This window comes from Nocardia sp. BMG111209 (genome assembly GCF_000381925.1).
Lineage (GTDB): Bacteria > Actinomycetota > Actinomycetes > Mycobacteriales > Mycobacteriaceae > Nocardia.
This window is the reverse complement of record NZ_KB907307.1, coordinates 3,735,001-3,965,686: the sequence shown is the minus strand read 5'-3', so window position 1 is coordinate 3,965,686 and position 230,686 is coordinate 3,735,001. Positions and strand designations below refer to the sequence as shown.

Below are 230,686 nucleotides of genomic sequence, written 5' to 3'. Positions count from 1 at the left end.
GCGAGGTTCTGTCCGATGCATTGGTGTGTGCCGTAACCGAATCCGAGGTGCTGGCGGGTGCGGCTGTCGCGATCGGTGTCGAGGATGTCGGGGTTGTCGACGAATGCGGGGTCCCAGTTACCGGCGGGCAGATTCATCAGGACGAGTTCGCCGGCTCGGATCTGCTGACCGCCGATGGTGAGGTCTTCGAGGGCGACGCGCTCGACCAGGCTGTGCACGATGGTCAGGTAGCGCAGTAGTTCTTCGATGGTGCCCGCGGCCGTGGCGGGGTCGTCGGTCCGGCGCAGTCGTTCGAGGTGGTCGGGATGTTCGAGTAGTGCGAGGGTGCCCAGTGAAATCATGCTGGCGGTGGTTTCGTGTCCGGCCTGGAGCAGGATCATGCCGTTCACGGCCGCCGTTTCGCGGCCGAGTTTGCCCGTGGCCACGTAGTCGGTGATCAGGCGGCTCATCAAATCGTCGCCGGGCTCGCGTTCCTTGCGGGCGACGAGTTCGAACATGTAGTTGTACAACGCCCCGACCGCGGTCACGCGCTGATCGTCGTCGGATCGGGAGTCGAGCCCGGCGATGCTGTGCTTCTGGAAGAATTCGTGGTCGTTGTAGGGCACCCCCAGCAGCAGGCAGACCACCAATGACGGTACGGGCAGCGCGAAGTCACGGACGAGATCGGCGGGCGGGCCCTGACTTATCATCTCGTCGAGGAAGCGATCGACGAGTTCCTGGATCCGGGGGCGCATGGCCTCGACCCGCCGGACGGTGAATTCCGCGGTCATCATGCGGCGCAGCCGGTTGTGTTCCGGATCGTCGATGCGCGGGAAGATCACGGGCAGGCCGTCGGCCGGGCTCGGCTCCTCGCCGGTGCTCATCGCGGCTTTCACGACGTCCCGGATCGTGTCGGCGCTCAGGCGCGGGTCGACGAGTGCGGCCCGGATGTCGTGATAACGGCTGATCACCCAGGTCGGCCGCCGCTGGAACAAGGCGCGCCGCGGACGTCCGGACTCTCGCCAGGCGGCGAATTCGGGTGGCGGCGCGAGCGGGCAGCTCGCCGCGCGAGGCGCCGGGATGACGGGAAGATCGGGGCTGTCGTTCGGGGTGGAAGTCGCGGTCGTCATCGGCGCTCCTCAGCACACTGTCACGATAAATGGCAGTTAACTGCCAGTCGGTCAGTGTAGGCAAGGGGTAAGTGGCAGTCAACTGCTGATTGTCTGGCGGTCCGCGGGACGGGTCGCGCGATCCCTCGCTTGTCGCGTGGTCCGCCACCACCGTCGGCCGTGGTGCCGATTGTTATCCTGCGCAGGTGACCACCGGAGATGCCCGCAGGTTGCGCGCCGATGCCGCGCGCAACGCCCAGCAGATCCTGCGGGCAGCGCGGCAGTCGTTCGCCGAGGTGGGCCCCGACGTGACGCTCGAGGAGATCGCCCGCCGGGCGGGAGTGGGTCCACGGACCCTGTATCGCCGATTTCCCAGCAAGGAAGATCTCGTGCGGGCGGCGCTCGACCAGACGATCGATGAAAACATCTCGCCGGCAATCGAACTCGCACTCGCCGACCGTGATCCGCTGCGCGGCTTCACGACCGTGCTCGAAGCGGCGGTGGCCGTGGTGATCCGTGAGCATCACACCCTGATCGCCGGCAATCACAGCGGCGCTCTGACCGTGGACGTCGCGGCGCCGTTCTTCGAGTCGCTCGCCGAACTCACCCGCCGGGCGCAGGCGGCCGGTCAGGTGCGCGGCGATCTCGTTCCCGAAGATCTGCCCCGGATCATCGGGATGCTGGTCAGCGTGCTGTGGACGATGGATCCGCAGAGCGAGGGCTGGCGGCGCTATCTCCGGCTCGTACTCGACATGCTCACCTCTCCCGCGGCGAGCCCGCTGCCGCCTGCCGTGCCGATGGTGTCGGTCCTGCTGCGGGACGACCGCTCCACGCAATAGCCCTGGATCCGCTCGCGGGAGCTTCCCCGCCGGTGCGGTTCGTTCCGGACGCGTTGCGGTGCAATGTCTTCCGTGCGTTCCGGGCGGAGATGTGTTCGACGACAAGTGACAGACGACCGCCGGTCGTGCTACCGTCCCTCAAGTGGCAGCTCGCTGCCGGTTTTCGAAATGTATTGCCCGTGAGGAGTTTCGATGAAGGTGCGGGTAGAGCTGGACAGATGCATCGGCGCCGGACACTGTGTCCTGTTGGCCCCGGATGTTTTCGACCAGCGGGTGGACGACGGTGTGGTGGTCCTTCTGAACGACACGCCCGCACCGGAATCCCATGCGGCAGTTCGGGAATCGGCCGTGGCCTGCCCGGCCTCGGTGATCGGGCTGACCGACTCCTGACCGAGCCCGGCAACGTCGGCGGACCAGAGGATTCGAGCATGACGTCCACGCAACCGAGAATCTATCCCTTCGAGTCCGGAAAATTGGATCTCACACCGCTGTACGCGGAACTGCGGCGCATGCAGCCGCTGTGCCGTGTCCAGTTGCCCTACGGGGAGCCCGGCTGGCTGGCCACCCGCTACGAGGATGTCAAGATCGTGCTCGGCGATCCTCGCTTCAGTCTCGCCGCCGCGATCGGCCGCGACGCTCCGAGATCGCGTCCGTTCCAGGCCGACCCCGGCAGCATCTCCAGCTTCGACCCGCCCGAGCACAGCCGCCTGCGCCGGCTGGTGGCGCAGGCGTTCACGGCTCGCCGCATCGAGCTGTTGCGTCCTCGTGTCGAGCAGATCGCGGGCGAACTCGTCGACGCGATTCTGGCCGAGGGTGCACCCACCGAGCTGGTGGCGAATTTCGCACTGCCCCTGCCGATCGCGGTGATCTGCGAACTGCTCGGCGTGCCGTTCGCCGACCGCGCCGACTTCCGGCACTGGTCCGAGGCCTTCCTGTCCACCAGCAAATACACCATCGAGGAGATGCTGGATTGCCGCGAACGGCTGTGGGCCTACCTGGCGAATCTGGTTGCGGAGCGGCGCATTACGCCACAGGACGACCTGCTCACCGCACTCGTGTCCGCTCGCGACCGCGATGACCGGCTGTCCGAGAACGAGTTGTTTCTGCTGACCGAGGCAATCCTTGTCGCCGGACACGAAACCACCGCCAGCCAACTCGCCAACTTCGTCTATGTCCTGCTGAACAATCCGCAGCACCTCGCGGCCCTGCGCGCGGATCCGGATCTGATGCCCCACGCCGTGGAGGAGTTGACGCGGTTCGTCCCGCTTTCCGGCGGTGCGATGCTGGCACGGTATGCGCTCGAGGACGTCGCACTCGGCGGCGTCACGGTCCGGGCCGGCGAACCCGTCGTGGTCGACATCTCCTCCGCCAATCGGGACGAGTCCGTCTACACCGACGCGGCGAAATTGGATCTCCGGCGCCGGGAGGCGCCCCATCTGGGGTTCGGACACGGTCCACACCATTGCCTCGGCGCCCCGCTGGCCCGCATGGAATTGCGTGTCGCCCTGCGCAGCCTGATCGAGCGATTACCCGGACTCCGATTCGCCGGCAATGGCGACGACGTCGTCTGGAAATCGGGTGTCTCCACCCGCGGCCCCGAACAATTGACGATCGGCTGGGACGAACGATGAGCGATACGCGGTTCGACGGGAAGGTCGCCGTCGTCACCGGCGCCGGCCATGGTCTCGGCCGGCAGCACGCCCTGCTGCTGGCCGCCCGTGGCGCGCGCGTGGTGGTCAACGATATCGGCGGCACGGTATCGGGGACGGGTCGGGACGACGGCCCGGCCGCCGCCGTGGTCCGCGAGATCCGCGACAACGGAGGTGAAGCGGTGGCCGACGCCAATACCGTCGCCACCGCCGCCGGCGGCCGGGCGATCGTCGACACCGCCATCGCGCGTTTCGGCCGGGTCGACATCGTCGTCAACAACGCCGGAATCCTGCGTGACGCACCGTTTCACGACATGACCCCCGATCGGCTCGACGCACTGATCGACGTTCATTTGAAAGGCGCATTCCACGTGACCGGTCCGGCCTGGGCGGTCATGCGGGAACAGCGTTACGGCCGGGTGGTCAACACCACCTCCGCCGCCGGACTGTTCGGAGCTGTCGAGAAGAGCAATTACGGCGCGGCCAAAACCGGTCTGCTCGGATTCACCCGCGTCCTGGCCGCCGAAGGCGCGGAACACGACATCAAAGTCAACGCGATCGCCCCGATCGCGGCGACCCGCATGCTCGCCCAGGCCTTGGCCGACGCCGCCGGCGGCGCCGACCCGGACACGGTGGCCATGCTCCAGGCGTTCACCGACAAACTCGACCCGGCTCTCGTATCGCCGGTGGTCGCGTTCCTCGCACACGAGGACTGCCCGGTCTCCGGTGCCGTGTTCTCCGCGGGCGGCGGACAGGTCGCGCGGGTGTTCCTCGGCAGAGCCGCGGGCTACTACCACCCCGCGCTGTCGATCGAACACGTTCGCGACCACCAGGACGAGATCCTCGACACGACGAACTACACGATTCCGGCCGATTCCGGTGACGAGATCGCCGACCTGTTCCGTGCCATGGCGGATGACGCGGCGGCCACCGGCGGCTGAGGATCAACTCGGAGTTGACATCAACTCGACTCGAGGTTCGAGGATGGCTGTCATGACCGACTCGCAGCCGGACACCGATGCCGAACTGGCCGCTATCCACGCCGTCGTCACCGCCGTCGACGAGGCGCAGCGTCATGAGCACGCGGACGACTTCCTCGCGCTCTTCCACCCCGATGCGATCTGGACCACCGGCGCCGGGAAGTTCCTCAACGGCCTGGACGAGATCGCCGAATTCACTCGCAGGGTACTGCCCGGCTCGACGAAGGACGGCTACGCCACCTACGAGATCTTCTTCGTCCGCTTCATCCGTCCGGACGTGGCCGCAGTCAAAGTGCGCCAACGGTATTGGTCCAACGAGGGCGAGCTGCAATCGGAAGGATCACCGCTCTACGGCATGACCAAGGACGACGGTCGCTGGTTGCTCACCTTCTGCCAGAACACCCCGGTCGCAGACCACTGAGACAGTCGCGCGATTCCCCTGTCCGGCAACTGTTTACGGTACCCGTCGTGGTCGGCGTGGCAAGCGACCGGACCCGCGGCACCACCGACGGCGGGGATCACGAGTTCAACACCTCGACCGAGGTGAGGAGTCGCTTGCCCATCGCGGTCACCTGGCGTGCGGTCATGCGGCGGAGGGGATGTACGCCGATGTTGAGCCGCACTCGTCCCCGTTGGTCGAAGATGGGCACGGCGATGCTGAACACCTCGTAGGTGGCCTTGGTGTCCGGGTCGGGCAGGAAGCCGAGCGCGGCGAATTCGGCGAGCTGGTCGCGGAGTTGGCGGACCTGCGAGGGCAGCCGGCTGGTGTCGAGCGTCCCGACCAGCTGTATCGCCTGAGCCAGTGCGGGTGTGGTGCGGTCGACGTCGAAGCCGCGGGCTCGGGTGATGTCCAGTCCCTGGCGCAGCCGTTGGGCCAATTCTTCATTTCCCGCCGCGCCGCGCTCGACCCATGCGTCTTGTTCCTGCGGGGTGTCCCACGCCGCGAAGGCGCAGCCGAAGGGCGGGGAATACGGGTAGGACTCGCCGGTGGTGGTCTCGGACAGCTCCGGGTCCGTCGATTGGAAGCAGGTGATCACGAGATCGTCGCCGCTGCGCTCGACGACGGACGTGGCGCAGCCCAGGCGCGCGGCGAGCTCGACGGTGAGCGATTGCGCCCGCCGGGCCAACGCGCGTGGCGAACCTGCCGCGGCGGCGGTGATGTCGAGGACCGGGCCGACGGTGAACGTCTTGTCGGTGGCGTCGCGTGCGGCCCAGCCACGGTCGACGAGGGTCGACAAGATGTTGTGGGCGGTGGCGATCGACAGGCCCAGGACCTCGGCGATCTCGGACAGTCGATAAGCCTGCCCGTCGGCGTGAGCGAGTAGTTCCACCACGTCCAGTGCGCGGGCCGTGGGCGGCGAAGCGACGTCGGCCACCGTTGTCGTTCCCTTCTCGCGACGCTATACTTCACATTATTGTAACTCTGCTTTCAACTATCTGAAAGTCGACCGCCTCGCGGTGGCGCGGCTTCGATCGGGAGGGGATGGCGATGCGCGCCTTCTCGCTGCGTACCGGGACACTCGCCGCGCAGGCGGCGAGGCTCGGGGCGATGAATGCATCCGCGACGCCGGCTTTCCGCGAGAAATACGGGCCTTGGGCCTTGGTCGCGGGCGCGTCCGACGGGGTCGGCGCCGCCTTCGCCGAGACGATCGCCCGCCACGGCGTCGACGTCGTGCTGCTCGCTCGCCGCGAGGAGGTTCTCCGGCAGGTCGCCGAAGGAATTCGGAGCCGTACCGGCCGCCGGGCGCGCGCGGTGACGATCGACCTGTCCACCGCCGATGCCGTCGATTCGATCGTCGACGCCACCGCCGATCTCGACATCGGGTTGCTGGTCTACTGCGCCGGTTCCGATGCCGACTACAAACCGTTCCTGGAAAACTCGATCGCGGCCGCCGCAGCGATGCTGCAACGCAACTGCCTGGTTCCCATGCAGCTGGCACACCACTACGGCCGGGCGATGGCCGAGCGCGGGCGGGGCGGCATCATGGTCCTCAGTTCCGGCGCGGCCTTCGTCGGCGCACCGAACATGGTCGCCTACGGGGCCACCAAAGCCTTCGACATGATCTTCACCGAGGCGTTGTGGTGCGAGTGGCGGGATGTCGGTGTGGACGTGCTGGGCGTCGTCCTCGGCGAGACCGATACGCCCGCGCTGCGCCGCATCCGCGCAGCCCGCGGCATCGCCGGACCCGATGAACCGGTGCCGGGTGCGGCCGGCGTCGATGAGGTGGTGACCGCCGCCTTCGCCGCGTTGGGGAAGGGGCCGACGTGTATGGCGGGCAAGCAGATTCGGCGCGGCGCGCGGCTGATCTACCCGATTCCGCGCGGTGCGCTCGTCCGGGCGATGGCCTGGGCGAGTCGGCGCAGACTGTGAACCATCGACGGCAGGAGATGCCTGGTGACCGACCGTGAGGACATCGTCGACGTGCTGGTGCGCTATGCGACGGGTATCGACGACCGCGACTGGTCGCTGTTTCGCACGTGCTTCACCGACGACGCACGGTTCGACTACGGCGGCATCGGAACCTGGAACGATCCCGATGCGCTCACCGAGTACATGCGCAGATCGCACTCCGGGCCGTCGCTGCACCGACTGTCCAATTTCGTCGTCGACATCGACGCCGACGAGGCTGTGTCACGCACCTATGTCGACGCACAGGTGATGGGTCCCCGCGGGTTCGGGGTCGTGCGCACCTTCGGCCGGTACGACGATCGGTGGCGGCGAACCCCCGATGGATGGCGAATTACGTTCCGCCGGACACGCTTACACGGTGCGCGGCTTCCCGGCCCGTTGAGCCTGATCCCACCGACGCTCGCCCACCGGCTGCTGGCACTGACAGCACGCCTGGGCACGCAGAGTGCCGCGTCCCGGCACTTCGCTGACGAGGAGAACGAGAGCTGATGCGTGCAGTCGTCCTGCGGGACAATCGGTTGGAGGTCCGGGAAACCGACGATCCGGTGGCCGGGCCGGGTGAGTTGCTCATCCGTCCGCTCAGTGCCGCACTGTGCGCCTCCGACGTGCATTACATGGACCATCCCGACAGCGCGCCCCGGTTCGTCTGGGATGCCGGCCGCGACACCGTCATGGGTCACGAATTCATCGGCGAGGTCGTCGGTCACGGTCCCGGCGGCTCCGAGAACTTTCCCCTCGGCGCTCGGGTCACCAGCATGCCCCTGCTGTTGGGCACCGGGCAGCCGCACGTCATCGGCCACGACCCGGACGCCCCCGGCGCGTTCGGGGAGCTGATGCGGGTCTCGGAGATGATGTCCCGGCTCGTCCCCGACGGCATCCCCGATGACGCGGTCGCCGTGGTCGACGCGTTCGCGGTCGGCGAATACTACGTCCGTATCTCCGGAATCGCCCTGGGCGAACTGCCGCTCGTCGTCGGGGCCGGGGCCATCGGGCTGTCGGCGGTCGCGGCGCTGAAGTCCCGCGGCATCGAGCACATCATCGTCGCCGATTACAGCCCGGCGCGCCTGGCATACGCGCGCACGTTCGGGGCGACGGTCCTGGTGAACCCCGCCGAGCGCTCCCCGTACGACGTGTGGCGCGAAGTCGCCCGGAGCACCGGCGCCACCTGGCCTCAGGTGATCTTCGAATGCGCCGGCGCCCCCGGGCTCATCCAGAACATTATCGACTCCTGCGAATTCGGTACCCGTATCTTCGCCGCCGGTAGCTGGACCGGTGCCGACACCATGCTCATTCCCGCTGCCATGCACCAGGGTCTGGCCATGCAGTTCGGCGGTGGTCCGCACCCGCAGGACTGGTACGGAACCCTCGACGCCGTGACCGGCGGCCGCCTCGACCCCCTTCCTGCCATCGGCAGGACCATCGGCCTCGACGAGGTCCCCGACGCCCTCGACCAGTTGCGCAAAGGACAAGGACCTCCGCGTGTGGTCGTGCATCCGACCTCTCGTTAGGTAACCACCTACGCACACCCACCCCCGGTGCTGCCGGTCCGATTCACCGGATCGGCTATCGGACAACCGATTTCGACGTTGTGGCGATTGCGGCGCCCGGTGCGGATTCGCCGTGCCCGGCGCAGTCGGTGATCTACTTCGCCGCCCTGGCAGACGGGTCCGGCGGTCGCCCTCCCCGTCGGCACCACCGACACCGTCCGGATCGGCATTCGGTGCGGTCCTGACCGTCACCTGTGCGATGGTCACCGGCGCGGAGCCGATCGGCATGGCGAAGATCATAGTCCGGATCCGAGGTCGCCACGGCTGCCGCCGGACCGAAATTTGCACCCTGACCTGGCCTCCTGGTCCGTCCCGGCCCGTCACCACATTAGGTTGCTTTCGGCAACTAATTGGTGGGATACTAGTTGCCTAGGGCTACCAAGCGGGTGGTTGTCGGGGCATCGAGGAAAAGGTGCCGCGGGCCGCTCGCACGGCAGGGTGGACCGGAAGCGGTGATCGGACCGCGCACGGGTCGCCGCGCCGGTTCTGTCACGCTCTCGGCGATGCGCCGGGGCGGTGAGCCGCGCGAGCCCTCCGACGTCGGTTGTCGGCAGGCACATCGTCGTGCCCCCGATTCCCGTCCGGCTTGGATGAGCGCCGCCGCGATGCGAGCCTCGCTCCGAACTTCATTGGCGCGAAAGGAAATTGAGGTTATATGGCAGTCGTAGCACCGGCCCGGACGACGGTGACGGCACCCGATCCGGGTGTCCCGATGTCGCATCGGCAGATCATGGAAGCGTTGTCGGGGTTGCTGCTCGGCCTGTTCGTGACGATTCTGTCGTCCACCATCGTGTCGAACGCGCTGCCGACGATCATCGCCGATCTGCACGCGAGCCAGACCGTGTACACCTGGGTGATCACCGGGACGTTGCTCTCGATGACGATCACCACCCCGATCTGGGGCAAGCTCGCCGACCTGGTGAGCAAGAAGCTCCTGATCCAGATCGCCCTGGCGATCTTCGTCATCGGCTCGGCCATCGCCGGTCAGGCGCACAATTCCGCGATGCTCATCGGGGCCCGGGTCGTGCAGGGGCTCGGCGCCGGCGGGCTCAGCGCGCTGGTGCAGGTGATCATGGCGGCGATGATCTCGCCACGCGAGCGCGGCCGCTACTCCGGATATACCGGCGCGGTATTCGCCCTGGCCACGGTCGGCGGCCCGCTCATCGGCGGTCTCATCGTCGACACCTCGTGGCTCGGCTGGCGGTGGTGTTTCTACGTCGGCGTGCCGTTCGCCGTCCTCGCGCTGGTCGTCCTGCAGAAGACGCTGCATCTCCCGGTGGTCAAGCGGAAGGTGAAGATCGACTGGCTCGGCGCGACGCTGATCTCCGGGGCGGCCTCATTGCTGCTGCTCTGGGTCTCGTTCGCCGGCAACAAGTACGACTGGTTGTCCTGGCAGACCGCCGCGATGCTCGGGGGCGCGGTCGTCCTCGCGGTGGCGTTCGTCCTGGCGGAGACCGTCGCGAGCGAGCCGATCGTGCCGCTACGGCTGTTCCGGATCCGCACCCTGTCGCTGTCCACGCTGGCCAGCCTGTTCATCGGCGTCGCGATGTTCGGTGCGACGACCTTCCTCGGCCAGTACTTCCAGCTGGCCCGCGGCGACTCGCCGACCAAGGCGGGCCTCATGACGCTGCCGATGATCGCCGGCCTGGCCGTCGCGTCGACGATCTCCGGGCGCGTGGTGAGCACCACCGGACGCTGGAAGAACATCCTGGTGCTCGGTGCCGTGCTGATGACCGTCGGTTACGGGATGCTCAGCATGGTGCGTTACGACACCTCCTACTGGGAGGTCGGGATCTACATGCTCTGCGTCGGCGCGGGCCTGGGCATGACCATGCAGAACCTGGTGCTGTGCGTGCAGAACCAGGTCCGGCCGCAGGAACTCGGCGTCGCCAGCTCGACCGTCTCGTTCTTCCGCTCGCTCGGCGGCGCGCTCGGTGTGTCGGCGCTCGGCGCGTTGCTGGGCACCCGGGTCACCGAGTACGTGAAGGACGGACTCGCGAACATCGGCGTGCACGCCCTCGGCAGCGACGGCTCGATCCCGAAGCTGTCCGCCCTGCCCGCCCCGATCCGCGCGGTCGTCCAGGACGCCTACGGTCACGGCATCGGCAACGTGTTCTTGTTCGTCACGCCGTGCGTCCTGATCGCGGTGATCGTGATCCTGTTCATCAAGGAGGTGCCGCTGCGCACGTCCAACAGCCAGGAGCCGGTGGTCGCCGCCGCGTCCGTACCGGACGTCCCGGTGCACGGCCGGCACGCCCAGCGCCCGGGGTCGCAGCCGGTCGCCGGCGTCGTCGGCAACCGGGTCGCCGCGCCGGCGCATACCGCCGCGCCGGCGCGAGAGTCGTTGCACAGCGGCACGATTCGCGGTTTCGTCCGCAACGGTGGCACTCCGGTACCCCGTGCCGCGCTGACGCTGATCGACGTCGGCGGGCGCCAGATCGGCCGGGCGACCACCGGTGACGACGGACGGTACATCCTGTCCGTTCCCGACACCGGCAGCTACGTGCTGATCACCGCGGCGGAGGATCACGACCCGCAGGCCGCGACCGTCGTGGTCCACGGCGGTCCGGTCGACTTCGACGTGACGCTCGCCGGTTCCGGCGGCCTCACCGGAGTCGTCCGCAGCGTGGACGGTGCCCCCGTCGAGGGCGCGATGGCCGTGGTCACGGACGGACGTGGTGAGGTCGTCGCCGTCGGCACGACCGATATCGACGGTGGTTTCGTCTTCCGGGGGGTGAACGCCGGCGTCTACACACTCGCGGTCGGCGCCGCCGGCTACCGGCCGAGCGCCGCGCCGGTCGAGGTCGGCAGCGGCCCGAGCCGGCTCGAGGTCGAACTACTGCCCGGCCTGCGGGTCCACGGCACGATCCGGGCCGCGGGCCGCGGGCCGGTTCCGGACGCACGGGTCGCGCTGTTCGACGCGGCCGGGCACGTGGTCGGCACGACGACCACCGGCCCGGACGGCGAGTACGACTTCACCGGCCTGCCCGACGGCCGGTTCACCGTCACAGCCAGCGGATATCCGGTGGTGGCGAGCGGCATCGAGCTGACCGGTCCGGGCGACGACCCGCACGACCTGTGGCTCGCCCACCCGGCCGGATGACCCGGATCCGCCGGGCCGCCGATCGTGGCGGTCCGGCGGAACCGATCGGCCGCCGCAGACGAGGCAGGTGAAGTGACGATGACGGGAACCACGGCCGCCCGCGAACACGAGGCGTACCAGGCGGTCGAACACGAACTCGGCGTGTTCTTCCGCCGTGCGCGGTCGCTGTCCGCCGAGGTGGCCCGCGAGGTGCACCCGGAACTCGAACCCGCGGCCTACGGCCTGCTCATCGGCATGTACGACTGTGCCCGCTCGCGGCCCAGCGATCTGGCCGATCACTTCGGTGTCGGCAAGGCCACCATCAGCCGGCAGGTGAAGGTGCTGGAAAAGCTCGGCCTGATCGAGCGCCGCCCCGACCCCGACGACGGCCGTGCCCACCTGCTGGTTCTCACGGATGAGGGACACCATCGGGTGGAATCCGCCCGCACCGCCCGCCAGGAACGTTTCCACGCGATGCTGGGAACCTGGTCGGCGGAGGACGTCCGCATGCTGGGCAGCATGCTCGCCCGGTTCAACGATCTGGCAGAGAGTAGAGCGGACCGTCCCTGAGGACGGATGTTCCGGCCGGATGCGCCGACGTGCTGTCACAACCCGCGAGTTGCGAACAGCGCGTTGCCGTATCTCACCTGACCGACAGGTCCCCGGGCTCGGTGGCCTGCTCACCGAAGACGGCGCGATGTCCGCGGGCGGTGTCCATGTATTCGCGCACCCGGTGGATGAGGCCGTCCCGCAGTTCGAAGATCAAGCAGTAGTCGTTGCGGTACGTGTTGCCGTTCGCCAGCGTCGCGCTCATCGTTTCCTCGACGATCACCCGATCGCCGTCGACGTAGAATCCGTGGAACTCCACGGCGACGTCGTCGACGAACAATCGCGAGAACTCTTGTGCGAGAAAGTGTGTGATGGCCTCCCGGCCGATCATGTGGCTGGGACCGTCGAGGGCGATCGCGGTCGCGTTGCCCGCCGGTGCGAGCCATTCGGCGTCGGCGGTGAAGACCGGGGCGATCTGCTCTGCGTCGTGGCTGGCGAACGCCCGCCATGCCGCCCGGACGATGGCTCTGTTGTCGGTGGACATGGGTCGACGGTACCGCCGTGCCACCGGTCGTACCGGCGGTAAACGGACGAGATCATCCGCCGTCCGGTGGCTCGGCGAACCGAAAGATTCAGTCCGGCAACCGAACACACGGCCTGTCACGGATGGTCGGCGCGGCAGGCTACGGGCGATGTGGGTGTGGCACGGGTGTCCGGTCGCTACGGGACCGCGACGAAATCGGGCATGACGAACGACTTGTCGTCGAATTCGGTTGTGGGACCGTAGAAGCGGAGAGCCGGTAGTGGTCGCTTGCCTGCGGTCGGGATCCAGTTCGATTCCAGCCCTGGGGGTGCGGTGGGCCCGACGTACAGGGTGACGGTGCCGTCGGGGTTCCTCGACATCGTGTCCAGGTCGTAGCTGGACAGGGTGGTGCGGGGCGGGTCGGCGTAGACGAATGCGAAGGTGGCGCGGTCGTAGACCGTCAGTGCCCAGAACTGTCGGACCGGCATGGTGGCCGGGATGTCCAGCTTGTAGGTCCTGCCCGCCTGCAACGGTTTTCCTTCGGCATCGGCCATGGCCATCAGGTACTGCGTCGCGGGAGCGTCGGTGAGGACCTTCGGGACGTAGATGCACCACATGAATTGCGCTGCGCGGCCGATTATGTCGATCCGGTCGTCGTACTCGTAGTCGAAGGTGTGCTTCTCGTCGGCCATCAGCAGGGAGGCGTAGTGGCGGTCGGGCCAGTAATACCGTTGCGCGGGAAGGTGATCGAAATAGTTCTGGAGGTGGTACCAGACGTCGACGGCGGCTCGGCGCATCGCGCGGCGGGCGGTCGCGTCGGGGCGGTACTGCGCGCCCCGGACGATGCCCAGCGATTCCAGATTGCCGATCATCTGCTTGTCGATCGGTTTGACCGGTTCGATCTCGACGATATCGGCCAGGTCGTCGAAGAAACGTTCGTCGTAGCACGGGAGGGTGGGATACCGGTCCTCGATCGGGTCGACGAATTTCTGTTGCGGGGGATTCGCTGCCATAGTCAGCGGGTAGACGCGCAGTCGATGCGAATAGTCGACGGCGGCCTGTGTCGTCCCACCCGGCGCGACGATCGATCGGAACGCGAAAGCGATGCGGTAGTTCGGCGAGGCGATCGCGATGTAGCCGGGTGGGATGTCGCCGGTGTAGCCGGGCGGGGTGAACAGGTATTTTCCGCCGCGGCCCCCGTCCGCTCCCTCGGCGCCGACATCGGCGATGGTGAACTGCCAGGCGTCGACCACCTGCCCGTAGAGCTCACCGTCGGGTCCGGCGGCCGGCACCTCGAGCACCACCGGACCCTGCCGTAGATCGGTGTACGCCGAGACATACGGGGTGGAACTGTTGGGGGTCAACGCTTCCAGCGCGGGTGTCGCGGTACGGGAGTAGGCGATGATGTCGTTGTCCTCGATGCCGAGGTGCTCGAACGCGGCGGCGCGCAGCCGGTGGATCGCGACGGCGGGCAGGGACCACAGCACTGCCTCGAACGCCCGCTGATACTTCACCTGATAGTCGAAATCGGTGTGTGACGGTCGCGCGCCCTCGGGTGGCTGGCCGCCCAGCGGCTCGCCGGTGGGGTTGCCCAGCGCACGGTACGGCCGCTCGCCGCTGTTCGGGGAGCCGCAGAGCAGGGCCGATGCGGCGCGTAACGGCAGCATCAGCAGTCCCAGGCAGTCGCGCATCTGTTCCTCTCCGGAGCGGGTCGTCGAGGTATCCGCGGATCGGCGCAAGCACCGGATTCGACATTAGCCAAATATTTGCCACGGTCCGTCTGGCGCGGCCCGGCGGCAGCAGGAATGCTTGCTGGGGCAGACCTGCGCCGCCGGCCCGTGCCGTCGGCTCAGGGGCTACCGGGTCAGGCGGTGTAGCGGACCGCGCCGCCGGTCAGATATTTGACGCTGCCGAATCCCTGTGCCTGGCCGAGGGATTCGGTCAGACGGGCGATGGTGACGGCGTCGAGGACGGAGTGGAATTCGCCGGTCGCGGTGAAGTTGATGTTGGCGCCGTACACGATGTACAGCACCACGGTGTCCTCGGTGTTGTCCTCGGGGACGAACAGCCGATGGACCGACGAGCCCGGTTCGTACAGGTAGGAGCCTTCGGTCTGCGGCTGGTCCGGGTACTCGCGGTAGGCCCAGGTGCCCTTCAGGGTGTAGGCGTGCACGCCGCCGGTGTGCAGGTGGACCGGTAGTTCGGCACCGGGGGCGAAGTGTGCGAGCACGACCCAGATACCCGCCTCGGGGTCGAGAAACATTGGCTGGTAGTCGATTCCGGGTCCGAGGGCGTCCTTCAGCACGGGGACGTCGGCGATGTTGAGGGTCAGCAGTTCGCTCTGTGGCAGGGAGTGGACCGGCAGGGTGGCGGCGGTGGCGGTCATGGATTCGTGCTCCGTTCCGGGTGGATGAATGTTGTTCTGGTGCAAGTGTTTCCGGCGGGTTCAGGACGCGCTGTAGCCGCCGTCGACGGGGATGGTGACGCCGGTGACCAGGGCCGCGGCCGGGGTGGCGAGGAAGACGGCGGTACCCGCGACGTCCGCGGGTTCGCTGAGCTGCCCGCTGGGGATGCGGCCGGTGATGGCCGCGCGCAGTTCGGGGGTCTGCTCGACCGCGGTGGTCATCGGGGTGCGGATCCAGCCGGGTGCGATGGCGTTGACCCGGATCCCGTCACCGGCCCAGGCGATCGCGAGGGTCTTGGTGAGTTGCACGACGGCGGCCTTGGCGGCGCCGTAGGCGGGGACCAGTGCCGAGCCGAAGTAGCTGTACATCGAGCCGACGTTCACCACGCACCCGGCGCCGGAGGCCGCGAGCAGCGGTTTCATCGCCGAGGCGACGGCGAACGAGCCGGTGAGATGGATGCCGAGCACCTCCTCGAAGGTGTCGAGTTCGTATTCGGCCATGGGCACCGCCCGGCCGGCGCACTGCACGAGCACGTCGAGGCGGCCGAGATCGGCGGCCAGGTCCCGGATCGACTGCCGGTCGCGGACGTCGAGCACTCGCTCCTCGATACCCGGTCGGACGGTGTCACCGGCAGTGATGTCGGTGGCGACGACGGTCGCACCCCCGGCCACGAACGCGTCGGCGATCGCACTGCCGATGCCGCCGCGGCCACCGGTGACGAGGACGCGCTTACCGGATACGGAGAAGTCCACGGGCATGGTCGGAATCCCTTTCCTGACGTCGGCACGTCGGCGGTGATGTGCCGGTGCTCACAATCGTGCAGACCCCGCACGGCAAATACTTGCCACGAGGCGACATAAATTTGACAATTGGTGACATGACCGATCTGATCCGGGGCACGTCGCTGGCGGAGTTCGCCGGCCTGGTGACCGGCCTCGGCGGCGATCCCGCGGCGCTGTTGCGGGCACAGGGGATCGATCCCGCGATCGCCGGTGCGCACGAGCGGTTCCTCACCTATACCGCCCTGGCCCGGGTGATCGGTGCGGCGGCATGCGAATTGTCTTGTCCCGATTTCGGTTTGCGTCTGGGATGCCGGCAGGGGATACAGATTCTGGGCCCGGTCGCGGTGATCATCCGGCATGCGGCGACGGTCGCGGAGGCGCTCGAGGGAGCGTCGCGGTATCTGCACACCTACAGTCCGGCCGTCCGTACCGGTGTGGATCGGGGCCCGCACTCGTCGGACCTCGAATTCGGTTTCACGGTAAGGCAATTGGCCCATCGCGATCAGATGACGGAACTGAGCCTTGCCATCGCGCTGGATGTGTTCCGGCTGTTGCTCGGTGACGACTTCGTTCCGCTGCGGGTGACGATGCAGCACCGGCGGATATCACCGCCGGAGGTCTACCGGCCGGTGTTCGGTGCGGAGGTGGTGTTCGAGGCCGACCGGAACACGATCGTCTTTCCGAGTGCGTTGCTGGCCAGCGAGATTCGTGGCCGGGACGCCGCGGCGCGGGCCCTCGCGGAAACCTATCTGTCGCCGATCCGGCCGGATGTGGCGCTGCCCGATCATGTCCACCATCTGGTGCGGCGGCTGCTCGAGGTGGATCAGGCCACCCTGGTCGGCGTCGCCCGCGCGCTGACCGTGCATCCAAGGGTGTTGCAGCGCAACCTCGCCGCCGCCGGGACCACCTTCGAGCAGATCCTCGACGACGTCCGCCGCACCATGGCATGGGAATTGGCGGCCACCGGGCTGCGCAGCGGCCGGATCGCCACCATGCTCGGCTATTCCGAGCAGAGCAGCTACACCCGGGCCTGCCGGCGGTGGTTCGGTGAATCACCGCGGCAGCTGGCGGCCCGCCGGCGGGCCACCGCGGCATCGGGATGAGCCCGGGTGATCACGCCCGGCGGCGGGGTCTGCCCGAGGCGAGCAGGGCGCGCTGGGTGCGCCTGCCCTGCGCGACGAGCAACGGTGCCGCGCGTCGCGAGATGCCCGGCATCAGGTCGACGGTTCGCGCGAGCACGCCGCGCCAGCGCGGTATCGCGGTGACCGGTCGGGGGCGGTCGAGCACCTTGCGCACGGCCGCGGCCACCTCCTCGGGCTGTAACAGCTTGCCGGAGAACGACAATGCCGAACCCGGGTCCTCCAGCTTGTCGAACAGCATCGGCGTCCAGATTCCGTCCGGGCAGATGCACGAGATGTCGATGTCGTGGATCCCGGCGAGTTCGAGGTCGGCGAGTGTGCTGAGGCTGAACCCGATCGCGGCGTGTTTGGAGGCCGCGTACACCGCTTCGCCCGGCACCATCGTCAAACCGGCCAGCGAGACGATGTTCACGATATGGCCGCCGCCGTCGCGCATGCCCTCGATCGCGGTGACGGTGCCGTTGATCGTGCCGAGCGCGTTCACCTCCAGCATCGACCGGCGGGCCTCGGCGCTCTGCTCCCACGCCGGGCCGGTGTACAGGACGCCCGCGTTGTTGATCCACACCTCCAGCCGTCCGGCCAGTTCGAGGATCGCCGTGCGAGCGGCGGTCACCTGTGTCTCGTCGCGCACATCGAGTGCGAAAGGCGTTGCCCGCGTGCCGAGTTCGGCTGCGGTCCGCGCGGCGGCATCCGCGTCCAGATCGGTCACCAGCACTCGATGACCACGCTCCACCAGCACCCCGGCGAGCAGCCGGCCCAGGCCCCGCCCGGCGCCGGTCACGACGGCTCCGCCTCGCTCCTGCGCGGTCATCGCCGATTCACCGTGCCCCGTCCGATCAGTGTCCACATCATCGGCCGCCTCCTGTTCGTTTGCGCTGCGGACCACGATCGTCCACAGCTGCACGCTATCGGGGTCGCCGACGGAAAAATTGTCCGAATACGACCAATAGTTGTCATCAGGCGACTTGTCACCCGGATCGGTCCACGGTCACGCGCGTTCGTCGTCGGGTTCGTGGGGGCCGGGAGACGGCTCGATCAGGGTCGACGGTGTCGTCGCGAATCGTAGCCAGGTCCCGTACAGCCACTGCTGGTAGGTGGCCGGGTCCCAGTCGAGGGTTCTGATCATGAGATTGTAGGTTTCGGCCTGCGCGAGCGTGCCGGCCGTGGTGATGATCCATTCCAGGTCGGCGTCGGGATGCAGCAGGCCGTCCGCGTGCATCCGACGCCAGAGGTCGGCGATGTTCCGTTGCGTGGCAGTCCGTCCCGTGCGAGCGTCTTGGGCGATCAGGGGTTCGCCGGCTTCGGCCGCGGCGGCGACCGCGATCAGCGGCGCGGCCCGCTCCATCACTTCGCGCGCGCCGCGTGCGTAGCCGGCGATCCGTTCCTCGAGGGTGGGGGCGGTGGCGGCGCGGACGTACCAATCGCGGTGCGCGAGGTCGACCTCCTCGGTGTCGCCGACGAGCGCAACGTCGATGGCACGTTTGAGCAGTTCGGCCTTCGAGCCGAATCGCAGGTAGACCGTCCGCGCACCGACCGCGGCGGCTTCGGCGACCGCGGCCAGGGAGGTGGCCGCGTAGCCGTCGGCGACGAACAGCCGGGTGGCCGCGTCGAGAATCTTCCGCTCCGTCTCGGCCTTGCGGGCATCCCACAGCGGCGAGGTCTTCTTGACACCTCGATCCATTTGATGCATCCTTACTGCATCACTACAGTGATGCTGCTTCACTACACTGGTACTGCAGAGGATAGCATCCATGATCCCCGTACTCGCTGGGGTACATCACCTCAAACTTCCCGTTTCCGACCTGACCCGCTCGATCGACTGGTATCACAGTCGCTTCGGATACGCGGTCGTCATCGAATTCCGTGAACAGAACGTCCTGATGGGCGTCTCCCTGCGCCACCCGGCGGGCGGACCACTACTCGGCCTCCGGCTCGATCCCGAAAAGGCTGTCGCGGCAGCGGGTTTCGACTACTTCTCCATCGGCGTGCCGGACCGCGCCGCCATCGAAGCGCTTGCGGCACATCTCGATGAGCTCGGGGAGACCCACGCCGGCGTGCACTTCGCCACCATGGGCTGGATCCTGCCCGAGTTGCACGATCCCGACGGACACGAAATCCGCTTCTACACCAACGAATCCCACACCGAACTCGGTGACCACCCGCTGACGGCCGGCGATGTCCGAGCGGCCTCGGAAAGGAAATGACCATGCCCCACCGCCCGAAATCAGCGACCATGTTCTCCCGGTCGGCACGTACGCTGCGTGCCGGGCTGTTCGTGCTCGGCACGACGGCCGTTCTCGGCGTCGCCGGAACCGTTGCCGCACAAGCCGTGCCGCCCAGTTCGGTGAACCTGAAGACCGATTGGGATGTGTATCAGCGCCCGTCCGGTACGACCGACAACCCGCTCGGATTCCACGTCGAAGTCACCTGGTCCGAAACCAACGCGGCCAACACGGTCGTGACGTTCAACGGACTCGCCGACACCCTGACCGACCGCGGGGTGATCAGGGCCGGCGAGGGCCAGATCCAGGGCCGGTCGATCAGATTCACCATCCACTGGTCCGATGGGAAAACCGGTGTCTACCAAGGCAGCTGGTTCGAAGACGGCTACCTGCGCGGCAACAGCAGCGAGGAGGGTACGGGCCGGACTGCCGAATGGTGGAGCCGGGCCGACAACTGGACCCTGACGCCGGCCCGCTGACCGATCCCCTCGGTCAGCGGACGGAGACGACCTTCGAGCGCACGGTCGGCCACGCATCGGCGGCTTCTCTTCCCGCCACGGCGTGGTCGACCACAGGCGCAAGCGTGAGGCCGGTCGACAGGATGTCCAGCACGGCGGGGCTATCGGCGCGCTCGTCGGCCCGGCCGCGAGCGGCTGTCTAACCCACTCGGTACGACTTCACATCGGGCGCGCCGTGCGATGCGAACCATGCCTCCAGATCCGGGCCGTCCAACGGTACGGCCGAGTCGACGCCGATATCCACCGGCCCTGCCAACAGACCCGTGGCACCGTCGACACGAGCATCCGCAATCCGTGCACCTGACAGTCGCGTTCGTTCCAGCACGCAATTCCGCAGGTCCGCACCTCGCAGGTCCGCCCCGGAGAACGAAGCCCGCATCAGACGCGCGCCGCGCAGATCCGCGCCACGAAGATCCGAATGGCTGAAGTCGGCCTGCTGCATATCTGCGCCCTGCAATTTCGCCTCCTGAGCCCGGCACCCTCGGCCGTGGACCTTCCGGAGGTCGGCACCGCTCAGATCGGCACCGACGAGTACCGCGTCGGCCAGCCATGCCGTGTAGAGATCGGTGCCGATCAGCAGAACTCGGTTCAGATTCGCCTGGCTCAGTTCGGCACCGAGCAAATCCAGTCCGGAGAGATCCGCGTCCGTGAAGTCGAGCCCCCAGCCATTGAGCAACATCGCAGCGGTCTGTTCCGAAGCCGGGTCGGCAGGCAAGCCTTCCAGATAATCAGTGATCGCCCGGTGCGCCCGCACATCCACAGGCCATCGGCGAACACTGTCCGGCGTACGCCCATAAGCAGTGGTCATTCCTACCAGAGTACCTTCCCTTGCCATTGGGTATTATTCGCGACAATTTCCTGCAAGCGTGCCTTCCGGGCAGCCGTCATACCGCTTTCGTCGATCATAACGCCTTCTCCGGAAGCGATCGAATCATTGATCATGTCAACGAATTCCTGATCGGATTGCGGGCTGGAAATCGGATTGCCCGCAACTTGTGGAGGCCGGTAATCCGGAATCACATCAGGCGAGCTCTTCACATCCCAGCGAAGATTCGTCTCGGTATCAATGAATTCACCCTGATCTTCACCGTGTGTCCCCAGCGGAGCTCGCTCGAGCGGACCCACTCTACCGGCGTTCTCATTGGCCAGCCCGACTTCGGCTTCCCTCCTCGATTGCGGGCTGACCTTGCCGTTCTTTGCCGGATCTTTCGCGAGTTCTTCCACGCGCTGCTGGTATTCGGGAGTTCCGGGCGTATTGCTCGATCGCACCGGACCGGGGTGCGCATGGTCGTCGTCGAGACTGTCGACGGCAAGTTTGAGAGCGAGGATGGTGGCGAGGGTGCCGGTGACGTTTCTGATGTTCTTCGCGGCGTCGAAGGCGTCGATGACGCCGACCGCGCCGCGACCGAGGCGGCCGAGCAGGCCGAGGATACGGATGAGGCGAGTGCCCTCGTAGGCGGTACGGACCGCGTTGACAGTGTCCGCGACGATGGCCGCGATACCGCCTCCCGCCACCGCCGCGCCGGCGCCGAAAGTGAATACCGCCGCGACGATTCCGGCCGCGGCGGTGACCGCGATACCGATGACGGCGGTGGATACGACACCGCTGATCGCCGAGCGGACCTCACCGGTACCGGTGGCATAGTCGGACACAGCCGTGCTGATCGAAAGGCTGGAGGCAGCGACCTCGGCGGCGGCTCGGTGCAGCGTGCCCAACTGCTCGAGCAGAGTGTCCTTGTGGGGATCACTGATCGAGTCGAACAGACCGGCAACGGTCTGTATGTCGTCGGCGGCCGCGGTCACGGCATTGTGGTGCGCGAAAGCCTTCCACGCCGCGGCAGCGGTGTCGAGCAGGTGGGTATTGCCGTTGGGCAGGCCACCGAGTTCGTCCTGGATCTTGTCGAGGAACTTCTCGTAGACACCGCTGTCGCCGCCGTCGCGATCGACACCGGGGCCGTTGCCCGCGCTGGAGGCAGGCATATCCATTTCGGTGTCGTAGTACAACGCGGATTCGGTCGGTTTGTCCGGCATATGATCGGGATGCTGGCTTACCGCGTAGTTCCAGCCGAACGCGTACAGCACGTCCCCGTATTTCACCAGTGCATCGACCAAGGCGGCCACGGCGCGAAAATGGTCCGCTGCCACCGCGTCGTATTCCCTGGCCCACTGCAGACAGCCTGGTGCATCACCGGCCATACCCTTGCACTGGTGCGACAGGGTCGTCTCCAACGGCCCGAAGGCCAGCGACAGCCGGTCGGCCAGATCGTGGCATTGCCGGCCGGCGGAGTACAGGGTGCTCCATTGCAGCTGGATCGCCAATCTGTCACTCCCCGTGCAGCATTCGGCCGTTGAGCTCGACTGCCCGTCGCACTTTCTCGTGCGCGAGTCGCGCGGCCTCGTGTGCGGTCCTCACCCCGTCGGCGAAGTCGTGGGCCTGGGTCGCCCACCGCCGATGTGCGTCCTGATATGCTGCAGCGGCCTCCGAATTCCACACGGTAGGGCCCAAATTCGTGACCGCGTGGTCGATCGCGTCGAGTTTCTCGGTGATGAAACCCGCTAAACCGGACAAACGTGCGACGATGTCGTCGAGTCGATCGAGATCGACCTGCAAACCGTCATCCATGCCGTCCCCTACAATTTCAGGCTGCTCAATCGCGTGGTGGATGCACCCTCGGTCGATTCGTAGGCACCGACTGCTCCGCCGAGCGCTGCCACCAATTCGGCCAGGGCAGACAGGATTTCGCTACCGCTGTCACGTGTCTCGGTCCACCCCTGCGTGAACCGGGTCGCCGCAGGACCCGACCAGTTCGACTGCAGCAGCGAGTTCACCTCACCATCCACCGAGTCCAACGCCGAGCGCAGCTCCGTCTCCGCCTGCGAGATCAATCCTGCCACCGCCCGAACGGCGTCGGGCACCACCTCGACCGCACCGCCGGAGTCGTCCGACTCCGCAGCGTCCCCCTCGAGTCCGCCCATGGTCGACAACCTAACCGGCACGGGCGGGCAGCGTCAATGGAACCAGGGATCGGCCGCGCTGTTGCTTTGCGGCAGTGAACTTTTCCTGGATCAGTGGTCTTCCTCGATGATTCGGCGCCAATCGTTGCCGTATTTCATGCTGAGCACCGCATCTTCCTGGGCGAGGGCTCGGCGGTGGTAGTCCTCGAAATCGGCCATGGACTGGTGTTGTTCGTGGTGGATTCGGGCGCGGTCGGTGAGGATGCTGTGCAGGCCGGCGGATCGGATTCGATAGCCGTAGTCGGGGTCGGTGCCGTATCCGAGGGACATGTCCCGATCCCAGAAGCCCAGAGCGTCGATGGTGGAGCGTTTGATCAGCGTTGCCGTGGGTTCCAGTTGGCGGCGGATCGAGGCGGCGCTCTCGGCTCGTTCCATGAAGGGGTGCCACGAGTTGTGTTCGGGGGCGATCTGCGCGTAGTCGGCCGAGGAGAAGAGTACGTCCACCAGTTCTCGGAGTACCGTGTCGCCGTAGTCGAAACGTACGTCGGAATTCAGCAGCCAGAATGCGTCGTATTCGTCCTCGGTGGAGGCGATCAGATATCCTGTGTACATTCCGTTGACGAATCCCAGGTTTCTCGGGATTATATGCGTTGCGGATTCGGGGGGTGTCGGGGAACCGTTGTCTATTACGTAGACCCGTTTTCTGTCGTATGCGAGAGTGGTGTTCAGGTAGTTCGCCAGGGCGTTCGTCATCTCGGCTGTGTTGAAATTCAATACGATGATCGCTACATTCGGATCCGCGGACGGGTCCGGGGGTTCGGGTCTGGGGCGGGAATATGCGCGTCCGCACGGGTCCGTGCCACCCGACGGGGTCGGCTCCGGGGGGCTGCCGGAGGGTTCGGAATTCATGCCGGCGAGTTCGCCGGGGGTTATCAGTTTGTTTTCCAGGGCGAGCTGGCGGTATCGGCGCAGGATGGGGTGCTCGTCCAGTGCGCCGGCCTGTTTTCCGGAGGACAGGTGGCTTGCCAGGAATCTGGGGTATATGCAGTGGCCGCGCTGGAGGTAGGTGGGTATTCGGACCGACAGGGCACGTTCGTCGTCCACCGTGTCCGCGGACATGTAGGACAGGTCCGTGCCCATCCAGGCTACGAAGTGCATGCCCAGTCGGCCCGGCCATTCGATGGGTGTTGCCGGAAGCTGTTCGAACAGGTGTCGATTGTCCAGGAAGTGATGGTGCAGGGTGCTTGCGGCTGCGGCGCTCTCCCAGAGGCTTCCGCCGAATCCTCCCGGTGGTAGTTCCAGCTCCATCAGGCTTCTCGGTACGGCGCCGTTCTGTTGCTGGTAGTGGGCGCAGATGTTGTTGTTGATCACGTTCGCGGTCACCAGGAAGTATTGCGGATGCCGGATGCGGAATCGGATGAAATCCTCCAGGGTTTCCAGCTGGAGGTAGACGATGTCGTCGTCGCATTTCAGGAAGACGGTGTCGGCGTAGTGGTCGGCGCGGGCGGCGTAGAAATGTATCGCGTCCACGAATCCGGCACGCCATCCGGTGGTGCTGTGGTAGAGGTATTCCCTCGTATCGGACAGGGCCGGGAGGCGCCATTCGGCGTCGGAGTCGAATCCTGTCTTGACGTGGACGTCGTAGCCGCCGGGTGGGATGTGGAACCCGTGTCGGATCAGGGGTGCCTTGTCCACTGTCAGGGTCAGGTTCGACTCGTCCAGGGCGACGTGTATTTCTCGAAATGTTCTCGGTGAGAGGATGCCGGGGGTGTTCACTTCGGCCAGGGGGGCGTGTATGTGTTCGCGGTTTTCGTGGTCTTCCACGAAGAAATCGGGGGGATCTATGCGGCGTAGCGCGGTGCGCTGATTTCCCCAGCCGCCTATGACGAATTCGAAGGACGGGGCTTCGGGGTCGCGGGACTCCAGTCCGATATGGACGTCGTTCCTGGAGCGCACCCGCGCGGTCCACTGCCGGGTGGACTCCGATTCCGGGCCGAGAGTTCCGGCCGGGTAGTAGACGAGATTGTCGGGGGTGCGGCCCAGGCCGGGGAAGCGGGAATTCAGCCAGCGGTCGTCGGCGTCGTTCCGGGCGAAATTCCAGACGTGCCATTCATCGATGAGATTGCGGCCGAGCGCTTCCTCCGCGTACCGGGCCAGCAACTCCATGCGATCCCGGCGGCCGGCGAAGGTGACCAGGACGACTCGTCGCCCGTCGACGATCGACATACGGCCTGTCCTCTCCCGCCGGTGCGGCCACCGGGCCCGCAGGAGCGGGCCAGCGAGAGTTTATGCGCTGGGGGCGTGGGCTGCCGAGGGAGAAGTGCCGGCGGAGGGCGCTCGCGGGCAACTTCTCAGCTGCCCGATCCGCTGGATACGACTCCTATCGCGGGCAGGACCAAGGTGCATTCGACGGGCATCGGATTGTCCGGATCGAGGGCATTGAGGACGTCGCGGGCGGCCACCGGATCGGAGTTGATGGAGAGGTGGTCGGCGAAGTCCTGCGGGCATTGGTCCTGCACGATGAAATTGGTCGCGTTCGGTTCGTGGACGAGGCCGATGGTGTACGGGACGACCACTTCGTCGTAGCGGGTGACGATCTGGGTGTAGGCGACACCCGGCACGGTTATCCCGCCGTCGTTGAGCTGCCGCATGAATGCCGAGGTGGCGAGAAACTCCACGGGGGCGGGCTGGTCGGCGGAGCCGGTGCTCGAACCGGTGTCGGCGAGCGCGGAACCACCGCTGCCGTGCACGAGGGGAGCGAGTCCGATCATCTTCGCGACCTTGTCGGAGCCGTGGCCCACCTTGACATACCAGTACGGCATGGTGGCGCCCTCGGAATGTCCGACGAGGTCGACCTTGGTGGCGCCGGTCGCCTGGCGTACCCGGTCGACGAAGCCGTCCAGGGTTCGGGAGCTGCTCTCCATCGAGGTCAGGCCGCCGAGCAGCCCCATGGGATCGCCGCCGGGTGCGCCGTAGGTGAGGGCGTAGACGCAGTAGCCGTTGTTCGCCAGCAGCGGCCCGTAGGTCTGCCAATTGTCGTTGCGGTTGGCGAGCAGGCCGTGGACGAGAATCACCGGTTCGGGATGCCGGGGCGACGGGTGGCACGACCAGTCGTTCGTTCCGGGCGGACTCGCGGCGCCGCCCTGCAACGCGCCACCGATCGCGTCGAGGAGGAAATGGTCGGGAACCGGGTAGGGCGTCGCCGGGGGCGGGTCGGCCTGAGCGGTTGTGGCGAAACCGCCGTGAAGTACGGCGGCAGCGAGGGCACCGGCGGCCAGCGCGGTCCATCGGCGAGTTCGATCTGTCATACCGGGGACTATGGTCGAATTCGCGCGCCTTCCGAGTTCAACGAAAATATTCGGTGGCACCACACAATTGGGAACTGTGGGTAACCACCGAGCCGTGGTGAGAAATCCGGATCGGCGCCTATCCGGTCGTCGTCACCTTCGGTGTGACGGTCGGTGGGTGTGCGAGGGACGGAGTTGTCGGACGCGCCGACTTCGTCGGTGCCGGGGACTTGGTCGTCGTGGATTGTGCCGATGTGGTCGTCGGCGGCGTGGACGATGCCGGTGTTCTGGAGAGCGTGGTCGAGCTCGCCGGAATCGTGGTTGTCGCAGTGGTTGTGGGCACCGTCGTGGTTGTGGTGCTCGTCGGTGCTGTTGTGGTGGTGCTGGTCGGCGCAGTGGTGGTGGTCGGCGCTGTCGTGGTGGTGCTTGTCGAAGTCGAAGTCGATGTCGTGGTGGTGGTGGTTGTCGTGGTCGGCGTTGCGGTGGTCGTCGGGTCGGACGTAACGGTGATGGTCGACGGGAGGGCCGACACTGTCACCGTGCTCGGGTCGGCCGTCACCGTGATCGTCGACGTATCCGTCGGAGCCACGGAAACGGTCACCGTCGGTATCGCGGTCGGTACGATCGTGCCCGGATCCGGCACGCTCGGCACGGCCTGGACCGAAAGGCTCGCCGTGGCTTCGATACTCGCGCTCATCGGCGGAACCGCCGGGCTCGCGGGCGGCACTTCCGCCGGGCTCGCGGGCGGCGGCACATCCGCCGGCGTGGGTGTCGCCGAGTCCGTGGCGGTAGACGTTCCGGTGCCGGGATCGGTGGTGTCGGCGACCGACTGAGCGGTTGCGGTGTCGGGGGACGTGCCGGTGTCCGGAACATCGGCGGAGACGGGGATTGCGTCGGATGTCGTGCTCGCCGCGCCGGACGGGCTCTGGATCGCGTTGTACCCGAAGGTTTGTACGGTGGCGCCCCGGAAAGCCTCCGCCAAGCTCGCCCGTCCCGGCGGGCTCGAATCAGCGCGGATCAGGAGAGTTATTCCGATCGCCGTGGTCATCAGCGCGGCCGCCATACCGGCATGTGGCATCTGCCGCCGGAAACGGTCGGCCACCGGCATTACGGCCTTGCGCCACCGCAGAATTCGCGGTCCGGATTCGGTATTGATCCCCGGCTCGGTCACCGGGTCTTCGTTGTTGTCGACGGATTGCAACGGACTACTGCTTTCTTGCTCGATAGGTGCCGGCGGGTTGCGGCACGTCGAACGGCACGGCTGATGAAATCGGTGAATTTCGGCAGTGCGCAGACACCGCGTCTCCGAACTCGCACAGCGGAGTTCGGGCGCCGAATCTCGAAGCGCCTCGTATTTCGGTCAACTCGAGTAGAGTCGCGCGATCGAGGGTTTCAGGGTTTGGGATACGGGGCCAGGTCGCGCAGTCGTTGCCGATGGATCTGCTGCAGTTCGCCTGCGCGGGTGAGGAAGTCGGCGATCGTCTCGAGTTCGGTCGAGTCGTACCAGCTCAGCAGCATCTTGTAGCTCTCGACGATCATGGGTGCGACGAGTTCCTGGACGCGATGCGCAGCGAGTTCGGTGGCCGCCACGATCACGCGGCGCCGGTCGGTCGGGTGCAGCGAGCGGGCGATGTAGCCCTGCTTCTCCAGCCGGTTGAGCATGATCGTGACACCGGCCGCGGTGAGGCCGAGCCGTTCCGCCAGAATGCCTGGCGTCGTGGACTTTCCGTCCTCCAGCAGGACGATTTCCAGCGCACGCCGATCGGTCTCGTTCACACCCAGCACCCTGATCAATTCGCGGACCAGATCCTCAGCGGTCTCGTGGTAGAACTCCCGGGCCCTCTTGAGCTCGACCGAGATCCGGGCGGGTTCGGTTGTTCTCGGACACACAGGTTTTCCCCTCGATCGCTCGAAACATCGGACCGCTCAGCAGAAGTCGCCCATCAGGGCGGGCTCGGTTGCCGGACATGCGAAGCGGACATTCGAGCTCCTGTCGATCGGTCGGCCGGCAGCCGGAACCACGGCTACCGGACATCACGAACGGGCACCGCCGCGGCCGCCGGGGCGACCGCGGGCTGTGCCGGACCTGCACTGTACGACACGGCGAGCGATGCGATACTGTGCATCGTATAATTCATCGGAGTTATCAAACCCGAAGTGGGGCAACCACTGTCGGGAACCGTGGTCGACCTGCCCCGCTGGGGTGGGACCTGGACCGGGCTGCTGGCACAACCCGGCCCAGGCGAGTTCACCACGGGCCGCCGGCACGGCTGCCGTCAAGCCGTGGCGCCTGTCCTCCGGCTCAGCTGACGGTTGTGGTGGTGAGAGTCGGGGACGGGTTCGGGTAGCACGAGGTCGCCACGTTGCCGACCAGTGCGACGTTGGTCGTCATGGTCATGCCGGGGCTGGCGTAGCTGGTCCCCGCGTACTTGCTGGTGATCGGTGTTCCGGCGGTGCCCGCGGTGACGTTGATGGTCACCGCCGGCGGGGTGAAGCTGGAGCCGCCGGAGATCGGACCCGGCACGGTCAGAACGACATTCCCGCCCGAGGTGGAGACGGTACCGGCCACGGTCCCTCCGGAGGCGGAGGCCGAGACCAGCGTCGAATTCGCCGGGGTCGGGAAGGTCATCTTCAGGTTGCTGATGTTGTTGACGGTGAAGCCGGAGGCCGAGCTCGGCACCGACGAGGAGCCGGGTGTGAGGGTGATGGCCACCGCCGAACCCGACGCCGCCGAACTCGGCGCGGTGCCGGTGACCGAGGTGGACATACTCGAGTTCTGGCTGATGCCGAAGACCGTGCCCTGGCAGCTCCAGTTCACGCTGACGGGCGTGGCATTCGCCGGCGCCGCCAGGCAGAAGACCGTGGCGACCGCCATCGGCGCCAGAACGCCGGCACGAAGGATGGACGAGATGGATCTCATGGTTATCTCCAGAAAGGGAACAACGGCGGGACGTGATGTCGAGCCGTAACAGCAGGTGTTTGAAATATAACCTGTTCTCATCTTTCCGGGGTCGATATCACAAATAACGGTTCGGCATCGATGGCCGACCGTAAGCGTGTGAAAATATCGTTATCCACTATCAAATATTCATGCTGGAAAAGTTAATTGCGGCAAGATTTTCTACCTGGATCGATCGAGCTCAGAGCGTTTTGAATCGACCTGCCGGGGGTATCCGTAATTTCGCGGTAATACGGATTCCGCGCGTAAGCGGCCTCGGTTACCGAGTTCGTCCGACCGGCAATGCGGATCAGCTGACGCGCTGTACGTGAGCGCCGACGATGATGCCGTTGACGACGGTGTAGGTGCCCGCGAAAGTTCTCGGGGGCGTCGGTCTGGGCCGCCACGAGAGTGATCACTGCCGTGGTGGCGTCGGCGTCGTGTACGGATGCTTCGTCGTCGGCCGTGGTCCGGAAGCTCTGGACGAAATCGGGGTAACTGGAGGCGAGATTCTTACCGCCCAGGGCCCATGCGCTCGCGTAGTCGTGCCTGTTGATCGCTGCGAAGTAGGCCGTGACGACCTGCGCCGGATCGGTGGGCGGGAGCGCCGGGGTCGTCGATACGGGCGGGAGCGCATACCTGGTGGTCGGTCTTGCCGCGGCGGACGGCGGGACCGAATCCGGTACCGGGGAGAGCTGCGACCGCGCGAATGGCGTAGGCATCGCGACCGGTCCGGTCGTCGGCGACTGTTCGCGGTTCACGGCGACGAGCACGGCGACGGTTACGCTGACGGCCACCACCGCTGCCGCCGCGACGATCAGCGCGAGCGGCAGGTTCACTCGTGCACCTCGCCGCGGTGACGGCCACGGCCGGGCGGGGGACGACTCCGGTTCGAGGCTCCGCTGCCGCAGCGGCTCGGTCACTTGTGGAGCACCGAAACAGTCGACGTGCGGCGGATCAGCGAGCGGCTGCGCTACGGCAATCGAAACCGGCTCCGGCAGCGCGAGTTCCGTGGAGACGGACGGCAATTCCGAAGGTGGAAAAGGTGTCTCGGCCGGCGGCGAGCCGGCCATCGGGAGCGTGCGTCGGCGGGCGACCGCGATGAGTTCCCGTCCGACGGCGGCGGTATCCCATTCACCGGTGCCGACATGCACTCCGGCGGGTAGGGACCTCGGCGGGGACAGTGCACCCGAAACGACAGCGGCCCCGGGGTTTTCCGCGGTGACGACCGGCAGGCCGAATGCCTCGCCGATCCGCCTCGCGAGCCCGGGGGTGTGGCTCGAGGCGCCGACCAGGTAGACCGCGGCGAGTTCGCCATGCCCCACACCGGCGTGGTCGATCGTGGTACGCAGGTCCTCGATGCCGGCCGCCAGGACCTCGGCCGACGCCGACTCGAAGTCGGCGTGCGCGATGTCGAACCCGTGCCCGGCCTCGTCGGCGACGATGCGGATCGCGGGGCGCGCGACGAGTTGCTCGCGGCCCTGGGTGACCATCCGGCGCCACTTCGCGTCGAGCTCCGGTTCGGTCCCCTCGGCCGGAAAGAGTTGCGGCCGAGCGGCTTTCCCGTCGGCTCGGGCAATCAGTGCGGCGAACACCCGGTCGAGCGCCGCGCCGGAGAGACGCGAACCGCTCGTCGGCGACCCGGCGATCCCGAGCGTCCCGGCGGAGTTGCGCACGATCGCACTGTCCGCGCTCCGGTAACCCACATCGAGAACCAGGACAGCGGTACCGGCGGGCAGCGGGTAGTCCGCCCGGAACCGCTGGGCGGCCGCGATCGGATCGGGCACGAAAAGCGGTGGCGGAAGGCCGATCTGCGCGGTGACGGTCCGCAGCGAGTCCAGCTCGGTGGCCGGCGTCGACGCCGGCAGGGTCAGCACCAGACTGCGCGGCCGGGTGCCCCCGTGGCTGTCGAGCAGCGTCGTGGCCACGTGCCGGACGACCGCGTGCATCCGGTTCTCCGCGCTGCCGGATCCGGGCCGATCGATCGGGACCGCATCGAATACCGGCAAGCTCAGGCGCCCGGCCTCGGCCACCGCGACCGCGGTGTCCTCGTTCGCGGGAGCGATGGCGAGATCCCAACTGTCCATGTCACACAGCCCCCTGCCGGCAGCGATACGGCCGCCCTCACGGCCCTCGGCTCCGACGCTAACGCAGCCGCCGGGCCGCGATACCGTCCTGCGATTGCTTCTGTCCCCTGCGCATCACTCGCGGAACGCGATGTTGCTCAACAGCTCCAGATCCTTCACCCGGATGGTCCGGTAACCGGTTGCTATGACACCGGATTCGCGCAGCCGCCGCAACGCCTTGTGCACGGACGGCTCGGCGGCACCGGACAAGGTGGCGAGCTCCGGTTGTGTTATCGGCCAACGGATTACGGCTCCCGCGCCGACCGCCTCCCCGTAGGTCATCGCGATCTGGTGCAGTACCCGGGCCAGGCGGGTCGGGACGTCACAGCCGGTGAAGTCGATGCGGCGCTCGTTGGCCACCAGCAACTTGGCGACGATCGACTCGTTGACCGCGAGCGCGATCGGCGGATTGCGTTCCAGGCAGCCGAGGAATTCGGCTCGGGTGGCCAGCCGGGCGACCGTGGGGCCGCAGGTGGTGACCGTCGCCGATCGAGGCTGGTCATCGATCGCGGCGAATTCGCCCACCAGATCGCCTCCCATCCGCACGGCCAGCAGGACTTCACGGCCGTCGCGGGCGCGCGCGGTCGCCTTGACCACGCCGTCCAGCAGTACCAATACGAAGGTGGTGTTCTCCTGTTGCCGGACGAGGATGCGGTCGCCCGGATATCGCACCCGAACCCCCAAGGTGAGCAACTGGTTTCGCGCGGACTTCCCGAGGCCACCGAGCAGGCTCGACGCGGGCCAATCCCAGACTTCTCTCGGTTCCTGCTCAGCTGTATCCGTCGTACCGCTGTCCATGACCAGAGTCTGCGCTTCTGCTCCGGCATGCGCTACAGCGAGCGAGAACAACGTCCCGAATCCACTACTGCGACGGGATGTTCGGACGAATATAGGTCCATAGTCGATATCGGCAGCAGGGCGGGGATGCTGCCGTCAGCGTCAACAGCCGACCGAGTATCGGGAGGATTCGGATGAATCGACAGCAGGAATATCGCGCGATGCTGGCAGTCGATATCGAGGGTTCCGGGGGGCGAGGTAACACGGCGCTGCTGCGGATCCGGGAGGTTCTGTTCGAGATATTGCGAGATGCGGTGGAGCACAGTGGAATCGACTGGACATTGTGCCTGCGTCAGGATCTGGGCGACGGTATGCGGGTCATCGTGCCCGCGGACACCTCGAAATTCCGCATGATTCAGCCGATGGTGCGGGAGCTCTCGGCCGCGCTGGAAGCCCACAACGAGACGGCGGCCACGGTGGAACGGATCCGGGTGCGGATGGCGCTGCACGCCGGTGATGTCCATCTCGGGCCGTCCGATGAGCCGGCCGGTCGGTCGCTGGTGGTGCTCGCGCGGTTGCTCGACGCGGCGCCGGTGCGAAAAGCGCTGGCACAGGCCCCGGAAGCGGTGGTGGTGGCCGTGCTGCTGTCGCAGCATTTCTACGACGAGACCATCGGGCACGGCTATCCCGGCATCGACCCCCGCACGTTCCATCGGGTCGCGGTGGCCGAGAAGGAGACCACGATGCCCGCGTGGCTGCATCTGTCCGGTGCGGTGATCGTCTCGCCGCCGGATGCCACCGCCACGCCGCCGGCCACCCGCGCCGACGAACCACCGCAACGCTCGACGATGGTCAACCGGGCGTCCGGACGCGGTGTCGTCTATGCCACCCAGAACGGCACGCAGCACATCCATACCCCCGACGAGTCCTGAAAGATCAGCCGTGGAAGCAGAATTGACCGCTCTGGCGGAGGCAGGCGCCGTCGCCTTGGTGAAGGCGATGGCCACGGATCTGTGGCCGATGACGCGTCAGGCCGTCGTCGAGCTGTTCCGGCGCGGCAGCCGGGATCGCATGACGGCTGTCGAGGCCCACCTCGACGAGAACGCCGCCCGGGTCCGGGAGGCGGTCGCGCCCGACGGGGTGCGGCAGGAACTGGTCGGGTTCTGGATTCTGGAGCTGGCCGAGCGACTGCAGCAGGACCCGCGTGCCCGCGAGACGCTCGTCCAACTCGCGCGCGTCGTCGGCAATGCGCTGCCGGAGGACCGGCCCGTGTCCTTGGAGCAGACGAACTGGACGCACGACAAGGGCACGACATTCGCGGTGCAGGGCGGTGATCAGCATGTGCGCTGGACCGCCCGCACACAGACGACAGCGGAATGAGACGACAGCATGATGCCGAACCAGGGCCCGACCGATACCACATGGAACTTGCAGCAGCCCAACGGAACCCGCTCTGCCGGAGTGACGGTGGCGGAGCCCGATCCGCGCAGTTCGATCGAAGATCTCGCCGGACCCCGGACCGGCGACGCCACGCGACATCTGTGCGCGGCAGCGATTCGGGACCGCCAATTCCGGGCCGCGGCCATTCGTGAGCTGGTGGAGAATCAGCATCGGGTTCCCGCACCCAATCTGGGTGTCGACGGCGCGCGCATATTGCACGAGTGCCTGATGGTGCGCCGCGGGGCGGTGGTGGCCGGAGCGGCCTTCCTCTGTGTCGGTCTGCTGGGTTTCGTGATCTCTCCGCTGGGGCTGATCCTCGTGGCGCTGTCGATATTCCAGCTGCGATTGTTCCTCGGGCTGGTCGGATCGGTGCGGGATGCGGTCGGACGGCGGCCCGACGGGTCGACCGGAGCCGCCACCCGGCGTCGCTCGCGCTGGGCCCTGTGGCTGGTGTGGTTCGTCGCCGGCAACATTTTCATCGCGATGTTCGACCTCGTGTTCTCGCTCAGCGAAGATTTCCGGTTCGAATCCTCGGTATTCATCGTGATACCGCTCTGGATCCTGGTCGGGGCGACGCACCACTATTGGAATTTCCGCCGAGAAGCCGCCTTGTTCACCGCGGCGGGCACGGACCTCGCGGCGTTCCCGGCCTTGCGGAGCGTATTCGAGCGGCTGCGCAACCGATCGTCCGAAGTGGACACCGTGTACGGCACATTCAGTCCGTTCGCCGGGTCCGGAGCCGAAATCTACAAGCGTGACTGGTCCTATACGGTCGAACTGCGGCCCAGCGCGGAACGGCGCAAGCAGGGCCGCGGGGCCGATGCGATGGAGGCCCCCGATCTGCATCATCGGATTGCCGCCGGGCTGATCCAGCTCGGACAGGGTTCGCTCTACCCGGGCGACCCGCTGCGCCGGCTCATCGTCGGTGACCGGCTGTTCCGGTCGGGAGGCCGCACCCGCCCCTGGCCCGAGTGGTTCGGCCGGCTCGCGGAATGGGATCCGCGGATCGGACGTCCGGTCCTGCGACCGGACTGGGCCGATCTGGTGGATCTGGCGGCACACGAGCGGCTTCGGCATTATCTGGAGGCGCGGGTCGAATTGTGGGGGTACCAGGTCGTTTCCTCGGTTTTCCTGCGGGTGCACGTCCAGGGTGATCTGCTGCAGATGGATGGTCTGGCCGTGCTGCTGCCGCCGATCGCGGCGGAGTATCGCAGGATCGATGAGCTGCGGACGCCCGAGCCGGTGACCGATGTCGTGATCGCCCTCGGGAAGGGAATTGCCGGGCTGCCCGCCGATCTGGTCGACGGTGTCGCGGAGTGCGGATCGGGACTGAAATCCTGGGCACGCACGAAATACCGGGAAATGTGGTACCGGACCATGATCGATGCAGGCCGCGTCGTCGACCATTCGCCGCAGCTCTGCCTCCGGGAACTGGGTGCCGAACTGGAATTCCAACAGCGATTCCAGGAAGCGGATGTCGAGCGCTTCATCCAGAGCGTGCGCAGGCGCGCGGTGACGGTTGTCCAGGCGGAGCTCCGGGCTCGCGGCTACGACACCGAGGAGTTCGACCTGATCGTGCAGTCCGTCAACAACGGGATCCAGAACTTCAACTCGACCGTGAACGGTCCGCAGGCAGCGGGGCCGGACGCCACCGCACACCAGGTCCACACACCCCCGGCCCAGATCGGACCCCAGTGAACAGTTCGCCACACATTCGAAGGAGACAAACATCATGTCGGATTCCCACCGCCCGGAGTCGAATTACGGAATCCAGAATTTCGGTTCACAGGTGAGCGGTCCGCAAGCGGCCGGACCGGGAGCCGTCGCGGCATACTCGGTCGGCGATGCCGATCAGGTCGCGGTCGACCGGGTCGAGAATCGAAGTGCCGCAACCGGAACACGACCGGAGGCCGCACCGGACGACCCGGACCCCGCTACCCACGCCCAGCAGAACCACGCCCGCGGATACGGCACGGTCTACGCGGTCACCGACGGCGACATGCACATCCGACCCGAGAAATAGCCGAACGACCGAACGTCCCCGGATCGGTGACTGCCGAGCCCGGGGATGTTCGTGTCCGATCGCCCTCCGCCGATCGGTGGCTCCGGTGCGGCGTTGTAGCTCACGTCTACTCGTGATGAGGACATATGCCGCGGATGTCCACATTCTCGGTGTCGCTCCTGTACTTCGCGGCGCGTTGGTGACAGTCTGTGTAACCGGCGAGAATCGGCCTTGCTCGGGGCAAGGGGTGACATTCGGCCGAGATCGTTCCGGTTACATCCGGCGGAGCCGATATTCCGGCTAACATTCCGGTAGTCGAATTATGCTGTCGGGCAGCGTGTTCAGCCACGTCAACGCATGTTCCGAGCTCGCCGGCGGCGGTGTGAGCCAGCGATAATGTGGTGAGAACGGCTGGTAACAAGCGAAATTCCCGGTATCGCATGCCGATATGGTGTGGCTCACAATTCGTGTAGTGATTTGTACCGGATAGGCACAGATGCTGTGCTGCGGGTGAGAAACGGGCCGGGAACGGTGGTTAGTGTGGACGGGTTCGTTCGAGCCGAGGAGAACGGTGAAGGCCCTTCTGGCAATTGTAGTTACCGTGCTTGTCAGCCCCATGATGCTGCTGGCCGAGCAACCCGCCGCCGCCCAACCACCCGACATACCCGCACCCGTATCACCGGACAACCCGGGACCGTCGCCATTACAGGAGTGGATCGACAACACGATTCCCGCACCACCGCTGACGCCGCCGCAGCAGCAGCCCGCCGCGGAGCAGGCGGCCCTGTGGCAGGCCATCCTGTCGTCGCCGACCACGGATCCGACCTTCGACGCCTGGCCCGCGGGGCTCGACGCGCTCGTACCCGGTCAGGTCATCGAGACCCGTAACGTCACCGCCGGCGCGACGACCATGTTCGACGCGCCGATCGCGCGGGCGACACTCGTGAAGTACCGGTCCACCTCCGCGTCGGGGACGCCGTCGTTCGGTACCGCGACGCTGCTCGAGCCCGCCGCCGCCTGGAACGGGCCGGGCCCGCGGCCGGTGGAAGTGGATACGCTGCCGATCAATGCGCTGGGGCTGCGCTGCACGCCCGGATACACGATCGCGCATGCCGTGCACGACAATCAGGCGCTCAACGTGTTCCTGCCGGGCGTGGCCACGGCGCTGAACAAGGGGCACGTCCTGCTGCTGCCGGATCACGAGGGTCCGCTGATGGCGTATGCCGAGCCGACCGTCGCCGGGCACATGACGCTGGACGCCATTCGCGCGATCCGGTCACTGGCGCCGGATCGGTTCGGCGACAGTCGTTTCGCGGTCACCGGTTATTCCGGCGGGGCGATCGCCTCGTACGCGACGGCGATGCTGCTGCCCGAATACGCGCCGGAACTGTCGACCGTGCTGGTCGGGGCGTCGATCGGCGGCCTGGTGACCGATTACGGTGCGGTGGCGCATGTGTTCAACGGGCACAGCGCATCCGGGATCCTGTTGTCGGTGACCCTGGCGATGTCCCGGGAACATCCCGACATGCTGCCGTACATGAATCATCTCGCGCAGTGGGTGGGAACCTCGCCGCTGAAGAACATCTGCGGTGATGCCGACGGGCCGCTCGGTGCGGTGGGCATCCCGATGGAGGTCGCGGCGAATATCGACCATCCGCTGGAAAGCGGTATCTCCGAAGAGATTCAGCGCCGGACCGATCTGACCGGCCGCACATCCGCTGTGCCGCTGTACATCTACCACGGAGCCGACGATTTCTGGATTCCGATCCAGGGGCCGCAGCGGATGTACCGCACGCAGTGCGCGCGTGGAGTCGCGGCGGAATTCCGCACGGTGCCAGGCGAACACGTCGCCGCGATGCTCAACGGCGCCGGGGGCTCGATAGATTGGATCGACGCTCGGCTGCGCGGTGAGCCCGCACCGAACGAATGTGCGTGACAAGGTTTTCCGCGGACGAATGCGCCCCCGCTCCGGCCACGACGGCCGGGTGAGCGGGGGCGCGTTCACGCGATGTCCGACTCAGCAGTCGGTGGGCGCCGGTTCGCCGCGCAGCCGGGCGAGGATCCAGTCGTCCAGGCCGGGAGAGCCGGTGGCGTAACCGATCAGGTGCTCGCCGGGCACGACCCGGAACACGGACGGCACGCCGCGGCTGCACTGCTCCCGCGCGGTCCGCTGCGCGTCCTCGAGCGGGATCCACGGATCGAGCGCACCGTGGTAGATGTACAGCGGCACCGCCGAGGTGCGGTCGCCGAGATTCAGCTTGTCGAACATCTCGTTGGCGATCGGAGTGTTCAGCGAGTCACCGACATTCGCCATGACGTCCATCGGGAAGCCGACCACGCCGAGCGGCCCGTCGGCATCGCCGCAGATGTCCTTCAGCGGTGACGACGCCACCCACTGCGCGAGATGGTTCATGTACGGCAGCATTTCGGGATGTTCGCGCGCTACCGCGAGCGCCACCGACAACAGGATGCCGGAGGAGATGTTGCCGTTGAACCGGTGGGCGACATCGCGATTGTCGGTGACCACACCGCCCGCGGCCACACCCGCCACGACATCCGCGAGTTCCGGCGCGTATTCGTGCAGCAGCATCGCCGACGCGTAGGAGGCGATCGCCCCGCCGGAGTAGCCGCTGACCACGTAACGGCTGTCGGCGAACTCGTTCGAGTTCACCGTCCGGGTCGCACGGATCGAGTCGAGGATCACGTGCGCGGCGACATTCGGTTCCGCGTAGGCCATCAGCGGGCCCTCGTGGTCGGGAACCAGCACCGCGTGCCCCTGGCTCAGCGCCCACCAGATGGAGGGCAGGAACACCGTGATGTCGGTGTTGGGTTTGTCCAGAATGCCGTGTGACAGTTGGTAACCCGGCGTGCAGTGCGCACCGAGGGAGTTGATCGGCAGTGCGACCACCTCCACCGGCTGCGGACCCGGGCCGGCCCACGCGGCGGCCGGGGTGATCAGTGTCGCGGTACCGAACGACGGCGTCCCCGACGCCGAGGTGGTCCGGAACTTCAGTAGTTGCGACCGCCGGATCGGCGTGACCATCCGGGCGGCGGTATCGCCGGTGACGTCGCGCGATTCGATGATTCCGCCGGGCTCGAGGGTGTCGAGATTCTCGGGCCGGGCATCGAAGAACGGGTCGTCGGTGGGCGGGGACTGGATGGCGTTCCACAGGGCGGTCTGCTCCGTGGCGGGGTCTTGCGACGTCGACGGCAATGCGGGGACGGTGTTGTCGATCCATTGCTGTAGCGGCGACGGTCCCGGGGCTCCGGGTATGGGGGTGTCGGGTGGTTGGGCGGTGGCGGGTTGCTCGGCCAGCAGCATCATGGGGCTGACAAGCACGGTAACTATTGTTGCCAGAAGGGCTTTCACCGTTCTCCTCGGCTCGAACGAACTTGTCCACACTAGCCACAGTCGACAGCCCGGCCGCGCATGCACCACACATCTGTGCCTGCCCGCAAATCGACAGCCACTCGAATTGTGAGCCGCCCCAATCAGAAACGCGGGCTCGGTGAAATGGAATTCACCCGCTGTCAGGGACCGAGGACCACCCGGACGGTGCCGTCGGCATCCGCGGTGGCGGTGTGCGGGCAGGCCGGTGGGCCGCCGTCGGATTCGGCGCCGGTGCCGAGGTCGTAGCCGCGGCCGTGCAGCGGGCAGACCACGATGCCGGCGTCGAGCAGGCCGTCGGCCAGCGGGCCGCCGCGGTGCGGGCAGGCCGCGTCGAGGGCGCGCAGACTGTTGTCCCGCATGCGATATACCGCGATCTGGCGGCCGTCGACCACGAAGGCGCGGCCCTCGCCGATCGGGATGTCGGCGAGGACGCCGATGACGTGCCCGCTCATCGCACCGGCACCCGAGGCAGCGCGATCAGCGGCAGCGCGGTGCGGTACCGGTCCGAATCGTCCTGTCGCGCATCGGTCCACGGTTCGCGGTAGGCGTCCACCGATTTCTGCATGGCGGCGTCGAGGCCGGCGGCGAGGCCGTCGCGGTCGTCGACCACGACGGCGCGGATGGTGTCGATGCCGGTGCGCGGCACCCAGGCATAGGTGCGTTCGAGCCAGTTGGCGTTCTCGCGGTAGTACTGCAGGAAGCGTCCGGCCAGGGTGATCACCTCGGCGGGGGTGCCGACGGTCGCGAGCAGGTCACCCTTGCGGATGTGGGCCCCCGCCGCGCCGCCGACGTAGATCTCCCAGCGGCCGCCCTCGATGGCGACGACGCCGAGATCCTTGCACAACGCCTCGGCGCAGTTGCGCGGGCAGCCGGTGACCGCCAGTTTCATCTTGGCGGGTCCGGGGATGCCCTGGAAACGCTGTTCCAGCGCGATGCCCAGCGCGGTCGAGTCGCCGAGTCCGTACCGGCAGAATTCGCTTCCCACACAGGTTTTCACGGTGCGGAAGCTCTTGCCGTAGGCGTATCCGGAGGGCATACCGAGATCGGCCCAGACCGCGGGCAGATCCTCCTTGCGGATGCCGAGCAGGTCGATGCGCTGGCCGCCGGTGAGTTTGATCATCGGCACGTCGTAGCGCTCGGCCACGTCGGCGATGCGGCGCAGTTGATCGGCGGTGGTGACGCCGCCCTGGATCTGCGGCACCACCGAGAATGTGCCGTCGCGTTGGATATTGGCGTGCACGCGGTCGTTGATGAACCTGGCGTCGGGTTCGTCGACGAATTCGTCGCCCCACATCATGTGCAGCAGCGACGCCAGGCCCATCTTGGAATGCGCGTCCTCGCGTCCGTCGGGGACCAGTGCGGCGAAAACCGAAGATACCGAATGCAATTCGAGTTCGCGGATCAGGCGCATCAGCTCCGGTTTCGGATACGGGACACCCGGGACGTACCAGGTGCCGGCCGGGTCGTCCGCGACCGCGCCGCCGGCCGCCCACTCGACGATCTGCGTGACCAGGCTCTTGCACGAGCCGCAGCCCTTGCCCGCGCGGGTGGCCGCCATGACACCGGACACCGACTGCTGACCGCCCTGGACGCAGGCCACCAGGGTGGCCTTGCTGACCCCGTTGCAGTTGCACACCTGTGCGTCGTCGGACAATTCGGCCGCGCCGACCTCGACCGGCGGGGTGCCGAGATCGAACAGCAGCGACACCCGTTCCGGCGGCAGCGGCAGGCCGCGGTCGAAGGCCTGCATGAGGAAGGCCACCTTGCGGACGTCGCCGAGCAGGGTCGCGCCGACCAGTTTGTCGTCGCGGATGACGATGGTCTTGTAGATACCGAGGCGGGGCTCGCTGAACTGCACGAATTCGTCGTCCGGGCGTTCGGGGGCCTTCAGGCCCATCGCGGCGACGTCCACCCCGGCCACCTTCAGTTTCGTCGCGGTGCGCGAACCGTGGTATCGCGCAGCCGGATTCGCGCCGGTGAGGTGGTCGGCGAGCACCACGGCCTGCTCCCACAGCGGGGCGACCAGGCCGTACACCTGCCCGCGATGTTCGGCGCACTCACCGACGGCGTAGACGCGGTCGTCGTCGATCGTCCGCATGTGGTCGTCGACCACGATCGCGCGCTGCACGGTCAGTCCCGCGCCGCGCGCGAGCCCGACGTTCGGGCGGATACCGGCCGCGACCACGAGCATGTCGCAGTCGACGCCGGTGCCGTCGGCGAACGTCACGCCGGTCACGCAGCCGTCCGCGCCGCGCACCCCGGTGGTCGCGGTGCCGGTGTGCACGGTGATGCCGAGGTCCTCCACCGAGCGGCGCAGGATCGCGCCGGCCGGATCGTCGAGTTGCGCGTTCATCAGGGTCGCGGGGGAGTGCACGACATCCACGGTCAATCCGCGTTGTTGCAGTCCGCGTGCGGCTTCCAGCCCGAGCAGCCCGCCGCCGACCACCACCGCGCGGGTGCGGGTCGCCGACTCGTCGATCATCGACAGGCAGTCGTCCAGGCTGCGGAAGCCGAAAACGCCGCGCAGCAAGGTCTTGTCGTCGGCCCACATGCCCTCGATCGGCGGGAAGAACGAGCGGCTGCCGGTCGCGATGATCAGGCGGTCGTAGCGTAGGGCCGTGCCGTCGTCGGCGTGGACGATGCGCGCGAACCGATCCAGCCGCACCGCACGCACACCGGCGCGCAGATCGATCCCGTTGTCCGCGTACCAGTCCAGCGGATTCAGATAGATCTCGCTCGTATCATCGGATCCCGCAAGCACATTCGACAGCAGGATCCGGTTGTAGTTGCCGTAGGGCTCGTCGCCGAAGACGGTGATCGTGAACTGCTCGGCGCCACCGCGGGCGAGGATCTCCTCCACCGCGCGGGCGCCGGCCATGCCGTTACCGATGACCACCAGTCGCGGCTTGTTCCGCGCGTCCATGTCGTCGTCCTTTCCGTCAGATCTCGATCAGCCCGAGGTCGACGACGACGGTGCCCGCGGATTCGGCGGGCGCCAGCAACCGCAACTCCAGGACCGTGTCGCCGAGCAGTTCCTCGACCACGCGCAGCGAGACGTGCAGCGAGCCCTTCGCCGCGATCGGGAAGTACCGCATCGGTTTTCCGTCGCGGAACAGCGCGACGGTGATCATCTCGTCCGCGGAGTTGCCGCCGCGGAAGTACACCGGCTGGGTCGTCGCACCGGCCGGTACGACATAGCGCAGCGACTCGTCGAGGGGGACGGGTTCGCCGAAACCCTTGCCCCGGAACTCGAATACCCCCTGCAGAAATCGCGGGGTGCTGCCGTCATTCATCGTGTTGCTCGCCTTCGACGTCGGAATCGTGGGCCGGGACATATTTGTCGACCGCCACCGCGCACACCTTGAATTCGGGCATCCGGGAGTGCGGGTCCAGGGCGGGGTTGGTCAGCAGGTTCGCCGATTCGGCGCCGCCCCAGTGGAACGGGGCGAACACGGTGTCGGCGCGCACGTCGGGACTGATCCGCGCGGTCAGCACCGCCACGCCGCGGCGGGTGCGCAAGCGGACCGGATCGCCGTCGCGGACCCCGATGCGCACCGCCAGCGAGCCGTGCAACTGCACCGTGGCCACCGGTTCGGCGTCGCGCAGCCGGCCGACCCGGCGGGTCTGGGTGCCGGACTGGTAGTGCCCGGCCAGCCGGCCGGTGGTGAGGTAGTACGGGTACTCCGCGTCCGGCGTCTCGGCGCCGCCGCGATGCTCGACGGCGTGGAAACGCGCCCGGCGGTCCGGGGTGGGGAAGTCGACGGTGAACAGGCGCGGCGTGCCCGGATGCCGCGGCGACGGGCACGGCCAGAAGACGCCCTGTTCGGCGGCGATCCGCTCGTAGCTGATGCCGGTGTAGTCGGCCTTGCCGCCGGTGCTGGCGCGGCACAGCTCCGCGAACACCTCCGCCGGATCGTCCTGGAATCCGTGGTGGTCCAGCCGTTCCGCCAGGGCGCGGATGACCTCGAGATCGGTCCGCACCCCCGGCGGTGGCGGCACCGCGCGGTTGCGCAGGATCACCCGCCCCTCCAGATTGGTCAGCGTGCCGGACTCCTCCGCCCACTGCGCGATCGGCAGCACCACATCGGCCGATTCCGCTGTCTCGGACCGGAAGATATCGGAGACGACGAGAAAGTCCAGCTGCCGCAACCGTTCCCGGATCTGCCCGACATTCGGCGCGGACACCGCGACGTTCGACGCCAGCACCCACAGGGCCCGCACGCCGCCGGGAGTGCCGAGCGCGTCGAGCATCTCGTACGCGGACCGGCCGGGCTGCGGCAGGGAGTCCGCCGGCACACCCCACACCGCGGCGATGTGCTCCCGCGCGACCGGATCGTCGAGCCGCCGGTAGCCGGGCAACTGATCGGCCTTCTGCCCGTGCTCGCGGCCGCCCTGCCCGTTGCCCTGGCCGGTGATCGAGGCGACGCCGCAGTACTCGCGGCCCGGAAGACCCAGCGCCAGAGCCAGATTGATGAACGCCGACACGGTGTCGGTACCGGTGCTGTGCTGTTCGGCGCCGCGCGCGGTGAGTACGACAACCCGCTGCGCGCGGCCGACCATCCGGGCCGCCGCGACCAGATCGGATTCGGTCACCCCGGTGATCCGCTCCACCCGATCGGGCCAGTACAACCGCACCCCGCGCCGCACCGCCGCGAAACCGGTGGTGCGCGTGGCGATATAGGTCTCGTCGAGCAGCCCCTCGCGAACCGCGATGTGCAGCATGCCGTTCGCGATCGCGAGATCCGTCCCCGGCACGGGTTGCAGATGTAGATCCGCCTGGGCCGCGGTGGCGGTCCGCCGCGGATCCACCACGATGATCCGGCCGCCCCGGGCCCGGCATTCGTCGAGGAATCGCATCGCCGGCGGCATGGTGTCCGCGGGATTGGCGCCGACCAGCAGCACCACATCCGCCTCGGCGACATCCGACAGCGGGAACGGCAGGCCGCGATCCACGCCGAAGGCCCGCTGCGCCGCGGTCGCCGCCGCCGACATGCAGAACCGGCCGTTGTAGTCGATCGCCGAGCTGCCGAGCACCACCCGGGTGAATTTGCCGAGCTGATAAGCCTTTTCGTTGGTGAGTCCGCCGCCGCCGAAACAGCCCACGCTGTCGCGGCCGTACTCGGCCCGGGCCCGCCGGAACTCCCGCGCGACCCGGTCCAGCGCCTCGTCCCAGCTCGCGGGCCGCAACGGGCTGTGCCGATCGTCGCGGACCAGGGGCGTGGTCAGCCGCTCGGGATGGCCGAGCAGTTCCGCCGCCGTCCAGCCCTTCGCGCACAGCCCGCCGCGATTGGTCGGAAAGTCCGGCTGCGGCGCCAGGGTGACGCCGGAACCGTTGGCCTCCAGCGTGATTCCACACTGGAGCGAGCAGTAGGGGCAGTGTGTCCGGACCAGTGTCGCCACCATGAGCATCAACCGTTCGAGTCGATCACTACGGGCAAACTCACCGTATGCAGCCCACGTTTCGGCGGTATTGCCCTGATGGATCGGACGTGAGCCAGTTCGTGGATGCGTCATGCATCCGAGGTGACTGTCACCGGAGATGGCTGTCGCCTGTCGGTATCATCGGCAGGATGACGTCGCAGCCGCTGTTCCATCACCCGGTCTGCCTGCTCGGCCGGCTCGACTTCCACGTGCAGGAGCAGTTCACGAAGGTCCTGGCGCCGCTGCACCTGCAACCCCGTCAGTTCGGCCTGCTGAGCCTGCTGACCGGCAGCGACGGGCAGAGTCAGCAGCAGCTGTGCGAATCGCTCGACGTCCACCGCAATGTCATGGTGGGGCTCGTGGACGAGCTGGAACAGCGGGAACTCGTCGAACGCCGGCGCCATCCCGGGGACCGCCGGGCACACGCGGTCCACCTGCTGCCCGCCGGTCGCGCGTTGCAGGCCCAGGCCGAGCAGCTTCTCGACGAATTGGAGAGCGAACTGCTCGGCGGGCTGGATCGCGACGAGGTGCGGACCCTGATCTCGCTGCTCCAGCGGGTCAGCCGCGACGCGGGCCTGGACCTGATCCCGCATCCGGGACTGACGGCCGGCGCGCCCGCCGCGGGCCGCTGACGTCGGGCCGACCCGAGCAGCCGCTGCCACTGCGGGACGACGAAATCCCGCACGTGGTCCAGGACGCTCTCCGTGGACGCACCGCGGCGGTCATACGTCCGCCGATCCGGGTTGCGCCGTCCTGGGCACGGCCAGGAAACCGGCGGCAACCACGATCAGCAGGCCGATCACGTAGCGCAGGGCGTATGCGAAGGCGTGCACGAACTCCGCACCGCCGGTGCTCTTTTCGGCTCGTCCGAAGAAGATCACCCCGGCGAGCGCGACGCCGAGGGCGAAGCCGATCTGCTGAATCGTGTTGAGCAGTCCGGACGCCGAGCCCGCCGCGCGCGAAGGTACCTGTCCCAGCAGAAGATCCAGCGTCGGTGCGATCACCATGCCGAAGCCGAGGCCGGACGCCACCTGGATCGGGACGATCTCCCAGATGGTGATCGTGGTGCCGAAATGCTCTGTCGCCCAGGCGAAAACGGTGAATCCGGCGGCCAGCAGCACGGCGCCGGCGACCGGTACGTCGCGGCCGAACCTCGGGACGAGCTTCTCCGGTGCCACGCCCGCGCCGATGCCGACACCGGCGGCGAAGGTCGCGGCGGTCAGTCCGGCGCGCAGTGGGGTCCAGCCCAGCCCGGCCTGCATGAAAAGAGTCCAGATCAGGAAGAATCCACCCACCGCGACCCAGAACAGTCCCCACATCGTCAGCCCGGCCGTGAACGATCTCGACCGGAACACGGTGAAATCGACCAGTGCCGAGCCGAACCGGACGTGGCGTCGGCGTTCGGCGATCACGAAGACCGCCGAGAGCAGCGCCGAGCCCGCGATCATCGCGAGGATCCAAGCGGGCCAATGCAATCGGCGGCCCTCGGTGAGCGGATAGATCAGCAGGGCCACCGCCGTGGTCGCGAGCAGCGCGCCGACGGGATCCAGCCGGGGTGGGACGGGTGCGCGGGAATCGCGGACGGCGAACCACGCGATGACCGTCACCGCGAGGCCGACGGGCACGTTGATCAGGAAGATCGGCCGCCACTGCCATCCGAACAGATTCCCCTGTACCAGTACGCCGCCGAGGGCCAGCCCGAAGACCACCGACGATCCGGTGACGGCACCGAAGATCCCGATCGCCTTCGCCCGCTCGTGCGGCGGGAAGGTGACGCGCAGGATCGCGAGGATCTGCGGGATCATCATCCCCGCGAAGGCGCCCTGGGCGAATCGGCATCCGATCAACATGCCGGAATCGACCGAGACGCCGCACAGCAGTGAGGTGAGCGTGAAACCGGCAATGCCGGTGAGGAACAACGACTTCCGGCCGTAGCTGTCGCCGAGCCGGCCGCTGGTGATCAGCACGGCCGCGAACGCCAGCACGTAGGCCGACACGATCCATTCGATCTGCGCGTACGGGGTGTGCAGGTCGTGCTGGATGCTCGGCACGGCCACGTTGACGATGCTCGTGTCCAGCAGGTCCATGAATCCGGCCGCGAGTACGACCGCGAAGGCGAGCCACCGCCGCCGATCGGGGTGGACGTCGGGTACTGCCGGCGCGACCGCCGGGGTGATGTCTCGATCCATGGGCAAAAGTATGCACCCAAGGTGATTGCTTATCAAAGTGATGATCACTCGGGTTGTCTATCTTCTGGAGTGACCATGCCGGTGGCGTGAGGGGGCCGGGTGGTCTGTTTCCGGTGTGCGGTCCACCCGGTGGTTCCCTCGCACCGGTAGGCTCGGATCTCGTGGCCGGTCTGCGCATGGCGATGGGAATCGTGTCCGCCGGGACGATTCTCGGTGTGGCCGAGTTGGTTTCGGTCCCGGTGGGCGGCAGCAGCGCGCCCTTGGACGCCTTCGGGTCCGCGGTGGTCGACAATACCCCGCAGGACCTGCGCGAATGGGTTATCGGGACCTTCGGTACCAATGACAAACTGTTGCTGTTCGCGGTGATGATCGCGGTGGCGGTCGGGGTGGCCGCGGCCGCGGGGGCGCTGGAACGACGCTCGCGGCCGCTCGGGTCCGCGCTGTTCGTGGTTTTCGGTGTGGCCGGTGTGCTCGCCGCCTGCACGCGTGCGCACGCGACGTGGACCTCCGCACTGCCCACCCTGATCGGCTGTGTCTGCGGGCTGGTGGCGTTACGGTTCCTGGTCCGGCGCGCGGAATCCGAGGCGGTCACCGAAACGGATTCCGCCGCGCCGGAATCGGCGCGGATACCGCGGCGTCGATTCCTCGGCGGGCTGGTCGCCGTCGGCACGCTCGCGGTGGCGACCGGCGCGGCGGGCCGGCTGCTCGCCGCGCGGGCCCGGGACGTGTCCGGCAACCGGGCCGCGGTCCGGCTGCCGGTGCCGGCCGAGCCCGCGGCGCCCGTTCCCGCCGCCGTCGAAGCGGTGGTACCCGGGCCGCCCCCGTTCGTCACGCCGAATTCCGCCTTCTACCGGGTGGATACGGCGCTGACCGTGCCGCAACTGTCGACCGACGACTGGCGATTGCGGATCCACGGGATGGTCGACCGCGAGATCACCCTGACCTACGCCGATCTGGCCGCGCGGCGGCCGATCGAACGCGTGCTGACCATGACCTGTGTATCGAATCCGGTGGGCGGCAACCTGATCGGTACCGCGCGGTGGCTCGGCTATCGGGTGGCCGATCTGCTGGCGGAGGCGGGGGTGCGGCCGGGGGCCGATATGGTGCTGTCCACCAGCATCGACGACTTCACCGCCGGAACTCCGTTGAGCGCGTTGACCGACGGGCGGGACGCGATGCTGGCGATCGGCATGAACGGTGAGCCACTGCCGATTCCGCACGGATTTCCGGCTCGGCTGGTCGTGCCCGGACTGTACGGATATCTGTCGGCGACCAAATGGGTGATCGACCTCGAGGTGACGAGATTCGATCGGGCGCGCGGATATTGGGTCCGGCGCGGGTGGGCGGTGACCGCCCCGATCAAGACCGAGGCCAGGATCGATACCCCGAAATCGGCGGCCGCCCTGGCCGCGGGACCGGTCGCGGTCGCCGGGATCGCCTGGGCGCAGCGGCGGGGCGTGACGGCCGTCGAGATCCAGATCGACGACGGTGACTGGAAACCCGCGCAACTGTCGCAGGAGTACTCGATCGACACCTGGCGGCAATGGGTCTACCGATGGGACGCGACGCCGGGGAAGCATACGATCCGCGCCCGCGCCACCGACGCCACCGGCGCGGTGCAGACGGCCGAAACCCGGGACACCGTACCCGACGGTGCCTCGGGTTATCCGTCGATCTCCGTCCGGGTGGGGTAGCCGCGGCTACCGTCGCCGCACGCCCCGGCTCGCCAGGACCAGACCCACTACGACCACGATCAAGCCGATGACGGCCCAGATCGCCTGCCCGTTCATGCCGCCGGACTGCCCGAGCAGGTTCAGGCCCTGCAAGGTCCACAGACCACCCATGAGCACGAGCACAATTCCGATGACCAACCACACCCAGCGCATCGCCGCTCCTCCGTCTCGGTCGCCGACTGCCGGCAGACCCATCCTGTCACGTATTTCGGGGTGCGGAGGTTCATGTCTCGCCCGGCGCGGGTTCACGGGCAGATCGGCCCGGTCCCGGGAACGGGGTCGACCGTGCCGCACAGGCACCGGTTCACGACGGGCCTGCCGGGGTGCACCCGATCCGGTTGTGCGCCGGTGACTTCGGGATGGATTCGACCAGGCGGCGGGTGTATTCGCCGGCCGGGTTCGCGAACACGTCCTCGGTCCGGCCCTGTTCCTGGACCTCGCCGCGTCGCAGGACGGTCACGGTATCGGCCAGCTGCCGGACCACGCTCAGATCGTGGGAGATGAACAGGTAGCTCACGGCGACCTTGACCTGGAGGTCGACCAGGACCTGGAGGATCTGCGCCTGCACGGTGACGTCGAGTGCCGAGGTCGGCTCGTCCAGCACGAGCAGCTTCGGGCCGAGGCTCAGCGCTCGCGCGATGGCCACCCGCTGTCGCTGACCGCCGGAGAGCCGGCGGATCCCGCGGGTCAGGAACGACTCCTCGAGGCCGACCAGGTCCAGGACCTCGAGGACCCGTTCCCGGCGCTGGGATCGGGTGCCCTGCCGGTACCGGATCAGCGGTTCGGCGACGAGTTGCGCGACCGTGTACGTGGGGTCCAGCGACTGGAAGGGGTTCTGGTACACCAGTTGCAGATTCCGGCGTGCGTCGCGCAGCTGCCGGCGGTCCAGGTGCGCGAGGTCGCGGCCGGCCACCAGCACCCGGCCCGCGTCCGGCTGCACCAGGCGCAGCGCGATCCGGGCGAGCGTGGATTTGCCGGATCCGGATTCCCCGACCAGGGCGTGGGTGCGGCCGGCCGGGATGTCGAAGGTCACGCCTTTCAGCGCCTCGGTGCGGTGCCGGCCGTTCCCGAAGGTCTTGTGTACGTCCGACATCGAGAGCACCGGCTCGGTATCCGGTTGTGCCCGTATCGCTTTCGTGGCCGCGAAGCGGTCGGGATCGACGCTGGGAATGTCGTCGATCAGGGTGCGGGCATATCGGGATTCGGGGTCGCGCAGCACCGTCACGGACGGGCCCGATTCCGCGACCCGGCCGGCGTTCAGCACGACCACCCGGTCCGCCCGCTCGGCGGCCAGGGACAGATCGTGGGTGATCAGCAGGACCGACAGCCCGCGCTCGGCGCGTAGCCGGTCGATGAGGTCGAGGATGGTCTTCTGGATGGTCACGTCCAGTGCGGAGGTCGGTTCGTCGGCGATGATCAGATCGGGATGCTGCGCGATCGCGATACCGATCAGCACCCGCTGCAACTGCCCGCCCGAGAGTTGATGGGGGTAGGCGGACAGGGCGCGCTCCGGCGCCACGATGCCGACGGAATCCAGCAGTGCGGCGGCCTGTTCGGGGAATCGCGACCGCTGGGCGTACTCCGGCAGGCCGGAGGCCCGGAACGCCTCGAAGATCTGCCGGTCGATGCGGCGCACCGGATCCAGCGAGGAGGTCGGATCCTGTGGTACGAAACCGATGCGCCGGCCGCGGATGTGCCGGAATTCGCGCTCGGGCAACCGGAATACGTCGCGGCCGGCGAATTCCGCGGTACCGCCGACGGCGGCGCTCCGGTCCAGCAGGCGCAGGATGGCGTTCACCACGGTGGACTTGCCGGATCCGGATTCGCCGACGATCGCCACCGCCGCACCCGCGGGCACCTCGAAGGAGACCCCGGAAACCGTTGGTTCCGAGAGCTTTCCGTCGTAGGCGACGGTGAGGTCGCGGACGGCGAGCAACGGTGCGACTGGTGCCACCCGCTGCGGGTCGATCACGAGATCTGTTGTCGTGGTGGTCATGTCACCTGTTCCTGCCGACGAGTTTGCCGAGTTGTCCCAGGGACAGCACGGACGCCACGATCACGAGGCCCGGGGCGTAGACGAACCACGGGTAGCGGAAGAAGAAGTTCTTGCCGTCGGCCACCAGCAATCCCCAGTCCGGGCTGGGTGGCGGATTTCCGTAGCCGAGGAACGCCAGTGCGGAGATGTTGATGATGGCCAGGCCGAATTGCACCACCGCCAGCGCCAGCACCGAGCGATACACGTTCGGCAGCACGTGGCGGAACAGTACGACGAGCCGGCCGCCGCCGATGAGATGCGACGATTCGACGAACGCGGTGTTCTTCACCCGCAGGGTCTCCGACCGGATCACCCGGGCGAAGACCGCCACCGACGAGATACCCACCGCGACAGCGGCATGCACGCTCGCGAAACCCATCGACACCACCACGATCACGGCGAGCAGGAAGCCGGGGATGGCCAGCAGCGCGTCGATCACCCGGCCGAGTACCGCATCGGCGAGGCGGCCGAAGAAGCCCGCGACCAGGCCCACCGCGCTGCCCGCGATCAGGCCGATGCCGACGGCGAGCAGGGCGGTCAGCACCGCCGACCGGGTGCCGAAGACGACCCGGGCGAGGATGTCGCGGCCGAATTGATCGGTGCCGAAGAGATGTGCCCACGACGGTGCCCGGAAGTTCTCGGCGGTCACCCCCGCGTACGGGTCGTGACCGGCGAACACCCCGGGGGCGATCGCCCAGGCCGTGATCACCACGGCCACGATCGCGGCCGCGATCGTCGCGATGTTCCACGCCCCCGGCAGCACCGGCCGGCGTGCGCGCGGTACCGAGGCGGTCACCACCACCGGATCCTGTTGCTCCTCGCCGCGGGTGCCGGGCCGGTTCGTCGTGATCGTCATTTCGCAGCCTCCGTCGTGCGCAGTCTCGGGTCCAGCACCGGATAGATCAGGTCCACGATCAGATTGATCGCGAGGAACAGCACGGCGGCCAGGACCACCGCCGCTTGCAGGACCGGCACATCCTGTTCGGTGACCGCCTTCTCGATGACGGTGCCGACACCGGTGCGGCCGAAGATCGCCTCGGTGATGATGGAGCCGCCGAGCAGTTCGCCGACGATGATCGCCGCGATCGTGGTCGTCGGCAGGGCGGCGTTGGGCAGCAGATGCCGGGTGAACAACCCGAATCGGCCGATACCCTTCGAGATCGCCACCGTGGCATACGGTTGCGCACCGGCGTTGTCGAGTGCGCTGATCAGCACCTGCGCGATCGGGGCCGACGCCGGAATCGCCAGTGTCACAGCGGGAAAGATCAGCGCGGTGGGACTGCGGAAGTCGCTGAGCGTGAACAGTCCGAGCTGGAAGGACAGCACGTCGATGACGATCAGGCCGATGAGGAAATTCGGCACCGACAGGAACAGCGACGGGAAGGTGCGCAGCACCGGGCCGCCGAATCGGCCCGGCAGGAAGTACGCGGCGACGGCGATGGTGAAGGCGAGCACGACCGCGAACACGAAAGCCGTTGCGGCCAATTGCAATGTCGCCGGGATACCGGTCCAGAGCACCGTCGACACCGGGAGGTTCGACGCGTAGGACAGGCCCAGATCACCGTGCGCGAGCCGCTCCAGCGCGACCCACAGTTGTTGCCGGATGGGCTGATCCAGTTGGAAATAGGCCAGCATCTGTTCGATGGTCTCCTTGGAATAACCGTATTCGGGATTGCTCAGCCGATCGGAGACCGGATCCCCGGGTAACAGCGTCACGATCACGAACACGAACACATAGACCAGGAGGACCGTGACGACGGCCTGGGCGAGCCGGGCGGTCGCGTAGCGCGCGTACTGCGGTAACTGCTTCATATCCCACTGCCTCTCGGGCCGGTCACGCGTCGAGCCACGCGTCGTAGAAACTGATCAGGCCCAGTCCGTCGACGCGCAGGTCCCGGAGCCGATCGGCGGCGCCCCAGGTCTGCCGGAACTCGTGTACCGGGATGTAGTAGGCGTTGTCGATGACATACCGCTGCACCGCTTTCGACGCCTCGGTCCGGGTCTGCTCCGACTTCGCCTGCGCCAGCCGGTCCAGCAGGTCGTCGAGTTCGGCGCCGGGCTTCTTGAACTGGTTGCCCTGCGAGCTGTGCCACCATCGCCACATCTCGGTCGGACTCCCGGCCAGCCAATGGTTCTCGTACAGCGGCACATTCGGCTGCGCGGTGACGGCGTTGTAGGTGGAGAAGTCGCTGCTCTCGATCACCAGCCGCACCCCGATCTTCTTCCACTGCTGGGCGATCAGTTGCAGATCCGCCTGCGAGGTCGTGATGTAGACCGAGGGGTAGATGAGGAAGCTGAGCTGCGCACCGTCGCGAACGCGATAGCCGTCGTGGTCGCGTCCGGTCCAGCCGGCCTCGTCCAGCAGCCGCCCGGCGAGATCGGGGTCGTAGGCGAACTTCTCGCGCAGATCCAGGGTGCCGGGGACGACATCGTTGAAGGTCGACTTCGCCTCGGTCCAGGCGCCACTGGGGTAGTTGGTCGTGAGGATCTCGCGCCGGTCGATCCCGTGCGTGAGCGCCTGCCGGACCCGGATATCGTCCAGATACGGTGCGGTCAGGCGCAATTGGAGCCCCCAGACGCTGCCGAAGAAGGTCGGCGCGATCAATTGGAAACCGGCGGCGACGAACGGCTCCTCGACGGGCTGCACATAGTGGACGATGTCCACCTGCCCGGACTCGAGCGATCCGGCGCGTAGCGACGGCTCGATGACCTGTTGCACGGTCACCCGCTCGAGCCGGGCCGGGCCCTCGTGCTGCGCGTCCGCGCGCGGCCAGGCGTAGTCGTCGCGCCGGCGCAGCACGACTTCCTTTCCGGGCAACCAGGATTCGACCACGAACGGGCCGGTGCCGGAGATCTTCCCCAGGTCGGACTGATCGCGCAGGCTCGCGGCGACGGTCGCCGGGGCCACGATGCCGACGGTGGTCCAGGCGCCGAGCTTCTGGATGAAATCGCCGAACGGCTTGGCCAGCCGGATCCGGACCTCGTAGTCGCCGACCGCCTCGGCGGTGTCGTAGCCGGTCGGGAAGTACGCCGATCGGACGATCCCGCGCTGTTTGTCGCCCTTGCCGAGCAGATTCAGATTGGCGGCCACCGCGGCCGCGTCGAGCCGTTCACCGTTGGAGAAGGTGACGCCCTGCCGGATGGTCAGCCCGAATTCGGTGCGCGCGTCGTTCTCGGTGAATGCGGTGGCGAGGTGCGGCCGGAATTTCCCGTCGGCGTCGTAGTAGAACAATCGCTCGACGATCTGGTTCCACACCTGCGCGACATGCCACGATCCCGTGGCCTGCTGCTGATATCCGTCGATCAATTTCTCGTTGAGATAGGTGATCCGGCCGCCGGAGACGGGCGTGGCATGCTTCGGCGCCGGATGTACCCGCGTGGAAACGCCGGGCACACCGGCGTTTCCGCAGGCCGACAGCACGCCGGCGCCGGCCAGCGCGGCGCCCAGGCCCAGGAAGCGCCGTCGCGCGAGTTCGTGTGACATGGGAACAGAGCGTGTCCGGATCGGACGCTACGATCAATATAGATTCGCTTCAGGATGAAAAAACGAAAACTTATCGGTCGCCGCCGGAACGCAATCCACAGCCGTCACCTGCGCGGCGAAATCACCGCCGGAAAATCAATGGACGAAATCATGGTGATCCTCACCCGCGGGTCGGTCAGGCGATGCGCACCGCCGTGCCCGCGAGGCCGTCGACCGGGTCGAACCGGTGCAGCACCGCCGGATCGTGGCCGGGGATGATCAGGTCCGGGGAGCTCGCGAGTTCGTGCATCAGATCGAAGGCGTGATACATGCCGGGGAGGTCGTTGTGCACCGCGAACGGGGCGTCGCCGCAGACGTTTCCGTAGAAATGCGAGGAGTCCGCCGCCAGGACCACCGTGCCGCGCGCGGTGGCGATGCTGACGATCTGCATGCCCGCGGTGTGGCCGCCGACCAGGTGCACCCGGACACCGGGGGCGAGTTCGCGCTCGCCGTCGACGTACTCGAGGCGGCCCGCGAGTCCCAGTTCGACCAGCCGGAGCACGTCCTCGTCCTCGACGAGGCGGTGGAATTCCGTCCGGGACGCGAAACGGCCGGTCCAGAAGGCCATTTCGCGTTCCTGCACGACGAACCGCGCATTCGGGAACGCGCCGACGTCACCCACGTGGTCGTAGTGGAAATGCGACAGCACCACCTTCGGTACCGTCGCGCAGTCCACGCCGAGCAGGGCCAGCGCCGCCGACGGTGCGCGGAAGTGGGTGCGGCGCCGCCGTTCCGCCATCTCGGCGGTGAAACCCGCGTCGACCACGATATCGGCGGCCGGGGTGCGGACCAGCCAGACGTAGTAGTCCAGTTGCATCCGCTGATCCCGGGGGTCGGCGGCGCAGCCGTGGAAGTATTCGCCGCGGGTACCGCCGGGGTGTTCGCCGAATTTGATCGCGTAGACCTCGTTCACGGTCGGACCTCCGCGTCCGCGGTGGCGTAGCGCGCCTCCAGCTCCTCGAATTCCGCGCGGCGCACCAGGCGCTGCCGTTCCGACCAGGTGGCGATGCGGCTCTCGTCGACGGAGCCGGTGTCCCGCAACAGGTTCAGGGCATCCTGCATGCCACGCAATCCGGCCAGCAGTGGCAGGTTGGCGTGCAGCACGATGCTGTAACCCAGTTCGGCGAGCCGTTTTTCGGGCAGCATCGGGGTCACCCCGCCGACCACCAGGTTGAGGATCTTCGGGCCCGCGACCCTCGCCGCGACGGTCTCGATCTCGGCCTCGGAGGTCGGCGCCTCGACGAACAGGATGTCCGCTCCCGCTTCGCGATAGCGGTTCGCTCGTGCGCAGGCGTCGTCGAGACCGGTGATCGCGCGGGCGTCGGTGCGGGCCACGATGAGGGTGTCGGCGCTGTGCCGGGCATCCACCGCCGCCCCGATCTTGGCGACCATCTCGGCCACCGGAATCACGTCCTTGCCCGCGAAATGACCGCAGCGCTTCGGAAAGGTCTGATCCTCCAACTGGATCGCGTCGGCGCCGGCCCGTTCCAGTTCCCGCACGGTGCGCCGCACGTTCAGCGCATTGCCGAATCCGGTGTCGGCGTCCACGATCAGCGGCAGGTCGACGGCGGAGCGGATCGCGGCGACATGGGTGACCAGCTCACCGAAGCCGAGCAGCCCGATATCCGGAACGCCGAGATGGGTGTTCGCCACCCCGGCGCCGGTCACGTAGAGGCAGTCGAAGCCGCAGTCCTCGATCACCCTGGCGGTCAACGCATTCGGCGCACCCGGGATGACCGTCAGCCGTCCCGGCTCGAGCAGGTCCCGCAGCCGGCTCACGACGCGGCCGCCGCGTTGGTGCCCGCGATCCGCCCGAACACCGCGCCGCGCATCAGGCCCGCGCCGGCGGCGTAGTTGTGGTGGAAGAAGTCGCCGGCGATCTCACCGGTGGCGTAGAGACCGGGCATCGGCTGCCCGGTGACATCGAGCACCCGGGCCGCGGTATCGATCTTCAGGCCGCCGTAGGTGAAGGTGATGCCGCAGGTCACCGGATAGGCGACGAACGGCCCCCGGTCCAGGGCGACGGCCCAATTCGATTTGGGCGGTTGGCCTTCCGGATAGGCGGCCACCCCGTCCAGGCTGATCGGGTCGAAGCGCAGGTCGGCGTCGGCGACCACCGCCTTGTTGAAGCCGTCGACCGTCGCGAGCAACGTGTCCGCCGGAATGTGCAGCAGCGCCGCGAGTTCCGCGAGGGTGTCCGCCGTGACCGGGGTGCCGGTGCGGTACCGGGGCTCCAGCAGGTGTGCGGTCCGCTGATCGAAGATCTGGTACGCGACCGCGCCCTTCTGCCGCAGGATCGCGCCGCCGGTCTTGGCGTAGGTGAGGAACACCTGGTCCTCGCCCTCGTCGACGAAGCGCAGGCCGTCCGAATTCACCAGCAGCGCATAAGGATACGAGTACCGGGCGAGCTTGTCGGTCAGGCGCAGGTCGCCGACGGGCGGATGCGCGGCGTCCTGTGGACTGGCGTGGCAGCCACCCCAGTGCCCGGCCGGTTGCGCACCCGCGGCGAGCGCCTTCACCAGCATCGTGCCCATGTTGAACCGGGTGCCGCGCACCTTCACCAGATCCCAGCCGGGACCGAGGTAGCGCATCCGCATCTCCGGATTCGCCTCGAAGCCGCCGCTGGCGAGTACGACCGCGCCGCGCACCTGTTCGTACCGATCGGCGTGGCGGACCACGACGCCGTCGACGGTGGCGCCGCGGGTGATCAGGTCGTGCGCGGGGGCGTCGTACCGGATGTCGATACCGGCGTTCTCCACCGCCGCGAACAACGCGTCCACCAGACCGACGCCTTCGTGGCGGACCCGGATCGCGCCGCCGGGGGTCAGCGCGTACACCTTGTCGAGGTGGTCGAGATCGAACAACTTGTCGGCGGTCAGTTCCCATTCGACGCCGTGGCCGCGCATCCATCGCAGGGTCGCGAAGGACCGGTCCACGACCGTCTCCACCAGTTCCCGCGGCGGATGGCCCTGCGAGGTGCTCATCCAATCGCCGATGTAGTCCTCGCGGGTGTAGGCGGCGACCGAGACCCGGCTCAGGATGTTCTCGTCCGGATCGGCGAGAATCGGCCGGATCGACGCCAAGCCGTCGTGCGTCGCCCGGAAGATCGAGCCCGAGAACCGGCTGTTGCCACCGCGTTCCGCGTGCCCGGCGGCCTCCAGGACCAGTACCCGGGCCCCGGCCTCGTGCGCGGCGAGCGCGGCGACCAGGCCGGCGTTACCGGCGCCGACCACGACGACATCGTATTCCTGTGCAGACAAAGCGAATTCCCTCTCACGTCCGGATGACGAACGGATCCCGGGCGGCGCCGGACCAGTCGGTCATCACGTTCTGGGTGTAGGTGTATTCGGCGAGTGCGTCCTCGCCGCGTTCGCGGCCGTAGCCGCTGCGTTTCACGCCGCCGAACGGCGCCTGCGCGGCGGTGCTGCGATAGGTGTTGACCCACACCGAGCCCACCTCGAGCTGATCCACCACGCGGTACACGCGATCGATGTTTCGGCTCCAGACCGCCGCCGCCAGACCGTATTCGACGCCGTTGGCGATGCGCACCGCCTCGTCCTCGTCCTCGAACGGGATGACCGACAGGACCGGGCCGAACACCTCCTCCGCGGCGATCCGCATATCCGGCCGCACATCCGCGAAAACCGTGGGGGCGATGAACAATCCGTCGGCCAGGCCCGGACCCTCGGCGCGGCCACCGCCGGCCACGAGGACCGCGCCCTCGGCGCGGGCGGCCTCGATCAGGCCCAGAATCCGCTGGTACTGCGGCTCGTTCGCGACCGGGCCCATCTCGGTGGCGGGATCGAGCGGATCGCCGAGCCGGATGGCCGCCGCCCGCTCGGCGATGGCCGTGACCACCCGCTCGTAGACCGGCCGGTGCACGAGCAGCCGGGATCCGGCCACACAGGTCTGCCCGGCGGCGGCGAAGATCCCCGACACCGCGCCGACGATCGCGCGATCCAGGTCGGCGTCGTCGAAGATGATGTTCGGTGACTTGCCGCCGAGCTCGAGGGTGACCGGAACCAGCCGTCGCGCCGCGGTTTCCGCGATGTGGATGCCGGTGGCGCTGCCGCCGGTGAAACTGATCTTGGCGACCGCCGGATCGGTGATCAGCGCCTCACCGGCCGCCGGGCCGCCGGTGACCACGTTGATCACGCCGGGCGGGAAGCCCACCTCGCAGGCCAGCCGGGCCAGTTCGCAGGTGGTCACCGAGGCGTGTTCGGAGGGCTTGATCACCACGGTGTTGCCGGTGGCCAGCGCGGGCGGAAGTTTGTTGGCCAGCAGGCCGATCGGCGAATTCCAGGCGGTGATGAGCGCGGCCACGCCGAACGGACGGCGGCGGGTGTAGTCGAACACGCTCGGGTTGTCCAGCGGGATGGTCCGGCCGTAGAGCTTGTCGGCGTACCCGGCGAAGAAACGCAGATTCCGTGCGGCGAACAGCATCTGGCTGCTCGTCTCGCGAATGATCTTGCCGTTGTCGGTGGATTCCATCGTGGCCATCGGCTCCGCCTCGGCCACCAGCGCGTCGGCGAGCGCGTGCATCAGCCGGGCTCGCTCGACTCCCGGTGTGCGACGCCAGTTTTCGCGGAAGGCGCGGTCCGCCGCGGCGACCGCCGTGCCGACGTCGGCGGCGGAGGCGTCGGGGATGGTCGCCCAGGCCCGGCCGGTGTACGGATTGATCGCCTCGCGGGTGGCGGCTGCCTCGGCGGGCTTGCCGTCGATGATCATGGCCGCGTGTTTCATCTCGATTCCTCGCTGTCTCGGTCGTGCAGCAGCTGCCGGACGTGCGCCTGCGCGGCGTCCAGATGGTCGGCCATGGCGGCGGCCGCGGCCTCGGGGTCGCGGTCGCGCAGCGCCCGGTAGATCCGGTGGTGTTCGGCGTAGGCGGTCCGAGCGCGGCCGGGTACACCACCGGATCGGGCACGGGCCAGTTGCAGCTGGGTCGTCACCGCACGCGCGGTGTCGACCAGTTTCGGATTGCCGCTCATCTCGAGGATCTGCTGATGGAAATCCAGATCGCGCGGGTAGGGGCGGGCCGCGTCGCCGAGCGCGTCGCCGGTGCGGGCCAGGAACTTCTCCAGCTCGTCGAGTGCGGCGTCCCCGGCGCGGACCGCGGCCAGCCCGGCGGCGGCGCATTCCAGCGCCCGGCGCACCTCGGCGAGATGTCCGACCGTCTCGAGGTCGAAGCTCGCGACGAAGGTGCCGCGCCCCGCGACCGTGCGGACCAGTCCCTCACCGATCAAGGCCTGCAACGCTTCCCGGATCGGGGGGCGGCTGATGTTGAGCTGCGCGGCGAGTTCGACCTCGTTCAATCGCTCTCCGGGAGCGAAGGTTCCGGACAGGATCGACTGGCGCAGCAGCGGCACCACCTCCTCGGCGAGGCGGCGCGGCCGGAACACCGAACTGTCGAAATTCGGTAGTGGGCCGCGGGATTGCCGGTCCGAGGTCATCGCGGCGCACCTTCCCCGGCCGGAACAGCCGGATAGGCAACGCCTTTCATGAGACGGCGAGCGGTGCGGACCACGCCGACCGAGGCGACCTCGGGTGTGCCCGCACTGCCGGTACGCACCTCGGCGAGGACGTCGACCGTGCCCAGCGGATGCCCGATCCGCAACGCGCCGGTGGGTACCCGGGCGTATTCGCGGGGGAGCGTGCCGGGCAGCCGCACCGCGGCGGCCAGGCACAGCGCGGCGGTCATCGGCGCCGCGCGATGCACCGCACCCATGGACACCGCGACCACCTCCAGGTCCGCCGCCGGCGAGGGCGGCCCGACGAGCACGATGCGCGGGACGACCGGCGACAGTTCCGCCGCGTCGGAAGCCTTCTCGACGACCCCCAGCAGCTGCGCCGCCGCCTCACGGGCAGTCTCGATGCGGTGCAACAGGTCCCGATCGGCATTCCACTCCGCGACGGTCCGCGCGTGCGGAACCACGCCGAGATCCGCGGCCCGCACGAAGACGTACGCGGTGGTCACGTCCACCAGCGACAACTCCAGCGGGCCGTCCGGCAACTCGACCACATCCCGCGCGCGGCCGGTCGGCAGCAGCCGACCGGTCACCGCCCCACCGGGATTCAGATAGTGCGTGGCGATCGGCGCACCCGGACGGGGGACACCCGCGACCCGCTGCTCGCCGTCGACGCGGGCGTGACCGTCGCGCACCGGCACCTCGGCGTCGATCCGGACACCGGTGTTGCCGTTGATCATTCGCACCCGCGTGACCGGCTCGACCGCGGGCACCAGCCCCTCGTCCACCGCGAAGGCCGCGACCGCGGTGGTCAGGTTGCCGCAGTTGCCCTTCCAGTCCACCGTCGGGGTGTCGATCCCGACCTGCCCGAACCAATACGCCACCGTGCCATCGGCTTCGAGGTCCACCACCATGACCTTGCTGGTGCTGGAATAGGTTCCGCCGAGTCCGTCGATCTGCATCGGATCCGGACTGCCCAGCAGATCCAGCACCAGCGCGTCCCGCTCGGGTCCGGCCGGCGGCAGATCGCGAGCGTGCAGGAAGACACCCTTACTGGTGCCACCGCGCATCAGTACCGCGGGAATGCCGTTGCCGGACATCAGTTTCCGGTCCTGTCGAGCAGCCGCACCACGGCGGTGTGGTAATTGTCGGCGAAACCCTCGTCGCACAACCGATCCAGCAGGGAATGCGCGAGCGTGGCGGCCGGCAGCTCCACGCCGAGTTCGGCCGCGAGCTCGAGGGTGTACCCCACGTCCTTGCGCATATAGGCCGCCGGGAAGATCCCGGTCGGATGCACATCCGGCAACAGCGCCGACCGCCCGTGATTCTCGAGCGCGAAACTGCCCGCCGACCCGGCGCCGAGCACATCGAACAACACCTGATCGCTGACCAGCCCACTGCGCCGCGCCAGCGTGACCGCCTCGGCGAGCGCCACCACGGTCTCGAAGACCACGGTGTTGTTGACCAGTTTCAGCAGCGCACCGGCACCGGCCGCCCCGCAGTGCGTGACATCGGTACCCATCATCCGCAGCAGCGGCTCGGCCCGCGCGAAGTTCTCGGCCGTACCACCCACCATGATCGCGAGCGTCCCGGCGACCGCCGCCTTGCGGGTACGGGCCACCGGAGCATCGAGAAATCCGCACTGCCGCAGGGCAAGTCGCTCGTGCGCCGCACGAGCGAGATCGACCGGCGTGGTGGACAGATCGACCACCAGGGTTCCCGGCCGCGCACGGTCGGCGATCCCGCCCGCGTCGTAGAGCACCGAGGACACCTCGCGCCCACCGGGCAGCGACAGGAATACGACATCCGCCGCGGCCGCGACCTCACCGACCGACCCGGCCGCCATCGCCCCCGCCGCCACCAGCGCGGCGGTACCGTCCGGATTCGGGTCGAACACCACGACCGGCCGCCCGGACTTGCGCACCAGATGCAGACATTCGGCCGAGCCCATGACGCCGAGCCCGAGAAAACCGAGGGTTGCGGGATCCGTGCCGGTCATACGGCACTCCCGAGGGTGAAGGTCCTGACGGACACGGCGAATCGCCTGCCTCTCTCGGACACTCATTGTCCGGTCAATGCTTGCAAGGATAGTAAGCATTACAGGTGTCGCCTGTCTACAGGCGACAGAGAGTCGGCGTACCGCTCCGGATCGGCCTCGGTGAGTTGTGGTGATCGACGTTCGCGCCGGGTTCAGCCGGTGAAGTGTTCCAGGCGTTCGGGTTGCCGGCAGGCTCGGTGGGTGATCAGGCCGGCGGCGCCGATGGCGGCGGCGTCCGGGTCGATCGGGGAGGGGGAGACGGTGATGTGGCGGTGGCGGGCGGACAGGACGCGGGTGCGTAGCTCTGCGCGGATCGCGGGTTCGAGGTGTTCGGCCAGGCGGGCGTAGGTGCCGCCGAGGATGATTGCCGAGACGTCGACGAGGTTCAGGAGCGAGGACAGGGCGGTGCCGAGGGCGGTGCCGGCGTCGGTGACGGCGGTGCAGGCTCGGGGGTCGCTGTCGGTCAGTGCGGTGATCAGGGAGTCGAGGGAGGGGTGTCCTGCGGCGTCGAGGATCGGCGCCAGGCCCGCGTACTGCTCTACGCAGCCGCGGCCGCCGCAGTTGCAGGGGCGGCCGTCGCGGTCGATGACGACGTGGCCGAGTTCGCCGGCGAATCCGGTTGCGCCGCGGAACAACTCGTGGCCGAGGACGAGTCCGGAGCCGACGCCGATATCGCCCGAGACGTAGGCGAAGTCGGGGGTGGCGGCGGGGCCGGGCCACAGGTGGGCGAAGGCGGCGAGGTTCGCCTCGTTGTCGAGCAGGATCTCGTCGGTCGCCAGTCGGGTGGCCAGGTGTTCGGCGACTCGGATTCCGGTGAGTGCCGGGATGTTCGGGGCGCGGGTCACCGTCGCGTCGTGCACGGTTCCGGGTACCGCGAGGCCGATTCCGAGCAGTCTCGCGTTGTCCGGCAGGACCGTTCGGATCAGGTCGGCGGTGTCGGCGACGATGTCCTCGGCGGTGCGGGGGCGGTTGTCGATCTCGGCGCGGTGGTGGGCCAGTGTCCGGCCGTCGAGGGTTCGGACGGTGGCGGCCAGGTGGGTGACGTTGATCTCCGCACCGACGGCCACCGGTGCCTCGGGGTGGAATTTCAGGGGGCGGGAGGGGCGGCCGGGGCCGGTGGACTGTGGTTCGGTTTCCAGCAGGATCCGTTGTCGCAGTAGGGGTTCCGCCAGGGTGGCGACCGTCGCCTTGGTCAGGCCGGTGCGGGTGGCGAGGTCGGCTCGGGAGCCGGGGGCGGTGACCAGTGCCAGGAGCAGGGAGCGCAGGTTGGCGCGGCGGATCTGTTGCAGGTGGACCGGGGCCGGTGGGGTGGTCATCGGGGTAGATACCGTTGGGCCGCTTCGGCGTAGCGGTGGCGGACGGCGGGGATCGCGGGGGCTTCGATCAGGCGGTCCGGTGTCGCGGCCGGCCAGGCCGGTGGTCGGTCGCCGCCGGTCAGGGTCCAGGCGGCCTGGCGGGCGGCGCCGTCGGCGACGTATTCGCCCGGGGCCGGAATCCGTACCGGGACACCGAAGATCGTCGGGGCCACCGCGGCTACCGCGGGCATGGCGGCGGCGCCGCCGATCAGGCGGACGGCCGTCAGTGGGACACCGTGTGCGGCAAGGGCTTCCAGTCCGGCGGCCAGTCCGCACAGCATGCCCTCGACGGCGGCGCGGGCCACGTTGGCGGGGGTGGCGTTGGTGAGGGTGAGGCCGTGCAGGGCGCCGGTGGCGTCCGGGAGGTTGGGTGTGCGTTCACCTTCCAGATAGGGCACGAGGGTCACGCCCTCGGCGCCGGGCGGGGCCGCGAGGGCCAGGTCGCTGAAGCGGTCGAGGTCCACGCCGAGCATGGCCGCGGTGGTGGTGAGGACGCGGGCCGCGTTCAGGGTGCAGGCCAGCGGCAGGTATTTGTCGGTGGCGTCGGCGAATCCGGCGACCGTGCCGGAGGGGTCCGCGGGGCGGTGGGTGGTGGTGGCCGCGACGACGCCCGATGTGCCCAGGGAGACTACGACATCCGGGCCGGCGGCCAGGCCGAGGTGTGCGGCGGCGTTGTCGCCGGCGCCTGCCCCGAGGCGCAGGCCCGACGGTGCGGTGATCGATTCGGCGGGGCCGAGGATTCGCGGTAGCAGCAGATCGCTGCGGCCGCAGGCCAATTCGATCAGGTCGGGGCAGTACCGTCCGGTTGCCGCGTCGAAGTAGCCGGTGCCCGAGGCGTCGGAACGGTCGGTGGTCAGCTCGGCCGGGTCGCCGCCGCCGCGCAGCCGCCAGGTCAGCCAGTCGTGCGGCAGGCAGACCGCGGCGGTGCGGGCGGCGTGGTCCGGCTCGTGTGCGGCGAGCCAGCGCAGTTTGGTGATCGTGAACGACGCCACCGGGACCACCCCGAGGCGCCGGGCCCAGGTGTCGGGCCCGAGTGCGGCGACCAGTTCGGCGGCGGCCGCCGCCGAGCGGGTGTCGTTCCACAACAACGCGTCCCGCACCACCTCACCGGACTCGTCGAGGCACACCATGCCGTGTTGCTGGCCGGCGACGCTCGCGGCGGCGACGTCGGCCCAGCCGCCTGCCTCGTCGACGGCGCGTTGCAGAGCGTCCCACCATCGGTGCGGGTGCACCTCGGTGCCCGGTGGGTGGTCGGCGCGGCCGGTGCGCACCAGCGTGCCGGTCTCCGCGTCCCGGATCACGACCTTGCACGACTGGGTCGAGGAATCGACTCCCGCGACGAGGGGCACGGCGGCTACCGCGCGCCGAGCAGGTGCTCGAGTGCGAGCTGGTTCAGCCGGACGAAACCGTAGCCGCGCGCACCGGCCGCGTCGGCGTCGAAGTCCGCCAGGGCCGGGTCGGCGAGGACGGTGTCGTAGCTCTCGCCGGGATCCAGGGTGGGCCGGGCCAGATCGGGTACGCCGGCGTCCGAGAGTGCTTGTCGCACTTCGGGATCGGCGCGGAAGGCGGCCGTGCGCTGCTTCAGCAGCAGATAGGTGCGCATATTCGCCGCCGCCGACTGCCACACTCCCGAGATGTCCTCGGTGCGTGAGGGTTTGTAGTCGAAATGGCGCGGGCCGTCGTAGGCGGGGGCGCCGCCGGGGCCGCCGTTCTCCAGCAGGTCGACCAGGGCGAAGGCGTTCATCAGGTCGCCGTGGCCGAAGACCAGGTCCTGGTCGAATTTGATACCGCGCTGGCCGTTGAGGTCGATGTGGAACAGTTTGCCCTGCCACAGGGCCTGCGCGATGCCGTGCGCGAAGTTCAAGCCGGCCATCTGCTCGTGGCCGACCTCCGGGTTGACCCCCACGAGGTCCGGATGCTCGAGTGCCGAGATGAAGGCCAGCGCGTGGCCCACGGTCGGCAGCAGGATATCGCCGCGGGGTTCGTTCGGCTTCGGCTCGATCGCGAACCGCAGATCGTAGCCGCGGTCGATCACGAAGCGGGTCAACAGGTTCAGTGCCTCGCGGTATCGATCCAGCGCCGCCCGAACGTCTTTCGCGGTGTCGTATTCCGAGCCCTCGCGGCCGCCCCACAGCACGTAGGTCTGCGCACCCAGTTCGGCGGCGAGTTCGACGTTGCGCAGCACCTTGCGCAGCGCGAACCGGCGCACCGAGCGGTCGTTGCTGGTGAAGCCGCCGTCCTTGAACACCGGATGGGTGAACAGGTTGGTGGTCACCATCGGCACCCGCAGGCCGGTCTCGGCCAGGGCCTTGCGCAGCCGTTCGACGCGGCGGCCGCGTTCGGCCTCGGTGGCGGCCAGGGGGAACACGTCGTCGTCGTGGAACGTGATGCCGTAGGCGCCGAGTTCGGCGAGGCGGTGTACCGCCTCCACCGGATCCAGTTCCGGCCGGGTCGGGTCGCCGAACGGGTCACGGGCCTGCCACCCGACCGTCCACAACCCGAACGAGAATTTGTCCGCACGCGTGGGCTCGACCATCTCCACCACCAATTTGTTCATTCACTGCACTAATTACGGCCGACTCTACTGCGGTGTGGCGCCGAGCACAACGACCGGGATGCGGAACATCGTTCCGGCCCGGTCGCCGGTGGCCCGGCGGTTCAGTGCGGCAGGGGATTCCGTTCCAGATCCGCGATGACCTCGGTGATGCCGGGGCCCGCGTCCCGGGCGAGCCGGAGCAGGCCGTGGCGGCGATAGGCGTCCAGGGCCGGGGCAGCGGCCGTCCGGGCGGCGCGCCGGTCGCCGAGGGCCCACAGGCAGCACGCGTGCAGCAGCCGGGCGGCGGCGAGATCGCGGGGGCGGGGATGGGAGTCGATGTCGCGCACCAGGTTCCGGGCGTGTTCGCAGGCGACGGTGGTGGCGGAGGGGGAGCCCTCGGCCAGCAGCAGGCGGATCGCGGAGTCCCGATCGGCTTCCACGACGGCCGCCCGGACCCGGACCGGCTGGGCCGGATTCGCCGGTTGCCGCCCCAGCGCGGACCGGACATGCTCGGCGAGCGGCAGGCCGAGCCGGACGCGTTCGTTGGTGATCCGCGCGGCCAGGCGCGGCAACGCGCCGTCGCGCGCGGTGCGTTCACCGGCGTCGAGCAGCCCGATCGCCCGGTCGCGGTCGCCGCGCAGCGCCGCGACGCGGGCGGCGGTGCCGTAGGCGGCGAGCATCACATCGGCGCTGACGACCCTGCGGGGTCCGGCGGTGGCGGCGGTCAGCAGTTCGTCGGCCTCGGCGAGCCGGCCCTGCGCGTAGCGCAGGTCGCCCAGCAGGGCCCCCGCCAGCGCGGCGGCATGGGTCGCGGCCTCGGAATCCGCATCGGGTACGGCCGCGGCGTGGGTCAGAAATGTTGCGGCGGCGGCGATGTCGAGTTCCTCGAAGGCGGCCATGCCCGCGATGCAGTTGCTGTGCACCAGCGCGAAGGCCGGCAGTTCGCGTGCGTATCGCACCGCGGCCGAATGCCATTGCCGGACACCGGCGTAGTCGAAGCGGTTCAGCGCGGCGGCGGCGGAGATTCCCGCGACCGCCAGGGCCAGAACGGGATTCGGCAGATGGTCGATGTGCCCGGGTAACAGCTTCGGTGGCTCCTCGAGCTGATCGGCGTGCAGTTGTTCGGTGGCCGTGACCAATTCGGCCTCCACCCGGTATTCGGTCTCCTGGGTGGGGGTGAGGTCGCCGTCCTCGATCGCGGCATAGGCGCGGCGGACCGCGGCCTGCACCGACGCGGTGTTGTTCAGTCCGCAGTTCGCCCACGCCACGCACAATTGCAGCCGCGGCCGCGATTCCGTCAGTGGCACCGGGAGTTTGGCCATGAGCCCGAGCATCGTGGCCATCCGCGAGCTGTTGACCAGATGTACCGACTGGGATTCGACCAGATCCACCGCGCGTTCCGGTTCGGGGGCCGCGAGCGCGTGATCCACCGCCTCGGTGAGCAGGCCGTGCCGGGCCAGCCAGTCGGAGGCGCACAGGTGCAGGCCGCGCACCCGATCCGGATCCCAGTAGCTCAGCCGGCGTTGCAGATGATCGGCGAACAGCCGGTGGTAGCGGAACCAGCCACCGTCCCCATCCATCCTGTGCAGGAACAGATTCCGGTCCGCGATCTGCTCCAGCATCGCCTGACTGTCGGTGCGGCCCGACAGCGCGGCGGCCAGCCCGGCGCAGATCCGGGTGGGCAGCGAGGTGGCCATGAGGAAGTCCAGCAGCGCCGGATCCAGCGAGTCGAGCACGTTCTCGGTGAGATATTCGCCGATCACGTGCTGACGGCCGCTGAGATTGTCGATGAAGGGGGCCGGATCCTCGCAGCCGGACAGCGACAGCTGCGCCAGGCGCAGACCCGCGGGCCAGCCCTCGGTGGAGGCCCACACCCGGGTGACCTCCTCGGCGCCCAGCGGCAGTTCGCTGGCCCCGACCAGGAATGCGGAGGCCTCCCGCGCATCGAAACGCAATGCGGCGGTGTCGATCTCGAACAACTCGCGGTCGGCCGACAGGCTGCTCAGCGACAGTCCGGTGCGGCCGCGCGCGGTCACCACGAGCTGCAGATGCCGGCAGCCGTGCTCCAGCAGATGGGCGACCACCGCGCGCGTGTCGCGGCCCTCGACGCGATGCCAGTCGTCGAGGACCAGCGCGATCGGGCGGCCGGTGGCGTGGATCTCCTCGATCAGCGCCGACAGGACGGACCGGGGATCGGAGGCGCGCTCCTCCAGCAGCGCGCCGAGTTCCCGGCGGGCCAGCTCCGGGCGCACCCGGCGGACCGCCTCGACCAGGTGGGTGAGGAACCAGACCACGTTGTCGTCGTCCGGGCCGACCGTCAGCCAGGCCACGGGTGTGCCGGTACTGCGCAGCTCACGGGCCCACTGCGCGGCCAGTGTGGTCTTGCCGAATCCGGCCGGACCGTGGATGAGAATCAACCGGCGCCCACCTGCCGCGCGGAGAGCGTCCAGCAAGCGGGTGCGATCGATGACCGAAGGCGCGGACTCAACCATCGCTGCCACGATAGTCCCGAGCAGGTGGGTTCGAGTACGAATGGGACACGGTCACCGCGCGATCGTCCGGATCCGGCCCGGTGCGCAGGCTCACCCGGCGCGGTACCGGCTGCCGCGCCGGGGTGCGCGCGCCGAGCGCGACGGAGAACCGGTCCGCTGATCGCCGTTCCGGAGAGGACACCGGTATCGGCCACGGTCGCGGAAAGCGCTGGCCGCGTGCGGGTTCCGGGCCGCGCGTGCACCGGCTCAGGGACCGGTGCGGTCCGGGGGGATCCACTGGTCGGCGGTCTCGCCGGTGGTGAGGAAGATGGTGCGGCGGCCGACCTCCACGGCGTTGTCGGCGAAGCGTTCGTAGTAGCGGCCCAGCAGGGTGATGTCGACCGCGGTGGTGATCCCGTAGGACCAGTCCGGGTGGAGGACGGTGGCCAGCAGGCGTTCGTGCAGGTGGTCGACCTGGTCGTCCTGCTGGTCCAGGCCCGCGGCGGCGCCCGGATCGCCGGAGGCCAGCGCGGCGGCGGCGCTGCCGGCGATCGAGACGGCGGCGGCGCCGAGTGCGGCGATGACCGGGCGCGCCGGTTCCGGGACCACGAATTCGGGATGGCGGCGCCGGGCCGCGGCCGCGATGTGGGTGGCGAGGGCGGCCATGCGTTTCAGATTGCCGGTGAGCTGGATCGCGGTGACCACCTGCCGCAGCTCCCCGGCCACCGGGGACTGGAGGGTGAGCAGGCGGACCGATTCCCGCTCGGCCTCCTGATGCATGATCTCGACCTCCCGGCCCAGATCGATCGCGGACTCGGACCCGAGCAGGTCGGCGGACAGCAGCGCCTCGGTGGCGGCCGCGACGACATCACGATCCCGCAGGCACATCGCATGCAGTAATTCGGCGAGTTCCTGGAGATTCTCGTGATATCGGGTCCGCACACCCCATTCAAACTCACCGCGCCGGTCCGCGCCCGGTCATCGAGCGCAATCCGCCTCGAAGTCCCGGCCTCCGGCGAAGATCGTTGCTGGTCAACGGGTTCGATCGGGGTGGAAATGTTCCCAGGCGCGGGATCACCTATCGCGGCGGCGAATCCGATTCGGGCGGTTGCGGTGCCGAATCGGGTACGGGCCGCCGCTCGGCGGCATCCGCCGGTTCGCCGGTGCGAATCGGGGCCGCCGACAACGGATTCGGAACCGGACGGCCGGCATCCGGGTCGAGTTCCGGGTCCGCGGATCCCTCGGCATCCGGCACCGCCGTGCGCGTGAATTCCGGCCGGATCGAGGTCACCCGGGCGTCGCCGGCGGGGGTGCCGGGGTCCCGCTCCGGATCGTGGCCGGTATGTCCTCGTTCCATCGGAGTCCTCCTCACCCGTGTCGCAACAGTGCACCCACACCGTCGGCCGGCGCGTAGCCGCCGGTGCAGGTCACCACCTCCGCGCGGGCGGCCAGGGCGGCCAGCGGCAGGGCCTCGTCGGCGCGCCGCTGCCAGGTGTGGTCGTGTGCCCGATCGGCGGGTCGCACCTGGGTCGGATCGCGGCCGACGCGCACCGTGCGATCGCCGAGCGCGGCCGCGTCGACGAGCAGGGTGTCGACATTGGCCGCCCGGAGTGCGGCGCTGATACCGGAGACACCCTCCTCGGCGAGGCCGTCCGGGCGGTGGAGTTCGCTGTCGAACAGATCCGCCAGGGCCCGGCGCCGCCGGTCGGCGTCCTCGTGCAGCATGCGGTGGATCTCCTCGTCCAGATCCGGGGCGTTCGATCCGGCCGCGCGCGATCCGGCGCCGAGTTGGACGACGCGCCGGTTCCGGGGCGCGATCGCCTCGCACACCGCGGCCCGCGTGGTCACGTCACCGGCCACCAGGACCAGGGATGCCCTGGCCCGGTCGGCGAGCCGGGTCACCTCGCGCGCGGTGGCCGCGATGTCGTACTGCGCCGGGCCGGCCGCTCGCGCCGGACGGTCGTCGCCCGCCACGGTCCGGGTCAGCCGGTGCCCGTCCATGTCGACGCCGCTGAGGTCGGCGCCGGACCGGTCGACCACCGCGACCACGTACGGGACGACCGGTTCGCGCAGGGCCAGCAGCGGGAGCAGATAGGGCAGCGGGGACAGCCGGACCACCGGCTGCGGCGGTGGCGTGCGCAGCGTCTCGGCGATCACCACGGATCGGCGATCGGTGATGATCGCCCGGCCGCAGCGTCCCGGCGTGGCCGCGGCGAGCGCGTCGTCGACGGCGTCGAGAATTGCGGGCGTAGCGCCCTTTTCGGACAATTCGGCACGGACGGCCCGGCGGCGTAGCCGCTGTTGCGCGGCCGCGTTGTCGGTGTCGTGGGTGTTGTCGACGTAGACCGACGCGAAGGGTCCCTCGTGGTCGGCCAGTTCTCGCAAGGTCGGGTCGGGCACGAATATCGGCTACCCACGGACCGGTGCGGCAATCATCGCCGGGCCGTCACGGTTCGGCGGACACCCGTCCGCCACGGCGGCGGAAATCGGGCCGCGCTGAGTACTCTGGACGGGCTGTGCCGCCGTCCCGGGTACCGGAGGATGCTGATGCCGAGCAGTGCTCTCGATACGAACCGTGCCTTCGATCGGGTGATCGCGGGGGCCGACGAGGCGATGTGGATCGTCACCACCGTCGCCGACGGGCATCGCGCCGGATGCCTGGTCGGATTCGGGACCCAGGCCAGTATCGAGCCGCGGCGATTCCTCGCCTGCCTGTCCAAGCGGAACCACACCTACCGCGTGGCGCAGCGGGCGACGCATCTGGCAGTCCATCTGGCCGGTGCGGAGTCGGTGGCGCTGGCGCAGCTGTTCGGCGCCGAAACCGGTTCGGAGATGGACAAATTCGAGCACTGCGACTGGCAGGAGGGGCCGCACGAGCTGCCGATCCTCACCACCGCCATCGGCTGGTTCGCCGCGGAGATCCTGCGGCGCGACGATTTCGGCGATCACGTGGGCTTCCTCCTGCGGCCCACGGCGGGGCAGGAACCGGCGGCCGATTCGCCGGCCCTGCACTACCACGCCGTCTCGGCGGTGACTCCGGGCCATCAGGCCTGAACCGCTACCGCATCGGAGCCGATGGGCCCGTGGCGGTTACGCGGTGACCAGCGGACGGACGGTCAGCTGGTAGTCCGCCACGATCCGGCCCGCGGACCCGAGGAGCAGGAATACCCGTGCAGCCCAGCCGATTTCGCCAGTGCCGGGGACGACCAGCTGGACGGTGAAGGTGACGATGTCGCCGTGGCGCGTGACGTCGCCGGCATGTGTGGCGAGATAGGTTCCGCTGCCGACGAATTCGCCGTACGCGTGGGCGACGCGGGCATCGAGTTCGTCGAGTCCGGTGAACCGGGCGCCCTCGACGTACTCCGTGCCGTCCTCGGCCCAGAGTTCGCCGACGATCCGGCGGCGCGCCGCGGCGTCGGGCTCGTTCCAGACCGCGGTGTAGCGGTCGGCGAGCCCGGCGTCGTCGGTGCGGTGCGGTGTCGCGGTGGTGCTGGTCATGGTGATCGGTCCTCTCCACGGCCCCCGGTGGGCCGCTGTCACCACCGTCGGTGCTGCCCCGGCGGGACGGTCAAGCCGGATGTCGCGCGGGACTCTCCCGTCGGGGGAGAGCCGAGAATGAGGCGCATGACCGCGTATCTGTCGATCGGTGATTTCTCCCGCGCCAGCCATCTCACCGTCAAGACGCTGCGGCACTATCACCGGATCGGGCTGCTGGTCCCCGCCGATGTGGATCCGCACACGGGCTATCGCCGGTACCGCGCCGACCAGTTGGCGGTGGCCCAGGTGGTGCGGCGGTTCCGCCGGCTCGACATGCCGCTGGAGGAGATCCAGGCGGTGCTGGCCGCCGACCCGGGATCCCGCAACGAGCGCATCGGCGCACATCTGGACCGCCTGCGCGAGCAACTCGGCCGCACCCAGCGGGCCGTCGACGAACTACGGGATCTGCTGGCGGCCGGCGCATCCGACGATCGCGCGATCGAATTGCGTTCCGTGCCGGAGGTATCCGCGGCCGCGATCACCGAGATCGTCGACGCCGCCGACAGTGTCGCGTGGTTGCAGGGCGCGCTGGGTGAGTTGTACGCGATCGTGGCCGCACAGGGGGCGGCCGTGAGCGGTCCCGCTGGTGGGCTGTACGCCGACGAGGTGTTCACCGAACATCGGGGCGAGGCCACGGTCTTCGTGCCCTGCCGCGGGCCGGTGCGGGCCGTGGGGCGGGTGCGGGCGGCCACCGTTCCCGCCGTCGAACTGGCGGTGGCGACCCATCCCGGCGGGCCGGACGGGGCCGATCGCACCTATGCCGCGCTCGGTGCGTACGTCGCTCGCCACACCCTCGGCGTTCCGGGGCCGATCCGCGAGTACTACCTCGTCGGCGCGCGGGATACGGCCGACCCGGCGCAGTGGCGGACCGAGATCGGCTGGCCGGTCTTCCGGACCGGTGGCGCGGCGCGGTAGCGGACTCCGCGACACAGGTGGCTATTGCTCGCCACGACCGAGGAGGTGCTGCGCCGGCACGGGCCCGCCAAGGCGACGGTGGTCGATGTGGCTCGTGCGCTGGGGGTCAGTCACACCGCTGTCTACAAGCATTTTCCGTCGAAGGTGGCGCTGCGTGAGGCCGTGACGCGGCGCTGGCTGAGCCGCGATCGGGACCGTCTGGCCGCGCTCGCCGCCGATCCGGCGGTCCCACCGGAGCAGCGACTGCGGGACTGGCTCGCCGCGGTGCTCGCCGCCAAGCGGGCGAAGGCCCGGGACGATCCGGAGCTGTACGCCGCCTACGGCATGCTGGCCGCCGAGCAGAGCGGCGTGGCCGCCGAACATGTGGCGGACCTGCTGGGTCAACTGCGCGGCATCCTCGCCGACGGCGCGGACCGTGGCGTCTTCGCCGCCGGTGATCCGGACGCGACCGCTCGCGCGGTCTTCGACGCCACCACGCGTTTCCATCATCCGGCGCACACCGCGGACTGGCAGGCGCCGGAGATCGATGCCGAACTCGACGCGGTGTGCACCCTGCTGCTGCGTGGACTGGTTCCGCCGGGGTGCACGTAACCGCCCGGCGGACAACCGAATACGACACTCTCTCGAAAGGGGTTCTGCCATGACGATTCTGGTGACCGGTGCGCGCGGACAGGTGGGCGGCGCGGTTCTGGCGCAACTGCTGGCGGCGGGGCAGCCGGTGCGGGTGTCCAGCCGCGATCCGCGCTCGGCGGATTTCCCGGCGGCCGTCGAGGTCGTGCGGGCCGATCTCACCGATCCGGCCTCCCTGCCGGACGCGCTGGCCGGGGTCGGCAAGGTGTTCCTCTACGCGCATCCGGAGGCGGCGGCCGATGTCGCGGCGGCGGCGCGGAAAGCGGGTGTCGGCCACGTGGTCCTGTTGTCGTCCAGTTCGGTGGTGTGGCGGGACGCCGCGGCGAATCCGATCGCGATGCGGCACGCGGTGGTCGAGCGCGCCCTCGACGAGGCGGGCCTGGACCACACCTTCGTCCGGCCGGGCTATTTCGCGACGAATACCCTGCGCTGGCAGTCCATCCGCACGGATCGGCTGCTGCGCACCGCCTTTCCCGACGCGACCAGTTCCCCGGTGCACGAACGCGATATCGCCGAGGTCGCGGTGCGGGCGCTGCTGGACGACACGTATCGCGGTACGGCGCCACTGGTTCTCGGGCCCGGCCCGATCACGATCCGCGAACAGGTGGCGGCCATCGCCGCCGCGCTCGGTGAGCCGGTGCGGCTGGAGCAGGTCGACCGCGAGACCTACCGCGCCGAACAGCTCACCCAGCTGCCGGAACCGCTGGTCGACCGCTTGTTGCAGAACGGGGGCACGGTTCCCGCGCTGCCGGCCGAACTGGGGGCCGACGCCACCGCCGAGATCTTGGGCCGTCCCGCAACACCTTTCGCCGACTGGGCCCGCGACCACGCGGCGGACTTCCGCTGAGGCGGTCGTGAGGTCCGGTGTCCGCACCGGGTCGTGAAGTGCCACAGGTCCGCTCGAAGCGTGATCGAATCCGACGGGAGGCTCGCCCGAGCCCACATACGCCGAAGGGTTTCGTTCCGATGACCGGTCTGCTCGCCGCCGCCACCTCCGCCGCCGACAAACGCGCCGCCTTCCGGGCGGGACTCACCTCGGGCCGGATCCAGCGATTGCCCGGCGCGTTCAATCCGTTGGTGGCCACGGTGATCCAGGAGATCGGCTTCGAGGGCGTGTACGTCTCCGGGGCGATGCTGTCCGCGGATCTGGGACTGCCCGACATCGGGCTCACGACACTCACCGAGGTCGCGCAGCGTGGTGGTCAGATCGCGCGGGTCACCGATCTGCCGGTGCTGATCGACGCCGATACCGGCTTCGGTGAGCCGATGAGCGCCGCTCGTACGGTGACCCTGCTTGAGGATGCGGGGATCGCCGGTTGTCATCTCGAGGATCAGGTCAATCCGAAGCGGTGCGGACACCTCGACGGGAAGTCCGTGGTGCCCACCGCCGAGATGGTGCGGCGGGTGCGTGCGGCCGTATCCGCGCGCCGCGACCCGAATTTCGTGATCTGCGCGCGCACCGACGCCGCCGATGTCGAAGGGTTCGACGCCGCCGTCGAACGGGCCCTGGCCTACGTCGACGCCGGTGCGGACGTCATCTTCGTCGAGGCGCTGCGTACCGTGGCGGAGTTCGAGCGGTTCCGCGCGGCGGTGCCGATTCCGTTGCTGGCCAACATGACCGAGTTCGGCAAGTCGGAACTGATCCCGGCCGCCACACTCGAATCCATCGGCTACAACGCGGTGATCTGGCCGCTGACCACGCTGCGGCTGGCGCTGTGGGCCGCCGAGGCCGGACTGCGCGAGATCCACGAGCGGGGAACGCAATCCGGTCTGCTCGACCGGATCCAGCCTGCCGACCGCCTGTCCGAGCTGTTGCAGTACGACCGGTACACCCGATTCGACTCGGACATCTTCGATTCCGGTATCGACCGGAATCGGTGACGACCACCGGCCGATTTCACAACTTTTACAATATCCCTGGTTGCGTTCCGCAAAATTAGGCATCTGCGTCGGGTTTTCCCGGTATCGAGCGCTGTGTAGCGTGCGAAATATACCGGTGACAAATGAGGCCTGGAGGTTGTGCGACCGTGAAGAATCATCTCGTCCGTACCCATCGTTCCGCGGCGGACTTTCCGCGCGAGGAGCACCTCGCCTGGCAGATCGCCGAGGTCGCCGCGGACCCCGTGGCGGTGGCCCCGGAAACGGCGGAGATGATCGTCAACCGGATCATCGACAACGCGGCGGTCGCGGCGGCCTCGATCGCGCGGCGGCCGGTGGCCAATGCCCGCGCGCAGGCGCTGGGGCATCCGTACGAGCCGGGCTCGACGGTCTTCGGGGCCGGCGGCGCGTACTCGCCGGAGTGGGCGGCATGGGCCAACGGAGTCGCGGTGCGCGAGTTGGACTTCCACGACACCTTCCTCGCCGCCGAGTACTCCCATCCTGGTGACAACATCCCGCCGATCCTGGCCGTCGCGCAGCATGCCGGACGCTCCGGCCGCGACCTGATCCGCGGTCTCGCAACGGGTTACGAGATCCAGATCGATCTGGTGCGTGCGATCTGCCTGCACGAGCACAAGATCGACCATGTCGCCCACTTGGGGCCGTCCGCGGCCGCCGGTATCGGCACCCTGCTCGGGCTGCCCACCGAGACGATCTATCAGGCCGTCGGCCAGGCGCTGCACACCACCACCGCCACCCGGCAGTCCCGCAAGGGGCAGATCTCCAGCTGGAAGGCGTACGCCCCCGCCTTCGCGGGGAAGATGGCCGTCGAGGCCGTGGACCGCGCGCTGCGGGGCGAGGGTGCGCCGGCTCCCATCTGGGAGGGCGAGGACGGCGTGATCGCATGGCTGCTCGGCGGCCCGGAGGCGGAGTACTCGGTGCCGCTGCCCGGACCCGGCGAGCCCAAGCGCGCGATCCTCGATTCGTACACCAAGGAGCATTCGGCCGAATACCAGAGCCAGGCCCCGATCGACCTGGCCCGCCGGATGCGCGAACGGATCGGCAACCTCGACGAGATCGCGTCGATCGTGCTGCACACCAGCCACCACACCCACGTGGTGATCGGCACCGGCTCGGGCGATCCGCAGAAGGTCGATCCGCACGCCTCCCGCGAAACCCTGGACCACTCGGTCATGTACATCTTCGCGGTCGCGTTGCAGGACGGCGCCTGGCATCACGAGCGGTCCTACGCGCCGGAGCGCGCGCAGCGGCCCGACACCGTCGAGCTGTGGCGCAAGATCCGCACCGCGGAGGATCCGGAGTGGACCCGCCGGTACCACTCGACCGATCCGAACGAGAAGGCCTTCGGCGCGCGCGCCGAGGTCACGCTGCGCAGCGGCGAGGTGATCGTGGACGAACTCGCGGTCGCCGACGCGCATCCGCTCGGCGCCCGGCCGTTCGCCCGGGACCGGTATCTCGCGAAGTTCCGCACCCTCGCCGAGGGTGTCGTCGAGCCCGCCGAACAGGACCGCTTCCTGGATGTGGCCCAGCGCACCGCGGAACTGTCGGCCGACGAGCTGCGACAGCTCACCTTCACCGTGTCCGACGAGGTGCTCGCTCGCGCACCGCAACTGCCGAAGGGACTGTTCCGATGACCGGTCTGCTCGCCGCCGCCACCCCCGCCGCCGACAAGCGCGCCGCCTTCCGGGCGGGGCTGGCGTCGGGCACGATCCAGCGGTTCCCCGGCGCGTTCGATCCGTTGGTGGCCAGGCTGATCCAGGAGATCGGCTTCGAGGGTGTGTACGTCTCCGGGGCTGTGTTGTCCGCCGATCTGGCGCTGCCCGATATCGGCCTGACCACGCTCACCGAGGTCACCCAGCGCGGTGGTCAGATCGCGCGGGTCACCGATCTGCCGGTACTGATAGACGCCGATACCGGCTTCGGTGAGCCGATGAGCGCGGCGCGCACGGTGACGCTGCTCGAGGATGCGGGGCTCGCCGGTCTGCACCTGGAGGATCAGGTGAATCCGAAGCGGTGCGGTCACCTGGACGGGAAGGCCGTGGTGCCGACCGAGGAGATGGTGCGCCGCGTGCGTGCGGCCGTATCCGCGCGGCGGGACCCGAATTTCGTGATCTGCGCGCGCACCGACGCGGCCGGTATCGAGGGGATCGACGCCGCCGTCGCACGGGCCCTGGCGTACGCCGAGGCCGGTGCGGACCTCATCTTCACCGAGGCGCTGCACACCGTGCCCGACTTCGAGAAGTTCCGTGCGGCGGTGCCGATTCCGTTGCTGGCCAACATGACCGAGTTCGGCAAGTCCGAGCTGATCCCGGCCGGCACACTCGAGTCGATCGGCTACAACGCGGTCATCTACCCGGTGACGACGCTGCGCCTGGCGATGTGGGCGGCGGAGACCGGGCTGCGCGAGATCCACGAGCGGGGAACGCAATCCGGTCTGCTCGACCGGATGCAGACCCGCAGCCGCCTGTACGAGCTGCTGCAGTACGAGCGGTACAACGAGTTCGATTCCGGCATATTCGATTTCAGCCTCGGAAGGAATCAGTGATGGCCGAGACAGCGGGTACCGCGGTGCCCACGATCTACAAGGGTCTCGCCGGTGTGGTCGTCGACACCACCGCCGTCTCGAAGGTGGTGCCGGAGACCAACTCCCTGACCTATCGGGGCTACGCGGTGCAGGATCTGGCCGCGCACTGCGGCTTCGAACAGGTCGCCTATCTGCTCTGGTACGGCGAACTGCCCACCGGCATCCAGCTGGAGCGCTTCGCCCAGCAGGAGCGGGCCTCGCGGCGCGCCGACCGGTCGCTGCTGTCGCTGATCGCGAAGCTGCCCGACACCTGCCATCCGATGGACGTCGTGCGCACGGCCGTGAGCTTCCTCGGCGCCGAGGATCCGCTCGAGGACGACAACTCCGCGAAGGCCAACCGCGCCAAGGCCCTTCGGATGATGGCGGTGCTGCCGACCATCGTCGCCGCCGACCACCGCCGCCGGCACGGCCTGGAACCCATTGCGCCGCACTCGCACATGGGATTCGCGGAGAACTTCCTCAACATGTGCTTCGGCACGGTGCCGGCGCCGGAACTGGTGAAGGCCTTCGAGGTCTCGCTGATCCTGTACGCGGAGCACAGTTTCAACGCCTCCACCTTCGCCGCCCGCGTGGTCACCTCGACGCTGTCGGACATCTACAGCGCGGTCACCGCGGCCATCGGCGCGCTCAAGGGCCCGCTGCACGGCGGCGCCAACGAGGCGGTCATGCACGACATGCTCGAGATCGGCGATCCCGAGCTGGCCGGGGCGTGGATGCGCGACAAGCTGGCCGGGCGGCAGAAGGTGATGGGCTTCGGCCACCGGGTCTACAAGAACGGCGACTCCCGGGTGCCGACCATGCGAAAGGCGTTCCAGGACATCGCCGTCGCCACCGGCGGGCAGAAGTGGGTGCGCATGTACGACATACTCGAGCGCACCATGAACGAGGCCACCGGTATCAGGCCGAACCTCGACTTCCCGACCGGTCCGGCTTATTATTTGCTCGGGTTCGACATCGAGGTCTTCACCCCGATTTTCGTGATGAGCCGGATCACCGGCTGGACCGCTCACATCATCGAACAGGGCGAATCCAATGCGCTGATCCGTCCCCTGAGCGAATATGTGGGCGTGCCACAGCGTTCTGTCGTCGCTTGATCGCTTCCGGCTGTCGATAGTTTTTCCCGGACGGCCCGCACACACCTGTGCGGGCCGTCTCCCGTTTTCCCGGTGTGGGATGACCCCGCCCCAGAGTGATGAGACGAGGTAGACCGGATATGTTCGGCAAAGTGCTGGTGGCCAACCGCGGCGAGATCGCCATACGTGCCTTCCGGGCCGCATACGAACTCGGCGCCAACACCGTCGCGGTCTTTCCCTACGAGGATCGCAACTCCTCACATCGGCTGAAGGCCGACGAGTCGTACCAGATCGGGAAGGTGGGTCATCCCGTCCGGGCCTACCTCACCGTCTCCGAAATCATCTCGGCGGCACGGTATTCCGGTGCGGACGCGATCTATCCGGGGTACGGGTTCCTGTCGGAGAATCCGGATCTGGCGGCGGCGTGTGCGGAGGCGGGGATCACGTTCGTGGGTCCGTCGGCGTCGGTGCTGGAGTTGACCGGGAACAAGGCGCGGGCGATCGCGGCGGCGCGGGCCGCGGGGTTGCCGGTGCTGAATTCCAGTGCGCCGTCGGCGAATGTGGACGAGTTGCTGGCGGCATCGGCCTCGCTCGAATTCCCGGTATTCGTGAAAGCCGTCGCAGGTGGTGGCGGTCGCGGTATGCGCCGCGTCGCCGAGCCCGAATATTTGCGGGAGTCGATCGAAGCGGCGATGCGGGAGGCGGAATCCGCGTTCGGTGATCCGACGGTGTTCCTGGAGCAGGCGGTGGTGAATCCGCGGCATATCGAGGTGCAGATTCTGGCCGACGGTGCGGGCAATGTGATGCATTTGTTCGAGCGGGATTGTTCGTTGCAGCGGCGGCATCAGAAGGTGATCGAGTTGGCGCCGGCGCCGAATCTGGATCCGGTGTTGCGGGAGCGGATCTGTGCGGATGCGGTGGCGTTCGCGCGGGAGATCGGGTACTCGTGTGCGGGTACGGTGGAGTTTTTGCTGGATGAGCGTGGGAATCATGTGTTCATCGAGATGAATCCGCGGATTCAGGTGGAGCATACGGTGACGGAGGAGATCACCGATGTGGATCTGGTGCAGGCGCAGATGCGGATTGCGTCGGGGGAGTCGTTGGTGGATCTGGGGTTGAGTCAGGAGTCGGTGCGGATTCGGGGTGCGGCGTTGCAGTGCCGGATCACGACGGAGGATCCGGCCAACGGCTTCCGGCCGGACATCGGCCGGATCACCGGATACCGGAGTCCCGGTGGCGCGGGCGTCCGGCTCGACGGCGGCGCCAACGTCGGCGCGGAGGTCGGCCCGCACTTCGATTCGATGCTGGTGAAGCTCACCTGCCGGGGCCGCGACTTCGCCGCCGCGATCGCGCGGGCCCGCCGCGCGGTCACCGAGTTCCGCATCCGCGGGCTGTCCACGAACATCCCGTTCCTGCAAGCCGTGCTCGACGACCCCGATTTCCGGGCGGGCCGGGTCACCACCTCGTTCATCGACGATCGCCCCGAACTGCTCACCCGCCACGCCTCGGCCGACCGGGCATCGAAGATCCTGGAATACCTCGCCGAGGTGACGGTGAACAAGCCGCACGGCGAACGGCCGACCACCGTGTACCCGCACGACAAGTTGCCGGCGATCGACCTCACCGTGCCCCCGCCGGCGGGCTCGCGGCAGCGGCTACGGCAACTCGGGCCCGAGGGTTTCGCGCGGGCACTGCGCGAACAGACGGCAGTTGCGGTGACCGACACCACGTTCCGTGACGCGCACCAATCCCTGCTCGCCACTCGGGTACGGACCAGCGGATTGCTGGCCGTCGCCGGACATGTCGCGCGATCGACCCCCGAACTGCTGTCGATCGAGTGCTGGGGTGGTGCGACTTATGATGTGGCGCTGCGGTTCTTGTATGAGGATCCGTGGGAGCGGTTGGCGGCGTTGCGGGAAGCGGTGCCCAATATCTGTCTGCAGATGTTGTTGCGGGGCCGGAACACTGTGGGGTACACGCCGTATCCGGAGAAGGTGACTCGTGCTTTTGTGCGGGAGGCCACGGATACGGGGATCGATATTTTCCGGATCTTCGATGCGCTCAACAATGTGGATCAGATGCGGCCGGCGATCGATGCGGTCCTCGAAACCGGTACTGCGGTAGCGGAAGTCGCGCTGTCGTATACCGGTGATCTGTCGAATCCGGATGAGAACCTGTACACGCTGGACTATTACCTGAAGCTCGCCGAGCAGGTGGTGGACGCCGGGGCCCACATTTTGGCGATCAAGGACATGGCGGGTCTGCTGCGCGCTCCTGCTGCGCACACGCTGGTGACGGCGTTGCGCCGGAATTTCGATCTGCCGGTGCATGTGCACACCCACGACACTCCGGGTGGTCAGTTGGCGACGTATCTGGCGGCGTGGCAGGCGGGTGCGGATGCGGTCGATGGTGCCAGTGCCCCGATGGCGGGGACCACGAGCCAGCCGGCGTTGTCGGCGATCGTGGCCGCTGCCGCGCATTCCCCGTTCGACACGGGCTTGAACCTCCAGAACGTGTGTGATCTGGAGCCGTATTGGGAGGCGTTGCGGAAGGTGTACGGGCCGTTCGAGTCCGGCCTGCCGGGCCCGACCGGGCGTGTGTATCACCATGAGATTCCTGGTGGTCAGTTGTCGAATCTGCGGCAGCAGGCGATCGCGTTGGGTCTGGGTGATCGGTTCGAGGAGGTCGAAGCGAAATATGCTGCGGCGGATCGGTTGCTGGGCCGGTTGGTGAAGGTGACCCCGTCGTCGAAGGTGGTCGGTGATCTGGCACTGTCGCTGGTCGGCAGTGGTGTGGATATCGAGGATTTCGGGGGTGATCCGGCGCGGTTCGATATTCCGGATTCGGTGATCGGTTTTCTGCGTGGGGAGCTGGGTACTCCGGCGGGTGGTTGGCCGGAGCCGTTCCGGACGCGGGCACTGGCCGGTCGCGGACCGGCGCGACCGGAGACCGAACTCACACCGGAAGATGAAGCGGCGCTGGATGGTTCGTCACAGCAGCGTCAGGAGACGTTGAACCGCTTGCTGTTCCCGGCGCCGACCACCGAATTCCTCTCACACCGCGAGAAATACGGCGACACGTCCAACCTCTCGGCGAACCAGTTCTTCTACGGCCTGCGCCACGGTGAGGAACACCGTGTCCAGCTGGAGAAGGGTGTGACCCTGCTGATCGGGCTCGAGGCCATCTCCGAACCCGACGACCACGGAATGCGCACCGTCACCTGCATTCTCAACGGACAGCTGCGCCAGGTGGTGGTCCGTGACCGCGCCATCGGGCAGCAACTACCGACCGCCGAGAAGGCCGATCCGAAGGACCCCGGGCACCTGCCGGCCCCGTTCTCCGGCGTGGTGACCGTGACCGTCGCCGTCGGTGACCGCGTCGAGGCCGGGGACACCGTCGCCACCATCGAGGCCATGAAGATGGAGGCCGCGATCACCGCCCCGCGCGCCGGCGTGGTCGACCGCATCGCGATCGGCACCACACACGAGGTCGACGGCGGGGACCTGCTACTGGTGATCGCCGACTGATCCGGACGCTCGTGGGTCCCGCAGCTGCGGGACCCACGAGCGCGGCTGTCAGGACTGCCGCACCGCCGCCGCGGCCGCGACCAGGTTACGCAGCGAATCCGTCACCTCGGCGGTGCCGCGGGTCTTCAGACCGCAGTCCGGATTGACCCACAAGCGCTGCGCCGGAACGGCTTTCAGCGCCAGCCGCAGCGACGTGGTGATCTCGTCCACGCTCGGCACCCGCGGCGAGTGGATATCGTAGACACCCGGCCCGACCCCGAGATCGAAGCCGATCGCGTTGAGGTCGTCGAGCACCTCCATATGCGAGCGGGCCGCCTCGATCGAGGTGACATCGGCATCGAGTTCCGCGATCGCGCCGATGATCTCACCGAACTCCGAGTAGCACAGATGGGTGTGCACCTGGGTGGCGTCCGCGACACCCGAGGTCGCCAGCCGGAACGCTGCGACCGCCCAGGCCAGGTAGTCGGCCTGATCGGCCCGGCGCAGCGGCAGCAGCTCCCGCAGCGCGGGCTCGTCCACCTGGATGATCGCCGTACCGGCCGCCTCCAGATCGACCGTCTCGTCCCGGATCGCCAGCGCGATCTGCCGCGCGGTGTCGGCCCGCGGCTGATCGTCCCGCACGAAGGACCAGGCCAGGATCGTGATCGGGCCGGTCAGCATGCCCTTCACCGGCTTCGGTGTCAGCGACTGCGCGTACGAGATCCAGTCGACCGTCATCGGCGCGGTCCGTACGACATCGCCGAACAGGATCGGCGGCCGCACGCACCGCGAGCCGTAGGACTGCACCCAGCCGTTGGCCGTGGCGGCGAAACCGTCCAGCTGCTCGGCGAAATACTGCACCATGTCGTTGCGCTCGGGCTCGCCGTGCACCAGCACGTCCAGCCCGATATCTTCCTGCAGCGCAACCACTTCGGCGATCTCCGCGCGCATCCGCTCGTCGTATTCGGCCGGGTCGATCTCACCGCGCACCAGCGCCGCGCGGGCCAGCCGGATCCGGCCGGTCTGCGGATAGGAACCGATGGTCGTGGTCGGCAGCAGCGGCAGGCCCAGGCGTTCCTGCTGCAGCGCACGCCGTTCCTCGGCCGGCGCGCGGCTCGTGTCGCCGGTGCTCAGCGCGGCGAGCCGGTCGCGCACGTCCGCGACGTGCAACCGTGCGTCGGCGTGGCGGTCGCGCACCGCGGTCCGCGCCACCTCCAGCTGATCGGCGACACCGTCCTGCCCCTCGTGCAGGGCGGTGGCCAGCATCCGGACCTCGGCGATCTTCTCGTCACCGAAGGCCAGCCAGGACTTCAGCCGGGCCTCCAGACCCGTTTCCGGGGCCAGACCGTAGGGCACGTGCAGCAGCGAGCACGAACTCGACACCGCCACCGGCACACCCGCGTCGCGCAGTTCGGCGAGCCGGGCCAGCGCGGGATCGGGGTCGATGCGCCACACGTTGTGACCGTCGACGATGCCCGCGACCAGCAGGGTTCCGGTCAGCGACCGCGCGGCCGGCACATCGGCGTCGCCACCGGCCACGAAATCCACCGCGACGGCCTCGACGCCGGTCGCCGCCAGCAACGGCAACGTCGCGCCGAGCCGGCCGAAATAGGTGGCGACGAGGATCGACGGCCGCGCGGCCGCCGCCGCCAGCGCCCGGTACACCGTCTCCACGGCGGTCAGTTCCGCCGGGGTCAGATCGGTGACCAGCGACGGCTCGTCCAGCTGGACCCACTGCGCGCCGGCCTCGGCCAGCCGGGCCAGCAGCTGTTCGTACAGCGGGATCAGATCGCCTGCCCGATCGAGCGCCACGCTGCCGTCGGTGGTCTTGGCGAGCTTCAGGAAGGTGATCGGGCCGACGACCACCGGCCGGGCGGGCACCCCGAGTTCGAGCGCCTCCCGCAGTTCGGCCAGCGGCTTCTCCGGATGCAGCGCGAAGCGGGTACCGGCGCTGATCTCCGGCACGAGGTAGTGGTAGTTGGTGTCGAACCACTTGGTCATCTCCAGCGGCGCCACGGTGGCGGTGCCACGCGCCGCGGCGAAGTAGCGGTCCAGCTCGTCATCGATGCCCTGCACCCGCTGCGGCAGGGCCCCGAGCAGCACCGCGGTGTCCAGGACGTGGTCGTAGTACGAAAAGGTCCCCACCGGAACCGAATCCAGGCCGGCGTCCCGCATCGACGTCAGCTGGGTCGTCCGCAGTTCGGCGGAGATCCGGTGCAACTCGGCCGCGTCGACGCGTCCGGCCCAATACGATTCGACGGCCCGCTTGAGCTCGCGACGCGGACCGATGCGCGGCGCCCCGAGCACCGTCGCGGTGAAGGTTGTCTCAACGTTCGGCACTGTTGTGCTCCCTCGTCAGCAGTGGAAAGACCGCCACCCATCGAGCGCACACTGCAACGGCCGCGGCACGGCCACGGCGACGTTCGGCGTACCACCCTGTCCACGGGGCGACGACCGCCGGATACGGCGTATCCGGCGCAATCTGGCAGGTCTTCGGACTCACGGGCGCCGGCCCCGAGGGGTCGACCCCGGCCCATCCGGCCGGGGCTGGTCCTACCGGCCGTCGCTTCCCAGGCTACGAGCCCAGTGCTCATGACGGCTGTCGTTCCCGTTCACCGCTGCGGGACAGTCCCGGATTCCCACCGGGTTCCCTCTCACTCCCGAACGGCACGAATGCGCCGCCGGGAGCTTCGACGCCGCGCGGTGGGTTCGGGGCTCCTCAGCTCCACCACGGGCGAACCAGCTGCACCGACCAGCATACGAGGCGCGACCGCGGCCCGGTGCGCGGGGAGCTTCCCCGACCGGTTATCGGGTCAGCCGATGCGGGTGGCGCGGCTCACCGAACTACGCCACGCCCCCGGCCGGTGACCGACCTGGCCGAGGCGATCGGCATGGCACAGTCGGCGGTGTCGCATCAGTTGCGGCTGCTGCGCAACCTCGGCTTGGTCGCCGGTACCCGAACCGGGTGGTCGATCGTGTACAGCCTCTACCACTACCACGTCGAGCAGCTGTGCCTCGGGCTGTCCGGCCGGCCCGAGGTCGGCTGAGATCGACCGGGCCGTCGGTACTTTCGCGCATGTGCCGGGTGCGCCGACCGGTACGCGCTCAGGGCGTGACGATCGGGAAGTTCGGATCGGGTTCGCCGAGCACGGATTTCAGCTGTGCCAGTTTCGACGGATCGCCGGACACCCGGATCGTGCCCGCCCGCACCGCTTCCGCGAGATCCTGCCCGCCCGCCAGCACGGCGACGAGGGCCGGCCGGTCGAGGGTGAAGGCGGTATCCGGTGCGGGACCGGCGTTCTCGGGTGACAGCACGTGGTGGACGAACACGCCGTTGCGGAGTTCGGTTCGGTAGGTGCGGTTTTCGTCGGTGAGGTGCCAGTCGGCGATCAGGTGCAGATCCCAGGCCGCGGGGCCGTCGATGCGGAAGGCGACCGCGTCGAGAAGCTGATCGACGGACAGCGCGCTCGCCATCGACGCCGAGGAGGTGCCGGTGGGGGTGCCGATCGCGCCGTGCCGGAGTTCGTAGGCGCCGGTGAGGTAGAAGTTGCGCCACGGCCCGTTCTCCGCGCCGTAGCCGAGTTGCTCGAAAACCTCGGCCTGCAACGCTTTCGCCGCGTCGTTGCCCGGGTCGGCGAAGATCACGTAGTTCAGCAGTTGCGCGGCCCAGCGGTGATCGCCGTCGGCGTGGGCCCGGCGGGCCCGGTCGATCGTGGCGTCCGCGCCGCCCATCGCCGCGACGTGCCGTTCGGCCGAGGCCACCGGCGGATGCTCCCACAGGTGAGCGGGATTGCCGTCGAACCAGCCCATGTAGCGCTGGTAGACGGCCTTCACATTGTGGCTGATCGAGCCGTAGTAGCCGCGGTTGTACCACTTCCGCTCGAGGGTGGGTGGCAGCCGCATCGTCTCGGCGATCTCGATGCCGGTGTGGCCCCGGTTGATCAGCCGCAGGGTCTGATCGTGCAGGTAGCCGTAGGTGTCCGCCTGCAGGGTCAGCCATTCGGTGACGTTGTCGGTGCCCCAGGTGGGCCAGTGGTGGGAGGCGAAGGCGACGTCGGTCCGGTGCGCGAACAGCGTGATCGTCTCGTTGAGGTACTGCGCCCAGACGTGCGCGTCGCGGACCAGCGCGCCGCGCAGGGTGAGGATGTTGTGCAGGGTGTGGGTGGCGTTCTCCGCGGTACAGAGCACCCGGTGGTCGGGGAAGTGGAAGTTCATCTCCGCCGGCGCCTCGGTGCCCGGGGTGAGCTGGAAGTCGATCCGTACCCCGTCGATCACCTCCTGCTGGCCGGTCGCGGTGATGTCCCGGGTCGGCGGCAGCAGGGTGACCGTGCCGGTGGAGGTGGTCATGCCCAGTCCGGCGCCGACCTGGCCGCGCGGCCCGCGGGGGAGGGCCGCGCCGTACATGTAGGCCGACCGGCGGGCCATCGCGGTACCCGCGAAGATGTTCTCCGCCACCGCATGTCGCACGAATCCGGCCGGGGCCAGCACCGGGACCCGGCCCGACGCGGCGTCCTCGGCGGTGGCGACACCCAGCGCGCCGCCGAAGTGGTCGACATGGGAGTGGGTGTAGATCAGCCCGGTGACCGGGCGGTCCCCGCGATGCCGGCGGTACAGGTCCAGGCCCGCTTTCGCGGTCTCGGCCGAGATCAGCGGGTCGATGACGATCACGCCGGTGTCGCCCTCGACGAGCGTCATATTCGACAGGTCCAGGCCGCGGATCTGGAAGAAGCCGGGCGCGACCTCGTACAGGCCCTGCCGCAGCACCAGCTGCGATTGCCGCCACAGCGCGGGATGCACCGAATTCGGGCAGCTGCCCCGGATGAAGGCGTAGGAATCGGCGTCCCACACCACCTTGCCGTTCTCGTCCTCGATCACGCCCGGTTCCAGCGCGGCCACGAAGCCGCGGTCGGCGTCGGCGAAATCGGCGGTATCGGCGAACGGGGGCGCCTGATGCTCGTCGTCCATGTCGCTGTCTCCTGTACGGCTCGAACCGGTCGGGACTTCGGATGGATCGCGGGTGGACCGGCTCCGAGCGTAGTCCGGGAGGTGACCGGCGGGTCCGTTCGCACCGGATGCGGTTCCGGATCGATATTCGGGCGGGAGCGGTTCGCGCCTTCCCGGTGCGGGGAAGCGAACCCCGAGGCGGAATCCCGGCCGGAACTAGGGTCGGACCGAATGGTCGGTCGGATGGCTCGGATCAGCGGATCGGAAGAGTGTGATGTCTTCGCGTGTCGAAACTGGTCGATCGACCAGTACCTACCGGGAGCCGGCGGCGGAACTACCGGACGCGGCGGGCCGATTCGGCGCGTACGGCGGGCGATACGCGCCCGAGGCGCTGATGGCGGCGCTGACCGAGTTGGCGGAGGCCTATCGGCTGGCGCGCGCCGACCCAGCCTTCGGGATCGAGCTCGAGACGCTGCTGCGCGAGCGGGCGGGCCGGCCGACCCGGCTGCACCGGGTGCCGGGGTTCGAGCGACTGCTCGGGGTGCCGGGGGTACGGGTGTACGTGAAGCGCGAGGATATGGCGCACACCGGGGCTTACAAGATCAACAATGCGCTGGGACAGGGGCTGCTCGCCGCGCGGATGGGCAAGACCCGGGTGATCGCCGAGACCGGCGCCGGTCAGCACGGGGTGGCGGTGGCGTCGGTCTGCGCGATGCTCGGGCTGGACTGCGTGGTCTACATGGGAGCGCACGACATGGCCCGCCAGGAGGCGAACGTCGCGCACATGCGGGTGCTCGGCGCCGAGGTCCGCCGGGTCGACGCGGGTGGTCGCAAGGTGAAAGCGGCTGTGAGCGAAGCGGTTCGGGACTGGGTGTCCTCGACCGGCAGTTCCTTCCTGTTGTTCGGCACGGTGACCGGGCCGGCGCCGTATCCGGCCATGGTGCGCGATTTCCAGACCGTGATCGGACGGGAGTCCCGGCGGCAGTTGCTGGCGGCCACGGGGCGTCTGCCGGATCGGGTGGTGGCGTGCGTGGGTGGCGGCAGCAATGCGCTGGGGCTGTTCCATGCCTTTCTCGACGAGCCCGATGTCGCGCTGATCGGGGTCGAGGCGGCGGGGCGGGGGATCGAGAGCGGGCAGCACGCCGCGGCGATCACCGCCGGGATACCCGGTGAACTCGACGGCACGTTCAGCTACCTGTTGCAGGATGCCGACGGGCAGGTGTCGCGCACGCACAGTATCGCGGCGGGACTGGACTATCCGGCGGTCGGGCCGGAGCACGGCTATCTGCGGGATCGGGGCCGGGTCCGGTACCACGCCGTCACCGATGCCACCGCGCTGCGCGGATTCCAGGCGTTCGCGCGCGGTGAGGGCATCGTTCCGGCGCTCGAATCCGCCCATGCCATCGGCCATCTCCTGGAATCCGCCGAGCGCGGCGAGTTGCCGGCGGACTCGCTCGTGCTGCTCGGCCTGTCCGGGCGGGGTGACAAAGATTTGGGCATTGTGGCGGTGACATTGCCAGAAGCGTGATCGAATTCGGGCGAATCGGATCAACGGGCCGGAGCGACTTGTATGCTGCGATGAAGTGAACATAGGGCTTTTCAGTTCGTGATTCGAGGGTCCGATGAAGATTCGTACTTCGGGTGTCCTCCTCGTCCGGTCAGCGAGTGTGCTGGTCGTCGGGGTGTGCCTGCTGGGTGTGGCGGCGTGTGGCGGTGCCGCCACCGAGCGATCGCAGGGCGGTGGCAGCAGCGCGGTGCCCGCGCCGGCGGCCGCGGTGCCGGCGGTGGTGAGCAGTGCCGTCGCCCCGGCCCCCGCCGCCCCGGCCCCGGTGCCCGTGGATGAGCCGGGACCGGCGCCCACCACCACGGAGCCCGCACCGGCGCCCACGACGACCGAGGCGCCCGCGCCGCAACCGGTCGCGCCGAAGCCCGCGCCGCAACCGGCTCCGCAGCCGAAACCTGCGCCGCCGACGCTGGACGCACCCGGCTTCGAGCCGCGCGCGGGCTACTGAGGAATATGGGAGTCGGCATGCGATCGGCAGTCACCGGCGTCGGGAGGGGATTGCGCGGTGTGTGCGCGGCGGCCCTCGCGGTCGCCGCCTCCGCGGTGGGTGTCACCGCGGCGCACGCGGATCCCGTACCGGAGGGCAAACAGGTTGTCGTCCTGGGGGATTCGTACACCGCCAACGGATGGGACCCGCAGTCCGCGGGCAATGTCTGTGTGCGCGGGAACAATTCGTGGCCCGCACAGCTGGGCCGGCTGATGGGACCGCAGGGTTCCGATCAGATGGCGAATCCGTCCTGTTCGGGGGCGTCCATCGACAGCGGACCGGGATTCACCCTCGCCATGGAGGTGCTGCAGGCCGACCACGCCGGCGCCTTCGGCCCGGCGACGAAACTGGTGACGCTGCAACTGGGTCTCGACGACCACTGGGGTGACACCGATCAGACGCTCTGGTACGGATTGCAGCAGTGCGTCTTCGACCTGATCCGCGGCTGTGATCTGGATGCGGTGGAGCAGGGCCGGATTCCGGACGTGCGCGGGGTGACCGGCGCCGCGTACGCCGACCGGGTCCGCGCCGCGGTGACCTACATCCGGTACTACGCGCCGGCCGCGCACATCGTGGTCGTCGGGTATCCGGAGATCCTGCCGCCCGGGCAGAGCACCGTCTGCCTGAGCATTCTCGGTGTGGCGCCGTTCATCCAGCCGCGCGGGCGGGCCGTCGTCGTGTACTTCGACCGCATCGATCAGGCCCAGCGCGACGCCGCGCAGTCCCTCGGGCTGGACTTCTTCGACGCCCGCGCGCTGACCACCGGCCACGGGCTGTGCTCCGCCGACCCGTGGCTCAACGGGGTGTTCGATCCGCGCACCGACGTCGCGGGGCTGCCGTTCCATCCGTCCACGCACGGTGACGCCGTCGTCGCGAACGCGTTGTACGACAGGTACCTTCGATGACCCGGCCCCCTGAGATCCTGCCCGCACCGGTGGTGAGCGGTGCCGCGGCGGCGGCGGTCGATGCCGTGCCCATGGTGACCGATGCTCCACCGGTGGTGACCGGGGCCGGGGCAGTCGTGACCGACGTTGGGCCGGAAACGGCCGGTGCCGGAACGGCGGTGGCCGAGGTCCGGCCGGTGGTGGCCGACGGAGGCGCGGGGGCGAGTGCCGGTGGGGGAGAGCGGCGGCCGGAGTTGCCGTCGTTGACCGGTGCGCGGTGGTGGGCCGCGTTCGCGGTCTTCGTTCTGCATGCCCTGGTGTTCCTGCCGGTGTACCCGTTCCAGAAGTCCGAGCTGTTCCGGCACATCCATCAGTGGATGCCGATGCAGCTCGGGGCCGCGGGGGTCACCTTCTTCTTCGTGTTGTCGGGCTTCATCATCTACTGGTCGTTCCGGCCGGGGATGCCGGTGCCGCTGTTCTATCGGCGGCGGGTGCTCAAGATCTATCCGACCCATCTGGTCGCGGCCGCGGCATTCGTGCTGGTGGCCGGGGTGCCGTTGCACCGGCTCGTGGTGTGGCTGCCGAATGTGCTGCTCGTGCACGCCTGGGTGCCGAAGTGGAGTACCGTCGGCGGGCTCAACGTGCCGTCGTGGTCGCTGGCCTCGGAAATGCTGTTCTACCTGAGCTTTCCGTTGTTGCTGCCGGTAGTGCGGCGGATTCCGACGCGGCGGCTGCTGCTCGCGGCCGTGCTGCTGGTGGTGGCGGTGCTGGCATTGCACGCCGCGTTCTATCTGTGGGTGCCGGGGCCGAAGGGGATCGCGAACGCGTTCGCACCCCGGCTGGTACCCGGTGACAGCTCACCGCATTTCGAGCTGCACGCCTCGCAGGCGTGGTTCGCGCAACCGGATATCCCGGTGGCGCAGTCGTATTGGCTCGGCTACACCTTCCCGCCGGCGCGGCTGCCGGAGTTCTACCTGGGGGTGCTGACCGCGCGCATGGTGCTCGAAGGACGTTGGCGCAGTACCCGTCTCGCGCCGCCGCTGCTGGCGCTGGTGGTCGCCTACGCGGCGACCTGGGTGGTGCCGATCGACTTCAAGATGTCCGCGCTGCTGATCGCCCCGACGGCGGCCGTGGTCGCCACCATGGCGGCCCGCGACCTGCAGGGCATCCGCGGGTGGAACGCGCATCCGCGAATGGTGTGGTTCGGCAACATCTCCTACGCGTTCTACCTGATCCAGTTTCCCGTGATGGTGCTCGTCACCCGATTCCTCATCGGCGGCAGGCAGTTCGGGATTCTCGGCTGGGCCGGATTCGCGCTGCTCGTCCTCGTCCTGGCGACCGCGGCCGCCGCGGCGCTCTATCACTGGGTCGACCTGCCGATCATGAACCGGTTCGCCGGGCGCTCGGCCCCGCGGGCGAAGGCCCCGCCTACGATGACGCCATGACCGTGACCCAGCGCCTGCAGGTGGTGCCCTCCTCGTTCGCCGTCGAGCACCTGCCCACCGCGACCTTCCCCGAGGACGACGAGTGGGTCGCGCTGGTCCGGGCGCCGGAGGGCCTCACCGTGGTGCGCGAGGCGCCGCCGTGGGGTGACGGGGAACGCTGGATCGGCTTCTACGGTGGCGACAACGCGCGCGGCCACGATCATCCCGGCGCGCTGGCCGCGCTGGTGGCGCCGCTGGCCGAGGCGAGCATCCCGGTCTTCGTCGCCTCCACCTATCACGCCGATCTGGTGCTGGTGCCCGATCACCGCCGCGACGAGGCGGCCGACGTCCTGCGCGCGGCCGGGCACCGGATCGGCTGAGCGCGGAAGTCGGTGCGCCCGAGGGACTTCGGCTGAGCGCGGAAGTCGTTGCGTCCCGGAGATTTCAGGCGGGTGCGGTGGCCGCCAGACCGTACAGCAGGGGGAGGATCGGGTCGGCGGTCGGCAACCGCCACCAGCCGCCGGCGGTACGCACCATCTGCGGAAAACGCGGCCAGGGAAGCAGATCCGTCTCGGTCAGGCCGGTGATGCGCAGGCCCGCGGCGAGCAGGGCGGTGACCACCTCGCCCAGTCCGTGCCGCCACTCGTAGACCGTCGTGGCCGAGGTCAGATCGGGCCCGTCGGTGTAGGTGTGGACGCTGTCGCGCAGCTGCGCACCACGGCCCTCGAGATAGTCGTCGCGCAATTCCAGCGCACTGGGATCGCTGCCCGGGGGCGGGGTGGGGCCGAGCGAGTGCAGCAGCGGATGGAATTCGACGATGTACAGCAGACCGCCGGGCCGCAGCAGATCCGCCACCACCCGCGCCCAGGCGGTCAGGTCCGGCAGATAGCAGAGCGCGCCCTTGCCGGTGTAGACGACGTCGAAACGCCTCGCGCCCAACGCTTCCCGGGCCTCGTACACATCCGCACAGACGTACTCGACCGTATCGCCGGACAATTCGCGGGCATGCCGCACCGACTCCGGCGAGAAGTCCAGGCCCACCGCGCGAGCGCCGCGCCGCGCGAATTCGACCGTCTCCGTACCCAGATGGCATTGCAGGTGCAGTACATCGCGGTCGCGGAGGTCGCCGAGCGCCTCCCACTCGAAGGGCGCGAACCAGTAGCCGGGTTCGGGGTCGAGGTAGAAGCGGCTGGCGGCGTGAATGGGGGCGCGAGCATCCCAGTTCTGCCGGTTCGTCAGCAGCGGATCGATGGCCACCACCCCCATGTTATGCGCCGGACACGGGCCCGGTGCCGAGATCACGAATGCGTCTCATTTCCGTGTTGTTGTGCAGCAATCGGCGCCGGAGTTCCGGGCGGCCCCCGGCGGCAGGAGCACAATCGTGGGGTGGCGGAGACCGATGCGACCCTCGAACTGTTGGAGCGCGCGCTCACCCAGCTGGCGGCGGTGATCGCCATCGAGCGCGACGATCAGGACGATCTGCCCACCCCCTGCACCGAATGGTCGGTCCGCGATCTGCTCGCCCACGTCGTCACGCAGGATCTGCGCAACTTCTCGGCCGCCGCGCTCGGTGAGACGCCCGACTGGGCGGCGATCCCGCCGGTCTCCCTCGGCGCCGACCGGCTGACACAGTTCCGCGTCGGTGCCGAGGAACTGCTGAAGATCTGGCGGACCGCCGACCTCGCCCGCCCGATACCCGTGCCCGGCGGCCGGACCGCCCCGCTGCGCTCCCGCCTCGACCAGCAGATCACCGAATCGACCGTGCACACCTGGGATCTCGCGCAGGCCACCGGCGCCCGGGTGATCCTCGACGACGCCCTCGCCGAATACGGACTGGCCTGGTCGCAGGGTATGCTCCGGCCCGAATTCCGCGGTCCCGGAAAGGCTTTCGGGAACGAGGTGCCCGTCGATCCGGCGGCGCCGGCCTACGACCGGCTGGCCGGCTGGTTCGGCCGCGATCCCGGCTGGATCCCGCCGCCGGTCGGCGCCTGGCTCACCTGACCACGCACCGCCCGCAGCGGCGCCGCCGCCTTGAGCACCATCTCGTCGAATTCGGCCGCCGCCTCGGAATCCAGCACGACCGCACCCCCCGCGCCGATCCGCCAGCGGCCCTCGTGGTGAACCGCGGTCCGGATGACGATGTTCAGGTCGGCGGTGCCACCGAGCCCGAGAAATCCGATCGTGCCCGAATAGATCCCGCGCGCCTCGGTTTCCAGCCGATCGATGATCTCCATGGTGCGCAGCTTCGGCGCCCCGGTCATCGAACCACCCGGGAAACACGCACGCACACAGTCGATCACCCCGACCTCCGGCCGGCGCCTGCCGCGCACCGTGGACACCAGCTGATGCAGCGTGGCGTAGGTCTCCACCGCCATCAGCTCCGGCACGTACACGCTGCCGAGCTCGCACACCCGGCCGAGATCGTTGCGCAGCAGGTCCACGATCATCAGATTCTCGGCCCGCGTCTTCGGATCGAGAACCAGTGCGCGGCGCAGACTCTCGTCCGCCTCGGCATCCGCCCCTCGCGGCGCGGTCCCCTTGATCGGCTTGCTCTCCACACTCCGATCCCGCCCCACCTTCAGGAACCGCTCGGGCGAGGAACACGCCACCACCATCTCCCCGAACCGCAGAAACGCCGCATACGGCGCCGGATTGGCCCGCCGCAACCCCCGATACACCGCCAGCCCGGCAGCCGGCCGGTCGGTGAGTGTTGCTTCGGATGTTTCGCGGGTCGGCGGTGCGGCTTCGGTGTCGGGGACGGTCAGCTGGTCGGTGAGTGTGACCTCATAGGTCTCACCGGCTCGTAGTGCGGTCCGGATGTCGGCGATATCGGCGAGATAGCGGTCCCGGCCCCGGGACAGCCGCGCCTCGTCGATCACGGTGGTCCACCCGGGATCCGGCGGCGGTGACGACCGATCCGGCCGATCGGCGTGGCACTCGAGGACGGCCCGGGTCTCGCTCATCCAGCGGTGTTGTGCGGCGGCACTTTCCGGCTCGCTCAAGGCGATCAGGTGGGTGCGGGATTCGTGGTGGTCGACCACCACGAGGCGATCGGCGAACACCCATACGGCGTCGTCGGTCGGGGAGCGGTGTGCGGCGGCCCCGCCGCAATCGGCCTTCATCTCGTAACCGAGATAGCCGACGTAGCCGCCCGCGAAATCGAAAGGCACATCGGGGAATTCGATCCGCCGCCGATCCAGTTCCGCGGCCAGATAATCGAGTACGGTGCCCGGTGCGGAGCACTCGCCCTCACCGGTGCGCACCCGCACGTGGCCGTCGCCGACCCGGTACCGAATCACCTCGGCGGCCGGGCCACTCGCGTCCCCGAGGTAGGAGAACCGGCCCGCTCCGGCCTCGGCCAGCGCGCTGTCCAGCCAGAAGGCGGTTTCCGCGTGCCCGTGCAACCGAGCGAAGGCCACCTCGGTGTCCACCGCATGCTCGACAACCTGGTGCACCACGTCGAACCGGCGAATCGACCGGTCCTCGGACGACACGGGTCCGGAAATCGCCACCGCGAGAACATGTTTCGTGCGATCGTCACGCCACCCCGGTCCGGTCGCACAGCGCTCCTGCGGTCCGGCACCGATCGATTCGCGCGGTCCGGCCGCGGCCGGCCCGTCCCGCTCGGCGGCGAAGCGTTCGCTCAGCCGGGTGAAATTCCGCATCAGGGTGGCGCCGTGCTCGCTGCACACCGACTCCGGATGGAACTGCACGCCCCATTGCGGGCGGGTGCGGTGCCGGACTCCCATGATCACGCCGTCGGGGGCGGTCGCGGTGACCTCCAGCGCCTCGGGTAGCGGGGTGGCCGCGCACAGCGAGTGGTAGCGGACCGCGGTGAAATCGTCCGGTAGTCCCTCGAACAGGTCCTGTCCGTCGTGATGGATCAGGTCCGGGAAGCCGTGCCGGGGGGCCGGTGCGGAGACGACCGACCCGCCCGCGCCGAGCACGATCCCCTGATGTCCGAGGCACACCCCGAGCAGCGGCAGTTCCGCGTGCTCGACGAGATAGCGGGAGAGGCCGAAATCCCTTGCCACATCGGGGCGTCCGGGTCCGGGGGAGATCACGATGTTGTCGAAGACGGATACATCGAGCAGCTCCGGATCCAGCTCGTCGTTGCGGATCACGGTCGGTGGGTACCGGTTCACGGACCCGATCAGCTGAAAGAGGTTGTAGGTGAACGAGTCGTAGTTGTCCACCAGCAGCGTGTGGGTCCGCCTCCCGGCACCGCTCACCGTGCGGCCGCCTGCTCGGGTCCGGCGGCGGTCCGGTGGATCGGCCCACCGGGGCGATCCGGCGGAGTTGCCGGAAGGTGCCGAGAGGGGTGTGCCGGGAGCATGCTGCCCACCGTAGCGGGTGGCGCCGATCGGGCCGCGAGGCATATTGATGGCGGATGCCTTCAGTTGTGAGCGGGGCATGGTGCAGAATGTGGGCATGACTGTGGTGCAACCGGCCGGCGTCGACCGGGAAGTCGTCGATTTCGCTGTCGTGGGGTCCTGGATGGCGGAACAGGGACTGCCCGGGGGCGACTTCGAGGAGGTGACCGCGCTCGGCGGTGGCACCCAGAACGTGATGCTCCGGTTCCGGCGCGGCGGTCGGGAATATGTGTTGCGCCGCGGCCCGAAACACTTGCGGCCCAAGAGCAACGACGTGATCCGGCGGGAGGCGCGGTTGCTCGGCGCGCTGGCCGGCACCGATGTCCGCGCGCCCCGGGTGATCGCCGCCTGCCCCGACGAATCGGTGCTGGGCGCGGTCTTCTACCTGATGGAGCCGATCACCGGATTCAACCCGCAGACCGAGCTGCCGGATCTTTACGCCGGCGATCCGGAGGTCCGCCGGCGGATGGGACTGTCCGCGGTGGAGGCGATCGCCCGGCTCGGCTCGGTGGACTACGTGGCCCTCGGGCTGACCGATTACGGCAAGCCGGACGGTTTCCTCGAGCGGCAGGTGCCGAGGTGGCTGTCGGAGCTCGAGTCCTACCCCGCCAACGCCGGCTATCCCGGCCACGAGATACCCGGTGTGCAGCGCGTCGGCGACTGGCTGGAGCGGCACCGCCCGCTGGAGTGGACGCCGGGCATCCTGCACGGGGACTGTCACCTGGCCAACGTGATGTTCCACTACGACCGTCCGGAGGTCGCCGCCCTGGTCGACTGGGAGATGTCGACCATCGGCGATCCGCTGCTGGATCTCGGCTGGCAACTGGCCACCCGGTCCGAGCCGGGTACCGCGGGTGCGGGATTGTTCGGCAAGCTGGGCGAGGTCGGCGGGCTGCCCACCGCCGCGGAGATGATCGCCGAGTACGGCCGGTTCTCCGAGCGCGATCTCGGGCACGTCACCTGGTACACGGTGCTGGCGTGTTTCAAGCTGGGGATCGTGCTGGAGGGTACGCACGCCCGCGCCTTCGCCGGTAAGGCGCCGAAGCAGGTCGGCGATTTCCTGCACGCCATCACCCTGGAACTGTTCGAGCAGGCGAACGGTCTGATCGAGTAGGGGTTCCGGCCGCGGGCACCGGCGTGCGGGAGCGTGGCCGCGGGGTCGTAGGCTCGTGGCCGTGCAAGCACTGGAGCAGATTCGGCAGTGGCCGGTCCGGCATGCCGCCGCGGGTGTGGCGACGGCACAGGGGATCCTGGCCACCGAGGGGGACGACGCGCGGGTCTACGGACTCGCGTCGGTGACGAAACCGCTTGTGGCATATGCGGTTCTGATCGCGGTCGAGGAGGGCGCGATCGAACTGGACCAGCCCGCCGGGCCGCCGGGCTCGACCGTGCGACATCTGCTGGCGCACACCTCCGGCCTGGCCTTCGACACCAATGTGATCCTCGCCGAGCCTGGTTCGAAGCGAATCTATTCCAGCTCCGGATTCGAGGTGCTGGCCCAATTCGTCACCGACCAGACCGGTATCCCGTTCCCGGATTATCTGCGCGAGGCGGTTTTCGAGCCACTCGGAATGAAATCCGCGGTACTGGCCGGTTCCGCCGGGCACGCCGGCCGCGCCTCGCTGGCCGACATGCTGGCATTCGCCGGGGAATTGGTGAATCCCGCCCTGCTCACCCCGGAGACCCTGGCCGCGGCGACCGGCGTGCAATTCCCCGGCGTCAACGGCGTGCTGCCGGGCTTCGGCTCCCAGCGCCCCAACGACTGGGGACTGGGCTTCGAGATCCGCGATCACAAGACCCCGCATTGGACCGGATCGGCCAACTCACCGGCGACCTACGGCCATTTCGGCCAGTCCGGAACATTTCTCTGGGTGGATCCGATAATCGGGGTGGCGAGTGTGGCGCTGACCGACGAGAATTTCGGCGATTGGGCCCGCGCGGTGTGGCCCACGTTCAGTGACGCGGTGATCGCGGAAATCGGCCGATAGCGGCAAAAACACACAGGAAAAAGTAACACCCGTAACTCGGGACCCTCCAGTAAGCTCGTGTCACGCACCGGCTCGACGGTCGTTGGGGAAGACGGCCCATGTCGACGCTGGAGGTGTCCTGGTGCGCGGATCGAGTCAATTCGCGGATGTGACGGCTGGAGTGGTGTACATCCACTCGTCGCCGGCCGCGCTGTGCCCGCACATCGAATGGACTCTCGCCTCCACTCTCAAGGCCCCCGCCAAACTGCGCTGGACCACCCAGCCGGTCGTCGCCGGTCAATTGCGGACCACCATCGACTGGGTGGGCCCGGTCGGTACCGCCGGACGGCTGGCGCAGGCGTTGCGCGCGTGGCCGATGCTGCGATTCGAGGTCACCGAGGATCCCAGCGAGGGGGTCGACGGTGAGCGCTGGTGCTTCGTGCCCGGCCTGGGCCTGTGGCACGGAACCACCAGTGCCAACGGCGATCTGATGGTCGGCGAGATGCGACTGCGGGCCATCGTCACCGCCGCGCGCGAGCGCGGCCGTGGCACCGCCGCCGAGATCTCGGCCGATATCGACCGTGCCCTCGGCACCGCGTGGGACGACGATCTCGAGCCGTACCGCTACGGCGAGGGCGCCGAGGTCACCTGGCTGCGCCGCGACGTCGGCTGATCCGCTCGCGACCTGCCGGTACCGGGCCGGTCGCCCCGGTACAGTGGAAATGCCGTGGCAGGGAATGCGAAACGGGTGGCTCCGATCGGAGCCACCCGTTTCACATTCCTCCGGTGTCGCGAAACACCTTCTCGCACAGTCCCTTACAGCGGGATGTTCTTGTTGTGGCTGGGCCGGGCCGGGGCCGCGGCCAGAGCGGCGGCGATGGTGGAACGGGTCTTCGCCGGGTCGATGACCTCGTCGACGACGCCGATCGACACCGCACGGGCCACGCCACCGGCGATCTGCTCGTGCTCGACGGTCAGGCGCTCGATCAGGGCCTCGCGCTCCTCCTCGGGAGCGGCCGCGATCGCCTTCTTGTGCAGGATGCCCACGGCGGCCTTGGCGCCCATGACCGCGACCTCGGAACCGGGCCACGCGTAGACCGCGGTGGCGCCGAGCGAGCGGGCGTTCATGGCGATGTAGGCGCCGCCGTAGATCTTGCGGGTGACCAGGGTGACACGCGGGACGCGGGCCTCGGCGAAGGCGTGCAGCAGCTTGGCGCCGCGGCGCACCACACCCTCCCACTCCATGCTGACGCCGGGCAGGTAGCCGGGCACATCGGTGATCACGACCAGCGGGATACCGAAGGAGTTGCACAGCCGCACGAACCGGGCCGCCTTCTCGGCGCTCTCGGAGTCGAGGCAGCCACCCAGGTGCAGCGGGTTGTTGGCCAGCACACCGACGGTCCGGCCGGCCAGCCGGCCCAGGCCGGTGACCATGCTGCGGGCGTAGCCGCCCTGGAACTCCTCGAACGACGACTCGCCGTCGACATTGTCCAGGAGCTCGTTGACCAGCGGCTTGACGTTGTAGGCGCGCTTGGCCGACTCCGGCAGCAGCGCGCGCAGGTCGACATCACCGTGCTCGGCGGCGACCAGATCGAATTCGCCCTGTTCGGCGAACATGGACACCAGGCGACGGCCGCGGTGCAGCGCGTCCTGCTCGTCCTCGGCGACGATGTGGCACACGCCGGACTTCTTGCCGTGGGTGACCGGGCCACCCAGGGTGGCCATGTCGACGTTCTCGCCGGTGACCGAGCGGACCACGTCGGGACCGGTGACGAAGACCCGGCCCTCGGGGGCCATGATCACCACGTCGGTCAGCGCGGGGCCGTAGGCGGCGCCGCCGGCGGCGAAGCCGAGCACCACCGAGATCTGCGGAACCAGGCCCGAGGCGCGGACCATGGCCTCGAACACCAGGCCGACCGCGTGCAGGGCCTCGACACCCTCGGCGAGCCGGGCGCCGCCCGAATGCCAGATGCCGACGACGGGCAGGCGCGAGTCGATCGCGGTGTCGATCGCGTCCACGATGTGCTTGCAGCCGTCGACGCCCATGGCGCCACCCATCACGGTGGCGTCCGAGCAGTAGGCGACGGTACGGACGCCGTCGACCTCGCCAATGGCGGCCAGCACACCGGACTTGTCGCGGGGGTGTAGCGGGAGAACCGTTCCGGGATCGAAGAAGCGCTGCAACCGGCCGAGCGGATCCCGGGGATCGGTTACGGCATCCGCATGAGCGGGAGCCAGAATGGTCATCGCGTTATCTCCTCGAGGGGATATGTAGGAGTCGCTTGAGCGGCTGCGTAAGTTGTGGAACGAAAGTTCGAGTTCGTACTGCGGAATCGAATCCGGTGGGGCATCCACGACATCGGGGGAGATACCTCCATTGGACCACCCCACCGGATTCATCCGATTACCGGCCGGTCAACGGCCGATGACATCAGTACCGGCCGAAGGCGAGCGCAACATTGTGCCCGCCGAAGCCGAACGAGTTGTTGATCGCGTACTCGATGTCCTGACGGCGGGCTTCGCCGTGCACGACATCCAGGTCGATCTCCGGATCCTGGTTCTCCAGGTTCAGCGTGGGCGGCACGATGCCGTCCCGGATGCTGAGCACGGTGAGCACCGACTCCAGGGCGCCGACGGCGCCGATGGAGTGGCCCAGGGCGGATTTGGGCGCGTAGACCGATGCGTGGCCGACGCCCGCCTTGTGGATCGCCCGCGCCTCCGCGGTGTCACCGATGGGGGTGGCGGTCGCATGGGCGTTGACGTGGGTGATGTCGGTCGCCGAAAGGCCGGCGGTCTGCATCGCGCGCTTCATCGCGCGACCGGCACCGCTGCCCTCCGGATCCGGGGCGACCAGGTGGAAGCCGTCGGAGGTGATACCGGCACCCATCACGCGGGCGTGGATGGTGGCCCCACGCGCCTTGGCATGTTCCTCGGTCTCGATGACCATGAGCGCACCGGCCTCGCCGAAGACGAAGCCGTCGCGAGCGGAGTCGAACGGCCGTGACGCACCCTTCGGATCCTCGTTGCGCGTGCTCATCGCCCGCATCATCGAGAACGCCGCGATCGGTACCGAGTCGATGAAGCCCTCGACGCCGCCGGTGACGACGATGTCCGCATCGCCCATGACGATCATCCGCCACGCGTTCGCGATGGCCTCCGAACCCGACGAACACGCCGAGACCGGAGTGATGACGCCGGCTCGCGCCTTGAGCTCGAGCCCGACGACCGCGGACGGACCGTTCGGCATGACCATCTGCACGGCCAGCGGCGAGATCTTGCGATAGCCGCCGGTCTTCAGCTTGTCGACCGAGTCGATCAGTGCGTCACCGCCACCGAGGCCGGTGCCGATCGCCACGGCGAGCCGCTCCGGGTCGACGTCCGGGCTGCCGGCGTTCTTCCACACCTCGCGGCCCAGCACGGTGGCCAGGCGCTCGACGTACGCCATGCGGCGGATCTCGACCCGTTCGAGCAACGTGTCCGGCGATACCTTCAGGTGACCGCCGATGCGGACCGGAAGGTTGTACTGCTCGATGAAATCGTCCTCGAGAACCTCGATTCCGCTTTCACCGTTGAGCAGACCCTTCCACGTCGCATCGACATCGCCCGCGATCGACGTGGTCGCCGCCAGGCTGGTAACGACGACGTTGGGAAAATTCCCGTTGAGGGTGGAAGGAGAGGTCACGGATATCGGCCCTTTACTCCGCGTGCCCGAACTTGGCCTTCAGCTCCTGGGCTGCCTCGGAGTTCTCGGCCTCGAGCTTCTGGATGTAGGAGACGGCGTCACCGACGGTCTTCAGGCTGGCGAGATCCTCGTCGGGGATCTTCACGCCGTACTTGTCCTCGGTCTGCACCGCGATCTCGACCATCGAGAGCGAGTCGATGTCCAGGTCGTCGACGAAGGACTTCTCCAAGGTCACCTCGGACGGCTCGATACCCGTCACCTCCTCGATGATCTTGGCGAGCTCTTCGACGATCTGTTCCTGGGTCAGAGCGGCCACTTCGTGGCTCCCTTCTTGTTACATCCGTGGGTTTGCGGTTTTTTCTTCATTTCGGTTCGACCCGGGAGAGTGTTTCCACCCGGTTCGCCCGCGAGCCGCATCGTTGCGGTCGCGAGGAAAGCTAGCTGGTTGCCGAGACTCGAGACAACTCGTGCAACTTGGTGATGTCCTCCGGGGTCTTCAGGGCGAGGTTCGCAGTGCCCTTCAGTTCCCGCTTCGCGATCCCGATCAGGGTGCCCGCCGGCGGCAACTCTGCCACACCGGAAACCCCTGCGGCGCGGACGGTCTCGGTGCAGAGATCCCACCGGACCGGCCTGGTCACCTGGGCCGCCAGCTTCTCGATTGCGTCCTGACCCGAAGTGACCGGGCTGCCGTCGTAATTAGACAGTAGAACGCGCACAGGTTTGCTGGGAGTTATCTGAGAAATCGCTTCGGTAACGGCGTCCTGGGCGGGTGCCATGAACGTCGTGTGGAAAGCGCCGGCCACGGGCAGCGCCCGTACCCGTGCCTTCTCCGGCGGCGCGGCGGCCAGTTCGGCCAGCGCGTCCAACCGGCCCGCCGCCACGATCTGGCCGACCGCGTTGCGGTTGGCCGGCGTGAGGCCCAATTCCTCGAGCCGGGCGAGCACGGCCTGCTCGTCGCCACCGAGCACCGCGGACATGCCGGTCGGCTCGAGTGCGCACGCCCTGGCCATCTCCGCACCGCGGAGGGCGGCCAGGCGCACCGCGTCGTCGGCGGAGATTACCCCGGCGACGGCCGCTGCGGCGAGTTCACCGACGGAATGTCCGGCGACGATGGTGTCGGCCGGCAGCGCCTCCCGCGGAATCTCCGCGAAAGCGAGCAGCGCGGCCGCGACCACCAGGGGCTGGGTCACCGACGTATCGGTGATCTCCTCCGCGGTGGCCGTGGTGCCGAGACGAACCAGGTCCAGCCCGGTTGCCTTGGACCACAGTTCGAGACGGTCGCGCGCACCGGGGAGATCGAGCCAAGGCGCGAGCATGCCGGGTGTCTGAGAGCCCTGTCCTGGGGCGAACAACGCGATCACGTTGTCAAGAAAACACCCCTGGGACCCGTTTCGTTGATGTCGACGCGAATGAAGCTTGTCGGCGGCTTTTGTGTGGACCCTACAAAACGGCAGTTGGGTCGGCGCCATCGACGGCTTCGCGGCCGGTGTTACAGGTGACCTTCGGAGTAGGTGGCGACTGGGTCCTCTGGGGCGGATGACGACGATTCGTTACGAGTTCGTGTCAAACGGCCCACTGTTGCAGCGACTCGGAGCACGTACGCGTCCCGCGGATTCATGGGATCCCGGCCGGTGATGTCGCCGATTCGCTTCAGGCGATAGCGGACGGTGTTTGGATGAACGAACAGCTGCCGTGCGCAGGTCTCCACCGCGCCACCGCAATCCAGATAGGCGTCCAGGGTGTCGGACAGCGCCGAGCCGGCGGCGGCCAACGGTAACACGAGATATTCGTTCAGGGCGTCGATCGCGGCCCGATCTCCGAGCAGCGCGCGCTCCGGCAGCAGTTCGGCGGCGTGCACCGGCCGCGGCGCGCCACGCCAGCCCACCACGGCCTCCATCCCGGCCATCGCCTCCACCGCGCTGATGTGCGCCGCGGACAACGTGCGCATGGTCGGGCCGATCACCACCGGGCCCTCGGAGAACGCCTCGGCCAGCAGATCCGCCAGGAACGGCACCGGGAACGCACCCTCGCCGAGATTGCCGCTGACCACCATGACCAGCCGCGATCCCTGTACCACCGCCAGCGCCGAGCGGCCGTGCCGGGAGGCGATGGTGTGCACCGAGCCGACCACCACCTGATCCTTCGGCGGCGTGCCGACCAGCACGGTGGCGAGCGCGGTCGCGTCCCAGTTGAGGGTCGCGGCGCGGGAGAGCATCTCCGGGCCGGTGTCTCCGCGGACAACGGCGTCGACGACCAGCGCCTCCAGCCGGGTGTCCCAGGCGCCCCGGGATTCGGCCGCGCTCGCGTACACCGAGGCCGCGGCGAAGCCGAGTTCGCGGCCGTAGCGCAGTACGGCCTCGGTCAGGGCCACCAGCTGTCGGTCGTTGCGGGCCAGCGCGGGCAGCCACTGTTCGAAGAAGTCCATGGCCACCCGGACCATGTCGACGGTCTGCCGCAGCGTCAGGCGGCGGGCCAGATCCTGGGGGATGACCTGGAAGGCGTCCAGGCTGAACCGGATATCGCTCTCCGGATCCTGCAGCCACTCCAGGAAGTTCACCACCGCGGTCTGGACCAGCATCTGCACACCCGCGCGCTGCGCGGCGTCCAGATCGCCGAAGAACGGCAGCCGGTCCTCCATCGAGGCGATCGCCTCGGTCGACAATCTCCCGGAGAACTGCTTCACGCGCTTCAGCAGCGTGTCCGGCAGCGGATCGCGAGCCTGCGGATTGGGCGAGAGTGCGCCGGTGGGGAGATACACCTCGTGCTCGGACGAGGTGTCGTCGATCCGGCGCGGCCGCGGCGGTTTACGTTCCACTTGTCGATTTTCTCCCGCGAGGGTAGCCCCAGTGCATACCCCCAGGTCGTAGGCGTGCCGGACTGGGAAGGCGGAGGTGGGGCGCCGGATCGGCTACGGCGACGATCCGGCGCGACCCCAACTCCGGTTCTACTCCTCGGTACTGGTGAGCGACTTCGGCGCGGCGTCGACATCGTGGATGCGATACCGCTCCGCGGCCTGTTTCACCAGAGCCGGGTGCATCTTGCCCAGGCGGGACAGCGCGGCCAACGCGGCCACGGCGATCGACTGGGCGTCGACGTTGAACACCCGCCGCGCCGCCTGCCGGGTATCGGAGAATCCGAATCCGTCGGTGCCGAGGGTGGTGTAGTCGCCGGGTACCCACTTCCGGATCTGATCCGACACCGAGCGCATCCAGTCCGAGGCGGCGACGAACGGACCCGCATTGCCCTCGGCCGAGCCGGGGGCGGCGGACAGCGCCTGCGTCACGTACGGCACACCCGGTTCCAGGTCCGGATGGTGCAGCGCCTGGATCTCCTTGGCCAGCGCGTCCTTTCGCAGTTCGCTCCAGGAGGTCACCGACCAGACGTCGGCCTGGACGTTCCAGTCCTGCGCGAGCAGCTCCTGGGCGCGCAGGCCGTCCGGCACGGTGACGCCGGCGACCAGGATCTGCGCGCGCAGATCGCCGGTGCCGCCGCGCTTGTACAGATAGATGCCCTTGAGCAGACCCTCGACATCGAGGTCGTCCGGCTCCGCGGGCTGCGGATACGGCTCGTTGTAGAGGGTTATGTAGTAGTTCAGGTTCTCGCCGCCGAAGTGGTCGGCGGCCATCTGCGGATGGGTGCCCGGCAGCGCCGTCGCCTCCGGCGCCGGGCGGCCGCCGCCGTACATGCGCCGCAGGCCGTCCCGCACGATGTGGGCGATCTCGAACGAGAAGGCCGGATCGTAGGACACCATCGCCGGATTGGTGGACGCCAGCAGCAGCGACTGACCGTCGTTGTGCTGCAGGCCCTCACCGGTCAGCGTGGTCCGGCCGGCCGTGGCGCCGAGGATGAAGCCGCGGGTCAGCTGGTCGGCCGCGGCCCACAGGCCGTCGCCGGTGCGCTGGAATCCGAACATCGAATAGAAGATGTAGAGCGGGATCATCGGCTCGCCGTGCGTGGCATAGGAACTGCCCGCCGCGGTGTACGACGCGGTCGACCCGGCCTCGTTGATGCCCTCGTGCAGGATGTGCCCGATCGGACTCTCCTTGTACGCCAGCATCAGTTCCGCGTCGACGGAGGTGTAGAGCTGCCCGTTGCGGTTGTAGATCTTCAGCGACGGGAACCACGAGTCCATACCGAAGGTGCGGGCCTCGTCCGGGATGATCGGCACGATCCGGTCGCCGATGTTCTTGTCCCGCAACAGTTCTTTCATCAGGCGCACGAAAGCCATGGTGGTGGCGACGTTCTGCTTACCGGAACCCTTGCGTACCGAGCGGTACGGCTCGTCGCCGGGCAGCTGCAACGGCTTGGCCACCGACCGCCGCTCCGGCACGAAACCGCCGAGGGTGCGGCGGCGGTCCAGCAGGTACTGGATCTCCGGGGCGTCCGTGCCGGGGTGGTAGTACGGCGGCAGATAGGGATCCGCCTCCAGCTGCTCGTCGGTGATCGGGATGCGCTGCACGTCGCGGAAGGCCTTCAGGTCGGCCAGCGTCATCTTCTTCATCTGGTGCGTGGCGTTGCGCGCCTCGAAGTGCTTGCCGAGGCCGTAACCCTTGATGGTCTTGGCCAGGATCACCGTCGGCTGTCCCTGATGCGCCAGCGCGGCCGCATACGCCGCGTAGATCTTGCGGTAGTCGTGGCCGCCGCGCTTGAGGTTCCAGATCTGCTGGTCCGACAGGCCCTTCACCAGTTCCTTGGTCCGCGGGTCGCGGCCGAAGAAGTACTCGCGGACATAGGCGCCGTCGTTGGCCTTGTAGGTCTGGTAGTCGCCGTCCGGTGTGGTGTTCATCAGGTTGACCAGCGCGCCGTCGCGGTCGGCCTGCAGCAGCGCGTCCCACTCGCGGCCCCAGATCACCTTGATGACGTTCCAGCCGGCGCCGCGGAAGAACGACTCCAGCTCCTGGATGATCTTGCCGTTGCCGCGGACCGGGCCGTCGAGCCGCTGCAGGTTGCAGTTGATGACGAAGGTCAGGTTGTCCAGGGCCTCGTTGGCGGCCACCTGGATCAGGCCGCGCGATTCCGGCTCGTCCATCTCACCGTCGCCCAGGAAGGCCCAGACGTGCTGATCGGAGGTGTCCTTGATACCGCGGTCCTGCAGGTAGTGGTTGAACCGCGCCTGGTAGATGGCGTTCATCGGGCCCAGGCCCATGGAGACCGTGGGGAATTCCCAGAAGTCGGGCATCAGCCGGGGATGCGGATACGACGACAGGCCGTGGCCCGGACCGCCGTGGCTGTACTCCTGGCGGAACCCGTCCATCTGGCCCTCGGTGAGCCGGCCCTCGAGGAAGGCGCGCGCGTAGATACCGGGGGGGGCGTGGCCCTGGATGAAGACGTGGTCACCGCCGCCGGAATGGTCCTTGCCGCGGAAGAAGTGGTTGAAACCCACCTCGTACAGCGCCGCCGACGAGGCGTAGGTCGAGATGTGGCCGCCCACACCGATACCCGGCCGCTGCGCGCGGTGCACCATGACCGCGGCGTTCCAGCGGATCCAGGCGCGGTAGCGGCGCTCGACCTCCTCGTCGCCGGGGAACCAGGGTTCGTTCTCGGTCGGGATCGTGTTCACGTAGTCGGTCGAGGTCAGCGCCGGGATGGCGACGTGCCGCTCACCGGCGCGTTCGAGCAATCGCAGCATGAGGTAGCGCGCCCGTCCCGGACCCTCCCGGTCGAGCATCTCGTCGAAGGATTCGAGCCATTCGCCCGTCTCCTCCGGATCGATGTCCGGTAGGTACGACGCCACCCCCTCGCGGATCACGCGCACGCGCGCACCGGCGGGCCGCGGCGCAGACCCGTGGTCGGCTGCGGCACCGTTGGAGCTCGACGACATCGGGTGCATCAGGTCGGTCAAAATTCAATGCTCCTCGTACAAAGGGGTGGACAAGCTGATGGCTCTAACCCCGACCGGCCGCATTGGTGCACGGGCCGGCCGATGCTGGACAATGGTTGGGGCGCACCTCACATCCTTCCCGATGATGCGGCCCAGGTCATCATGTCAGGGGGAAATCCAGTACGGTTCGCTAGGCAAGGCTGCGCCGGACACGAAAGTCGGTCGGCGCCACGACAGGACACGCTCGAGTGCCTTCGAGGAGCGGGGAGGATGATGGGACTGCTCAACCCACGAGGGTTCGGGCTGGCATGTGCGACAGCGGCGATCGGCGGTGGCCTGGTCATAGCGGGATGTTCCAGTTCGGTGCACGGCACGGCGACGGTGAACCAGGCGGACGCGGCCGCCTATCGCACCGAGATGGCATCCTCGGTGGCCGCGGCGAGTTCGTCGCGCAAGGCGGCGGCGCAGACCAAGGCCATCGGCGACAACTGCAATCCGTTCCGGGACACGACCAGCGTGGCGGTGACGAAGTACAACGACTTCGTCGACGCGCACGACGGCAACGCACCCGATCAGGACGCCAAGCGCGACGATGCCGCCCAGACCCTCGAGGACGCGGCGCGTACGGTCGAGAGCCGGGTCAATTCCGCGGGCGATCTGCTCCCGCCGGATCTGGCGCAGAAGTTCACCGACTACGTGGCGGCCGCCCGCGAACTGGCGGCCGAATCCCGCAAGATGAACTACACCTCCCCGGTCGGAGCACTGAACGACGCCAGCAAACGCGTGAACGACGCGCTCAACACCGTGCGGGGCGCATGCCCGGCCCGCTGAGAAACACGCTGATACGCGACATTTCGGGGCGGAATCCGGCGGATCGGCTTGCGCTGGGACGGATAACCATGTTCGCTTGCAACTACATATTGTCGGGAGTTGAGGAGGAGACCACCGTGGTCGCCGCGGCGGACGCGCAGAACTACGCTCAGAAGCTTGGCATCTCACACGGCATGTCGGTCCAGGAATTGGGCTGGGACGAGGACACCGACGACGCCCTCCGAGCGGAGGTCGAAGAGGAAATCGGCTCCGACCTGCTGGACGAGGAGACCGATGAGGTCGTCGACGTCGCCCTGCTCTGGTGGCGTGACGGCGACGGTGATCTGGTCGACGCACTCATGGATGCCATCGGACCGCTGGCCGACGACGGCGTGGTCTGGGTGCTCACACCCAAGACCGGCCAGTCAGGACATGTGGATCCCAGTGAGATCGCCGAATCCGCACCCACCGCGGGCCTGACGTCGACCACTCCGGTGAGTCTCGGGTCCTGGACCGGCACCAAACTGATGCAGCCCAAGACGCCCTCGAAGCAGCGCTGATCGCCACGCGGCTAAGGTTTCTCCGGGGGCGGGCATTTTCCCCGCCCCGCGAACCCGAGACGAGAGGGGAATCCGCATGCCGCTCGAAGTGGGCACGGCCGCGCCGGATTTCACGCTGAAGGATCAGAACAACCAGGAAATCAGCCTGTCCGGCTACCGGGGCGAGAAGAACGTCCTGGTGGTGTTCTACCCGCTCGCCTTCACCGGCATCTGCCAGGGTGAGCTGTGCAAGGTGCGCGACGAGCTGCCCAAGTTCCAGAACGACAGCGCCGAGATCCTGGCGATCTCGGTCGGCGCGTCGCCGACCCACAAGATCTGGGCCGCCGAACAGGGCTACACCTTCCCGTTGCTGTCCGACTTCTGGCCGCACGGCGCGGTCGCCCAGGCCTACGGCGTCTTCAACGAGGCCACCGGCTTCGCCAACCGCGGCACCTTCGTGGTCGACAAGGACGGCATCATCCGCTTCGCGGAGATGAACGGCCCCGGCGAGGCCCGTGACCAGGCGGCTTGGGAGAAGGCGCTCGCTGCGTTAGATTCGTAAACCATTGCGGTCCACACCGCATTTCCCTCTCCGTCGGCGGGCCGTCACCCACCGGTGGGGATCCGGACGTATAGCTCAGCGGTAGAGCACTGGTTTTACACACCAGCGGTCGGGGGTTCGATCCCCTCTGCGTCCACCATTGTCGGCCTTGTGGGGAGGTCGCTCCGTCGCTCGGTGATCCTGGAATCGGGATCCTCCTACCCGCGGTAGGGGACGGGCGATAACTCCCACGATTCGTAGGAGGTCGCGGTCGGTTCGGGAGTGGGTTTTCCCGATATTCTGGAGGTCGCGGCGTCGCTGGATCCGATACCGCCGATCGAGAGACTCCGACGCACGACAGGTGGTGGTCGTCCGGCGGAGTCTTCCCTCCCGAAAGGACACCGTCGTGAGTATTTCCGTGTCCGCCGACGACCGATTGACCCGCCCGGGCGGAATTCATACCGTCGAAGTGGGCGAGTTGGTTGTGCAATATCTGCCCGACGGGCTGACCCCGCTGCACGGGGCGAAGTGGTTACCGGGTACGACGCCCGAATTCTGGGCGGACGGCGATCATGCCAAGTATCTGAACGCGGACGGCGATCTCATCGCCAGTGTGGGCGGGCTGCTCGTCACGCATCGGGGGTTGCAGCGATCGATGCTGATCGATGCGGGGTTCGGGCCGATGGATTATCAGACGCCGTTCGGGATGTTGCAGGGTGGTGCGATGCTCGGCAGTCTGCGTGCGGTCGGGCTCGCGCCCACGGATGTCGAGTTGGTCGCGTTGACGCATCTGCACGGCGACCATATCGGTTATCTGTGGCAGGCGCCGGATGCCGACGGCCGGTTCCCGTTCGCGCACGCGCGGGTCGCGGTCGCCGGAACCGAGTGGGCGCGACCGGATCTGGCGGCGCGGGAGGGGACCTCGCCGGAGATGGTGGCCTGCTTCGCGGATCAGGTCGAGGTGTGCCGGGACGGTGAGGAGATCTTTCCGGGTGTCACGGCATTGACGTTGCCCGGTCACACCATCGGTCATACCGGTTATCTGCTCCGATCCGAGGGGGTCACGCTCATCGTGCTCGGTGACGCCCTGCATACACCGTTGCAGGTGACCTATCCGGATCTGTCCTCCGCCAGTGATCTCGATCCGCAGCTCGCGATCGATGTGCGCCGCCGCATCGTGAACACCGTTGCGGACAACGACTTCCTGGCGTTCGGTGGTCATTTCGCGGCTGTGCAGTTCGGGCATTGCCGCCGGGCCGACGGCGGGGTGGCGGTCTGGCAGCCACTGCCTGCCGAATGACTTTCGGTTCGATCACGTGTCGTAGACGGGTGTGAACGAGATCTGCCACCAGTTCTCACCCGCTACGTACGGGAAGACCCATTCCTGGACGGTGAGGTGGACGCGTTGTGTCTCACCGCTTTTCGGGTCGCGCATGATCAGCTCCGAGCCGGCGACCACCTCGAGTGGACCCTCGGTGCTGCTCCAGAGTCGTCCGAATGCCGGTGCTCGCCGCAACCGGTCCCGCAACTGGCGCAGCTGTTCCTCGGGCATCGTCCCGTCGGCGAGATGTTGCAGGCCGGACAGCAGGATATTGGCCACCTGCAGCCACCTGCCGGTGTCGTCCGAACTGGCGACCGAGCCCGTCTCCTCGGTGTCGGTGGCGTCGAAGATCAGTTGGGCGCGCCGGTCCAGCAGCAACCATTCGGCCAGATTGCCGTAGAGCTCCAGGCCCGGGAACATATGCCGGGCAGCGTCATTGGCGTAGCCGACGTACCATGTCGCCGCCGTCACCAACAAGGCCGGGGCGGGCAGCGTCCGCGCGACACCGATCAGCCGGGCCGGCGGTTCCGGCACCGGTAGATCCGTCATCGGTATCTGGCCGAACATCAGGCCGATCAGGTGCCGTTTGGTCTGCGGCGCGACCTCGAGCGGTTCGAACATGTCGGCCAGGGTCGTGATCGGTACGCGCGCACCGAGTTCCGCCGCCTCCACCGTCCGCCACGAGCGATTGATCTTCTCGGCCAGTTCCTTTCGCGACATACCCAGCTTCAGCCGTAACTTCTTGATCGCCTGTCCGAGTGTTTTGGCGGTGGTGCGATTCGGAATTCCGGTATCGGGCATGGGCGAACCTCTGATCGGTCTGTCCAGAAGATGCTGGGCAGGTCGGGATGCCATATTCTCCTCTGGAAGTTCACGTCCAGGAAATAGGAAACGGACCGGTCCGAACGGAAATGATGAAATGCCGGCGCCGGACTCGTTCGGTCAGGAATCGGACCTGCGGTACTCCTGCGGGCTCATGCCGCGCACCCGCTTGAAGGCCGTGCTCAGGGCGAAGGACGTCCCGTAGCCCACCCGGGTCGCGATGGATTCCAAAGTCGCGTCCGGATTGTCGAGGAGCAGATCGGCGGCGAGGGACAGGCGCCAGTTGGTGAGGTAGGTCATCGGGGGTTCGCCGACCCGGGTGGTGAAGCGGCGGGCGAGGGCGGCGCGGGAGATGCCCACCTCCCGCGCCAGCGACGCCACGGTCCAGGGGTGGGCGGGGTTGTGCTCGAGGAGGCGGAGGGCGGGGCCCGCGATGGGATCGGTCCGGGCCCGGTACCAGTCGGGGGCCGGGTTGCCGGGGTGAGCGAACCAGGTGCGGAGGACGGCGATCAGGAGCAGGTCCAGGAGACGGTCGAGGACGGCTTCCTGGCCGGGGTCGTCCTTGACGATCTCCTCGCGGAGCAGCGGAATCAGGTGGGACTGCCAGGAATCCGCGGGGAGGACCAGGATCGGCGGGAGGGCGGTCAGGAGGCGGCGGCTGATCTCGCCCGCGGTCTCGTAGGTGCCGGTGAGCATGACCGTCTCGCCGTCGGGATCGTTGCCCCAGGTCCGGACCCCCAGGTCCATCGAGCTCGACAGGTCGGAACCGTCCGTGGTGGTGCAGATCTGGCCGGGGTGGATGACCACCGTCGGGGGCGAGCCGGGCTCGTCGGCGACCGTGTAGGCGTCGGGCCCGCGGGCGATGGCCACGTCGCCCTTGCCGAGGCGGATCGGGCCGGCGTCGTCGGGGATCAGCCAGGCGTGGCCCCGGACCACCGCGATCACGGAGACCGGGGCCCGGTCCTCGATGCGCATCGACCAGGGTGGGGTGAGCACCGAGCGGAGCAGAAATGCTCCGCGGGCGCGGGGTCCGTCGAGGAGTCCGGCGAGCGCGTCCATGCCGGGGACGGTAGTCGGTTCATACGCCGGCGGCTATCGGGGTGGACGCTCGCGTATGGAGATGCGATTGTCGGCCATGGAAGCTCTCGGAGCCGGGCCCTGTAATGGGTGCATGGCTATCGACAATGCGTTCGTGCGGGGGTTGACCCTCTATACCGCGATCACCAGTGGGGTGTGTGCCGGAATCTTCTATGCCTTCTCGGCTTTCGTCATGTCGGCGCTGGGGAATCTGCCCGCGGGGCAGGGGATCGCCGCGATGAACTCGATCAACAAGCAGGCGCCGACATTCTGGTTCATGGCGGTGCTGATGGGGACGGCCCTCACCGGTCTGGTGCTGGGGGTGTACGGAGCGTTCCACCTGAACCGGCCGGGGGCGATATTGCTGGTGGTGGGGGCGCTGGCCTATCTGGTGGCGATCGTGATGACGGGGGCGTTCCATGTGCCGCGCAACGATCGGCTGCTCGGCATGGATCCGGAATCCGTTGCGGCGGCGGACTATTGGAAGACCTACCTGACCGAGTGGACCTGGGGGAACCATCTGCGGGTGCTGGGCCCGCTGGTGGCGGCGGTCTCGTTCACCGTGGCCTGGAGGCAGTCGCGGTAGGTCCCGAAGATGTTGTGGCGGTTGATGATCGGGCCCGGAGGTCGCCGCGGATCGGCGGCGGCCTCCGGACTCGACACTCGCGTTCACCCCTCGGAAAAGAGAACGCGATCGTCGAACAATTCCGAATTTCGAATTCGTTCGACAATTCTCCGGTGCAGCAGGATGATCGCCTGCTCGCTGACGATGCCGAGGCGGCCGGCGTGATCGTCGATCCGCGACAGCTGCGCGCGGTCGTCGACGCGGTCGGGATCGCTGAGCAATTCGTCGAGTTCCATGCCGATGATCGCCTGATCGCGGGTCAGCATCCGGCCGTCGAGCCAGCTGAGTTGCCAGGCTTTCGCGGTGTCCCGAGATATCCGGAAGGCTCGTTCCGGGGTTATGTCGCTGCTTATCGACCAATCGGTGGTGTACAGAGTCATGGCACGTGCCCTTATTCGATTTTGCCGACCCACCGCCCAGGGCGGATATATCGGATGATGCCGTTCGAATTCGGTCGGACGGGCGTCGTCAGTATGACTCCGGGAACGCGCCGAATGTGATTCTCCCGATTCGATTCACGTGCGCCGGTTCGGTTCTGCACGCGCACCGTGCACCCGGTGCCGCGCCGTCGACATCCGCCGGACCGCGGGGATACGCTGGATTTCCAGCTCGACCGGACGGGGTTGCCCCGGAAGGACGCGTGGTTCGCATGACGAACGTCCCACATCCCGTCAAATGCGCCCGCCGGGTGGCGCGGGCAAGCAAGGCCGCGGGCGACTCCGACTACGACTCCGCGCTGGCGCATGCTGTGCAGTTCGGACAAGCTGGGACGGCCAAGTGGGGACGCTGCGCTGCGTTTTCGGCTCAGTCGGCCGAGGGCTCCGGGTCGTCGAGGCGGTCCACGTGGCGGGTGTCGGGGGCGGCGAGGGTGACTGCGGCGCCGGCGGCGGCGACTATGGCGAGGGCCAGGACGGCTTGGTGGATGCCGTGCATGAAGGCGTCCACTGCGGCGTCGGTGAGGGGGTGGGTGGTGGGGCCGGCCTGGGCGGCGACGGTGAGGGCGCCGGCCAGGGAGTCGCCTACCGGGCCGCGGATCTGGTCGGGGAGGCCGGCCAACGCCGGTTGGATGTGGTGGTGGTAGCCGGCTGCGAGGATGCCGCCGGACATGGCTATGCCGATCGCGGCGCCGATTTCGCGGGCGGCGTCGTTGACCGCTGCGGCGACACCGTGTTTCGCGGTGGGGGTGGTGCCGATGATGACGGCGGTGGCGGGGGTCGCGCACAGGCCGATGCCGGCGCCGGCGAGGGCCAGCGGTAGCACGATCGCGGAATAGTGGGTGTCCGGATGCAGTCTCGTGAGCAGGAACAGGCCGCCGGACATGGTGGCCAGGCCGGCGACGGTCATCCAGCGCAGGCCCACCCAGCGCATCAGCATCGGGGCTATCACCGCGAGGGGGAGCAGGGGGCCGGCCATCGGGGCCACCGCGAGGGTCGAGCGCAGGGGGCTGTAGCCGAGGACGAGTTGCAGGTATTGGACCATGATCAGGGCCAGGCCGAAGGTGACCACGAATTGCAGCATCAGCGAGGTGACACCGGTGCTGAAGGCGCGGTGCGCGAACAGGCGGACCGGCAGCAGTGGGCGGGGTGTGCGTAGTTCCACCACCACGAACAGGGCTCCGGCGACGACCGCGCCGGCCAGGAGGGCGATGGTCAGGGGGGCGCGCCAGCCGTATTCGGGCGCCTCGGTGAGGCCGTAGACCAGCAGGCCGATCGCGGCGGCCGAGGTGGCGGAGCCGAGCAGGTCGATGCGGGGGTGGTCCGGTTCGCGTGAGGCGGGCATCGCGATCGCGGCGACGGCCAGTACCGCGGCCACCGCGGCCAGGACGACGAAGATCGACGGCCACGACCAATAGCGCAGCAGCACACCGGAACCCACGAGACCGATCACGCCGCCGGAACCCGCGACCGCGGCCCAGATGCCCACCGCGCGGCCCCAGTGCTGCGGCGGGAACACGCCGGTCAGGATGGACAGGGTCGACGGCATGACCAGGGCGGCGCCGACGCCGGAGATCATGCGCGCCACGATCACCCACATCGGGTCGTGCACGGTCAGGGCCAGTACCGATCCGGCGCAGAACACCGCCAGGCCGGTGATCAGCATGCCGCGGCGGCCGTAGCGATCGCCGAGGGCGCCGGCGGGTAGCAGCAGCGCCGCCAGTACCAGGGTGTAGCCGTCGACCATCCAGGTCAGCTGGCCCTGGGTCGCGCCGGTGGCGGCGGCGATCTGCGGCAGTGCCGTGTACAGCGCCGCCATCGACGCCATCACCAGGCCGACGCCCAGGCAGGACGCGATGAGGGTCCAGCGGCGCTGCCAGGCCGCCAGCGTGGCGGGGCGCTCCAGTACTCGGTGGTCGGACACGGCGCCTCCAGGTTTCGATACCATCGGTATCGCTTCGCTACTTCCGGTAGCGTAGCGACCGCCGGAGGGGATGAAAACCCTCCGGATATGTGATGTCCGGCAGGATGGACGTGATGAGTCAGGCGCCCGAGCTTCCCGACGCGGTCGATCCACGCCGAGTGCGATCACGCGATCGGCTGATCGCCGCCGCCACCCAGTTGCTGGCCTCCGGCGGCATCGAGGCGGTCACGGTGGACGCGGTCACCCGGGCCTCCAAGGTCGCCCGCACCACCCTGTACCGGAATTTCGGCAACAGTGCGGGACTGCTCGCGGCGGCCTTCGAACGCCTTCTCCCGCAAGTGGTTCCGCCCGCCCCCGAGGGCACGCTGGAACAGCAGCTGACCGAACTGCTCACCAGTCAGGCGGCCGCGATCGAGCAGGTGCCCATGCAGCTGAGCACCCTCGCCTGGATGGGCCTGGGCCTCGGCCCGACCTCCACGGCCACCGCCGACGATCCGTCCCCGGTGGTGAAATCGTTGCGCGCCAGCGTGATCGAGCACTACCGGGTGCCGTTCGATCGGGTCCTCGAAACCCCCGCCGCGCGTGCGCGACTCGGCGACCACGATCGCATCTTCGTCTTCGCCCAGCTCCTCGGCCCGATCATCTTCATGAAACTCACCGGCCTGCGCACCGTCACCCCCGACGACTGCGCCCGCATCGTCCGGGATTTCCTTGCCGCCCACCCGATCCCGCGGGACTCACAGCACGGGATCGGTGCGCCGGTCCCGGTCGACCCCGATCCGGATCGGTAGGTCGACGGCGAATCCCGCGCCGGGCCGGTAGATCGCGACCGTGGGCCGATTCTAGGTGGCCGGGTCCCAGCATTCGGCGAGGAAGAGGCGGATCTCGCGGGTGCGTTCCTCGTCTTCGGGGGCGTGGCCGAGGAAACCGCCGTGGGCGGCGGCCTCCCAGACGTGCAGCGCGGCGGGGACGGCGGCGGCGCGGAGGGCTCGGTGCAGGCGGACGGTGTCCGAGAGGAGCATGTCGCGGGTGCCGGACAGCAGGAGGGCCGGGGGGAAGCCGGCGGTGAAATCGCCGAAGACAGGGGAGAGATAGGGGTTGCGGGGGTCGTGGTCGCCGATGTAGAGGCTGGGGGTGGGGGAGTGGCTCAGCAGGTTGTCCAGGCCGAGGTTGGTCTGCCAGGTGTCGCCGGATTCGGTGAGGTCGGCGGCGGGGGTGGCGAGGACGATGCCGGCGGGCAGGGGGAGGCCCTCGTCGCGGGCGCGCAGGACGGTGGCGGCGGCCAGGTTGCCGCCGGCCGAGACGCCGCCGATGACGATCTCGTGGGAATCGCGGTGGCGCAACAGTTCCCGGTAGGCGGCGACGCAGTCGTCGAGCGCGGCGGGGAAGGGGTGGTCCGGGGGCATGCGGTAGTCCACCGACCAGCAGTGGTGGCCGATGCGGTGGGCGTTGTCGATGCCGCGGGTGCGGCAGATCTCGCCGCCGCCCTGGATGAAGCCGCCGCCGTGGATCTCGAGGTAGGTGCGGCGGTCGCCGGGGTATACGCCGGGCGGGGTGATGGCGTAGACGCGGGCCTTGCCGACGGGGATCTCCTCGACGTCGGCGGGGGCGCCGGAGCCGGGGGCCATGCGCAGGGTGTGGGCGTCGAGGTCGGCGATGAGGGCCCGCCAGGCGGCGGGGTCGTCCAGGGCGGGCCACTGCGGGGCCGGGCCGAGGGGCCCGAGGGCCAGGATGGCCTGGGCCTGCGGGCTGACCGAGGACGGCACCGGGATGTCGCGGGCGGGCAGGTGCAGTACGGCGGGTGCGTCGCTGGTGGTCACCACCGAACTCCTTCGAGAAGCGGAATCTGAATGCAGAGAATAGCATTCTCCGGTGCTCGGGTGGACCTCCTTGCCGTTGTGCGGGGTCGTCAGCGGGGGGTGGTGATGCGGCTGTTGTCCCAGGTGAGCATGCGATCCGCGGGGGTGAAGCGGAGGTAGGTCAGGGCCGCGTAGTGGTCGCGGGTGGCCGCGGGCAGGTCGGTGGCGGGGGTGCGGAAGGCCGCGTACTTGCGGTCGAAGGCGGCGGCGATCCGGTCCGCCTCGGCCGGGTCGGTCACCTCGGCGACGGTTCCGGAGAGGTGGACCGCGCGCAGTTCCGCCCACAGTTCACCGGACTCGACGAGGAAGGCGGCCCGAGGGTCGCGGCGGATGCGGGCCGACTTCTTCGCCCCGCGCGGGGTCTGCAGGCCGATCGTGCGGTCGTCGACGACGAACCAGACGGGCAGGGTGATCGGGCGGCCGTCGGCGGTCAGGGTGGTGAGGATGCCGGTGTGCGAGGCTGCCAGCGCCTGCCATGCCTCGTCGGGGGAAAGCCTCAGGCCCATCTGTTCTCACCTCGGGTGTGTGGTGTGCGCGGGTGCGCGCAGTTCGTCCTTGAGTATCTTGCCCAATGCGTTGACCGGTAGCTCGGCGCGGATCTCGAGCCGGCGGGGCACCTTGTAGTTGGCCATGCGGTCGCGGGCCCAGGCGATCAGTTCCTCGGGGGTGGGTGCGGCGCCGGGGCGGGGGACGACGAAGGCCGCGCCGACCTCGCCGAGGCGGGCGTCGGGGACGCCGATCACGGCCACCCGGGCGACCGCGTCGTGGGTCAGCAGCAGATTCTCGATCTCGGCCGGATACACGTTGAAGCCGCCGACGACGAACATCTCCTTCATCCGGCCGGTGATGATCAGATTCCCGTGCTCGTCGAGGCGGCCGAGGTCGCCGGTGTGCAGCCAGCCCTCGCCGTCGATCGCCGCGGCGGTCGCGGCGGGATCGTCGAGGTAGCCGGTCATCAGGTGGTAGCCGCGGATCACGATCTCACCGTGCTCGCCGGGCGGCAGTGCGGCGCCGCCGCCGTCGACGATGCGGATCTCGGTGTCCGGCATGGCCTTTCCGGCGGTGTGGGCGACGGTGTCGAGATCGTCGCCGGGGCGGCACAGCGAGGCCGGGCCGTTGGTCTCGGTGAGGCCGTAGCCGCTGAGGATCGTGGTGAACCGCATCTCGTCCCGCAGTCGGCGGATGAGCTCGACCGGGATGGTCGCGGCGCCGATCACGGTGGCGCGCAACGAGGACAGGTCGTAGCGGTCGCGGTCCGGACTGTCGAGCAGGTCCTGCAACAGGGTCGGCGGACCGGGCAGCAGGGTGATGCGTTCGGTCTCGACGGTCGCCAGCACGGTGGGGACGTCGAACACCGCCATCGGGACCACGGTCGCGCCGCGCAGCAGCGTGGCCAGCCAGCCGGCCTTGTATCCGAACGAGTGGAAGAACGGAGTGATCACCAGTTGCTTTCCGCCGGAGTGCAATCCGACGATATCGCACCAGTCGTCGTAGAGCCGCAGCAGCCGGCCGTGGGTGGCGACGGCACCCTTGGGGCGGCCGGTGGTGCCGGAGGTGAAGAGGATGTCGCACGGGTCGTCGGCGCGGATCGACGCGATCCGCCCGGTGGCGGCCTTCTCGCTGACGAGGCGGCCGGCGCCGAGGTACCGGTGCCACGGGACGTCCTCGCGCACCGGGCCGTTCATCACCACCACGCGGATCGGCTCCGGGAGGCCGGCGGTGTGCGGCGCCAGCAGTGCGGCGCGATCCGTGCCGAGGAAGTCGTTGTCGGTGAACAGGATTCGCACGCCGGAGCGGGCGAGCACATCGGCGGCCTCGGCGCCCTTGAACCGGGTGTTCACCGGCACCACGACGCCGCGGGCCCCGAGGATGCCGAGGGCGGCGACGATCCAGCGATAGCCGTTGGGCGCCCAGACCGCGGCGCGGTCGCCGGGCAGGATGCCCGCCGCCAGCGCCGCCCGGGTGGACTGGACGACGGCGGTGGCCAAGCGCGCGTAGGTGATCCGGATCTCGCCGTCGACCACCGCCTCCCGGTCGGGCTGTGCGGCGGCGACCCGCAGCAGCCGCGCGGGGATGCTGCGGTCGGTGTCGTCGAACACGGTGGGGCGCAGACTAATCGGTACGGACCCAGACGGCCTTGGTGGTGAGGTACTGGGCCAGGGCGTCGGGCCCGTTCTCGTGGCCCCAGCCGCTCATCTTGTAACCGCCGAACGGGACGGCCGGGTCGAACAGATTGTAGGTGTTGACCCAGACCGTGCCGGTGCGCATCAGCGCCGCCAGCCGGTGCGCGTTGCCGAGGTTCGTGGTCCAGATGCCGCCGGCCAGGCCGAATTCGGTGTCGTTGGACCGGGCCGCGACCTCCTCGACGGTGTCGAACGGCAGCAGGCAGCCGACCGGGCCGAAGATCTCCTCACGCACCACCGCCATCTCGTCGGTGACGTCGGCCAGCAGGGTCGGCGGGACGAAGTAGCCGTTGGCGAGATCGCCGTCGGTGAGCCGGGCGCCGCCGGCCAGCACCCGGGCGCCGGCCTCCCGGCCGATGTCGAGATAGCCGGTGACACGGGACAATTGGGCCTGGGACACCAGCGGCCCGATCCGGGTCTGCGGGTCGAGGCTCGGGCCCACCTTCAGTTTCGCGGCGTAGGCGGCCAGCGCCGCGGCGAACTCCTCGAAGATGGGGCGCTCCACGAAGATTCGGGTGCCCGCGCAGCACGCCTGGCCGGAGTTGCCGAAGACGCCCATCGCGACACCGGGCACCGCGCGCCGGAAGTCGGCATCGGCGAACACGACATCCGGTGACTTGCCGCCGAGTTCGAGGGTCAGCCGCTTCAGGTTGCCCGCGGAGGCGCGCACGATCGCCTGGCCGGTGGCGGTCGAGCCGGTGAAGGCGACCTTGTCCACGTCGCGGTGCTCCACCAGGGCCGCCCCGGCCTCGCCGAAACCGGTGACGATGTTGACCACACCGGCGGGAAGGTCGGTCTCGGAGAGCAATTCGCCGATCCGCAGGGCGACCAGGCTCGCCTCCTCGGCGGGCTTGAGCACCATCGTGCAGCCGCTGGCCAGTACCGGCGCGAGCTTCCACAGCACGTTGTTGATCGGGCTGTTCCACGGGATGATCGACCCGACCACGCCGACCGGTTCGTGCGAGGTGTAGGTGAGGATCTGCCACGGCATCGAATTCGGCAGCGTGCGGCCGTGGATCTTGGTGGCGAAGCCCGCGAAGTAGCGCAGCACCTCCACCAGTTTGTCCGCGCCGGCGCCCGGATCGCGGCCGATCGGCATGCCCATGTCGACGGCCTCCAGCCGCCGCAGCTCCGCCGCGTTCGCCTCGATGACGTCGGCGACCTGCCAGATGATCGACTGCCGCGCCGCCGGGGTCAGCGCCCGCCAGGGGCCCTCGAACGCCGCCCGCGCGGCGGCCACCGCGCGGTCCACATCGGCCGGATCGCCCTGCGCGATCTCCGCGATCACCGTGCCGGTGGACGGGTCGATGCTCGGAAACGTTCGGCCGGAAGCGGATTCGACCCATTCGCCACCGATCAGCAGGCGCTGGGGTACCCCGGTCAGGAACGGCAGGGACTGTCGGTCGAGTGCGGTGTTCGTCGGCATGGGAGTCCTCTCTCGCGAGCACCGCACCTCGCCTCGCGCCGGTGCGGCCACCATACAAGAGAGTAAGCGCTCATCTAGTTATTGACCATGCTTTGCGCGCATCCGATCACCGCCGGGAAATCCGCCCGGCGCCGGTGGAAACGGCGCGTGCCGGGTGGCAGCACCCACCCGGCACGCGTTCACGATGCGGTGGCGCTTCCGGCGACTCGCCGGAAACACCACCGCCGCAGACTCATTCGAAGCTGCCACCCTCGGCGGCCAGCCGCGCCAGCAGCGGCGCGGGCTCCCAGCCCGGCTCACCGTCGTGGTAGCGGCGCAGCGCGGCGACCACGGTGGGCAGGCCCACCCGGTCCGCGTACCACATCGGCCCGCCGCGGTGCCGCGGGAAGCCGTACCCGGAGAGGTAGACCACGTCGATATCGGAGGCGCGCTGGGCGAAACCCTCCTCGAGGATGCGGGCGCCCTCGTCGGTCAGCGCCAGCACCAGCCGCGCCACGATCTCGTCCGGTTCGAAGGTCTGCGGCTTGGTGCCGTACTTCTCGTGGTACGACGCCAGCAGATCGGCGACCACCGGACTGGGCTGCGGGTCGCGGCCGTTGTAGTCGTACCAGCCGGCCCCGGTCTTCTGGCCGAATCGGCCCAGCTCGCACAGGGAGTCGGCGATCTCCTCGCGCGGCACGTCCGGATGTTCGGCGTAGCGGCGCTTGCGGATCGCCCAGCTGATGTCGTTGCCGGCCAGGTCGGCCACCCGGAACGGGCCCATCGCGAAGCCGAAACCCTCGATGGCGGAATCGATCTCGGCCGGGGTCGCGCCCTGGCGCAGCAGCGCGAACGCGGCGGTGCGGTAGTTGTTCAGCATCCGGTTGCCGATGAATCCGTCGCAGACCCCGGCGATCACGCCGACCTTGCCGATGCGCTGGCCCAGGGACATCGCGGTGAGCAGGACGTCGTCGGCGGTGCGGTCGCCGCGCACGATCTCCAGCAGCTTCATCACGTTCGCGGGGCTGAAGAAGTGCAGGCCCACCACGTCCTCGGGACGGCCGGTGACCGCCGCGATCGCGTTCAGATCCAGCGAGGAGGTGTTGGAGGCCAGGATCGCGCCGGGCTTCATCACCTCGTCGAGTGTCGTGAAGACGGTCCGCTTGACCGCCATGTCCTCGAACACCGCCTCGATCACGAGGTCGCTGTCGGACAGATCCGCGTAGTCGAGGGTCGGGGTCAGCAGGGCCATCCGCCGGTCCAGCTCGTCCGCGGCGAGCTTCCCCTTGTCGACCTGGATCTGGTAGTTGCGCCGGATCACGCCGAGCCCGCGATCCAGCGCCTCCTGAGCGGTCTCCAGGATGGTCACCGGGATGCCGACGTTGAGGAAGTTCATCGCGATGCCGCCGCCCATGGTGCCGGCGCCGAGCACGCCGACCTTCGCCACCGGACGCGGCCGGACCTCGGCGCCGATGCCCGGGATCTTGCGGGCGGCGCGCTCGGCGAAGAAGGCGTGCCGCAGGGCCGCGGACTGATCGCCGGCCACCAGTTCGGTGAAGGTGGCGCGTTCGGTGGCCAGACCCTCGTCGAAGGGCGTGGTCACCGCGGTCGCGACCAGATCGAAGGCGGCGACCGGCGCGAGGAAGCCGCGGCTGCGCTTGACCAGGCCCGCGCGCTGCGGCGCGGCGGCCGCCGGATCGCCGGTGGCGGTGAGGTCCCGCACCCGGGGCAGCGGGCGGACCGCCGCGATCTCCCCGGCGAACGCGACGGCCGCGGCGACGGCGTCGGCGTCCACCACCCGGTCCAGCAGCCGCTGACCGTCCAGCGCGGCCAGCGCGCCGGCGGTGCGGGGGGCGCCGGTGGTGATCATGTCGACGGCCGTCGCGAAGCCCAGTGCGCGCGGCAGCCGCTGCGTGCCGCCGGCGCCGGGGACCAGGCCGAGATTCACCTCGGGCAGGCCCAGCTTGCTGGCGGTGGTCGCGACCCGGTAGTGCGCGCCGAGGGCCAGTTCCAGACCGCCGCCGAGGCAGGTGCCCTCGATCGCGGCCACCACCGGCTTGCCGACGGCGTCCAGCGCGGCGATCACCTCGTTGAGCGTCGGCGCGGCGGTGGACTTCGGGGTGCCGAATTCGGTGATGTCCGCACCGGCGGAGAAGAATCCGTTACCGCCGGTGAGCACGATCGCGTCGATGCCCGAATCCTCGAGGGCGCGGCGCAGCCCGGTCACGATGCCGTCGCGCGTGCTGTGCCCGAGTCCGTTGACCGGGGGATTGTCGATGCGGATGAGTGCGGTACGGCCCTGCGTCTCGTACTGGATCGCCATGCTGTCGTCTCACTTCCTGGCTCGGTGTAATAGTCATACCATCCAGCGAGAATGTCATTCTCGAGAGTGCTCAACGGTAAGGTGTCGCGCGGGGGCCGTCACCGGCCGGCGAACAATCGGCATTCGAACCGGACGCGCAGCGTGCTGACAGCTTCCGTTCACCTCTGGATGCGAGCGTGGGCGGCGTTTGCTGCAGTGTCGATCGTTCCAACCGATGAAGGTAACTGATGAAGGTAAATGAGTCCGGCGGCCGCAGGGCCGCCGGCGCGGGGCTGGGGTTTGCCGCGATGCTGCTCGGATGCGCGGTGGCCACGGTGGTCGATTCACCGGTGGCGCGGGCCGATACCTATGTGCCGCTGCCGGACGGGGAGCAGTCCCTGACCACTGCGACGGGGGTCCAGGTCGATCTGACCCGCTCCGGCGAACATGCGGTTGTCTCGCCGTCGATCGCGTCCAACGGGCTGTCCCGGACGGCGAGCATGTCGGCCACGGTGTTCGCGACCATCGACGGCGCGACCTCGGGCAATCTCGTGACCGGGTATGTGGTGGGGTGCCAGGTCGACCTCTCCGGCGGCGTCTCGCTCGGCGGTGACATCTACATCTCGCCGAATTCGGCCTATCCGGAGATCTACCCGAACATCAATCTGGTGCCGGGCGGGGTCGCGACGGTCAAGTTCGACACCAAGAAGCTCGATCCCACGGCCGGAGCGGTCGGTATCGCCTACAGCGACCGCGCGGTCCAGGTCAGCGGTTGCGCCGGCTACGCGCAGGCGCGGGCCTTCAGCACCCTGACCGTGAAGAACGACCGCGGCTCGGCCGAGGTCACCCTGTACGGCCAGCCCTTCAGCATCGGATGAGCACCGTGTCCGACATCCACGAGCCGGGCCGACCCGGGACAGGAAAGAGGAAACCCGCCATGCGAGGTGCCTTGAGCACGGCGTTCGTGGCCTTCGCCAGCGTGCCGATGCTGATCGCCGCCGGGGGTGCGGCGCACGCCGACACCCAGGTCGCGCTGCCCGACGGCCATATCGAGCTGAACACCCGCGACGGGCTGACCATCGACGTGGACCGCACCGGGGAGCACGCGACGATCTCCGGCTCGCTCGCCGACAATCCGTTGTCGCGCAACGCCTGGGTCTCCGGCGTGACGTCGGTGCATGTGACGGCGCCGGACGGGGTCAAGGTGACCGGCGGCCGGATCGAGACCGGATATCTGCTCGGCTGCCAGATCGACCTGGGCAGCGGCGCGCACGCCGAGGGCAGCGGCGATGCCGCGGGCCAGGCCACGAACCAGGGCAACGGCGGTCCGAACGGCCAGGGCGGTCCGGGCGGCGACCAGGGCGGCCAGGGCGGCGACGGCAACGGTGGTGGCGACGACAGCAGCGGCGGCGACTCCGCGGGTGCCAGCAGTTCCGGCCACGGCAGCGGCGGCGGTTACGGCGGTGGCGGCGGCGGACTGTCGGTCGGTGCGGGCGATCTCGGCGTCGGCGTCGACGGCAACGGGCTCTCGCCGTACGGGGATCCGAACGTGTCGCTGCATCTGAAGCCGGGTTCGGTCACCACCAAACAGGTGCAGACCTACACCTTCACCGGTACCGACGGCATCACCCAGTACGTGGACCACGCGCTGTCGATCGACGGCTGCGCCGGCGCCGCGGAGGCCCGCGCCTACACGACCGTGACCGTCCACGACAACGTCATGGACGGTTCGCAGACGTTGTGGGGCAGGCCCTTCAGCATCGGCTGAGCGGCCGGATCAGCCACCGTCCGCGGCGATCGCGTCGCGGACGGTGGTCTCCTGGTCGCCCAGGACCGGATCGGGCCGGGTGACGATCGAATACACCGCCTTGGTGTCGGCGAACTGGTCGCGCAGCCAGATCCGGGCGTAGGTGGCGTTGTGCGGCTGGCCGTGGTCCCCGACCGCGGTGGTCTCGATGCCGACCGCACGGCACAGCGCGACCGTGCGCGGCACGCTGAAGTCCTGGGTGACGACGATCGCCGAGCGGACCCCGAAGATCCGGTACGCGCGGGCGCAGGACGCGTAGGTGTCGAAGCCCGCGTAGTCCACCGCGATCTTCGCCGCCGGGACACCCTTGTTCGTAGGCCCACTGCCCGTGGTCGCCGCTGAGCAGCAGCGCCTTCACCTTCCCGCGCTCGAGCAGCTCGCGGCCGAGATCCAGGCGCGCGGCCAGATAGGGCGAGGGCTTCCCGTCGGCGTAGACCTGTGCGCCGAGTACCAGCGCCACATCGGCGGGCGGCACGTCCGCGGCGGTGTACTCCCGCCCGGCGGCCCGCGACCGGATCCAGCCGTCGGCACCCAGGACCACCGCCGCCAGCAGTGCGATCACCGCGGTCAGTCCGATCGCCACCCGCCGGACGACCACCGGTCGCCGCCACCGTGCCGTGCGGGGTCCCGCCCCCGAATTCTCCGCTCCCACAGTTCGAAGTCTGCCGGAAAATCCGCGGTCGTGCCGGACCGTGATGTCGTTCCTGCGCCGGGAACGGGGTGCCGGCGGGCACAATGCGGGATATGGATGGCTGGGGCGGGCCAGCAATCGACCGGCGGGCGGGCAGGGAGCCCGGCGGGGCCGGTGCGCGCAAACGGCACGGCCGGCACTACACCCCGGACCGGCTCGCGCGATTCCTGGCCGATCGGCTGCTGGAACATCTGACCCCGGGCGATACGCTGCGCATCCTGGATCCGGCCTGTGGTGACGGCGAACTGCTGCTGGCGTTGCGAGACGCTGCGGCGCAACGATTTCCGGGCCTGCCGGTCCGGGCCACCGGTCACGATCTGGATCCGGCGGCGGTGCGGGTGGCGCGGGAGCGGGCCGCGGGCCTGGACGTGACCTGGCGGGTCGGCGATTTCCTCTGCGCGGCCGAGGAATTGGCGGACGGGCAGTTCGACGTGGTGATCACCAATCCGCCGTACGTGCGCACCCAGCAGCTGGGTGCGCAGACGGCGCGGTTGCTGCGCAATCGGTTCGGGCTCGCGGGCCGGATCGATCTCACCCATCCCTTCGTGGCCAGTGTGCCGCGGTTGCTGCGGCCCGGCGGGGTGCTCGGATTGCTGTGCGCCAACCGGTTTCTCACCACCAAGGCCGGGGCGAATCTGCGCGCGTTGTTGTGCCGCGACCTGATTCCGGTGGAGCTCTACGATCTCGGCGACACCAAGCTGTTCGAGGCCGCGGTGCTGCCCGCGGTCACCATCGCCGTCCGCCCGCTGCCGGGGGCCGGTGGCCCTGTGACCTGCCGCTATGTCGCCGCGTACGAGACCCCGGCGGCGGGCGCCGCCGGCCCCGGTCCGAATTCGGCTGCCGGAGCGGCGGATCCGGTACCCGGGCCGGCCCCGGCCGCTGCGTGCGCCGCCACCCGGCCGCCGGTGGCCGCAGCGGATGATCTGTTCGCGGCGCTGAATGCCGAGTGCGACACCGTGGTCCGCCACGACGGCCGCAGCATCGCCGTCCGGGTGGGCACGCTGGACTGCGGGGCGGCGGGATCGGTTGCGGCCGAACGCGTCGTGCCGTCCGGCGGTCCGGCCACCGTCCCCTGGCGGATGTCGCAGCCGGAGACGGATGCCTGGCTCCGGCGGATCGCGGCGGGCACCTGGCGGAGTTTCGGTGAGCTGGCGCGGATCCGGGTGGGGATCAAGACCACCGCGGATCGGGTGTTCATCTCCGACCGGTGGCACGAGTCCCACCCGGAACCGGAGGCCGAGTTGCTGTTCGACCTGCTCACCCATCACGATCTGACCCCGTGGCGGATCACCCGCGGCCGGCCGACGCGGGTGCTCTATCCCTACGATGTGACCCGGTCCCGGCGCACTCCCGTCGATCTGTCCGAATATCCCGGCGCCGCCGCGTATCTGGCCGCGCACAAGGATCTGCTGGCCGCGCGCGACTACCTGGTGGGCGGGGGCCGGGAGTGGTTCGAGATCTGGGTGCCGCAGCGGCCGCATCTGTGGCGGCTGCCGAAACTGGTGTTCCCCGATATCAGTGTGGCGCCGCGGTTCGCGCTCGACCGCAGCGGCGCGATCGTCAACGGCGACTGCTACTGGATCTCGCTGGCGGATCTGCCCGGATCGGCGGCCGAGGTGGATCGGCTGGGGTATCTGCTGATGGGCGTGGCCAATTCGGCGGTGGGCCTGCGGTTCTACGATGCGGTCTGCGGCAACCGGCTGTACTCGGGCCGCCGGCGGTGGATCACCCAGTACGTGACGCGGCTGCCGGTGCCGGATCCGTGCACCCCGGCCGCCGAGGCGCTCACCGTCCTGGTCCGGGACCTGGCCGACGGTACGATATCCGATCCCGGCCCGCTCGACGAACTGGTCGCGGCCGCCTTCGGCCTGCCCGGCTGAATCGGCCGCCCGGTCAGGCCGAGCGCACGCCGACCATGGGAAGCAGTGTGCGGCGGGCGAATTCGCGGGCGGCGGATTCGTCGCGCAGCGGGATCCGGCCCTCGGGGGTCAGCATCAGCGATTGCGCCAGGCGCGCCAGCACCTCGGCGACCAGATCGGGGTCGAAATCCAGGGTGGTATCGGATTGCCGGAGTCCGCGCAGTTTCTCGGCGAGGTAGATGCGGCCGACCTCGAGGACCGGGCCGCCGTCGACGGTCAGCCGCGGCAGGATCAGTTCGGGCTCGGTGCGCAGCAGTCGTTGCAGCAGTTCGTTGCGGGCGAGCAGCGTGGTGAAGGATGCGAAGATCTCGACCAGTTCGTCGACGCCGGAACCGCCGGTGATGCGGGCCGCCCGTTCCTCGATCGCGGCGACGAAGCGCTGCGCCTCCCGCACCCCGACCGCCTCGACCAGGTCGTTCTTCGATTCGAACCGCCGGTACAGGGTGGCGGGACTGATACCGGCGCGGCGCGCGATCTCACCCATACTGGTGCGCTTGATCCCGAAGTCCAGGAATGCCGACAGCGCGCTCTCCAGCAGTTGTTCGCCGTCGGCCCGCGGTTTCTCCAGGATGCGAGCCAGGATGGATGGAACGGTGGGCATCGAGTCTCCATGTCGAATTCGGTCCGCGGGGCAGCGCCTCGTGCGGAAGGGTGCCGATCAGTATCGCATCGACATGCGGCCGCTCCGGGCGACGTATACCCCGGCCGCGGGATCAGGGCCGGTTGGCGACGTTCAGGTCGAACGCGACCATCTCCCGCTCGATCGCATTGGCGGCGAAGTCGATACCCCGCGCGCGCAATTCGTGGACGCGGCGCCGCAGCGCCTCGATGCCACCGGGCTCCGCGGCGATATCGGCCACGCTGATCCGCCCGGCGGGTCGGTGCATACCGGACTGCTCGTACGCCACCGTGGTACCTCCTGCTCACCCGCTGACGAGCCCGGAATGCCGCGCGGGCTCGAATCGCGCGTGCGCCGCACCGAGGTCGTCGGCCGCTTCACCGGGCACGTTGGCGAAAATGTTAACAAAATGTGTCCGGTCCGATGCCCGGTGTGGGCACTTTCACACCACCTCGGCGCCCCGGTGCACGCCGATGTTCTGCACGTAGACGGTGGCGTTGAGCCGGATGCGATCGATCTCGGCGGGGCCCAGTTCGCGGCGGACCTTGCCCGGCACCCCGGCCACCAGCGAGCCCGGGGGGATCTGCGCACCCTCCGGGATCAGCGCGTTGGCGGCGATCAGGCTGCCGGTCCCGACGACCGCACCGTTGAGCACCGTCGCGCCCATGCCGATCAGCACGTTGTCCTCGATCGTGCAGCCGTGCAGGATCGCGTTGTGCCCGACCGACACTCCGGCGCCGAGGGTGAGCGGGAATCCGGGATCGGCGTGCAGCGCGCAGCCGTCCTGGATGTTGGTGCGGGCGCCGATCGTGACGTCCTCGACGTCCGCGCGGACCACCGCGCCGTACCAGATGCCGGCCTCCGCGCCCACGCGCACCCGGCCGATCACGGTCGCGTTCGGCGCCAGCCACGCCGTCTCGTCGATCTGCGGCTCGAATTCACCCAGTCTGATCTTCATATGCCGACCCTAGCCGGGCCGCGCGGATCACCGATCCGGACCGGGTGCGGGAGCGTACTCGGCGCGCAGCGTCTGTTTGCGCAGTTTGCCGGCGTCGTCGCGGGGCAGGCTCGCGGTGATGCGAATCGTGGTGGGATGTTTGAACTTCGCGAGCCGATCGCGCAGCGCCGGGCCGATGTCGGCCGGGGTCAGGGTGGCGCCGGGCCGCGGGACGATGTGCGCGGCAACGGTTTCGCCGAGATCGTCGTCGGGGATGCCGAAGACCGCGACATCCTCCACCTCCGGGATCGCCATCAGGGCGTGCTCGATCTCCGCGGGGTGGATGTTCACCCCGCCGCGGATGATGATCTCCGCGGATCTGCCGGTGAGATAGAGGTATCCGTCCTCGTCGAGGAAGCCGGTGTCGCCGACGGACAGCAGGCCCGGCAACGGGCCGTCCGGCCCGCCGGTGTGGTGCAGATAGTGGAAACCGGGCCAGTAGTCGGCCCCGCGCACGTGGACGTCGCCGATCTGCCCGGGCGGCAACGGTTCTCCGGCCGCGTCGGCGACCACCGCCGCCGAACCGTCGGCGGGTCGCCCGACACTGCCCGGGTGGGACAGCCATTCGTCGGCGTCGATCCAGGTGACCGTGCCCGCCTCGGTGCAGCCGTAGAATTCGCGCACCGCGGACCCGAACCAGTCGATCGCGGCGCGTTTCACCGTGGGCGGGCACGGCGCCGACGAGTGGATCAGATGGGTCAGGGACGACACGTCGTAGCCCGCGCGCACCTCGGCCGGCAGCGACAGCAGCCGCGACAGCATGGTCGGCACGACCTTCGCCTGGGTGATCCGGTACCGCTGCACGTGGTCGAGGAAGCGCCGCGGATCGAACCGCGGCATCACGGTGATCGAGGCGCCGATCCGGAGTGCCAGCACCGCCACCGCATTCGGGCTGGTGTGGTACAGCGGCCCGGCCACCAGGACCTCGGCCTGCGGGGTCAGGCCCATCCGGGTGGCGGTCGCGCCGGCGATGGACAGCAACTGCTCGGCGGTGAGCCGTTCGCGCAGTACGCCTTTCGGCCGGCCGGTGGTGCCGGAGGTGTAGATGAGGCCCATCGAGTCGGCGATCGCGCCCTCGACCTGCCCCAGCGGTTGCGGGTGACCGGCGATCAGATCCTCGAGCAGGCGGTGCCGGCCGGTGGGCCGGGCGAGCGCGGCGTCGAGACCGGCCTCGGCGAGCAGTTCCGGCGGCATCGCCGCCTCCACGACTTCGGTTGTGCCGCCCGCGATATCGAGCGCGTCTTCGACCACGCCGACGAATTCGGTGTGCGCGATGATCAGCAGCGGACCGCTGTCGGCGAGGACGTGCGCGACCTCCGGTGCGCGCCAGGCGGTGTTGATCGGGACCGGATTGGCGCCGGTGGCGGCCACGGCCAGCGACGCCTCCAGGAACTCGATGTCGTTGCGCAGCAACAGCGCGACCCGCGCGCCGCGCCCGGCCCCGGCCGCCGCGAGCGCCGCCGCCAGCCGTCCCGCCCGGTCGTGTACCTCGGAATGCCGCCGAATCCGGTTGCCGCACCGCACAACCGGTGCCGGATGCTCGCCCATGCCGGGCAGTCTGCCACGCCCGCCCGACCGCGCGCACGGCCGCCGCTACTAGACTCGCTGCCGGGCGCTCGGGGGCACGGAGTCAGTGGTGCGGGAGGGAAGACTGTGTGGTATCTGATCGACGCCGCGCGCCCCGATCGGGTCGTCCGGCACACCCCGGGCGAGGGTCCGGCGCGGGAACGGTCGCTGCAACGGGCGGTCCGCCCCGGTTTCCTCACCGCACTGGCCGAGGTCGCCGTGGCCGAGGCGGTGGATTCCGGCCGGAGCTGTGCGCGCCGGGCGCTGATCCGCGGCGAGAGTTTCGATGTCGTCGCGGCGCCGATCGCCGGGTACGGGGGTGTGGTGGCGGCCGTGCGGCTGTGGGTCGGCGCGGCCGGCACCCCGCGCGAGGATCCGCCGCCGGCGGACGTCTTCCTCTGGCACGGCAGCCACTGGACCCTGCGCAGCAGCGGGAACGGCGGCGCGGTCCTGCCCGCCGGCCATCCACTGCTGCACGGTGCCTGGTTCCTGTCCCGGGTGCTGGAGTGCGAGGGCCGGGATCGGCTGATCGCGGCGGCGCTCGCGCCCGAACCGGGGGCCGTCTGGGAGGGGCCGATGCGGGTGCTGACCGCCGACGGCGGCATCGCCCGGATCTACGGCTGGTTCCGCTATCACGCACCCGATCGGCTGCGGGGACTGCTGCTGCGGGTGGAGGCCGGGCACGAACCGGATCTCGCGGTGCCCGCTCATCACCACGACACCACCGCGACGCTGCTCGGCGGTACCACCGCGCTGATCGATCTGCGCAATATGCAGATCATCGAATGGCTGACCCCGCCGCTGCCCGGGATCGCCTGGCGGCACCATCCGGCCTCGCGCGGCACCGAACCGCCGGGCGGATCCGACCACAACCTGCTGAACAGCCATGTCGTCCATCCGGACGATCGCGAGGACTACCTGCGGGTGATCGTCGAACTGGCCGAGAGCCGGCAGGACTCCGGCCACGCGGTGGTGCGGCTGCTGACCGTCGAGGGTGGCTGGGTACCGGTCGAGCTGTACGCCGTCCGGCACGCCGGTGCGCCCGATCGGTTCCTGAGCTGCCTCATCCAGCCCGTCGACGGTGTCGGGCGGCCCTGATCGGAGCCGGTCTGTCACAGTCCGTGCGGCGGCTTCGTCATCATGGTGGGAGATCCGCCGGAAACCGGGCGGATCGGATGCCGGAGAGGACGATGGCCGTGACCGAGCCGATAGCGGGTGACATCGATCGCGTGGAGCTGGCGCGCCGATTCGAGGATCAGCGTCCGTATCTGCGCCGGCTGGCCTACAGCACGCTGGGCAGCCTCAGCGATGCCGACGACGTGGTGCAGGAGGCGTGGCTGCGGCTGCAACGCTGGCACGACAACGGCGCCGAGGGCCGGATCGACAATCTGCGGGCCTGGCTCAGCACCGTCACCGGCCGCCTGGCGCTGGATCAGCTGGGTTCCGCGCGGGCCCGCCGCGAACAGTACGTCGGCGAATGGCTGCCCGAACCGGAGGTGACCTCGTGGGACGATCCGGCCGACCGGATCACCCAGGACGAGCGGGTGACGACCGCGCTGCTCATGGTGCTGGAATCGCTGTCGCCGGCCGAGCGCACCGCATTCGTCCTGCAGGACGTGTTCGGGATGTCGGGTCCGGAGGTGGCCGAGGTGGTCGGCCGCACCCCGGCCGCGGTGCGGCAGCTGGCCTCGCGCGCCCGCAGACATGTGGAGGAGGGCACCCCACGGTTCCCGGCCGGTCGCGACGAACACGAGAAGGTGGTGTCCGCGTTCGCGCTGGCCTGGCGGTCCGGTGATCTGTCCGCGCTGCTCGGCGTGCTGGACGAGAACGTCGTCCTGACCGCCGACGGCGGCGGGAAGGTGCCCGCGATCCGGCGGCCGGTCAACGGCGCCGAACTGGTCGCGAAGCTGTTCTTCGGCTGGTATCGGGCGGGCAACGACGCCTCCGGCCGCAACGTGCTGGTCAACGGCAAGCCCGGCCTGGTGGTGTTCGACGGCGCCTACCTCGGGGTGATGTCGTTCACCGTCGACGCCGGACGGGTCAGCGCGATCCAGATCGTGCGCAATCCGGACAAACTCCGTGCGCTGCCGGCGGAATGGGAGCCGGACTGGTATCTGTGAGCGGCCGGTCCGGTCAGCCGGCGACCGCGTCGAGCCCCTCCTCGGTACCGGCGGCCAGACCGTGGGCCGCGGCCACCTCCGCCGAGAGCAGTTGTCCCGCATCGGCGGTCAGGCCGCGGGCCAGGCCCGGATCGGCGCGGCAGGCCGCCCGCCAGCCGTGATCGGCGATGGTGCGCACATACGGCAGCGTGGCGTTGGTGAGCGCCACGGTCGCGGTGTGCGGTACCGCACCGGGCATGTTGGCGACACAGTAGAACAGCGAATCCGCCACGCGGAAGGTCGGATTCGCGTGCGTGGTCGGCACCGAGCTCTGGAAGCAGCCGCCCTGGTCGATCGCGATGTCGACCAGCACCGACCCCGGCCGCATCCGCGCGACCAGGGTGTCGGGCACCAGTTGCGGCGCCCGCGCGCCCGGGACCAGCACCGAGCCGATCACCAGATCCGCTGCGAGCACGGCCCTTTCGATCTCCGCGGCGTTGGCGCCGATGGTGACGACCCGGCCGGCGAAGCGGGCGTCGAGCCGGCGCAGCACCGGCAGGCTGGTGTCCAGCACGGTCACCCGCGCGCCCATCCCGGCCGCCACGGCCGCGGCGTTGGATCCGGCGACGCCGCCGCCGATCACCACCACATTCGCCGGCCGCACCCCCGGCACCCCGCCGAGCAGTACGCCCGCGCCGCCGTTGGGCGACATCAGGTGATAGGCGCCGACCTGGCTGCCGAGTTTGCCGGCCACCTCGCTCATCGGCGCCAGCAACGGCAGCGAGCCGTCCGGGCCGCGCACCGTCTCGTAGGCGACGGCGGTGACACCGGACGCGAGGACGGCCTCGGTGCAGGCCCGGGAGGCCGCCAGATGCAGATAGGTGAACAGCACCAGGTCCGGCCGCATCCGTGAATATTCCGGTGCGACAGGCTCTTTCACCTTCAGGATCAGTTCGGCGGTCTGCCAGACCTCGTCGGCGGTGGACAGGGTGCGGGCCCCGGCGGTGAGGTAGTCGGCATCGGTGAACGCGGATCCGATGCCGGCGCCGGCCTCGACCACCACCTCGTGCCCGTGCCGGACGAGTTCCCCGACGCCGGCCGGGGTCAGCGCCACCCGGGCCTCCTGCTCCTTGATCTCTCGCGGAACGCCGATTCTCATGCGGTCATCGTCGCGTAGATCGGTGCCGGTTGCCACGACCACGGGCGGCGATTCACCCCGTCCGGCTTCGCGATTCGCTCATCCGGAATCCATCGGGCACGAGGGGTTGCTCACACCGTCAGCGGCACGCCCGCGGTGGGGATGCGCAGTTGCGCGGTGCGGCCGCCGTAGCCGAAGGTGCGCGCGAGATGCTCCAGCGTTTCGGAGAAATGGGCCCAGCCCTCGGCGTGCACCGGGATGATCACCGCGTCACCGAGTTCCCCGGCGGCCTCCAGCGCCGTCCGCGCGTTGAGGGTGACGTCGATGTCGCCGAACCGGCCGACATTCGCCGCGCCGACGTGCAGGACCGCGATATCGATCGAGCCGATGCGCTCGACGATGCGCCGCACGTAGTCCACCGACGCGTTGTCACCGGAGACGTAGACCGTAGGCAGCCCGTCCGCCCGCAGCACGAATCCGGTGACGGTGCCGGAGAATTCCTCCGCACCCTCGGGGCCGTGCAGGGCCGGAACCGCGGTGACGGTCACCTCGGCGATCCGGACCGTCTCCCATTCCGCCAGTCCCCGAACGCCTTCCAGCCGTCCGGCCGCCTCCGGCGTGGACAGCGTGGTGGTGGCCGCGGTGAGGAATTCGCGGCCGGAGACATCGAGGTTGTCGGCGTGCTGATCGTGGGACAGCAGCACCACGTCCACCGGGCCGACCTGTTCGGCCGGGATCGCCGGGCCCTCGAGTTTGTGCAGTGTGACCGGACCGGGATAGTCGCGCGGCGCGTCGAAGGTCGGGTCGCTGAGCCAGGTCAGGCCGCCGTAGCGGATGCGGACGGTCGGGCCGCCGATGTGCAGCAGTTCGAATGCGGTGGTGGAGGTGTCGGTCATGGTTTCGATCCTGGTCGGCGGCCCGGCGCCTCGACAGTGGCCCGAAGGCCGCCCTCCGATAATATCGGGCCATGACCTCCGATCGTCCGCACGAGGTGGCGGTGCTCGCCTTCGACGGCATCAGCCCGTTCCATCTGTCGGTGCCCGGGCTGGTGTTCGGCGGTATCGGCACCAGCGCCCGGCCGCAGTCCCGCTACCGGCTGCGGACCTGCGTCGAACATCCCGGAATCCTGCGCACCCCGGGCGATTTCGATATCGCCGTGCGGCACGGACTCGAGGCGATCGAGGCCGCCGACACCGTGGTGATCCCCAGCTGGAGTCCGGGAACCGAACTGTCCCAGCCGATTCGGGAGGCGCTGTGCCGCGCGCACGAGCGCGGCGCCCGGCTGGTCGGATTGTGCCTGGGCGCCTGGGCGATTGCCGCGTCCGGACTCGCCGACGGCCGGGAGATCACCACCCACTGGTCCGCCGCCGCCGACCTGGCCCGCGCGCATCCGGCGGTCCGGGTCCGCGCCGACCGGCTGTGGACCGACCTCGGCGACATCATGACCTCCGCCGGCGTCGCCGCCGCCCTGGACGGCTGCCTGCATCTGGTGCGGTCCGACCACGGCAGCCGCGTCGCCGCGGACCTGGCCCGCACCCTGGTGCTCGCCCCGCACCGTGGCGGCTCGCAGGCGCAGTACATCCCGATCGCGGTTCCCGACGAGGCCGACGACGATCCGATCGAACACGCGATGCTGTGGGCCCGCACCCGGCTCGACGACCGGATCGACCTCGACAGCTGGGCCCGTGTCGCGCTGATGTCGCGGCGCACCTTCACCCGCCGCTTCCGCGACCGCACCGGATCCAGCCCGCAGCAGTGGCTGCTGCACCAGCGCATCGACCACGCCCGCCTGCTGCTGGAATCCACCGACGACACCGTGGACCGCATCGCCACCGACGCCGGCTTCGGCACCGCGGTCAACCTCCGCCACCACTTCCATCGCACACTCGGCCTCTCCCCGGCCGACCACCGCCGCCTCTTCCGCGCCGCAATGTGAGCCGGATCCGCGGGCCGGGGCTTTGGTCGCCGGATCCCGGGTCGCCGGGGGTCGCCGAGCGTAGTTCGCGCTCGGTGCCGTGGCGGCGGCCCGGCCGGTATCCCACTCGCTGGTCGGCGGTCCCCGGCTCTCGAGGCTGCGCCGATGATCGGTGCGTTACTGTCGCCGGGTGCGAACGGGGATGGTGACGGCGATCGGGATCGGGCTCGGATTCGGGCTGGACCGGGTACTGGGCGATCCGCGCCGGGGTCATCCGGTGGCCGGATTCGGCACGGTCGCGGCGCGGCTGGAACCGCTGGTGTACCGGGACCGGCGCGCGGCCGGCGTGGTCTACGAGATATTGCTCGCCGGGAGTGCGGTGGCCCTCGGTGGCGTTGTGCGGCAGCGGTTCCGGTCCACCAGTGGCGGAATCGCGGTGACCGCGGTGGCGACGTGGACGGTCCTCGGCGGCACCACGCTGGCACGGACCGGCCGGCGGATGGCCGGGCTGCTGGAGGCGGGGGACATCGGCGGGGCGCGGGCCCTGCTGCCGTCGCTGTGCGGGCGCGACCCCGAACTGCTCGACGCCGACGGATTGGCCAGGGCCGCACTGGAATCCATCGCCGAGAATACCTCCGACGCCACGGTGGCGCCGCTGTTCTGGGGGGCCGTCGCCGGGGTGCCGGGGCTGCTGGGGTATCGGGCGATCAACACCCTCGACGCCATGGTCGGCTACCGCAACGAGCGGTACCGCCGATTCGGCTGGGCCGCAGCGCGTCTCGACGATGTGGCGAATCTGGTTCCGGCGCGGCTCGCCGGGCTGCTGACCGTCGCGCTGGCGGGGGAGCGGCGCGACGGCGCGCTGCGGGCCTGGCGGCGGGACGCCCGGCAGCATCCCAGCCCGAACGCGGGGGTCGCCGAGGCGACCATGGCCGGTGCGCTCGGGGTACGGCTCGGCGGCCGCACCGAATACCGGCACGGGATCGAGATGCGACCCACACTCGGCGACGGGCCCGCCCCCGGCGTCGGCGACCTGCGCCGAGCCGTGCGAATGTCCGAAGCCGTCCAGCTCGCCGCCGCGTGCGTGGCCGTGGTGCTAGCGGAGATCCTGGGGCGTCGCCGCAAGCGTGCATAGGCGTGCCGAGCCGGCCGCACGGCCTTCGGACCTCGTGGGCAGATGCTGCGCTTCCCGCCGGACCGCTGTGCTTGCGCCGCCAGGTGATGTGGGCCGCCGGACCGCAGTGCTTGTGCCGGGCAGATGCTGCGTTGCTGCCGGACCGCCGTGCTTGCGCTGGGCAGGTGCCTGTGCGGCGGCCGGACCGCTGTGCTTGTAGAGGGCAAAGGCGGGACCGCTGCGCTGGTGAAATCCGTTACGGTGCTTGGGGTTTCGTTGTGAAGAGGTTTTCGATCGCAGCGGCGGATCCCGGGTCCGCCAGGATCAGTACCTCGTCGCCGCTGCGCAGTCGGGTGTCGGGGCTGACGACGACCAGCAGTCCGCGGCGGATGATCACGCTCACCCACAGGTCGGCGAACGGCAGGCCGGCCACCGTGGTGCCGTCGGCGGGCGACCCGGAGGCGACCGTGAAGCGGTGCAGGCTGTCGGGTTCTTCCTCGAAGCGGGCGTTCATCGCCCACGGTCGCGGATTGACCGTGCGCAGCGGCAACCGCAGCCATCGGGCCACGGCCGGAAGGGTACCGCCCTGTACGACCACCGAGAACGCGACGACGACGAAGATGATCGCATAGGCGCGGTGGGCATCCGGTATTCCGGCGTTCAGGATGAATGTGCCCAGCAGGATCGGCACCGCTCCCTTCAGCCCGGTCCACAGGACGAATATCCGATCGCCGCGCGGTAATCGGATCGGCAGGGTGGTCAGTCCCACCAGAAGTGGCCGGATCACCAGTGCGAGCAGGATCGCGAGTCCCAGCCCGATCGGCAGGGCCCCGCCCTCCACCACCCCGTGCGGCCCGGTCACCTGGATGGTCAGCCCCAGCATCACGAAGGCCACGATCTCGCCGAGACTCGCGAGCGCCGAGTGGAATCGCTCGATCTCGGCGCGATAGGGTGCCCGCTGGTCGCCGATGACGATCCCCGCCACCAGCACCGCGAGGAATCCCGAACCGTGGATCAGGGTGGTGACCGCGTAGATCGCGGGCACGCACACCAGCACTCGCACCGAATACAGCCCGGCCGCCGGCAACGGCACCGTCCGCATGAACCACAGCAGCGCTCGCCCGCAGACGATGCCCGCGACCGCGCCGACGAGCAACTGGACCGTGAACTCCCCGGCCACGGATCCGATTGCGTCCCAATGAAATCGGGTCGTCTCCAGCAGTACCACCAGCAGCGCGATGCCGACCGGATCGTTGGCCCCGGATTCGCCCTGCAACAGGGTCCCGGCGCGGCCGTCGATCTGCCGCCGGCCCAGGACCGAGAACACCACCGCCGGATCGGTCGGCGACAGGGCGGTGCCCAGCAGCAATGCGATCCGCCAGTCCAGGCCGAAGATCAGATGCGCGGCCAGCGTCAGCGCCACCGCGGTGACCAGGGTCCCGGCCACCCCGATCCAGGTGATCGCGGCCGCGTTCGCCCGGAACCGGCGCCACCCGATCTGCATACCGCCGTCGAACAGGATCACCACGAGCGCGACCGTCACCACGTGCTGTACCGAGGTCATCGGAATCCGCCCCAGCGCGGGCCAGATATCGGACGCGGCGGCCGCACCCCCGAGGAACAGGGCGGGTGCGGGAATCGGCAGCCACTCCCCGAGCCGGCTCGACAACACCCCGGCCAGCCCGATCAGCGAGACGATCAGCAGGGCCGCGGCGAACGCGGAGACATCAGTCATCGCGACGACTCGAAGCAGGATTCGCGGTGTCGCACAGAGTGATTCGATCGGTTCACGACTGGCACGGGCCGTCCTTCCTGGGCAATCGACAGCGACTCGTCGACCAGACTTCCCGACACACCGGATCCAACTTTAGCGTTCCTTTGATCCCGGACTCCACACGGTTTACTCCCCGAGCACCGCTCCGATCGACCGCTCCGATCGACAGGTTCGCCTCCGGTGCGAGTGCCGGTTCGCGGACGGCGTGCCCGCACGGCGGCCCAGCGGGCGGCGCACCCACCTGTGACCGGGTCTGACGGCGCACCCCGCGAAGCGGCTCAGCGGGCGGCGTACCCGCACTGTGGCTACCCCGCACAGCGGCCCGGCGGGCGCGTACCACTGCGGTCCGGCGGACGGCCGTACCCCGCGCAGCGGCCGGCGGGCGTACCCGCACAGCGGCCTGGCGGACGGCATACCTGTACAGCGGCCCGGCGCACGGTGCACCCCGCGCAGCGGCCCGGCGGGAGCGTGTCTGCATCGAGGCCGAGCGCTACCCACCATGGCCGCGCCCGCCGGGCGAGTCAGCGGCGGGTGCCGCCGTAGCGGTCGGCGAGGCGGTCGGCGTTGGACTTCGGTGGCGCTGGGGGGGTCGCGACCGGATCGGCCGAGGTCGCCGATGTTGCGGGGACGGGTTCGGCGGGTGCGGTGGTGGCCGGGGGCACGCCGCGTTCACGGCGGCGTTCCCGGATCTCGGCGACGACGAAGTAGCCCAGGCCGAGCGGGGCCATCACGCCGAACGCGATCCACTGCAGGCCGTAGGACAGGTACGGACCGGCGTCCAACTGCGGCAGCGGTTCGGGCGTGAAGGCGCCCGGCTGCCGCTCGGACAGTTGCAGGTAGCCGCCGCGATCGCCGGTGGGCACGGTGGTGAGCGCGGTGCCCAGGACCGTCGACTCCTCCGCCGCATCGATCGAGTACACCTGCCGATAGCCGGCCTGGGTCATCGGCTCCTTACCGGGGATGACGCCCTCGGACTTGCGGACCCGGCCCTCGATCCGCTGCGGACCGGCCGGCGGCTCGGCGATCGGCGGCAGCTGGGTGCCCTCGGCCGCGGCGATCAGCCCGCGGTCGACGAGCAGCTCCCGGCCGTCGGCCAGCCGGAACACGCCGAGCACCCCGTAGGCCGGTTTGTCGTCGAGGCGCTGCAATCGCTCCAGCACCGTCGATCCGGGCACATAGCTGCCGGTGGCCACGACCCGGCGCCACTCGGTGTCCTTCGAATTCGGGGTGTTCAGCAGGTCGGTGATGTCGACGGGGGTGGCGTTGACCGAGGCGGCGATCAGGTCGTTGCGGTGCGAGGTGCGCACGTTCTTGCCCAGCTGCCAGGGCGCGAGCACCGTGAAGCACAGGTAGGCGAACGCGACCACGACGGCGGCCAGGATCACCCAGCTGGGTCGCAGCAGGAAGGTGAGCCGGCGCACGAGGTTCATCGGCGCTCGCCGAGCTGCTCGCGCACCCAGTCGAGCAGTCCGGGCACCGCGGCCTCGATCTGCTCGCGGACGAGTTCGAAGTCGGCGGTGTCGCCGTAGTAGGGGTCCGGGACGTCCGGCCCGTCGGCGTCCGGATCGAAGGAGCGCAGCAGCCGCCGCCGCGGTGCGGGGACGCCGAGCCGGGCCAGCTCGCGGTCGTGCGTGGTGTCCAGCGCGACGAGCAGGTCGGCGGCGAGATGATCGGCGTCGAGTGCGGCGGCCACATGCCCGACGGGATAGCCGTACCGGCGCAGGAGCGCGGTGGTGCGGCGGTCGGCGTCGTCGCCGGCATGCCAGCCGCCGGTGCCCGCGCTGGTGATCCGCACCCGGTCGTCCAGGCCCGCCTGTGCCACCGCCGTGGCGAAGATCTTCTCGGCCATCGGCGATCGGCAGATGTTTCCCGTGCAGATGAAGGTCACGTGCAACTCGCCCACAACAGCCATTCTGTCGGGTCGGCCCGCGCGGCGGCCACGTAGGGTGTGCTCTGTGCCCGATACCACTACAGAACGTCGTACAACGCGGCCGGCGCGCCGGACCACCGGTGTGGCACCGGTCCGCGGGTGAGTCGCGAGATGGACGACCGGGCGGAACACGACTCCGAGGACGCGGCGTGGCCGGTGGACCGGGAGCTGCTGCGGCATCACGGGGATGTCGACGCGCAGCCCGGAATGCTGGATTTCGCGGTGAACGTGCAGGGCAGCGGCCCGCCCGCCTGGTTGCGGGAGCGGTTGGCGGCCCGGCTGGGGGAGCTGGGCCGGTATCCGTCCGCCGCGGAGGAGCACGCGGCGCGCGCGGCGGTGGCGGCCCGGCACGGGCGTACACCCGAGGAGGTGCTGCTGCTGGCGGGCGCGGCCGAGGGCTTCGCGATGCTGCCGCGGCTCGGGTCGGCCGAGGCCGCGGTGCTCCAGCCGTCGTTCACCGAGCCCGAATTCGCGCTGCGGGAGGCCGGGACGCCGGTGACCCGGGTGCTGCTGCCACCGCCCTACACCCTCGATCCGGCGCTGGTGCCGTCGTCGGCGGATCTGGTGGTGCTGGGCAATCCGACCAATCCGACGTCGGTACTGCATCCGGCCGAACGGATTCGCGCGCTGCGCCGGCCCGGCCGGGTCCTGGTGGTGGACGAGGCCTTCATCGACGCGGTTCCGGGTGAAGCGGAATCCCTTGCCGAGCAATCGCTTCCGGATGTGTTGATCTTCCGCAGCCTCACCAAGACCTGGGCGCTGGCCGGGCTGCGCTGCGGATATGTGCTCGGCCCACCGGAATTGCTCGCCCGGCTGAACCGGGGCCGCCCGCACTGGCCGCTGGGCGTGCTGCAACTGGAGGCCGTCGCGGCCACCGCCGAACCGGCCGCCGTTGCCGAATCCCGTTCGCGCGCCGAACGACTCGCGATCCATCGCAGCGCCATGATCGCCCGGTTGCGTTCCGTCGGCATCCACGTCCACGAACCCGCGGCCGGCCCCTTCCTGCTGATCCGCGTGCCGGATGCCGAACTCCTGCGGAAACAGCTGGCGGACAAGGGGATCGCCGTCCGCCGCGGCGACACCTTCCCCGGACTCGGCCCCGGCCATTTACGGCTCGCCGTGCGTCCGCCTGCGGTGGTCGATCGGCTGATCGCCGCCGTTCGCGACGTCGGACTGTGATCGACGGGCATTCGGGCCGCATCGTGCCGATCGCGATGTCCGGAGCACCACGGATCGTGACGGTCGTAGCGTTCGGCCCGGATCCCGGTCGTGGCGTTCGGCGCGGATCCCGATTGTGATGTCCGAGTCCGGATCCCGATTGTGACGGTTATGGTGTCCGGCTCTGATCGTGATGGTTGTGGTGTCCGGCCGTGATCCGGATTGTGCCGGTTGTGGTGTCCGGCCGTGATCCGGATCGCGACGGTCGTGGCATCCGGCCCTGATCCGGATCGCGACGGTGGTGGTGATCGGGACTGATCCGGAACGTGCCGGTTCTGGTGTCCGGGTCCCGATCCGGATTGTGACGGCTGTGGCGTCCGGCCCGGATGCGGGGTGGTCCGGTTGTGAGGCACCGATTCCCGGCCGGAAATCGCCGGGACCTTCGGTAGTGTCGGACCTCCGGCAAGCGATGGCGCCGAGGACCGGCCGGGCGCGGTGCCCGGCGTGCGGCCCCCGGCGCGGATGGTGAGGAGGCGCGGTGACGCGGGGTGACGCGGGTGTGACGGTGCGGGAACTGATCGCGGTGCTGGATGCGGCGTACCCGCCCCGGCTGGCCGAATCGTGGGATTCGGTGGGGCTGGTGTGCGGCGACCCGGGTGATGCGGTGACCCGCGTGCTGTTCGCCGTCGACGCCACCGCCGCCGTGGTCGACGAGGCGATCGCCTGGGGCGCACAGACTCTCGTGGTGCACCACCCGCTGCTGCTGCGCGGGGTCGACACCGTGGCCGCCGATACCCCGAAGGGGGCGTTGATCCATCGGCTGATCCGGCACGGCTGCGCGCTGTTCACCGCGCACACCAACGCCGATTCCGCCGATCCGGGTGTGTCCGACGCTCTCGCGCAGGCGCTGGGCATCACCGTGACCGGTCCGCTGGAGACCAGAACCGCTGCGGCCGTGGATGAATGGGTCGTCCATACCCCGGCCGGGGACAGTGCCGCGGTCCGGGAGGCGTTGTTCGCGGCGGGGGCCACCGCGAACGGGGGCGGTCACGCGTGCGGGCACGGCGGAACGGAGGACGGCGCATCCGCGTCCTCGGACCGGATCGAGGTGCTGGCACCGCCTTCGGCGCGGGGCGCGCTGCTCGCGGCCCTGCGGACGGCACATCCGGCCGTGGAACCGGCCTTCCACGTCACCGAGCGTGCCGCGTTGCCGACCTCCCGCGGGCTGGGCCGGGTGGGTACGCTGCCGCAGCCGGAAACGTTGCGCGCCTTCACCGCCCGGGTGCGGGCCGGACTGCCCGGCACCGCCTGGGGAGTGCGCGCCGCCGGTGATCCCGATCGGCTCGTGCGCACCGTCGCCGTCTGCGGTGGCGCCGGAGATTCGTTGCTGGGCACCGTGTCTCGCCTCGGTGTCGACGTCTACGTGACCGCCGACCTGCGCCACCATCCCGCCGACGAACATCTGCGCGCGGGCGGCCCCGCCCTCATCGATGCCGCGCACTGGGCCACGGAATTCCCCTGGTGCGCACAGGCCGCGACCCTCGTCCACGCCGCTCTGCCGGCCGTGGCGACCCGCGTCTGCACCGTGCGCACCGACCCCTGGACCCTCGGCGCCGCCGACGAGTGAGACCGGATCGTCCGAGTGGCGGACGGCAGGCGGCGGTCGACGCGACCTCTCACCCGGCGACGACGATCGGCGCGTGCGTCACCGGGAAGTTCATCGAGTTGGCGAGGTAACAGCGCCGGTGCGCCTCGGCGTGGAGAGCGTGCGCGGCGTCGACGCGGGTGGCGTCGGTGACGGTGATCCGGGGATGCAGGGTGACCCCGAGGAAGCGCTGGTCGTTCATGACGCCGGTGGCGGCGTCCCGGTAATCGGTCACGCCGATGCCGGCGTCCGCGCACAGGTGCAGGTACCAGAGCATGTGGCATTCGGCGAGGGCGGCGACCAGCAGCTGTTCCGGATTCCAGCGGGCCGGGTCGCCGCGGAACTGCGGGTCCGCGCTGCCCGGGATCGGTGGGCGGCCGGGCACGCGGGCCTCGTGGTTGCGGGAGTAGGAGCGGTAGTCGGTCGTCGCGCCGCTCCAGACCACGTCGACCGCGTAGTGATGTGCACCCATGCGCCCAGCCTGACATGCCGGGGTCCGGGTCCGCGTGCGCATTTTCCGGGCCCGCACCGCCGGAAAGCGGGCGGGCTCGAGCGCAATGCGCGAAGGGCAGAGTACCGTTGACCTTCCGGTCTCGGCAGCCCCGTGGGCCGCCGTGAACCACCGAACCGTCCATAGTGTCGAGGAGTACGTTCCGCGTTGAATGTCGAATCATCGATCCAGGCCAAACTGCTCGACCTCGCCGGAGTCGACGCCGAACTGACCCGCATCGAGCATCGCCGCAAGGTACTGCCCGAGGCGCAGGAGGTGCAGCGGCTGGAGACGGAGCGCTCCACCCGCAAGGATGCGGCGGTGAAGGTGGAGATCCTGATCGACGATCTCGACCGCGACATCCGCAAGCTGGAGACCGAGATCGACGGTGTGCGCAAGCGCGAGGAGCGCGACCGCGGCATGCTCGACAGCGGCGGTGTCGGCGCCAAGCAGCTGTCCGAGTTGCAGCACGAGCTCACCAGTCTGCAGCGCCGCCGGTCGGTGCTCGAGGACGATCTGCTCGAGGTGATGGAACGGCGGGAGGCCGCCGTCGCCGATCATCAGCACGCCGGCGCCAACCTGAGCAAGGCCGAATCCGATCTGGCCGATGCCGCGCGCCTGCGCGATCAGGCGGTGGCCGATCTCGACGTCGCGGCGCAGCGGTGCGCGAACGACCGCGGGCAGCTGCTCGGCGTGTTCCCGGCCGAACTGCTCGGCATCTACGACAAGCAGCGTGCCCAGCACGGTGTCGGGGCCTCGTTGTTGCAGGCCCGGCGCTGCGGCGCCTGCCGCATCGAACTGGACCGCGGCGAGATCGCGCGGATCGCGAAGACCGAACCCCAGATCGTCGTGCGCTGCCCGGAGTGCGGGGCCGTGCTGGTCCGCACCAAGCAGTCCGGTCTGTGAGCCGCCACCGGCGGTGACGCGGGGAGAGACGATGACGAATGTGATCGTGGAGGCCGACGGTGGTTCCCGCGGCAATCCCGGGCCGGCCGGATACGGTGCGGTGGTATGGGATTCCGGCCGCGGCCGGGTGCTGGCCGAACGCAAGGAGTCGATCGGCGTCGCCACCAACAACGTCGCCGAATATCGGGGCCTGATCGCGGGTCTGGCGGCCGCCGCCGAACTCGGTGCCCGCGAGGTCGACGTGCGGATGGATTCCAAACTGGTCGTGGAGCAGATGTCCGGCCGCTGGAAGGTCAAGCACGCGGCCATGATTCCGCTCGCCGACCGGGCCCGGCAGCTCGTGGCGGGTTTCGATATCGTCCGTTTCGAATGGATTCCGCGCGAACGCAATTCGCACGCCGACCGGCTGGCCAACGAGGCGATGGACGACGCCGGGCTGGTGGCGGCCGTCCGCGCGGCGGGAAACGCTGCGGCGCCGACGGTTTCGGACGATCCGGCCGAATCCGCGAGCGGCACCGTCCGGGCCGCGACGGCGGCGTCGGGTGGTCCGGGCTGGTCCGGGGTCGTCGGCCGGCCGACGCGGCTGTTGCTGCTGCGGCACGGGCAGACCGAATTGTCGGTGGAGCGAAGGTATTCCGGCCGGGGCAATCCGCCGCTGACCGCGCTCGGCCGGGAGCAGGCCACCCGCGCGGCGACGCATCTGGCCGGCAAGGGCAATATCGCGGCGGTGGTGAGTTCACCGCTGGGCCGGGCGCGGGAGACCGCCGAGGCGGCGGCGCAGGCGCTGGGTCTGACGGTGCGGGTGCTCGACGGCCTGACCGAGACCGATTTCGGCGCCTGGGAGGGCCTCACATTCGCCGAAGCGGCGCAACGGGATCCGCAGGTGCACGCGGCGTGGCTCGGCGATCCGTCGCTACCGCCACCGGACGGTGAGAGTTTCGACCGGGTGCGGGAGCGGGTGGACGCGGTGCGCCGGGATCTGGTCGCGCTGTACCCGGAGCGGAACGTGTTGGTGGTCAGTCACGTGACGCCGATCAAGACGCTGCTGCAACTGGCGCTGGGGGTCGGGCCGTCGCTGCTGTACCGGCTGCATCTGGATCTCGCCTCGTTGTCGATCGCCGAGTTCTATCCGGACGGCGGTTCGTCGGTGCGACTGGTGAACGAGACGTCCTACCTGTGACGCAACACGGGCCGGTTCCGGAGCTCGCGTTCCGAAACCGGCCCGAAAAGTGGTGTCGCCCTTGCTGTCTCGCGCCGAACGCGGCACCGCTGGAATCCGACCCAGGTGTGCGGACGCTCTACTGCAGCGCCAGCATCGTGCCGTTGAGCTTGTCCAGCGGCCCGTAGACCGTGAATACGACGCGCCCGCTCGGGTACTGCGCGGACAGGTCGGCCGCCGAATCCAGCGCCTCACCGAAGGAGGACGCCGACGGATGCGGCAGGCCCGCCAGGACCTGTCCGAAATGAGTCTGGTGCACCCACTGGGTATCCCCCGGGGTGAGGTCGACCTGAACCCCGCCGGGCACCGGGGTGAACGCCACCGCGCCGGCCGAGCCGGCTCCCAGCGCGGTCGAAATCGAAGCGGCACCGGCGATCAGCGCGCCGATGGCCAGTGCGCGAACTACTCGCATATAGATGAACCCTGCTTTCCACGTCCGTTGACACCCACAGTTCGCCGCCACCCCACGACGCAACTTTCCAACGCGAACACTCTATGACGTCGATCACGTCTCGGGCCAGTTCAGCACGGACATTCGACAGAGACACGCTATGACCGGCGACCATATGGTGGGTCTGCGGCGTTTCGCAGGCGGCGCTGCTACTGTGGCGCGGGTCAAGCCGTCAGTCGAGGTAGGAAGGAAGTTCAGCACCGCATGTCGTCGATTGTCTACGACTACCTGTTGCCGTTGCTCGGCCCCGAGCAGGCCGCCTATTGGGCGCAGATGCTCGTCATCAGTCCGGCCGGTTAGTCCGTACCGGTCCGCCGCGGCGCCGCCGAAAACGGTGTCGCCGTGCTTTTTCCGCAGATCCGCCGTCTCCCGGGCCACGGCGCCGGTCGAATACCGCCGTCGGCTCAGTCCTCGGTTCCGGTCTCCGCCGGAATCGCGGCGGCCGAGTTGTCCGGCACTGATCCGGCGCCGCCGGGGACGGATTGCGGAGATTCCGGCGCGGAGCGTTGTGGGGAATTCGGCGTGGAGCGTTCCAGAAATCGCAACAGCTCCACCGGAAACGGCAGTACCAAGGTCGAATTCTTCTCGGCCGCAACCTCTACCACGGTCTGGAGCAGCCGCAATTCCAGCGCGGCCGGCGCCGCCGACATCCGGGTGCCCGCCTCGGCCAGCATATGTGAGGCCTGCAGTTCACCCTCGGCGGTGATGATGCGGGCCCGGCGCTCCCGCTCGGCCTCCGCCTGACGCGACATGGACCGCTTCATCGATTCCGGCAGTGCCACATCCTTGATCTCCACCCGATCGATGTGCACACCCCATGCCAGCGCCGGACTGTCGATCATGACCTCGAGCCCCTTGTTGAGCTCCTCGCGGTTGGACAGCAGATCGTCCAGATCGCTCTTGCCGATGATCGACCGCAGCGAGGTCTGCGCGACCTGCGCGACCGCGAACATGTAGTCCTGCACCTCGACCACCGCCTGCACCGGGTCGACGACCCGGAAGTACACCACCGCGTCCACGCGCACGGTCACGTTGTCGTGGGTGATGCCCTCCTGCGCGGGCACCGGCATGGTGACGATCCGCATCGGCACCTTGCGCATCCGGTCCACCACCGGAATCAACACGCGCAGACCGGGTTCCCGGACCGCGCGCACCCGTCCGAACCGGAACACCAGGCCTCGCTCGAACTGCTGCACGACCCGGACGCTCGCGCTCGCCACCACGACGCCGATCGCGACGACCACCCCGGCAACGGTTCCGATGATCCCCGGAATGTCCATATCCCTGCGCCACCTGAGCTTTCGCGCCGTATGTGCCGGGCCTGCCCGGTATCTCGATGATGGCACCGCGGCATCGGCGGCGCCACAGCCGGAATCCGGCCGCGCGGGGAAGTTGTGGGGACGAGTCGGTCTGTAAGCCGGATCCTGTCCCCGGCGGATGCCGGGGGGCGACCATCCATCTGGGTGCACCGTCGCCGGGCACCTCGAGCGGCCCACCCGCAGGCTCGGGCGAGCAGCCCTCGAACGCCTGCGCAGTCGCACTCACGAGGAATGCGACCTTCGACCTTGCTCCGGGCGGGGTTTACCGAGCCGCCCCGGTCACCCGGGGCGCTGGTGCGCTCTTACCGCACCGTTTCACCCTTACCGGCGCCCGGACCGGATGGACCGGGCACCGGCGGTCTGTTTTCTGTGGCACTGTCCCGCGGGTCACCCCGGGTTGCCGTTAACAACCGCCCTGCTCTGCGGAGTCCGGACTTTCCTCGGCGCGAGGCAGCGGCACCGACGTGCCCGTTCCTCTCGCCGCAGTCGCCCGACCGACTCGTCTGTGAATACATTATGCCCATCCGGTGTCGCGGGGGGTTCACGGCCCCCGAACGGGGGAATACCGCTTCGTCCGTAATGAACGGAACCTGTTCGGCGGGCAGGGGTGAGACCCGTTACCGTTAGTGGTCATGGAGCGTGTCGAGGTGGGGTTCCCGTCGGGAAGCGATCAGTGTGCAGCGTGGCTCTATCTTCCGGACGGTCCGCCGAAGCCGCGGCCACTGGTGATCATGGGACACGGTCTGGGCGCCGATCGGGAAATGGGGCTGGACCGATATGCGCGGCGTTTCGCCGTGGCCGGAATGGGTGTGCTGGTTTTCGATTACCGCGGATTCGGGGCCAGTGGGGGCGCCCCGCGTCAGGTGATCCACATCCGGCGGCAGCGCGACGACTGGCGCGCGGCCATCGCCTACGCCCGCACCCTCAAGGGTTTCGACGCGACGCGAATCGCGTTGTGGGGCACGTCCTTCGGCGGCGGGCATGTGCTGTCGATCGCGCACGAGGACGACTATCTGGCCGCCGTGGTGGCCCAGTGCCCGTTCACCAGCGGCCGGGCCTCGGCGCGGGCGAAAGGGCCGATCGGATTCGTCAAGACGGGCACCGTGGCGCTGACGGACGTACTGTTCGGCCCGATCCGCCGCAAACCGGTCCGGGTGCGACTGGCCGGCCGCCGGCATTCCGCCGCCCTGATGAGCGCCGCCGACGTCCCCGAGGGATTCGGCCTGCTCGCCGAGGAGAGCAGTAAGTATCAGCCGAAGGTCGGCGCCCGGATCGCCCTGGCCACGATGTTCGACGCGCCGTGGCGGCGCACGAAGAACATCAAGGTGCCGGTGCTGTACTCGGTGTGCGACAACGATTCGCTGATCCCGGTGGGCCCGGTGCTCGCGGCCGCCACCCGCACCAAACACGCTGTGGTGAAGCGATATCCGATCGGCCACTTCGACATCTACTTCGACGACTGGTTCGAGAAGGCGGTCTACGACCAGACCGATTTCCTGGTCTCGGTGCTGCGGCCCTGAGCCCTATTTCTTCTTCTTGCCGTGCCGCTTGGACTTCCGCAGGGCCTTGCTGCCGTACGCGTGTTTCAGGAACTCGGCCGCGGCCGGATACTCGTCGAGGGCCTTGCGGGCGGCATCGGCCTCGAGCTGGGCCAATTCGTCGTATCCCGAGGTGTCGGCGCCCCGGGCGGCCGCCACGACGGCGCGAGCGCGGATCGCCTCACCGGCCTCGACCGCGTCCCGGTGATCGCCGAGCACCGTTTGCAGATGTTTCGCCCGATCGGCCAGTTCCACGGCGGGACCGTCGAGTACCCGGGCGGCCGCCTCGGCGGAATAGCGCAATCGCTTGGCGCCCTTGCGGATCTCGTGCAGATGTTCGATGCGCTCGTCGCCGGTGAGTTTGGTACCGGTGTGGGCCAGGCGCTGCAGGCGGTGGAAATCGTCGCGCAGCACCCCGGAGAAGACTCTGCCCGCCTCGTCCTTGGTGTGCCGGCGGCGCAGCGGCGGGCGGTCGTGCCAGGTGGCGAGGCCGTCGTGCAGTACCGAATAGCGGTCGCCGTCCAGCGCGGCCAGCACCTCCCGATGCGCGGCGGCGTATTTCGCGCGTTCGTCGGCGACCAGGCGCTCGGCGGCGTCGCGATGTTCCGGCGGCTGCTCCTCGAGCAGGGTCGCGAACCGGTCGGCCCGCACCTCCGCGTCGCGGGCCACGCCGAGCAGTCCGGCCAGCCAATGCAATTCGGTGCGCATATCGTCGACACGGCGGCGCCGCAGCACATTCCGATAGGAACGCAGCACACTCCGCAGCCGGCGGGTGGCGACCCGCATCTGGTGCACGGAATCGGGGAGGTCGTCGCGCACTTCGGGTTCGGCGGTCAGCAGCCGATCGATGTCGTCGTCGAGGGCCGCGGTGAGGGCGGGCCCGGCCTTGGTGTTCATCAGCTGTCCCGGAATTTGTCGGTCGCTTCGATCAGATGATGGGTGATCCCCGGTTCGGCGGCGGCGTGGCCGGCGTCGGCGACCAGGTGCAGCTCCGAATTCGGCCAGGCCCGGTGCAGATCCCACGCGCTGACCGCCGGGCACACCACGTCGTAGCGGCCCTGCACGATCACCCCGGGAATGTGCGCCATCCGGCCGGCATCGCGCAGCAGCGCGCCCTCGTCGAAGAACGCGCCGTGCACGAAGTAGTGGTTCTCGATCCGCGCGAACGCCAGCGCGAATCGCGGATCGGCGGATTCGGTGACCCGATCCGGTTTCGGCAGCAGCGAACTCGTCGCGCCCTCCCAGGTCGACCAGGCCACGGCGGCCGCCGTGGCGATCTCCGGATCGGGGGAGTGCAGCAGCCGGTGATAGGCGCTCACCAGATCGCCAGCGCGCTCGGACTCCGGTACCGGCGCCAGGAACTTCTCCCATTCGTCGGGGTAGACGTAGCCGGCGCTGCCGTTGTAGTACCAGTCGATCTCCTTGCGGCGCAGCAGGAAGATGCCGCGCAGCACCAGCTCGGTGACGCGCTCGGGATGGGTCTGCGCGTAGGCCAGTGCCAGCGTCGACCCCCAGGAGCCGCCGAACACCTGCCACTGCGGTATCTCGAGGTAGGTCCGCAGCCGCTCGATATCGGCGACCAGATGCCAGGTGGTGTTGGTCTCCAGGCTCGCGCCGTCGGCCACGTGCGGGGTGGACCGTCCGCAGCCCCGCTGATCGAACAGCACGATCCGATACGCGTCCGGATCGAAGAACTGCCGGTGGAACGGCGACGTGCCGCCGCCGGGCCCGCCGTGCAGGAACACCACCGGCTTACCGTCGGGATTACCGCTCTCCTCCCAGTACAGCCGCTGCCCGTCCCCGGCGTCGAGCATGCCGCTGCGACGAGGTTCCAGGGGCGGGTACAGGGAGCGCATCAGAACGCGATCCCCGAGGCGAGGTCGGACAGCTCCAGCGCCTGCAGCGCCTGCGTCCGGACATCCGGGCAGTTCTTGGTCATGAGCCGGTCGATGACCGCCTTGTCGGCGAGTACCTGCAGGTTGATGCCGCCGTTACGGAAGGACCAATCGTGCACCTCGATGTTGAGCGCCACCTTGCTCAGCGTCGGCCCCTGCACCCGCCAGTCGGACAGTTGCGGCTGGATGTCGTCGCACAGCTGCTTCCCGACCGCGTCGGTGACCTGCACCGGCCCCGGCCCGACCGGCGCGGGCGACCCACTGGCATGCGCCGACGTCGAGGACGAGGTGGGCCCGCTGGACCCGGCCGGCGCCGGCGACCCACCGGTCCCGCACCCGGCGACCAGCACCGCCGCCGCCGTCCCCGCAACCCCCACCGTCACGCGAGTCGCCCACCGCCTGTGCACCATCAACCGTCCTCCGCTCATGATCCCGTCCGATCCGAGTCTGCCACCGATTGCCAGGTATGTGCCCCTGGACGCCACGTCGCAGACCCATGGAAGGGCGCGCGAACAACCCCGTGCGGCACCTGCCGCACGCCCGAATCGACGACGGATCACCCGGCGATCACCTCGTCGACCGAGGTGGCCGAGAACATGCGCCGCGCGAACTCGCGCAGTTCGGCCGGACTCGCGGCCCGCACCGCCTGACGTACACGGTCCGAAACCGCTCCGAACCGGAACGACAGCTGTTCCAGCACGATCTCGGCCTGCCCTTTGACCCAGAACTCGTTCTCGGGCTGCGCGCGCAGCTCTTGCCGACAGTGAAAATGTACCTCAGCAGCCTTGTCAGCTGCAGTTCCGCGGTCAGCGCTCGAAACCGTTGCGCAACTGCGTCAGTAGCTCGTCGACGAAATGGGTGTGGGGTGCGGCGGGGTGGCCGGGGGTGGGGTCGAGGGTGCGCCAGGGGTGCAGGGCGGCCAGCGGGGCCAGGCGTTCGGCCAGGTCGAGTTCGGTGGGGGTGACGGGGCCCAGGGTGCGCCAGGCGTCGAAGTAGGACTCGCGGCAGGGGTCGCTCAGGGTGCGCATCGACAGGAAGGGGTGGGTGAGCAGCGCGTCGCCCCAGTCGAAGAACCTTGTGCCGGTGGCGAATACGTGGCCGGGGAACAGGTCGTTGTGTTCCAGGGTCAGGCGGTCGTAGCGCTCCAACTCGGTTGCGGCACTGGTTATCGCGGCGCTGAGGCCGGGGGCGCGGTGTTCGTAGTGGTGGTACACCGCCAGTAGGCGGGTCGGGGGCAGGTAGGGGACGCCGGTTTCGCCGAGTTCGGGGATGTGCGGTGAAAGCTGTTGCTGGAGTTGGGCGTACGTGTGCAGCGCGGCGGACCAGGAGGTGGGGTCGCGGCGGGTGACGGGGCCGAACAGGGTGCGTTCGGCCGGATCGGTGCGGAGGGTCTCGCCGCCGTCGGCGGTGAGGAACCAGCCGTTGTCCCGATGCACCGCAAGGGGTTCCGGGACGCTGCCGGGTACCAGGCGGTGCAGGGTGTGCAGCAGTGGGCCCTCGTGGGCGAACGCGCGGGCACAGGCCTTGGCCCAGATCGGGCCGGCGGTGGTGGGGATGCGGGCCAGCAGGGTCCAGTCCCGGCGGCGCATCTCCTCGGCGGGGCCGGTCACGGTGATACCCAGCGTCGCCGAGGTATCGGTGGCCCAGTGCACGAGTGGTGCCAGCGGCTGATCGGCCACCGACACCGGCACCGTCATCAGCGGACTCCGATCGGTGCCGTCGGGGGTCCGGTGGGTTCGCGGGGTGACCGGCATGGCGGGACGGTACCCGGTGCGACCGGCCGGTCGCACCGGGTTTTCACCGCGGGTGGGCGGTGTCTCCGTCGATCAGAAGCTGTGTTCCGGTCCCGGGAAGACGCCGCGGCGGACCTCGTCGGCGTAGGTCGCCGCGGCCGTGCGGAGCTGGTCGCCGAGCTGGGTGAACTGCTTCACGAAGCGGGCGGTCTTGCCGCTGGTGTAGCCGGCCATGTCCTGCCAGACCAATACCTGGGCGTCGCATTCCGCGCCGGCGCCGATGCCGACGGTCGGGATGGTCAGTTTGCGGGTGACCTGGCCCGCGAGTTCGGCGGGCACCATCTCCATGACGACCGCGAGCGCACCGGCCTCCTGGACGGCGATGGCGTCGGCGATCAGCTGTTCGGCGGCGTCGCCGCGGCCCTGTACCCGGAATCCGCCGAGGGTGTTGACGCTCTGCGGGGTGAAGCCGATATGCGCGACCACTGGGATGCCGGACATCGTCAGGGTGGCAATGTGCTCCGAAACTCGTTCTCCGCCTTCGAGTTTCACCGCCTGCGCACCACCCTCCTTCATGAACCGGGTGGCCGAGGCGAGGGCCAGGGTGGGGCTCGCCTCGTAGCTGCCGAACGGCAGGTCGGCCACGACCAGCGCGTGCGGGGCGCCGCGGACCACGCCGCGGACCAGCGGGATCAGCTCGTCCACGGTGATCGGCACCGTGGTGTCGTAGCCGTATACGACATTGGCGGCCGAATCGCCGACCAGCAGCACGGGGATGCCGGCCTCGTCGAACAGCTTCGCCGTCGAGTAGTCATAGGCGGTGAGCATCGACCAGCGCTCACCGGAGGCCTTCCACTGCTGGAGGTGGTGCACTCGCGTCTTCTTGCCGGAAGTACGAGGTGCGGCACCGTATGCAGGGGTTTCCGAAGTGGATTCGGACATCATCGTCCCTTTCGTCGGTCCTCGAGGCCCGTCCGGGTCCCCGGGTCGTTGTGACCTCTCCAGTCTGCCCGGACCGACACGCCGCTCGAAGCGGTACGGCCATGGAATTCGTCACACGGCCGCGGATGGGAGGATCGTGCAATGACCTTGTCGCGATCCGGTCGAGTCGCTGTGCTGGCCGCCTCTTTACTGATGGCTGCCGCGTGTTCGACGTCACAGGTGGTGCCGGGCTCGCCCGAACCCGCCGTCCCCACCCCCGCGGGGCTGGAGAAGTTCTACAACCAGGCGCTGCAGTGGACCGGTTGCGACACCTTCGGCGGCGACCAGGGCAGTCGCTTCCCGACCGACACCCAGTGCGCCCACGTCACCGTGCCGATCGACTACGCGAAGCCCGACGGCGGCACCGCGCAGATCGCGATCTCCCGGATCAAGGCGAACGGGAAGAAGGTCGGTTCGCTGCTGTTCAATCCCGGCGGTCCGGGCCAGGCCGGGTTGTGGATGGCCGCGCAGGGCCAGGACACGCAGCTGTCGCAGCGTTTCGACCGGATCGGTTTCGATCCGCGCGGCGTCGGCGCGTCCGTCCCCGCGATCGCCTGCCTCACCGGGCGGGAATGGGATGCCGAACGGGCCGAGCCGCCGAAGGACGGCTCCCCGGCCGGGGTGGCCGCCGCCGAGGACGAGAACAAGCAGTTCGCCGCGCACTGCGCCGAGCGCACCGGCGACGAGTTCCTGGAACATGTCGGCACCCGCGAGGTGGTGCAGGACATGGACGTGATCCGGGCGGTTCTCGGCGATCCGAAGCTGACCTATGTCGGCTACTCCTACGGCACCCGGCTGGGTTACTCGTACGCCGAGCGTTTCCCGGACCGGGTGCGGGCGATGGTGCTCGACGGCGCCGTGGATCCCGACGCCGATCCGGTCGCGGAATCGGTGCAGCAGGCCGGCGGCTTCCAGAAGGCCTTCGACGCCTACGCCACCGACTGCGCCACCAAACCGGACTGTCCGCTGGGCCCCGATCCGGCGCAGGCGGTCACGAAATTCCACGCGCTGCTCGCACCGCTGTGGGACCATCCGGCGCAGACCAAGGACGGCCGCGGCCTCTCGTTCGGCGACGCGGTCACGGGTGTGCAGAACACCCTGTACGCCGAGGACAACTGGAACGTGCTCAGCGCCGGGCTCACCCAGGTGGCGGCCGGTTCCGGTGATCTGCTGCTGAAGCTGGCGGATCTGTACAACGGCCGGCGCAACGACGGCAGCTACGACAACTCCCAGGACGCGTTCCTGGCCATCCACTGCGTGGACGATCCGGCGATCAAGGATCGCCAGGAGGTCGACAAGCAGGACGTCGAATACCGGAAGGTTGCCCCGTTCCTGGACGACGGTCACGGCGGCGATCAGGCGCCCCTGGAACTGTGCGCGTTCTGGCCGGTGCCCAACAGCGCCACCCCGCACAAGATCTCGGTGCCGGGGCTGCCGAAGACGGTGGTCATCTCCACCACCCAGGATCCCGCGACGCCCTATCAGGCCGGGGTGAACCTCGCCCAGCAACTGGGTGCGGCGTTGATCACGAACAAGGGCACCCGGCACACGGTGTTCCTCTCCGGCGGCGTGGCCTGCGTGGACAACGCCGTATTCGACTATCTGGTCGACCTGAGGGAGCCGCCGAGCGGGCTCACCTGTGGCTAATTCAGCACTGTGTTCGCCATGTAACACGGATTTAACTCGGCATGCTTACGCTCGCGCGTATGGATCGCCAGAAAGAATTCGTGCTGCGCACGCTCGAGGAGCGTGACATCCGTTTCGTGCGGCTGTGGTTCACGGATGTCTTGGGGTATCTCAAATCGGTCGCCATCGCACCCGCGGAGCTGGAGGGCGCCTTCGAGGAGGGCATCGGTTTCGACGGTTCGGCGATCGAGGGTTTCGCCCGGGTCTCGGAGGCCGACATGGTCGCCAAGCCGGATCCGTCCACCTTCCAGGTGCTGCCCTGGTCCACCAGCAAGGGCCATCAGCATTCGGCGCGGATGTTCTGCGATATCGCCATGCCGGACGGCTCGCCGTCCTGGGCCGACCCCCGGCACGTGCTGCGCCGCCAGCTGAACAAGGCCGGTGATCTCGGTTTCAGCTGCTATGTACATCCGGAGATCGAGTTCTTCCTGCTGAAGGCGAGCGCGACGAACCTGTCCCCGGTCCCGGTCGACAACGGCGGCTTCTTCGATCAGGCGGTGCACGACGAGGCGCCGAACTTCCGCCGGCACGCCATCGACGCGCTGGAGTCCATGGGCATCTCGGTGGAGTTCAGCCATCACGAGGGCGCGCCCGGCCAGCAGGAGATCGACCTGCGCTACGCCGACGCCCTCTCGATGGCCGACAACGTGATGACCTTCCGCTACCTCATCAAGGAGGTGGCGATCGACGAGGGCGTGCGGGCCTCGTTCATGCCGAAGCCGTTCGGGGAGCACCCCGGTTCGGCCATGCACACCCATATGAGCCTGTTCGAAGGCGAGCAGAACGCGTTCGCCGATCCGGACGATCCGAACAACCTCTCGGCGACCGCACGGGCCTTCATCGCCGGTGTCCTGGAGCACGCCAACGAGATCAGCGCGGTCACCAACCAGTGGGTGAACTCCTACAAGCGGCTGGTGCACGGCGGCGAGGCGCCGACGGCCGCGTCGTGGGGCCGGTCCAACCGCTCGGCGCTGGTCCGGGTGCCGATGTACACGCCGAACAAGTCCTCCTCGCGGCGGGTCGAGATCCGCAGCCCCGATTCGGCCTGCAACCCGTATCTCGCGTTCGCCGTGCTGCTGGCCGCGGGCCTGCGCGGGATCGAGAAGGGCTACACGCTGCCCCCGGAGGCCGAGGACGACGTGTGGTCGCTGACCGCGGCCGAGCGCCGGGCGATGGGTTTCAAGGAGCTTCCCACCAGCCTGGACGAGGCGCTGCAGGCGATGGAGCGGTCGGAACTGGTCGCCGAGACCCTGGGCGAGCACGTCTTCGATTTCTTCCTGCGCAACAAGCGGCGGGAGTGGGCGGGCTACCGCGCGCAGGTGACCCCGTGGGAACTGCAGGAGTATCTGGATCTGTGATCCGCACCATGTAACTTGAGAGCATGGTACGGCCACCGACTGCCCGTCCCGCGGTTCCCGGAGCAGGCCGGTTGGGCCTGCTCGAACCGACGGCTGCCGACTCTCTGCGAGAGTTGGCGTGGGACAACGTCGAAAGTATTCCGCTGCTGTGGGCGCTGTCCCGCTCACCCGACGCCGACCTGGCCCTGCTGACCCTGATCCGATTGCGCGAGAAGCTCGGGACCGAGTGGGCCGCACTGGATTCCGCGCTGCGCTCCGAAACATCCCTGCGCGGGCGGTTGTTCGCGCTGATCGGATCCTCCAGCGCGTTCGCCGACCACCTGGTGGCCGATCCGGCGGTGTGGCCGATGCTGCGCCGCCGGGAACTGCCGGACCGCGCGGAACTGATCGCGGATCTGCTCGCCGCGGTGGGAGCAACGCCGGAATCCGGTGCGGGCCCGATGATCCACCGGGCCGAGATCCACGGGCCGGAGTCCATCGCATTGCTGCGCAAGCGGTATCGCGATCAGCTGATGTTGCTGGCGGCGATCGATCTGGCCGCCACCGTCGAGAACGAGCCGGTGCTGCCGTATCAGCAGGTCGGCCGGCATCTCACCGATCTCGCCGACGCCGCGCTCACCGCGGCGCTGTCGGTGGCGGTGGCGCGGGTGTGCCCGGAGCGGCCGGTGTCGTCGCGGCTCGGTGTGATCGCGATGGGTAAATGCGGTGCGCGGGAACTGAATTACGTCTCGGACGTGGATCTGGTGTTCGTCGCCGAACCGGCCGACACCGAGGCGACCCGGCTGGCCGCGGAGCTGATGTCGGTGGCCGGCAACGCCTTCTTCGAGGTGGACGCGGCGCTGCGGCCGGAGGGCAAGGCCGGCGCGCTGGTGCGCACGCTGGAATCCCATGTGGCGTACTACAAGCGGTGGGCCCGCACCTGGGAGTTCCAGGCGCTGCTGAAGATGCGGCCCGCCACCGGCGATCTGGAGCTCGGCGAGGAGTACCGCGCGGAACTGCTGCCGATGGTCTGGAATGCCTCGGAGCGTTCGGATTTCGTCGCCGACGTGCAGGCGATGCGGCGGCGGGTCGAGGACCTGGTGCCCGCGGACATGCGCGAGCGCGAACTGAAACTCGGTCACGGCAGCCTGCGCGACGTCGAATTCGCGGTGCAGCTACTGCAATTGGTGCACGGTAAGGCCGACGAGAAACTGCACGTACAGGGCACGGTGGAGGCGCTGGCGGCGCTGGCCGCCGGTGGTTACATCGGCCGCGACGACTCGGCCAACCTGACCGCCTCCTACGAATTCCTCCGGTTGCTCGAGCACCGGTTGCAGTTGCAGCGGCTCAAGCGGACCCACACCCTGCCGGCCGCCGACGACGAGGAGGGCATGCGCTGGCTGGCGCGTGCCGCCCATATGCGTCCGGACGGCCGTCAGGACGCGGTCGGCGTGCTGCAGAGCGAGATCAAGCGCAACGCCCTGCGGGTGCGGCGGCTGCACGCCAAACTGTTCTACCGGCCGCTGCTGGAATCGGTGGCGCGGCTGGACGCGGACTCGCTGCGGCTGAGCCCGGAGGCGGCGGTACGGCAGCTGGCCGCACTCGGCTACGCCGACCCCACCCACGCGCTCGGCCACCTCAAGGCGCTGACCGGCGAGGTGGGCCGCAAGGGCCGCATCCAGGCGCTGCTGCTGCCGACGCTGCTGGAGTGGCTCGGCGACACCCCCAATCCGGACGCCGGGCTGCTGGCCTATCGCCGCGTCTCGGAGGGCCTCGACGACGAGATCTGGTTCCTGCGCGAGCTGCGCGACGAGAGCGCCGTCGCGCAGCGGCTGATGATCGTGCTCGGGTCCTCGGCGTATCTGCCGGACCTGCTGATCAACGCGCCGGAGACGATCCGGATGTTCGCCGACGGACCGGACGGCCCGCTGCTCACGACCACGCAGCCGGCCGAGGTCGGCAGCCGCATCGTGGCCGCGGTCGCCCGCTACGACGATCCGCGCCGCGCGGTCGCGACCGCGCGGTCGCTGCGCCGCCACGAGCTGGCCCGGGTGGCGTCCGCGGATGTGCTGGGCATGCTCGATGTGCCGGAGGTGTGCCGGTCGCTGTCGCTGGTGTGGGTCGCGGTGCTGGAGGCCGCGCTGCAGGCGGTGATCCGGTCGAGCGAACTGGAACAGGACGAGCCCGCGCCGGCGGATCTGGCGGTCATCGGCATGGGCCGGCTCGGCGGTTTCGAACTGGGTTACGGCTCCGACGCCGATGTGCTGTTCGTCTGCGATCCGCGGCCCGGCGCGGACGAGACGATCGCGGTGAAGTGGGCGAACGGCGTCGCGGAGCAGGTACAACGGCTGCTCGGGGCGCCGAGTACCGACCCGCCGCTGCAGGTGGACGCGGGGCTGCGGCCGGAGGGCCGCAACGGTTCGCTGGTGCGGACACTGGCCGCCTACGAGGCCTACTACCAGCAGTGGGCGCAGGCCTGGGAGGTGCAGGCGCTGCTGCGGGCCCATCAGGTCGCGGGCGATCAGGAGCTCGGCGTGCGATTCCTGCGGATGATCGATGCGGTCCGATACCCCGCGGGCGGCGTGTCGGCGGACTCGGTGCGGGAGATCCGGCGGATCAAGGCCCGGGTCGATTCGGAGCGGCTGCCGCGCGGGGCGAATCCCGCCACGCACACCAAACTGGGCCGCGGCGGGCTGGCCGATATCGAGTGGACCGTGCAGTTGATGCAGTTGCGGTACGCGCACGAGGTGCCGGAGCTGCACAACACGTCCACGCTGGAGTCGCTGGACGCCATCGAGCGGGCCGAACTGCTGGACGCCACCGATATCGCGCTGCTGCGCGATGCGTGGCTCACAGCGACCAAGGCGCGCAACGCCCTGGTCCTGGTCCGGGGCAAACCCGCCGATCAGCTGCCCGGTCCGGGCCGGCTGTTGTCGGCGGTCGCGCGGGTCGCGGGCTGGCCCAACGACGACGGCAGCGAATTCCTCGATCACTACATGCGGGTCACCCGCCGGGCCAAAACGGTCGTCGAGCGGGTGTTCGGCGGCTGAGGGGAGGAGGCCGAGAAGAACCGAAAACCCAGTTGCTGGGAACAGCCTGCGAGCGATATGGGTTGTACGACCCGCATGCTGTGCCGCCGCGTTTCCGAGCGGTCCGGTGGAAGACGGAACTACCGTTCCGCATAGTGTGTGGATGGAAAGATCATCGGGAGGACCACTATGGCGACGGCACGGGAGCGCGACCGGGGGGTTGTGACGTGGCTGATCTGAACTCCGGTTTGGGTTACGGGGTAGCGGGTTACCGCACCTACCGGCAGGCGGCATTGTCGCCCACCCGCGCCGTGCGACTGCCGCTGATCGCGATGTTGCTGCTGGTCGGGGTCGTCCTGCTGTATGTGGCCGACCGGGCCGCGCGCGAGGGCGTGAACCGCGGCTGGCTCGTCGCGGTGTCGATCTCCGGACTTTTCGTGGCCCGCGGGCTGCACCTGCGCCGGCCGATCACACTGCCGCACGTCACGCTGGCCGTGATCGTGCTGGGCGTGTCCAATGTCGCGTACCGGGACCAGCATCCGGCGGTGGGCTTCGTCTGCCTGGCCGCCACCGGATTCCTGCTGATGCTGCCGCAGAACTCGCGAGCGCAGCCGGAGCAGCGGTTCCAGATCGCGGAGCTGATCGAGGGTACGACCACCGACCCGCTGGCGCCGTTCGCGCTGCACTCGTCCAAGACCTACTTCTTCGACGACACGTCCACCGCGGCGATCGGCTACCGGGCCCGGTTCGGCGTGGCGGTGGTGGCGGGCGATCCGGTCGGCGACCGGGAGCGGTTCGGCGCGCTGGTGGGTGAATTCTCCGAATTCGCGCACAACCAGGGCTGGCGGATCGCCGTGCTGGGCGCGAGCCCGCAGATGTCGGAGCTGTGGCGTACCCGCGCGATCGACCACCACGGGCTGCACGCCATCCCGATCGGCCGCGACGTGGTCGTCGACGTGGACGAATTCGATCTGGTCGGCCGGAAGTTCCGCAACCTCCGCCAGGCGGTCAGCCGCACCCGCAACTTCGGCGTCACCACCGAGATCGTGCCGGAGCGCGAACTCACCGACCCGATGCGCGACACGCTGTTCTCGATCGTCGACGAGTGGAATCAGGGCCGGCAGACCCGCGGTTTCTCGATGATCCTCGACCATCTGCTGGACGGCCGGAATCCGGGCATGCTGCTGGTGATCGCGCGCGATGCCGACGGCACGGTGGTGGGGTTCCAGCGCTACGGAAGCTCGAATAGGGGCAGCGAACTGAGCCTGGACGTGCCGTGGCGCCGCAAGGACGCGCCCAACGGCCTGGACGAGCGCATGATCGTCGACCTGATCGAGCACGGTAAGCGCACCGGGGTGCGGCGCATCTCGCTGGCCTTCGCCGCCTTCCCCGAGCTGTACTCGGACAAGCAGCGCTCCCGGGTGAAGCAGGCGCTGTACATGCTGGCCCGCACGCTGGATCCGATGATCCGGCTGGAGTCGCTGTACCGGTTCCTGCGCAAGTTCAACTCGTTCGGCGATCAGCGGTTCGTGCTGCTGCGCTGGCGGGAGATCGTGTTCACCGGGCTGGCCCTGTTCACGCTGGAGTTCGTGCCGCACCGCAAGCACGGCTGATCCGGCCGCCCGGTATCGGGCGTGCGGGTGATCCGATCGGATGCGATCGGGAATCGTTGTTGCGCGGGTGTCGCCCCGCGCGATTACGATGTGAGCGCTCGTGCACGGGACCCGGTACGCCGCGACGGCGGCCCGGCACCCGTTTCGGGTGTGCGACTGTGGTATTCGGGGAGGAACGAGATCCGATGACGGGGACACGACGGTGGCCGGTGATGCTGTCCGGTCTGCTGGCGACGGCGCTGCTGCTGGCGGGATGCGGGGGCGCGGCGACGAACAACGCTGTGCCGCAACAACCTCAGGCCGCCGCGGCGGACAGCGGGTCCTGGCCGGCGGCCGGATCGGCGCAGAACGAGCCGAGCGGTCCGCGGGCGGGGGTACCGGACGCGCCGCTGCGCGCCGACAACGGCGACGGCGGCGAGATGGATCGGCTGGCGCTCAACACCATCGCCGACCTCGGCGATTTCTGGAAGACCGAGTACGGCAAGACCTTCGACAAGGGCACGTTCGTGCCGGTGAATCACTTCTTCTCCTGGGACGCCCGCGCGCCGCAGGAACAACAGATCACGTTCTGCCGGGCCGGCACCTATCACGTGGTGAACGCGGCCTACTGCTCGGTGGATCAGACCATCGGCTGGGACCGCGGAGTGCTGCTGCCGCTGATCTCCCAGAAGTACGGCAAGATGGCCGTGGTCATGGTGCTCGCGCACGAGTACGGGCACTCCATCCAGCATCTCGCGCGGCTCAACGGATTCCTCACTCCGGGCCTGGTATTGGAGCAGCAGGCGGACTGTTTCGCGGGGGTGTTCCTGCGGCACGTCGCCGACGGCGGCTCCACCCACTTCACACTGAACACCACCGACGGTCTCAACGGTGTGCTGGGCGCGACGGTGGCTGTGCGCGACCAGGATCCGAACAATCCGCACAACGTGCACGGTTCCGCGTTCGAGCGGGTCACCGCGGTGCAGATGGGCTGGCAGGACGGCGCCGTCGCGTGTAAGAACATCAACCGCAAGGAGATTCAGAAGCGCCGCGGCGAACTGCCCGTCACCTACAAGCCCGGTGACGAGGAGGGACAGCTGCCGGTCGACAACAACTCGCTGAATCTGGTCGCGGGGGCGCTCGCCAAGCTCTACCCGCTGCCGCAGCCGCCCCGGTTCGACTACTCGGGCATCGTGAAGAACTGCGCACCGGCCGCCGGCGTGGAACCGGCCTCCTACTGCCCGGCCAGCGGCACCATCGGTACCGATGTGCCCGAGCTGGCGAAACGGGCCGGGCAGCAGGCCGGCGACAACGAACCGCTGTCGGCGATGGTGGACGGCAACTACAACGCGTTCATCGTCTTCGTCTCGCGCTACATGCTGGCCGTCGAGCAGAGTCGCAAGCTGAGCCTGACCGGCGCCGACACCGCCGGGTTGCGGACGGTCTGCCTGGCCGGCGTGGTGTCCACGAAGTTCAGCGATCCCGGCAGCGAGGTGCAACTGACCGCGGGTGACCTGGATGCCGCCGTATCCGGCCTGCTCGCCGACGGTCTCGCGGCCAGCGATGTGGGCGGCAAGGTGGTCGCCAGCGGCTATCAGCGCATCGACGCGTTCCGCACCGGCGTCCTCGACGGTGAGGCCGCGTGCCTGTCGAACTACAAGTAGGACGTGTGGCGGTCGCCGGAAACGGTCCATCTGCCCGACAACCGGGGTTCACCCGGAATGCCCAGGATGTGGACATGGTGTGTCTTCCGCCGGTCCGCTGCGGACGTCCGGGCCCGGCCCGATGAGTTCGGGGCTGCTCAGCGCGATGCTGGCGCTGGTTTCGGCGATGCTGTTCGCGCTGTCGGCGTCGTTGCAGCAGAGCAGTGCGCGTAAGGCCGCGCTCGCGGATCCCGATACGACCCGGGTCCTGGCCGTCGCCGGGATCTTCCGCTCGTTGCTGACCAGCCGCCGCTGGCTGGCCGGGCAGGTCGCGAGCGTCGCGGGATTCCTCTCCCACGCCGCGGCCCTGCGCTTCGGCGCGCTGCCGATGGTGCAGGCGCTGCTGGTGGTGCAGCTGTTGTTCGCGCTGCCGCTCGCGGCGCGCCGGCGCGGCCGGGCGCTGCTGCGCCGGGACTGGGTGGGCACCGTCGCGGTGTGCGCGGGTCTGGCCCTGCTGATCGCGCAGGGTGTACCGCACGGGCATGTGCGGACCTCGGCCCTGCCGGCCGCGGGCGGGCTGATCCTGGCCGCGATCGTGGTGGCGCTGATCGCCTCCCGGCTGGTCGGGTCGCCGCAGATGCGGTCCGCCCTGACCGCGGTCGCCGCCGGATGTTGCGTATCGACCACGGCCGTGGTCACCGCGATCGCCGTTCCGGCGCTGCCACAGATCACCTGGGCCCTGTTCGCCATCCCGGTCACCACCACGATCGGCGCGGTGCTGACCCAGGAGGCCTTCGCTCGCGGTTCGCTGCCGACCGCGCTCACCACCATGACGATCACCGATCCGTCGCTGAGCTATCTGGCCGGGGTGACCCTGTTCGCCGTCGCCGCGCAGCCGCAACCGCTCCCGCTGGCCGCTGCCGCCGTCGTCGTGATCGTCGGCATCATTCTGCTGGCGAATTCGCCGACCCTGCACGACGAGCGCGACCCCGGCGGGGTCGAGGTGCCGGTGCACAGCTGATCGCACGGCTCGGCCCCCGATCCGGCCATGTCGCCGTGTGCGACGCCGAATTCGTGTCGTACCCCCGCCGTACCGTGAACCGGACATTCGGTGACGGAGGAGAGGTGATCTCATGGGCGACTCGCTGTCCCGGCCTGCCGTGGCGCTGACCTCCCAGCAGGCCGCCGACCTGCTCGGGGTGAGCCGGCCGACGGTCAAACGCTGGATCGAGAAGGGGGAGCTGCCGGCCGAACTGGTCGGAAAGCGTTTCCACCGTTTACGTCTCGACGATGTGCTCCGGTATCGGGAGGCCCGGCGGCGGCAGCAGTACGAGGCGCTCGCGGCCTCCGCGGTCGACATCGATGTCGGCGACGATCCGGAAGTCGTACTGGAGCGGTTGCGTGCCGTGCGGCAGGCGTCGGCCCGGCGCGGCCGTCCACCGGGCCGCACCGGCGGGTCCGAAGCGGCCACTCCCGCAACCGAATCCGCGGATGCGACGCCGACCGGCGGCTCCGCGATGTCCCGGAGACGCAACGGTACCTGACCGCGCAGCGGGTCCCCGGCCGCATTCTGCCGGTACGACTGTGTCCCAACGGAGTTCGTGAACGCAAAGATTCAGGTGGCAGGAGACGGGCCGAGTCCGGCGAGCGCACGGGTGAGGGCGCCGAGGGCAGCGGGGTAGTCCCGCGCCGCCGGGGTGGCGTAACCGATGACGAGGGAGGGCGGATAGTGGTCACGATCGGTGCGGAGCAGCTCGGCCAGGGGGAACGTGGTCACGGCGGCCGCGGCCAGTGCGGTGACGGCCGCCGCCTCGGTCACCCCGGGCGGGAGCTCGAGGACCGCGTGCAGCCCCGCCTCCAGGCCGCGGATCACACTGTGCGGCAGGTCGTTTCGGATCGCGGCGGTGAACAGATCACGGCGGCGGCGATAGGCGCGCCGCACGGTCCGCAGGTGCCGGTCGTAGCCGCCGGTATCGATGAGGCGGGCCAGGGCGAGCTGATCCAGATGACGCCAGTCGTGGGTCCGGCGTTTGGCGGCCAGCAGGGGTTCCAGCAGCGCGGGCGGACAGGCGATCCAGCCCAGCCGCACGGCCGGGCCGATGGTCTTGCTGGTCGAGCCCGCGTACACCACCCGCGCCGGGCGGCGCGATTGCAGTGCGGCGGTGGGGTGCCGGTCGTAGCGGAACTCCCCGTCGTAATCGTCCTCGACGATCCAGCCGTTGCATCCGTCGGCCCAGTCCAGCAGAGCGGTCCGGCGGTCCGCGGTCATGGCCACTCCCGTCGGGAACTGGTGCGCAGGGGTACAGACCGCCGCACCGACGCCCGTGGCGGCCAGCGCGTCCACCCGAATCCCGTTGTCGTCCACCGGAATATCGACAAGAGGCACCCGGCCCGCGACCAACCGGACATGATCGCCGATCGACGGATCCTCCATCCCGACCGCCCCGATACCCGACTCCGCGAACACCTCGGCGAGCAGACCCAGCGCCTGGGTGTACCCGGAACAGATCACCAGATGCGCGGGATCGACCCGAACCCCGCGCACCCGCCCCAGATAGGCAGCCAGTGTGGCCCGCAGCTCCGGCCGCCCGCGCGGATCCCCGAATCCGAAGGCCTCGTCCGGCGCGTCGCGCAGCACGGTACGCATCGCCCGTGCCCAGTCATTGCGAGGGAACCCCCCGACATCCGGCCGGCCCGGACGCAGATCGAAGCGATACCGCGCCTCCGGTCGCGCGGGCGCCGCGATGCCGGGTCCCGATTCGACGGCACCGTCGGCCACCCGGGTACCCGCGCCCTGCCGCGCGCTCAACCACCCCTCGGCCGCCAGCTGCTCATAGACCGTGGTGACCGTGCCACGCGACAGCCCGAGTTGAGTGGCGAGGTCCCGGCTGGACGGCAGAGCGGTCCCGGCCGCCAGCCGCCCGTCACGGATGGCGGTCCGGAAGGCTTCCTCCAGCGCATGCCGCCGAGTGCCGTCGGCGCGAAGTTCGAGCAGCAATTCGGCACCCGTCGGCATCCGCCCGGCCGTACCGCGTGTGGCGGGCGGATTCGCCGCTGTGGCGGGATAATCGGTGGCGGTCGGACGATCCCCAGAGGTCGGATGACCCGCGTTGGTCGGATGTCCGGTGATGGTCTGACGAATGGCATCGGCCGGATGTTCGGCGGCGGCCAGATTCGCAGCAGTGGTCGGATGTTCGTCCGTGGTAGGCCGATCGGCGGTGGTCTGGCGAATGGCGGTGGCCGAACGATTCGCGTCGGTCGGGTGACCGGAGGTGGCCGAAGGATCGGCGGTGGTTGGATGATCCCTGTTGGTCGGATGTCCGGTGATGGTCGGCCGGTCGGCGTTGGTCGGATGTTCGGCCGCCGCCGGATTCGCAACAGCGGTCGGATGTTCGGTCGCGGTAGGCCGGTCGACGGCGGCCGGATTCGTGGTGCTGGTCGGATGTCTGGTGATGGCCGGATTCGCGGGGGTGGTCGGTCGATCGGGGGTGGTCTGACGAATGGCGACGGCCGAACGATCCGCGGTGGCTGAATGATTCGCGTTGGTCGGGTGACCGGAGGTGGCCGAATGATTCGCGTTGGTCGGACGATCGGTGTTGGTCGGATGATCCGAGGTGGCCGAATGATCGGCGGTGGTTGGATGATCCCTGTTGGTCGGATATCCGGTGATGGTCTGACGAATGGCATCGGCCGGATGTTCGGCGGCCGCCGGATTCGCAGCAGTGGTCGGAGGTTCATCCGTGGTAGGCCGGTCGACGGCGGCCGGATTCGTGGTGCTGGTCGGATGTCTGGTGATGGCCGGATTCGCGGGGGTGGTCGGTCGATCGGCGGTGGTGCGGCGTGCCGTTTTTCGCGGAGGTGGCATGGTTCGGTGTTGCCTTGTGGAGCGTGGTCTGGGGCGATCGAGCGGGTGCCGGTGCCCTGTCGCCTGGTGGTCAGTGTCAGTGGTCCAATTTATTCTGCCTCGAGTGGCTCATTCGGTTGGGCTACTGGGTGGGTAGCGTGAGCAGCAGACGGTCGGGCGCGTTCGGTGCGGGCGGCCGTTTGCCGGGGCGGAAGCTCAGGGCGGCAACGACATTCGTGGGTGAGGAGTGGTGATGCGGATATTCGTGGCGGGTGGCACCGGGGCGATCGGTCGGCCGTTGGTTGCGGCTCTGGTCGAAGCCGGGCATGTGGTGACCGGTACCTCGCGGAGTGCGGCCGGGGTGGAGAGTGTGCGGGCGCTCGGCGCCGAGGGGGTGCGGCTGGATGTCTTCGATGCCGAGGCGGTGGCGCGGGTTGTGGCCGATGCCGCGCCTGACGTGGTGATTCATCAGCTGACCGCACTCAGTGGTGGCGCACCGGCCGAGAACAGCCGGATCCGGGAGGTCGGTACTCGGCATCTGGTGGATGCGGCGCGTCGTGCGGGTGTGGAACGGATTGTTGCGCAGTCGATTTCGTGGGCCTATGCACCGGGGGAGGAGCCGGCGGACGAGGCTGTTCCGCTGGATGTGGAGGCGGACCTGCCGAGGGCTCGCACGGTGGCGGGGGTGCGGGCGCTCGAGGAGGCGGTTGCGGAGCTGCCGCACCATGTCGTGTTGCGGTACGGACTGCTGTACGGGCCGGGTACCTGGTATAGGCGGGGCGGACTGGCCGATGCGGTATTGCACGGCGACACCTCCGATCCGGCGGCCGGATTCATGGCCACGCTGGTGGCGAACGACGCGGTTTCGTCCTTCGTGCACGTCGAGGACGCGGCGCAGGCCACCGTCGAGGCGCTGGAGTGGCCGACCGGCACGGTCAACATCGTCGACGACGAGCCCGCGCCGGGGCGGGAATGGGTGCCGGTGTTGGCGGCAGCCTTCGGTGCGCCCACCCCGGGGCCGGTACCTGGGCGGGCCGGATGGGAGCGCGGCGCCGCCAACGGTTTCGCTCGCTCGCTCGGATGGAAGCCGCGATACGCCAGTTGGCGTACGGGTTTCGGTGTGTGAATCAGCGGCCCGGCCGAGACCGGAAGGTTCCTGGCGGCCTCGGCGGACGGGGACCGGCCGGCGGGCGTTCTGGCACGAGAGATGCGCGATGTGCCACCGGTTTCTGCGGGCGGGCGGGACTGGACGGGCGGGGCGTTCGGTACGACGGGTACGAGATGTACTGCGGGCAACCTCGGCGGGCTGGACTGGACGAGCGCGGCGTTCCGGTACGCGGGTACAAGATGTGCCGCGGGCGGGTACCGAATGGGTAGGCCGTTCCGGTACGACGGGTACGAGATGTGCGGGGCAGCCTCGGTGGGCGGGACTTGGACGGGTACGGCGTTCCGGCATGACGGGTATGAGTGTGCTGGCGGCGGTTGCGGCAGGCTGGGACCGGACGGTGGGGCGGTCCGGTTCGGCGGGTACGAGATGTGCTGTGGGCGTTTCGGTTTCGGGTTGTTGTTCAACGACAGGAGGAGATGAGAGATGAGTGCACGTGCGGAGACGGCGGTGGCGTTTCTCGGGTTGCATCGGCCGGGGGATCCGGTGGTGTTGCCGACGGTGTGGGATGCCTGGTCGGCGGATCTGGTGCAGCAGGGTGGTTTTCGGGCGCTGACGGTGGGCAGTCATCCGCTCGCCGCCTCGGTCGGCGCTCAGGACGGGGAGGGGATGGCTTTCGCGCAGGTGCTGGGGCGGGTTCGGGAGATCACCGGCGCGGTGGACATTCCGGTGTCCGTGGATTCGGAATCGGGGTATGGGCTGGAACCGGTTCGGCTGGTCGAGGGGTTGCTGGAGGCCGGTGCGGTGGGTCTCAATATCGAGGACACCGTGCACAGTGAGGGTGGCCGTCTGCGCGAGCCGCAGGAGCATGCCGATCTGGTGGCGGCGTTGCGGGCGGCGGCCGATGCGACCGGGGTGCCGCTGGTGATCAACGCGCGCACGGATCTCTTCCTGCGCGCGGTCGGCGATCCGGCGGATCGTTTCGATCGTGCGGTGGCGCGGTTGCTGCTGGCGGCGCAGGCGGGGGCCGATGTGCTGTATCCGATCGGCCGGCACGATCCGGGCACCCTGGCTCGGCTGACGGCCGCATTGCCGTTGCCGGTCAACGCGGTCACCTCGCCGGAGGTCGGCGATCGCGCGCAGTTCGCCGAATCCGGTGCCGCGCGAATCAGTTTCGGCCCATTCTTGCAGTATCAGCTCGCCGCCGAGGCCGGCCGGCTGCTCCGGCGCTGGCAGGACGCCCCTGGGCAGTGAGTGTGAGTGTGATCCAGGCAACTCGGCGTCGCAACCTCACCGCGGCAGCCGGGTGCTAACTTTGAAATCAATAATCTCAGTAGTGAGAATGCTACTTGCCGAATAGTAGAACTGCATTATCTACTGAGAGTCCCGCCGGTCCGGCCGGTTGGGTGCCGAAGGTGAGGAGTGCGCAGTGACCGTCGAGACCAGGCTGGAGGACCGCCGGCACATACTCCGCGAACTCGGATTCGCCACCCGCAAGGTCGGTGACGAGCTGCACGGCACCGCCGAGATCACGCCGGAGATGCATGTTCCCGGCACCGCTCACCTGCGTACCTCGATCCTCGCCACCTGGGCCGATACGGTGTCCGGTCTGCTCGCGGCCCTGATCATGGGGCCGCGGGTGCCGGTCACCCTCGAGCTCGACGTGAACCTGTACCGGCCGCTGCCCGGTGCGGGCGTGGTGCGGATGATCGGCCGCACGGTGAAGGTGGGCCGCTCGGTCTTCGTCGCCGAGACCGAATGCACCGTCGACGATGTGCCGGTGGCGTTCGGCGCGGCCTCCTTCATGGTGGCGCCCAATCCGGACGTCCAGTTCCACGGCGACCTCAGCATCGATATGCCCGCCGCGACCGAGCGGCTCGCGATGCCCCTCGCGGATCGGGCGGGATGTGAACGCCGCGGGCCCGGAGTGGCGGTACTGCCGCGCACCGAGGACGGGCTCAACGCCTCCAACACCGTCAACGGCGGCCTGATCGCCCTCGCCGCGGAGGAAGCGGTGCTGTCGCTGGCCCCCGGCGACAGTCTGAGCTTCCTCGGCCTCCGTTATCTGCAGGCCGCCCGGGTCGGCCCGGTCGTCGCGACCGCCCGCCTCATCGACGGCCTCGGCCGCGTCGAACTCCGCGACTCGGGTAACGAGAACCGCCTCGCCACCCTCGCCACGGCCCGCACCTTCCGCGGCTGAGCCCGCACGTCATCCGGGCTACGCCGTCACAGCCACGGCAACGACGCCGGTCGGCGTATCCGTTCGGTACCGTCCCGAGCGGCCCGCTGTGGTGGTCCGGCGGGTTGTGCGGCCACGTCGTGTGATCCACCCGGTTGTACCGCCGCGATGTGATCACCGGCCGGCCATGCCGCCATCGCCGCGGTGGCGACGCCGGTGAGGGTGTCCGTGTCGGCGCCGTCCCGGGCGTGCTGGGACATGCCCTGGACGACCACCGCGAAGTAGTTCGCGAGGGTGTCGGTAGCGGTGTCGGCGGGTAACTCCCCGGTTCGTTGCGCCGCGGCCAGGCGGGTGCGGAATGTGTCCAGGTTCGCTCGGCGCATCTCGCGCAGGTACTCCTCGACGGCGCTGTCCTGTGTGGTGATGTTGGTGGCGGCGGTGATCACCAGGCAGCCGGGGGGATGGGACGGGTCGCTGTAGAAGCGCGCGGCCTCGTGGAGTATTCGCGCGAAAGCGCTTCGGGCCGTTGGCTCCTCGGCGAGGGCGGTGGTGACGAAGTCGGCGCCGGGTGTCGCCGAGTAGGAGGCGACGGCCTCGTGGAACAGCGCGCGTTTGTCGCCGAACGCCTGGTACAGGCTCGCGGAGCGGATGCCCATCGCGGTGGTGAGGTCCGACAGCGAGGTGGCGTGGTAGCCGCGCTCCCAGAACAGGCGGGTCGCGGCGGTCAGGGCTGCATCGCGGTCGAAGGTACGGGGTCGGCCCCGGGGAGCGTCAGCCATCCGCCAATTGTATAGCGATCGTTCAAATAACTTGCTACCTTATTTTTTGATTGACCGACCAACAATTGAGCGAGGGTGGCCATGGGAGTACTGGACGGCAAGGTCGCGCTGGTGACCGGCGGGAGCCGGGGGATCGGGCGGGCGGTGGCGGAGCGGCTGGGGCGCGACGGTGCGATGGTGGCCGTGGCGTACGCGGCCGATCGCGCCGCCGCCGAGGCGGTCGTCGCACGGATCGGTGCGGGTGGTGGGCGGGCGTTCGCGCTGCACGCGGCGTTCGGCGAACACGGTGACGCGGCCCGGCTGTGGGCGGCCTTCGACGCCGCCGCCCCGGCGCCCGGCGTGGACATCATCGTGAACAATGCCGGAACCAACAGTCCCGCAGATATTTTCGCGCTCACCGAGGACGAGTTCGATCGCGTCTTCGCGGTGAACCTGCGCGCGCCGTTCTTCGTCGTGCGAGAAGGGTTGCGGCGGTTGCGCGACGGCGGCCGGATCATCAACATCTCCAGTGGCGCGGCGCGTCTGGCGATGCCGGATGGCATCGCCTACGGCTCGACCAAGGGGGCACTGGACACCTTCACCGTGAATCTGGCCGCCCAGCTGGGATCGCGTGGTATCACGGCGAACTCGGTCGCCCCGGGCATCGTCGACACCGATATCAACGCCGGGTGGTTGCGCGGCAACCCCGAGGCCGAGGCCGGTGCGGCGGCACTGGCCGCGCTCGGCCGGGTGGGCACGCCGGACGACATCGCGGGTGTCGTCGCCTTTCTGGCCTCCGACGACGCGCGCTGGGTCACCGGCCGGGTGATCGACGCCACCGGCGGCGCCCGGCTGTGAACGGTTTCAGCCCAGGTGTATCCAGCGGCCGGGTGACGGAATGCCGTCGGTGTCCACGACGACCACCTGGTACCAGCCCGGAGGTGCGAGGCCCGGATCGGCCGGCAGTGTCACGGTGAGTGTGCCGGATCCGGTGAACGGCAGGTCGATCAGGCGTTGGCTGTTGTCGCAGGAATGCGTGCACGCGGTGGGGTGCAGGAGGTTGACGTCCCGCACGGTGGCGGTGGTGGTCGCGGTGAGCGTGCCGCCGTAGCCGGCGGTTTCGGTGTCGAGTCGTAGATCCGGCCGAGGTCCCCGGAACAGGTAGGGCGGCCAGAACACCTCGATCCGGGTCTCCTCGGTCTTGCGGGCCGGATTGGAGCCCGCGGTGATCACCTTGCCGTCCGGCGTCAGCAGCGCCACCGAATGGTAGAGGCGCGGAACCCGTTGCGGCGCGGTCGGTTTCCAGGTCTCGGTGGCCGGGTCGAGCAGTTCCGCGTGGGGCGGGGCCATGGTGCCCATCTCCTCCATGGTCGCGCCGCCGCACGCCAGCACCGTCCGGTCCGGCAGCACGACCGCGCTGACGTGCATGCGCGCGAATTCCAGCGGCGGACCCGGCCGGTACACCGGGGTGGCGGCGCTCAGGTCGGCGACGTGGGTGTCGGCGGTGGCGGGTGAGGGCTGGTGCGGATCGTATCCGCCGCCGCCGATCAGCATCACCCGCTGGCCCTGGGCGGGTGGCAGCAGCACGCTGGTGGACTGGTTGCGCGAATCGGGATCGGCCAGGCCGTCCACCACCGTCACCGCGCCGGTGGCGGTGTCCCAGATCGAGGGGTGCATCCCGTTGTTGCCGCCGTACTGGCCGCCGGTGTAGAACAACCGGCCGCCGGTGAGCAGCACCAGATGGGCGAACATCGGGATCGGGCCGGGTACCGGCAGCTGCGACCAGGTCGCGGTGGCGGGATCGAACAGTTCCGGTGTCTCCGCGAGGAATCCGTCCGTGCCGAGTCCCGAGGTGGCCACCACCTTCCCGCTCGGTAGCGCCGCCAGGCTCGGGTACCAGCGTCCGAAGGTCATGTCCGGCACCGCGTTCCAGGCCAGGGTCGCGGGATCGAACAGCAGCGCGTCGCGCAGCCCGAAGAAGGGGTCGTACTGTTCGGTGCCGCCCGCGGCGAGCACCCGCCCGTCCGGCAGGAAAGCCGATGCGGAGCAGAAGATGTCGACGCCCAGCGGTGGCGCGGCGAGTCCGGGACGCGGGTAATGCCATACGCGCGTGGCGAAGTCGTGGGTCGGCTCCCGATCCGGATCGTTGCCGGAGCCCGCGTAGAACAGCACGTCGCCGGTGTGCAGCAGGGCGGCGTGCACCGGATTGATCTCGGTGCCGAAGTCGAGGATTCGCCACGCGCCGAGCGTGGCGCCCTGTGCCACATCGAGATCCGGGTCGAGCACCCGCAGGTAGCCCTCGTTGCCGCCCGCCGGATTGTCGATGGTGAGGACCACCAGGCTCGGCAGCGCCGCACCGGTGGGCAGCACCGCGACGGCGGCGCCCTGATTCTGCGCGAACCCCCAGTCCGGCACGTGCGACCAGCGGCTCCAGCCGTCGACGCAGTGCCCGGTACCGTCCAGACCCCAGCCGACCGTGTACAGCCCGGCGTTGCCGTCGGCGGGATGGTCCACGGTGAAGACGATCAGTTCGGGGCGGCCGTCGCCGTCGAGGTCGGCCACGGTCACTCCCGCGCCCTGGTTCTCCCAGCCCCACCAGTCCGGAACCGCCAGCCACGGCGTCCATTCCGTCACCGCGCCGTCGGCGGTGAGTCCCTTGCCGAGCCGGAACTGCCCGGAGTTCTGGCCGGCCGGATTGTCGACGGTCAGCACGACCAGTACGTGCTCACCGTCGATCTCGGTGAGGCAGATGTCGGCGCCCTGGTTCTCCCAGCCGTACCAGTCGGGAATGTCCAGCCAGGGCGTCCAGCCGCCGGTCACCGTCCCGTCCGCGGCGAGATCCCGTGCGATCCGGTACTTTCCGTGATTGCCCTGGGCCGGATGGTCGACGGTGAACACCACCATGTCGAGCCGGCCGGAACCCGACAGGTCGGCCAGCGCGATACCCGCGCCCTGATTCTCCCAGCCCCACCAGTCCGGTACGGAAAGCCAAGGACCCCAGGACGATACGGTGCCGTCGGCGGCGAGCCGGGTGCCGATCCGGTAGTTGCCGGTGTTCTGGCCCGCCGGATCGTCGACCATCAGCACCACGACGTCGGGTTCGCCGTCGCCGTCGAGATCGGCCACGGCGACGCCGCAGTCCTGGTTCTCCCAGGAGAACCAGTCCGGAATGGGTACGAATTGCCCTGCCACCCGATCATGGTGACTGTTCCCGGCAGGATGTGCCGACCGGAAGGGGTGATTCGTCCGGTGTCCGCTACCGCGCCGCGGTCACATCCCGGTGTAGTCGGCGTACAGCGCGAGCATCCCGGCCACCGTGGTCGACCACGGGAAGCGCTCGGCGGCCAGCCGGGCCGCGTTGCGCCGATCGGTGGCCGGTACGGTGAGCAGGTTGCGGACGCCGTCGGCGAGACCGGCCGGGGTGCCGTCGCATTCGATCCCGGATCCGGCCGGGCCCAGCAACTCTCGCGCGGCGCCGTCGTGCGGCACCACCACCGGCGTACCGCAGGCCAGGGCCTCCAGCACCGCGAGTCCGAAGGTCTCCGCAGGGGAGGGGCAGATCGCGATATCGGCCGCGGCCACCCACGCGGCCACCGCGTCCCGGTCGGTGACGTGCCCGAGGAACCGCACCGGCAGGTCCGCGGCCCGGCGGTGCAGGCGCTCGCGGTGCGGGCCGTCCCCGATCATGGTCAGTTCGGCGCGAACCCCGCTGTTGCGCAACAACTCCAGGGCCTCGATCGCGCGCTCCGGCCGCTTCTCCCGGGACAACCGGCTCACGGTGACCAGCCGAACCTCCGGCCCGGAGGGCAGGGTGCGGGGGGCGATCTCGTCACCGATGCGGATCGGGCCGCCGTGCCGGGTCTGCAACAGCGGCCGGATCCCGTTGTGCCGCACCCGATCGCCGCGCGCGGCGGCCGAGGCGGTGCGCCGGAACGCCGCATTGCGCCGCACCACCGCGTATTCCGGCCGGGCCAGCGACAGCCCGGCGCGCGGCCGGACCGGAAGCGGCCGGGTGGGCCGCTTCTCGGCCTCGCCGGGCGGGCGGATCGCCACCACGTCCGGATCCAGCCGCGCGACCGCCTGCGGATGGAAGGTGTCCAGGTCCACGCCCAGCGGTACCCGGTGCACGTTGCCCGCGCCGATCCGGGTGAATTCGGTGCGCGCGAAACCCGAAGTGACGACGATCTTCTCGGCCCGCGCGGCCAGGCGGCGGTTGGCCACGTCGGCGGCCGCCGACAGCGGGAATCCGCGCGGTACCCGGGCGCGCAGGATGGCGTCGATGCGCTCGTGCGAGAACAGCACCAGCGGCACCCCCGCGCGGCGGGCCCACGGCGCGAGCCAGCGCACGCTGAGCTTGTCGCTGCACTCGATCACGTCCGGCGCCAGCTCCTCCAGCAACGGGCGGGTGCGGCGGGCGGTCAGCATGTGGTAGCCGGTGCCGCCGAATCGCGGCCCGCGCACGGTGATCCGGCGTCCGGCCGGGGTGATCTCGTCGGTGTCGGTCAGGCCGGGCACCACGAGCACCCGTTCGTGCCCGGCCGCCAGATAGCCGCGGCCGATCTCGTCCACACAGGTACGCAGCCCCCCGGAGGCCGGCGTGTAGAAATTGGCCAGCTGCACGATACGCATCATTCGATCACTCCGGCGTAGGTCGTGGCCTGCGCGCCCGCCGTCAGCGCGGACTCGATGGCCCGCAGCGCCGCCGTGCGCAGTCCGGGCCGGTGCAGATCGTCGGGATGCAGGGCGATGCGGACGAATCCGCCCCGCCGGGCCGAGTGGCGGGCCAGCCGCTGCATCAGTCCGGCCGCCATGCGTTCCCCGGTGCCGCCGGGCCGCTGCGACAGCGCGAAGCCGCGCCGGCGCTGTCCGGTGCGCAGATCGAGCAGGCCGAAATGGTCTGTGGTGTGCGAGAATCCGGCGCTGGTCAGGGACCGGAGCGCGGCCGGCGAGGCCAGCCAGCCCGGCGGGGTGAATCCGGTTGTCGCCAGGCCCATCTCGTCCATCACCGCGGTCGCCCGGCGTAACCGGTCGTCGGCGCCGGCGGTCTCCAGCGCGGCGAACTCCGCGGCGCCGCGCGCCACCGCCCGCGCCACCGCACGGCGCAGCGCCGGGCCCTCGCCGGATGCGCGATGTTCCCAGCCGTGCAACATGATCTCGTCGCCGTGTGCGCGCCGCTCCCGCAGGAACATCCCGTACTCCGGCGCCTCGGACAGGCGGGCACCCCGCCACGGCCCCGGAATCACCAACAGCGACACCGGAATACCGAACGAATCGGCATCGGCGCACCACCGCGCGGTCTCGGCGTCGGTTGCCGGAGCCACGTCATGGATACTCACCACCAACTGTGCGGACACGCGCGCACGCTAGCAGCGGCTGGTTGCCGCCAGCTGAACAGCAGGGTGGAGTTGCCGTACTTTTGACGTCGGCTCCCCGGCCCGCGAGGGCCCCGCTGACCCGGTGCTTTGCGGTTTCCGGACCGGTCGGTCAACGGTGGTCGGCCGTGGGGGCGGGCAGGCTGCGCAGCGAGCTCACCGTGGTGGCCAGTGCCCGTGCCGCTTCGGCGCCCTTGGTGACGAAGTGGTCGGTGAAATAATTCACGTGCTCGCTGTGCTCGTGGAAGTGGTGCGGGGTGAGCACCACCGAGAAGACCGGCACATCGGTGTCGAGCTGCACGCGCATCAGGCCGTCGATCACCGCGCTCGCGACGAACTCGTGGCGGTAGATGCCGCCGTCGACCACCAGCGCCGCGGCCACGATCGCCGAATATCCGCCGCTGCGGGCCAGTCGCTGGGCGTGCAGCGGGATCTCGAAGGCGCCCGGCACGTCGAACACGTCGACCGTCTCCGGCTGGTAGCCGAGATCCCGGTATTCGGTCAGGAAGCCCTCATACGCCTGATTGACGATCGCACGATGCCAACTCGCGCGGACGAACGCGATACGGCCGGTGTCGGTACCCATGGCGGGATCCTACTGCGGGGGCAGATGCGCCTCCAGCCAGCCGACCATGTCCCCGAGCACCGTATCCTGCTCCGGTTCGTTGAAGACCTCGTGGAACAGGCCCGGGTAGCGGATCACCGTGAGATCGGTCGCGGCCGCGTGCCGCTCGACCAGGTCGGCGCCCGCGGGCGGGGCCAGCCGGTCGGCGCTGCCCTGCAATACCAGCGTGGGCAGGGTCAGCCGATCCAGATGTTCCTGGACGAAGGCGGCGCCGCGCAGGATCTCGGCGGCCGTGCGGGCCGGCAACGCGCCGTGATGGACCAGCGGATCGCCGGTGTAGGCGGCGACCACCTCGGAGTCGCGGCTGATCGCCGAGGTGTCCAATTTCACCACCCCCAGGCCGGGAGCGCGGCGGCTCAGCACCGGCGCCAGCCGGGTCAGCACCGGCCAGGCCAGCCGTTCCACCGGATTGGCGTGCTGGATCAGCGGCGGCGCCGAGATCACCAGGCCGGTGAGGTCCACCGGGCCGCGGGTGACGAGATACAGCGCGATCAGGCTGCCCATGCTGTGGCCGATGACGAACCGCGGCAATCCGGCATGCCGCTGCGTGGCGATGTCGAGCATCGTGGCCTCGTTGTCGGCGGCCTCGTCCAGCGATCCGATGTTCGCGCCGTGACCGGCGGACTGTCCGTGGCCGATGTGGTCGTCGGCGTAGGTGGCGAACCCGTGCTCGGCCAGCCGCTGCCCGACGTGCTCGTAGCGGCCGGAGTGCTCGCCGACGCCGTGCACGAGGATCGCGACCGCGCGGACCTCGCCGTCGGGTAGCCAGGCCCGCCAGAAGATCCGGCCGCCCTTCCCGTCGAACCTGCTGGTTTCGGTCCGCGGCATGAGGCCCGCCCGCCTTTCTTCCGATCGTCCGGCTGTACCGCCGCGCGCGTGGCGGCTCGGCCACGGGCCCGCGGGGCTACCCATGGTCGCACGAGATGTCCGGCTCCGCCCCGGTTTCTCCTCGTGGCGGGCCGGGATCTCACCGCTCGCTCAGGCGGGTGAGCAGGCGGTGGTCGAACTCGATCAGGCGGCCGTAGTCGATGCGGGACAGGCGTTCGTCGGCGCCGTGGATCCGGCCGAGATCGACCTCGTCGAGGACGATCGGGGCGAAATTGCAGCGGGTGCCGGCCAGGCCGTCGTAGTGCCGGGAATCGGTGGCGCCGGGCACGATTCCGGTGGTCGGCACGATCCCGGGGACCACCGCACAGGCCACCTCGGCGACCAGATCGTAGGCCGGGCCCGGCGCGCCGATCCGCGACGGCTCGGCCACCGGCCCGTCGAGTTCCACGCTCACCTCGGGGTCGCGGACCACCCGGCGGCAGTGCTCGAGCACCGCGGCCACCGAATCGCCGGGCAGGATACGGAAATTCACCAGCGCCTCGGCCCGCTGCGGCAGCACGTTGGCCTTCACGCCGCCGTGGATCACCGTCGCCGCGGCGGTGGTGCGGACCATCGCCTCGGTCTGCGGCCGGGTCGCCAGGATGCGGGTCACGATCGGGGAGACCACGGGTAGCAGCCGCAGCGCGCTGCGGCGCGGTTCGGCCATCGCCGGGCGGGCCCGGCGCAGCATCTCGGCGACCGCCGGGGTCATCCGCAGCGGCATCGGATGGTCCTGGATCCGCGCCACCGCGCGGGCGATCCGGCCCACCGCGGTCTCCCGGCCCGGCATCGAGGAATGTCCGCCCGGTTCGACCACCGTCAATTTCACCGTGGCCCAGCCCTTTTCGCCGATCATGATGTTGCCGACCGGCCGCTCGACGCCGGCGGCGAGGCCGGTGGTGATCACGCCGCCCTCGTCCAGCAGCAGATCGGCGTGCACGCCGAGTTCGCGCAGCCGGGCGGCCATCCGGACGGCGCCCTCGGCGCCGCTGAGCTCCTCGTCGTGGCCGAAGGCGAGGTAGATCGTGCGGCGGGGGCGCCGGCCCGCGGCGAGCAGCGCCTCCACGGCCTCGAGGAGGGCCAGCACCCGGCTCTTGTCGTCGATGGCGCCACGGCCCCAGACGAATTCGTCGTCGACGACCCCGGCGAACGGCGGATGGGTCCACAGCCGCTCGTCGTCGGCGGGCACCACGTCCAGATGGGCCAGCAGGATCGCCACGGGCGGTCCGGATTCGACGCCGTCCCAGCGGTACAGGCGGCTGTGCCCGAACCGTTCGAGGGTCAGCTCGGCGTGCACGAGCGGATAGTCCCGCTCGAGTTGCGCACCGAGGCGGTGGAATTCGGCGTCGTCGCGGTCGCCGGTGTCACGGGAGACGGTGATGCAGCGCAGCGCGGCCGCGAGCCGCTCGGCGGTGCGGTCGTCGACGCCGGTGACGGGGGAGATGCCGCTGGTCATCGGTCGCCGGTACGGTTGGGGAACGAAACGGTCACTGTGTCATTGTTCAACACGTCCGGCCGGATCGCCGTGATCTTCTCCGCCCGCCATTTGACGATGCCGTCGGTGACGGCGCCGGTGAGGCCGGGACGGCGGATCTCGGTGAGCAGCGGCAGGTCGACGCTGGCTGCGGTGACCGAGACCCGGGCGAACGCCGGGGCGTGCGACCAGACGTCGTCCACGACATCGGTGATCCGGGCCGCGATCCGGTGCCCGGCCGGGATCGGCCAGTCCTGCGCGAGCAGGCGTATCTGCCCGGCGCCGACCGGGGCGATCCCGCGGGTGATCACGGTGGCGAGCCCGTCGGGGGCCACGTCGTACAGTTCGACCGCGACGGTGGCGTCCGGCGGTCCGGCCGCGGTCACGGTGGCGACCGGCGCGCCGGACAGGTGCTGATCCTCGGCCGACGGCTGTGACACCGACCAGATCTCGCGGTCGGGGCCGGGCGGGAAGCCGCGATCGGTGTAGTCGCCGGTGCGCAGCGGCATCGTGACCGTTCGCGAATCCGCCGGTGGCCAGGCGTCTTCCGCGCGCCAGCGGCCGTCGAACTGGCCGACGGTGATCCGCGGCCCGGGTACCTCGACGTCCCGGCCGGCCACGTGCCGGTCGAAGAAGGCGAGCAGTTCGGTATCGAATTGCGGTGTGCCACAGTCGACATGACAGGTTCGGTGGCCCCACTGGCCGAACCAGGCGCGGTGCTCGCCGGGCCCGAGTCCGTTCCACAACCGGAAGATCCGGTCCGCGCGGGTGTTGTAGTCGACGAAGCCCTGGCCGAGGAACAGTGGAATCGTGTTGCCGCGCAGCCGATCCACCAGATCGCGGTCGCGCCAGAAGTCGGTGGCGCCGTCGTGGTTCATGATGCCGGCCAGATACGGCGGCGCGCATTCCAGCGGCGCCCGAGCCGCATTCGCGCGGTACTCGGGTGAGTCGCCGGGATGCGGCGGGGTCGCGGAGATCAGCAGATGTTCCAGCCCGGCGAGATCGGCGGGCCGGATCCCGTTCTCGGTCACCGGTTTCCCGGAGAACTTCCACGAGATGCCCTGCATGTACAGATAGGAATAGGGATCGACCACCGGTTCGAAGGCGGCGACCGCGGCGAGGCCGTCCGGGTGGGTGGCCAGGCCCATCAGCCCGGTCCAGCCCTCGTAGGAGGTGCCGAGCAGACCGACGCGACCGGTCGACCAGGGTTGTGCGGCAGCCCATTCCACCGCGGTGTGCACGTCCGATCGCTCGCCGGGGCCGCCGAAGTCGGGACATCCGGTGGAGCCGCCGAAGCCGCGCAGATCGGCGATCACGTAGGTGTATCCGGCGGCCAGGAACATGTCCACCGGCAGGTCGGTGGTGGACGGCCCGCCGCCGGGGCGGGGTTCGGTCAGATAGGCGAGGTGGGCTCGGTACGGACTCACGGTCAGCACCACCGGAGTTCGGGCGTCGTCGGGTAATCCGCTCGGGCGCAACACGTCCGCGTGCAGCCGGAGGCCGTCCGGGGTGGTGAGGAACTCCTCGTGCCATCGGTAGGGGAGCGGCGGATCGGCCACTGCCGGAAGGGGAGTCGCCAGCAGCACCAGCAGCATGCCGAGCACGACCGGCAGCCGGCGGCGCAGCGCGTGCGTCAGGAGGATACGGGCCACCTTTGTATTGTCGGTTGTGCCGGGCGCTCGGTCCAGACCGGGAAACCTGGGGCCGGTGCGGGATTGCCCGATGTCGTGCCGAAACACCTTGTGACCAGTATGTTTACGGGAAGCGAACTGGTCGCAGTTGAATTTTCGTGAACTCTTCATGAATTCTTGACGACATTGTGGGTAATAACGTGCGAGAATGGACATTCCGCCCACCCAGGGGGGTTGACGTTCGTCTACGAGGAGTTGCCGTCATGTTCGCTGTTCATGCCCCGTCGCGGGTCCGTCTGCTGGCCGCCGTGCGTGATCGTGCCCGCCGCATGTATTCCCGGCATGTGCTGACTCCGCAGGAGCGGGTCAATCTGGCGGCCGGCCGCCGCCCCGCCTCGGTGTTCAGCGCCTCGCTGGGACACCACCCGCACCTCTGACCGTCGGATTCGAACCCGCTCACGTTGTACGGCAGCCGGTTTCACATCGTCGCAGGTGTGAGGCGGCTGTGAATCCCGGCCGATCGGTTTCCCTTGATGGAAAAGAGGGGTACCCGGCACTCGCCGAGTGGCGTTGACTGCGCTGGAGCTGTTGTATTGCGCAGTGAGTGTTGCATACCGGTGTGCCGCCCGAGGGGTCGATCGGGCGAGATCGTTTTCGTGAGCGTGGAGGTTGATGCATGGTGGACGTGGGTTCGAGGCAGGATCGGCGCGTGACGGCCACCCGGACCCGCCCCTTACGCCGTCGCACCCCGTCCGTCACCACCCTCCCGCATCTGCTCGCCTCGGCCGTCGAGCGCAATCCCGACGGTATCGCCGTGGCCGACGCGCAACGGTCGATGACCTATGCCGAACTGGACGGCTGGTCCTCCCGGGTGGCGCGGCTGCTGATCGCCCGCGGCCTCGGGCCCGAGGACGTCGTCGCCCTGGGCATCCCGCGCTCGGTGTGGTCGGTGGCCGCGGTGTGGGCCGTCGCGAAGTCGGGCGCCGCCTTCGTGCCGATCGATCCCCGCTATCCGGCCGCGCGGGTGAGCCGGATGGCCGAGGACTCCGGCGCCGTACTCGGCCTCACGATCGCCGCCGCGCGGGCGGCACTGCCCGCCGGCCCGCCCTGGCTGGTGCTCGACGACCCCGAATTCGAGGCGGCCTGCCGCCGCTTTCCCGACGATCTGGTCGTCAACACCGATCGGGTGCGGCCGCTGCGCGGCGACGACGCGGCATACCTGATCTACACCTCCGGCTCCACCGGCCTGCCGAAGGGTGTCGTGGTGAGCCACACCGGCCTGTCGGGGGTGTGCGTCGAACAGCGGGAGCGCTACGGCGTGACCGAGTATTCGCGGACGCTGCACTTCGCCTCGCCCAGTTTCGACGCCTCGATGCTGGAACTGCTGCTGGCCTGCGGCGCGGGCGCGACCATGGTCATCGCGCCGACCGACGTGTACGGCGGTGCAGAACTGGCCGGACTGCTGCGCGCCGAGCGGGTCACGCACGCATTCCTCACGCCCGCCGCGGTCGCCTCGATGGATCCGGCCGGGCTCGGCGACCTGGAGAGCCTCGCGATCGGCGGCGAGGCCTGGGCACCGGATCTGGTCACCCGCTGGGCGACCCGCGGCCGCCGGTTCGTCAATGTATACGGGCCCACCGAGGCCACCGTGATCATGTCGATCGGCGAACCGCTGGCGCCCGGCGACCCGATCACCCTCGGCACGGCCATCCGCAACATGAGCACGCGGATCCTGGACGACCGGTTGCGCCGGGCCGTCCCGGGTGACGTCGGCGAGATGTACCTGGCCGGTGCGGGCGTGGCCCGCGGCTACCACCGCCGCCCCGGGCTCACCGCGGCCCGCTTCGTGGCCGATCCGTTCGGACCGCCCGGCAGCCGCGCCTACCGCACCGGCGACCTGGGCCGGGAGACGCGCGCGGGCGTACAGTACGTGGGCCGCAACGACTTCCAGGTCAAGGTGCGTGGCTTCCGCATCGAACTCGGCGAGATCGACGCGGTCCTGGCGGCGCATCCGGACGTCGACTTCGCCGCCACCGTCGCGCACACCGGGCCCACCGGCGCGACCGTTCTGGTGGCGCATGTGCTGCCGGCCGCGGGTGTGTCCGTCGACGCCGCCGGTCTGCTGGCGCACGCCGGTCAGGCGCTGCCCGCGTACATGGTGCCCGCCTCGATCACGGTGCTGGACCACATTCCGCTCACCCCCGTCGGCAAACTCGACCGGGCCGCGCTGCCCGCGCCGGACCTGGCGATGGCCGCCTATCGCGCGCCGGTCGACCCGGTGCAGCGGGTCGTCGCGGCGATCTTCGCCGACCTGCTGCAGGTCACCCGCGTCGGACTGGACGACGATTTCTTCGCGCTCGGCGGTAACTCGCTGGCGGCGACCCAGGCGGCCGCCCGGATCCGCGCCGAAACCGGCACCGACTTCCCCGCTCGCGTGCTGTTCGAGGCGCCGACGGTCGAGGCGCTGGCGGCGGCGGTCTCGGCGTTGCGGCCCACCGGCCCGGCCCGGCCGCGCCTGGCGCCGCGACCCCGCCGGGAGCCGATCCCGTTGGCGCCCGCCCAGTATCGGATGTGGTTGCTGAACCAGTTCGACCCGGCCTCGGCGCTCTACAACGTGCCGGTCGCGATCCGCCTCACCGGCCCACTGGACGTACCCGCCCTCGGCGCGGCCGTCGCCGACGTGCTGGCGCGGCACGAGGCCCTGCGCACCGTCTATCCGCGCGCGGAATCCGATGCGGTGCAACAGATCCTGCCGCCGCCGGGCCCGGACCTGATCCCGGTTCCGGTAGCGGGTGAACACGATCTGCTCGCCAGGATCGCGGCCGACGCGACCACGGGATTCGACGTGACCGTGGACGTTCCGTTGCGGATCACGCTGTATGCGTTGCCGGGCAACGATTCCGGGGCAGGTCGGGCCGACGCTTCGGGGACTTCGACGGTCGCCGGGGTTGTGCCCGGCTCCGCGTGGGCCTCGGCGGGCCGTAGCGGGATCATGCCCGGCTCGGGGCGGGTATCGACCGACCCTGACATGGGCGGTCGGTCGGCCGACGTGTTGCCGGGTACCGATGCCGGTGATCCACGGGCGTCGCAGCTTCCGCCGGTCGGTGGTGGCGACCTGCCCCTGATCGGCGGTCGCCCGGTCTCCGGGATGGTGCCCGGCTTCGGGTGGGTGTCGGTCGGCCGTGAGGTGGGTGGTCGGTCGGCTGATGTGTTGTCGGGTACCGATGCCGGTGATCCACGGGCGTCGCAGCTTCCGCCGGTCGGTGGTGGCGACTCAACCCTGTCCGGTGGTGACCTGTCCTTGGCCGGTGGTCGCTCGGTTGCGGGCTCGACGTCGGATCGGGTGGTCGCGCGTACCGGGGCCCTCGAGGCGGGGCGAGAGCGGACGTACGTGTTGTCGCTGGTGGCGCATCACATCGCGGTGGACGGTTGGTCGCTGGGGCCGTTGACCCGGGATTTGATGACGGCGTATGCGGCGCGCAGTGCGGGGGAGACGCCGCGGTGGGCGCCGTTGCCGGTGCAGTACGCCGATTACAGCGTGTGGCACCGCGAACTGCTCGGGGCGGCGAGCGACCCGGATTCGCGGGCCGCGCAACAGATTGCGTTCTGGGCCGCGGAACTGGCCGATGCCCCGCAGCGGATCGAACTACCCGCCGACCGGCCCCGCCCGCCGACGGCTTCCGGTGCGGGACGGACGTTTTCGTGCATGCTGCCGCCGGAGGTGGTGGCGCGGGTGTCGAGTCTGGCCGCGGCCGACAATGCCACCGAGTTCATGGTGGTGCACGCCGCGCTGGCGGCGCTGCTCGCCCGGGTGACCGGGACCGGCGATGTGGTGATCGGTACCCCGATCGCCGGTCGGGACGAGCCCGAAACCGCCGATCTGATCGGCATGTTCGTGAACACGGTGGCCCTGCGTGCCCGCGTCGAGGCCGGGATGTCGTTCACCGAGCTGGTCGCCCGGACCCGCGACCGCGACCTGGCCGCCTTCGCGCACGCCGATCTGCCCTTCGAACAGCTGGTGGAGGTGCTGGCGCCGGATCGGTCGCCGGCCCACCATCCGCTGTTCCAGGTGGCGTTGTTCTTCCAGAATCTGGCCGGTGCCGCGCTGGAACTCGGTGATCTGCGGGTGGAACAGGTCGAATTCGACAGTCCCGCCGCCAAATTCGATCTCCAGGTGACCGTGCTGCCGGGACCGGTCGATCGGCCGTGGCCGGTGCGGTTCAGCTATGCCGCCGATCTGTTCGACGAGCCGACGGTGGCGCGGCTCGCGGATCGGTTCGTGCGGTTGCTGACCGCGGCCGCGGCCGCCCCGGAGCGCGCGATCGGTGAGGTCGATCTGCTGACCGAGGCGGAGCGTGCGGCGTTGTCGTCGGCCGCGGACGGTGGAACACATCCGGTGGGGGACGGGTTGCTGCTGGACGGTTATCGCCGTGCCGCGGTGGCGTATCCGGACGCGGTCGCGCTGGTCGCGGCGGAGCGGACGTTGACCTATCGCGAGTTCGACGCGCGGGTGAACCGGCTGGCACGGTATCTGATCGGGCTCGGGATCGGACCGGAATCGGTTGTGGTGCTGGGCATGCCGCGGTCGATCGAGCTGGTGGTGGCGATGTACGCGGTGCTGGCCGCGGGTGGCGCCTACCTGCCGGTGGATCCGGAGCATCCGGCGGGGCGCATCGCCCATGTGCTGGAAACCGCCGACCCGGCATGCGTGCTGACCACTGCCGACAGTCCGTTCCCGGTCGCCGGGCCGCCGGTGCACACGGTCGACGCCCTGGACCTGTCGGCCCTCTCCGCCGCACCGATCGGCCCGGCGGAACTCGAATCCCCGCTGCGCCCGGACCATCCGGCGTATGTGCTGTTCACCTCCGGCTCCACCGGCCGGCCGAAGGGTGTGGCCGTCTCCCACCGCGCGATCCACAACCAGATGGAATGGATGTCCGCGCAGTACGAATTCGGGCCCACCGACGTCTATCTCCAGAAGACCGCGACCACCTTCGACGTCTCGCTGTGGGGCTGGTTCCTGCCGCTGCGCGCGGGCTCCCGCCTGGTGCTGGCCGCGCCGGGCGGCCAGCGCGATCCCGCATACCTCGCGGAACTCGTTGCGGCGCAAGGGGTCACGGTCACCGACTTCGTGCCCTCGGTATTGCAGGTGTTCCTGGCATCGGCCGAACCGCGCCAGTTGACCACGCTCCGTGACGTTTTCGTCATCGGCGAGGCGCTACCCCCGGCCACGGTCGCGAAATTCCATGAGATGACGGCGAAATCACGCCTCGGCGTACCTGCCGACCGGCACATCACTGCCTCTCAGTCCGGCACTCTCAGCGCGCGAGCCGAAACTGATGATGCCGAGTCCGGCGCTCCCGATACCGAATCCGAGCTGCGGGTTCATGGGAGCGATTCGAACGGCGTAGACAGGGTCGAGCCTGTTCGCTCGGACCGGGCCGAGCCGGTCGAGGCGCACGGCACGGCGGCAGATGGCGTCGGGGTCGCCTCCGTTCATTCGGGCCGAGTCGAGCCGGTCGGCGTGCGTGCCGCGGTGCCAGACGGCGTCGAGACCGCGTCCGTTCACCCGGACCGGGCCGAGCCGGTCGGCGTGCGCGCCGCGGCGGCATACGGCGCGGGGACCGGGTCCGCGCGCCCGGTCGAGCCGACCGGCCTGCACAACCTGTACGGGCCCACCGAGGCCGCGGTCTCGATCACCTACCACCGGACCACCGCCGCCGACACGTCGACCGTGCCGATCGGTGTGCCGCAATGGAATTCCCGCACGCATGTCCTGGACGACAGGTTGCATCCGACGCCGGTCGGAGCGGTCGGGGAGCTGTATCTCGCCGGTGATCAGCTGGCCCGCGGCTACATTCGCCGTCCCGAGTTGACCGCCGATCGGTTCGTCGCCGATCCGTACGGGCCGCCCGGCACCAGGATGTACCGCACGGGGGATCTGGTGCGCAGGCGGGCCGACCATGTTCTGGAATACCTCGGCCGCATCGACTTCCAGGCGAAGATCCGCGGTCATCGGATCGAACTCGGCGAGATCGAGGCGGCCCTGCTGGCGGAGCCGTCGATCGCGCAGGCGGTGGCCGTGGTCGCCGCGTCGCCGATCGGTGATCAGCTCGTCGCCTATGTGGTACCCACCGGGGAAATCCGGCCCGACACCGCGGAACTGCGGCGCGGGCTGGGCCGGGTGCTGCCGTCGTACATGGTGCCCGCCGCGATCATGGTGCTGGACGCGTTCCCCGTCAACGACAGCGGCAAGCTGAATCGTGCGGCGCTGCCGCAGCCGGTGTTCGAACAGCGTGAATTCATCGCTCCCGCAACGCCTGTCGAGCGGGCCGTCGCCGAAGCGTATGCCGAGGTGCTCGGTGTGGACCGGGTCGGCGCCGAGGACGACTTCTTCGATCTCGGCGGCACCTCGCTGCTGGTGTTCACCCTGCAACGGGCGCTGGCCGCGCGGCTGCACGCCGAGGTCCCGGTGGCGACGCTGTTCGCCGATCCGACCGTCCGCGGCCTCGCCGCCCGGCTGGACCGGCGCGAGCATCCCAGCGAGCCGGTGCGTCCGGCCGGGATATCGGCCGCCGATGCCGTGCTCGACCCGGCTATCGATCCGGCCGGGGTCGCCCCCGCGCTTCCGGGTCCGCCACTGGATGTCCTGCTCACCGGCGCAACCGGTTTCGTCGGTGTCCATCTGCTGCGAGAGCTGCTCGACCGCACCGAGGCCCGGGTGTGGTGCCCGGTGCGCGCGGATTCGGTGCCGCAGGCCCGCGACCGGGTCCGGGCGGCCCTGTCGCACTACCGAATCCGGTACGACGCCTACCACGACCGGATCGTGCCGGTGCCCGCCGATCTGGCCGCGCCGCGACTGGGCCTGTCCGACACGGACTATGCCCGGCTCACCGAGCGCATCGACCTGATTGTGCACAACGGCGCCCGCGTCAACCACCTGGAGCCGTACCGGCGGCTGCGCGCGGCGAATGTGGCGGGTACCCGCGAACTGCTGCGGTTGGCCACCACCGCGCGGATCAAGCCGTTCCACTTCGTCTCCACCGTCAACGCGGTGATTCCCGCTACTCCCGCACCGGATTTCGTGGGCTGGGAGGATATCGAGCTGCCGGTGGAGGAGGTCTCCGGCAACGGGTACGTGGCGAGCAAATGGGTGGCCGAACGGCTGGTCCGGCAGGCGGGCGAGCGTGGTCTGCCGATCGGAATCCACCGTCCCGGAACGGTATCCGGTGATTCGCGCACCGGTGTGAACAGCGCCGACGACTCGTTCTGGAACATGATCCGCGCCGTCGCCGTGCTGGGCCTGGCCCCCGAGGTCGGTGACGCCGCGATCCCGCTGGTCCCGGTGAACTACGTGGCGAGCGCGGTGGTCGCCTTGGCGCTGGATCCCGCCGTCGGCGTCCACCACCTGGTCAACACCGAACCGGTGCCGGTCCGCGCGGTGTTCGACAGCCTGCGCCGCAACGGTTTACGCGTCGAGACGGCCGACCTCGACGAGATCGCCGCCCGCCTCGCCGCGGAGGCCGCCGCCCGCGAGGCCGACGGCGACGACTCCCTGGTCCGCGCGGCCCTGCTCGGCGGCACCTACGGCGCGACCACGGTGGTGATCGACGACACCGGCACCCGCGCGGCCCTCGCCGACCGCGGCATCCACCGCTCGGCGATCGACGAGACCGTCCTGGACCGGTACGTCGAGGCGTTCATCGCCTCGGGATTCTTCCCGGCCCCGAACCGGGTCTGAATCCGGTTCGGTCGGAACGCGAGTGCGAGTTCAGCGGCCGATCCGGTCCAGTTCGGCGAGGTCGTCGCCGGCGAGCGACAGGCGCGCGCCCGCGACGTTCTCGCGCAGGTGCGCCGCCGAGGACGTCCCGGGGATCAGCAGGATGTTCGGCGACCGGCGCAGCAGCCACGCCAGCGCGACCGACATCGGCGTCGTGCCCAGCCGCGCGGCCACGGCCGACAGCGTCGCGGACTGTAGCGGCGCGAATCCGCCGAGCGGGAAGAACGGCACATAGGCGATGCCCTCCCCGGCGAGCCGGTCGATCAGCGCGTCGTCGGCGCGGTGGGCGAGGTTGTACCTGTTCTGCACGCAGACGATCGGCGCGATCGCCTGCGCTTCGAGGACCTGTTCGGCCGTCGCGTTGCTCACGCCGAGATGCCGGATCAGGCCCTGCCGCTGCAGCTCGACGAGCGTCTCGAACGGCTCGGCGAGCGAACCGGGACGGGGTCCGCGCGCGTCGCCGAGCCGCAGGTTGACCACGTCGAGCACCTCGACGCCGAGGCTGTCGAGGTTGTCGTGCACCGCGCGGCGCACGTCCTCGGGCCGCCGGGCCGGGGGCCAGCCGCCGTCCGGATCGCGGGTCGCGCCGACCTTGGTCACGAGGTGCAGCGCGCCGGGGTAGGGGTGCAGCGCCTCCCGGATCAGCCGGTTGGTCACCAGCGGCCCGTACGCCGCGCTGGTATCGATGTGGGTGATGCCGAGTTCGGCGACCTCGCGCAGGACCGCCAGTGCGCCGTCGCGATCGGCCGGCGGGCCCATGACCCCGGGACCGGCGAGTTGCATGGCGCCGTAACCGAATCGGCCGACGGTCAGTTCACCGAGAGGCCAACGGCCGCCGGGAAGCGTGGTGGACAGCATGGTGTGCCTTTCGTCGGGTCGAGGTGGTGCACAGTGGTTCGTTGCTCCACTATGGTGGGGTAACTTTCCACCAGGAAGTACGCACCTCGAAGTGCGTAACCCACCCACGGGTCCGAGGAGTGGCGGATGGCGACGATGACGGCGGCCCAGCAGCGGGCACAGTCCAAGGCGCGGTACGACGCGTTCGTGGCGGCCTGCCCGAGTCGCAAGCTGCTGGACCGGATCTCCGACAAATGGGTCACGCTGATCCTGTCCGCACTGGGCAGCGACGGCTCGCATCGGGAGGGCGCCGGATGCGCCGGACAGCCCCGGGCGATGCGGTATTCGGAGCTCGCCCGGCTGCTGGCCGGCGTCAGCCAGAAGATGCTCACCCAGACGCTGCGCGCCCTGGAACGCGACGGGCTGGTCACCCGCACGGTCACGCCGACCGTGCCGGTCACGGTCTCCTACGAGCTGACCGACCTCGGGCTGTCGCTGCACCTGATGCTGCGCGGCGTGAAGAGCTGGGCCGAGACGCATATGGACGAGGTGCTGGAGAACCGCGCGGCCTACGACGACCGCACCGCCTGATCCGGGCCTACCGGGCGCCCAGCTTCGGCAGCCGGAAGCGCCGGCCCGTGGTGTCCGCCGGCGGCGCGGCGAGCCCGGACAGCGTCGCGAACTCGTCGTCGGTGAGTGTGATCCGGGCGGCGGCCATGTTCTGTTCCAGATGCGCGACGCTCGACGTTCCGGGAATCGGCAGGATCACCGGCGAGCGGCGCAACAGCCAGGCCAGCGCGATCTGGGCGGGTGTGGCGTCGTGCGCCGCGGCGATGGCGCTCAGCGGCCCGCCACCCTTGGCCAGCTCACCGGTCGCGATCGGGAACCACGGGATGAACGCGATACCGGCGGCCTCGGCGTGGTCGAGCAGATCCTCGGAGTCCCGGGTGTTCAGGTTGTAGAGGTTCTGCACCGACACGATGGTGGCCAGCTTGCGCGCCGCGGCCAGCTGGTCGACGGTCACCTGCGACAGCCCGATGTGCCGGATCTTCCCTTCCTGTTGCAGCTGTACCAGCGTGCCGATCTGATCGGCCGCGGGAACCTTCGGATCGATGCGGTGCAACTGGTACAGGTCGATCGTCTCCAGTCCCAGATGCCGCAGGCTGAGCTCCAGCTGCTGCCGCAGATATTCCGGCCGCCCGAGCGGTTCCCACACGCCGGGGCCCGGCCGGCTGAGCCCGGCCTTGGTCGCGATGACCAGATCGTCGGGGTACGGGTGCAAGGCCTCCCGGATCAGCCGCTCGCTGACGAACGGCCCGTACGAGTCCGCGGTGTCGATGAGCGTGACACCGAGCTCCACGGCCCGCCGCAGCACGCGCACGGCCTCGTCGGGATCCTTCGGCGTGCCCCAGACGCCGGGGCCGGTGAGTTGCATGGAACCGTAGCCGAGCCGATGAACGGGCCGGTCACCACCGATCGCGAAGGTGCCGGAGGCGGCTGCGGGACGGGAGTCGGTGAAGGTAGCCATGATTCCTTCCGTGTACGGACGAGACCTACCCCTTCGACCCTAGGCCGATCCACGCGCGGGTGCAGCCTCCGCCACGAGTCATCGCCACGAGTCTTGCATTCATTGCAGCCCGCACGAGTCGATTGCCGGACAACGGATCTCACCCGCGCGCGACGAGCGCGCGGATCACCACCCCGAGCCCGGCCAGCGCGAGCAACGTCCCCACCGTCGGAGCCACGACCGTACCGATACCCGGATCGACGAGCCGGAACGGCAGGTGCAGCGGGTTATGCGCGTTCGCCTCCGCGATGCGATGACGCGCGCGCAGCCCCAGCGTCACCGCCAGCACTCCGGTCACGATGGCGGTCGCGCCGCCGGCCACCGGAACCCAGCGCCCGCGGACCGCGACCGCGGCCGCCGCGAGCAGCACGGTCGCGCCCGCCGCGACCAGGACGGCGACCGGCCAGGTCCCGGACAGGGTCGCCAGCGAACCGTGCCCGAAGGCATTCGCCCGATGCAGCCGGGTCACGATCCGGCGCACCCGGTCCGTCGGTTCCGTCCAGGGCAGGAAGACGGCGACCGCGACGGTCACCGCGAGCGCCCCGACGATCACCCACACCGGCCACGGCACCGCGGCACGCCGGCTGACCGGAGCGGCCGGGCTCCCGGCATCCGGCCGGTAGCCGCGCACGGCCGCCGGTGGGGCGAATCCCGTTGCGGGCGAAGAATGTCTGCCCATGGGCACGGTGAGATCGTCCGCCGCAGCCGGATTCGGGCCCGGGGCGGTCGTGATCCGTTCCGTCGGCGCGTCGTACCCACCCGATTGTCCGGCGGGCCGCGAATTGCGGTGATCTGGAGGGGAACTCACGTCCGGTACGGTAGCGACACCGGCCGCCGCCCGCGACTCGGCGACGAATCTCGGCGGCCCGGAAATGCCGGAGCCCCAGCCGGATTCGGCTGGGGCTCCGAGAGAACGGTTGTGCCGTAACGACTTAGACGTCGTAGTACAGCGCGAACTCGTACGGGTGCGGACGCAGGTTGACCGGTGCGATCTCACCCTCGCGCTTGAGCTGGATCCAGGTCTCGACCAGGTCCTCGGTGAACACGCCACCCTCGGTGAGGTAGTCGTGATCGTCCTCGAGGCGGTCGATCACCGACGACAGGCTGGTGGGGGCCTGCGGGATGTTCTTGGCCTCCTCCGGCGGGAGCTCGTAGAGGTCCTTGTCGACCGGGGCGGCCGGCTCGATCTTCTTCTTGATGCCGTCCAGGCCGGCCATCATCATGGCGGCGAAGGCCAGGTACGGGTTACCCGAGGAGTCGGGGGCACGGAACTCGAGGCGCTTGGCCTTCGGGTTGTTGCCGGTGACCGGGATGCGGACCGCGGCGGAGCGGTTGCGCTGCGAGTACACCAGGTTGATCGGGGCCTCGAAGCCCGGCACCAGGCGGTGGTAGGAGTTCACCGTCGGGTTGGTGAACGCCAGCAGCGACGGCGCGTGGTGCAGGATGCCACCGATGTACCAGCGGGCCAGGTCCGACAGGCCGCCGTAGCCGGCCTCGTCGTGGAACAGCGGCTTGCCGTCCTTCCACAGCGACTGGTGCACGTGCATGCCCGAGCCGTTGTCGCCGAACAGCGGCTTCGGCATGAAGGTGACCGTCTTGCCCTCGGCCCAGGCGGTGTTCTTCACGATGTACTTGAACAGCTGCAGGTCGTCGGCCGCCGACAGCAGGGTGTTGAAGCGGTAGTTGATCTCGGCCTGGCCGGCGGTGCCCACCTCGTGGTGACCGCGCTCCAGCACGAAGCCCGCGTTCTGCAGGTTGGTGGAGATCTTGTCGCGCAGGTCGACGTAGTGGTCGTACGGCGCGACGGGGAAGTAGCCACCCTTCGGCCGCACCTTGTAACCGCGGTTCGGGGAGCCGTCCGGGTTGAACTCGGCACCGGTGTTCCAGGAACCGGAGACCGACTCGATCTCGTAGAACGCGCCGTTCATCTGCGAGTCGTAGCGGATCGAGTCGAAGATGTAGAACTCCGCCTCGGCGCCGAAGTACGCCGTGTCGGCGACGCCGGTGCTCTTCAGGTACTCCTCGGCCTTGCGCGCGACGTTACGCGGGTCGCGGCTGTAGGACTCGCGGGTGAACGGGTCGTGCACGAAGAAGTTCAGGTTCACGGTCTTCGCGGCCCGGAAGGGGTCCAGCCGAGCGGTGGTGTAGTCGGGCAGCAGCAGCATGTCCGACTCGTCGATGGACTGGAAGCCGCGCACCGAGGAACCGTCGAACGCCAGGCCTTCTTCGGCCAGGTCGGTCGTGAACGACTTCGCGGGGATCGAGAAGTGCTGCGCCTGCCCGGGGAGGTCGGTGAAACGGACGTCCAGGTACTCGACGTCCTCCTCCTTGATGTACTTGATGACCTCGTCGGCCGTGCTGAACGCCACTTAGTACTCCTTACGGATCGGTTCCCAGCCAGGTGCCGATTGCTGGGTGTCGCCGCTGAACGGTAAGGACGCGGTGTTTCCCGACAATCAAGCCCGTGTTTCGCCAGTGTTACACGTGCCGCTGGTGGCAAGCGTCAGTGCTCGCGGACCCTCGTGAGGCCCGGACCGATCACGGATCGTTGCTCGACCAGCACGCTTATCCTGCCATTGCCGCTTCCCGCACGGTCGTGAAGGGCCCCGAAAACTCGGCTGTGATTCTTGCCGCGAACACCGCCGCGGACGAGAGTTTTTCGCCCGCAACCCTTTCGAATCGAGGATCGCGCGGCGGTGCCGGCCGGGTCGCGCGACCGGATGCGCGCGGGTGCGATCCCGGCCGCCCGGCGCACCCGCCGCCGTCGCTAGTCTGGATTCATGGCACGAATTACCGGTTCCTGGCTGTCCGGGCCGAACGCGGCCGATCCGGACGACGCACGGACGGCGGAGTATCCGGGCGAGCTGCTGGGACTGCCGAAGACGGGCGCCGGCTCGCTGGCCGGGATGGCGCGGCGGATCGTGGCGCTGTTCGTCGACTGGTTCATCGCGCTGGGCATCACCGCGCTGATCCTGCACGGTCACAACGGCTCGCTGAACACGCTGACGCTGGTGGTGTGGTTCGTCATCGGGGTCGGGACGGTCGTGCTGTTCGGCTTCACCCCGGGGCAATACTTCCTGCGCCTGCGCACGATCCGCATCGACTCCACCGGCGGCGTCGGCATCGTGCGGGCCGTGGCCCGGCAGGTGCTGCTGATCTTCGTGATCCCGGCGCTGTTCACCGACGCCGACGGCCGCGGCATGCACGACCGGGCCACCGGCACCGCCCTGGTGCACTCCCGCTGAGCAGCCTGGACGGAAAAGGGCCGAACGGAATCCGTTCGGCCCTTTCTGTCCAGCTCAGCGCCGGCGGATTGTGCGCTGCACCGAGCGCATCTTCGCGCCGGCGGGCAGCGGGCCCTTCGGCATCGCCGGGCCGCCACGGGTGGCCAGCGCCGACATCCGGCTCTCGATCTGATCCATGCGCTTGTCGTCGATGTTGCGCGGGAGTTTGGTGAGGTAGCGCTGCAGACTCTTCAGCGGGACCTGGCCGTCCTCGTTGCCGATGATGACGTCGTAGATGGGCGTGTCGCCCACCAGCCGGGACGTCTTCTTCTTCTCCTGCGCGAGCAGCGACTTGAGCCGCTGCGGTGAGCCCTCCGCGACCAGGACGATGCCCGGCAGTCCGATCACCCGGTGCACGGCGTCCAGCTGGGTCGTCGCGGCCACACCCTGGGTGACCCGCCACTTGCCCCGCAGATTGTCCAGTACCCACGCGGCCGCGCCGGCCTGCCCCTCGGCCTTCGCGTAGACGCTCTTCTGCACCCGCTGGCCGAAGATGAAGAACGCGAGCAGACCGCCCAGGATCAGGCCGAACGGCAGGAGGGCCCACTCCAGGTGGAACAGCAGGCCGATGAGGAAGGCCACGACGGTGACCCCGACCAGCGCGCCGATCAACAGGGGCAGCAGCAGCTTGTCCTCTTTGCGCTGCATCTGGAACGCCTGCCATATCTGGCGGCGACGCTCCTTCGACGCCTGTCTGCGGGCCGCTCTCGCCGCGGCTTTCGCTTCCTTCGACGGCTTACCGTCCTTACCTGCTGCCATATTTCTCAGGATAGTGCGCGGCCCCCGGTGGCGGCGCAACCGGATCTCTCCGGCACCGGGCACGATCGCGCGCCGCGGTCAGGTGGCCGCCGCGGCCGCCTTGCGCAGGGCCTCGGCCACCTGGGCGGGCATCGGTTCGTGCCGGACGTAGTCGCGGGTGAACCCGGCGTCGCCGTGCGCCAGCGAGCGCAGGTCGACGGCGTACCGGGACAGTTCCAGTTCCGGGACCTCCGCACGGATCTCGGTGCGCCGGGCGGCCGCCGGTTCGGTGCCGAGCACCCGGCCGCGGCGCGCGGACAGATCGCCGAGCACGGTGCCGACATGATCGTCGGCCACGGTGACCCGCACCTCGGCGATCGGTTCCAGCAGGCTGATCCGCGCGGCCGCCGCGGCCTCCCGCAACGCCAGCGCGCCGGCGGTCTGGAAGGCGGCGTCCGACGAGTCGACCGAATGCGCCTTGCCGTCGTACAGCGTCACCCGCACGTCGACCAGGGGATGACCGGCCACCACGCCGCGCGCGGCCTGGGCCCGCACCCCCTTCTCCACGGCCGGGATGAACTGCCGCGGCACCACGCCACCGACCACCTTGTCGACGAATTCGATCCCGGAACCCTCCGGCAGCGGTTCCACCGTGATCTCGCACACGGCGTACTGGCCGTGCCCGCCGGACTGTTTGACGTGCCGGCCGCGGCCGGATCCGCTGGTCGCGAAGGTCTCCCGCAGCGCCACCTCGTACTCGACGACGTCGACCGCGACGCCGAACCGGGACCGCAGGCGTTCCAGGGCGACATCGCGGTGGGCCTCGCCCAGGCACCACAGCACCAGCTGGTGGGTGTGGCCGTTCTGTTCCGGGTGCAGCGTCGGATCCTCGGCGATCAGCCGGGCCAGGCCCTGGGACAGTTTGTCCTCGTCGGTCTTGCCGTGGGCCCGGATCGCGACCGGCAGCAGCGGACGCGGCAGCGGCCACGGCTCGATCAGCAACGGGGAATCCTTGCCGGACAGGGTGTCCCCGGTCTCGGCGTGCCCGAGTTTGGTGAGGCAGGCGATATCGCCGGCGATGGCCCGGCCCACCGGCCGCTGCTGCCTGCCGAAGGGGGCCGAGACGGCGCCGATGCGTTCGTCGACGTCGTGATCGCGGTCGTGGTCCGCGTCGTGGCGGCCGCAGACGTGGACGGTCTCGTCCGCGTGCAGGGTGCCGGAGAACACCCGGACCAGCGATACCCGGCCGACGTACGGATCGGAGGCGGTGCGGATCACCTCGGCGGCCAGCGGCGCGGCCGGATCGCAGGCCAGCACCGCGGCCGGACCGCCGGGGGCCGCGGCCGACACGGCGTGTTCGGCGGGGGTGGGGAAGCCGCGGGTGATCAGGTCCAGCAGTTCGACCGTGCCGAGACCCTCCCGGCCCTCGCCCGGCGGCGGGGCCGCGATCAGGATCGGGTGGAAACTGCCGCGCGCGACCGCGCGCTCCAGATCGGCGAGCAGGGTCGCCGGGTCGATCTCCGCACCGGCGAGATACCGGTCCATCAGGGTCTCGTCCTCGCTCTCGGCGATGATCCCCTCGATCAGCCGGCCGCGGGCCGATTCGATCAGTTCCGACTGGCCGGCGGTCGGCTCGGTGCGGGTGTGCGTGCCGGCGGAATAGTCGAAGACCTGCCGGGTGAGCAGGTCGATCAGGCCGGTGACCGGCCGGTGACCGTCGCCGCCGGGTGGGCCGTAGACCGGCAGGTGCAGCGGCAGCATGGTCTCGGCCGCGCCGCCGCCGAGGATCGCGCGGCAGGTCTCGACCATCTCGTCGAAGTCGGCGCGGGTGGCGTCCAGATGGGTGATGATCAGCGCGCGCGGCATCCCGACGGCCGCGCACTCCGCCCACAGCGTCGTCGTCGGCCCGGTGACACCGGCGGCGCCCGCCGCGGCCGAGACGACGAACAGGGCCGCGTCCGCGGCGCGCAGCCCGGCCCGCAACTCCCCGACGAAATCGGCGTAGCCGGGTGTGTCCAGGAGATTTATCTTGATGCCGTCCCAGCCGAGCGGCACCACCGACAGCTGGACGGATCGATGCTGCCGCTGTTCGATGTCGTCGTAGTCGGAGACGCTGGTGCCGTCCTCGACCCGCCCGGCCCGGAGCACCGCACCGGTGGCGACGGCCAGGGCCTCCACCAGCGTGGTCTTGCCCGAACCGCTGTGACCGACCAGCGCCACGTTCCGGATGTCGGCCGGACGCTCCGCGATCACCGTCTTACCGTTGGCCGCCGCTCTGCCGTCGGCGGCCCCGTTGCTCGCCTTCTCGACCATGTGCGCTCCCGAAGTCGACACGGGTGGTTAACCCGAGCTTCCCACTCCGGACCACCGGATGTCAGCTGTTCGTGCGATTACCGCAGGTCGACGGGGTGCAAGGGATCACTTGCCGAAGCGGGCGAGCACCGAGGTGGCCTCCTGTGCGGCGGAGCCCTCCGCGGCCAGATGGGCCATCTCCGGGGCGATCGGGCGGCCGTGGTGGGCCATCGCCTGCGCGTAGAGTCGGCCCGCGCGGTAGGAGGAGCGGACCAGCGGCCCGGCCATCACGCCGGCGAAACCGAGTTCGGTGGCGACGCGGGAGTGCTCGACGAACTCCTCCGGCTTGACCCAGCGGTCGACCGGGTGGTGCCGCGGCGACGGCCGCAGGTACTGGGTGATCGTGAGGATGTCGCATCCGGCCTCGTGCAGGTCGCGCATGGCCTGGGTGACCTCCTCCGGGGTCTCGCCCATGCCCAGGATCAGATTGGACTTGGTGACCAGGCCCGCCGCGCGGGCCGCGGTCAGCACGGCCAGCGACCGCTCGTAGCGGAACGCCGGGCGGATCCGCTTGAAGATGCGCGGCACCGTCTCCAGATTGTGCGCGAGCACCTCCGGGCGGGCGGCGAACACCTCGGCCAGCTGCTCCGGCTCGGCGTTGAAATCGGGGATCAGCAGTTCCACACCGGTATTCGGGTTGAGCGCCTTGATGGCCCGCACGGTCTCCGCGTACAGCCAGGCGCCGCCGTCGGGCAGATCGTCGCGGGCCACGCCGGTGATGGTGGAGTAGCGCAGGCCCATCGCCTGCACGCTCTCGGCGACCCGGCGCGGTTCGTCGCGATCGAGTTCGGCGGGCTTGCCGGTGTCGATCTGGCAGAAGTCGCAGCGGCGGGTGCACTGTTCACCACCGATGAGGAAGGTGGCCTCGCGGTCCTCCCAGCATTCGAAGATGTTCGGGCAGCCGGCCTCCTCGCAGACCGTGTGCAGCCCTTCGCGTTTCACCAGGCCCTTGAGTTCGGTGTACTCGGGGCCCATGGTCGCGCGGGTGCGGATCCAGGACGGCTTGCGTTCGATCGGGGTCTGCGCGTTGCGGGCCTCGATGCGAAGCAGTTTGCGGCCGTTGGGTGCAGCGGACGCAGGAGGGGTTGCCGGGGTGTCGACGGAGGTCACCGAACCGATGCTACGCCGTGATCATCGGTCGCCGGCGCGCGCGTCCGGGGGTGTGACCGGCGCGACGGGACGGTCGGTGACCGGCAGCTCGCCGTCGAGCGCGCGCCGGACGGCGGTGGCCACCAGCGGCTTCAGCTCGGCCACCGTGACCTCCCGGCCCAGCTCCCGGGTGAGGGTGGTGACACCGGCGTCGCGGATACCGCACGGCACGATCGCCTCGAACCCGTCCATCACGGAATTGCAGTTCAGCGACAGTCCGTGCAGGGCGACGCCGCGCTGCACCCGCACCCCGATGGCGGCGACCTTGCGCTGTGGCGCGGCGGGCCCGGCGGGCAGCCACACCCCGGACCGGCCCTCGACCCGGCCGCACCCGACGCCGAGCCCGGTGCACACCGTGATCAACGCCTCTTCCAGCCGTCGTACGTAATCGACGATGTCGACCGGTTCGGCCAGCCGCACGATCGGGTAGCCGACCAGTTGCCCCGGGCCGTGCCAGGTGATCTTCCCGCCGCGGTCGACCCGGACCACCGGACTGCCGTCGATGGGCAGATCGTCCGGTTCGGTGCGCTTTCCGGCGGTGAACACCGAGGGGTGTTCCAGCAGCAGCAGCCGATCCCGACCCAGGCCGTCGGCGCGCTCGCCGGCGATCTCGCGCTGCAGATCCCAGGCCCGGTGATAGTCGACCAGCCCGAGATCGCGGACCAGCAGCGGGGTGTCGTCGAAGCGGGCGGATGCGGTCGCGCGCCGACCGGCCGGGATCACCGGCGACGGCGGGGTGTCGGTCCGGTGCCCAGCGGGTTTGCCGAGGGCGGTCAGCTCGGTCACGAACCAGACGGTACGCGAATGTCGTGCGATTCCGGCGCCGGGGGGCCGGACGGCATGGGCACGGTCAGCTGCATCAGCGTCAGATCCAGCCAGCGGCCGAATTTCCATCCCACCTGCGGCATCTCGCCCACGGTCCGGAAACCGAACTTCTCGTGCAGGGTGATCGAGACGGTGTTGGTGGATTCGATCGCGGCGACCACCGTGTGCACCGTGCCCGAGCGGCGCGCTCGCGCAACGAGTTCGGTCAGCAGCGCGCTCGCGATACCGCGGCGGTGGTAGGCGTCGGCGACGTACACCGAATTCTCGACGCAGTACCGGTAACCGATCTTCGGCCGGAACTGGCCGTAGGAGGCATATCCCGCGACACGACCGTCGACCTCGGCGACCAGTATCGGATGTCCGGCCGCGGTCCGCGACTTCCACCAGGCCAGCCGCTCGTCGAGCCCGACCTGTTCGTCGTCCCAGATCGCCGTCGAGACCGCGATGTTGTCGTTGTGGATCGCCAGGATCTCCGGCAGATCCGCCTCGCGCGCGTCCCGGATCACCGCCGGGGTCTTGTCCGTGCTCATCGACAGCAGCGTAACGGCCTGGCGCGGTGGTACTGCACACCGGCGGCGCACCGGGCTGGACCGCCCGGTGCGCCGCCGCGAATCTTCTTGTTACAGACCGAGATCGGCCTCGAACGCGGCTTCCTCCAGCCGGTGCCGGATGGTGGTGAGGAAGCGGCCGGCGTCGGCGCCGTCGATCAGGCGGTGGTCGTAGGTCAGCGGCAGGTAGCACATCGAGCGGATGCCGATGAACTCGTTGCCGTTGTCCGCGACCACCATCGGACGCCGCACGATCGCGCCGGTGCCCAGCATCGCCGACTGCGGCGGCAGCAGGATCGGGGTGTCGAACAGCGCACCCTGGCTGCCGATGTTGGTGATGGTGAAGGTGCCGCCGGCCAACTCGTCGGGCTTGAGGCCGCCGTTGCGGGCACGGTTGGCGATATCGGCGATCGCGCGGGCCAGGCCGGCCAGTGACAGGTCGCTGGCGTTGTGCACGACCGGCGACAGCAGGCCCTGCTCGGTGTCGACCGCGATACCGAGGTGGACCGCCGAGTGGTAGGTGATCTCCTTGGTGTCCTCGTTGTAGGACGCGTTGACGTTCGGGTGCACACCCAGCGCCTCGACCGCGGCCTTCGCGAAGAACGGCAGGAAGGTCAGGTTGACGCCCTCGCGGTCCTTGAACGCGTCCTTGGCCCGGCCGCGCAGCGCGGCGATCTTGGTGACGTCGACCTCGTGGGTCTGGGTCAGCTGCGCGGTGGTCTGCAAGGATTCGCGGGTCTTGACGGCGGTGATCTGCCGGATCCGGCTGGCCTTCTGGACCGTGCCGCGCAGGTGCTGCAACTCGGGGCGGACACCGGCGGGTGCGGCGGAGGCGGCGACCGGCGCCTTGGCGGCCGGGGCCGGCGCGGCGGGGGCGGCGGCCGGAGCGGGCTCCGGGGCCTTGTTCGCCTCGGCGGCGGCCAGCACGTCCTGCTTGCGGATGCGGCCGCCGACACCGGAACCCTTCACGGCTGCCAGGTCGACGTTGTTCTCCGCGGCCAGTTTCCGGACCAGCGGGGTGACGTAGGGGGAGTCGCCGTTCGAGGCGGGCTCGGGTGCGGCGTGCGCCGGAGCGGACGCGGGTGCGGGTGCCGGTGCCGGGGCAGAGGCAGGTGCGGGAGCAGCCGGTGCCGGGGCCGGGGCGGGCGCAGCGGCCGCGGGTGCCGGGGCGGGCGCAGCGGCCGCGGGTGCCGGGGCGGGTGCAGGAGCCGGGGCGGGCGCGGGTGCCGGAGCAGCCGGGGCGGGTGCCGGAGCAGGCGCGGGAGCCGGTGCGGCGGCGGGCGATCCGCTGCCGATCACCCCGAGTTGACCGCCGACCGCGACGACGTCGTCCTCGTTCGCGCTGATCTCCAGCAGCGTGCCGGCAACCGGCGACGGGATCTCGGTGTCGACCTTGTCGGTGGAGACCTCGAGCAGCGGCTCGTCGACGGCGACCTGATCGCCGACCTGCTTCAGCCAGCGGGTGACGGTGCCCTCCGTGACGGACTCACCGAGCTCGGGCATCTTCACCGGAGTACCGGAAGCGGCGGAGGCGGCAGGGGCGGCGGGCGCCGGAGCGGCGGCCTGCGGTGCGGGCGCCGGAGCGGATTCGGCGGCGGGCGCGGGGGCCGGTGCGGGTGCGGGTTCGGCGGCGGCAGGGGCCGGGGCCGGAGCGGATGCGGGGGCCTCGCCGGCCGCGCTGATCACGCCCAGTTCGCCGCCGACCTCGACGACGTCGTCCTCCTGGGCCACGATGCGGGACAGGACACCGGCGGCGGGTGCGGGGATTTCGGTGTCGACCTTGTCGGTGGACACCTCGAGCAGGGGCTCGTCGACCTCGACCGTGTCTCCTTCCTGCTTCAGCCACCTGGTCACAGTGCCCTCGGTGACGCTCTCACCGAGGGCCGGCATCTGGACGGAGAAGGCCATGTCCGTTGACTCCTATAACTGCTCGACGGGTCTACAACAGTTGTCTCTGGCGGGCGCCCACCGCGGTCGCGATGAATGTCCCACGCCACCGAACGTTCTGCGTGGCACCGGAGATCCGTGTGGGTTCGTTGTTTCCGGTGTTCCATCCTTGCACTCGCCCGGCGGGGGCTTACCACAGGGCGGCGGTGTTTCGGCGGCGGCACCGAAACTCCGCCGCTGGCAGTATCGATGAACCGGGTGTGAGTGTTCCGGTGTCCGGAGAAGGAGGTGGGGCGGGGATGGGCATGCTCGATCGTTTCCGCCGATCGGTGCGGGGCGCCGGCGGTCCGGATACCGCCGACGCGCGGTATCTGGCCGATTGGGTGCGTGGGCATCCCGGCGTGGAGGCGTACGTCGAGCCCCGCACCACGGTGACCGATGTCACCGTGGTGCTGGTGGCGGCCGACGGTGAGTGGACGCGGCGCGTCGTGGGGGAGCGTGGCGCGCAGCGATTGTCGAGCCGCCTGCAGATCCCCGTCTACGACGTGCGGCGCACCGGATATCCGCAGCGGATGCGGGATTTCGACGCTCGCCGGCGCATCGAACGTCGGCGAGCCGTCGAGGACGATCTGCGCGATCACCGGTAGGCCGCGGGCCTATTCGGCGGCGATGTCGTCCAGTACCGCGATCAGGGTGCGAACCGGTACGCCCGTACCACCCTTGCCGACGTAGCCGTACGGCCCGCCGGTGTTGTACGCCGGGCCGGCGACGTCGAGGTGGGCCCACTGCACGCCCTCGGGCACGAACTCCTTGAGGTACAGCCCGGCCACCAGCATGCCGCCGTTGCGGTGCGGCGAGACGTTGGCGAGGTCGGCGACCTTCGAGTTCAGGTCGGGCCGCAGCTCGGCCGGCAGCGGCATCGCCCAGCCGTTCTCGCCGGCGGCCTGGGACAGCCGCGCGACCCGGTCGCGGAACTCCTCGGTGCCCATCACGCCCGGGGTGCGGGCGCCGAGCGCGACCAGCTGCGCGCCGGTCAGGGTGGCCACGTCGATCAGGTAGTCGGGGGAGTCCTCGCCCGCGCGGACGATGGCGTCGGCGAGGATCAGCCGGCCCTCGGCGTCGGTGTTGATCACCTCGACGGTGATGCCGCCGTACTGGGTGATGACGTCACCGGGCCGCTGTGCGGTGTCCGACGGCATGTTCTCGGCCATCGGCACGGTGGCGGTGACGGTGACCGGCAGCCCCAGCCGGGCCGCGAGCAGCGTGGTCGCGATGACCGCCGCGGCGCCCGCCATATCGGAGGTCATGTTCTCCATGTTCGCGGCCGGCTTGATCGAGATGCCGCCGGTGTCGAAGGTGATGCCCTTGCCGATCAGCGCCACCTTCTTCGGGCCGCCGGCGTAGGTGATGCGGACCAGCCGCGGCGGCCGCGAGGAGCCCTGGCCGACGCCGACGATGCCGCCGAAACCGTTGTCCGCCAACGTCTTCTCGTCGAGCACCTCGACCTCGAGACCGGCCGCGGTGGCCAGTTCGGCTGCGCGCGCGGCGAATTCGGCCGGGTAGAGCCGGTTCGGCGGGGTGTTGACGAAATCGCGTGCGGTGGCGACGGCCTCGGCCACCGCCTGGGCCCGGAACAGCTCCTGCTCACCGGAATCCGGTGCGGGGACCAGGAATTCGACCCGCTGGACGCGCTGCTCGTCCGGCTTCGGCGCGGATTTGTCCGACTTGAACGGGGTGAAGGTGTAGGCGCCGAGATAGAAGCCCTCCGCCGCCGCGCCGAGATCCAGTCCGGACAGCGTGGTGGCGGCGGTGCCGATCCCGGCCAGCGCCCGCCCGGCCACGCCGGCCGACTTGCGGACCTGCTCGGCGTCGACCTTCTCGGCCGCGCCGAGACCGACGGCCAGCACGCTGGTGACCGGCAGCCCGGCCGGCGCCGGAATCCGGGTCAGCTCCTCGGGCTTACCCTTCGCGCCGACCGCGCGCAGCTGCTGCAGCAGGGATTCGCGGACCTCCGCGCCGAGCACATCGCCGAAGGCGTCGGCCGGCGCGAGCGCGGGGCCGTCCTCCGTGATGACGAGTCCGATCACGAGAACATCGGTGTCCGTCCCGATGTCGGTGATGCGCGCGAGTTCCGGTCCGAGCGAACGATCTGCAACAGCTGTCATGCGCCCAAGGCTACTGTCGCCCACCCCGTCCCGTCCTTCCGGCGCTCACCCGCGGAATCACGTGTCGGCACCGGTGGACCCGCGAGCGGCCCCCGCCGCAGTAAGCTCCGGCGGGTGAGCGACTCCCAGCTGCTGCAAGGCCCCATCCACGCCGTCCACGCGGAGCTCGGCGCGAAATTCGCGCCGTTCGGGGGATGGGAGATGCCGGTCCAGTACGGCGGTACCGTGCGCGAGCATCTCGCGGTGCGGTCCGCGGCCGGGCTGTTCGACGTCAGCCATCTGGGCAAGGCGGTGGTGCGCGGGCCGGGGGCCGCGGAATTCGTGAACGCCGCCCTGACCAACGATCTGCACCGGATCCGGCCGGGCAAGGCGCAATACACGCTGTGCTGCACCGAGGCCGGCGGTGTCGTCGACGATCTGATCGCCTACTACGTCGCCGACGACGAGATCTTCCTGGTACCCAACGCCGCCAACACCCCCGCGGTGGTCGCCGCGCTGGCCGCGGCCGCGCCCGCCGATGTCACCGTGACGGACCTGCATCGCGACTACGCGGTGTTCGCGGTGCAGGGCCCGCGCTCGGCCGACGTGCTCGCGGCCCTCGGCCTGCCCGCCGATATGGAGTACATGGCCTACGCCGACGCGGATCGGCACGGCTCCCCGGTCCGGGTGTGCCGCACCGGATACACCGGTGAGCACGGCTACGAACTGCTGCCGCGCTGGGCCGAGGCGGAACCGCTGTTCCGGGCGCTGCTGGCGGAGGTCACCGCCGTCGGCGGCCTGCCCGCCGGGCTCGGCGCCCGCGACACCCTGCGCACCGAGATGGGCTATCCGCTGCACGGGCACGAGTTGTCCGCGGACATCTCGCCGGTGCAGGCACGCGCCGGGTGGGCCGTGGGCTGGAAGAAGCCGCAGTTCTGGGGCAAAGCCGCACTGGAACAGGAGAAGTCGGCCGGACCGCGCCGAATCCTGATGGGCCTCAGGGCGATCGATCGCGGCGTCCTGCGCGGCGGCCAGACCGTCCTGCGCGGCGGCGACGTCGTCGGCGAGACCACCTCCGGCACCTTCTCACCCAGCCTGGAGGCCGGTATCGCACTGGCCCTGCTCGATACCGCCGCGGGCCTGGAACCCGGTGCCGAGGTGGAGGTCGACGTCCGCGGCCGCCGGCTGCGCGCGGAGGTCGTCCGGCCGCCGTTCGTCACCCCGCACACCTCCTGACGGTGCGTCCGGGGCGGAATTTGCTCGTACCACGCTGTCGGCGGGTGAGCGGGCCGTTCTAGGATTCCAGGCATGACAGTCGCCGCGCAGTTCGTCCGTGTTCCGCATCCCGCGCCCGTTCCGGCGCAGCGGCGACAGGAGATACTCGCGGAGCCCGGTTTCGGCCGGTACTTCACCGATCACATGGTGACCATCGAGTACGCCGACGGGCAGTGGGCCAACGCCCGGGTGGAGCCGTACGGACCGGTGGCGATGGACCCGGCGACCATGGTGTTCCACTACGGTCAGGCGATTTTCGAGGGCCTCAAGGCGTACCGGCAGGCCGACGGCAGCATCGCGACCTTCCGCGTCGACGCCAACGCCGCGCGGCTGCGGCGCTCGGCCCGCCGGATGGCAATGGCCGAACTGCCGGAGGAACTGTTCGTCGAATCGGTGCGGCAGCTGCTCGAGGTGGACGCCGACTGGGTGCCCGCCGCGGGCGGCGAGGAGTCGCTGTACCTTCGCCCGTTCGTGTTCTCCACCGAGGTCGGCCTGGGCGTGAAGCCGGCCGAGGCGTACAAGTACATGCTGCTGGCCTCGCCGGCGGGTGCGTACTTCCCGCGTGGGCTCAAGCCGGTGCGGGTGTGGCTGTCCACCGAATTCGTGCGGGCCGCGCCCGGCGGCACCGGCGAGGCGAAGGCCGCCGGTAACTACGCCGCCTCGCTGCTGGCCCAGAGGCAGGCCGCCGACAAGGGCTGTGACCAGGTCGTCTGGCTCGACGCCTGTGAGCATCGCTACATCGAGGAGATGGGTACCAACAACCTGTTCTTCGTATTCGGCGCGGGTTCCGAGGCCCGGCTGGTCACCCCGGAACTGTCCGGCTCGCTGCTACCCGGCATCACCCGCGATTCGCTGATCACCCTGGCCGCCGATTCCGGCTATCAGGTGGAGGAGCGCAAGATCTCGGTGGAAGAGCTGCGCGAGGGGGCCGAATCCGGTGCGATCACCGAGGTCTTCGGCTGCGGTACCGCCGCCGTCGTGATCCCGGTTGCCTCGGTGCGGTCGGAGGACGGCGAGTTCACCATCGGCACCGGCGAGCCGGGCGAGGTCACCATGGCCCTGCGCGACACCCTGACCGGAATCCAGCGCGGCACCTTCGCCGACAACCACGGCTGGCTGCGCACCCTGGCCTGACGGGCGTGCCAGGCCGCCGCGATGGCCGCGGCCCGCCGGCGATTTCAGCCCGGCATCAGCGCGTGCCACTGGTCCAGGGTCTGCGGCCGCATCACGTAATTGCTGTCGCGGACCTGGGACAGCGCGGCATTGGGTTCCTGGGAATACCAGTGCCCCGGATACACCACCGGATCACCCTTCAGATCCGCCAGATACCGCAGGCTGCGGAACATCGCGTCGGAGTCGCCGCCGGGGAAATCGGTCCGGCCGCAGCCGTCGACGAACAGCGTGTCGCCGGCCACCAGCCGGTCGGCCACCAGGAAGCACTGGCTGCCGGGCGTGTGACCGGGCGTGTGCAGCAGTTCGATGTCCAGGGCTCCGACGGTGACGATATCGCCGTGATCGTGACCGGTCAGCTCGCCGGGCGCGATTCCGGTGACGTTCGCCACCCAGGACAGCTCCTCCCGCTGCACGTGCACCGGCACCTGCACCCGTTCCAGCAGTTCCCGCACGCCGCGCAGGGTGAATCCGAGCATCGTGCCGCCGACGTGATCCGGATGGTGATGGGTGGCCAGCACACCGGTCAGCCGCAGTCCGTCCGCCTCGACGAGGTCGACGAGATCGCCCGCCGCGTACGCCGGATCGACCACCACACATTCGCCGGTCTCCCGGTCACCGATGAGGTAGGCGAAGTTGCGCATCTGGGTGGCGATCGGATCGCCCACGGCCCAGTCGCGGCCGGCGAGGAGCTGACGGAAATACAAGCGGTCGGATCCCATACACCCACCCTATTGTCTGTGTGTCAATAGACTTCACGCCCGGTCATGTGACTTCTCACCGCGTCCAGGCCCATTGATAGGGAGAATCGCGGTTACAGGAAAAGCGCGGGCGAATCCTGCTCCGGCGTCCGGTCGGCTACCAGCCCAGGACGGCGGCGATATCGGTGGCCGCATCCGGTCCGTAGGCAGCGCCGATGCGGTCCAGGGCGGTCCGCGGGTCGAGCTGCCACTCCTGGGTTCCGGTGGTCTCCAGCACCAGCACGGCGACCAGCGAACCCAGCTGCGCGGAGCGCTCCAGGCTCAGGCCAGCGGTGTGCCCGGTGAGGAAACCGGCCCGGAAGGCGTCGCCGACCCCGGTCGGATCCACCTTGCCCAGTTCGGGCACCACCTCGACGTACACCTCGATGCCGTCGGTATCGACGATCTGCACACCCTTGGCGCCCAGCGTGGTGACCCGGATGCCGACGTGGCGGCCGATCTCCTCGGGGCTGAGGCCGGTCTTCTGCAGCAGCAGGCCCCACTCGTACTCGTTGGTGAACAGGTAGGCGGCGCCGTCGATCAGCCGCAGCGCCTGCGCACCGTCGATGAGGGCCAGCTGCTGCGAGGGGTCGGCGGCGAACGGGATCCCAAGCTCGCGGCATTCGGCGGTGTGCCGGGCCATGGCCTCGGGATCGTTGGCGCCGATCAGCACCAGCTCGAGCGTGCGATCCGCGGCCAGTTCGGCGATGGAGATCTCGCGGGCCTCGCTCATCGCACCGGGGTAGAACGAGGCGATCTGCGCCATCGTCTCGTCGGTGGTGCACACGAATCGGGCGGTCTGCGCGGTCGCGGACGTCCGCACGGTCGAACAGTCGACGCCGTGCTCCTCGAGCCAGCCGCGGTATTCCGCGAAGTCCGGGCCGACCGCGCCGACGAGCAGGGGGGTACGGCCGAGCAGACCCATGGCGAACGCGATGTTGCCGGCCACACCGCCGCGGCGGATCACCAGATCATCGACCAGGAAACTCAGCGAGACATGCTCCAGCTGGTCGGCCAGCAGCACATCGGAGAACTTTCCGGGGAAGCGCATCAGATTGTCGGTCGCAATCGATGCGGACACAGCGATGGTCACGAAGGTCGGTCCTTAGTGTGTCGAGGCGAGATCAGCCTGAAGGCTTGTCCGACTCAGCGTACCGCGTACGCATCCCAGGAAGTAAGACCGACGGGCGCACGAACAGCGCGGGTCCGTGGTCGGGACCCGCGCTGTGGGGGAAATCTCAGTTGAAGCTGTCGCCGCAGGCGCAGGAGCCGGTGGCGTTCGGGTTGTCGATGGTGAAACCCTGCTTCTCGATGGTGTCGACGAAGTCGATCGCCGCGCCCTGCACATACGGAGCGCTCATCCGGTCGACGACCAGGTTCACGCCACCGAATTCGACGACCAGGTCGCCGTCGAGGGCGCGATCGTCGAAGAAGAGCTGGTAACGCAGTCCCGCGCAACCACCCGGCTGCACGGCGATCCGCAGCGCCAGATCGTCGCGACCCTCCTGATCGAGCAGCGCCTTCGCCTTACCGGCGGCAGCCTCGGTCAGAGTCACACCGTGGATGGCGGTCGCGGTCTCGTTCTGCACAGTCATGAACTCTCCTAAGGACCCGTGTTCAACCCGTGAACAGCGCTCGGCTCGCGCGCCTCACGCTTGCCTGCCGTCAACGCCGGCTCGCGGTCGGCTATTCCAATCTTGCCACCCGGATGCCCGCCGCGTGTTCGCGCACCCCGAAAACGGCGTGCGAAATCATCGGCGACCGCGCCTCGTGTCCGGGGGAATTGTCGGCTGCGGCCGTTGTGCGCGGAAGAACCCCGGGTGACCGGCGGTGGAACAACAGGTACACGGTTGCAAGGGCAACCCCAGGCCGGACCGCATTTCCGGACTCGGCCGACATCGAATAGCCTGGTCGCGTGAAGTTCCTCCGCCGCGGCGACGCCAGCACCACCGACACCCTCGCCGAAGAGCCCTCGGCCGTTCCGGCGAGCGCCCGCGGTGCGGCGACCACCGCCGGCAAGGGCCGGGCCACCCCGAAGCGACGTGAAGCCGAGGGCCGCCGCCGCGGTCCGATCGCACCCGCCCCGATGAGCTCCAAGGAAGCGCGGGCCCGCCGCAAGGGCACTCGCGGCACCCGCGCCGAGCGCAAGGCGGCCTCCTCGGATCGCCGCGCCGCCGCCGCCGACCGGCGCGCCCGCATGCTCGCCGGTGAGGACAAATACCTCTTACCGCGCGACCGCGGCCCGGTCCGCGCCTACGTCCGCGATCTGGTCGACGCCCGCCGCAACCTGGTCGGCCTGTTCATGCCGCTGGCGCTGGTGTTGATTCTCACCATGTTCCTGACGCCGCTGGTGCAGGGTTATGTGACCATCGCCATGCTGGTCATGATGCTGTTCATGGCGGTCGAGGGGGTCGTACTCGGCCGCATCATCAACAAGCGGGTGCGGGAACGCTACCCGGACGCGTCCGATTCCTCGCTGTCGCTGGGCTGGTACGCCTTCGTGCGCGCCTCGCAGATCCGCCGGATGCGCGCGCCGAAACCCCGGGTGAATCCGGGCGAGAGCGTCTAGCCCGCAACCACGAGAGGCATCCGCCGCGGATGCCTCTTTTTTGTTGCCGTGGGAGCGATTCACCCGTGTTCGCGCAGTCCGGTGATGGCGCGCAGTTCCGCCGCGATGCGGGCGGAGTCGCGATCGGCTTCGGTGGTCTCGGTGCGGCGGTGGTCCAGGCAGGCGCCGGTCGCCGCCACGACCAGCAGGAGGATCAGGATAGTGAGCATGGCAGTAATTTTTCGCTCACACAGTTCCCGCCACCAGTGGCAGTAACGACATTGTTCGCAAATATACCGCCACGTACACTCTGTCCATGCTGTCGAAGGTCGCGGTGGTGCTCAGCGAGAACGTCGCCATGTTCGAATTCGGGGTGGTCTGCGAGGTTTTCGGGCTCGACCGCCGCGACGACGGCCTGCCGCCGTTCGACTTCCGGGTGTGCGGGGCCGACCCCGGCAGGCCGCTGACCTCCTCCTCACCCGGTGTCGCGATCACCCCCACCTACGGTCTGGACGAATTACGCGACGCGGACCTGGTGGCGATTCCCGCCTTCCCGGTCCTCGCCGACCACGAATTCGACGTCCGGATCGTGGACGCGGTACGCGACGCCGCGGCGGCCGGCGCGACCGTGCTCACCGTCTGTTCCGGTGCCTTCCTGGCCGGCGCGGCCGGCCTGCTCGACGGCCGTAAGTGCACGACCCACTGGCGCTACGTCGCACAACTGGCCCGCCGCTATCCGTCGGCGACCGTCGATCCCGATGTGTTGTTCGTCGACGAGGGTTCACTGATCACCAGCGCCGGCACCGCCGCCGGCATCGACGCCTGCCTGCACCTGGTCCGCCGCGAACTGGGCAGCACCGCGGCGAACCGGATCGCCCGCCGGATGGTGGTGCCGCCGCAGCGCGACGGCGGCCAGCGCCAGTTCATCGAACGACCGGTCGTGGACCGCCCCGCCGACAGCCTCGCCGACATCCTGACCTGGATGACCGAACATCTCGACCGCCAGCACACGGTCGAGGATCTCGCCGCCCGCGCGGCCCTGTCCACCCGCACCTTCGCCCGCCGGTTCGTCGCCGAAACCGGCACCACCCCGGTGAAATGGCTGACCACACAACGCATCCTGCAAGCACAGCACCTGCTCGAGGACACCGCCCTGGACCTCGAAACCATCGCCACCCGAAGCGGTTTCGGCTCGGCCGCACTGCTGCGGCACCACTTCCAGCGTCAGGTGGGTATCGCCCCGACCGAGTATCGCCGCCGGTTCGGTGATGGGATTCGGGTGCCGCACTGAGGTTTTCGCGTCCGTGGTGGAGCCGATTCGCTCGCCCACTACTCGGAGATCCGTCTTGCGGGTTCATGGAACTCGGAAGGTAGCTCGGTTCGACGCGAAGTCCGGTGAGAAGGGGTACCGGTGGTGCGGATCGAGCCGGCCCTGTGTGCTGTCCAGCTCTGCGGAGGTTCTGGACGTCTTGCGGATCAGCCGCCGATCGCATCTTATCCCGCCGGATCGGAACCTCTTGGGCCCGAACCGAATTCGCGCGCCGAGTGTCCGGTGGCCGGGGCGGATTTCCTGAACGAGACCACCGTGTATATCGGGTCCGGACGGGGGCGGTCCTGTGCGGGGAGCGCGGCGAGGCGGTCGCGGAGGCGCGTGACGAGCGCGGGGTCCGTCCAGCGGAAGTGGGGGAGGGCGGCGGCCCAGTCGGCCGGGCTGCGGCCCTGACCGTGGCCGGTGTACCGGGTGCCGGCGGCGGGATACAGGCCGGCGTGCCCGGCGACGGTCGTCACCCCGGCCGCGTCGTCGGTAGGGATTCCGGCGTGCGCGGCATACGCGGGGCCGATGATGTCCGCCACGTCGCTGGGAGCGATGTGGTCGGCGGCGGTCTTGTTCACCGTGGTGATCAGGACGCCACCCGGACGCAGGACCCGGGCAGCCTCCGTGAGGGCGGCCGTGACGAGAACGGCCGGGATCAGATGCAGCAGCCAGACGACGGTGACGGCGTCCACGGTCGCATCCGCGAGGGGCAGACGGCCCGCGTCACCACGCAGCGCGGCGTCGAGCCGGGGGCGGGCATGGGCGAGCATCCCGGCCGAACGGTCGACCCCGAGGACGCGACGGCCCGGACCGCGCAGCCTGGCGCCGACGATGCCGGTACCGCAGGCGACGTCCACCAGAACGGCGGCGCGCGGCGGCAGCAGGGTGGTGATCGCGGCGGCGGCCGCGTCGGCGCGTTCCTCGCCCCCACGGGTCGCGTCGTAGGTCGCCGCCTCGCGGTCGTAGTCGAGCACGTCTCGACCGTACCGAGGGATACCCGCCCGCACCGGCCGCGCCGGACGGGTGAGCGGTATCGGACGGACGGTCGGTTGGTACCGTTCTGGCGTGTTGAACGATGCTGCCAGCGGGCGGCCGCTGCGAACGCTGGTTCTCGGCGGGGCGCGGTCCGGAAAATCGACGTTCGCCGAGGAACTGGCGGGCCCGGCCGAGCCGGTCCGGTACGTCGCGACCGCGCGGGTCGATCCGGCGGATCTCGAATTCACCGAACGCATTGCGGCGCATCGAGATCGGCGTCCGGCGAATTGGACCCTGGTGGAGGGTGACCCGGTCGACGCGCTCGCGGATCCGGCCCGGGTGACCCTGATCGACGACCTGGGCACCTGGCTGACCGGACGAATCGACGCGCGAGCGGCGTGGGATTCGGCGCCGGGGACGGTCGCACCCGATATCGACGCGCTGGCGACGGCGATCGAGGGCTACCGGCAGCGGCTGATCGTGGTCAGCCCCGAGGTGGGCCTCGGCGTGATCCCGGCGACCGCGTCCGGACGGCTGTTCCAGGACGAGATCGGGACGCTGAACCAGCGGGTGGCGGCGGTGTGCGACGAGGTGTTCCTCGTCGTCGCCGGGCGCGCGATCCGATTGGACACCGCGACCGAGGTCGGCGGCACCGACTCGGCCGTCGCTGGGCCCGGTTCGGCTGTGGCCGGCGCCGGTCCGGGGATGCCCCCTGCCGAGGCGCAACCCTCCGCCGCCGCACCCGGAGCGCCGGTTGCCGGATCGGATGCGGGAGAACCGATCTCGCCGGAGGCCGTCACAGCGGCGATGACCGCGGCCGCCGCGGCGACCGAATCCGATGTTGCGCAGAGCGCCCGATCCGAAAACGGCTCGGCGGCAACCGTATCCGCGGCAACGTCCGGCACCCCGACGATCCCCGGCGCCACCGACCCCATCTACACCGAAAGCGCCGCACCGAGTTTCGGCCTGATCAGACAACCGGACACCGAGGTGCGGGCACAGGCCGAGGCGCGGCAGTTGCAACTCACCAAGCCGGCGGGTGCGCTGGGCCGCCTGGAACCGCTGGGCAATTGGATCGCCGCCTGCCAAGGCATATGCCCCCCGAAGCAATTCGAGCGTGCCCGCGTAGTGGTGTTCGCCGGTGACCACGGCATCGCCCGGCACGGTGTATCGGCATACCCGAGCGAGGTGACCGCGCAGATGGTCGCCAACTTCACCGGCGGCGGGGCCGCCGTGAACGCACTGGCCCGCCTGGCCGGCGCCACCGTCCGCGTGGTCGACATCGCGGTGGAGTCCGACACCGATCCGAGCGTGTCGGCCCACAAGATCCGCCGATCCAGCGGCGCCATCGACCGCGAGGACGCCCTGACCGAGGCCGAGACCCACGCCGCCCTCGCGGCCGGTCGCGCGATCGCCGACGAGGAGATCGACGGCGGCGCCGACCTCCTGATCGCAGGCGATATGGGCATCGGGAACACCACCCCCGCAACAACTCTCATCGCCGTTCTGACCAGCACCGAACCGGTGGTGGCGATCGGCCGCGGCACCGGCATCGACGACCAGGGCTGGATGCGCAAGGCCGCCGCCATCCGCGACGCCATGTGGCGGGCCCGCCCGCACCGCACCGACCCGGTCGCCCTCCTGCGAGTGGCCGGCGGCGCCGACTTCGCCGCCATGGCAGGCTATCTCGCCCAAGCCGCCGCCCGCCGCACCCCGGTGATCCTCGACGGCGTAGTGGTGACCGCCGCCGCACTGGTCGCCGATCTGCTCGCCCCCGGCGCGAAGGCCTGGTGGGTAGCGGGCCACCGCTCCGCCGAACCGTCCCACACCCTGGCCCTGACCAAACTCGACCTGAAGCCGCTGGTAGAGCTGGACATGCGCCTCGGCGAAGGCTCCGGCGCACTCACCGCCCTCCCCCTGCTGCGCGCGGCAATCGCCGCCCTGTCCGAGATGTCCACCTTCGGCGACGCCGGCGTCAGCACCGCCGACGCCACCTCCTGACCACCCCATCGTGCCCCCCGCACCCGTCCACTCCCACCCCACCCGGCCACCCGCGACCGGCAGCGTTCCTCCGATTGCCCTCTCGCGCATGCAGATCCGTCGTGCCGCCGTCCCGCCACCGCGCGCGGGTGCCGGTCTCGAGGGATGCGGACTTCCGGCCGTCGTTGCCCGCGAATCACACGCCCCGACCGGCCGCAGTACTGCTGCCCCGGTGCCGTGCGCGGGTACCGGTCGTGAGAGGCGCAGACTTTCGGTCGCTGTAGCAGGCAGATCGCACACTCAGATCGGCCGCAGCGCTGTCGTCCCGCTGTGGTGCATGGCTGCTGCCTTCGAGGCGGGTGGACTTCAGGTGGTCCTGGCCGCCGGATTACACACCCGGGCCGGTCGCAGCGCTGTCGTGCCGCCGCCGGTCGGCATCGGTCTGCATGTGACCTCGTGCACCGCTGTCATCGGCCCGAGCGCGGACGCATGCGCCGGGTTGTTCGATGCTGTCCCGGTATCGGTACGGCCGAGGGTCAACGCCGACCGACTGTCGCTCGGGGATGCAGGTGGTGCGCGGTGACCGGGTTGCGACTGGCGGTGTCGTGGCTGACCGTGCTGCCGGTGCGGGGACCGGACACGGTGGATCGGGTGGGTGCGAAGCGGGCGATCGCGCTGGCCCCGGTCGTGGGGGTGTTGCTGGGTCTGGCGACCGGTGTGGTGCTGTGGGCGGTCGGGGCGGCGGGCGGCAGCGATCTGCTCGGCGGGCTGCTCGCGGTGGCCGGTCTGGCGGCGGCGACCCGGGGGATGCACCTGGACGGCCTCGCGGACACCTTCGACGGGCTCGGCAGTTACGGGCCGCCGGAACGGGCCCGGGAGATCATGAAGAGCGGCGGCGCCGGACCGTTCGGGGTGGCGGCCCTGGTTTTCGTCATCGGCATCCAGGCCGCGACGTTCGGTTCACTCGCCGGGTCCGGACGGTGGTTCGCGATCGTGCTGGCGATCGCCCTGGGCCGGGTTGCGGTGGTGCTGGCCTGCCGAATGGGGACCGAGCCCGCTCCCGGCGCGGGATTCGGCGCCCTGGTCGCCGGCACCCAATCGGTGTTCACCACGGCGGCGTGGATCGTATCGGCCCTCGCCGCATCGGTTTTCGCGGTTCCGGGCACATGGTGGCTGGGCCCGGTCGCGGTAGTGGCCGCACTCGAGCTGGCCGCACTGCTGGTCCGCCACTGCACCCATCGGTTCGGCGGCCTCAACGGCGACGTCCTCGGTGCCGCCCTCGAACTCACGGTGACCACCGCGGCCGCGATCCTCTCGCTGCACCCTTAGACGGCGCGAATGCGGATGACTGAACGCTGAGCCCCGTCCGCCGAGTGCGGTCCGTGGCGGCCGTCGGCGGGACCGGCGGTGTCCGCAGAGTCGCAGCCGCCGTGCAGGTTTCAGCCTCGAAACGGATCAGGCTCGGAGCACGGTGACGGTGCGCCCGGCCGGGCTGGTGGCTTCGGAGAAGGCGGTTCGGCCGGGGAGTGGCGGGGCGGAGGCTCGTCGATCGAAGATCGCGAGGACGCCGGTCGCCAGATCCAGGCGGTCCAGATAGGCATCCAGTTGACCGAGTCCCTCGGTGAGCGGGTCCTCGTCGCCCTCGTGGCGCACCTTCAATTCCAGAGCCTCGCGTTGCCAGGCGCGTTGGCCGTCGGTGCCGATGTAGGGCTGCCGGATCAGCAGGTCGATGCGACGGTACCCGAGACCGTATTCGCGATCGATATAGCCGCCGCCGTTCACGATTCGATGGAGAAACGCCATCATCACCAGTTGTGCCGCTGCTTCGTGGTAGCCCTGTTTGACGACGAGCACTTCACCGTTCTGCTTCCAGAACGAGACGAACTCGGCGAGTAGTTTCGGCAGGTCGAGGCGACCGTCGGCCAAACGGAAGCTGGACGGTTCGGCGAGGATGTTGTTCTCGATGCTTGCACCGAGCACTCGGACGATCACCTCGTTGTAAATGGGATTCGCGATCCTGACCGTCTTACCGGCGGCGATCAGGCCGAGGTCTCGGGTGTAGCCGACGGCATCGTTGAAGGTGGGGTCGACGTCCAGCAATGTGCCGGCCAGCAGTGGCTCGATGACTTTCTGCACGCGCGGTTCGGAGAGTTTGTCCACCAGGGAATCCAGATGCGTTGCGCGGGCGACGATCAGCCGCTCCTTCGCCTCATCGATGTGATCGTCGGTGACGGCTTCGGTGACACGCATCTTGCGGATCACCTCGTGCGCGAGTGCATTGACCAGCCAGGGCTGGCCCTGGGAATAGTAGTAGGCGAGATCGGTTGCACGCGTGCTGAATTGCTGTCCCGTGGCCGTGGTGTGCTGCTCGTACAGGGCGGCAACGTCGGCTCGGCTGAAATCCCCGATCCGGATGGATTCGACCTTGATGTTGAAGGGGCTGGCCGACTGGAGCCGAGTGGGATCACCGCCGGAAGCGGCCTTGTAGTCCCGGACGTCGCGCATTCCGCAGAGCACGATCGCGTGCGGGAATCTGCCACGCTGGGTGGTGTAGCCGTCACGCAACTGCCGCAGCACGCTGACCAGGGAATTGCCGCGAATCGCATCGATCTCGTCGAAGAACAGCACCAGCGGCAGCGGGCACTGCGCCGCCCAGACGGACAGGCCGTTGACCACTTCAGTACCCGGAGTGGTGTCCGGCCACGGATCCGGCGGCAACTGCTCGGGCGGCAGGCCGGCATTCTCCGCCGCGGTACGGATCCGGTTCAGGATTGCTTTACCGGCTCCGACGAAATCGTCCTGGAACGGCACCGCGACTTCGCAGGAGAAATGCAGCGCAAGGTAACTGCCTTCGGCGGTCAGTTCACGACCCAACTCGATGAGGCTGGTGGTCTTACCCGTCTGCCGTGGTGCGTGCACCACGAAATACTGGCCGTAGTCGATGAATTCGCGGGCGTCGGTGATCCGCTGGGCCGCCGGCAACATATAGTGCCGCCGCGGATCGCACGGTCCGGTGGTGTTGAAAAACTTCACGGCCCTCCCTGCTCAAACCCGTCGAACCCGAAGGACCGATCCCGGCCCGCCGTGATGGTACCTGGGCTCGGCGGGCCGGGGCGTGAGTCGCAGCGAGCGGGTGTGAGCAGGGCGAATATCCACCCGTTTCAGCTCCAGTGAAATCGGTCGCGGGTATTCCGGGGTGGTTCAGATGTCTGTGCGGGGGCGGGTGAGGGTGAATTTGTCTACGATCTTCAGTTCGCTGGTGGGGCCGGTCAGGGCGTAGTAGGTGCCGGTGATGGTGGTGTTGCCGCCGGGCTTGCCGGGGTCTACGTCGAAAGAGCAGAAGCCGTACGGGTTTTCGGCGTCCTTGACGGCGGACCAGGGGGCCTGTTCCATGACGTAGACGGGGGTCTTCTTGCCGGTGGCGGAGTCGGTCGGGCCCACCGAGGTGATCACGCGGCACTGTTGGCCGGGGAAGAAGAGGGTGTTGGAGGGGAGGGAGGTGCCGCCGCCGCCGATGACCAGGTGGACGGTGCCCTTGGTGGTGTCCACGACGTCGGCCTTGGTGTCGGCGGGTTTCGGGGTGAGGGTGTCGGTGCCGAGGACGCCGCGCAGCGGGTGGGTGCGCTCGTAGTGGTGTTCGTGACCGCACAGGACCAGGTCGACCTGGTATTTGTCGAACAGGGGCAGCCATTCCTCGCGGATGGCGCGGTCGCCGCCGTTGAACTTGTCGGCCGACGAGATCGCCGTCTGGTGCATGGTGACGACGATCCAGTCGATGCCCTTGTCGCCGCGGGCCTTCGCCAGTTCGGTTTCCAGCCAGTGCTTCTGGGCGCCGGCGGAGTAGCCGCGGACGTAGGTGTTGCCGCCGTCCTGGTAGCAGATGTCGTCGTTGGCGAGGGCGATCACGCGGACGCCGCCCGCGGTGAAGGCGTACCAGAGGCCCTTGGTCAGGTCCTCGGAACCGTTGTCGGGCAGCGTGAAATAGGTCTGGAAGGCCTGGTAACCGATGGGTCCGTTGCCCGCCTCGTTCTCGTGGTTGCCGGGGGAGGGCATCCAGGGGCGGTAGCGGGCGGAACGAGAGTTGTTGGCCCACCAGTCGTTCCAGGTGCGGACCCGGTCGTTGGCGAGGTTGGCGTAGCAGAGGTCGCCGTTGACGAGGTTGAAAAGTGGTGCCAGGCGCTCGATTCCGGCGGTGACGTCGCCCGCGAACGGGGAACCCAGGTTGTCGTTGACGTAGGTGGGGGCCGCGATGCCGGTGGCGCTCATGACCGGTGCGGCGGAGATCTTGCCGAGAGTCGGGGTGCCCTGGTCGCCGAAGCTGGTGAAGCGGAAGGCCGCCCGGCCGGCGGGGGCGGTGCGGAGGGTGCCGAGTTCGGGCGGGGCGCCGTCGTGGCCCGCGGAGTAGACGTAGTCGGTGTCCGGGGTCAGGCCGGTCAGCCTGGCGTGGTGGACCTGGACCTCGGTGCCGGACTTGGCATCCCGGTAGGTCCTGGTCTCGGCGTCGATGCTGCTGCCGAAATTGTCTGCGGCGGTGCCGAATCGGACCACGGGCTTGCTCACCGAGCCGAAGGTGTGCCAGGAGACCACCGCCTCCCGCGCCGCGTCCGCGCCGAACTGCAGGTGCAGGCCCGAAACCCGCGGCGCCGCAGACCGTTCCGGGGTGACGACCGGGGTGGCCGCGCGCGGCCATGCCTCGGTGCCCGAGCCGGAGTCGCCGGAGGTGAGCGCCACCGCGCCGCCACCCACGGCGAGCCCGGCCACCGCCGCACCTGCCGTCGCGCCGAACAGCCAGCGCCGGTTCACGAGATGCGCGGTGTCGGCCGGACCGTCCGCCGGGTCGCCAGCCTTGGGGTCGGCCGGGCCACCGGCCGCTGTGCCCGCAGCGGCCTCTTCCGCTGTGCCACCCGCCGCGGCCTCCTCCGTCGGGCCGCTCGCTGCGGTGTCCTCCGTCGGGCCGCTCGCCGCAGTGTTCTCCGCTGTGCCACCTGCCGCGGCGCCTTCAGCTGTGCCACCTGCCGCGGCCTCCTGCGTCGGGCCGCTCGCTGCGGTGTTCTGCGCCGGGCCGCTCGCCGCGGCGCTCTCCGCCGGGCCACCTGCCGCGGTGCCTTCAGCCGGGCTGTTCTCCGCGCCGCCTTCAGCTGGGCCGTCGCCCGCAGCGCCGGGCTCGTTGTCGTCTGCGGGCGGGGGAACCTGATCCTCGGTCATGGCCACACCCAACACCCGCCGGGTGCTCGCCCGACCACAACGCGGCGAACGATGAATGAATCACGATGAGAAAGTGCTGTGACCGGTACGGACAGAGGTATACCGGTCACCGTCGGGTAGCTACAGCCGCACCGGGTACGCGGGCTCCTGGATGTCCGGCTTGATCCGGTCCTCGACGAAGATGCCGTGCCAGATCATGAACACCAGCAGCGTCCACAACCGCCGGCTGTGGTCGACGGGACCGGTGCGGTGGGCCTCCAGCATCGCCTTGATCGCGGCCTTGTCGAGCAGGTGATCGGTCTGCGATTCGGCGATCTGCACGGCCGCCCAGTCGTACAGTTCCGGGCCGCGCAGCCAGTGCCGCAGCGGGACCGGGAAACCGAGTTTGGGCCGGTGCAGGACATGCGGCGGGACGATGGTTTCCAGCGCCCGGCGCAGCGCGTATTTGGTGGTCTCCTTGGTGATCTTCTGCTCGTACGGCAGCTGTTCGGCGATCGCGAAAACCTCGGGATCCAGGAACGGCACCCGCAGTTCGAGCGAATTGGCCATGGTCATCTTGTCGGCCTTGACCAGGATGTCGCCGCGCAACCAGGTGAACAGGTCCAGATGTTGCATCCGCGCCACCGGATCCCAGCCGCGCGAGCGCGCGTAGATCGGCGCGGTCACGTCCTGATGGGTCCACTCGGGCCGGAATTCCCGCAGTACAGAACGCAATTGGGCGTCGTTGAAGCTGCGGGCGTTGCCGTAGTAGCGCTGCTCCAGCGGCAGCGAACCGCGATGCAACAGGCTCTTACCGCGCGTGCCGTCGGGAATCCGCTCCGACAACCGGCCGGCCAGTGTGCGCAGCGGTCCCGGCAGATATTCGAACGGCTTGAGCGACAACGGTTCCCGGTAGATCGTGTATCCACCGAACAGTTCGTCGGCCCCCTCGCCGGAGAGCACCACCTTGACGTGCTTGCGCGCCTCCTTCGCGACGAAGTACAGCGGCACCAGCGCCGGATCGGCCACCGGATCGTCGAGGTACCAGACGATCTCGGGAATCGCGGCGGCGTACTCCTCCGGTCCGACGGTCCGGATGTAGTGCTTCGCGCCGATCGCCGCGGCGGTCTCGGCGGCCACGTCGGCCTCGGAGTAACCCTCGCGCTCGAAGGCAGAGGTGAAGGTCAGCAGGTTCGGGTTGTGCCGGATCGCCAGCGCCGCGGTGGCGGTGGAGTCGATCCCGCCGGAGAGGAAGGCCCCGACGGTGACATCCGCGCGCATGTGCTTGGCGACGGAGTCCGACAACACGTCGGTGATCTCCTGGTACCGCTTCGCCTCACTGCCCGGCTGGAACGCCCGCACCCGGAACGTCGGCTCGAAGTACCGGGTGATCTCCGGCTTCGCACCCGGCGTCAGGATCGCGTGACAACCCGATTCCAGCCGCCGCACGTCCAGGTGCAGCGACTCCGGTTCCGGCACGTATTGCAGCACGGTGTAGTGCTCGAGCGCCCGCACGTCCAGTTGGTCGGACAGCCCCAGCGCCGGCAACAGCTCCAGCAGGCTCTTCTTCTCGCTGGCGTACGCGGTCCCGTTCGGCCCGGTGGCCAGGAACAGCGGTTTGATCCCGAACCGATCCCGGGCCAGCACCAGCTGCCGGGTGTGGGTGTCCCAGATGGCGAAGGCGAACATGCCGCGCAGCCGCCCGAAGACCTCGGAACCCCAGTAGTGGTATCCGGCGACGATGGCCTCACCGTCACCCTCGGTGCGGAACTCGGCCCCGAACTCGTCCGCGAGCTGCTGCCGCAGCTCGAGATAGTTGTAGATCTCCCCGTTGAACGCGAGCGCGTACCGCTCCGGTTCGTCCGCCGGCCCCCAGAACAGCGGCTGATGGGAATTGTCGATATCGATGATCGACAACCGGTTGAAACCGAGGATGATGTTCTCGTCGTGCCAGGTCCCGCGCTCATCGGGACCCCGATGGCGACCGCACTGCAGCGCGTCGTACACCTGCTGGACGACCGCGTCGGTCGCTACATCAGCGGTCAGAAAGCCGAGCAGTCCACACACTGCGTCGAGAACCTCGTTCCGGTATCGGGGGCGGTCGGGAACACGCGAAATCAGTCTCAGAGTATGCCGTACCCACCCCCGCGACGCAGTATCTACACCACACGGTCACCCCACCCACCCCCGCGCGGTCACCCCACCATCAACGGGCCCGCCCGACATGAACGGGCCCGCCCGACATGAACGGGGCCGCCCGAAGGTCCAGGCCCGCCCCGGGCCTGGACCGACGGAGGCGGGGGAGCGAAGCGGAGGAGCCGGAGGAGGGAAGCCCCGGGGTCACGAGGGCCTCGACAGCCGAAGCGAAGCGAAGGCCATGAACGCGGAGGCCATGAACACAGACACGAATCAGACCCCGGCACAACGCCACACCTCGTTTGGTCTACGCTGCGTAGTACTCGGGAACTCGAGCGGCCGGTCGTGCGTTGCGTGCGGTCGGCAGCATCGTGGGCGCACAGCCCGGGAGTGGCCCGAACGTGCTGAATATGTGCCGTCCGGCCATCCGGGCGGGCTCATGAGTCGGATGGACGACCAGGAAGGCGTTGAGCGTGACGCACAAGGCGAGCGAAGCGACAGGAGCGCGCCCCGCACGGGGGCGGGGTCGCATCCTTCGGCGGGCCGGGCTGGCGGTGGCCATGGGGATCACCGTGATGCTCGTCTCCGGCTGCTCGATCGACAATCCCGTGCTGCGATTCGGCTGGCCGTCGGGTATCACCCCGCAGGCGACGAAGATGCGCGAGCTGTGGACGTGGTCGGTCATTGCCGCTCTGGCCATGGGTGTGCTGGTGTGGGGCCTGACCTTCTGGACCGTCGCGTTCCACCGCAAGAAGGCGACCTCCCCGGAGTTCCCCCGGCAGACCGGCTACAACGTGCCGCTTGAACTGACGTACACCGCGATCCCGTTCGTCATCATCGCGGTCCTGTTCTACTTCACCGTGGTCGTGCAGAACTACGTGCACGAGAAGGTCTCCAATCCGGACGTGGTCGTCGATGTGACCGCGTTCCAATGGAACTGGAAGTTCGGCTACCAGAAGGTCGTCGGTGACAACGGCCAGGTCTACGACGGGGTGGACAACACCCGGCAGGGCCTGAACCAGGAGATCATCGACGAGTACAAGGAGCGCAAGGCCAACGGCCACGCGCAGCCGGGCCCCGACCACGGCCTGCCCGCCCAGGACATCAGCTACCTGCACTACGACAAGGTAGAGACGGTGGGCTCCAGCCAGGAGATCCCGGTGCTGGTACTGCCGACCGGTAAGAACATCGAGTTCCAGATCGCCTCCGCCGACGTCGTGCACTCCTTCTGGGTGCCGGAGTTCCTATTCAAGCGGGACGTGATGCCGAACCCGAAGGAGAACCACTCCGACAACGTCTTCCAGATCACGAAGATCGAGAAGGAGGGAGCCTTCGTCGGCCGCTGCGCGGAGATGTGCGGTACCTTCCACTCGATGATGAACTTCGAGGTCCGGGCCGTGTCGCCGGAGAAGTTCCAGCAGTACCTCGCCGCCCGTGAGGCCGGCAAGACGAACGCCGAGGCGCTGGCGTCCATCAAGGAGTCGCCGGTCGCGGTGTCCACGCACCCGTTCGACACCTCGCGCTCGTCGCGGGAAGCCAGCCAGGCCGAGAGCAAGTAACCGAGAGCAAAGAGGAATGTGATCTGACATGAAGGTCGAAGCACGCATCTTCGAGCTGCTCACGGTGTTCTTCATCATCGTGGCGGTCGTCTACGCCTTCTTCACCGGCCAGTCGCGCACGGGTGTGGAATGGGCGGGTACCACGGCGATCGTGCTGACGGCGGGCCTGACCCTGATCGTCGGCACCTACTTCCGCTTCGTCGCCCGCCGCCTGGACCTGCGCCCGGAGGACTTCGAGGATGCGGAGATCGTCGACGGCGCGGGTGATCTGGGCTTCTTCTCGCCCGGCTCGTTCTGGCCCATCCTGCTCGCCGGCGCCGCCGCGATCACCGCGACCGGATTCGCCTTCTTCCAGTTCTGGCTGATCGGACTGGGTGTGGTGTGCATCCTCTCCGCCGCCGCCGGGCTGGTGTTCGAGTACCACATCGGACCGGAGAAGCACTGATCTTCGCGTAGGCATCGAACCGCCCCCGGGAGACGCTCCCGGGGGCGGTTTCGTGTTGCGGCACTCGGCCCGAGTTAGGCTGCGGCAGTGCCGGATACCACTCTGAGCCCTGCGCAGGAAGCACGGCTGCGCGACAGTATCGGACGCCAGACGCTGCTCACCACCCTCGGGATCGGCATCGCGAGCCTGGCGCCGGGCCGGGTCGTGCTCGAGCTGCCGTTCCGCGCAGATCTGTGCCAGCAGAACGGTTTCGTGCACGCCGGTGCCATCACCACGCTGGCCGATTCGGCGTGCGGCTACGCGGCCATGTCGCTGCAACCACCCGATCGGGACATCCTCACCGTCGAATTCAAGGTCAATCTCATGAGTCCGGCTGTGGGGCAGCGGTTTCTGGCGACGGCGACGGTCGTGCGATCCGGTCGCACCCTCACCGTCTGCACCGCCGAGGTCACGGCCGGAGCCGAGGACACCCGCCCGGTCGCCCTGATGCAGGCCACGCTGATGGCCGTGCCGTCCGCCTGATCGGTTCCGCCGCAACTATTTTCCGCGAATCTGGCGGACGTGACCGGAGCATCCCGACCGATATCAGCCGCGCGGCCCCTCGGCATCGGATGCCCCGGACTGCCGGGGCAGCAGGATTGCGGCCTTGTCCCGCCACGCCGGTGACAGTTGAATTCCGGGGAGTCGAAGGAATCGAAAGAAAGTGCAGGACATGCGAATTTGCACCACAGCGGGAGGCGGGCTGCTGGCCGCCGCGATCTTCTCCGGGCTCGCGGCCCCGCCGGCCACCGCCGCTCCGATCCCACTGATCGCCGACACCGATCCGGCGGTTGCGGTGGCACCCGCGGCCGATGCGGGCTCACCCGCCCCCGGCGTACGTGACGTCGCGGGCACCGGCTCGTCGGGCAGCGGTGACGGCCCCAGTTGTTTTCCGGGCGTGTGCGTTCCGCCGAACTAGCGGACACACGTCGCGCATCGACGAATGGGGTGGCACCGCACCGCGGCGCCACCCCATCGGTCGTTCCGAGTCAGTCCGGGATGTGGTACCGCTGGCCGCGCTCGGAGGCGCAGATGTCGTCGACGGCGGCGTCGATGTCGTGCAGCAGTTCGGGGGTGCCGCGCTTGCCCGGGTAGTTGCTCGGCGGACGCAGCCGGCAGGTGAAGCTGATGTAGCCGTGGTCCTCGCCGACCTGCTCGTGCAGATACGGCGACCGCACCCCGTAGGTCTGCGCCGAGATGACGGTGAAGCAGTCGGCGTGCTCGCGGCGCTCGGTGAGCAGATCGTGCAGCCGGTGGAACACCGAGTGGTAGCTCGACAGCGGCGCGAACACGGCGACGCGGTAGGCCGGGCCGCGCTCGCCGGAGGAGCTGATCACGGTGTCGGCGAGGTATTCCGCGTCGCGCAGCGTCAGCACCTTGGGGGAGAACATGAGCGCGCCGGCGGCGGCGTGCCGGACCGGCATGGCGGCGCGGCCGCTGGCGTGCGAGGCGATCGCGCCGAGGCCCTTGCGTGCGCGGGCGCCGAGCTCGCGGCGGGCGCGCAGCGAGGGGGTGGCGGTGGCCGGGTGCAGGCTCGACCACTGGCCGAAGCGGACCGTGCCCAGCTGCAACTGCCCGCTGCCGACCGGCCGGGCCACCCGCAGCGGCGCGGTGTCGACCCAGCGGCCCACCTGGAGCAGGGTGTCACCGGGCCGGTTGATCTCGGCCAGCGAGTGTTCGACGAAGGTGTCGAAGTCCAGGAAGCGGTGCGCGTCGGAGGTGAGCCAGGTGCGATCCTTGTCGACCTCGACGGCCTCCAGCGTCAGCGCCGTGATGATGCCCGCCCGCCCGGCGCTGCCGAGAATGCGATGGAACCGCTCGGCGTGGTGGGTGCGCCCGCAGGTGCCGAAACGTCCCTCGGGATCGACATATTCGAGCGAGACGACGTTGTCGCTGAACATGCCGTACCGATGCGACGCCGCCGAGAGCCCGCCCACCGCGGCGAATCCACCGGCGGTGATCTCCCGGTGGTCGCCGACGACCGGCAGGCCGAGGCCGTGCGCGCCGAGGGTGCGGTCGATATCGGACAGCCGGGCGCCGGCCTGCACCCGGACCAGCCGGGCATCGGCGTCGACGGCCTGCACCCGGTTCATCCGGCGCAGCGAGAGCACGACGCGCCGATCCGGAGCGACCGGACGGTCCTCATGTTCGCTGCCGCGTTCGCCGCCCCGGATGGTCAGCGGTTGCGGCCGTGAATCGCGAACCGTGCGAACGACATCCGCGGTATCGCGAGGTACGTACTCCGCAGGAGGGGTGGCGGCCAACGTCGTGCTCATGACCCCACAGCTAACCACATGAGGGGTCATTCCGCCTCTGTGTTCATGGCCTCGTTCATGGCCTCCGCTTCGCTTCGGCTGTCGAGGGCTGTATTTTCGGCCTTCGCTTCGCTTCGGCGGTCGAGGCCCTCGTGACCCCGGGCCTTCCCTCCTCCGGCTCCTCCGCTTCGCTCCCCCGCCTCCGTCGGTCCAGGCCCGGGGCGGGCCTCGACGTTCGGGCGGCCGTTGATGGTGGGGTGACCGTGGGGATGCTTGTGGGTGCGAGCGTGTGCGGGTAGGCATACATCTATGGCAACGGTTCTGGTTACCGGTGGTACCGGTGTCCTGGGTCAGCACATCGTCACCCGGTTGCGGGTGCGTGGTCACGACGTCCGGGTGTTGTCGCGCCGGGCCGGCGCGGGTACCCACGTCGGCGACCTGACGACCGGGGCGGGGGTGCGCGCGGCCGCCGCGGGCGTGGATCTGATCGTGCACGCGGCCTCGGATTTCCGGCAGTTCGGCAAGCCCGATCCGATGCAGACCCGGAATCTGCTGGCCGAACTCGGCGACGTATCGCATCTGCTGTACGTGTCCATCGTCGGCATCGACCGGATCCCGTTCCGGTACTACCAGCGAAAACTGGCCTGTGAGGACATCATCGCGGGCAGCCTGCTGCCACACACGATTCTGCGCGCCACCCAGTTCCACGACCTGATCGCCGCACTGCTGCACCATGTGCGGCGACTACCTGTGGCGCCACTACCGGGGGATTTCCGATTCCAGACGGTGGCGGCGGAGGATGTCGCGGTCCGCGTCGCCGACCTGATCGAGGGCCGTCCGCTGTGGCGCCGTGAGGATTTCGGTGGCCCGGAGGTACTGACCCTCGCCGAGATGGCGGAGGTGTGGCGCGCCCGCCACGGCGGTCCCCGCCGGGCATTACCTCTGCGCCTCCCCGGCGCCATCGCCCGCGGCTTCCGCGCGGGCTACAACACCTGCCCGGACCACACCGACGGCACCCAGACCTGGGCCCAATACGTCGCCACCGACCCGGCCACGGCCTATCCCTTGCGCTGACGCGCCGGTGCCGAAAGTCGCCTCGGCTCCTGGGGCTTTCGTTGTTCGTACTGGTTTCGAATACGGCCGGTGCTGCTCCGGCGGGTGTGCCGAACCTGCCTTTATTCAGGTTCGTCGCCGATCGGGCCGACGGATGCATGGACGACGCTGAAATACAGCCTCTGCTCTGCATCGCCCGTCTGTGCCTTGATGACATAGTTCCCGGCCTTCGGTATCGCCAACAGCCGCAAGTCGATCACGAACGGATTCGAGGCCGGATGTGGTGGCAGATCGATCCCCGGTTTGAAGCCGGCGACGAATTCGCCATCGACATGCGCGATCTCGTCCTGCCCCTCGTCGTCGGCGCTGACGGTTACGGTGAATCGGATAGGGGTGCCGAACCGATCGACCGGTACATCGATCGCTGCGGCGAGCATGGCCTCGAGTGGTGCCGGGAACGAGTCTTTACCGAGCAGGTTGATTCCGCCGCCGTTGATGTAGAGGGCGCCGTCGGAAACGGCAGCGTGGTCGGCCAGTAGCAACACACTGAAGGTCATCGCATTCTCCAGATCTTCGCTGGAACGGCGCCGGTGTTCTTGGATTGCTGCGGTTCGGTCAAATCCCGGTAGTGCAGTGCGAGCGTGGACTGGTTCCAATGGACAGCCCAGTTCCTTGCGTGGCGAACGGCTGCGGTCTGCGTGGGCTCGACCGCCGAGGCGGGAGGAGGACGGCGCCGCGCTGGTTCGTTCGGGAGTTCCGGTACACCCGGCTCTGCCGGAGTCAGGACGAAGTTGACGGTATAGCCGTACGCGCGAGCATATTTCGCCAGCGCGGCTACGGTCAGGTTGCCGTCGCCGTTGAGTACCTGCGACACACGTCCCTCGGTGACGCCGAGGAGGTCCGCGATGTGGTTCTGCTTCCGCCCGGTGTTCGTGCCGAGCAGTCGCAGAATTCGCCACACTTTCGAGGTGGCGTCGGCTGCGGCCAGCCGGACGGCCCCCTGCGGTGTCTTCGCGAACCGCTCGTATTCGGTATCAGCGTCGTCGGTCATGGCTCAGATCCTCCGAACGAACTTGCCGGGCGAAGGCGATATCGCTGGGAACTGCTTGCCTGCTCTTCTTCGGCCACCCGTTGCACAATCGGATCTCCTGATCCAGATCGGGAATGTGCCAGGTCGGGCTGGAGGGATGCGCCGAGTTCTCCAGGTCGGCGTACGTCCGCTTCGGCTCGTGAGTGCCATCCCCGGGTGTGTCGTAGAAAGCGAGCCGGGCAGAGCGTGCCTTGAACTCGAAGATGCCGCTTCCGAGACCGTTCATCGTCTCGTACCGGTCACCCTCACCGTTGTCGGCGAAGTACTGCATGGTGTGCAGGAGTCGAGCATAGGCATCGACCTGCTCGTCGGCATGCATGTTGGCGAACTCCCCTTCCGTCCACGTGCCCTCCTCGAGGTAGGACATCACCTCTCTGGAGGGTGCCGGAGTTCCGTCCTTACGGACCGCATACGAGATGCGGTACCAGTCACCCTCGCACACGAGTTCTCGCTCGATCCGATCTTTAGTCAAAGCTAAACCCACCCCGATCATCGCACACGGTATGACCAACCCGACCCGCTCTGCCCGCACGATCTCCCCGACCTCGTCCCGCCGGAAATCAGGGCGATATCGACATCGGCCCAGGTCCAGTTGGCGCTGAGCGGCTTGCGCCGCCTCCGGAGCGCCACGGATCGGTATTCGTGCGGGACAGTACTCCCCGCGTCCGACAACTCCGATGCGGTGATATCAGGGCTGGTGGTGGGGTCATCGGGGTGGGGTCAGGGCGGCGGTGATGGTGGCGGCGGTGGTGGCGGTGGTGGTGCCGAGGGTGGCCAGGGCTTCGGCGGTGAGGCGGGTGTCGGGGCAGGTGACGACGGCGGCGGTGACGGTGCCGGCGTGGAAGATGGGGGCGGCTACCGTTACCACCGCGTTTTCCTCGCCCAGTTCGTGGGGGAGGTAGTCGATGGTGATCAGGTCGGCTATCAGGGCGCCGAGGCGGTGGCGGAGGGGGTCGGTTACCGGGGAATTGCGTAGGGCGGCAAGGGCTTCCAGCATGGGGGTGGCTTCGTCGGCCAGGCGTTCGACGGAGTAGCCGCGGGTGCGGACTTCGGTCAGGACCGCGGCCAGGCGGGCGGATTGGGCGGGGTCGGCGGCGGCCAGCCAGGCGCGGCGTTCGGAATCCGGTGCCCAGGCGACGAATTCGCGGGCCACGGGTGGGGCGTAGGGGAGGCGGCGGCCCTGGCGGATCCAGGGGAGGGGTGGGGTGCCGACCACTTCGGTGATCATGATGGCGTCGTCGTCGCGTTCGGCGAGGAAGACCGGAATGTCGTTGTGCGCGGACAGTTCTCGCAGGGGGGTGCGGGCCAGGCGGCGCAGTGGGAAGGCGTGCTCGGCGCGGCGGGCGACCGTCAGGAGGCCGAGGCCGAGGCTGTAGTTGCCGTCGGGGTCGCGGGTGGTCCAGCCGTCGGCGGTGAGCTGGGTCAGGACGGCGTGGGCGGTGGCACGGGACAGGTCGGTGTCGCGGACTATCCGGGCCAGCGAGAGATGGTCGGTGGGGTGGCGGGACAGCAGGTCGATCACCTGTACCACTCGGTGGGTGGGCGGGGAGGGGACGGTTGCGGGGGGTATTTCTAGAACAGGTTCTTGACCGGCGTGCCCGGTCGGGCCTATCGTCGGTGTCACAATATCGAACGATAGCGTCGAATATTCGACACCACAATCCATAAGGCCCTCGGGACGCGGGGTGGTGACGGATGACGCGGGCGGGACAGTGATGCGGACGGGATACGAGCTGTCGCATCTGGCGGCCCTCGAGGCCGAATCGGTGCACATCTTCCGGGAGGTCGCGGCGACCTTCGAGCGGCCGGTGCTGTTGTTCTCCGGCGGTAAGGATTCGGCGGTGATGCTGGAATTGGCGGTCCGGGCGTTCTGGCCTGCGCCGCTGCCCTTCTCGTTGCTGCACGTCGACACCGGGCACAACTTCGACGAGGTGATCGAGTTCCGGGATCGGACCGCGGCGCGGCTGGGGGCTCGGTTGCTGGTGGCCCGGGTGCAGGACGATATCGATGCGGGGCGGGCGGTGGAACGCCCCGGGGAGACTCGGAATCGGTTGCAGACCACCACTTTGCTGCGGGCCATCGGGGAGGGGCGGTTCGACGCGGTGTTCGGCGGGGCCCGGCGGGACGAGGAGAAGGCTCGGGCCAAGGAGCGGGTGTTCAGTTTCCGGGATGCGTACGGAGCCTGGGAGCCCCGGGCACAGCGGCCGGAGATCTGGAACCTCTACAACGGCAGACATCGTGCGGGAGAGCACATTCGGGTGTTCCCGTTGTCGAACTGGACCGAGCTCGACATCTGGGAGTACATCGAACGGGCGGGTGTCGAACTGCCCTCGTTGTATTACGCGCACCGGCGCGCGGTGTTCGAGCGGGACGGAATGCTGTTGGCGGTCAACCGGTTCCTGACATCGGAGCCGGACGAGGTGATCCGGGAGGAGACAGTGCGGTTCCGCACGGTCGGCGACGCCACCTGCACCGGCTGTGTCGAGAGCACCGCCGCCGATCCGGCCGAGGTGATCGCCGAGATCGCGGTCACCCGGCTGACCGAGCGCGGGGCCACCCGCGCCGACGACCGAATCTCGGACTCCGGCATGGAGGATCGCAAGCGGGAGGGCTACTTCTGATGAGCCGCAATCTGTTACGGCTGGCCACCGCCGGCAGTGTCGACGACGGGAAGTCGACGCTGATCGGGCGGCTGTTGTACGACTCGAAGAATCTGTTCACCGATACGCTGGCGGCCATCGAGCGGGCCAGTGCCCAGCGTGGTGACTCGGCCACGGATCTGGCGCTGGTGACCGACGGGTTGCGCGCGGAGCGGGAGCAGGGCATCACCATCGACGTGGCGTATCGGTACTTCGCCACGCCGCGAAGGAAATTCGTCATCGCCGATACGCCGGGGCATGTGCAGTACACCCGGAACATGGTGACCGGGGCCTCCACCGCGGATCTGGCGTTGATCCTGATCGACGCGCGCAAGGGGGTGGTGGAGCAGACTCGGCGGCACGCCTTTCTCGCCTCGTTGCTCGGGGTGCCGCATCTGGTGGTGTGCGTGAACAAGATGGACCTGGTGGGGTGGTCGGAGGCGCGGTTCGGCGAGATTCGTTCGGAATTCGCGGATTTCGCGGCCAAGTTGACCGTGGGCGATCTCGGCTTCGTGCCGGTCTCGGCGCTGCTGGGTGACAATGTGGTCGAGGCCTCGGCGCATATGCCGTGGTTCGCGG

200 protein-coding genes, 1 tRNA gene, 1 other RNA gene, 3 pseudogenes and 1 riboswitch (2 of these 206 running past the window's edge) are annotated in these 230,686 nt (G+C 69.3%); of the genes and pseudogenes, 89 read left to right on the top strand and 116 right to left on the bottom strand.

Annotated features, from left to right (window positions below):
• Positions 1-1,109, bottom strand: partial view of a cytochrome P450 gene (locus G361_RS0118235; RefSeq protein ID WP_036494152.1) — the 5' portion only. Its footprint begins 139 nt before the window's first position; only the first 1,109 of its 1,248 coding nucleotides appear in the window; the start codon lies at positions 1,107-1,109; its stop codon lies off the left edge, out of view.
• A gap of 185 nt (positions 1,110-1,294) precedes the next feature.
• Between G361_RS0118235 and G361_RS44025 the strand changes: the two genes are divergently transcribed.
• The 5 genes from G361_RS44025 (at position 1,295) to G361_RS0118210 (ending at position 4,977) form a co-directional block, all read left to right on the top strand.
• Entirely contained in the window at positions 1,295-1,927 is a 633-nt protein-coding gene (locus G361_RS44025) for a TetR/AcrR family transcriptional regulator (RefSeq protein WP_036494151.1), read from the top strand.
• A 192-nt stretch (positions 1,928-2,119) separates the two neighbouring features.
• Positions 2,120-2,317 carry a ferredoxin gene (locus G361_RS0118225; protein WP_019928543.1) on the top strand — a complete coding sequence of 66 codons (198 nt, stop codon included), beginning with the start codon at positions 2,120-2,122 and terminating at the stop codon, positions 2,315-2,317.
• A 38-nt stretch (positions 2,318-2,355) separates the two neighbouring features.
• On the top strand, positions 2,356-3,558 hold the full coding sequence (locus G361_RS0118220) for a cytochrome P450 (RefSeq protein WP_019928542.1): 1,203 nt from the start codon (positions 2,356-2,358) through the stop codon (positions 3,556-3,558).
• Positions 3,555-4,517 carry an SDR family NAD(P)-dependent oxidoreductase gene (locus G361_RS0118215; RefSeq protein WP_019928541.1) on the top strand — a complete coding sequence of 321 codons (963 nt, stop codon included), beginning with the start codon at positions 3,555-3,557 and terminating at the stop codon, positions 4,515-4,517. The genes G361_RS0118220 and G361_RS0118215 overlap by 4 nt, the downstream gene beginning before the upstream one ends.
• A 52-nt stretch (positions 4,518-4,569) precedes the next feature.
• A complete protein-coding gene (locus G361_RS0118210) occupies positions 4,570-4,977 on the top strand; it encodes an SgcJ/EcaC family oxidoreductase (RefSeq protein WP_019928540.1) in 408 nt (135 codons plus the stop codon).
• Between the two features lie 97 nt (positions 4,978-5,074).
• Here G361_RS0118210 and G361_RS44020 read toward each other — a convergent pair whose 3' ends face one another.
• On the bottom strand, positions 5,075-5,932 hold the full coding sequence (locus G361_RS44020) for an IclR family transcriptional regulator (RefSeq protein WP_019928539.1): 858 nt from the start codon (positions 5,930-5,932) through the stop codon (positions 5,075-5,077).
• A gap of 173 nt (positions 5,933-6,105) precedes the next feature.
• On the opposite strand from G361_RS44020, the gene G361_RS0118200 reads away from it, so the two are divergent.
• The 5 genes from G361_RS0118200 (at position 6,106) to G361_RS0118180 (ending at position 12,165) form a co-directional block, all read left to right on the top strand.
• Positions 6,106-6,927 (top strand): SDR family NAD(P)-dependent oxidoreductase, encoded by an 822-nt coding sequence (locus G361_RS0118200; RefSeq protein ID WP_026343182.1) that lies wholly within the window; start codon positions 6,106-6,108, stop codon positions 6,925-6,927.
• Between the two features lie 24 nt (positions 6,928-6,951).
• The gene (locus G361_RS0118195) at positions 6,952-7,455 is read left to right on the top strand and encodes a nuclear transport factor 2 family protein (protein WP_019928537.1); all 504 of its coding nucleotides are present in this window, start codon (positions 6,952-6,954) and stop codon (positions 7,453-7,455) included.
• Positions 7,455-8,474 carry a zinc-binding dehydrogenase gene (locus G361_RS0118190; protein ID WP_019928536.1) on the top strand — a complete coding sequence of 340 codons (1,020 nt, stop codon included), beginning with the start codon at positions 7,455-7,457 and terminating at the stop codon, positions 8,472-8,474. Before G361_RS0118195 ends, G361_RS0118190 begins: the two co-directional genes overlap by 1 nt.
• A 694-nt stretch (positions 8,475-9,168) precedes the next feature.
• Positions 9,169-11,616, top strand: coding sequence for an MFS transporter (locus G361_RS0118185; RefSeq protein ID WP_019928535.1), 2,448 nt, complete (start codon positions 9,169-9,171; stop codon positions 11,614-11,616).
• A 78-nt stretch (positions 11,617-11,694) separates the two neighbouring features.
• Entirely contained in the window at positions 11,695-12,165 is a 471-nt protein-coding gene (locus G361_RS0118180) for a MarR family winged helix-turn-helix transcriptional regulator (protein ID WP_019928534.1), read from the top strand.
• 73 nt (positions 12,166-12,238) lie between these two features.
• Here the strand turns inward: G361_RS0118180 and G361_RS0118175 are convergent, their stop codons facing one another.
• The 4 genes from G361_RS0118175 to G361_RS0118160 all read right to left on the bottom strand — a co-directional run bounded on the left by G361_RS0118175 (position 12,239) and on the right by G361_RS0118160 (position 15,830).
• Positions 12,239-12,688, bottom strand: coding sequence for a nuclear transport factor 2 family protein (locus tag G361_RS0118175; RefSeq protein WP_019928533.1), 450 nt, complete (start codon positions 12,686-12,688; stop codon positions 12,239-12,241).
• A 176-nt stretch (positions 12,689-12,864) separates the two neighbouring features.
• Positions 12,865-14,358 (bottom strand): DUF1254 domain-containing protein, encoded by a 1,494-nt coding sequence (locus tag G361_RS0118170; protein WP_019928532.1) that lies wholly within the window; start codon positions 14,356-14,358, stop codon positions 12,865-12,867.
• A 173-nt stretch (positions 14,359-14,531) separates the two neighbouring features.
• Complete coding sequence (locus G361_RS0118165; protein WP_019928531.1) at positions 14,532-15,053, bottom strand: 2,4'-dihydroxyacetophenone dioxygenase family protein; 522 nt, start codon at positions 15,051-15,053, stop codon at positions 14,532-14,534.
• Between the two features lie 60 nt (positions 15,054-15,113).
• Positions 15,114-15,830 (bottom strand): SDR family NAD(P)-dependent oxidoreductase, encoded by a 717-nt coding sequence (locus G361_RS0118160; RefSeq protein WP_019928530.1) that lies wholly within the window; start codon positions 15,828-15,830, stop codon positions 15,114-15,116.
• A 119-nt stretch (positions 15,831-15,949) separates the two neighbouring features.
• Here G361_RS0118160 and G361_RS0118155 point away from each other — a divergent pair, with 119 nt between their 5' ends.
• Positions 15,950-16,957, top strand: a complete 1,008-nt coding sequence (locus tag G361_RS0118155; RefSeq protein ID WP_019928529.1) for an AraC family transcriptional regulator — start codon at positions 15,950-15,952, stop codon at positions 16,955-16,957.
• Between the two features lie 10 nt (positions 16,958-16,967).
• Here the strand turns inward: G361_RS0118155 and G361_RS0118150 are convergent, their stop codons facing one another.
• Both G361_RS0118150 and G361_RS47020 read right to left on the bottom strand, forming a co-directional pair.
• Positions 16,968-17,804 carry an SDR family oxidoreductase gene (locus tag G361_RS0118150; RefSeq protein WP_026343181.1) on the bottom strand — a complete coding sequence of 279 codons (837 nt, stop codon included), beginning with the start codon at positions 17,802-17,804 and terminating at the stop codon, positions 16,968-16,970.
• Between the two features lie 177 nt (positions 17,805-17,981).
• Positions 17,982-18,674 carry a TetR/AcrR family transcriptional regulator gene (locus tag G361_RS47020; protein ID WP_019928527.1) on the bottom strand — a complete coding sequence of 231 codons (693 nt, stop codon included), beginning with the start codon at positions 18,672-18,674 and terminating at the stop codon, positions 17,982-17,984.
• A 70-nt stretch (positions 18,675-18,744) separates the two neighbouring features.
• Between G361_RS47020 and G361_RS0118140 the strand changes: the two genes are divergently transcribed.
• Positions 18,745-19,197: a VOC family protein gene (locus tag G361_RS0118140; protein WP_019928526.1), complete on the top strand. Its 453-nt coding sequence runs from the start codon at positions 18,745-18,747 to the stop codon at positions 19,195-19,197.
• 2 nt (positions 19,198-19,199) lie between these two features.
• Positions 19,200-19,694, top strand: coding sequence for a hypothetical protein (locus G361_RS0118135; protein WP_155981488.1), 495 nt, complete (start codon positions 19,200-19,202; stop codon positions 19,692-19,694).
• Between the two features lie 178 nt (positions 19,695-19,872).
• Here the strand turns inward: G361_RS0118135 and G361_RS44010 are convergent, their stop codons facing one another.
• The 6 genes from G361_RS44010 to G361_RS0118100 all read right to left on the bottom strand — a co-directional run bounded on the left by G361_RS44010 (position 19,873) and on the right by G361_RS0118100 (position 25,996).
• A complete protein-coding gene (locus tag G361_RS44010) occupies positions 19,873-20,541 on the bottom strand; it encodes a pentapeptide repeat-containing protein (protein WP_196814500.1) in 669 nt (222 codons plus the stop codon).
• A gap of 2 nt (positions 20,542-20,543) precedes the next feature.
• The gene (locus tag G361_RS0118120; RefSeq protein WP_019928522.1) at positions 20,544-22,052 is read right to left on the bottom strand and encodes a hypothetical protein; all 1,509 of its coding nucleotides are present in this window, start codon (positions 22,050-22,052) and stop codon (positions 20,544-20,546) included.
• Positions 22,053-22,056: 4 nt separating this feature from the next.
• Entirely contained in the window at positions 22,057-22,356 is a 300-nt protein-coding gene (locus G361_RS0118115; RefSeq protein WP_019928521.1) for a WXG100 family type VII secretion target, read from the bottom strand.
• Between the two features lie 8 nt (positions 22,357-22,364).
• On the bottom strand, positions 22,365-22,709 hold the full coding sequence (locus G361_RS44005) for a WXG100 family type VII secretion target (RefSeq protein WP_019928520.1): 345 nt from the start codon (positions 22,707-22,709) through the stop codon (positions 22,365-22,367).
• A gap of 90 nt (positions 22,710-22,799) precedes the next feature.
• The gene (locus G361_RS0118105) at positions 22,800-24,914 is read right to left on the bottom strand and encodes a hypothetical protein (protein WP_019928519.1); all 2,115 of its coding nucleotides are present in this window, start codon (positions 24,912-24,914) and stop codon (positions 22,800-22,802) included.
• A 125-nt stretch (positions 24,915-25,039) separates the two neighbouring features.
• Positions 25,040-25,996 carry a triacylglycerol lipase gene (locus G361_RS0118100; RefSeq protein WP_019928518.1) on the bottom strand — a complete coding sequence of 319 codons (957 nt, stop codon included), beginning with the start codon at positions 25,994-25,996 and terminating at the stop codon, positions 25,040-25,042.
• 143 nt (positions 25,997-26,139) lie between these two features.
• Between G361_RS0118100 and G361_RS49495 the strand changes: the two genes are divergently transcribed.
• The gene (locus G361_RS49495) at positions 26,140-26,808 is read left to right on the top strand and encodes a hypothetical protein (RefSeq protein WP_155981487.1); all 669 of its coding nucleotides are present in this window, start codon (positions 26,140-26,142) and stop codon (positions 26,806-26,808) included.
• Positions 26,809-27,367: 559 nt separating this feature from the next.
• Here G361_RS49495 and G361_RS0118090 read toward each other — a convergent pair.
• Complete coding sequence (locus G361_RS0118090) at positions 27,368-27,865, bottom strand: MarR family winged helix-turn-helix transcriptional regulator (RefSeq protein ID WP_019928516.1); 498 nt, start codon at positions 27,863-27,865, stop codon at positions 27,368-27,370.
• A gap of 412 nt (positions 27,866-28,277) precedes the next feature.
• Positions 28,278-28,454, bottom strand: a complete 177-nt coding sequence (locus G361_RS48375) for a hypothetical protein (protein ID WP_196814499.1) — start codon at positions 28,452-28,454, stop codon at positions 28,278-28,280.
• Between G361_RS48375 and G361_RS50385 the strand changes: the two genes are divergently transcribed.
• A complete protein-coding gene (locus tag G361_RS50385; protein ID WP_196814498.1) occupies positions 28,438-28,944 on the top strand; it encodes a hypothetical protein in 507 nt (168 codons plus the stop codon). The genes G361_RS48375 and G361_RS50385 overlap by 17 nt on opposite strands.
• A gap of 133 nt (positions 28,945-29,077) precedes the next feature.
• On the opposite strand, the gene G361_RS47015 is transcribed toward G361_RS50385, so the two are convergent.
• A complete protein-coding gene (locus tag G361_RS47015) occupies positions 29,078-30,589 on the bottom strand; it encodes a hypothetical protein (RefSeq protein WP_196814497.1) in 1,512 nt (503 codons plus the stop codon).
• Positions 30,590-31,114: 525 nt separating this feature from the next.
• Positions 31,115-31,837, bottom strand: a complete 723-nt coding sequence (locus tag G361_RS0118075; RefSeq protein WP_026343178.1) for a Crp/Fnr family transcriptional regulator — start codon at positions 31,835-31,837, stop codon at positions 31,115-31,117.
• A gap of 173 nt (positions 31,838-32,010) precedes the next feature.
• Here G361_RS0118075 and G361_RS0118070 point away from each other — a divergent pair, with 173 nt between their 5' ends.
• The 5 genes from G361_RS0118070 to G361_RS0118050 all read left to right on the top strand — a co-directional run bounded on the left by G361_RS0118070 (position 32,011) and on the right by G361_RS0118050 (position 37,194).
• Positions 32,011-32,748, top strand: a complete 738-nt coding sequence (locus G361_RS0118070; RefSeq protein WP_019928512.1) for a hypothetical protein — start codon at positions 32,011-32,013, stop codon at positions 32,746-32,748.
• Positions 32,749-32,758: 10 nt separating this feature from the next.
• Positions 32,759-33,196: a hypothetical protein gene (locus tag G361_RS0118065; RefSeq protein WP_019928511.1), complete on the top strand. Its 438-nt coding sequence runs from the start codon at positions 32,759-32,761 to the stop codon at positions 33,194-33,196.
• A gap of 87 nt (positions 33,197-33,283) precedes the next feature.
• A complete protein-coding gene (locus G361_RS0118060) occupies positions 33,284-34,954 on the top strand; it encodes a hypothetical protein (protein ID WP_155981485.1) in 1,671 nt (556 codons plus the stop codon).
• Between the two features lie 34 nt (positions 34,955-34,988).
• Positions 34,989-35,279 (top strand): hypothetical protein, encoded by a 291-nt coding sequence (locus tag G361_RS0118055; RefSeq protein WP_019928509.1) that lies wholly within the window; start codon positions 34,989-34,991, stop codon positions 35,277-35,279.
• Between the two features lie 580 nt (positions 35,280-35,859).
• Complete coding sequence (locus tag G361_RS0118050) at positions 35,860-37,194, top strand: lipase family protein (protein WP_231386912.1); 1,335 nt, start codon at positions 35,860-35,862, stop codon at positions 37,192-37,194.
• Between the two features lie 81 nt (positions 37,195-37,275).
• On the opposite strand, the gene G361_RS0118045 is transcribed toward G361_RS0118050, so the two are convergent.
• The 5 genes from G361_RS0118045 to G361_RS0118025 form a co-directional block, all read right to left on the bottom strand.
• Positions 37,276-38,598: a lipase family protein gene (locus G361_RS0118045; RefSeq protein ID WP_231386911.1), complete on the bottom strand. Its 1,323-nt coding sequence runs from the start codon at positions 38,596-38,598 to the stop codon at positions 37,276-37,278.
• A gap of 191 nt (positions 38,599-38,789) precedes the next feature.
• The gene (locus tag G361_RS0118040) at positions 38,790-39,101 is read right to left on the bottom strand and encodes a Rieske (2Fe-2S) protein (protein ID WP_019928506.1); all 312 of its coding nucleotides are present in this window, start codon (positions 39,099-39,101) and stop codon (positions 38,790-38,792) included.
• Positions 39,098-41,572 carry a nitrite reductase large subunit NirB gene (gene nirB, locus G361_RS0118035; RefSeq protein WP_019928505.1) on the bottom strand — a complete coding sequence of 825 codons (2,475 nt, stop codon included), beginning with the start codon at positions 41,570-41,572 and terminating at the stop codon, positions 39,098-39,100. The genes G361_RS0118040 and nirB overlap by 4 nt, the downstream gene beginning before the upstream one ends.
• A gap of 16 nt (positions 41,573-41,588) precedes the next feature.
• On the bottom strand, positions 41,589-41,942 hold the full coding sequence (locus G361_RS50380; protein ID WP_019928504.1) for a hypothetical protein: 354 nt from the start codon (positions 41,940-41,942) through the stop codon (positions 41,589-41,591).
• Positions 41,935-44,052 carry a molybdopterin oxidoreductase family protein gene (locus G361_RS0118025; RefSeq protein ID WP_019928503.1) on the bottom strand — a complete coding sequence of 706 codons (2,118 nt, stop codon included), beginning with the start codon at positions 44,050-44,052 and terminating at the stop codon, positions 41,935-41,937. The genes G361_RS50380 and G361_RS0118025 overlap by 8 nt, the downstream gene beginning before the upstream one ends.
• A 167-nt stretch (positions 44,053-44,219) precedes the next feature.
• Between G361_RS0118025 and G361_RS0118020 the strand changes: the two genes are divergently transcribed.
• Positions 44,220-44,702: a MarR family winged helix-turn-helix transcriptional regulator gene (locus G361_RS0118020; protein ID WP_019928502.1), complete on the top strand. Its 483-nt coding sequence runs from the start codon at positions 44,220-44,222 to the stop codon at positions 44,700-44,702.
• Positions 44,703-44,792: 90 nt separating this feature from the next.
• On the opposite strand, the gene G361_RS0118015 is transcribed toward G361_RS0118020, so the two are convergent.
• Positions 44,793-46,259 (bottom strand): MFS transporter, encoded by a 1,467-nt coding sequence (locus G361_RS0118015; RefSeq protein ID WP_019928501.1) that lies wholly within the window; start codon positions 46,257-46,259, stop codon positions 44,793-44,795.
• A 161-nt stretch (positions 46,260-46,420) separates the two neighbouring features.
• Between G361_RS0118015 and G361_RS0118010 the strand changes: the two genes are divergently transcribed.
• Positions 46,421-47,953, top strand: a complete 1,533-nt coding sequence (locus G361_RS0118010) for a molybdopterin-dependent oxidoreductase (protein ID WP_019928500.1) — start codon at positions 46,421-46,423, stop codon at positions 47,951-47,953.
• A 6-nt stretch (positions 47,954-47,959) separates the two neighbouring features.
• Here G361_RS0118010 and G361_RS0118005 read toward each other — a convergent pair whose 3' ends face one another.
• The 19 genes from G361_RS0118005 to G361_RS0117910 form a co-directional block, all read right to left on the bottom strand.
• Complete coding sequence (locus G361_RS0118005) at positions 47,960-48,145, bottom strand: hypothetical protein (protein WP_019928499.1); 186 nt, start codon at positions 48,143-48,145, stop codon at positions 47,960-47,962.
• Positions 48,146-48,296: 151 nt separating this feature from the next.
• On the bottom strand, positions 48,297-49,988 hold the full coding sequence (locus G361_RS0118000; protein ID WP_019928498.1) for an ABC transporter ATP-binding protein: 1,692 nt from the start codon (positions 49,986-49,988) through the stop codon (positions 48,297-48,299).
• A 1-nt stretch (position 49,989) separates the two neighbouring features.
• Positions 49,990-50,883, bottom strand: coding sequence for an ABC transporter permease (locus tag G361_RS0117995; RefSeq protein WP_019928497.1), 894 nt, complete (start codon positions 50,881-50,883; stop codon positions 49,990-49,992).
• A complete protein-coding gene (locus G361_RS0117990) occupies positions 50,880-51,839 on the bottom strand; it encodes an ABC transporter permease (RefSeq protein ID WP_019928496.1) in 960 nt (319 codons plus the stop codon). Before G361_RS0117990 ends, G361_RS0117995 begins: the two co-directional genes overlap by 4 nt.
• 22 nt (positions 51,840-51,861) lie before the next feature.
• The gene (locus tag G361_RS0117985) at positions 51,862-53,511 is read right to left on the bottom strand and encodes an ABC transporter substrate-binding protein (protein ID WP_019928495.1); all 1,650 of its coding nucleotides are present in this window, start codon (positions 53,509-53,511) and stop codon (positions 51,862-51,864) included.
• Positions 53,512-53,686: 175 nt separating this feature from the next.
• Entirely contained in the window at positions 53,687-54,463 is a 777-nt protein-coding gene (locus tag G361_RS0117980; protein ID WP_019928494.1) for an N-acyl homoserine lactonase family protein, read from the bottom strand.
• Positions 54,460-55,329 carry an oxaloacetate decarboxylase gene (locus G361_RS0117975; protein WP_019928493.1) on the bottom strand — a complete coding sequence of 290 codons (870 nt, stop codon included), beginning with the start codon at positions 55,327-55,329 and terminating at the stop codon, positions 54,460-54,462. The genes G361_RS0117980 and G361_RS0117975 overlap by 4 nt, the downstream gene beginning before the upstream one ends.
• Positions 55,326-56,810: an FAD-dependent tricarballylate dehydrogenase TcuA gene (gene tcuA, locus G361_RS0117970; RefSeq protein ID WP_019928492.1), complete on the bottom strand. Its 1,485-nt coding sequence runs from the start codon at positions 56,808-56,810 to the stop codon at positions 55,326-55,328. Before tcuA ends, G361_RS0117975 begins: the two co-directional genes overlap by 4 nt.
• A gap of 13 nt (positions 56,811-56,823) precedes the next feature.
• Entirely contained in the window at positions 56,824-58,293 is a 1,470-nt protein-coding gene (locus tag G361_RS0117965) for an aldehyde dehydrogenase (RefSeq protein WP_019928491.1), read from the bottom strand.
• Positions 58,290-59,000, bottom strand: a complete 711-nt coding sequence (locus G361_RS0117960; protein ID WP_019928490.1) for a GntR family transcriptional regulator — start codon at positions 58,998-59,000, stop codon at positions 58,290-58,292. Before G361_RS0117960 ends, G361_RS0117965 begins: the two co-directional genes overlap by 4 nt.
• Positions 58,997-60,115: a PrpF domain-containing protein gene (locus G361_RS43980; RefSeq protein ID WP_019928489.1), complete on the bottom strand. Its 1,119-nt coding sequence runs from the start codon at positions 60,113-60,115 to the stop codon at positions 58,997-58,999. The genes G361_RS0117960 and G361_RS43980 overlap by 4 nt, the downstream gene beginning before the upstream one ends.
• Positions 60,115-61,014, bottom strand: a complete 900-nt coding sequence (locus G361_RS0117950) for an NAD(P)-dependent oxidoreductase (protein WP_019928488.1) — start codon at positions 61,012-61,014, stop codon at positions 60,115-60,117. Before G361_RS0117950 ends, G361_RS43980 begins: the two co-directional genes overlap by 1 nt.
• Before the next feature lie 191 nt (positions 61,015-61,205).
• A complete protein-coding gene (locus G361_RS43975; RefSeq protein ID WP_019928487.1) occupies positions 61,206-62,369 on the bottom strand; it encodes an ROK family protein in 1,164 nt (387 codons plus the stop codon).
• The gene (xylB, locus tag G361_RS0117940) at positions 62,366-63,757 is read right to left on the bottom strand and encodes a xylulokinase (RefSeq protein WP_026343175.1); all 1,392 of its coding nucleotides are present in this window, start codon (positions 63,755-63,757) and stop codon (positions 62,366-62,368) included. The genes G361_RS43975 and xylB overlap by 4 nt, the downstream gene beginning before the upstream one ends.
• A gap of 5 nt (positions 63,758-63,762) precedes the next feature.
• On the bottom strand, positions 63,763-64,965 hold the full coding sequence (gene xylA / locus G361_RS0117935) for a xylose isomerase (RefSeq protein ID WP_019928485.1): 1,203 nt from the start codon (positions 64,963-64,965) through the stop codon (positions 63,763-63,765).
• A 101-nt stretch (positions 64,966-65,066) separates the two neighbouring features.
• Positions 65,067-67,436 carry an AAA family ATPase gene (locus G361_RS43970; protein ID WP_019928484.1) on the bottom strand — a complete coding sequence of 790 codons (2,370 nt, stop codon included), beginning with the start codon at positions 67,434-67,436 and terminating at the stop codon, positions 65,067-65,069.
• Positions 67,437-67,682: 246 nt separating this feature from the next.
• Complete coding sequence (locus tag G361_RS0117920; protein ID WP_019928482.1) at positions 67,683-68,357, bottom strand: PhoU domain-containing protein; 675 nt, start codon at positions 68,355-68,357, stop codon at positions 67,683-67,685.
• A gap of 136 nt (positions 68,358-68,493) precedes the next feature.
• Positions 68,494-68,772 carry a hypothetical protein gene (locus tag G361_RS43965; RefSeq protein ID WP_019928481.1) on the bottom strand — a complete coding sequence of 93 codons (279 nt, stop codon included), beginning with the start codon at positions 68,770-68,772 and terminating at the stop codon, positions 68,494-68,496.
• Between the two features lie 11 nt (positions 68,773-68,783).
• Positions 68,784-69,815 (bottom strand): hypothetical protein, encoded by a 1,032-nt coding sequence (locus tag G361_RS0117910; protein ID WP_019928480.1) that lies wholly within the window; start codon positions 69,813-69,815, stop codon positions 68,784-68,786.
• A 147-nt stretch (positions 69,816-69,962) separates the two neighbouring features.
• Here G361_RS0117910 and G361_RS0117905 point away from each other — a divergent pair, with 147 nt between their 5' ends.
• Positions 69,963-70,469, top strand: coding sequence for a flavin reductase family protein (locus G361_RS0117905; RefSeq protein WP_036495190.1), 507 nt, complete (start codon positions 69,963-69,965; stop codon positions 70,467-70,469).
• Positions 70,470-70,505: 36 nt separating this feature from the next.
• On the opposite strand, the gene G361_RS0117900 is transcribed toward G361_RS0117905, so the two are convergent.
• A complete protein-coding gene (locus G361_RS0117900) occupies positions 70,506-70,913 on the bottom strand; it encodes a hypothetical protein (RefSeq protein ID WP_019928478.1) in 408 nt (135 codons plus the stop codon).
• A 126-nt stretch (positions 70,914-71,039) separates the two neighbouring features.
• Here G361_RS0117900 and G361_RS0117895 point away from each other — a divergent pair, with 126 nt between their 5' ends.
• The 8 genes from G361_RS0117895 to G361_RS0117860 all read left to right on the top strand — a co-directional run bounded on the left by G361_RS0117895 (position 71,040) and on the right by G361_RS0117860 (position 81,580).
• Complete coding sequence (locus G361_RS0117895) at positions 71,040-71,867, top strand: MerR family transcriptional regulator (protein ID WP_019928477.1); 828 nt, start codon at positions 71,040-71,042, stop codon at positions 71,865-71,867.
• Between the two features lie 24 nt (positions 71,868-71,891).
• Complete coding sequence (locus tag G361_RS0117890) at positions 71,892-72,458, top strand: TetR family transcriptional regulator (RefSeq protein WP_019928476.1); 567 nt, start codon at positions 71,892-71,894, stop codon at positions 72,456-72,458.
• A 49-nt stretch (positions 72,459-72,507) separates the two neighbouring features.
• Positions 72,508-73,344 carry an SDR family oxidoreductase gene (locus tag G361_RS0117885; protein ID WP_019928475.1) on the top strand — a complete coding sequence of 279 codons (837 nt, stop codon included), beginning with the start codon at positions 72,508-72,510 and terminating at the stop codon, positions 73,342-73,344.
• A 119-nt stretch (positions 73,345-73,463) separates the two neighbouring features.
• Entirely contained in the window at positions 73,464-74,378 is a 915-nt protein-coding gene (gene prpB, locus G361_RS0117880) for a methylisocitrate lyase (protein ID WP_019928474.1), read from the top strand.
• A gap of 146 nt (positions 74,379-74,524) precedes the next feature.
• Complete coding sequence (prpD, locus tag G361_RS0117875) at positions 74,525-76,030, top strand: 2-methylcitrate dehydratase PrpD (RefSeq protein ID WP_019928473.1); 1,506 nt, start codon at positions 74,525-74,527, stop codon at positions 76,028-76,030.
• Complete coding sequence (prpB, locus tag G361_RS0117870) at positions 76,027-76,941, top strand: methylisocitrate lyase (protein WP_019928472.1); 915 nt, start codon at positions 76,027-76,029, stop codon at positions 76,939-76,941. The genes prpD and prpB (G361_RS0117870) overlap by 4 nt, the downstream gene beginning before the upstream one ends.
• The gene (locus tag G361_RS0117865) at positions 76,941-78,074 is read left to right on the top strand and encodes a bifunctional 2-methylcitrate synthase/citrate synthase (RefSeq protein WP_019928471.1); all 1,134 of its coding nucleotides are present in this window, start codon (positions 76,941-76,943) and stop codon (positions 78,072-78,074) included. Before prpB (G361_RS0117870) ends, G361_RS0117865 begins: the two co-directional genes overlap by 1 nt.
• Before the next feature lie 119 nt (positions 78,075-78,193).
• The gene (locus G361_RS0117860; protein WP_019928470.1) at positions 78,194-81,580 is read left to right on the top strand and encodes a pyruvate carboxylase; all 3,387 of its coding nucleotides are present in this window, start codon (positions 78,194-78,196) and stop codon (positions 81,578-81,580) included.
• 48 nt (positions 81,581-81,628) lie between these two features.
• Here G361_RS0117860 and metE read toward each other — a convergent pair whose 3' ends face one another.
• Complete coding sequence (gene metE, locus G361_RS0117855; RefSeq protein ID WP_036494143.1) at positions 81,629-83,899, bottom strand: 5-methyltetrahydropteroyltriglutamate--homocysteine S-methyltransferase; 2,271 nt, start codon at positions 83,897-83,899, stop codon at positions 81,629-81,631.
• A gap of 126 nt (positions 83,900-84,025) precedes the next feature.
• A riboswitch (cobalamin riboswitch) is annotated at positions 84,026-84,249 on the bottom strand.
• Positions 84,250-84,316: 67 nt separating this feature from the next.
• Between metE and G361_RS51000 the strand changes: the two are divergent.
• Positions 84,317-84,606: pseudogene (locus G361_RS51000) on the top strand (ArsR/SmtB family transcription factor).
• A gap of 58 nt (positions 84,607-84,664) precedes the next feature.
• Here the strand turns inward: G361_RS51000 and G361_RS0117845 are convergent.
• Positions 84,665-86,524: an alkyl/aryl-sulfatase gene (locus tag G361_RS0117845; RefSeq protein ID WP_019928467.1), complete on the bottom strand. Its 1,860-nt coding sequence runs from the start codon at positions 86,522-86,524 to the stop codon at positions 84,665-84,667.
• Positions 86,525-86,777: 253 nt separating this feature from the next.
• On the opposite strand from G361_RS0117845, the gene trpB reads away from it, so the two are divergent.
• The 5 genes from trpB to G361_RS0117820 all read left to right on the top strand — a co-directional run bounded on the left by trpB (position 86,778) and on the right by G361_RS0117820 (position 91,242).
• Positions 86,778-88,031: a tryptophan synthase subunit beta gene (trpB, locus tag G361_RS0117840; protein ID WP_019928466.1), complete on the top strand. Its 1,254-nt coding sequence runs from the start codon at positions 86,778-86,780 to the stop codon at positions 88,029-88,031.
• A 94-nt stretch (positions 88,032-88,125) separates the two neighbouring features.
• The gene (locus G361_RS50370) at positions 88,126-88,515 is read left to right on the top strand and encodes a hypothetical protein (protein WP_196814496.1); all 390 of its coding nucleotides are present in this window, start codon (positions 88,126-88,128) and stop codon (positions 88,513-88,515) included.
• Positions 88,516-88,532: 17 nt separating this feature from the next.
• Positions 88,533-89,459 carry an SGNH/GDSL hydrolase family protein gene (locus tag G361_RS0117830; protein ID WP_063711864.1) on the top strand — a complete coding sequence of 309 codons (927 nt, stop codon included), beginning with the start codon at positions 88,533-88,535 and terminating at the stop codon, positions 89,457-89,459.
• A complete protein-coding gene (locus G361_RS0117825) occupies positions 89,456-90,883 on the top strand; it encodes an acyltransferase (RefSeq protein ID WP_231386910.1) in 1,428 nt (475 codons plus the stop codon). Before G361_RS0117830 ends, G361_RS0117825 begins: the two co-directional genes overlap by 4 nt.
• A complete protein-coding gene (locus tag G361_RS0117820; protein WP_019928462.1) occupies positions 90,880-91,242 on the top strand; it encodes an ACT domain-containing protein in 363 nt (120 codons plus the stop codon). Before G361_RS0117825 ends, G361_RS0117820 begins: the two co-directional genes overlap by 4 nt.
• 64 nt (positions 91,243-91,306) lie before the next feature.
• Here G361_RS0117820 and G361_RS0117815 read toward each other — a convergent pair whose 3' ends face one another.
• Positions 91,307-92,128 carry a methyltransferase gene (locus tag G361_RS0117815; protein ID WP_019928461.1) on the bottom strand — a complete coding sequence of 274 codons (822 nt, stop codon included), beginning with the start codon at positions 92,126-92,128 and terminating at the stop codon, positions 91,307-91,309.
• A 120-nt stretch (positions 92,129-92,248) separates the two neighbouring features.
• Between G361_RS0117815 and G361_RS43955 the strand changes: the two genes are divergently transcribed.
• Complete coding sequence (locus G361_RS43955; protein ID WP_019928460.1) at positions 92,249-92,863, top strand: TIGR03086 family metal-binding protein; 615 nt, start codon at positions 92,249-92,251, stop codon at positions 92,861-92,863.
• Here G361_RS43955 and pabB read toward each other — a convergent pair.
• On the bottom strand, positions 92,788-95,094 hold the full coding sequence (gene pabB / locus G361_RS0117805) for an aminodeoxychorismate synthase component I (protein WP_019928459.1): 2,307 nt from the start codon (positions 95,092-95,094) through the stop codon (positions 92,788-92,790). The two genes, G361_RS43955 and pabB, sit on opposite strands and share 76 nt — an antisense overlap.
• A gap of 199 nt (positions 95,095-95,293) precedes the next feature.
• Here pabB and G361_RS0117800 point away from each other — a divergent pair, with 199 nt between their 5' ends.
• The 3 genes from G361_RS0117800 to G361_RS0117790 all read left to right on the top strand — a co-directional run bounded on the left by G361_RS0117800 (position 95,294) and on the right by G361_RS0117790 (position 97,875).
• Positions 95,294-96,349 carry a phosphotransferase family protein gene (locus tag G361_RS0117800; protein WP_026343172.1) on the top strand — a complete coding sequence of 352 codons (1,056 nt, stop codon included), beginning with the start codon at positions 95,294-95,296 and terminating at the stop codon, positions 96,347-96,349.
• Between the two features lie 61 nt (positions 96,350-96,410).
• The gene (locus tag G361_RS0117795) at positions 96,411-97,223 is read left to right on the top strand and encodes a serine hydrolase (protein WP_026343171.1); all 813 of its coding nucleotides are present in this window, start codon (positions 96,411-96,413) and stop codon (positions 97,221-97,223) included.
• Positions 97,224-97,344: 121 nt separating this feature from the next.
• Positions 97,345-97,875 (top strand): DUF3145 domain-containing protein, encoded by a 531-nt coding sequence (locus tag G361_RS0117790; protein ID WP_026343170.1) that lies wholly within the window; start codon positions 97,345-97,347, stop codon positions 97,873-97,875.
• 143 nt (positions 97,876-98,018) lie between these two features.
• On the opposite strand, the gene G361_RS0117785 is transcribed toward G361_RS0117790, so the two are convergent.
• The 6 genes from G361_RS0117785 to aceE all read right to left on the bottom strand — a co-directional run bounded on the left by G361_RS0117785 (position 98,019) and on the right by aceE (position 106,705).
• A complete protein-coding gene (locus G361_RS0117785; protein WP_019928455.1) occupies positions 98,019-99,449 on the bottom strand; it encodes an acyl-CoA carboxylase subunit beta in 1,431 nt (476 codons plus the stop codon).
• 184 nt (positions 99,450-99,633) lie between these two features.
• The gene (locus G361_RS0117780; protein WP_019928454.1) at positions 99,634-100,884 is read right to left on the bottom strand and encodes a KasA/KasB family beta-ketoacyl-ACP synthase; all 1,251 of its coding nucleotides are present in this window, start codon (positions 100,882-100,884) and stop codon (positions 99,634-99,636) included.
• 13 nt (positions 100,885-100,897) lie between these two features.
• Positions 100,898-101,200, bottom strand: a complete 303-nt coding sequence (gene acpM, locus G361_RS0117775) for a meromycolate extension acyl carrier protein AcpM (RefSeq protein ID WP_019928453.1) — start codon at positions 101,198-101,200, stop codon at positions 100,898-100,900.
• 121 nt (positions 101,201-101,321) lie between these two features.
• On the bottom strand, positions 101,322-102,245 hold the full coding sequence (locus G361_RS0117770; protein ID WP_026343169.1) for an ACP S-malonyltransferase: 924 nt from the start codon (positions 102,243-102,245) through the stop codon (positions 101,322-101,324).
• A gap of 128 nt (positions 102,246-102,373) precedes the next feature.
• The gene (locus G361_RS0117765; protein WP_036495188.1) at positions 102,374-103,642 is read right to left on the bottom strand and encodes a CdaR family transcriptional regulator; all 1,269 of its coding nucleotides are present in this window, start codon (positions 103,640-103,642) and stop codon (positions 102,374-102,376) included.
• 186 nt (positions 103,643-103,828) lie between these two features.
• Positions 103,829-106,705: a pyruvate dehydrogenase (acetyl-transferring), homodimeric type gene (aceE, locus tag G361_RS0117760; protein WP_196814594.1), complete on the bottom strand. Its 2,877-nt coding sequence runs from the start codon at positions 106,703-106,705 to the stop codon at positions 103,829-103,831.
• Between the two features lie 270 nt (positions 106,706-106,975).
• On the opposite strand from aceE, the gene G361_RS0117755 reads away from it, so the two are divergent.
• The 5 genes from G361_RS0117755 to G361_RS0117735 all read left to right on the top strand — a co-directional run bounded on the left by G361_RS0117755 (position 106,976) and on the right by G361_RS0117735 (position 109,895).
• Positions 106,976-107,536, top strand: coding sequence for a hypothetical protein (locus G361_RS0117755; RefSeq protein WP_231386907.1), 561 nt, complete (start codon positions 106,976-106,978; stop codon positions 107,534-107,536).
• Between the two features lie 116 nt (positions 107,537-107,652).
• Positions 107,653-108,075 carry a DUF3052 domain-containing protein gene (locus tag G361_RS0117750; protein ID WP_036495187.1) on the top strand — a complete coding sequence of 141 codons (423 nt, stop codon included), beginning with the start codon at positions 107,653-107,655 and terminating at the stop codon, positions 108,073-108,075.
• 76 nt (positions 108,076-108,151) lie between these two features.
• Entirely contained in the window at positions 108,152-108,616 is a 465-nt protein-coding gene (locus G361_RS0117745) for a peroxiredoxin (protein ID WP_026343165.1), read from the top strand.
• Between the two features lie 64 nt (positions 108,617-108,680).
• A tRNA-Val gene (locus G361_RS0117740) sits at positions 108,681-108,755 on the top strand.
• 246 nt (positions 108,756-109,001) lie between these two features.
• A complete protein-coding gene (locus G361_RS0117735; protein ID WP_196814495.1) occupies positions 109,002-109,895 on the top strand; it encodes an MBL fold metallo-hydrolase in 894 nt (297 codons plus the stop codon).
• Positions 109,896-109,907: 12 nt separating this feature from the next.
• Here G361_RS0117735 and G361_RS0117730 read toward each other — a convergent pair whose 3' ends face one another.
• Both G361_RS0117730 and G361_RS0117725 read right to left on the bottom strand, forming a co-directional pair.
• Positions 109,908-110,717, bottom strand: a complete 810-nt coding sequence (locus G361_RS0117730; protein ID WP_019928445.1) for a helix-turn-helix transcriptional regulator — start codon at positions 110,715-110,717, stop codon at positions 109,908-109,910.
• A gap of 141 nt (positions 110,718-110,858) precedes the next feature.
• Positions 110,859-111,797 (bottom strand): AraC family transcriptional regulator, encoded by a 939-nt coding sequence (locus G361_RS0117725; protein ID WP_019928444.1) that lies wholly within the window; start codon positions 111,795-111,797, stop codon positions 110,859-110,861.
• Between the two features lie 112 nt (positions 111,798-111,909).
• Here G361_RS0117725 and G361_RS0117720 point away from each other — a divergent pair, with 112 nt between their 5' ends.
• Positions 111,910-112,401, top strand: coding sequence for a DUF1772 domain-containing protein (locus G361_RS0117720; protein WP_019928443.1), 492 nt, complete (start codon positions 111,910-111,912; stop codon positions 112,399-112,401).
• 83 nt (positions 112,402-112,484) lie between these two features.
• Here the strand turns inward: G361_RS0117720 and G361_RS0117715 are convergent, their stop codons facing one another.
• Together G361_RS0117715 and G361_RS50995 are read right to left on the bottom strand one after the other, a co-directional pair.
• Complete coding sequence (locus tag G361_RS0117715; protein ID WP_019928442.1) at positions 112,485-112,820, bottom strand: hypothetical protein; 336 nt, start codon at positions 112,818-112,820, stop codon at positions 112,485-112,487.
• Positions 112,821-113,244: 424 nt separating this feature from the next.
• On the bottom strand, positions 113,245-114,798 hold the full coding sequence (locus tag G361_RS50995; RefSeq protein WP_019928441.1) for an MFS transporter: 1,554 nt from the start codon (positions 114,796-114,798) through the stop codon (positions 113,245-113,247).
• Between the two features lie 113 nt (positions 114,799-114,911).
• Here G361_RS50995 and G361_RS0117705 point away from each other — a divergent pair, with 113 nt between their 5' ends.
• Positions 114,912-115,589, top strand: coding sequence for a TetR/AcrR family transcriptional regulator (locus tag G361_RS0117705; RefSeq protein ID WP_231386906.1), 678 nt, complete (start codon positions 114,912-114,914; stop codon positions 115,587-115,589).
• A gap of 51 nt (positions 115,590-115,640) precedes the next feature.
• Here the strand turns inward: G361_RS0117705 and G361_RS0117700 are convergent, their stop codons facing one another.
• The 5 genes from G361_RS0117700 to G361_RS0117680 all read right to left on the bottom strand — a co-directional run bounded on the left by G361_RS0117700 (position 115,641) and on the right by G361_RS0117680 (position 122,568).
• Complete coding sequence (locus G361_RS0117700) at positions 115,641-116,618, bottom strand: alpha/beta hydrolase fold domain-containing protein (protein WP_019928439.1); 978 nt, start codon at positions 116,616-116,618, stop codon at positions 115,641-115,643.
• An 89-nt stretch (positions 116,619-116,707) separates the two neighbouring features.
• Positions 116,708-117,163: a pyridoxamine 5'-phosphate oxidase family protein gene (locus tag G361_RS0117695; RefSeq protein ID WP_019928438.1), complete on the bottom strand. Its 456-nt coding sequence runs from the start codon at positions 117,161-117,163 to the stop codon at positions 116,708-116,710.
• Between the two features lie 6 nt (positions 117,164-117,169).
• On the bottom strand, positions 117,170-118,756 hold the full coding sequence (locus G361_RS0117690) for a FadD3 family acyl-CoA ligase (protein ID WP_019928437.1): 1,587 nt from the start codon (positions 118,754-118,756) through the stop codon (positions 117,170-117,172).
• A gap of 13 nt (positions 118,757-118,769) precedes the next feature.
• Complete coding sequence (locus tag G361_RS0117685; RefSeq protein WP_019928436.1) at positions 118,770-120,266, bottom strand: aldehyde dehydrogenase family protein; 1,497 nt, start codon at positions 120,264-120,266, stop codon at positions 118,770-118,772.
• A 232-nt stretch (positions 120,267-120,498) separates the two neighbouring features.
• Complete coding sequence (locus G361_RS0117680) at positions 120,499-122,568, bottom strand: 3-hydroxyacyl-CoA dehydrogenase NAD-binding domain-containing protein (protein WP_019928435.1); 2,070 nt, start codon at positions 122,566-122,568, stop codon at positions 120,499-120,501.
• Positions 122,569-122,795: 227 nt separating this feature from the next.
• Here G361_RS0117680 and G361_RS0117675 point away from each other — a divergent pair, with 227 nt between their 5' ends.
• Together G361_RS0117675 and G361_RS47010 are read left to right on the top strand one after the other, a co-directional pair.
• Positions 122,796-123,425: an MspA family porin gene (locus G361_RS0117675; RefSeq protein WP_019928434.1), complete on the top strand. Its 630-nt coding sequence runs from the start codon at positions 122,796-122,798 to the stop codon at positions 123,423-123,425.
• Positions 123,426-123,484: 59 nt separating this feature from the next.
• On the top strand, positions 123,485-124,315 hold the full coding sequence (locus G361_RS47010) for an MspA family porin (protein ID WP_019928433.1): 831 nt from the start codon (positions 123,485-123,487) through the stop codon (positions 124,313-124,315).
• A 9-nt stretch (positions 124,316-124,324) separates the two neighbouring features.
• On the opposite strand, the pseudogene G361_RS50365 reads toward G361_RS47010, so the two are convergent.
• Positions 124,325-124,651, bottom strand: a pseudogene (locus G361_RS50365) (ElyC/SanA/YdcF family protein); the annotation flags it as partial.
• 447 nt (positions 124,652-125,098) lie between these two features.
• Here G361_RS50365 and G361_RS0117660 point away from each other — a divergent pair.
• Positions 125,099-126,925 (top strand): Eco57I restriction-modification methylase domain-containing protein, encoded by a 1,827-nt coding sequence (locus G361_RS0117660; RefSeq protein WP_155981482.1) that lies wholly within the window; start codon positions 125,099-125,101, stop codon positions 126,923-126,925.
• A 13-nt stretch (positions 126,926-126,938) separates the two neighbouring features.
• Here G361_RS0117660 and G361_RS0117655 read toward each other — a convergent pair whose 3' ends face one another.
• The 4 genes from G361_RS0117655 to G361_RS0117635 all read right to left on the bottom strand — a co-directional run bounded on the left by G361_RS0117655 (position 126,939) and on the right by G361_RS0117635 (position 130,128).
• Positions 126,939-127,565, bottom strand: a complete 627-nt coding sequence (locus G361_RS0117655; RefSeq protein ID WP_019928430.1) for a TetR/AcrR family transcriptional regulator — start codon at positions 127,563-127,565, stop codon at positions 126,939-126,941.
• Between the two features lie 112 nt (positions 127,566-127,677).
• Positions 127,678-127,872 (bottom strand): hypothetical protein, encoded by a 195-nt coding sequence (locus G361_RS0117650; RefSeq protein WP_019928429.1) that lies wholly within the window; start codon positions 127,870-127,872, stop codon positions 127,678-127,680.
• Between the two features lie 153 nt (positions 127,873-128,025).
• Positions 128,026-128,541 (bottom strand): gamma carbonic anhydrase family protein, encoded by a 516-nt coding sequence (locus G361_RS0117640; RefSeq protein ID WP_019928428.1) that lies wholly within the window; start codon positions 128,539-128,541, stop codon positions 128,026-128,028.
• A 27-nt stretch (positions 128,542-128,568) separates the two neighbouring features.
• The gene (locus G361_RS0117635; RefSeq protein WP_019928427.1) at positions 128,569-130,128 is read right to left on the bottom strand and encodes an AMP-binding protein; all 1,560 of its coding nucleotides are present in this window, start codon (positions 130,126-130,128) and stop codon (positions 128,569-128,571) included.
• Positions 130,129-130,233: 105 nt separating this feature from the next.
• Here G361_RS0117635 and G361_RS0117630 point away from each other — a divergent pair, with 105 nt between their 5' ends.
• Both G361_RS0117630 and sigJ read left to right on the top strand, forming a co-directional pair.
• Positions 130,234-131,244 carry a GAF domain-containing protein gene (locus tag G361_RS0117630; RefSeq protein ID WP_019928426.1) on the top strand — a complete coding sequence of 337 codons (1,011 nt, stop codon included), beginning with the start codon at positions 130,234-130,236 and terminating at the stop codon, positions 131,242-131,244.
• Between the two features lie 92 nt (positions 131,245-131,336).
• Positions 131,337-132,266 (top strand): RNA polymerase sigma factor SigJ, encoded by a 930-nt coding sequence (gene sigJ / locus G361_RS0117625; protein WP_019928425.1) that lies wholly within the window; start codon positions 131,337-131,339, stop codon positions 132,264-132,266.
• Between the two features lie 13 nt (positions 132,267-132,279).
• Here the strand turns inward: sigJ and ald are convergent, their stop codons facing one another.
• Positions 132,280-133,404 carry an alanine dehydrogenase gene (gene ald, locus G361_RS0117620; protein WP_026343159.1) on the bottom strand — a complete coding sequence of 375 codons (1,125 nt, stop codon included), beginning with the start codon at positions 133,402-133,404 and terminating at the stop codon, positions 132,280-132,282.
• A 110-nt stretch (positions 133,405-133,514) separates the two neighbouring features.
• On the bottom strand, positions 133,515-134,279 hold the full coding sequence (locus tag G361_RS0117615; protein WP_019928423.1) for an MBL fold metallo-hydrolase: 765 nt from the start codon (positions 134,277-134,279) through the stop codon (positions 133,515-133,517).
• 71 nt (positions 134,280-134,350) lie between these two features.
• On the opposite strand from G361_RS0117615, the gene G361_RS0117610 reads away from it, so the two are divergent.
• Both G361_RS0117610 and G361_RS0117605 read left to right on the top strand, forming a co-directional pair.
• Entirely contained in the window at positions 134,351-135,319 is a 969-nt protein-coding gene (locus G361_RS0117610) for a GlxA family transcriptional regulator (RefSeq protein ID WP_019928422.1), read from the top strand.
• A gap of 181 nt (positions 135,320-135,500) precedes the next feature.
• Complete coding sequence (locus tag G361_RS0117605; protein ID WP_019928421.1) at positions 135,501-136,433, top strand: cobalamin biosynthesis protein; 933 nt, start codon at positions 135,501-135,503, stop codon at positions 136,431-136,433.
• Positions 136,434-136,668: 235 nt separating this feature from the next.
• On the opposite strand, the gene G361_RS0117600 is transcribed toward G361_RS0117605, so the two are convergent.
• The 3 genes from G361_RS0117600 to G361_RS0117590 all read right to left on the bottom strand — a co-directional run bounded on the left by G361_RS0117600 (position 136,669) and on the right by G361_RS0117590 (position 140,098).
• Complete coding sequence (locus tag G361_RS0117600; protein WP_019928420.1) at positions 136,669-138,147, bottom strand: cation:proton antiporter; 1,479 nt, start codon at positions 138,145-138,147, stop codon at positions 136,669-136,671.
• A 560-nt stretch (positions 138,148-138,707) separates the two neighbouring features.
• Positions 138,708-139,607, bottom strand: a complete 900-nt coding sequence (locus G361_RS0117595; protein WP_026343157.1) for an SURF1 family protein — start codon at positions 139,605-139,607, stop codon at positions 138,708-138,710.
• Positions 139,608-139,612: 5 nt separating this feature from the next.
• Positions 139,613-140,098 carry a low molecular weight protein-tyrosine-phosphatase gene (locus G361_RS0117590; protein ID WP_036494141.1) on the bottom strand — a complete coding sequence of 162 codons (486 nt, stop codon included), beginning with the start codon at positions 140,096-140,098 and terminating at the stop codon, positions 139,613-139,615.
• Between the two features lie 129 nt (positions 140,099-140,227).
• Between G361_RS0117590 and cobC the strand changes: the two genes are divergently transcribed.
• Both cobC and G361_RS0117575 read left to right on the top strand, forming a co-directional pair.
• The gene (gene cobC / locus G361_RS0117585) at positions 140,228-141,295 is read left to right on the top strand and encodes an Rv2231c family pyridoxal phosphate-dependent protein CobC (RefSeq protein ID WP_019928417.1); all 1,068 of its coding nucleotides are present in this window, start codon (positions 140,228-140,230) and stop codon (positions 141,293-141,295) included.
• 517 nt (positions 141,296-141,812) lie between these two features.
• Complete coding sequence (locus G361_RS0117575) at positions 141,813-142,901, top strand: Nif3-like dinuclear metal center hexameric protein (RefSeq protein WP_019928415.1); 1,089 nt, start codon at positions 141,813-141,815, stop codon at positions 142,899-142,901.
• A 49-nt stretch (positions 142,902-142,950) separates the two neighbouring features.
• On the opposite strand, the gene G361_RS0117570 is transcribed toward G361_RS0117575, so the two are convergent.
• A complete protein-coding gene (locus G361_RS0117570) occupies positions 142,951-143,391 on the bottom strand; it encodes an OsmC family protein (RefSeq protein WP_019928414.1) in 441 nt (146 codons plus the stop codon).
• Positions 143,392-143,577: 186 nt separating this feature from the next.
• On the opposite strand from G361_RS0117570, the gene G361_RS0117565 reads away from it, so the two are divergent.
• Positions 143,578-144,315 carry a zinc ribbon domain-containing protein gene (locus G361_RS0117565; protein ID WP_019928413.1) on the top strand — a complete coding sequence of 246 codons (738 nt, stop codon included), beginning with the start codon at positions 143,578-143,580 and terminating at the stop codon, positions 144,313-144,315.
• Positions 144,316-144,346: 31 nt separating this feature from the next.
• Positions 144,347-145,495, top strand: a complete 1,149-nt coding sequence (locus tag G361_RS0117560) for a bifunctional RNase H/acid phosphatase (protein ID WP_019928412.1) — start codon at positions 144,347-144,349, stop codon at positions 145,493-145,495.
• A 118-nt stretch (positions 145,496-145,613) separates the two neighbouring features.
• On the opposite strand, the gene G361_RS0117555 is transcribed toward G361_RS0117560, so the two are convergent.
• The 3 genes from G361_RS0117555 to rnpB all read right to left on the bottom strand — a co-directional run bounded on the left by G361_RS0117555 (position 145,614) and on the right by rnpB (position 147,806).
• Entirely contained in the window at positions 145,614-145,946 is a 333-nt protein-coding gene (locus G361_RS0117555; RefSeq protein WP_019928411.1) for a hypothetical protein, read from the bottom strand.
• Between the two features lie 443 nt (positions 145,947-146,389).
• Positions 146,390-147,265 carry a slipin family protein gene (locus tag G361_RS0117545; RefSeq protein WP_019928409.1) on the bottom strand — a complete coding sequence of 292 codons (876 nt, stop codon included), beginning with the start codon at positions 147,263-147,265 and terminating at the stop codon, positions 146,390-146,392.
• A gap of 117 nt (positions 147,266-147,382) precedes the next feature.
• Positions 147,383-147,806: RNase P RNA component class A (gene rnpB, locus G361_RS47190), an RNA gene on the bottom strand.
• A gap of 130 nt (positions 147,807-147,936) precedes the next feature.
• On the opposite strand from rnpB, the gene G361_RS0117540 reads away from it, so the two are divergent.
• Complete coding sequence (locus tag G361_RS0117540; protein ID WP_019928408.1) at positions 147,937-148,824, top strand: alpha/beta hydrolase; 888 nt, start codon at positions 147,937-147,939, stop codon at positions 148,822-148,824.
• A 3-nt stretch (positions 148,825-148,827) separates the two neighbouring features.
• Here the strand turns inward: G361_RS0117540 and G361_RS43940 are convergent, their stop codons facing one another.
• The 6 genes from G361_RS43940 to panB form a co-directional block, all read right to left on the bottom strand.
• A complete protein-coding gene (locus G361_RS43940) occupies positions 148,828-149,739 on the bottom strand; it encodes a CHAD domain-containing protein (protein WP_019928407.1) in 912 nt (303 codons plus the stop codon).
• Positions 149,739-150,698: a prolyl aminopeptidase gene (gene pip / locus G361_RS0117530; protein WP_019928406.1), complete on the bottom strand. Its 960-nt coding sequence runs from the start codon at positions 150,696-150,698 to the stop codon at positions 149,739-149,741. The genes G361_RS43940 and pip overlap by 1 nt, the downstream gene beginning before the upstream one ends.
• Positions 150,698-151,120: a hypothetical protein gene (locus G361_RS47755; RefSeq protein WP_036495182.1), complete on the bottom strand. Its 423-nt coding sequence runs from the start codon at positions 151,118-151,120 to the stop codon at positions 150,698-150,700. Before G361_RS47755 ends, pip begins: the two co-directional genes overlap by 1 nt.
• Positions 151,121-151,293: 173 nt before the next feature.
• Complete coding sequence (locus G361_RS49480; protein ID WP_019928404.1) at positions 151,294-151,437, bottom strand: hypothetical protein; 144 nt, start codon at positions 151,435-151,437, stop codon at positions 151,294-151,296.
• 106 nt (positions 151,438-151,543) lie between these two features.
• Entirely contained in the window at positions 151,544-152,491 is a 948-nt protein-coding gene (locus G361_RS0117515) for a hypothetical protein (RefSeq protein ID WP_155981481.1), read from the bottom strand.
• A gap of 72 nt (positions 152,492-152,563) precedes the next feature.
• Positions 152,564-153,412: a 3-methyl-2-oxobutanoate hydroxymethyltransferase gene (gene panB / locus G361_RS0117510; protein ID WP_081635520.1), complete on the bottom strand. Its 849-nt coding sequence runs from the start codon at positions 153,410-153,412 to the stop codon at positions 152,564-152,566.
• A gap of 192 nt (positions 153,413-153,604) precedes the next feature.
• Here panB and G361_RS0117505 point away from each other — a divergent pair, with 192 nt between their 5' ends.
• The 7 genes from G361_RS0117505 (at position 153,605) to G361_RS43935 (ending at position 164,282) form a co-directional block, all read left to right on the top strand.
• On the top strand, positions 153,605-155,098 hold the full coding sequence (locus tag G361_RS0117505; RefSeq protein WP_231386904.1) for an alpha/beta hydrolase: 1,494 nt from the start codon (positions 153,605-153,607) through the stop codon (positions 155,096-155,098).
• A gap of 59 nt (positions 155,099-155,157) precedes the next feature.
• A complete protein-coding gene (locus tag G361_RS0117500; RefSeq protein WP_019928400.1) occupies positions 155,158-156,495 on the top strand; it encodes a glutamine synthetase family protein in 1,338 nt (445 codons plus the stop codon).
• A gap of 23 nt (positions 156,496-156,518) precedes the next feature.
• Positions 156,519-159,524, top strand: a complete 3,006-nt coding sequence (locus tag G361_RS0117495; RefSeq protein WP_026343153.1) for a bifunctional [glutamine synthetase] adenylyltransferase/[glutamine synthetase]-adenylyl-L-tyrosine phosphorylase — start codon at positions 156,519-156,521, stop codon at positions 159,522-159,524.
• A gap of 206 nt (positions 159,525-159,730) precedes the next feature.
• Complete coding sequence (locus G361_RS0117490; RefSeq protein WP_019928398.1) at positions 159,731-161,116, top strand: bifunctional lysylphosphatidylglycerol flippase/synthetase MprF; 1,386 nt, start codon at positions 159,731-159,733, stop codon at positions 161,114-161,116.
• A gap of 185 nt (positions 161,117-161,301) precedes the next feature.
• Positions 161,302-162,759 carry a metallopeptidase gene (locus G361_RS0117485; RefSeq protein WP_155981480.1) on the top strand — a complete coding sequence of 486 codons (1,458 nt, stop codon included), beginning with the start codon at positions 161,302-161,304 and terminating at the stop codon, positions 162,757-162,759.
• A gap of 79 nt (positions 162,760-162,838) precedes the next feature.
• Positions 162,839-163,759: a DMT family transporter gene (locus G361_RS0117480; RefSeq protein WP_231386903.1), complete on the top strand. Its 921-nt coding sequence runs from the start codon at positions 162,839-162,841 to the stop codon at positions 163,757-163,759.
• Between the two features lie 112 nt (positions 163,760-163,871).
• On the top strand, positions 163,872-164,282 hold the full coding sequence (locus G361_RS43935) for a helix-turn-helix domain-containing protein (RefSeq protein WP_019928395.1): 411 nt from the start codon (positions 163,872-163,874) through the stop codon (positions 164,280-164,282).
• 71 nt (positions 164,283-164,353) lie between these two features.
• On the opposite strand, the gene G361_RS49475 is transcribed toward G361_RS43935, so the two are convergent.
• Positions 164,354-166,603, bottom strand: a complete 2,250-nt coding sequence (locus G361_RS49475) for an aminotransferase class I/II-fold pyridoxal phosphate-dependent enzyme (RefSeq protein ID WP_019928394.1) — start codon at positions 166,601-166,603, stop codon at positions 164,354-164,356.
• A 232-nt stretch (positions 166,604-166,835) separates the two neighbouring features.
• Between G361_RS49475 and G361_RS0117465 the strand changes: the two genes are divergently transcribed.
• From G361_RS0117465 to G361_RS0117455, 3 genes are all read left to right on the top strand, one after another.
• Positions 166,836-167,708 (top strand): NAD(P)-dependent oxidoreductase, encoded by an 873-nt coding sequence (locus G361_RS0117465; protein WP_026343151.1) that lies wholly within the window; start codon positions 166,836-166,838, stop codon positions 167,706-167,708.
• Positions 167,709-168,173: 465 nt separating this feature from the next.
• Complete coding sequence (locus G361_RS0117460) at positions 168,174-168,941, top strand: isocitrate lyase/phosphoenolpyruvate mutase family protein (protein ID WP_019928392.1); 768 nt, start codon at positions 168,174-168,176, stop codon at positions 168,939-168,941.
• A gap of 175 nt (positions 168,942-169,116) precedes the next feature.
• Positions 169,117-169,887 carry a hotdog domain-containing protein gene (locus G361_RS0117455; protein WP_019928391.1) on the top strand — a complete coding sequence of 257 codons (771 nt, stop codon included), beginning with the start codon at positions 169,117-169,119 and terminating at the stop codon, positions 169,885-169,887.
• Positions 169,888-169,913: 26 nt separating this feature from the next.
• On the opposite strand, the gene G361_RS43925 is transcribed toward G361_RS0117455, so the two are convergent.
• Positions 169,914-170,645 (bottom strand): TetR/AcrR family transcriptional regulator, encoded by a 732-nt coding sequence (locus G361_RS43925; RefSeq protein WP_019928390.1) that lies wholly within the window; start codon positions 170,643-170,645, stop codon positions 169,914-169,916.
• Positions 170,646-170,726: 81 nt separating this feature from the next.
• Between G361_RS43925 and G361_RS0117445 the strand changes: the two genes are divergently transcribed.
• Positions 170,727-171,482 (top strand): SDR family oxidoreductase, encoded by a 756-nt coding sequence (locus tag G361_RS0117445; RefSeq protein WP_019928389.1) that lies wholly within the window; start codon positions 170,727-170,729, stop codon positions 171,480-171,482.
• 6 nt (positions 171,483-171,488) lie between these two features.
• On the opposite strand, the gene G361_RS0117440 is transcribed toward G361_RS0117445, so the two are convergent.
• The 7 genes from G361_RS0117440 to G361_RS0117410 all read right to left on the bottom strand — a co-directional run bounded on the left by G361_RS0117440 (position 171,489) and on the right by G361_RS0117410 (position 180,614).
• Positions 171,489-173,816, bottom strand: coding sequence for a galactose oxidase-like domain-containing protein (locus G361_RS0117440; protein ID WP_019928388.1), 2,328 nt, complete (start codon positions 173,814-173,816; stop codon positions 171,489-171,491).
• A gap of 78 nt (positions 173,817-173,894) precedes the next feature.
• Complete coding sequence (locus tag G361_RS43920) at positions 173,895-175,256, bottom strand: glycosyltransferase (protein WP_231386902.1); 1,362 nt, start codon at positions 175,254-175,256, stop codon at positions 173,895-173,897.
• Entirely contained in the window at positions 175,253-175,978 is a 726-nt protein-coding gene (locus G361_RS0117430; RefSeq protein WP_019928386.1) for a DUF2334 domain-containing protein, read from the bottom strand. Before G361_RS0117430 ends, G361_RS43920 begins: the two co-directional genes overlap by 4 nt.
• A 130-nt stretch (positions 175,979-176,108) precedes the next feature.
• Positions 176,109-176,582, bottom strand: a complete 474-nt coding sequence (locus G361_RS0117425) for a 6,7-dimethyl-8-ribityllumazine synthase (protein ID WP_019928385.1) — start codon at positions 176,580-176,582, stop codon at positions 176,109-176,111.
• Between the two features lie 9 nt (positions 176,583-176,591).
• A complete protein-coding gene (locus G361_RS0117420; protein ID WP_019928384.1) occupies positions 176,592-177,449 on the bottom strand; it encodes an alpha/beta hydrolase in 858 nt (285 codons plus the stop codon).
• Positions 177,450-177,588: 139 nt separating this feature from the next.
• Positions 177,589-178,944, bottom strand: coding sequence for a M20/M25/M40 family metallo-hydrolase (locus G361_RS0117415; RefSeq protein ID WP_019928383.1), 1,356 nt, complete (start codon positions 178,942-178,944; stop codon positions 177,589-177,591).
• On the bottom strand, positions 178,941-180,614 hold the full coding sequence (locus G361_RS0117410; RefSeq protein WP_019928382.1) for a CocE/NonD family hydrolase: 1,674 nt from the start codon (positions 180,612-180,614) through the stop codon (positions 178,941-178,943). Before G361_RS0117410 ends, G361_RS0117415 begins: the two co-directional genes overlap by 4 nt.
• Before the next feature lie 242 nt (positions 180,615-180,856).
• Between G361_RS0117410 and G361_RS49470 the strand changes: the two genes are divergently transcribed.
• The gene (locus G361_RS49470; protein ID WP_019928381.1) at positions 180,857-181,030 is read left to right on the top strand and encodes a hypothetical protein; all 174 of its coding nucleotides are present in this window, start codon (positions 180,857-180,859) and stop codon (positions 181,028-181,030) included.
• Positions 181,031-181,368: 338 nt separating this feature from the next.
• Positions 181,369-188,334, top strand: a pseudogene (locus G361_RS50990) (amino acid adenylation domain-containing protein); the annotation flags it as partial.
• 30 nt (positions 188,335-188,364) lie between these two features.
• On the opposite strand, the gene G361_RS0117395 reads toward G361_RS50990, so the two are convergent.
• Entirely contained in the window at positions 188,365-189,231 is an 867-nt protein-coding gene (locus G361_RS0117395) for an aldo/keto reductase family oxidoreductase (RefSeq protein WP_019928379.1), read from the bottom strand.
• Between the two features lie 126 nt (positions 189,232-189,357).
• Between G361_RS0117395 and G361_RS0117390 the strand changes: the two genes are divergently transcribed.
• Positions 189,358-189,801, top strand: coding sequence for a helix-turn-helix domain-containing protein (locus G361_RS0117390; protein WP_019928378.1), 444 nt, complete (start codon positions 189,358-189,360; stop codon positions 189,799-189,801).
• A gap of 7 nt (positions 189,802-189,808) precedes the next feature.
• Here G361_RS0117390 and G361_RS0117385 read toward each other — a convergent pair whose 3' ends face one another.
• The 3 genes from G361_RS0117385 to glnA form a co-directional block, all read right to left on the bottom strand.
• The gene (locus G361_RS0117385) at positions 189,809-190,738 is read right to left on the bottom strand and encodes an aldo/keto reductase (protein WP_019928377.1); all 930 of its coding nucleotides are present in this window, start codon (positions 190,736-190,738) and stop codon (positions 189,809-189,811) included.
• A 139-nt stretch (positions 190,739-190,877) separates the two neighbouring features.
• Positions 190,878-191,585 carry a hypothetical protein gene (locus G361_RS0117380; protein WP_155981479.1) on the bottom strand — a complete coding sequence of 236 codons (708 nt, stop codon included), beginning with the start codon at positions 191,583-191,585 and terminating at the stop codon, positions 190,878-190,880.
• A gap of 124 nt (positions 191,586-191,709) precedes the next feature.
• Positions 191,710-193,146, bottom strand: coding sequence for a type I glutamate--ammonia ligase (gene glnA, locus G361_RS0117375; RefSeq protein ID WP_019928375.1), 1,437 nt, complete (start codon positions 193,144-193,146; stop codon positions 191,710-191,712).
• A 411-nt stretch (positions 193,147-193,557) separates the two neighbouring features.
• On the opposite strand from glnA, the gene G361_RS0117370 reads away from it, so the two are divergent.
• Entirely contained in the window at positions 193,558-194,022 is a 465-nt protein-coding gene (locus G361_RS0117370; RefSeq protein ID WP_019928374.1) for an RDD family protein, read from the top strand.
• A gap of 54 nt (positions 194,023-194,076) precedes the next feature.
• On the opposite strand, the gene G361_RS0117365 is transcribed toward G361_RS0117370, so the two are convergent.
• From G361_RS0117365 to sucB, 6 genes are all read right to left on the bottom strand, one after another.
• Positions 194,077-194,820, bottom strand: a complete 744-nt coding sequence (locus G361_RS0117365) for a DUF4191 domain-containing protein (protein ID WP_026343150.1) — start codon at positions 194,818-194,820, stop codon at positions 194,077-194,079.
• 78 nt (positions 194,821-194,898) lie between these two features.
• Complete coding sequence (locus G361_RS0117360; RefSeq protein WP_019928372.1) at positions 194,899-197,112, bottom strand: elongation factor G-like protein EF-G2; 2,214 nt, start codon at positions 197,110-197,112, stop codon at positions 194,899-194,901.
• Between the two features lie 105 nt (positions 197,113-197,217).
• Positions 197,218-198,261: a lipoyl synthase gene (gene lipA, locus G361_RS0117355; RefSeq protein WP_019928371.1), complete on the bottom strand. Its 1,044-nt coding sequence runs from the start codon at positions 198,259-198,261 to the stop codon at positions 197,218-197,220.
• Between the two features lie 21 nt (positions 198,262-198,282).
• Positions 198,283-199,020, bottom strand: a complete 738-nt coding sequence (gene lipB / locus G361_RS0117350) for a lipoyl(octanoyl) transferase LipB (protein WP_036495172.1) — start codon at positions 199,018-199,020, stop codon at positions 198,283-198,285.
• Positions 199,021-199,082: 62 nt separating this feature from the next.
• Positions 199,083-199,655 carry a GNAT family N-acetyltransferase gene (locus G361_RS43905; RefSeq protein WP_019928369.1) on the bottom strand — a complete coding sequence of 191 codons (573 nt, stop codon included), beginning with the start codon at positions 199,653-199,655 and terminating at the stop codon, positions 199,083-199,085.
• 90 nt (positions 199,656-199,745) lie between these two features.
• A complete protein-coding gene (sucB, locus tag G361_RS0117340; RefSeq protein WP_019928368.1) occupies positions 199,746-201,581 on the bottom strand; it encodes a 2-oxoglutarate dehydrogenase, E2 component, dihydrolipoamide succinyltransferase in 1,836 nt (611 codons plus the stop codon).
• 278 nt (positions 201,582-201,859) lie between these two features.
• Between sucB and G361_RS0117335 the strand changes: the two genes are divergently transcribed.
• The gene (locus G361_RS0117335) at positions 201,860-202,207 is read left to right on the top strand and encodes a hypothetical protein (protein ID WP_019928367.1); all 348 of its coding nucleotides are present in this window, start codon (positions 201,860-201,862) and stop codon (positions 202,205-202,207) included.
• Positions 202,208-202,216: 9 nt separating this feature from the next.
• Here the strand turns inward: G361_RS0117335 and G361_RS0117330 are convergent, their stop codons facing one another.
• Positions 202,217-203,725 carry a leucyl aminopeptidase gene (locus G361_RS0117330; RefSeq protein WP_019928366.1) on the bottom strand — a complete coding sequence of 503 codons (1,509 nt, stop codon included), beginning with the start codon at positions 203,723-203,725 and terminating at the stop codon, positions 202,217-202,219.
• A gap of 114 nt (positions 203,726-203,839) precedes the next feature.
• On the opposite strand from G361_RS0117330, the gene gcvT reads away from it, so the two are divergent.
• Both gcvT and G361_RS0117320 read left to right on the top strand, forming a co-directional pair.
• On the top strand, positions 203,840-204,940 hold the full coding sequence (gene gcvT, locus G361_RS0117325) for a glycine cleavage system aminomethyltransferase GcvT (protein WP_019928365.1): 1,101 nt from the start codon (positions 203,840-203,842) through the stop codon (positions 204,938-204,940).
• A 72-nt stretch (positions 204,941-205,012) separates the two neighbouring features.
• Entirely contained in the window at positions 205,013-206,113 is a 1,101-nt protein-coding gene (locus G361_RS0117320; protein WP_019928364.1) for a branched-chain amino acid aminotransferase, read from the top strand.
• 44 nt (positions 206,114-206,157) lie between these two features.
• Here G361_RS0117320 and G361_RS0117315 read toward each other — a convergent pair whose 3' ends face one another.
• The 3 genes from G361_RS0117315 to G361_RS0117305 all read right to left on the bottom strand — a co-directional run bounded on the left by G361_RS0117315 (position 206,158) and on the right by G361_RS0117305 (position 208,484).
• Positions 206,158-206,871 carry an MBL fold metallo-hydrolase gene (locus G361_RS0117315; protein ID WP_019928363.1) on the bottom strand — a complete coding sequence of 238 codons (714 nt, stop codon included), beginning with the start codon at positions 206,869-206,871 and terminating at the stop codon, positions 206,158-206,160.
• 136 nt (positions 206,872-207,007) lie between these two features.
• Positions 207,008-207,982 (bottom strand): carbohydrate kinase family protein, encoded by a 975-nt coding sequence (locus tag G361_RS0117310; RefSeq protein ID WP_019928362.1) that lies wholly within the window; start codon positions 207,980-207,982, stop codon positions 207,008-207,010.
• Positions 207,983-208,127: 145 nt separating this feature from the next.
• Positions 208,128-208,484, bottom strand: a complete 357-nt coding sequence (locus tag G361_RS0117305; protein ID WP_019928361.1) for an iron-sulfur cluster assembly accessory protein — start codon at positions 208,482-208,484, stop codon at positions 208,128-208,130.
• Between the two features lie 320 nt (positions 208,485-208,804).
• On the opposite strand from G361_RS0117305, the gene G361_RS0117300 reads away from it, so the two are divergent.
• Positions 208,805-209,458 (top strand): DUF3043 domain-containing protein, encoded by a 654-nt coding sequence (locus G361_RS0117300; protein ID WP_019928360.1) that lies wholly within the window; start codon positions 208,805-208,807, stop codon positions 209,456-209,458.
• Positions 209,459-209,517: 59 nt separating this feature from the next.
• Here G361_RS0117300 and G361_RS49450 read toward each other — a convergent pair whose 3' ends face one another.
• Positions 209,518-209,667, bottom strand: a complete 150-nt coding sequence (locus tag G361_RS49450; RefSeq protein ID WP_019928359.1) for a hypothetical protein — start codon at positions 209,665-209,667, stop codon at positions 209,518-209,520.
• A gap of 86 nt (positions 209,668-209,753) precedes the next feature.
• Between G361_RS49450 and G361_RS0117290 the strand changes: the two genes are divergently transcribed.
• The gene (locus G361_RS0117290) at positions 209,754-210,728 is read left to right on the top strand and encodes a helix-turn-helix domain-containing protein (RefSeq protein WP_019928358.1); all 975 of its coding nucleotides are present in this window, start codon (positions 209,754-209,756) and stop codon (positions 210,726-210,728) included.
• Positions 210,729-210,931: 203 nt separating this feature from the next.
• Here G361_RS0117290 and G361_RS43900 read toward each other — a convergent pair whose 3' ends face one another.
• A complete protein-coding gene (locus G361_RS43900; RefSeq protein WP_019928357.1) occupies positions 210,932-211,726 on the bottom strand; it encodes a class I SAM-dependent methyltransferase in 795 nt (264 codons plus the stop codon).
• A 91-nt stretch (positions 211,727-211,817) separates the two neighbouring features.
• Between G361_RS43900 and cobT the strand changes: the two genes are divergently transcribed.
• Together cobT and G361_RS0117270 are read left to right on the top strand one after the other, a co-directional pair.
• Complete coding sequence (gene cobT, locus G361_RS0117280; protein WP_019928356.1) at positions 211,818-213,728, top strand: nicotinate-nucleotide--dimethylbenzimidazole phosphoribosyltransferase; 1,911 nt, start codon at positions 211,818-211,820, stop codon at positions 213,726-213,728.
• 558 nt (positions 213,729-214,286) lie between these two features.
• Positions 214,287-215,036: an adenosylcobinamide-GDP ribazoletransferase gene (locus G361_RS0117270; protein ID WP_019928354.1), complete on the top strand. Its 750-nt coding sequence runs from the start codon at positions 214,287-214,289 to the stop codon at positions 215,034-215,036.
• 126 nt (positions 215,037-215,162) lie between these two features.
• Here the strand turns inward: G361_RS0117270 and G361_RS0117265 are convergent, their stop codons facing one another.
• The 3 genes from G361_RS0117265 to asnB all read right to left on the bottom strand — a co-directional run bounded on the left by G361_RS0117265 (position 215,163) and on the right by asnB (position 220,958).
• Complete coding sequence (locus tag G361_RS0117265; RefSeq protein ID WP_019928353.1) at positions 215,163-216,740, bottom strand: hypothetical protein; 1,578 nt, start codon at positions 216,738-216,740, stop codon at positions 215,163-215,165.
• A 168-nt stretch (positions 216,741-216,908) separates the two neighbouring features.
• Positions 216,909-218,510: a fibronectin type III domain-containing protein gene (locus G361_RS0117260; protein ID WP_019928352.1), complete on the bottom strand. Its 1,602-nt coding sequence runs from the start codon at positions 218,508-218,510 to the stop codon at positions 216,909-216,911.
• 522 nt (positions 218,511-219,032) lie between these two features.
• A complete protein-coding gene (gene asnB, locus G361_RS0117255; protein WP_019928351.1) occupies positions 219,033-220,958 on the bottom strand; it encodes an asparagine synthase (glutamine-hydrolyzing) in 1,926 nt (641 codons plus the stop codon).
• Positions 220,959-221,587: 629 nt separating this feature from the next.
• On the opposite strand from asnB, the gene G361_RS0117250 reads away from it, so the two are divergent.
• From G361_RS0117250 to G361_RS0117235, 4 genes are all read left to right on the top strand, one after another.
• Positions 221,588-222,586 (top strand): cytochrome c oxidase subunit II, encoded by a 999-nt coding sequence (locus G361_RS0117250; RefSeq protein ID WP_019928350.1) that lies wholly within the window; start codon positions 221,588-221,590, stop codon positions 222,584-222,586.
• Between the two features lie 28 nt (positions 222,587-222,614).
• A complete protein-coding gene (locus G361_RS0117245; RefSeq protein ID WP_019928349.1) occupies positions 222,615-223,031 on the top strand; it encodes a cytochrome c oxidase subunit 4 in 417 nt (138 codons plus the stop codon).
• Between the two features lie 87 nt (positions 223,032-223,118).
• Positions 223,119-223,553, top strand: coding sequence for a PaaI family thioesterase (locus G361_RS0117240; protein WP_019928348.1), 435 nt, complete (start codon positions 223,119-223,121; stop codon positions 223,551-223,553).
• Positions 223,554-223,743: 190 nt separating this feature from the next.
• Positions 223,744-223,989, top strand: a complete 246-nt coding sequence (locus G361_RS0117235) for a hypothetical protein (RefSeq protein ID WP_019928347.1) — start codon at positions 223,744-223,746, stop codon at positions 223,987-223,989.
• A 70-nt stretch (positions 223,990-224,059) separates the two neighbouring features.
• Here G361_RS0117235 and G361_RS0117230 read toward each other — a convergent pair whose 3' ends face one another.
• Positions 224,060-225,346: an FAD-binding oxidoreductase gene (locus G361_RS0117230; RefSeq protein WP_019928346.1), complete on the bottom strand. Its 1,287-nt coding sequence runs from the start codon at positions 225,344-225,346 to the stop codon at positions 224,060-224,062.
• A gap of 288 nt (positions 225,347-225,634) precedes the next feature.
• Here G361_RS0117230 and G361_RS0117225 point away from each other — a divergent pair, with 288 nt between their 5' ends.
• The gene (locus G361_RS0117225) at positions 225,635-226,399 is read left to right on the top strand and encodes an SDR family oxidoreductase (protein ID WP_019928345.1); all 765 of its coding nucleotides are present in this window, start codon (positions 225,635-225,637) and stop codon (positions 226,397-226,399) included.
• 101 nt (positions 226,400-226,500) lie between these two features.
• Here the strand turns inward: G361_RS0117225 and G361_RS0117220 are convergent, their stop codons facing one another.
• The 4 genes from G361_RS0117220 to G361_RS0117205 form a co-directional block, all read right to left on the bottom strand.
• Positions 226,501-226,935, bottom strand: a complete 435-nt coding sequence (locus G361_RS0117220; RefSeq protein WP_019928344.1) for a DUF6941 family protein — start codon at positions 226,933-226,935, stop codon at positions 226,501-226,503.
• Positions 226,932-227,429, bottom strand: a complete 498-nt coding sequence (locus tag G361_RS0117215) for a helix-turn-helix domain-containing protein (RefSeq protein ID WP_019928343.1) — start codon at positions 227,427-227,429, stop codon at positions 226,932-226,934. Before G361_RS0117215 ends, G361_RS0117220 begins: the two co-directional genes overlap by 4 nt.
• Positions 227,413-227,838 carry a hypothetical protein gene (locus G361_RS0117210; protein WP_155981478.1) on the bottom strand — a complete coding sequence of 142 codons (426 nt, stop codon included), beginning with the start codon at positions 227,836-227,838 and terminating at the stop codon, positions 227,413-227,415. Before G361_RS0117210 ends, G361_RS0117215 begins: the two co-directional genes overlap by 17 nt.
• A 336-nt stretch (positions 227,839-228,174) precedes the next feature.
• A complete protein-coding gene (locus tag G361_RS0117205; RefSeq protein WP_231386898.1) occupies positions 228,175-228,990 on the bottom strand; it encodes an IclR family transcriptional regulator in 816 nt (271 codons plus the stop codon).
• Positions 228,991-229,183: 193 nt separating this feature from the next.
• On the opposite strand from G361_RS0117205, the gene cysD reads away from it, so the two are divergent.
• Both cysD and cysC read left to right on the top strand, forming a co-directional pair.
• Positions 229,184-230,089, top strand: coding sequence for a sulfate adenylyltransferase subunit CysD (cysD, locus tag G361_RS0117200; RefSeq protein ID WP_036495166.1), 906 nt, complete (start codon positions 229,184-229,186; stop codon positions 230,087-230,089).
• On the top strand, positions 230,089-230,686 hold the 5' end (the start) of the coding sequence (gene cysC / locus G361_RS0117195; protein ID WP_019928339.1) for an adenylyl-sulfate kinase. Its footprint extends 1,319 nt past the window's final position; 598 of the gene's 1,917 nt are visible here — the first part of the coding sequence; it begins with the start codon at positions 230,089-230,091; its stop codon lies off the right edge, out of view. Before cysD ends, cysC begins: the two co-directional genes overlap by 1 nt.

Bases quoted from the DNA above. Each gene is read 5' to 3' on its own strand.
- G361_RS0118225 (WP_019928543.1), top strand. From the start codon at position 2,120: ATGAAGGTGCGGGTAGAGCTGGACAGATGCATCGGCGCCGGACACTGT.
- G361_RS0118220 (WP_019928542.1), top strand. From the start codon at position 2,356: ATGACGTCCACGCAACCGAGAATCTATCCCTTCGAGTCCGGAAAATTG.
- G361_RS0118215 (WP_019928541.1), top strand. From the start codon at position 3,555: ATGAGCGATACGCGGTTCGACGGGAAGGTCGCCGTCGTCACCGGCGCC.
- G361_RS0118210 (WP_019928540.1), top strand. From the start codon at position 4,570: ATGACCGACTCGCAGCCGGACACCGATGCCGAACTGGCCGCTATCCAC.
- G361_RS0118200 (WP_026343182.1), top strand. From the start codon at position 6,106: ATGAATGCATCCGCGACGCCGGCTTTCCGCGAGAAATACGGGCCTTGG.
- G361_RS0118190 (WP_019928536.1), top strand. From the start codon at position 7,455: ATGCGTGCAGTCGTCCTGCGGGACAATCGGTTGGAGGTCCGGGAAACC.
- G361_RS0118185 (WP_019928535.1), top strand. From the start codon at position 9,169: ATGGCAGTCGTAGCACCGGCCCGGACGACGGTGACGGCACCCGATCCG.
- G361_RS0118180 (WP_019928534.1), top strand. From the start codon at position 11,695: ATGACGGGAACCACGGCCGCCCGCGAACACGAGGCGTACCAGGCGGTC.
- G361_RS0118175 (WP_019928533.1), bottom strand. From the start codon at position 12,688: ATGTCCACCGACAACAGAGCCATCGTCCGGGCGGCATGGCGGGCGTTC.
- G361_RS0118170 (WP_019928532.1), bottom strand. From the start codon at position 14,358: ATGCGCGACTGCCTGGGACTGCTGATGCTGCCGTTACGCGCCGCATCG.
- G361_RS0118165 (WP_019928531.1), bottom strand. From the start codon at position 15,053: ATGACCGCCACCGCCGCCACCCTGCCGGTCCACTCCCTGCCACAGAGC.
- G361_RS0118160 (WP_019928530.1), bottom strand. From the start codon at position 15,830: ATGCCCGTGGACTTCTCCGTATCCGGTAAGCGCGTCCTCGTCACCGGT.
- G361_RS0118155 (WP_019928529.1), top strand. From the start codon at position 15,950: ATGACCGATCTGATCCGGGGCACGTCGCTGGCGGAGTTCGCCGGCCTG.
- G361_RS0118150 (WP_026343181.1), bottom strand. From the start codon at position 17,804: ATGACCGCGCAGGAGCGAGGCGGAGCCGTCGTGACCGGCGCCGGGCGG.
- G361_RS47020 (WP_019928527.1), bottom strand. From the start codon at position 18,674: ATGGATCGAGGTGTCAAGAAGACCTCGCCGCTGTGGGATGCCCGCAAG.
- G361_RS0118140 (WP_019928526.1), top strand. From the start codon at position 18,745: ATGATCCCCGTACTCGCTGGGGTACATCACCTCAAACTTCCCGTTTCC.
- G361_RS0118135 (WP_155981488.1), top strand. From the start codon at position 19,200: ATGCCCCACCGCCCGAAATCAGCGACCATGTTCTCCCGGTCGGCACGT.
- G361_RS44010 (WP_196814500.1), bottom strand. From the start codon at position 20,541: ATGACCACTGCTTATGGGCGTACGCCGGACAGTGTTCGCCGATGGCCT.
- G361_RS0118115 (WP_019928521.1), bottom strand. From the start codon at position 22,356: ATGGATGACGGTTTGCAGGTCGATCTCGATCGACTCGACGACATCGTC.
- G361_RS44005 (WP_019928520.1), bottom strand. From the start codon at position 22,709: ATGGGCGGACTCGAGGGGGACGCTGCGGAGTCGGACGACTCCGGCGGT.
- G361_RS0118105 (WP_019928519.1), bottom strand. From the start codon at position 24,914: ATGTCGATCGTCGACGGGCGACGAGTCGTCCTGGTCACCTTCGCCGGC.
- G361_RS0118100 (WP_019928518.1), bottom strand. From the start codon at position 25,996: ATGACAGATCGAACTCGCCGATGGACCGCGCTGGCCGCCGGTGCCCTC.
- G361_RS0118075 (WP_026343178.1), bottom strand. From the start codon at position 31,837: ATGGACAGCGGTACGACGGATACAGCTGAGCAGGAACCGAGAGAAGTC.
- G361_RS0118070 (WP_019928512.1), top strand. From the start codon at position 32,011: ATGAATCGACAGCAGGAATATCGCGCGATGCTGGCAGTCGATATCGAG.
- G361_RS0118055 (WP_019928509.1), top strand. From the start codon at position 34,989: ATGTCGGATTCCCACCGCCCGGAGTCGAATTACGGAATCCAGAATTTC.
- G361_RS0118040 (WP_019928506.1), bottom strand. From the start codon at position 39,101: ATGAGCGGGCACGTCATCGGCGTCCTCGCCGACATCCCGATCGGCGAG.
- nirB (WP_019928505.1), bottom strand. From the start codon at position 41,572: ATGGACGCGCGGAACAAGCCGCGACTGGTGGTCATCGGTAACGGCATG.
- G361_RS50380 (WP_019928504.1), bottom strand. From the start codon at position 41,942: ATGAATGACGGCAGCACCCCGCGATTTCTGCAGGGGGTATTCGAGTTC.
- G361_RS0118025 (WP_019928503.1), bottom strand. From the start codon at position 44,052: ATGGTGGCGACACTGGTCCGGACACACTGCCCCTACTGCTCGCTCCAG.
- G361_RS0118020 (WP_019928502.1), top strand. From the start codon at position 44,220: ATGACGTCGCAGCCGCTGTTCCATCACCCGGTCTGCCTGCTCGGCCGG.
- G361_RS0118015 (WP_019928501.1), bottom strand. From the start codon at position 46,259: ATGGATCGAGACATCACCCCGGCGGTCGCGCCGGCAGTACCCGACGTC.
- G361_RS0118005 (WP_019928499.1), bottom strand. From the start codon at position 48,145: ATGCGCTGGGTGTGGTTGGTCATCGGAATTGTGCTCGTGCTCATGGGT.
- G361_RS0118000 (WP_019928498.1), bottom strand. From the start codon at position 49,988: ATGACCACCACGACAACAGATCTCGTGATCGACCCGCAGCGGGTGGCA.
- G361_RS0117995 (WP_019928497.1), bottom strand. From the start codon at position 50,883: ATGACGATCACGACGAACCGGCCCGGCACCCGCGGCGAGGAGCAACAG.
- G361_RS0117990 (WP_019928496.1), bottom strand. From the start codon at position 51,839: ATGAAGCAGTTACCGCAGTACGCGCGCTACGCGACCGCCCGGCTCGCC.
- G361_RS0117985 (WP_019928495.1), bottom strand. From the start codon at position 53,511: ATGTCACACGAACTCGCGCGACGGCGCTTCCTGGGCCTGGGCGCCGCG.
- G361_RS0117965 (WP_019928491.1), bottom strand. From the start codon at position 58,293: ATGAAACACGCGGCCATGATCATCGACGGCAAGCCCGCCGAGGCAGCC.
- G361_RS0117960 (WP_019928490.1), bottom strand. From the start codon at position 59,000: ATGACCTCGGACCGGCAATCCCGCGGCCCACTACCGAATTTCGACAGT.
- G361_RS43980 (WP_019928489.1), bottom strand. From the start codon at position 60,115: ATGTCCGGCAACGGCATTCCCGCGGTACTGATGCGCGGTGGCACCAGT.
- G361_RS0117950 (WP_019928488.1), bottom strand. From the start codon at position 61,014: ATGACCGGCACGGATCCCGCAACCCTCGGTTTTCTCGGGCTCGGCGTC.
- G361_RS43975 (WP_019928487.1), bottom strand. From the start codon at position 62,369: ATGACCACCCCACCGGCCCCGGTCCACCTGCAACAGATCCGCCGCGCC.
- xylA (WP_019928485.1), bottom strand. From the start codon at position 64,965: ATGAACAAATTGGTGGTGGAGATGGTCGAGCCCACGCGTGCGGACAAA.
- G361_RS43970 (WP_019928484.1), bottom strand. From the start codon at position 67,436: ATGGTTGAGTCCGCGCCTTCGGTCATCGATCGCACCCGCTTGCTGGAC.
- G361_RS43965 (WP_019928481.1), bottom strand. From the start codon at position 68,772: ATGGAACGAGGACATACCGGCCACGATCCGGAGCGGGACCCCGGCACC.
- G361_RS0117905 (WP_036495190.1), top strand. From the start codon at position 69,963: ATGCCGAGCAGTGCTCTCGATACGAACCGTGCCTTCGATCGGGTGATC.
- G361_RS0117900 (WP_019928478.1), bottom strand. From the start codon at position 70,913: ATGACCAGCACCACCGCGACACCGCACCGCACCGACGACGCCGGGCTC.
- G361_RS0117895 (WP_019928477.1), top strand. From the start codon at position 71,040: ATGACCGCGTATCTGTCGATCGGTGATTTCTCCCGCGCCAGCCATCTC.
- G361_RS0117885 (WP_019928475.1), top strand. From the start codon at position 72,508: ATGACGATTCTGGTGACCGGTGCGCGCGGACAGGTGGGCGGCGCGGTT.
- prpB (WP_019928474.1), top strand. From the start codon at position 73,464: ATGACCGGTCTGCTCGCCGCCGCCACCTCCGCCGCCGACAAACGCGCC.
- prpB (WP_019928472.1), top strand. From the start codon at position 76,027: ATGACCGGTCTGCTCGCCGCCGCCACCCCCGCCGCCGACAAGCGCGCC.
- G361_RS0117865 (WP_019928471.1), top strand. From the start codon at position 76,941: ATGGCCGAGACAGCGGGTACCGCGGTGCCCACGATCTACAAGGGTCTC.
- G361_RS0117860 (WP_019928470.1), top strand. From the start codon at position 78,194: ATGTTCGGCAAAGTGCTGGTGGCCAACCGCGGCGAGATCGCCATACGT.
- G361_RS0117845 (WP_019928467.1), bottom strand. From the start codon at position 86,524: ATGGACGACGAGCATCAGGCGCCCCCGTTCGCCGATACCGCCGATTTC.
- trpB (WP_019928466.1), top strand. From the start codon at position 86,778: ATGTCTTCGCGTGTCGAAACTGGTCGATCGACCAGTACCTACCGGGAG.
- G361_RS50370 (WP_196814496.1), top strand. From the start codon at position 88,126: ATGAAGATTCGTACTTCGGGTGTCCTCCTCGTCCGGTCAGCGAGTGTG.
- G361_RS0117830 (WP_063711864.1), top strand. From the start codon at position 88,533: ATGCGATCGGCAGTCACCGGCGTCGGGAGGGGATTGCGCGGTGTGTGC.
- G361_RS0117825 (WP_231386910.1), top strand. From the start codon at position 89,456: ATGACCCGGCCCCCTGAGATCCTGCCCGCACCGGTGGTGAGCGGTGCC.
- G361_RS0117820 (WP_019928462.1), top strand. From the start codon at position 90,880: ATGACCGTGACCCAGCGCCTGCAGGTGGTGCCCTCCTCGTTCGCCGTC.
- G361_RS0117815 (WP_019928461.1), bottom strand. From the start codon at position 92,128: ATGGGGGTGGTGGCCATCGATCCGCTGCTGACGAACCGGCAGAACTGG.
- G361_RS0117800 (WP_026343172.1), top strand. From the start codon at position 95,294: ATGACTGTGGTGCAACCGGCCGGCGTCGACCGGGAAGTCGTCGATTTC.
- G361_RS0117785 (WP_019928455.1), bottom strand. From the start codon at position 99,449: ATGACCATTCTGGCTCCCGCTCATGCGGATGCCGTAACCGATCCCCGG.
- aceE (WP_196814594.1), bottom strand. From the start codon at position 106,705: ATGTCGTCGAGCTCCAACGGTGCCGCAGCCGACCACGGGTCTGCGCCG.
- G361_RS0117755 (WP_231386907.1), top strand. From the start codon at position 106,976: ATGATGGGACTGCTCAACCCACGAGGGTTCGGGCTGGCATGTGCGACA.
- G361_RS0117745 (WP_026343165.1), top strand. From the start codon at position 108,152: ATGCCGCTCGAAGTGGGCACGGCCGCGCCGGATTTCACGCTGAAGGAT.
- G361_RS0117730 (WP_019928445.1), bottom strand. From the start codon at position 110,717: ATGCCCGATACCGGAATTCCGAATCGCACCACCGCCAAAACACTCGGA.
- G361_RS0117725 (WP_019928444.1), bottom strand. From the start codon at position 111,797: ATGGACGCGCTCGCCGGACTCCTCGACGGACCCCGCGCCCGCGGAGCA.
- G361_RS0117720 (WP_019928443.1), top strand. From the start codon at position 111,910: ATGGCTATCGACAATGCGTTCGTGCGGGGGTTGACCCTCTATACCGCG.
- G361_RS0117715 (WP_019928442.1), bottom strand. From the start codon at position 112,820: ATGACTCTGTACACCACCGATTGGTCGATAAGCAGCGACATAACCCCG.
- G361_RS0117705 (WP_231386906.1), top strand. From the start codon at position 114,912: ATGAGTCAGGCGCCCGAGCTTCCCGACGCGGTCGATCCACGCCGAGTG.
- G361_RS0117695 (WP_019928438.1), bottom strand. From the start codon at position 117,163: ATGGGCCTGAGGCTTTCCCCCGACGAGGCATGGCAGGCGCTGGCAGCC.
- G361_RS0117685 (WP_019928436.1), bottom strand. From the start codon at position 120,266: ATGCCGACGAACACCGCACTCGACCGACAGTCCCTGCCGTTCCTGACC.
- G361_RS0117680 (WP_019928435.1), bottom strand. From the start codon at position 122,568: ATGGCGATCCAGTACGAGACGCAGGGCCGTACCGCACTCATCCGCATC.
- G361_RS0117675 (WP_019928434.1), top strand. From the start codon at position 122,796: ATGAAGGTAAATGAGTCCGGCGGCCGCAGGGCCGCCGGCGCGGGGCTG.
- G361_RS47010 (WP_019928433.1), top strand. From the start codon at position 123,485: ATGCGAGGTGCCTTGAGCACGGCGTTCGTGGCCTTCGCCAGCGTGCCG.
- G361_RS0117660 (WP_155981482.1), top strand. From the start codon at position 125,099: ATGGATGGCTGGGGCGGGCCAGCAATCGACCGGCGGGCGGGCAGGGAG.
- G361_RS0117655 (WP_019928430.1), bottom strand. From the start codon at position 127,565: ATGCCCACCGTTCCATCCATCCTGGCTCGCATCCTGGAGAAACCGCGG.
- G361_RS0117640 (WP_019928428.1), bottom strand. From the start codon at position 128,541: ATGAAGATCAGACTGGGTGAATTCGAGCCGCAGATCGACGAGACGGCG.
- G361_RS0117635 (WP_019928427.1), bottom strand. From the start codon at position 130,128: ATGGGCGAGCATCCGGCACCGGTTGTGCGGTGCGGCAACCGGATTCGG.
- sigJ (WP_019928425.1), top strand. From the start codon at position 131,337: ATGGCCGTGACCGAGCCGATAGCGGGTGACATCGATCGCGTGGAGCTG.
- ald (WP_026343159.1), bottom strand. From the start codon at position 133,404: ATGAGAATCGGCGTTCCGCGAGAGATCAAGGAGCAGGAGGCCCGGGTG.
- G361_RS0117615 (WP_019928423.1), bottom strand. From the start codon at position 134,279: ATGACCGACACCTCCACCACCGCATTCGAACTGCTGCACATCGGCGGC.
- G361_RS0117610 (WP_019928422.1), top strand. From the start codon at position 134,351: ATGACCTCCGATCGTCCGCACGAGGTGGCGGTGCTCGCCTTCGACGGC.
- G361_RS0117605 (WP_019928421.1), top strand. From the start codon at position 135,501: ATGGTGACGGCGATCGGGATCGGGCTCGGATTCGGGCTGGACCGGGTA.
- G361_RS0117600 (WP_019928420.1), bottom strand. From the start codon at position 138,147: ATGACTGATGTCTCCGCGTTCGCCGCGGCCCTGCTGATCGTCTCGCTG.
- G361_RS0117590 (WP_036494141.1), bottom strand. From the start codon at position 140,098: ATGGCTGTTGTGGGCGAGTTGCACGTGACCTTCATCTGCACGGGAAAC.
- cobC (WP_019928417.1), top strand. From the start codon at position 140,228: ATGGACGACCGGGCGGAACACGACTCCGAGGACGCGGCGTGGCCGGTG.
- G361_RS0117570 (WP_019928414.1), bottom strand. From the start codon at position 143,391: ATGGGTGCACATCACTACGCGGTCGACGTGGTCTGGAGCGGCGCGACG.
- G361_RS0117560 (WP_019928412.1), top strand. From the start codon at position 144,347: ATGACGAATGTGATCGTGGAGGCCGACGGTGGTTCCCGCGGCAATCCC.
- G361_RS0117555 (WP_019928411.1), bottom strand. From the start codon at position 145,946: ATGCGAGTAGTTCGCGCACTGGCCATCGGCGCGCTGATCGCCGGTGCC.
- G361_RS0117545 (WP_019928409.1), bottom strand. From the start codon at position 147,265: ATGGACATTCCGGGGATCATCGGAACCGTTGCCGGGGTGGTCGTCGCG.
- G361_RS0117540 (WP_019928408.1), top strand. From the start codon at position 147,937: ATGGAGCGTGTCGAGGTGGGGTTCCCGTCGGGAAGCGATCAGTGTGCA.
- G361_RS43940 (WP_019928407.1), bottom strand. From the start codon at position 149,739: ATGAACACCAAGGCCGGGCCCGCCCTCACCGCGGCCCTCGACGACGAC.
- pip (WP_019928406.1), bottom strand. From the start codon at position 150,698: ATGCGCTCCCTGTACCCGCCCCTGGAACCTCGTCGCAGCGGCATGCTC.
- G361_RS0117515 (WP_155981481.1), bottom strand. From the start codon at position 152,491: ATGCCGGTCACCCCGCGAACCCACCGGACCCCCGACGGCACCGATCGG.
- panB (WP_081635520.1), bottom strand. From the start codon at position 153,412: ATGTCCGAATCCACTTCGGAAACCCCTGCATACGGTGCCGCACCTCGT.
- G361_RS0117505 (WP_231386904.1), top strand. From the start codon at position 153,605: ATGGCTGCCGCGTGTTCGACGTCACAGGTGGTGCCGGGCTCGCCCGAA.
- G361_RS0117500 (WP_019928400.1), top strand. From the start codon at position 155,158: ATGGATCGCCAGAAAGAATTCGTGCTGCGCACGCTCGAGGAGCGTGAC.
- G361_RS0117495 (WP_026343153.1), top strand. From the start codon at position 156,519: ATGGTACGGCCACCGACTGCCCGTCCCGCGGTTCCCGGAGCAGGCCGG.
- G361_RS0117485 (WP_155981480.1), top strand. From the start codon at position 161,302: ATGACGGGGACACGACGGTGGCCGGTGATGCTGTCCGGTCTGCTGGCG.
- G361_RS43935 (WP_019928395.1), top strand. From the start codon at position 163,872: ATGGGCGACTCGCTGTCCCGGCCTGCCGTGGCGCTGACCTCCCAGCAG.
- G361_RS49475 (WP_019928394.1), bottom strand. From the start codon at position 166,603: ATGCCACCTCCGCGAAAAACGGCACGCCGCACCACCGCCGATCGACCG.
- G361_RS0117465 (WP_026343151.1), top strand. From the start codon at position 166,836: ATGCGGATATTCGTGGCGGGTGGCACCGGGGCGATCGGTCGGCCGTTG.
- G361_RS0117460 (WP_019928392.1), top strand. From the start codon at position 168,174: ATGAGTGCACGTGCGGAGACGGCGGTGGCGTTTCTCGGGTTGCATCGG.
- G361_RS43925 (WP_019928390.1), bottom strand. From the start codon at position 170,645: ATGGCTGACGCTCCCCGGGGCCGACCCCGTACCTTCGACCGCGATGCA.
- G361_RS0117445 (WP_019928389.1), top strand. From the start codon at position 170,727: ATGGGAGTACTGGACGGCAAGGTCGCGCTGGTGACCGGCGGGAGCCGG.
- G361_RS43920 (WP_231386902.1), bottom strand. From the start codon at position 175,256: ATGATGCGTATCGTGCAGCTGGCCAATTTCTACACGCCGGCCTCCGGG.
- G361_RS0117425 (WP_019928385.1), bottom strand. From the start codon at position 176,582: ATGGGTACCGACACCGGCCGTATCGCGTTCGTCCGCGCGAGTTGGCAT.
- G361_RS0117420 (WP_019928384.1), bottom strand. From the start codon at position 177,449: ATGCCGCGGACCGAAACCAGCAGGTTCGACGGGAAGGGCGGCCGGATC.
- G361_RS0117415 (WP_019928383.1), bottom strand. From the start codon at position 178,944: ATGACCAGCGGCATCTCCCCCGTCACCGGCGTCGACGACCGCACCGCC.
- G361_RS49470 (WP_019928381.1), top strand. From the start codon at position 180,857: ATGTTCGCTGTTCATGCCCCGTCGCGGGTCCGTCTGCTGGCCGCCGTG.
- G361_RS0117395 (WP_019928379.1), bottom strand. From the start codon at position 189,231: ATGCTGTCCACCACGCTTCCCGGCGGCCGTTGGCCTCTCGGTGAACTG.
- G361_RS0117390 (WP_019928378.1), top strand. From the start codon at position 189,358: ATGGCGACGATGACGGCGGCCCAGCAGCGGGCACAGTCCAAGGCGCGG.
- G361_RS0117385 (WP_019928377.1), bottom strand. From the start codon at position 190,738: ATGGCTACCTTCACCGACTCCCGTCCCGCAGCCGCCTCCGGCACCTTC.
- G361_RS0117370 (WP_019928374.1), top strand. From the start codon at position 193,558: ATGGCACGAATTACCGGTTCCTGGCTGTCCGGGCCGAACGCGGCCGAT.
- G361_RS0117365 (WP_026343150.1), bottom strand. From the start codon at position 194,820: ATGGCAGCAGGTAAGGACGGTAAGCCGTCGAAGGAAGCGAAAGCCGCG.
- G361_RS0117360 (WP_019928372.1), bottom strand. From the start codon at position 197,112: ATGGTCGAGAAGGCGAGCAACGGGGCCGCCGACGGCAGAGCGGCGGCC.
- G361_RS43905 (WP_019928369.1), bottom strand. From the start codon at position 199,655: ATGAGCACGGACAAGACCCCGGCGGTGATCCGGGACGCGCGCGAGGCG.
- sucB (WP_019928368.1), bottom strand. From the start codon at position 201,581: ATGGCCTTCTCCGTCCAGATGCCGGCCCTCGGTGAGAGCGTCACCGAG.
- G361_RS0117335 (WP_019928367.1), top strand. From the start codon at position 201,860: ATGGGCATGCTCGATCGTTTCCGCCGATCGGTGCGGGGCGCCGGCGGT.
- G361_RS0117330 (WP_019928366.1), bottom strand. From the start codon at position 203,725: ATGACAGCTGTTGCAGATCGTTCGCTCGGACCGGAACTCGCGCGCATC.
- G361_RS0117320 (WP_019928364.1), top strand. From the start codon at position 205,013: ATGACAGTCGCCGCGCAGTTCGTCCGTGTTCCGCATCCCGCGCCCGTT.
- G361_RS0117315 (WP_019928363.1), bottom strand. From the start codon at position 206,871: ATGGGATCCGACCGCTTGTATTTCCGTCAGCTCCTCGCCGGCCGCGAC.
- G361_RS0117305 (WP_019928361.1), bottom strand. From the start codon at position 208,484: ATGACTGTGCAGAACGAGACCGCGACCGCCATCCACGGTGTGACTCTG.
- G361_RS49450 (WP_019928359.1), bottom strand. From the start codon at position 209,667: ATGCTCACTATCCTGATCCTCCTGCTGGTCGTGGCGGCGACCGGCGCC.
- G361_RS0117290 (WP_019928358.1), top strand. From the start codon at position 209,754: ATGCTGTCGAAGGTCGCGGTGGTGCTCAGCGAGAACGTCGCCATGTTC.
- G361_RS0117250 (WP_019928350.1), top strand. From the start codon at position 221,588: ATGGGGATCACCGTGATGCTCGTCTCCGGCTGCTCGATCGACAATCCC.
- G361_RS0117245 (WP_019928349.1), top strand. From the start codon at position 222,615: ATGAAGGTCGAAGCACGCATCTTCGAGCTGCTCACGGTGTTCTTCATC.
- G361_RS0117235 (WP_019928347.1), top strand. From the start codon at position 223,744: ATGCGAATTTGCACCACAGCGGGAGGCGGGCTGCTGGCCGCCGCGATC.
- G361_RS0117230 (WP_019928346.1), bottom strand. From the start codon at position 225,346: ATGAGCACGACGTTGGCCGCCACCCCTCCTGCGGAGTACGTACCTCGC.
- G361_RS0117225 (WP_019928345.1), top strand. From the start codon at position 225,635: ATGGCAACGGTTCTGGTTACCGGTGGTACCGGTGTCCTGGGTCAGCAC.
- G361_RS0117220 (WP_019928344.1), bottom strand. From the start codon at position 226,935: ATGACCTTCAGTGTGTTGCTACTGGCCGACCACGCTGCCGTTTCCGAC.
- G361_RS0117215 (WP_019928343.1), bottom strand. From the start codon at position 227,429: ATGACCGACGACGCTGATACCGAATACGAGCGGTTCGCGAAGACACCG.
- cysD (WP_036495166.1), top strand. From the start codon at position 229,184: ATGCGGACGGGATACGAGCTGTCGCATCTGGCGGCCCTCGAGGCCGAA.